Genomic DNA, 221880 nt, shown 5'->3' on the forward strand with positions numbered 1-221880 from the left:
ATCCAGCCGCCGCAGCAAGGACAGCCTGGCCAGCACCCACTGGTCGATGCGCTGCAGGCGGTTCTGCTGCGCGGCCCGGAACTTCGCCAGGAACTCCGGCGAGTACGGCGGCCCATTGCGGGGGTCGTACATGTCGACGTCGAAATTGGCCGCGAGCGGATCGTCCTCGTCGAACACCGACGGATCGATCCAGTGCCGCATCAGGAACGAGCGGCCCTCGTGCGCGGCACACAGCGCGAGGCCCTGCACCGGCGGCAGGTCCTGCGGCGACAGCTGCGCCGGGTCGCCATCGAGCATGCGGTCGATCGTCAGGCGCTCGGCCTGCGCCTGGTAGAACGCCGCCAGCGCGGCGCCGCCCGAGTTGCCGATCAGCACGACCTTGTCGTAGCCCTGCGCGCGCAGGAACTGCACGCCCGCGCCCAGGTCCTGGATCACGCGCTCCATCAGCAGCAGCGTGTCGTTGCCCGCGTAGCGCGAGTTCAGGCCCATGCAGGCGACGCCCCGCTCGGCCAGCGGCGCGATCAGGTAATGCCCCATGAAGTTGCTCGTGGGATGCATCACGATGGCAGCCACGCGCTTCGGGCCGGCGGGCTGCGCCCACGCGCCGTAGATGCGCGGCCGCAGCATCTGCAGCCCGGACTGGCTTTCCAGGGCGGCGCCGGGCTTGACGTCGATGGCGGCGAGTTGGAGCTGGGGAGGCATCGCGCAGAGTGTGCCAGCAGGCAGCCCCGCGGCGCTTCAGCGCTTGGGCGGATGCAGCGAGGCGATCAGCGCGCGCAGCCAGGCATTGCCCGGGTCTACCTCGAAGCGCCGGCTCCAGTGCAACGAGACCACGAACTCGCGTCCGGCCACGGGTGGCTCGACGATGGCGTACCCACCCTCGGCCATGAAGCCTTCGGCGATGTTGCGCGGCATGACCACCGCCAGGTCGGTGGCGCGCACGATCGCCGGCAGCACCATGAAGTGCTCGGTGGTCAGCCGCAGCCGGTCCTCGACGTGCAGGCGCTGCAGGATGCGCAGCGTGTCGCCGTGGGTGCGCACGTTGACGTAGTCCAGTTCGCGCATCGCCTGCCGCAGCTGTGCCGCGGTGCGGCGCTTGCGCGTGAACGGATGCCCGGCGCGCAGCAGCACGATGTAGCGGTCGCGCAGCAGCTCGACGCGCCGGGTTTCGCGCACCATGGGCAGGAAGCCGAACGCGAAGTCGATGCGCCCGCTGTCCAGCGCGTCGGTGATCTCGTCGCGCGGCAGTGGCAGCGTCTCGAGGCGGACACCCGGCGCCTGCTCGCGCAGGGCCACCATCAGCTCGGGGAGGAAGCGGCCCTCGCCGATGTCGCTCATGTGGATGCGGAACGTGCGACGCGACTGCAGCGGGTCGAACCCGGCCGACTCGCCCAGCGCCTGCTCCAGCGTGGCCAGCGCCGCGCGCACCGGGTCGGCCAGCCGCTGCGCCCTGGGCGTGGGCTGCACGCCGCCGGCCGCGCGCATGAACAGCGGGTCGTGCAGCACCGCGCGCAGGCGGGTCAGGCCCTGGCTGGCCGCCGGCTGCGTCAGGTCCAGCAGCTGCGCGGCGCGGCTCACGTTGCGCGTGCGGTAGACCGCGTCGAACAGCCGCAGCAGGTTGAGGTCGATGTCCTTGAGATGCACTGCATGCATGGTAATGGGCAGCCTCATCCGCAACGCTTACCATCGGGCATGCGCCTCCCGAACCTGCTCGCCTCGCGCCGCGGCCGCCTCACGGCCTTCTTCCTGCTCTACATCACCGAGGGCATCCCGCTGGGCTTCGCGGCCACGGCCGTGGCCACCCAGCTGCGGCGCCAGGGCGTCGGCCCGGCGGAGATCGGCGCCTTCGTCGGCTCGTTCTACCTGCCGTGGGCATTCAAGTGGGCGTTCGGCCCCTTCGTGGACGTGTTCCGGTCGCAGCGCTTCGGCCACCGGCGCGGCTGGATCCTGCTGACCCAGCTCGTTATGATCCTGACGCTGGTGTCGCTGGTGGCAGTCCCGCTGCCGCAGGGCCTGTGGCTGTTCACCGCGATCCTGCTGGTGCACAACACCTTCGGTGCCATCCAGGACGTGGCGATCGATTCTTTGGCGGTGAACACGCTGTCGGAGGACGAACGCGGCCTCGCCAACGGCCTCATGTTCGCCGGCGCCGCGGTGGGCCAGGCGGTCGGTGGCAGCGGCGTGCTGCTCATGGTTGCGTACACCGGCTTTGCGCCCAGCTTCTTCTTCGTGGCCGGCGCGATCGCCGTGGTCACCCTCTTCGTGGTGCTGCCGCTGAAGGAGCCGATGGTGCTGGAGGGCGCCGCGGCGGTCGCGCACAGCGCGCGTGACGCCTGGCGCGCCGCCGGCCGCGAGATGAAGCAGTTCGCGGTGGACTCGTTCCGTTCCTTCGTCGGCACCCGCGGTGCCCTCAACGGCGTGTTCTTCGCGCTGCTGCCCGCTGGCGCCATGTCGCTGGGCCTCGCGCTGCAGACGAACCTCGCGGTGGAACTGGGCATGCCCGACGACGAGGTCGGCGCGCTGAACCTCTGGACCTCGATCATCTCCGCGGGTGCGATGGTGGTCGGCGGCTGGCTGTCGGACAAGCTGGGACGCCGGCCCACGCTGTTCGTGTACCTCGTCACCATGAGCCTGCCGGTGCTGTACCTGATGTGGGTGCTGCAGCAGCACGGCTACGTCATGCCGCGCGCGCCCGGCGGCACGCCGATGCCGGAGCTGGTGCGCGCGCTGTGGCACGCGTCACTGGCCTATGCCGTGTTCCAGGGCCTGATGTACGGCACCCGCTCGGCGATCATGATGGACATCACCAACCCGCGCGTGGCCGCCACCCAGTTCACCGCCTACATGGCCATGATGAACCTGGCCATCGCCATCGCGGCGCAATGGCAGGGCATCGCGGTCGAGGCGTGGGGCTATCCGGTCACCCTGCTCGTCGATGCCATCACCGGTCCGCTGTGCGTGCTGCTGCTGCCCTCGATGAAGCGCCAGCTGGTGTTCAGCGATGCACTGGCCGCGCGCCGCTCGCGCAACTGCGCGATCGCCCTGGGCGTGTGCTGCCTGGCCTGGCTGCCGTACTGGGCCGACCACCAGGCATTCGGCCGCGCCCAGCCGATCATGGCCGTGTTCTTCACCCTGGTGTTCATCGCCTCGGCGCTGTTCCTGCTGGCGGGCCGCGAGGTGCTGGCCGATGCCGCGGGCGCATGGCGCCGCGCGGCCCTGTGGATCGCCCCGCTGCTGTTCGCGATGTACGCCCGCAACTGGCTCGACAAGCTGTCGGGGGTGCCGCCGCTGTACCTCGCTGCCCAGGCACTGACGTTCCTGGTGCCGGCGGCCGCCGGCCTGGTGCTGCTGGCGCTGGCCAGCCGGGATTGGGCCGCCTCGGGCGACATGCAACCCGCGCATACCACTTAGTCGGCTCATTGCATTGATGGATGAGACGTCCCGGGCCACACTGCGGCGCTGTCCCGGAGGCCCGACGTGGAAGTTTCATTCAGCAAGGAGATCGCCTCGCTGCGCCTGAAGCGCGGCGAGACGTTCCACGGCGAGGGCATCCTCGCCATCACCAAGGCGCTGCTGCAGTCCGGCGTGTCGTACGTCGGCGGCTACCAGGGGGCGCCGGTGTCGCACCTGCTGGACGTGATGGTGCAGGCCAAGCCCCTGATGGACGAGCTGGGCGTGCACGTCGAGGCCTGCTCGAACGAGGCCTCCGCGGCCGCGATGCTGGGCGCGTCCATCCACTATCCGCTGCGCGGCGCCGTAACGTGGAAGTCGATCGTCGGCACCAACGTCGCATCGGACGCGCTGTCCAACCTGTCCTCGCCGGGCGTCAAGGGCGGCGCCCTGATCGTGGTGGGCGAGGACTATGGCGAAGGCGCCTCGGTGATCCAGGAGCGCACCCATGCCTATGCGCTGAAGTCCACCATGTGCCTGCTCGATCCGCGCCCGCACCTGCCGCAGATGGTGCGGATGGTGGAGCACGGCTTTCGGCTCTCCGAAGCATCGAACATGCCGGCGATCCTGGAGCTGCGGATCCGCGCCTGTCACGTGCGCGGCAGCTTCGAGGCGAGCGACAACGTGCCGCCCGCGATCTCCACACGCGAGCTGATGGAGAACCCGGCCACGTTCGACTACATGCGGCTGGCGCACCCGCCCGTCACCTTCCGCCACGAGAAGCTCAAGGCGGAGGAACGCATTCCGGCCGCGCGGCGCTACATCGTCGAGAACGGGCTCAATGAGCTGATGCCCGGCAAGCACGCCGACCTGGGCATCATCGTGCAGGGCGGCATGCACAACGGCCTGGTGCGCGCACTGCAGCAGCTGGGAATGGCCGACGCCTTTGGCAACGCCGACATTCCGCTGCTGGTCCTCAACGTCACCTATCCGCTGGTGCCCGAGCAGGTTGCGGACTTCTGCGTCGGCAAGCGCGGCGTGCTGGTGGTCGAGGAAGGCCAGCCCGAATACATCGAGCAGGAGATCGCCACCCACCTGCGCCGGCGCGACATCCAGACCCGGTTGCATGGCAAGGACCTGCTGCCCATGGGCGGCGAGTACAGCGTCGAGGTGCTGTCGCAGGGGCTGGTGCAATTCGCCGCGGCCTACCTGCCGGGGTCGGCGACGGAGCAGGCGCGCCGCTGGCTCGACGCCAACCGCGAGCGCCGCGCCGCCGTGGCCGCCGCGCTGGACAAGCCGCTGCCCAATCGGCCGCCCAGCTTCTGCGTCGGCTGCCCCGAGCGGCCGGTGTTCTCCGCGCTGAAGCTCGCGCAGCAGCAGATGGGACCGGTGCACGTGGCCGCCGACATCGGCTGCCACGCGTTCGGCACCTTCGAGCCGTTCTCGATGGGCCACTCGATCCTGGGCTACGGCATGTCGCTGGCCAGCCGCGCCGGCGTGTCGCCGATGATGCAGCGGCGCACGCTGGCCATCATGGGCGACGGCGGCTTCTGGCACAACGGCCTGCTCACCGGCGTGCAGAGCGCCCTGTTCAACGGTGACGACGCCGTGCTGCTGATCTTCAAGAACGGCTACACCTCGGCCACCGGCACGCAGGAGATCATCTCCACGCCGGAGGAAGACCAGAAGTTCGCCAGCGGCGACAAGGCCAGGTCGCTGGTGCACACCAACCAGACCATCGAGTCGACGCTGCAGGGACTGGGCGTGAAGTGGATGCGCACCGTGCACACCTACGAGGTGGAGGCGATGCGGCGCACGCTCATCGAGGCCTTCACCAGCGACTTCGATGGCCTGAAGGTGATCGTCGCCGAGGGCGAATGCCAGCTGGAACGCCAGCGCCGCATCAAGCCCTGGATCGCTTCGCTGCTCAAGACCGGCAAGCGCGTGGTGCGCGTGAAGTACGGCGTCGACGAGGACGTGTGCAACGGCGACCACGCCTGCATCCGCCTCTCCGGCTGCCCGACGCTCACGCTCAAGGACAACCCGGATCCGCTGAAGGTCGATCCCGTCGCCACTGTCGTGGACGGCTGCGTCGGCTGCGGCCTGTGCGGCGAGAACGCGCATGCGGCGACGCTGTGCCCCAGCTTCTACCGCGCCGAAGTCGTGCAGAACCCGCGCTGGCACGAGCGCCTGCTGCACGGCCTGCGCTCCGCGGTCGTGCGCGCCCTGCAACCCGCCTGACATGAACACGTCCTCCCCCATCACATTGCTCGTGTGCGCCCTCGGCGGCGAAGGCGGCGGCGTGCTCACCGAATGGCTGGTCGAGACCGCGCGGCGTGCCGGTCATGCGGCGCAGGCCACGTCGATTCCGGGCGTGGCCCAGCGCACCGGCGCCACGACGTACTACCTCGAGGTGTTCCCGGTTCCGCTGGCGCAATTGCAGGGGCGGCAGCCGGTGTTCAGCCTCAGTCCGGTTCCCGGTGCGCTGGATGCATTGGTGTCGTCGGAGTTGCTCGAGACGGCGCGACAGATCGGCAACGGCCTGGTCTCGCCCGATCGCACGCTGGTGCTGTCGTCGACCGCGCGACTGCTCACCACGCAGGAGCGCATGCAGCTCGCCGACGGCCGCGCCGACGCGGCGGACCTGGCGAAACTGGTGCAGTCCTTCAGCCGCGAGCACCAGCTGTTCGACATGAACGCGGTCGCCAAGGAGTGCGGCACGGTGGTCAGCGCCGTGCTGCTCGGCGGCATCGCAGGCAGCGGCCTGCTGCCGTTCGAGCGTCGCTTCTTCGAGGAGGCTGTGCGCGGCGGCGTGCCGCACGAGAAGGCGAACGCGTCGGCGCAGGCCAGCCTGCGTGGATTCGCGAAGGCGTTCGAGATCGTCAGCGGGCGCAAGGTGCAGGCGCAGTTCGTGCAACAGGTGCTGGGCCCCGCAGCACGTCATCCCGGGCTCGACCGGGGATCCAGCAGCAGCGGTCATGCTGGCACCGTCACTGGATTGCGGGTCGAGCCCGCAATGACGGTCGATCTGCCGGGGCCCATGCGCGAATTCTTCACCCTCGGCTACCAGCGGCTCGTCGAGTACCAGGACCGCGCCTATGCCGACCTCTACGCGCAGCGCGTGCAGTCCGTTCTGCAGGCCGAGCGCGAGGCCGACCCGCCGGGCGCGCACGGCTTCGGCACGACGCGCGAGACTGCCCGCTGGCTCGCGCTGTGGATGGCCTTCGACGACATCGTCCGCGTGGCCGACCTCAAGAGCCGCGCAAGCCGCTGGGAGCGCGTGCAGGGCGAAGTGAAATCGACCGACGCGGATCTGCTGAAGGTCTACGACCACTTCAAGCCCGGCGTCCCCGAGTTCGCCGCGCTGCTGCCGTCCTCGCTCGCCGAGCGGCTGCGGGCCTGGGATCGGCGCCGCATCGCCGCCGGCAAGGACGCCTGGGCCCTGCCGCTCAAGATCGGCACGCACACGGTCGGCGGCATGCTGGCCTTGCGCACGCTCGCCGGCTTGCGCTGGCTGCGCGTGCGCGGCAGCCGCTTCGCGTTCGAGCAGCAGATGATGCAGCGCTGGCTCGACGGCATCGTGCAGGGCACGCGCCGCGACTGGACGCTGGGGCACGAGATCGCCGCCTGCGGCCGCCTGATCAAGGGCTACGGCGCGACCAACGAACGCGGCAAGGACAACCTGCTGCACGTGCTGGACCACCTCGCGGGATTGCCCGATGCGACAGCTGCCGCACAGGCGGTCGCCGCCGCGCGCGCCGCGGCCCTGGCCGACGATGCGGGCCAGGCGCTCGACGCCACGCTGGTGCGCCACGGCGCGCCGCCACGCCCCGTGAAAGCCCAGCCGATCCGCTTCGTGCGGCGCCCGCGCCCCCGGGAAAGCGCGGATGAGGCCAAGGCCGGTACCGTTATATAAAGAAACGAACACACGACAGGAGACAAGCCCATGCGCAAGACCTTCCTTCCGATCGCGGCCACCATCGCCGCCACGCTGGCCTTCGCCGGTGGCGCGGCCACGGCGCAGGACAAGCCCGTGCAGCTCAAGCTCTCCAGCTGGGTGCCGGCGCAGCATCCTCTGAACCCGGCGCTGCAGGCCTGGGCCGAGGACATCAAGAAGGCGTCGAACGGCACGATCACCGCCACCCTGTTCCCGTCGGAGCAGCTTGGCAAGGCGTTCGACCACTACGACATGGCGCGCGACGGGATCTCCGACTTCTCGTACGTCAACCCCGGCTATCAACCGGGCCGCTTCCCCGTCATGGCGGGCGCGTCGCTGCCCTTCCTGTTCGCCAATGGCAAGAGCGGCAGCGCCGCCATCGACGCCTGGTACCGCCAGTACGCGGCCCAGGAGATGAAGGACGTCAAGTTCTGCTTCGCCTTCGTGCACGACCCGGGCACGTTCCACGCGCGCAAGAAGATCACCGTGCCGGGCGACATCAAGGGCATGAAGATCCGCCCGGCCACCAGCACCATCGGCCAGATGGTCACGTCCCTCGGCGGCACCAACGTGCAGGCTTCCGCACCGGAGGCGCGCGACATGCTGGAGCGCGGCGTGGCCGACGCCCTCACGTTCCCCTGGGGCTCGGTCGTGCTGTTCGGCATCGACAAGGTGGTCAAGTACCACATGGACGCGCCGCTGTACGTCACGCCCTTCGTGTGGGTGATGAACAAGGACAAGTACAACGGCATGTCCACCGCGCAGAAGAAGGTGATCGACGACCACTGCACCACCGAGTGGGCCGAGAAGGTCGCCGCCCCGTGGGCCGACTTCGAGTACGGCGGCCACGCCAAGATCGCGGCCGAGAGCGGCCACGAGATCTACAAGCTCACGCCCGACCAGCTCAAGGCCTGGCACGAGGCCATGGCGCCGGTGGAGAACCAGTGGGCCGAGAGCGTGAAGAAGGCGGGCCAGGATCCGAAGAAGGTGATGGAAGGCCTGAAGGCGAGCCTGGTCAAGTACAAGGCCGCGCAATAACCCGCGTCCCTCTCCCGGGCCGCGCCTGCCGCACGGCAGGGCGGCCCTTGCCTTCCCTGGGGACGCCATGAAGAAACAGAACTTCGCGGACCGCTTCATCAGCACGATCGAGTGGCTGGCGGCCATCTTCGTGGGGCTGGTGGCCCTCAACATCTTCGTGAACGTGCTGCTGCGCAGGTTCTTCAGCACCTCGATCCCGGACTACTACGACTTCGGCCGGCTGCTGCTGGGCATCCTGATCTTCTGGGGCATCGCGGCCACCAGCTATCGCGGCGGCCACATCACCGTCGACCTGGTGTGGGCCGCCGCGAACCGCACCTGGAAGCGCAACATCGACGTGTTCGCAACCCTGGTGCTGCTGTTCGTGGTTGCCGTGCAGACCTACACGCTGTTCGACAAGGTGCAGACCACCTTCACCGACAACATCCAGACCGCGGACCTCAACATCCCCACCTGGCCGTTCTCGCTCGTCGCCTGGATCGGCGACGTCTGCGCCGTGCTGCTGATCGCGGTGCGCACGTTCCGCCTGGTGTTCAAGCCGCAGTCGCTGCACGACGAGCACTTCGAGCAGAAGTCGGTGGAGTAAGAGATGTCGACCCCCACGCTTTCCATTTCGTGTGATGCGCTGCCCCCGAAGGGGCGCCAGCCACCTCGAGCCGGCTCGGCGGAGGCTGAATGAGCAACGACCTCATCGCCCTCGTCGGCTTCGTCGCCCTCTTCGCGCTGATGCTGCTGCGGGTGCCCGTGGGCATGGCCATGGGCCTGGTGGGCATCACCGGCTACGGCGTGATCAACGGCTTCGGGCCGGCCCTCAAGCTGGTGGGCCAGACGTCGATGCGCACCGTCACCGACTACACCTTCGGCGTGATCCCGATGTTCATGCTGATGGGCGCGTTGGTCTCGGTGTCGGGTGTCAGCCGCGAGTTGTTCAAGGCGGCCAATTCGATGATCGGCCACCTGCGCGGTGGCCTCGGCGTGGCCACGGTGCTGGCCTGCGGCGGCTTCGCGGCGATCTGCGGCTCGTCGGTCGCGACGGCTGCGACGTTCGCCGGCGTGGCCTACCCTGAGATGCGCCGCTTCGGCTATCCGCAGTCGTTCTCCACCGGCGTCATCGCGGCGGGCGGCACGCTGGGCGCGATGCTGCCGCCGTCCACCGTGCTGGCGGTCTACGCCATCCTCACGCAGCAGGACATCGGGAAGCTGTTCATGGCCGGCGTGATCCCCGGCCTGTTCGCGATGCTGCTGTACGTGGTCACCATCAGCATCATCGTGCGCGTGCGCCCGGACTGGCTGCCGCGCGGCGAGGCCAAGCCGTGGCGCGAACGCCTGGTCGACCTGAAGAACGTGTGGGCGCCGCTGGTGCTCTTCATCTTCGTGATCGGCGGCCTGTACGGCGGATTCTTCACGCCCACCGAGGCGGGCGGCGTGGGCGCGAGCGGCGCCTTCATCCTCGGCCTGGTGCGCGGCAAGCTCGATCGCGCCAAGATCAAGGAAGCCCTGCTCTCCGCAACGCGCACCGCCGCCGCGGTGTTCACGGTGCTGATCGGTGCGCTGATGTTCGGCTACTTCCTCACCATCACGCAGGTGCCGCAGAAGCTCACCGGCTTCCTCACCAGCCTGGGCGTGGGGCACTATGGCGTGCTGGCCCTGATCATGGTCATGTACCTGGTGCTGGGCTGCCTGATGGACGCGATGGCGATGATCATCCTCACCGTGCCCATCATCTTCCCGGTGATCACGCAGCTCGGCTTCGACCCGATCTGGTTCGGCGTGATCATCGTGATGACGGTGGAACTGGGCCTGATCCATCCTCCGGTGGGCATGAACGTGTTCGTGATCAAGAGCGTGGTGCAGGACGTGAGCTTCACCACGATCTTCAAGGGCGTGCTGCCGTTCGTGGCCACCGACATCGTGCGGCTCGTCATCCTGATCAGCTTTCCGATCATCGCCCTGTGGCTGCCGGCGAGGATGGCATGACGCGCGAGGTGGTCTATCCGGTGCGGGTCGAGTTCGGCGACTGCGACCCCGCAGGCATCGTCTGGTTCCCGAACTTCTTCCGCTGGATCGACGCCGCGTCGCGCCATTTCTTCATCGCCTGCGGCGTGCCCCCATGGGCGGAGACGACCACCACGCTGGGCGTCATCGGCACGCCGCTGGTGGACACGCACGCCAGCTTCCGCCGGACGGCCACCTACGGCGACGCGCTGGAGATCCACACCAGCATCTCCGAATGGCGCGCCAAGAGCTTCGTGCAACGCTACCGCGTGCAGCGCGGCGCCGACCTGCTGATGGAGTGCGAGGAAGTGCGCATCTTCGCCGGCAAGCGCGCCGATGGCAGCATGTTCGCCCATCCGGTGCCGCCCTCGATCCGCGCGCTCTGCGAGTAGCCCGCGGCGCCCGCCGTTGCGCGGGCAAGCAGCGCTTACAACTGCCCGCTTGAACACTGCCGCGGCTGCGGCTATGACTGAGGCCGGCCGCGCGCGGCAGGAGCGCACGCGCATCGGCTTCCATGCCAGCGCGCTCGCAAGGAGCAAGCATGAATGCGAACAAGGCCTTGTGGGAAAAGGGGGACTTCACGCGCATTGCGGCCACCATGCGCGAGAGCGGCGAAGCGCTGGTGCGTTCCGTCGGCGTGGGCCGCGGCGACCGCGTGCTGGACCTGGGCTGCGGCGACGGCACCACCGCGCTGGCCGAGGCGAGGCTGGGCGCCGACGTGTTGGGCGTCGACATCTCCAGCCCGCTGGTCAAGGCGGCCAGGCAGCGTGCGGACGAGGCGGGCCTCTCCAACATCCGCTTCCAGGAGGGCGACGCCTGCGATCTGGCCGGCCTGGAGAACGGCACCTTCGACCTGGTGGTGAGCATGTTCGGCGCGATGTTCGCGCCCAGGCCGCTGGACGTCGCGCGGGAGATGGTGCGCGTCACGCGCAAGGGTGGCCGCATCGTGATGGGCAACTGGATCCCGAACGACCCGACGATGGTGGCGCAGCTGCTGAAGATCAGCTCCTCGTATTCACCGCCGCCGCCGGAAGGCTTCGTCAGCCCGATGCTGTGGGGCGTGGAAGCCACCGTCACCGAGCGGTTCGGCGCGGCCGGCATCGCGCCTGCGCAGATCTCGTGCCTGCGCGACACCTACACCTTCGACTTCGCCGGCACGAGCGCGCAGTTCGTCGAAGTCTTCCGCCGCTACTACGGGCCGACGATGAATGCCTTCGAGGCCGCCGAGAAGAGCGGGCGTGCCGAGGCGCTGCGCCAGGAGCTGGAGCAGCTCTTCGCCAGCCACAACAAGAGTCCGGACCACAACCACACGACCATCCCCGCGACGTTCCTGCGCGTCACCGTGCAGGTGTGATGCGCAGGCGCGCGCAAATTGACCCGCCCGGCGCGCGGTGGCACACTGCGCGTCCCTTCAACCACCACAGGAGCACAGCCATGGACCACAAAGACCTTGCCCGCCTCCTGTCGGCCGCCTGACCCCAGCGTCCACGCCCGCGTTCGTGCGGGCGCCTTGATTCGCCGCGGTTCCGCGGCCGACCTTCGAACCCAAGTGCCGCATGCATCCGCATGCGGCTTGCGTGCGCCTGTCCGCGCACTCGAACGTCATGAATCACGCACCCACATGCATCTCGACATCGACCTCCTGCGCGGCATCGGCCTGTCGCAGGCCGTGCTGGCCCAACTGGGCCAGTCACTCACCACCCCCGACGGCACGCGGCTGATGCGCGTCGTCGAGACGCAGCGCGACCGCCATGCGCTGCACGACGGCCGCGACGAGCATGTCGCGCGCCTCCTGCCCGCGGCGCACCAGGCGCTGCAGGCGCGCGAGGACCAGCTCACCGTGGGTGACTGGGTCCTGGCCGGCCCCGACGCGCATGGCGACGTCTGGATCGGCACACGGCTGGACCCGGTCACGCAGATCGCGCGCCGGGCCAACGACGGCCGGCGCCAGCCGCTGGCCAGCAACGTCGACACGGCGCTGCTGGTCATGGGGCTGGATGCCGACTTCAACCCGCGCCGCATGGAACGCACCATCGCGATGGTGCGCGCCGCGGGCGTCGCGCCGGTGGCCGTGCTGAGCAAGGTGGACCTGGGCGGCTTCGCGCGCGAACGCGTGGCGCAGCTGCGCGAGCGCCTGCCCAAGGATGTCCCCATCGTCGCAGTCGACGGCACGCAGTCGGCCGCGCGACTGGAGGTGCAGCCCTGGCTGGCCACCGGCCAGACGCTGGTGCTGCTCGGCTCCTCCGGCGCGGGCAAATCGACGCTGACCAACACGCTGCTGCAGGGCGACGTGCAGCGCACCGGCGGCGTGCGGCTGGGCGATGGACGCGGGCGGCACACCACCACCGCGCGATCGCTGCACCTGTGCGCCGGCGGAGCCTGCATCATCGACACGCCGGGGCTGCGCACGTGGCGCCCGGACGCCGATGGCCACGCGCTGGCCGCCACCTTCGACGACGTGCAGGCGCTCGCGCGCGGGTGCCGCTACCGCGACTGCAGGCACGAGGGCGAACCCGGATGCGCGGTGCGCGAGCACGTGGCCGAGGACCGGCTGCGCAACTACCAGAAGCTGCTGCGCGATGCCGACCGCGGCGAGCGCACGCCGCTGCAGCGGATCGCGCTGCGGCGCAAGTGGAAGGCGCTGGGCAAGGCGGGGACGCAGCGGCTGCGCGACAAGGGGCGCTGAGCGCGGCCCCGTCAGAGCACCAGCAGCGCGCGAAAGTCGTTGACGTTGGTGTGCGTCGGGCCGGTGACCACCAGGTCGCCCAGCGGGGCGAAGAAGCCGTAGGCGTCGTTGCGCGCCAGGTGGATGTCGGGCTTCAGGCCTGCGGCCTGCGCACGCACGAGCGTGTCGGGCGCGACGAAGGCGCCAGCGTTGTCCTCGACGCCGTCGATGCCGTCGGTGTCCGCCGCCAGTGCCCACACGCCGGCCTGGCCCTGCAGCGCCTGCGCGAGGCCCAGGCAGAACTCGCCGGCGCGTCCGCCGCGACCGCGCGGCGTGCCTTCGGGCTGCTTGCGCACCGTGACAGTCGTCTCCCCGCCGGAGAGGATCACGCAGGGACGCGCGAACGGCTCACCCCGCCGCGCCGCCGCGCGCGCCAGTGCCGCCTGCACCTTGCCGACTTCGCGCGACTCGCCTTCCATCTCGTCGCTGAGGATGTACGCCTGCAGCCCGACCTGGCGGACCAGCGCCGCCGCGGCTTCCAGCGATTGCTGCGGCGTGGCCACCAGGTGCACCTCGTGCCCATCGAACACGGGATCGCCCGGCTTGGGCGTCTCGAGCGCGCCCTGCTCCAGCAGGCTCATGATCGCGCCAGGCACCTCGATGCCATATCGCTGCAGGATGGCGACGGCATCGGCGCACGTGCTGGCATCGGGCACCGTGGGACCGCTGGCGATCACGGAGGGATCGTCGCCGGGCACGTCGCTGATCGTGAGCGTGACCACGCGCGCCGGATGGCACGCCGCCGCGAGCCGTCCACCCTTGATGCGCGAGACGTGCTTGCGCACGCAGTTCATCTCGCCGATGGCCGCACCGGACAGCAGCAGCTCGCGGTTGATGCGCTGCTTGTCCTCCAGCGTCAGCCCCTCGGCCGGCGCGGTGAGGAGAGCCGAGCCGCCGCCGGAGATCAGGCACAGCACCAGGTCATCCGCCGTCAGGCCGTGCGCGAGATCGAGGATGCGCTGGCTCGCGGCGAGCCCCGCCGCATCCGGCACGGGATGCGCGGCTTCGACCACTTCGATGCGCTCCACCAATCCCGCGGGGCGCGGCGGGATGTGGCCATAGCGCGTGATCACCAGGCCGGAAAGCGGTGCAGCTGCCGGCCACAACGCCTCGACGGCCTGCGCCATCGACGCGCCCGCCTTGCCGGCGCCGAGCACCACGGTGCGGCCCTTGGGAGGCGGCGGCAGGAACGCGCCCAGCGTGTGCAGCGGCAGCGCGCGCTGCACGGCGGCCGCATAGAGGCGCTCCAGGAAGGCGCGCGGCGCACGCCGGGGATCGGGCATCGCGCCCTGCATGGCCAGGTCCATCATCGTCCTTCGTCTTGCTCGCCCAGCACGGTGACCACCACGCTGCGGCGCTGCGGGTGGGTGCGATGTTCCCAGAGGAACACGCCCTGCCAGGTCCCCAGCAGCGGCCGACCATCGCCCACCGGCAGCGTCACCGACTCGCCGGTGAGCACCGTGCGCGCATGCGCCGCCATGTCGTCGGGACCTTCGGTGTCGTGCCGGTACGCCGGGTCACCGTCCGGTGCCACGCGCCCGAACACCGTCTCGAGGTCGCGGCGCACGTCCGGGTCGGCATTCTCGGTCACCAGCAGCGAGCAGCTGGTGTGCTGCACGAACACGTGCGCGATGCCCACGTGCACGCCCGACTGCGCGATCACGCGCGCGACGGCTTCCGTGATGTCGCGCGTGCCCCGGCCGCCGGTGGCAACCTCGATGCGGGACTGGTGGTGCATCGGGCGATTGTCGCCCGCCTGGCTGCGCCCGGCGCTCAGAAGGTGGGCAGGTGCGCCATGCGCTCGCGCAGCGGCGCGCCGCTCGGGTCGGACTCGGCGTCGATGCCCTCGGGGCAGGCCCGCATGCGGAAGAAGCGGCCGAGGTCGCCGCCCACGTAGACGCGCACTTCCTTCTCACCGCACATCTGGGCGGCATCGACCACGGGCACGATCTGGGGCTCGGTGCGGACGAGTGTCTCACCGTCCGCTTCGACGCCGTGCCACTTGACGTGCGAGATGTGGCCGTCCGCGCCCCAGCGGACGGCATCGATCACGTAGAACATGCGCAAACCGTCGTTGTGCTGCGCGCCGCTCAGCCCCGTTCACCGCGGGGACGGTCCGGATCGCCGCCGCTGCCGGCCGGCAGCGTCTTGTCGATCACGGTCTCGTCGGGCACGTCGTGCGGCCCGTCCTCGTCGGGCATGGGCCGCTCCTGCGCGGCCTGGGGGTCGTCGTCGTCAACCGGGTTTCGTGGCGTGATCGGCATGGCACTCTCCTGCAAAGCCAAGGCTTCAGCATCGCATCGGCTGCGATGCCGCCCACGGAACCGCTTCGGTGGTCGCTGTAGGACGGCTACCCGACCGTGATCGGCTGGCGCATCAGTCGACCCTGGCGCCCTGGCGGAACCATTGGCCGATGAGCGCGCGCTCGTCCTCGGTGATGCCGGTGGCGTTGTTCATCGGCATGAGCCTGGCCACCACCGCCTGCTGGTACACCTCGGCCGCGTGCTGCTTCACGCCCGCCGGGCTGTCCAGCCGTACGTTCTTCATCTGCATCTGCGCGCCATGGCACATGTAGCAGCGCTTCTCCAGGACGGGCTGCAGTTGCGCATAGCCCACCGTCGCGGGCACGGCGCTGGCCTGCGCGGAGATCGACGGCGGAGGAACCAGCCAGGCAATGGTGAGTGCCAGCACTGCCACGCCGGTGGCGGCATACGGCCACGGATTGCGGTTGCGGCCCAGCTTCCAGCCGTGGCGCAGCACGAAGAACTGGCGGATCGCGGCGCCCGCGAACATCAGCAGCACCAGTACCACCCAGTTGCGCGGACGGTTCCAGAGGAAGCTGTAGTGGTTGGACAGCATCGCCGCCAGCACCGGCAGCGTGAAGTAGGTGTTGTGCACGCTGCGCTGCTTGCCGCGCCGGCCGTAGATGGGGTCCACCGGCTGCCCGGCCCGGATGGCGGCGACCATCTTGCGCTGGACCGGGAATGATCCAGTGCGCCACGTTGGCTGTCATCGCGGTGGCGAGCATCGCGCCGACCAGCAGGAAGGCCGCGCGCCCCGGGAACAGGTGGCAGGCGACCCAGGACGCGGCGACGACCAGCACCGCCACGACTGCGCCGACGATGGCATCGCCGTTCTCGCGCTCGCCGAAGATGCGGCATACCGTGTCGTACGCGAGCCAGAACGCCACCAGCAGCGCCAGCGCAGCGACCACCGCGGCCGTCGGCGACCAGTCCATCACCGACCGGTCCACGAGATAGGTGCTCGCGTTCCAGAGGTAGGAGACGGTGAGCAGCCCGAACCCGGACATCCAGGTCGTGTAGCTCTCCCAGTAGAACCAGTGCAGGTGCTCGGGCAGCTTCGGCGGCGCGAGCGCGAACTTCACCGGGTGGTAGAAGCCGCCGCCGTGCACGGCCCACAGCTCGCCGCTCACGCCCTGCCGCTTCAGGTCGTCATCGACCGGTGGCGTGAGGCTCGAATCGAGGAAGACGAAGTAGAACGAGGAGCCGACCCAGGCGATGGCGGTGATCACGTGCAGCCATCGCAGCAGGAAGTTGGCCCAGTCGAGGAAGTAGCTATCCATGGAGGCGAGTGTCAGGGATGAATCGTGCGGGCCTGCAGGAGCTGTGCGACCGCGCTGGCGGCGATCACGGCCGGCTCCTTGCCGGCGATGCCGGGAATGCCGATCGGGCACTGCACGGCATCGAGTTCGGCGGCAGCGAAGCCGCGCTGCTCGAGCCGATGGCGGAAGGTGACCACTTGGTCTTGCTGCCGATCAGGCCGATGAAGGGAAGGTCGCCGCGCTCGCGGCGGCGCTGCAGGCAGGCGGCGATCACGTCCAGGTCCTCGGCATGGCTGAAGCTCATGGCCAGCACCAGGCTGCCGGGCGCGAGGTCGCGCACCGCCGCATGAACGGGGTCGGAGTGCTCGCAGTGCACGTTGCCCGGCACCTCGGGCGGAAAGATCTCGTCGCGGCTGTCGATCCAGGTGAGCGCGAACGGCAGGTCGGCACACGCACGCACGATCGCGCGGCCGACATGGCCACCGCCGAACAGCGCGACAGGCGTGCCTCGCACGGCGAGGCGTTCACGCAAAGCGGCCATGTCGGCTTGCGCGACCGGCGTGAATTGCAAATACACAACACCGCCGCAGCATTGGCCCAGCGAAGGTCCCAGGGACCAGCGGCGCGATTGCACAGACGAGTGGGCGCCGAGCATGTCGCACGCGATCGCCATGGCTTCATGTTCGAGGCGCCCTCCGCCCACCGTGCCCACCACCTCAGAGTTAGCGCCTACAAGCATCCACGCGCCCGGCTCGCGCGGGCCTGAGCCTTCCACCTTGGCAACGGTGACCAGCACCGCCGCGTGCGTTGCATGTGCGTCGGTCACGCCCGGCCCCGTGCGATCTGTGACGAGCCGCAACAACCGATCTCAGCCGTATCCATCGTCGTCCGTGATTTTCTTGCTCGGCATTGCGATGCCCTCCCCGCATGATCGCTCCACTGACAGGAGGAGAGCCCATGCAACGCTTCATCGCAACTCGCCGAAACGCCCAACTGGCCGCACTCGCCGCGGCCGCCCTGCTCGCAGCCTGCGGCTCCCCGCCGCCGGCTCAGGAGGCCCGCCCGGCGCCCCCGCCGGTGGTCGCCAAGCCGGCACCCGTCCAGCCGCAGCTCACCGGGCCCGCGTCCGATGCGAACACCGCGCGTGCTTACCGCAAGGATGCCGCCCACCACATCTACGCGCTGAACAAGGACAAGATCTACAAGGGCCGCATGCCCCCGCTGCTGTACGCCGTGGGCGTGCTGCAGGTCGACGTCGACCAGCGCGGCCAGGTGCAGAACGTCAGCTGGATGCGCGCACCGCGCCACGCCCCCGAGGTGATGGCCCAGATCGAGAAGATGGTGCGCGATGCCGCGCCGTACCCGCGCCCCGCCCACATGGGCCATGTGACCTACACGGACACCTGGCTGTGGCACAAGAGCGGCCGCTTCCAGCTGGACACGCTGACCGAAGGCCAGGACTGACCTGACCGCGGCCCGGTGCACGAGCCGGGCCGCCCTCAGGAACCGCGGTAGGTGGAATAGCTCCACGGGCTCACCAGCAGGGGCACGTGGTAGTGCTCCTGGGGCCGCGCGATTCCGAAGTCGAGCGCCACCCGGTCCAGGAACGGCGGGTCCGGCAACTGGACGCCGCGGGCACGGAAGTAGGCCGCGACGTCGAACACCAGGCGATAGGTGCCCTGCCGCAGCTCGGCATCCTTGTACAACGGGCCCTCGGGATTGCGGCCGTCGGCATTCAGCACGAAGCGCTTCACGAGCGCGGCCTGGCCGCCCTGCACGGTGTGCAGCTCCACGGCCATGCCCGCGGCCGGCGTGCCGTGCATCGTGTCCAGGACATGGGTGCTCAGGCCCATCGGCAGCTCCTAATGTTCGCTCACGGGCAGTGTATACAGTCGCCCTGTGAGCACCGCCTACGACAGCACCGCCAGCTACCCGCGCGACCTGGCCGGCTACGGCCGCAATCCCCCGCATCCCCGATGGCCCGGCCAGGCCCGCATCGCGGTGCAGTTCGTCCTGAACTACGAAGAAGGCGGCGAGAACGCGGTGCTGCATGGCGATGCCGGGTCCGAGCAGTTCCTCTCCGAGATGTTCAATCCCGCCAGCTATCCCGCGCGGCACCTGAGCATGGAGGGCATCTACGAATACGGCTCGCGCGTGGGCGTGTGGCGCATCCTGCGCGAGTTCGAGCGTCGGCAGCTGCCGCTGACGGTGTTCGGCGTCGGGATGGCCTTGCAGCGGCATCCCGAGGTGACCGCCGCCTTCGTCGAGCTGGGCCACGAGATCGCCAGCCACGGCTGGCGCTGGATCCACTACCAGGACCGGGACGAGGCGGTGGAGCGCGAACACATGCGACTCGCGATCGAGGCCATCGAGAAGCTCACCGGCCAGCGCCACGGCGCGCCAGGCGCGGTGCACGGCGCCGGCTGGTACACCGGGCGCGACAGCCCCAACACGCGGCGACTGGTGGTCGACGACGGCGGCTTCGAGTACGACAGCGACTACTACGGCGACGACCTGCCATTCTGGATGAAGGTGCGCCGCAGCGATGGCAACGTGGTGCCTCACCTGGTGGTGCCCTACACGCTCGACACCAACGACATGCGCTTCTCGCTGCCGCAAGGCTTCGCGCAGGCCGAGGACTTCTTCGTCTACCTGCGCGACAGCTTCGATGCGCTGTATGCCGAGGGCGACCCGGACGGCGCCAACCAGCCGAAGATGATGAGCGTCGGCATGCACTGCCGGCTGCTCGGCCGGCCAGGTCGCATCGTCGCCCTGCAGCGCTTCCTCGACCACATCGGGAAGCATGACCACGTCTGGGTGTGCCGCCGCATCGACGTAGCGCGCCACTGGAAACTGATACACCCCTACGCCGGCTGACGCCATGCCCCTCACCCTGGACCAGCTCAATGCCGCGAGCGACACCGAAGCGGCCGCCCTGCTCGACGGCCTGTACGAGCACTCGCCCTGGATCGCGCAGGCGGCACTGGCCCAGCGGCCGTTCAAGTCGCTGGCGGACCTGAAGCACGCGATGGCGCGCGCCGTGCACGACGGCGGGCAGGAGCGGCAGCTTGCGCTGCTGCGTGCGCACCCGGAGCTCGCCGGCAAGGCGATGGTCGCCAAGGCGCTCACCGCCGAAAGCACGAACGAACAGGGCAAGGCCGGCCTCACCGACTGCACGCCCGGGGAGTTCGCGAAGATCCAGCAGCTGAACGCCGACTACAACGCGAGGTTCGGCTTCCCGTTCATCCTGGCGGTGCGCGGGCCGCGCGGCGCAGGCCTGTCACGCACCGAGATCATCGAGACCTTCGAACGCCGCCTGGCCAACCCGGTCGACTACGAGCGCGACGAGTGCCTGCGCAACGTGCACCGCATCGCGGAGATCCGGCTGAACGACAAGTTCGGCGTGAGGCCCGACGAAGGCGAGCAGGTCTGGGACCAGCTGGAGCGGCTCGCGGAATTCAGCGACCCCGAGTTCCGGCAGAAGGGCCAGCTCACGGTCACCTACCTCACCGATGCCCACCGCTCCGCCGCCGCGCGCATCGTGCAGGACATGCGCGACGCGGGCTTCGACGAGGTCGCGATCGATGCGGTCGGCAACGTGGTCGGCCGCTACCGCGGCCAGGGCAGTGGTCCGTCGCTGCTCACCGGCTCGCACTACGACACCGTGCGCAATGGTGGCAAGTACGACGGCCGCCTCGGCATCTACGTGCCGATCGCGTGCGTGCGTGCGCTGGCCCGGCAAGGCCGGCGCCTGCCATTCGGCATCGAGGTGATCGGTTTCGCCGAGGAGGAAGGGCAGCGTTACAAGGCCACGTTCCTCGGTTCGGGCGCGCTCACCGGCGCCTTCGATCCCGCATGGCTGGAGCAGAAGGACGCCGACGGCATCACGATGCGCGAGGCGATGCACCACGCCGGCCTGCCCGGCACGCTGGAGGCGATCAAGGCCCTGCGCCGCGATCCTTCGCGCTACCTCGGTTTCGTGGAAGTGCACATCGAACAGGGGCCAGTGCTGAGCGAGCTGCACCTGCCGCTGGGCATCGTGACGTCGATCAACGGCGGCGTGCGGTATGCCTGCGAGGCCATCGGCATGGCCAGCCACGCCGGCACCACGCCGATGGACCGTCGCCGCGATGCCGCCGTGGCGGTCGCCGAACTCGCGCTCTACGTCGAGCGGCGCGCGGCGCAGGACGGCGACTCGGTCGGCACCATCGGCATCCTGCAAGTGCCCGGCGGATCCACCAACGTCGTGCCGGGCCGGTGCCAGTTCACCCTCGACCTGCGCGCGCCCACCGACCCGCAGCGTGATGCTCTGGTCGCCGACGTACTGACCGAACTGCAGGCGATCTGCGCGCGGCGCGGCGTGCGCTGCACGACCGAGCAGACCATGCGTGCCGCAGCTGCGCCCAGCGATGCCGCGTGGCAGCTGCGCTGGGAGCGGGCCGTCGAGAGTCTCGGCGTACCGCTGCACCGCATGCCCAGCGGCGCCGGCCACGACGCGATGAAACTGCACGAAGTGATGCCGCAGGCGATGCTGTTCGTGCGCGGGCAGAACGCCGGCATCAGCCACAACCCGCTGGAGAGCACCACCGCCGACGACATCGACCTGTCGGTGCGCGCGTTCCAGCGCCTCCTGGACCAACTGGCCCGCGAGGCCGCCAACGCATGAACGATTTCGAACGCCTCGACGCCTGGATCGACGCCCACTTCGACGAGGAAGTGCGCTTCCTGCAGGCCCTGGTGCGCGTGCCCACCGACACGCCGCCCGGCAACAACACGCCGCACGCGCTGCGCACCGCCGAACTGCTGCAGGCATTCGGGTTCGCTGCCGAGCAGCACGCAGTTCCCGTGCAGGAAGTGCAGGCGCTGGGCCTTCAATCGATCACCAACCTGGTTGTGCGGCGTCGCTACGGCGAGGGACCCGTCATCGCCCTGAACGCGCACGGCGACGTGGTGCCACCCGGCGATGGCTGGTCCCACGACCCGTACGGCGCCGAGATCGACGGCGGCTTTCTCTACGGGCGCGCGGCTGCGGTGAGCAAGAGCGACTTCGCCACCTTCACGTTCGCCGTGCGCGCGCTGGAAGCCCTGGGCGCTGCGCTCAAGGGCGGCATCGAGCTGCACTTCACGTACGACGAGGAATTCGGTGGCGAGGCCGGGCCGGGCTGGCTGCTGCGCAACGGCATCACCCGGCCGGACCTGTTGATCGCCGCCGGCTTCAGCTACCAGGTGGTGGTGGCGCACAACGGCTGCCTGCAGATGGAGGTCACCGTGCATGGGCAGATGAGCCATGCGGCGATCCCGGACAGCGGCACCGATGCGCTGCAGGGTGCCACCCACATCCTCCAGGCGCTGTACGCGCTCAACCGCGACTACAAGGCGGTGCGCTCGAAGGTCGCCGGCATCGACCATCCGTACCTCAACGTCGGCCTGATCGCCGGCGGCACCAACACCAACGTCGTGCCGGGCAAGGTGGTCCTCAAGCTCGACCGCCGCATGATCCCGGAAGAGGATCCGGCGCAGGTGGAAGCATCGCTGCGGGCCACCATCGATGCCGCCGTGCGGTCTTACGACCCGCCGCGCGGCGGCAAGGACATCCGTGTCGAGGTGCGTCGCCTGCTGCTGGCCCGCTCCATGGTCCCGCTTCCCGGCGGCGAGCCCGTCGTCCAGGCGCTGCAGCGGCATGGAGAAGCGCTCTTCGGCGAGCCCATTCCCGCCCTCGGCACGCCGCTGTACACCGACGTGCGCCTGTACACCGAAGCCGGCATTCCCGGCGTGATCTACGGCGCCGGTCCGCGCACGGTGCTCGAGTCCAACGCCAAGCGGGCCGACGAGCGCCTCGACCTCGAGGACCTGCGCAAGGCCACCAAGGTGGTTGCGCGCACGCTGCTCGACCTCCTCCGGACGTAACGCCAGTCCACATGGAAAAGGCCGGGCAGAGCCCGGCCTTTTCCGACAGATCACACCGCCTCGCGGACAGCGAAGCGGTCGCGAAGTGCTCAGCGAACGCGTCCGCGACGGAACAGGTTCACGATGGCCAGCAGGATCACGGCGCCCACCAGCGAGACCAGGACGGAACCGATGCTGATGCCCTGGTTGATGGTCCCCACGCCCACCATCGGCGAGATCACCCAGCCGCCGATGAACGCCCCGACGATACCGACCACGACGTTCAGCAGGATGCCCTGCTGGCCATCCGTGCGCATGATCAGGCTGGCAAGCCAGCCGACGATTCCACCGACGATCAACCAAACGAGAAAGCCCATGATGCACTCCTAAATGCCGCGAGCGGCGTGTTGTTGAGAGCCGGCCGGTCCCGAGGGTCCGACCCCCTGCCACCCCTGAAATGGCGGCCGGTGGAATCAATATGGTCGTGCCTTCCAAGCGCGGGCGTAGTCGGCCACAGGGCCTCACCGTGCGGGCCGTTCCAGTGGAAACGTCAGACAACCCCTACCTGTGCTCGGCCTTTCCGCAGCCGCTCCAGGAGGTCTCGGAAGGGGTGCATCCCCCGGCATCGCAGGTGGGTTCGCGCGGCACCCTGCCCCATCGGCACCGTTCTTGCTTTTGGATGGGTTCGCGCCGTCTGGCGCATGGATGCAACCGAGGACCCCATGACCAAGAGACCCTTCCTGAAGACCGCCGCGCTCGCCTGCTTCGCGCTCGCCTCCGGCCTGGCCGCCGCACAGGCCACGCCCATCAAGTTCCAGCTCGACTGGCGCTTCGAAGGCCCCGCTGCGCTCTTCCTCACGCCCGCCGCCAGGGGTTTCTTCAAGGACGCGAAGCTGGACGTCACCATCGACGCCGGCAACGGTTCGGGCGGCGCCGTGACGCGTGTCGCCTCGGGCACCTACGACATGGGCTTTGCCGACCTCGCAGCGCTGATGGAGTTCCACGCCAACAACCCGGACGCGCCGAACAAGCCGGTGGCCGTGATGATGGTCTACAACAACACGCCTGCCTCGGTGATGGCGCTGAAGAAGTCCGGCATCAGGTCGCCGGCCGACCTGTCCAACAGGAAGCTCGGCGCGCCCGTGTTCGATGCGGGCCGGCGCGCGTTCCCGATCTTCGCCAAGGCGAACAACGTGACCAACGTGGCGTGGACCGCGATGGATCCGCCGCTGCGCGAAACCATGCTGGCCCGCGGCGACGTCGATGCCATCACGGGCTTCACCTTCACCTCGCTGCTGAACCTGGAGGCACGGGGCATCAAGGCAAGCGATGTCGTGGTCCTGCCTTACCCGGAACACGGCGTGAAGCTGTACGGCAACGTGATCATCGCGTCGCCGAAGCTGGTGCGCGAGAACCCGGCCGCGATCAAGGCGTTCCTCGCCGCATTCGCCAGGGGCGCGAAGGACGTGATGGCTAATCCGTCCGCCGCCATCGCCGACGTGAAGGCGCGCCACGGCATCATCAACACCGAACTGGAAACGCGCCGCCTGAAGCTGGCCATCGACACGGCCATCAACAGCCCCGACGCGCGTGCCGAGGGCTTCGGCCAGGTGAACCCGGCACGTCTTTCGCTGATGGCGTCGCAGGTGTCCGATGCCTTCGGCACCAGGACCCGCGTCAATCCCGACGCCGTGTGGAACGGATCGTTCCTGCCGGCCAAGGCGGATCTCAACGTGCTGCCCGCGCCGAAGAAGTGAGCGCGTCGAACACGAACCCCTTCGTCGATTTCCGGGACGTCTGGCTCGCCTACAACGACGACCTGCTCGCGCGCAACGACTTCGCCGTCGAAGCGATCGACCTGCAGGTGCGCCAGGGCGAGTTCATCGCCATCGTGGGGCCCTCGGGCTGCGGCAAGTCGACGTTCATGAAGCTGGCCACGGGCCTGAAGTCGCCCAGCCGCGGCTCCATCCGCGTCGACGGCCAGCCCGTCACGGGGCCGGTGAAGATCTCCGGCATGGCGTTCCAGGCGCCGTCGCTGCTGCCCTGGCGCACGACGGTCGACAACGTGCTGCTGCCGCTGGAGATCGTGGAGCCATACCGGGGTCAGTTCAAGCAACGGCGGGCCGAGTATGAGCAGCGAGCACGTGCGCTGCTGCAGAAGGTCGGCCTCGCCGACTACGAGGACAAGTACCCGTGGCAGCTGTCTGGCGGCATGCAGCAGCGCGCCAGCATCTGCCGCGCCCTGATCCACGAGCCGAAGATGCTGCTGCTGGACGAGCCGTTCGGCGCACTCGATGCGTTCACGCGCGAGGAACTCTGGTGCATCCTGCGGGACCTGTGGTCCGAGCGGCGGTTCAACGTCATCCTGGTCACGCACGACCTGCGCGAGTCGGTGTTCCTGGCCGATACCGTGTACGTCATGAGCGCGCGGCCCGGCCGCTTCGTCGAGCGGCGCCAGATCGACCTGCCCCGGCCGCGCGAGCTGGAGGTCACCTACACCAGGGAGTTCTCGGACATCGTCCTCGAGCTGCGCGGCCACATCGGCGCGATCAGGCGCACCAGCCCGCAGGCGGAGGCCACGCCATGACCGCGCGCCGGATGCAACGCTGGTCGCCCTGGATCCTGCTGGTGCTGCTCATCGCGATCTGGCAGGTGGCGTGCTCGGCGTTGCAGGTCTCCGAGTTCATCTTCCCGAGCCCGCTGCGCATCTGGAACCAGCTGCTGGAATTCCGCGGCGTCATCGCCGCCCACGCGTGGCGCACCTTCTGGGTGACGATGGCGGGCTTCGGCCTGGCCATCGTGGTGGGCGTGCTGCTCGGGTTCCTGATCGGCAGTTCGCGCCTGGCGTACTCGGCGGTCTACCCGCTGATGACGGCGTTCAATGCGCTGCCCAAGGCCGCCTTCGTGCCGGTGCTGGTCGTGTGGTTCGGCATCGGCATCGGGCCGGCGATCCTCACCGCGTTCCTGATCTCGTTCTTCCCGATCATGGTCAACATCGCCACCGGCCTCGCGACGCTGGAGCCCGAACTCGAGGATGTGCTGCGCGTGCTCGGCGCACGGCGCTGGGACGTGCTGGTGAAGGTGGGCTTGCCGCGGTCGATGCCGTACTTCTACGGCTCGCTGAAGGTGGCGATCACGCTGGCTTTCGTCGGCACCACGGTGTCGGAGATGACGGCGGCCAACGAAGGCATCGGCTACCTGCTGATTTCGGCCGGGTCGGCGATGCAGATGGGACTGGCGTTCGCCGGGCTGGTGGTCGTGGGCGCCATGGCGATGCTGATGTACGAGCTGTTCAGCGTCCTCGAGCGGCACACCACGGCGTGGGCGCACCGCGGCTCGCAGGCGCAATGAACCGCGCCATGGAGTGCCTTCGGTGAGCTGGCACGCACGGCTGCACCTGGACCTGCAACGCGAAGGCGCGCGGACGGTGGGCCGCTTCGTGCACGAGGGACCACTGCGCGTGCTGCAGGCGCTCTATCCCGAGGGCGATGCGATCTGCCACAACGTGCTGGTGCACCCGCCCGGCGGCCTGGTGGGCGGCGACGTGCTCGAGGTCCATGTGCATGTCGGGCGCGGCGCACACGGCGTCATCACCACGCCCGGCGCTGCGCGCTTCTACCGGTCCGACGGAGCGGCCGCCATGCAGCACACGCGGCTGGTGCTGGCCGACGGCGCACGGCTCGAATGGCTTCCGCACGAGGCCCTCTGCTACAGCGGTTGCGTGGCCGAGAACCGGCTCGAGATGCAAGTGGCCGCCGGTGGCGAACTGATCGGATGGGACCTTTGCGCGCTGGGCCTGCCGGCAGCGGGCCAGCCGTTCGAGCGGGGCAGCGTGCTTCAGCAGCTGTCGCTGGGCGATGCATGGCTCGAGCGCGGACGCGTGCGGGGCGACGACGCAGCCTTGCTCGACGGACCGCTGGGTTTCGCCGGGCGACGCTGCCTGGCCACGTTGTGGTTCGCGGCGGGCACCGATCTCGGCCGGCAGCGCACCGAGGGCGCGCTGGCCGCCGCGCGCGAGGTCATCGGGGCCCACGGCCTCGCCCCAACGGCCGCAGCGACGAGCCCGCATGGCCAGGTCGTCGTCGTCCGCGTCCTGGCACCCCTGGTCGAGCCGGCGATGGAACTGCTGCGCGCCGTGCGCGACGCGTGGCGGGTGCAGCTGTGGGCCTTGCCGCCCGTGCAACCGCGCCTGTGGGCGCTGTAGCCGCCTGCCGGTCGCGTCCTACCTGCATCCTCTCCCTGCGCGTCGCGCTCGCTGGCGCTGGTCCCGCATGCACGTGCGCGCAGCGGCGCCAGGATGAAGGCCTGTGGACACACGCAAGGAGCTGATCGTGACCCGCTACCACGCCCTCCGATCCCGCAAGAGCCTGCTGTCGTTCGGGGCCGTCTCGCTGATCGCCATGTCTGCCGCCGCTGCCCAGGTGGCCGGCGCGCCTGGAGACACAGGGATCGATGACACGGGCAACTACCAGCACGAGGTGCAGGCCTGCATGAGCGGCCAGACGCAGGAGGCCCGCGACAGCTGCCTGCGCGAGGCCCGCAATGCGCACGCCGACAAGCAGAAGCGCGACCTGGACGCCGGTGCTACACCCAAGGATCGCCAAGCCAACGCCATGGCACGGTGCGAGCCCCTCAGCGGCGAGGACAAGGCCGCCTGCCAGGCGCGCGTGCTGGGCTACGGCGAAAAGAGCGGCAGCGTCGCTGGCGGCGGCGTGCTGCGCGAAGTCGAGACGGTCGTCGTGCCTCCGGGCCAGACGCAGGTGACGATCGAGCCCAAGACGCCCAACCCCGTGGTGCTGGTGCCCGAGCAGCCCGCGAACGGGCAGGGGACGACGGCTGCGCCAGGCAACACGGTGCCCTCGCAGCCGATCCAGCCGGCGCAGCCTCACCAGTAACGCGCGCCAGCGTAAGCGGGAGCCGGCGTAACAGCCGGTTTGTCCGCTCCTGTCCTACATGGAACGCCGCTGCCGCGGCTAGTCTTGCGCAGCTTCGCCACTGATCATTGGCGGAACTGCGCGGCCAAGTCACGCACGCGCGAAATACAGGAGCAGGAGAGCCCCATGGATGACAAGGAAGTGCAGCCGCAACCGGCCAACGAACCGCAGGCCCACGCCAGGCACGGGTACCGCAACGAAGTCAACTGGGAGGGCGGATCGGGCCGCCAGCCTTACAGCAACCAGGGCTCCAGGTCGAAGCCGAGTCCCTCTGCGGCGGAGGAAGTGCCGGAAGGCAATCGCGCCGAGCGCTCCGGGCGGACCCAGGAGCAACTCGAGCGCTTGAAGACGAAGCCGTGAGAGGCCGCGTCAGAGGACGTGGAACAGCATCAGCAGCACGATGACGGTCAGGGGGACGCCGAGCAGCCAGAGAATGATGGGCATGTGAAGCTCCTTGGGTTGTCGATGTTCACAAGGTACCTGCCGCGCCCCGCGCGCCTTGCCGGGCAGGCTCCGCAAAGGCGGTAGGCAGCAGCCGACGCGCCCTGTCGTCGCACACCCGGCGACGCGTGCGCCGAATACCGAGGCACCACGCGCACAAGGCCGCCCGTGCGTTCGTCTGCGCGGTGTGCGCCCCGCGCAATCCGAAGTTCACATCGCCTTGCGACACCATGACCACGCAGCGGCCTCGCCGCGTGCGTGCGCTCCATATGCGCAACGGCGCCGCAGCATTTCGCAGCGGGCGCAGCACCCGGAAAAGACTTGCTCCTACAGGGGAATCGCCCACGTCTGGGCATGATGGGCGGCACGCCAGTTGCCCGACCCAGACACCCGAATTAGGAGCCCGCCAATGCAAACGCTGATCGTCTTCTCCCACCTGCGCTGGAACTTCGTCTACCAACGGCCGCAGCACCTGCTGTCGCGGCTGGCACGACACTGGCGCGTGGTGTTCATCGAGGAGCCGATGCTCGGAGAGGCGGAACAGCGGCTGGAGCGGTTCTCGCCCGCCGAAGGCGTGCAGGTCTGGCGCCCGCACGTCACCGGCGACGCACCCGGCTTCCACGACGACCACATCTCGGTGCTGCAGAAGTTCATCACCGATGCGATCCGCGACGAGAAGATCACCGACTACTGGGTCTGGTTCTACACGCCGATGGCCGTCCCCCTGGCGGCGGGGCTCAATCCCGCCGGCATCGTCTACGACTGCATGGACGAACTGACGCTGTTCAAGAACGCGCCGCGCCAACTGGTGCAGCGCGAGAACGTGCTGTTCAAGGAAGCGGACCTCGTGTTCACCGGCGGCCCCAGCCTGTACAACTCCAAGAAGTCGCGGCATCCGAGCGTGCACTGCTTCCCGAGCAGCGTCGATGCCAGGCACTTCTCCGGCGCCAGCGGCGACCACGCACTGCAGGCCGGCATCGCGGGGCCGCGCCTGGGTTACTGTGGCGTGATCGACGAGCGCATCAACATGGCGCTGATCGACGCGATGGCCACCGCGCACCCGGATTGGCAGATCGTGATGGTGGGCCCGGTGGTGAAGATTGACCCGAACGGCCTGCCACGCCAGAAGAACATCCACTGGCTCGGCCAGCAGAGCTACAACGACCTGCCTGCGTTCATCTGCGGCTGGGACGTGTGCCTGATGCCGTTCGCGCTGAACGAGGCCACCCGCTTCATCAGCCCCACCAAGATGCTGGAGTACATGGCCTGCGGCCGGCCCTCGGTCAGCACGTCGATCCGCGACGTGGTGGAGCCCTATGGCCACGTGGTCTCGATCGCCGACACGCCGCAGGACTACGTGGCCGCGTGCGAGGCCATCCTGGCGCGGACGCCCGAGCAACAGGCCGCGCATGCCGCGGAGCTGGCACAGGCGATCGCCAAGACCTCCTGGGACCGCACCGCGCAGGCGATGGCCGACCTCATCGCCAACGCCGACCAGCTCAAGCGCGACCTGGACAAGGCGGACGAAGCCAACGCCACCATCGCCAAGGTGGCCTGAAGCCGCTGACGACCAACAACAAGGAGAACGACCATGGCCTCCATGCTCAGCAAGATGTCGCCCTCGATCACCAACATGATCCGGATGGACCACACGCACGTGATGGCGGCGTTCCACCAGTACCAGGTGGACACGCCCGCGCGGGTGAAGAAGGGACTGGCCGACAACATCTGCCTCGCGCTGGAGGTGCACGCGCAGCTGGAAGAGGAGATCTTCTATCCGGCGCTGCAGGAGATCTCCCCCGACGAGACGCTCGCCAAGAGCAAGCCCGAGCACGACGAGATGCGCGACCTCATCGCGCGCCTGCGTGCCCTGCAGCCCGGCGAGCCGGCGTTCGACACCACGATGTTCGAGCTGATGCGCGCGGTGATGCACCACGTGGCGGACGAGGAGACCCAGCTGCTGCCCAAGGCCGAGCGCCTGCTGGCCGGGCACCTGTCGGACCTGGGTGCGCGCATGACGCGCCGGCGCCTGCAACTGCTGGGCCCTCGCAGCGGCGAGCTGGCGGGCAGCATGGCGCGCTCGGTCAGCAGCGGGACGCTACTCGCGGCGGCGGGTGCACTCGCGGCGGCCGGCGGCATCATGCTCGCGCGCCGCTCCAACGCGGGCGGCGAGTGGCACAACCCGGCGCGCTGGGGCCACTGAGGCATTCGCGCCTGCCAGCAAGCCGCCTTCGGGCGGCTTTTTCGCTGGGGCACGCCGTTGGGGCGCCGTCGCTCGGTTCGGGTGCGCTGGTGGCACCATGGTGGACACCGGGGCGCGCCCGCTCGCGGCACAAACCTTGCAGACGATGGGCTGGACCCCGCGCACCCATGGAACTCACACCCCGCGAGAAAGACAAGCTGCTGGTCTTCACGGCCGCCCTGCTGGCGGAGCGCCGCAAGGCGCGTGGCCTGAAGCTCAACTACCCGGAGGCGGTCGCCTTCATCTCGGCGGCCGTGATGGAAGGGGCGCGCGACGGCCGCTCCGTCGCGCAGTTGATGAGCGAGGGCCGCACCCTCCTCACGCGCGCCGACGTGATGGAGGGGGTGCCCGAAATGATTCCCGACATCCAGGTGGAAGCCACCTTTCCGGACGGCACCAAGCTGGTCACAGTGCACCAGCCGATCGTCTGACCTGCAAGCCGCTCCAGGAGAACTCCCCATGAAGCCACCTCGCCGCGCCCTCCTCTTCGTCCTCGCGCTTGCCTGCCCGGCCCTCGTGCTGGCGCATCCCGGCACCGCCGTGCACGCACACGGCGGCTTCGTCGACGGAGCACTGCATCCTTTGACGGGTGCAGACCACCTGGTGGCGATGCTGGCGGTCGGCGCGTGGAGCGCCCTGTCGGTTCGCCAGGTGTGGATCGCACCGCTGGCATTCGTCGCCATGCTGGCGTGCGGCATGCTCGCCGGCGCTGCGGGCCTGGTGGTCCCCGGGGTCGAGCCGATGATCGCTGCGTCCCTCGTGGGCCTCGGACTGCTGATCGCGTGGCTGCGTCGGGTGCCGGCCCTTGCGGCAGCAGCCCTGGCGGGCAGCTTCGCGTTCTTTCATGGCGCCGCACATGGCACGGAGCTTGGCGCGAGCATCCCCTTGCTTGCCGGCCTGCTGGTGGCAACCGCGGCATTGCACCTGGCCGGCATCGCGGCCGGCCAGCTCGTGCTGGCGCGGCACCGGTGGTTGCCGCAGATGACCGGCAGCCTCGTGGCATTGCTCGGCATCACGCTCCTGCTGCGCCTCGCCTAGGTCGCTCACGATGTCCATGGTCCCAGGCGAACTCCTCATCGACGACGGCGCGCATGTCCTCAACCCGGGCCGGCGCACCGTCACGCTGGTCGTGAAGAACACGGCCGACCGGCCGATCCAGGTCGGCTCGCACTACCACTTCGCCGAGACCAACGGCGCGCTCGACTTCGATCGCTCGGCGGCGCGTGGCATGCGGCTGAACATCGCGTCGGGCACGGCCGTGCGGTTCGAGCCCGGCCAGCAGCGCACGGTGGACCTGGTGGACTACGCCGGCGCGCGGCAGGTGTTCGGCTTCCGCGCCCAGGTGCAGGGGAAGCTTTGATGCCGCAGCTCGGGCGCCGCGCCTATGCGGAGATGTTCGGGCCCACCACCGGCGACCGCGTCCGGCTGGCCGATACCGACCTCGTGCTGGAGGTCGAGGGCGACTACACGCTGCGTGCCGGCGGCTACGGTGAAGAAGTGAAGTTCGGCGGCGGCAAGACCATCCGCGATGGGATGGCGCAGTCGCAGCGGACACGAGCGCAAGGCGCGATGGATTGCGTCCTCACCAACGCCTTGATCCTCGACCATTGGGGCATCGTCAAGGCCGACATCGGCCTGAAGGACGGGCGCATCGCGGCGATCGGCAAGGCCGGAAATCCGGACACCCAGCCGGGCGTGGACATCGTCATCGGCCCGGGGACGGAGATCATCGCGGCCGAAGGTTGCATCGTCACCGCAGGTGGCATCGACAGCCACATCCATTTCATCTGCCCGCAGCAGGTCGAGGAAGCGCTGGCCTCGGGCATCACGACGATGTTCGGCGGCGGCACGGGCCCGGCCACGGGGACCCTCGCCACGACCTGCACGCCGGGCCCCTGGAACATCCAGCGCATGCTGCAGGCCGCCGACGCATTCCCGATGAACCTGGGCTTCATGGGCAAGGGCAACGCGAGCCAGCATGCGCCGCTGCGCGAGCAGATCGCCGCCGGTGCCATCGGCCTGAAGCTGCACGAGGACTGGGGCACCACGCCGGCGGCCATCGACACCTGCCTGGACGTGGCCGACGAGACCGACACGCAGGTGGCCATCCACAGCGACACGCTCAACGAGTCCGGATTCGTCGAGAACACGATCGCGGCGACACGCGGCCGCTCCATCTGCGCCTTCCACACCGAAGGCGCCGGGGGCGGGCATGCGCCCGACATCCTGCGCGTGGTGGGCGAGGCGAACTTCCTGCCATCGTCGACGAACCCGACGATGCCCTACACGGTGAACACGCTCGACGAACACGTCGACATGCTGATGGTGTGCCACCACCTGGACCCGGCGATCGCCGAAGACCTGGCGTTCGCGGAGAGCCGCATCCGCAAGGAGACCATCGCCGCCGAGGACATCCTGCACGACCTTGGGGCGATCAGCATGTTCTCCAGCGATTCGCAGGCGATGGGCCGCGTCGGCGAGGTGATCCTCCGGTGCTGGCAGACGGCGCACAAGATGAAGGGACAGCGCGGCTCGCTGTCCGGTGACGGCGATCCCAACGACAACCAGCGCGCGAAGCGCTACGTCGCCAAGTACACGATCAACCCCGCCATCGCGCATGGCATCAGCCACGAGGTCGGCAGCATCGAGCCGGGCAAGTGGGCCGACCTCGTGGTGTGGAAGCCGGCGTTCTTCGGCGTCAAGCCCTCGCTGATCCTCAAGGGCGGCAGCATCGCGATGGCGGCGATGGGCGACCCCAACGCCTCCATCCCCACGCCGCAGCCGGTGCACTACCGGCCGATGTTCGGTGCTTTTGGCGGCGCCGTTGCCAAGGGCTCGCTGACGTTCGTGTCGCAGGGCGCGCTCGACGCGGGCGTCGGGCAGCGCTATGGGTTGGCCAAGCAGCTCGCGGCGGTGCACAGCATCCGGCAGGTGCGCAAGCAGCACATGGTGCACAACGATTCCCTGCCGGCGATGGACATCGACCCGCAGACCTACGCGGTGCGCGCCGATGGCAAGCTGCTCACCTGCGAACCGGCCCGGGTGCTGCCGATGGCGCAGCGCTACTTCCTCTTCTGATGCTCACCATCTCCAAGTGCCTTCCCGCAGGCCGTGGGCTCGCGCCCGTGCTGCTCCGGCGCGCCGCCACGGTCGAACTCGACTGGGACGTGAGGCAGAAGAGCCGCTTCGAGGCCACGGACTCGCAGGGCCGGCGGCTCGGCGTGTTCCTGCCGCGGGGCAGCCTCGTGCGCGGGGGCGACGTGCTGGTGGCGGAGGACGGCTCGCTGGTGCGCGTGGTGGCCGCCGCGCAGCCGGTGCTGAAGGTCACGCACTGCAGCGAGCATGGGACCCCGTTCGACCTGCTGCGCGCCGCGTACCACCTGGGCAACCGGCACGTCGCGCTGGAGCTCAAGCCCGACCACCTGAAGATGGAACCCGACCACGTGCTGGCCGACATGCTGCGCGGCATGCACCTGATCGTGACGCCGGTGCAGGAACCATTCGAGCCCGAGGGCGGAGCGTATGCGCAGGGGCAGGCGCATGGCCACGAGCATGGCGGACATGGCCACTCGCACTGACGCCGGGTTGCTGCGGCTGATCTGGCTGGCATCGCCGGCCCTGCCGGTGGGGGGCTTCTCGTACTCCGAAGGGCTGGAAGCCGCGGTCGAGGCCGCACTCGTGCATGACGAGACCAGTGCCGGCGACTGGGTGCTCGCGCAGCTGCAGCTGGTGCTGGCGCAGTCCGATCTTGCCGTGGTCGCCCAGGCAGTCGACGCATTCCGCGCCGGCGACACGGCTCGCGTGGAGGCGCTTGATCAGTGGGTGCGTCGCACCCGCGAGACCCGTGAATCCCGCCTGCAGTCCGAGCAGATGGGCCGCTCATTGGGTGACTGGTCGCGATCGCTCGGCGACACGGCCGAACGGGTGGACCGCACCTATCCTGTCGCTTTCGCGGCCGTCGCGGCCGGCATCGACGCCCCGGTGCATGACGTCGTGCTTGCATTCGCCTTCGGGTGGGCCGAGAACATGGTGCAGGCGGCGGTCAAGGCCGTACCGCTCGGCCAGGGCGCGGGGCAGCGCGTGCTGCAGCGACTGGCGGCCGCGATCCCGGCTGCAGCGTCACATGCCATCGCCTTGCCCGACGAGGAGCGCCAGGCCTTCGCACCGATGCTGGCGATCCTCTCGGCGCGCCACGAAACCCAGTACTCCCGCCTGTTCCGCTCATGACCGCCCTGCACCACATCCCACGTCGCACCAAGACCTTGCCGCCGCTGCGCGTGGGCATCGGCGGCCCGGTCGGTTCGGGCAAGACGACCCTGCTCGAGATGCTGTGCAAGGCCATGCGCGAGCGCTGGGACCTGGTGGCCATCACCAACGACATCTACACGAAGGAAGACCAGCGGCTGCTCACGGTGAGCGGTGCGCTGCCGGCCGAGCGCATCCTCGGCGTCGAGACCGGCGGCTGCCCGCACACCGCGATCCGCGAAGACGCGTCGATCAACCTCGAGGCGATCGACCGCATGCTGGTCGAGTTCCCCGACGCCGACATCGTGTTCGTCGAGAGCGGCGGGGACAACCTGGCAGCCACCTTCAGCCCCGAGCTGTCGGACCTGACGATCTACGTCATCGATGTCGCGGCCGGCGAGAAGATCCCGCGCAAGGGCGGCCCCGGCATCACCAAGAGCGACCTGTTCGTGATCAACAAGACCGACCTTGCGCCGCACGTGGGGGCCGACCTCTCGGTGATGGAAGCCGACACGCGCCGCATGCGGCGCGACAAGCCCTACGTCATGACCAACCTGAAGACGCGCAGCGGCGTCGACGAGGTCGTGCGCTTCATCGAACGCAAGGGCCTGCTGGCGGCGTGCGCCTAAAATGCCCCGCTCCGGAGAGTTGGCAGAGCGGTTGAATGCACCGGTCTTGAAAACCGGCGACGTCGCAAGGCGTCCGTGAGTTCGAATCTCACACTCTCCGCCACCGGCGGGCGCTCTACTTCATGGCCGCGATCTGCGCGTCGGTCAGAAGGCCGCGGCTGGTGACCTGTGCCTGCTCCACGCTCGACAGCGTGCCGCCCGCGTAAGCGGTGGCGATGAACAGGGATGTCTTGGGCGTGTTCAGGTCGACCATGAGTCCGAAGTGGTTCTCCGGGGCGGCCTTCGCGGGCTCGTCCGTGAGCTCGTAGGCAACGACGGAATCGAGCTTCACCCGCGTCTGCGTGGCAAGGTCGGCTAGGTGCCGGTTGATGCTCTTGAAGCACGTCTCGGTGTCCGGCTGCCCTGCAGCGTTCTCGAAGTTCGAGTCGTAGATCTCGCCACAGTTGAATTCGTTGATGGTCACTGGCTTGCCGAAGAGAGCCAGCTGGTACAGCGGACCATTGGTGCCGTACCACGGGTCCATGGACAGCAGGTTGTCGTCGTAGTGCGGGTAGTTGTGGAAGCCGGTGATGTCCCACGTCACGCCCTTCTGCTGCATGTACGTGAGGAAGCCCCAGTCGCGGCCCACCACGCCGAGGATCGCCTGCTGGCCCTGCGCGTGGATGGCGTCGGCCATGCCCTTGGCGACGGACGCGAGCGTCGACGCGCAGGAGCTCGCCTGGTAAGCCGCGGTGCTGGCGCCCTGGTCGTTCCAGGAGACCTGGCCGCCGACGTCGGGGCGCAGCTGGATCTCGTTCAGGATCTCGAACTGGTGCGCGATGTCCTTCACGCCCGCGACCATGGAGTAGGTCTGGTTGTAGGCGTCGGTGTAGACGGCCGAGAGATTCTGGTTGCAGGAACTGTCCCACTGGTAGCTGTTCTGGACCACCAGTTGCACCCGCCCGCCGTTGGCATTGACCCTGGTGATCAGGTCACGCAGCGCCGTGTTGTCGCCGCTGAAGAAGTCCAGCCGCAGGACCTTGAGATTTCGGGATCCCAGCAGTGAGGCGACCTGCGCATTCGTCGCGCTCGACGCCATGTGGTTGTTGACCCCGAGCGTGAGTCGTGAGCCGGATGACGCCGCCGCGCTGCTGGCGGGCGTGACGGTCGGGGCGGGACTGGCAGTGCTGCCGGAGCCAGTGGTAGCGGAGCCGGTGGTGGTGCCAGTGGTGGCGGTGCCGGTGGAAGTGGTTGCCGTGCCAGTGGTGGCGGTGCCGGTAGTGGTGGTGCCAGCGGTGGCGCCGCGAGCGGGGGCTGTGGCGCTGGGGGCAGTGACGCTGGTAACGGTGACGCCCGGGGCAGTGACGCTCGGAGCCGCGACGCCAGGGGCTGTCGAAGTGCTAGCCGGTGCGGAGCCAAGGGTCACGCCGTTGGACAGGGATCCGGTGGTGGTCGTCGAGTCCGCGACGGCAGCGCCGCTGGGACCGGCGCCAGCGCCGCTGGTGCTGGCGCCAGCGCTGCCGTCACCGCCACCGCCGCCGCAACTCGCCAACGCTGCTGCGGCCGCCAGGCATACGCACTTGAGGGAAAAGCGTCTTGTCATCTTTGTCGCACCTAGGTTGGTTGCTGCCGAGCTGGCCAGCTCAGCAATAGGGCGCGACTCTAGGTGTGGCCCGGCCACGGCTGAGGTTCGGCACACTTGGAAACGTAACGAGGACCAGCCGGAAGCCCAGCTATTCAGCGCATCTGAAAGAGCTTTGACTGCAAACTTACGTATGGACGCAGCATTGCTCCGGCGGATCCAGCAGAGGAACTTCAGAACTGGCGGGCCCCGTAGCACTGACAGGCGCGCCGGAAGCAGATGAGCCGGCGCGCACAGGTCCTCATGCACAATGTCCAGGTGAGCTATAGCGACCTGCTGCGAACCGCGCTCGAGGAAGGGGCCACCCTGCCCAGGGCGATGGAGTACCTGCGCGGCACCGGTGCTTCACCCCTCGAAGCAGCCAGCGCCGTCCAGGAGGCCACTGGCCGCACCTGGATGGAGGCGCGCGAGGTGGTCGCGCAGTCCCGCGCCTGGGCCGGCCCGCGATCCGGCGCGTTGCCAGTCACGAAGCCTCGCGACTGGTACGGGGCGATCGGCCAGCACGGCCGATCCGGCCACGGCGCCATGAGCGTGCTGCCGCACCTGTGGCGGCCCGCGCCGCGCACGGCCAGCGGTTCCGCCCGCTGATGCGGGTGCGGCCGCTCAGTCGGCCAGGAACAGCGCCTGCAGGTCGCTGAGGAAATCGAACCCGCGGTCGCTGGGCCGCACCCACGCACCGTCCCGCACCAAAAGCCCGCGCCTCTCGGCCTCGGCCAGTTGGGGCTCGATGGCGGACAGCGGCAGCCCGGTGCGTTCGAAGAACGACGGGAGCGAGAAGCCGTCCTTCAGCCGCAGCGCATTGAGCATGAACTCGAACGGCAATTGGGCACGGCCGATCTCGTCCTCCTGCGTGATCGCCGATCCGGCGAGTGCCTTATCCATGTACAGGGCCGGATCGCGGTAACGCACTTGGCGCACGACGCGGTGCGCGAAGCTCAGCTTGCCGTGGGCGCCGGCGCCGATGCCCAGGTAATCGCCGAACTGCCAGTAGTTCAGGTTGTGCCGGCACGCGTGGCCAGGCTTGCCGTATGCCGAGACTTCGTAGCGCTGCAGGCCGGCCGCCGATGTCATCTCGGTGATGCGGTCCAGCATGGTGTAGGCGAGATCCTCCTCGGGCACTACCGGCGGGAACTTGGCGAACAGCGTGTTCGGCTCGATGGTGAGGTGGTACACGGACAGGTGCGGCGGCAGCAGCGCCAGCGCCTGCGTGAGGTCCTGCTCCAGCGCCGCGAGGTCCTGCCCCGGCAGCGCGTACATCAGGTCCAGGTTGAAGGTGTCGAACGCCAGCGCGGCTTCTTCCGCCGCGGCGATGGCCTGCGCCCGATCGTGCACGCGGCCCAATGCGCGCAGGCGCTCGTCGTCGAAGCTCTGCACGCCGATCGACAAGCGCGTGACGCCCGCGTCGCGGTAGCCGCGGAAGCGGTCCTTCTCGAACGTGCCGGGATTGGCCTCCAGCGTGATCTCGCAATCCGGCTCCAGCTTCAGCCGCGCGCGCAGGTCGCCGACCAGGCGCGCGATCGCGTCGGGCGAGAACAGGCTGGGCGTGCCGCCACCGATGAACACGCTGTGCACGGTGCGACCCCACACCAGCGGCAGCGAGGCTTCGAGGTCGGCCACGACGGCATCCAGGTAGCGCTGCTGCGGCACCTCGCCGCGCGACTCGTGCGAATTGAAGTCGCAGTAGGGGCACTTGCGCAGGCACCACGGCAGGTGCACGTACACCGACAGCGGCGGCAACGCCGGCAGCTGCAGCAGCCCCGGCCGCATGTAGCGCTGGAGGTCGGCGACCGCGTTCACAGCCAGCGCTCGCGGATCAACTGCACCATCTGCCGCGCGGCCTGGCCGCGGTGGCTGTTGGCGTTCTTCACCTCGGGCGGCAGCTCGGCGAAGGTCTTGCCGAAGGCGGGGATGACCATCACCGGATCGAACCCGAATCCGTGCTCGCCGCGCCGCTCGCGCGCGATCTCGCCGGGCGCGCGGCCCACCGACACCAGCGGTTCGGGATCCTGCGGCGAGCGCACCGCCACCAGCGTGCTCACGAGCGCGGCGCGACGGTCTTCGATGCCGCGCATCTGCTCCAGCAGCGCCGTCACGTTGTTGTCGTCGCCCTTGGGATGGCCGAACTGCGTGGCGTAGTAAGCGGTGTCCACGCCGGGCAAGCCGCCGAAGGCCTCGACGCACAGGCCGGCGTCGTCGGCCAGCGCCGGCAATCCGCTGTGCTGCGCTGCGTGACGCGCCTTGGCGAGCGCGTTCTCGAGGAAGGTGCGGAACGGCTCCTCGGCTTCGGGGATGCCGAGCTCACCCTGCGGCACGAGGGTGATGCCCAGTGGCGCCAGCATGGCGCGCAGTTCGGCGAGCTTGCCCTTGTTGTTGGAGGCGAGGACGATGCGCGAAAGCATCCCCGATTGTCGCCGGGGTGCGATGTCCAGCCGGCGCGTCAGGTCGCGAGTGCCTGCTGCTGCAGGGCCACCAGCTCGGCGATGCCCTTCTCGGCCAGGCGCAGCAGCTGGTCCATCTCGGCGCGCGTGAACGCGATGCCCTCGGCCGTGCCCTGCACCTCGACGTAGTGGCCGGCTCCGGTCATGACCACGTTCATGTCGGTGTCGCAGTCCACGTCCTCCACGTACTCCAGGTCCAGCACCGGCGTGCCCTGGACGATGCCGACCGAGACGGCTGCGACCGGCCCGGTGATCGGGGACACCTGCAGCTTGCCGAGCTTCATCAGCTTGGACACGGCGTCCTGCGCCGCCACGAACGCGCCCGTGATCGCCGCGGTGCGGGTACCGCCATCGGCCTGCAGCACGTCGCAATCGAGGTGGATGGTGCGTTCGCCGAGCTTCTTCAGGTCGAAAACCGCACGCAGCGAGCGGCCGATCAGCCGCTGGATCTCCTGCGTGCGGCCGCTCTGCTTGCCACGTGCGGCCTCGCGATCGCCGCGGGTGTGCGTGGCGCGCGGCAGCATGCCGTACTCGGCGGTGACCCAGCCCTCGCCGCTGCCACGCTTGTGCGGCGGCACCTTTTCCTCGACCGAGGCGGTGCAGAGGACACGTGTCTGGCCGAACTCGATCAGCACCGATCCTTCGGCATGGATGGTGAAGCCGCGCGTGATGCGCACGGGCCGGAGCTGGTCGGCGGTGCGGCCGCCGGTACGGGTGAATGTCGTCATCGCGCCCATCTTAGAGGGCGCGCCGTGACGATCGCTGCGGTCAGCCCTTCTTGGCTGCGGAGCGCTTGATCGCCTCGTTGATCTCGGCGATGGACCGCTCGATGGCCTCGTCGTCCAGGTCGTCGATCAGCGTGTCCAGCACGCCCGCCTGGATGGTGGAGGCGAACACGCCGTCGGAGATGCTGTCGGTGGACACGCCATGCGTGGACTCGAAGACGTCGGGCGTCTCCCACTCGAGTGCGATGACGGTGACGTTGTCGCCGGCAGCGCCGCCGTTGCGCAGCGCGAGTTCGACCAGGTCGGGCACCGCTTCGGCCACGGCCTTGGTGGACAGCTCGCGCACGATGTCCGTCTCGGTGACCGAACTCCAGAGGCCATCGGAGCACAGCAGGATCTTGTCGCCCTGCTGCAGCGTGACCGGGCCGGTGACGTCGTACACCGGCTTGGTGGGCGAGCCGAGGCAGGTGAAGAGGATGTTGCGGTTGATGCGCGAGGGGTCGATCGCCGAGCTGGCGGCCTGCTGCTCCAGGTACGAATGGTCGCGGGTGCGGGTGAGCAGTTCGCCGGCCCGCACGACGTACAGCCGCGAGTCGCCGCAGTGCACCCAGGTGGCGCCGGTGCCTTGCAGCAGCGCGGCCACGAGCGTGGTGCGCGGCGTGTCCAGCATGCCCTTCTCGCCGGCGTACCGGATGATCTGGTGGTGCGCCGCCATCAGCGCGAGCGACAGGAACTCGGTCGGTTCGGAGACCTGCGGCTTGGCATCGCGCTGGTACAGCGCCGAGACGGTCTGCAAGGCCAGCTGGGCCGCGACCTCGCCTTCCGGATGGCCGCCCATGCCGTCGGCCAGCACGAACAGCCCGGACTCCCGCGTGTAGCAGTAGCCCATGCGGTCCTCGTTCTTCTCGCGGCCGCCCTTGCGGCTGATCTGGAAGACGGAAAACTTCATGCGGGCCTCCGCACGCTGGCGCTCCGCGCGAAGCGGGCAGGGGTGGACGAAACGGCGGCAAGGCGCATGGCGGCTACTTGGTCCTGGCCGTGCCGGTGGTGCGGCGACGGCCGTCGGCCACCATGTTGTCGAACTGCAGGCGCATCTTCTCGCCCACGGTGAGCTTGGTGTAGCGGCGCTCGCCCTCGCGCGAGAGTTCCTTCTGCAGCGCGAACACCGATTGCGGGCGGGAGAGCGGATCGAGCGACATGCACCACTCCACCACCTCGATCAGGTTGTCCGAGTACACCCCGCGCAGGCGCGACAGGGCGAGGGCCAGGCGGTCCTTCTCGAGGCGCTGGGGCGCGTCGTTGGGCGGATAGCCCTGCATGCAGGCATAGATGCACGCGCCGATGGCGTAGATGTCGGTCCAGGGGCCCATCGACGAATCGCGGCGGTACATCTCGGGCGCTGCGAAGCCAGGCGTGTACATCGGGCGGATGAAGTTGCCTTCCTTGGACAGCACCTCGCGCGCGGCGCCGAAATCGATCATCACCGCCTTGTTGTCGTCGGTGATGAAGATGTTGGCCGGCTTGATGTCCAGGTGCAGCATCTTGTGCTGGTGCACGATGCGCAGCCCGCGCAGGATCTCGTCGAAGAGCGAGCGGATGGTGGACTCGCGGAACACCTTCTGCTTCTTCAGCTCGCGGGCGGTGATCACGAAGTCCTGCAGGGTGGCTCCCTCCAGGTAATTCATGACCATGTAAACAGTTTCGTTCTCGCGAAAGAAATTCAGCACGCTCACCACGGACGCGTGAGAAATCTGCGCCAGGGAACGGCCCTCCTCGAAGAAGCTTTTCAGGCCGAGGCGGTACAGCGAGAGTTTTTCGGGCTGCACCTGGGGCAGCAATTCGCCGGGCGCGCGGGTGGCCAGCGATGCGGGAAGGTATTCCTTGATGGCGATCTGCTGGCCTTCGTTGTCGACCGCCAGGTACACGACGCCAAAGCCGCCGGCAGAGAGCTTGCGCACCACGCGGTAACCGCCGATGACGGTGTCCGGGGGCAAGGGCGCTGGCTTGACCTTTGACATAATTTCAAGTCTGTGGCCCGCAGTGGGCCGTGTTCCCGATCCCCAACCCCAGATGAGTCGATGCCAGTTTACAGCATGACCGGCTATGCAAGCGGCCAGCACAGCATTGCGCAGGCCGCGCCCGGTCAGGATTCCCGGCCCGTCGGGCATGGCAGGCTGGGACTGGAGATCCGTTCGGTCAACAGCCGCTTCCTGGACCTCTCGTTCCGGCTGTCCGAGGAACTGCGCCAGCACGAACCCGCCCTGCGCGAACTGCTGCAGGGTCGCCTGAAGCGGGGCAAGGTCGAAGTCCGCGCGGGCCTGGAGGGCACGCAGGCCGATGCCGTGCGCGAGCCCTCGGCCCGTGTGCTGCAGCGGCTGTCGTCCGTGCAGGACACCGTGCGCGCATGGCTGCCCGATGCGCGTCCCTTCAGTGTCGCGGACGTGATGCGGCTCGGCGCCACCGACGAGGCACCCGCTGCCGATCTGGGAGAGCCGCTGATGGAACTGGCGACGCGGACCGTGGCCGACCTGGTCGCAGCGCGCGAGCGCGAAGGGTCGCGCCTGGCTAGCATGCTGCTTGGCCACCTGGACCAGCTGCGCGCCCTCGCCCGCCAGGCTGCGCCGCTGGTGCCGCAGCTGGTGGAGCAGCAGCGGGCCCGCTTCCTCGAGCGCTGGAACGAGGCCATGGGTCTGGCCGAGGGCACCGCTTCGCCGGATGCCGCGCAGGACCGCGCACTCACCGAAGCCACCGCGTTCGCGATCCGCATCGACGTGGCCGAGGAACTCACGCGGCTGACGGCGCACCTGGACGAGATCGAACGCCTGGTGAAGAAAGGCGGCGACGTCGGCAAGCGGCTGGACTTCCTGATCCAGGAACTGCACCGCGAGGCCAACACCCTGGGCTCCAAGTCGGCCGCCCTGGAGCTGACCCGCATCTCGGTCGACATGAAGGTGCTGGTCGAGCAGATGCGCGAGCAGGTCCAGAACATCGAATAACCGGCTGATTGATTGATGGACTATCCCGGCAACCTGTTCGTCGTCGCAGCGCCCAGCGGCGCCGGCAAATCCAGCCTGGTGAAGGCGCTGATGGAACTGGACAAGCAGGTCCAGCCGTCGGTGTCGCACACCACGCGCCCGCCCCGCGGGCAGGAGAAGCATGGCCGCGAGTACTTCTTCGTGCCGGCCGAGGAATTCGACCGCATGGTGCTGGCCAACGGCTTCGTCGAGTGGGCGCACGTGCACGGCCACCGCTACGGCACCTCCAAGAAGATGATCGAGGAGCGCATCGCGCAGGGCGCCGACGTGATCCTCGAGATCGACTTCCAGGGCGCGCTGCAGATCAAGCGCATCTTCACCAACGCGGTGCTGGTGTTCATCCTGCCTCCCAGCTGGGAGGAGCTGCGCTCGCGCCTGGAGCGCCGCGGCGAGGACACGCCCGAGGTCATCGAGCTGCGCCTGGCCAATGCGGCCGAGGAGCTGGCCCAGGCCCCGAACTTCGACTTCGTTATAATCAACGAGCTTTTCGAACGCGCGCTCTTCGACCTGAAGGCGATCGTTCACGCCCAGCGGCTGAAGTACTCCGCCCAGCGCCGCGCGCGGGCCGCCACCTTCCAGGCCCTGAACATCCCCTGACCCGCCCCAGAGAGAGAATCCATGGCCCGCATCACCGTCGAAGACTGTCTCGAGAAGATCCCCAACCGCTTCCAGCTGGTGCTCGCAGCCACCTACCGCGCACGCATGCTGAGCCAGGGCCACGCACCCAAGATCGAGAGCAAGAACAAGCCGGGCGTCACGGCACTGCGCGAGATCGCCGACGGCAAGATCGGCCTCGAGATGCTGAAGAAGGTGCCCGGCTGAAGCCAAGCCGGACATCCCGCAAACAGCACCGCGCAGCGGTGCTTTTTGTTGGCGCCCACGGCGCGCGGAGGCTGCGGCTACATTAGGGGCGTGAGTGCCGTGCTCCCCACCTCGACGGGCAAGGGACAGCGCCCAGCCCCCGTCCTTCCAAGCCCGGCCGCGGTCAATGCGGCGGCCGCCAGCTTCGCCGCGCTCACGGCCAGGCTCGATTACCTCGATCCCGCCGACATCGAACAGGTGCGGCAGGCGTACCGCTTCGCCGACGAGGCCCACCTTGGCCAGATCCGCGCGAGCGGCGAGCCGTACATTACGCACCCGATCGCGGTCGCCGCGCAATGCGCCGAGTGGAAGCTCGATGCGCAGGCCCTCATGGCCGCCCTGCTGCACGACGCCATCGAGGACTGCGGCGTCACCAAGCCCGAGTTGATCGAGCGTTTCGGCGCGCCGGTCGCCGAACTGGTGGACGGCCTCACGAAACTGGACAAGCTGCAGTTCAACACGCGCGAGGAAGGCCAGGCCGAATCCTTCCGCAAGATGCTGCTGGCGATGGCGCGCGACGTGCGCGTGATCCTGATCAAGCTGGCCGACCGCACCCACAACATGCGCACGCTGGACGACGTGGCGCGCGAAAAGTGGGGCCGCACCTCGCGTGAGACGCTGGACATCTACGCACCGATTGCGCACCGCCTGGGCCTGAACCAGACCTACCGCGAACTGCAGGAACTCGCGTTCCGGCACCTGCGGCCATGGCGCCACACGGTGCTGGACAAGGCCGTTGCCCGCGCGCGCAGCCGCCGGCGCGACCTGATCCAGAAGGTGCAGCGAGAGGTCGAGCAGGCATTCGAGTCCGCCGGCATGAAGGTGCGCATCGCCGGCCGCGAGAAGACGCTGTACTCCATCTACAAGAAGATGGACGAGAAGCACTTGTCGTTCGCGCAGGTCACCGACATCTACGGCTTCCGCGTGATCGTGCCCACCGTCACGGACTGCTACACCGCGCTGGGCGTGCTGCACCAGATGTACAAGCCGGTGCCGGGCCGCTTCAAGGACCACATCGCGATCCCGAAGGTCAACGGCTACCAGTCGCTGCACACGACGCTGGTCGGCCCCTCCGGCGTGAACGTCGAATTCCAGATGCGCACCGAGGCCATGCACGTGGTGGCGGAATCGGGCGTCGCGGCCCATTGGCTGTACAAGGCCAGCCACCCGGGCAGCGACAGCGCCGAGCGCCTGGGCACCAAGTGGCTGCAGTCGCTGCTGGACATCCAGCACGAGACGCGTGACGCCGCGGAGTTCTGGGACCACGTCAAGATCGACCTGTTCCCAGACGCCGTGTACGTGTTCACGCCCAAGAGCCAGATCATGGCCCTGCCCCGCGGCGCCACGGTCGTCGACTTCGCCTACGCCATCCACAGCAACATCGGCGACCGCACCGTGGCCGCCAAGATCAACGGCGTCCAGGTGCCGCTGCGCACCGAGCTGAAGAACGGCGACATCGTGGAGGTGGTCACCGCCGCGATCTCGACGCCGAACCCGGCGTGGCTCGGGTTCGTGCGCACGGGCCGTGCGCGCTCCAAGATCCGCCACCACCTGAAGACGTTGGCGCAGGCCGAGTCACAGGAGCTGGGCGGCAAGCTGCTCACGCAGGCGTTGCGCGCCGAAGGCATCGAGCGCCTGCCCGCCGACGACGAAGAGCACCACGTGCTGTGGGAGAAGCTCCTGCGCTTCACCGGCAACCGCAGCCGCGCCGAACTCCTCACTGACCTGGGCCTCGGCAAGCGCATCGCCGGCATTGTCGCCAAGCGCCTGATGACGCTGATGGCCGAACGCGGCGAGAAGCCCGATGCGCTGCTGATCACGCGCGAGCGGTTCACGGCCCACGAGAACGTCTCGCAGGGTTCAGTGATCCTGGACGGCAGCGAGAACGCCTCGGTGCAGTTCGCCGCGTGCTGCCGCCCCGTGCCGGGCGATGCCATCGTTGGCTACCTCGGTCGCGGCGAGGGCCTGGTGGTGCACATGGAAGATTGCGCCGTTGCGCGCCGACTGCAGCACAAGGACAGCGAGCGCTTCATCGGTGTCGACTGGGCCGACGAGCCGGTGCGCCCGTTCGAGACCATGGTGATGGTCACCGTGGCCAACACCAAGGGCGTGCTCGCGCGCGTCGCTTCGGCGCTGGCCAGCGTCGAAGCCGACATCACGCACGTGGACATGGACGACGAGCGGGCCCAGGACGCCACCGACCTGCGGTTCCTGATCGCGGTACGCGACCGCACGCACCTGGATGCCGTGATGCGGACGCTCAAGCGCACGCCGTCGGTGATGCGCGCGCAGCGGCTGCGCGCCGGCCACTCAGGCCGTTGATTCGGCCGGTGCGGGGTACCGCACCTCCAGCACCTCGACCTCCTGCACGCCGGCCGGCGTGACCAGCTTCACCACGTCGCCTTCGTTGGCCTTGAGCAGGGCGCGGGCGATCGGCGAGATCCAGCTCACCTGCCCGTGCAGGCTGTCCGCCTCGTCGATGCCCACGATGGTGATGGTGCGCTCCGCGCCGCTCTCCTCGGCATAGGTCACCGTGGCGCCGAAGAACACCTGCGTGTGGCCGTGGTGCAGCGCGGGGTCGGTGACTTCGGCGATCTCGAGCCGCTTGGTGAGGAAGCGGATGCGGCGGTCGATCTCGCGCAGCCGCTTCTTGCCATAGAGGTAGTCGCCGTTCTCGGAGCGATCGCCGTTGCTCGCGGCCCAATGCACCACCTCCACCACCTTGGGCCGCTCCTCGTCGATCAGGTGCAGCAGTTCGGCCCGCAGCCGGGCGTAGCCCTGCGGCGTCATGTAGTTGCGACCGCCAGCAGGCAGCGGCGGCATGACCTCGTCGTCGTCCTCGCTGTCGGTCTCGCGCGTGAAGGCCTTGCTCATGCTGCAAGCATAGCGGTCGCCTCGCGTGGCGTGAGCGAGAGCACAACGCCAGCGTTCTCCTACAGCCTGCGCGGTCATCGCCTGACGGTGGCAAATGGTCCCGCTGCAAACAATCTGCTGTGATGAACCACGCAGCAGCAACCGTGCGGCCTCGCAGGGGTGGACGCCCATGAGCCTCGCCACCCAGGCGACCGGTGCCGCCGCGCAACAGGCTTCCGGCCGGCGGCCGCGCACCAATGCGGAAGCAGCGCGCTACAGCGTGCTGCGCCGGCTTGCGCCTGCGCTCAAGCACGACATGGTGGTGAACCTGCAGGCCATCGCGATGATGGCCGAGGTCCTGAGCGCGCGCATCGAGAAAGGGTCCCCGACGGTGGCCGAACTCGAGGGCAGCATCAACAAGATGAACCGCCTCGCGCGTGACGCAGTCATGACGTCCTTGAAGGTCGCGGCGTGGATCTCTCCCTCGGAAGAGGAGACGGTGCGCCTGCGCGAGGGCGTGGACGACTGCGTGGCCCTGCTGCGCAGCAGCTTCAACTTCCGCGGCTGCACGCTCGCCAACGAAGTGCCCGATTCCGAATTCGAGGTGTCGCGCGTCGCGTTGCGAAACCTGGTGGCAGCGTCGCTGCTGTCGCTGGCCGATGCCGCGGCGGTGCCGAGCGACCTCGTCCTCACCGCGGAGATCTCGCCCGGTTTCGCGGTGCTCACGGTGCGCTGCTCGCCTCGCCAGTCCGGCGACGGTTCGGGCGTGGACGCCATCGCCGTCCAGCCGGGTTACCGCGCCGTCGACTGGAACGACGTGCAGGCGTTGGCGCTGGCCGAAGGCATCGAGCTGTTCCGCACGCAGGAGCAGATCGTGATGCGCATCCCGCGCATGGTGGCCACCAGCCCGCTGCAGATCGCGCCGGTCTGAACCGGCTTCGCTTCAGGCTTCCGCTTCGACGGTCAGCCCGTCGATGAACGACTCCAGCTCCTCGATCGGCAGCGGCCGGCAGAACAGGTAGCCCTGGTACGCGTGGCAACCATGCTGCGCCAGGTAGTCGCGCTGGTCCTCGGTCTCCACGCCTTCCGCGATGACTTCGAGGTCCAGGCTGTGGGCGAGGTTGATCACCGTGCGTGCGATGGCGGCATCGTTGGCATCCGTGAGGATGTCCTTGACGAACTCGCGGTCGATCTTCAGCTGGTCCAGCGGCAGGCGCTTGAGGTACGACAGCGACGAGTAGCCGATGCCGAAATCATCGAGCGACAGCGCCACGCCCATGTCCTTCAGGCTGCCCATCTTGGCGATGGTCACCTCGATCCCGCTGGCCAGCAGGCTTTCGGTCAGCTCGAGCTTCAGCTTGCCGGGCTGCACCCGCCACTGCTCGACAACGCCCATCACCTGATCGACGAACTCGGGGTCGCGGAACTGCCGCACGCTCACGTTCACGGCGATGCTCAGGTGGCGGCGGTCGGGACGCCGCTCCCAGGCCGACAGCTGCGCGCACGCCTGGTCGAGCACCCAGCGGCCGATCGGGATGATCAGCGAGGTCTCCTCGGCCGCGGCGATGAACTGGTCGGGCGGGACCACACCTCGGTGCGGGTGCACCCAGCGCAGCAGCGCCTCCACGCCGAGCATCTGGCCGTCGGGCCCCACCTGCGGCTGGTAGTCCACGCGGAACTGGTTCTCGCGCCAGGCCTGGCGCAGGTCCGCCGCGAGCGTCGCGTTGGCCGTCACCACGGCCTGCATCTCGGGGTCGAAGAAGCACACCGTGTTGCGCCCGGCGCTCTTGGCCTGGTACATGGCCAGGTCGGCTTGCTTGAGGAGCTCGCTCACCGTACGGTCACCGCTGCCGAACAGCGTGACGCCAATGCTGCAGGTGCTGTGGTGCAGGTAGCCGGGCAGCACATAGGGCTCGCCCAGCGCGGCCAGGATGCGCTCGGCCACGGCCCGCGCGCCCTTGGCCGGGTCCAGCGGCTTGTCGCCACGGTTCTCCAGCAGGATCACGAACTCGTCGCCCCCGAGGCGCGCCACCGTGTCGCCCTTGGCCACGCAGGACCGCAGGCGCTCGGCCACCACCTGCAGCAGCATGTCGCCCTTCTGGTGGCCGAGCGTGTCGTTCAGCACCTTGAAGTTGTCGAGGTCGATGAACATCAGCGCGCCTTCGCGTGGGCGTGCCGGATCGGCCAGCGCGGCATGCAGGCGGTCCATCAGCAGCTGGCGGTTGGGCAGCTTGGTGAGCGCATCGTAGAACGCCAGGTGCTGGATCTTCTCCTCGGCCAGCTTGCGCTCGGTGACGTCGCGGCCGACCGCCACCCAGTGCGTGAGCTTGCGTTCCTTGTCCCAGACCGGCGAGACGTCGAGATCGACCCAGTAGGGCTCGCCGTTCTTGCGGTAGTTGATCAGGTCGACGCGTGCGGGCCGCCACTCCTCCATCGCGACGCGGATCTGGTCCAGCGCGCGGCGCTGCGTGTTCGGCCCCTGCAGGAGCCGCGGGCTGCGGCCCAGCACCTCGTCGCGGCTGTAGCCCGTGCGGCGCTCGAAGGCCTCGTTGACGAACACGATGCGCGGCCCCGGCTCGCTGAAGGGGCCGGCCTCCGTGATGATCACGATGTCGTTCAGGCGCGAGATGCTGCCTTCCAGCAAGCGCAGCTGTTCCTGCGACTTGCGGCGGCTGGTGACGTCGCGCAGGTGCACCGCCATGCCGCCCGCGAAAGGGAAGCCGCGCACCTCGAACCAGCGGGCCAGCCGGGCGTCGAGCTCCTCGAACTCCAGCGGCTTGCTGCCGCTGCAGGCGCCGCGGAACTGTTCCTCCAGCCGCAGCCGCACCGTCTTCTGGAACGAGTTCCAGAAGCGGCGGCCCAGCAGCTGGCGGCTGTCCGCCCCCAGCAGTCTCTCCGCCTCCTCGTTGAGGTAGGTGTAGAGGCCATTGCAATCCACGGTCGCGAACGCCTCGCCACTGCCAAGCGCCGCGCCCATGCGCAGCAAGGTGTCAGGGCGCGAACCGCGCGGCGCGATCTCCTGGATTGCACCCTGCACGGCAGCGATGTTCCCCTGCGTGTCGCGCACGGCCTGGCCCAGCACGCGCACCCAGGCGCGGCGTCCGTCGAGCCGCACGATCTGCGCTTCCTCGTCGAAAGCCTCGCCTTCGCGCCGGCACGCGTCGAGCAATGCCGTGAGCTTGGGCTTGTTCTCCGCCGCGAAATGCAGCAGCGGGTCGGCCGCAGGCGCGTAGCCTTCAGGCGCCCCGTGCAGGTGGGCCAGTTGCGCCGACCAATGCAGCGCACCGATTGCAGTGTCGAGCCGCCACACGCCGATCGATGCGGCGCGCTCGAGCATGGCTAAGAGGCCGGCGTCCTGCGCCTGGTCCGGGATCGGCATCACTGGTGGTGTCGCAAAAGGTCGGGGCCCGCAGGCCCCGCATCGATGGTAAGGCGCGGAGGCAGCGCGGCCGGTAGGTTGCGTCCTACCCGAGGTCGGGCGCACGTCCCGGCAGTGCAGTGCTGAGCCACGCATAGAGTGTTCACAGCTGAAACCGTCCCTTACCTGCTTCCGTGCCCTCCTGCCTGCGCGCCTTCGTCGTCGAGGACAACGCCACCTTGCGCGAGCAGCTCGTCGGTGCGCTGGAGGAACTCACCTGCGTGCAGGTGATCGGCAGCTGCGGAACAGAGGACGAAGCGCTGGCCTGGCTCGCAACCGGCCAACCCTGGGACCTGCTCATGGTCGACCTGTTCCTGCGCCAGGGCAGTGGCATGGGCCTGGTGCAACGGGTTGCGCCGCGGCAGGCTGAACAACGCCTCGTGGTGTTCAGCAACTACGTGAATGCGGGCGTGCGCAAGCGCTGTGCGCAGCTGGGAGTGGATGCCGTGTTCGACAAGTCCACGGAGATCGACGCGTTGGTCGACTACTGCGCGCGCCGCTGCGCGCAGGTGGCGGCCACGCTGCAGCCGGCCAAGGCCTGAGGGCGCAGGCGCGCAAGTCACGCCAGCGGCCCGTCGCGCTGCAGCAGCAACGCCAGCTTGTCTGCGGGCAGGGGTTCGCTGTAGAGGAAGCCCTGCGCATGGTCGCAGCGCAGCGCGAGCAGCTCGCGCGCCTGCTCGCGCGTTTCAACGCCTTCGGCCACCACCTTCAGGCCAAGGTTGCGAGCCAGGTTCACGCAGGTGCCGACGATGTCCCGGTAAGCGGAGTCGACGGCAATCTTGCGGATGAACGACCGGTCGATCTTCACCTCGTCGATGGGCAGCGTGACGATGTACGCGAGGGACGAGTAACCGGTGCCGAAGTCGTCGATGGCCACCGGGATGCCAAGCGCGCGAACCTGCGTCAGCACGTCGATCGCCTGGTCCATGTTGCCGATCAGCACGCTCTCGGTGACTTCGACACCCAGGGCCGCGGCATTGCCGCCAATGGCCGACAGGGCCTCACCCAGATGCCGCACCAGTTCGCCATGGCGCAACTGTGCGGCCGCCACGTTCACCGCGATGCGGGGCGCCGGCAAACCGGCCGACTGCCAGCGCTGCCAGTCGGCGACGGCGCGCAGCATGATGTGGCGCCCCACCTCGCGGATCAGGCCGGTGGCCTCCATCGCGGGCACGAACTCCGATGGCGGCACGAGTCCGCGCTCCGGGTGCACCCAGCGGATCAGTGCCTCGACGCCGACGATGCGGCGACTGGCCATGTCCACCTTGGCCTGGTAGAAGTTGACGAACTCGTTGCGCTCTAACGCCTGGCGCAACTGCGGCTCCAGCCGGTAGTGCGCACTGGCGGCGGCATCCACGGACTTGTCGAAGAATGCCGCGGGCTCGTCGCGCTCGATGGCCAGCTGCAGCGCGGCGTCGGCCGCGTTCACCACGTCGTCCAGCGTTCGCCCATCGTCGGGAAACGCCGCGAAGCCCAGGTGCACGGGGCAGACGATGGTCAGCCCGCTCACGGTGTAAGGAGCCTGCAGTTCGGCCGACAGATCGGTCGCCTGCATGGCAGCGAACGCATTCGCATCGAGGTCGGGGAAGAACAGCAGGAATAGTCCCCGCTTGATGCGGCCGATGAAGGCCCGGCCCTCCGCCAAGCGTCGCAAGCGGTCCGCCACCTGCGTGAGCAACCCGTCGGCGACCCGGAAGCCGTGCGCGGAACTGATCTGGGTCAGCGCGCGCATGCGCACGAAACAGACCACCCCGCGCGCCGGCTTGGCGGATTCGAACTGGCCTTCGAACTGCAGCCAGTTGGGCAGCCCGGTGAGCCGGTCAGTGCGGGTTGCGATGCGCAGATCCTGCCTCAGCTTCAGCTGGGTGCTCATGGTGCGGGCCAGCGTTTCCAGCTGCGCGCGCTGGGCGGCGGTGAGCGCGCGCGGCACCGAATCCATCACGCACAGCGTGCCCGCGGCGCTGCCATCGCGAGTGCGCAACGGCACGCCCGCATAGAAGCGCACCGGCGGGGACGAGGGCCCGTGGACTCGCGTATCGAACCAGTTGACCTGCGCGGTGTCCGGGATCTCCAGGATTCGCTCGCTGTCGCTGATGGTCCAGGAGCAGAAGCTGCGGCCGCGGGCCACCTCCGTCACCGGGATCCCCACGCGCGCCCGGTACCACTGCCGTTCTGCATCGACGAACGTCAGGGCCGCCATCGGCGTGCCGCAGATCTGGGCCGCCAGTTGCACGATGCCCTCGTCCACGTCCTCGGCCGGCGTGTCCATGACGCGCAGTTCAGCCAGGTGGGACAGGCGCTCGGCCTCGTCGGACGGCACCAGTGCCGCCGTGTGCAGCGTGCCCGGCACCAGCGACAGCCGGGCTGCCGTACCGCCGTTCGAACGCGTCAGCGCCCGTCGCAGGATCGGTGCGATTTCCATGTGCAGGGTCCTCGCGGCCACCTTTCCCAACGCCACTCCCCGCCCGGGAAGTTGTGAGGAAAGTTATCAACGTGCGGCGAATGTAAGAACTGCCGAGTTGGCCGCCGTGTCAGCCGTCGCGCGGTAGACCTGTAGGACAGCGCCCAGCGCGTGACATCCGTCCGCTCTGGTCGGGGTGAGCTTTCTCAGCCCCCAGCATTGCGGCAGGCCAGCCGCATCGCGTGCGCGTCTCAGCGGGCGCGGTGCGCTGCGATGTGGTCGCAGAGGCTGGCGAGGGACGCGAAGATCTTCTCGTTGTCGGCATCGTCGGCGCGGAGCTGGACCCCGTAGCGCTTGGAGACCACGAGGGACACCTCGAGGATGTCGATCGAATCGAGTCCCAGGCCGTCGCCATAAAGCGGCGCCGCAGGGTCGATGTCCCCGGGAGCGATCTCCAGGTTCAGTTCGGTGACCAGCAGGCTGGCCACTTCGTGCAGCAACTCGGTGTCGGCAGTCTTCATGGGCGCGCTCGGAGGCGCCTGTCGGTCAGGCGCAAAGGGTGCAGGCAGTTTATCAACGCGACCGTGGGCCGCTCCGTGTCGGTCCACGCACCCGGCCATCGAGGTACCTGTGCACGGCCGACCTGCGGCGCGGCCGCGTCGGGCCAAGAAAACGGCACCAGCAGCCGTGCTGCTGGTGCCGTCAAGTGTGGTGCGGCTGGCAGGATTCGAACCCACGACCCCTTGGTTCGTAGCCAAGTACTCTATCCAACTGAGCTACAGCCGCGCAGCCCGCAAGTATAGCAGCTGCCGGGCCCCCGCCCGGCGCCGGCTACCAATCCTGGCGCGTGGGCTCGAAATCGGGGTGCTGCGGCGCCATGGCGCGGTCAGCGTCCTGCTGCGCGAAGAGCCGCTGCAGTTCTTCCCTCATCTTGCGGTCCGCGGCCGCTGCGCTGGCTGCTGCTGCCGCTGCATTGGCGGCGCTGACCAGGGGCGCCGGCGCCGACACCACGTCGCGACTCTCGAGCCAGCTGCCCGGCTCGGGCAGGCGCGGATGCGGCGTGGGATCGACCAGCTGGAACTGCCACGAGAAGCCGCGCAACCACGTGTGCGCCAGCGGTTCGACGGCGAGCAGGCGCTGCTCGAAATCTTCCTGGAACGCGAGGAACAGCTTCGGCAGCCGATCGTCCCAGTGCTGGACTAGCAGGCGCACGTGCAGCGGATTCCCAGGGCCGGGCATCTCGACGGCCTCGGCGCCGATCCAATGCACGGGGATGCCATTGCGGCTGAGGCTCTGCCGCAGGGCCAGGCGCAGCAACTCGCGGCGCATGTTGGCGGGCGGGATGGAGGACATGGGCGGAGGCGTGGCGGGCGCGCGAGAAGCGGCCTTGCGCGGCCGGCTCGAACCACTGCCCGGTATTCCGAACAGCTTGCTGAAGAACCCCATGGCTGATCGCCCTCCTCGCCGGGTCTGGCCCGGTCTGTGGCGCTCAACTATAGGGGAGCGGCTTAAGCAATGCCAGAGGGAGGTCCAGCGGTGATGCGTCCGCGCATCTGGGCCGCGACGTGTCGTGCAAGCGTGGGGCTGGTAGGGCGTGCTGGACTTGAACCAGCGACCAAGGGATTATGAGTCCCCTGCTCTGACCAACTGAGCTAACGCCCCACTCGCGCCGATTGTAGGGAGCCGCTTGCATCGGCCGGCGCCGTGCCGATGCGCGAGGTCACCCCTTCTGGTGGCTGAGAGCGTTGCTCACCAGCCGCGACGTGATGTCGACGATCTGGATCATGCGGTCGTACGGCATGCGAGTGGGGCCTATCACGCCGAGCGTGCCGACCACCTGGCCATCGACTTCGTACGGAGCACTGACCACGGACAGTTCCTCGAACGGCACCACCTGGCTTTCGCCGCCGATGAAGATGCGCACGCCCGCGGCCTGGCTGGAGATGTCGAGCAGGCGCATCAGCTGCGTCTTCTGCTCGAACAGCTCGAACGCCTTGCGAAGGTGCGACATGTCGCTGGAGAAGTCGGACACCGACAGCAGGTTGCGCTCGCCGGAGATCACGACGTCGTCATGGGCCTGGTTCATCGCCTCGGAGCTGGCATCCACCGCCGTCTGCATCAGCTGCACGATCTCGCCTCGCAGCTCCTCGACCTCGGTCTTCAGCCGCTCGCGCACCTGCTCGATGGCCATCCCGGCGAAGTGCGAGTTGATGTAGTTGGCCGCCTCCACCAGTTGCTGCTGCGTGTAGTCGGTTTCGGTGAAGACAACCCGGTTCTGCACGTCCCCATCCGGCGACACGATGATGACGAGGTAGCGGCGCGGTGAGAGCTTCAGGAACTCGATATGCCGGAACACCGAACTGCGCCTCGGCGCCATCACCACGCCCACGAACTGGGACAGGTTCGACAGCAGCTGCGCGGCATTCGCGATCACGCGCTGCGGCTGGTCGGGCGGAAGGCTGGGCGCGGTGAACTGCTCGCGTTGCACGGTGAGCATGGTGTCCACGAACAGGCGATAGCCGCGCGCGGTGGGGATGCGCCCGGCCGAGGTATGCGGGCTCGCAATGAGACCCAGCTCCTCGAGGTCCGACATCACGTTGCGGATGGTGGCCGGCGACAGCTCGAGTCCGGAGGCCCGCGACAGCGTTCGCGAGCCCACCGGTTGCCCGTCGGCGATGTAGCGCTCGACCAGCGCTTTCAACAACAACTTGGCACGGTCATCGAGCATGGTGAGCGGGGGTTGCAATCATTTTAATGATGTAATTTGCATTGATGACACTCCTGTTCCGCCAGGTTGCGCTGATCGGCAAGTACCACGCCGTCGCCGGCGGGGCAGCCGGCAGTCGCGCCGCGCTGGAGGACATCGCCAGCTTCCTGGTCGCCGAGGGCTGCCAGGTGTTCCTGGAACACGACACGGCCACGGCATCGGGCATGGTGGGCTATCCCGTGCTCGACGTCGCCGGCATCGGCGCGCAATGTGACGTCGGACTGGTGGTGGGCGGCGACGGCACCATGCTGGGCATCGGCCGCCAGCTTGCCAGCTTCGGCGTGCCCCTCATCGGCATCAACCAGGGTCGCCTCGGGTTCATCACTGACATCCCGCTCGACAACTACCGCCAGGTGCTCGCGGCCATGCTGCGCGGTGAGCACGAGGAAGACCGGCGCACGATGATGCAGGCCTGCGTCATGCGTGGCGGCGATTGCGTGTTCAAGGCGCTCGCCATGAACGACGTGGTGGTCAACCGCGGCGCCACCTCCGGCATGGTCGAACTGCGCGTGGAGGTCGATGGGCACTTCGTGGCCAACCAGCGCGCCGACGGCCTGATCGTGGCATCGCCCACGGGGTCGACGGCCTATGCGCTCTCGGCGGGAGGGCCGCTGCTGCACCCTTCCAACCCGGTGTGGGTGCTGGTGCCGATCGCGCCGCACACCTTGTCCAACCGGCCGATCGTGCTGCCCGACAGCGGCGAGATCGCCATCGAACTGGTGGCCGGGCGCGACGCCAGTGCCAATTTCGACATGCAGTCCCTGGCATCCCTGCTGCACGGCGATCGCATCCTGGTTCGCCGCTCGGAACACCAGGCCCGGTTCCTGCACCCCAGGGGCTGGAGTTACTACGACACGCTGCGCAAGAAGCTGCACTGGAACGAGGGGGGATCGTGAGCCTCAAGCGCATCACGTTGCGCGACTTCGTCATCGTCCGCGAGCTCGAGCTCGACCTGGGCGACGGCTTTTCCGTCCTGACCGGCGAGACCGGCGCGGGCAAGTCCATCCTGGTCGATGCGCTGCAACTGGCGCTCGGCGCGCGCGCCGATGCGGGGGTGGTGCGCGAAGGCGCCGCCCGGACCGAGATCGGCGCCGAATTCGACAACGTTGCGGCCTTGTCAGGCTGGCTGGACGAAGCAGGCTTCGAGGCCGGCGAGTCGCTGCTGCTGCGGCGGACCATCGATAGCCAAGGGAAGAGCCGCGCCTGGATCAACGGCAGTCCCGCCACGGCGACGCAACTGCGCGAACTGGGCGAGCGGCTGGTCGACATCCACGGCCAGCATGCGTGGCAGAGCCTCACGCGGCCAGAGGCCGTGCGCGACCTGCTCGATGCCTACGCCGGCGTTTCGACAGCTCCGCTGCAGCAGCTGTGGCAGGCGTGGCGCAGCGCACAGAAAGCGCTGGTCGACGCGCGCCAGGCGCAGGACACGCTGCAACGCGAACGCGAGCGTCTGGCCTGGCAGATCGGCGAGGTCGACAAGCTCGCGCCGGGAATGGACGAATGGGACGGCCTGAATGCCAGCCACACGCGGCTGTCGCATGCGCAGGCGCTGCTCGAAGCCGCGCGCGGTGCCCTGGAGTCGCTCGAAGGCGAGGACGGCAGCGCGACGTCGTTGCTGACGCAGGCGCATGCAGGGCTGCAGGGGCAGGAGCACCTGGAGCCCGAATTCCGCGCCATCGCCGAGGTGCTGTCTTCCAGCCTCGCGCAGGCGGAAGACGCTGCGCATTCGCTGCACGCGTACCTGCGCAAGACCGACCTCGATCCTGACCGGCTGGCCGAACTGGACGAGCGCATGGGCCTCTGGGTGTCGCTGGCACGCCGCTACAAGCGGACGCCTGCGGAACTGCCCGCGTTACTGGCAAGCTGGAAGGACGAGCTCGCCCGCCTGGATGCAGCCGCCGACCTGGCAGCCCTGGATGCCGCAGAGAAGCGGGAAGGCCAGGCCTACACGGCAGCCGCCACGAAACTGTCCAAGGCGCGCGCGAAAGCGGCCCCACAACTTGCCAGGGCCATCACGCAGGCGATGCAGGGCCTGGGCATGCAGGGCGGCCGCTTCGAAGTGTCACTGCAACCGCTGCCCCAGCCCGGGCAGGACGGCCTCGACGATGTGTCGTTCCTTGTGGCGGGCCATCCGGGCGCAACGCCGCGACCCGTGGGCAAGGTCGCCTCCGGCGGCGAACTCTCGCGCATTGCGCTGGCCATCGCGGTCACCACCAGCCAGCTGGGCACGGCGCAGACGCTGATCTTCGACGAGGTCGACGCCGGCGTGGGCGGAGCCGTGGCGGAAACAGTCGGGCGCCTGATGAAGCAACTCGGCCGCGATCGCCAGGTGCTGGCCGTCACGCACCTGCCGCAGGTGGCGGCCTGCGCCGACCATCATCTGGTGGTGGCCAAGCAAGCAGAACGCGCCGGCACCACCAGCTCGGTCGCGCCCGTGCAGGGCGAGCAGCGCGTCGCCGAAGTCGCGCGCATGCTGGGCGGCGAGCGCCTGTCGGGGACGACGCTGGCCCACGCCAAGGAGATGCTCGGCAGCGGCGCGGGTGCGCCATGACGCTCGATCTCGTCCTCATCACCGGCATGTCCGGCTCGGGCAAGTCGGTGGCACTGCGGGCGCTCGAGGATGCAGGCTACTACTGCGTCGACAACCTGCCCCCGGAGCTGCTGCTGCCCTTCGTCGACCTGGAACAGGCCAACGCGGGCAAGCACGTCGCCATTGCGATGGACGTGCGCAGCGCCACGTCGCTGCCGCTGGTGCCCACGCAACTGCGCGAACTGCGGTCGCGCGGCGTGCACATCCGTTCGCTGTTCCTCGATTCCACTACCGACACGCTGGTGCGACGTTTCTCGGAGACGCGGCGCCGCCACCCCTCTCGCGCCAGGGCGAGCAGGACAGCGACCCGCTGCTGCGGCAGCGCGCGCTGGTCGATGCCATCGAACTCGAACGCGAACTGCTGGCCGACCTGCGCGAGCAGGCCCATGTCATCGACAGCAGCACGATCCGGCCCGCCCAGCTGCAGTCCGACGTCAAGACGCTGCTGTCCGCGCCGGCCAGCCAGCTCACGCTGGTGTTCGAGTCCTTCGCCTTCAAGCGCGGGATTCCGGTGGATGCCGACTACGTCTTCGATGTTCGGATGCTGCCCAACCCGCACTACGAGCCGGCCCTGCGCGACCTGACCGGGCTGGATCGGCCCGTGGCCGAATTCCTGCGAGCCCAGCCCAGCGCCCAGCGCATGTACGAAGACATCGAGCGCTTCCTGCAGCAGTGGCTGGATCCGCTCGCCCGCGACCAGCGCAGCTACGTCACGGTCGCCATCGGCTGCACGGGCGGCCAGCACCGGTCGGTGTACCTGGTCGAGCGGCTCGCGTCCACGTTCAAGACGCGCTGGACGACGCTCAAGCGCCATCGCGAGCTGGAGCGCTCCTAGCCCCCCAGCAATCTGCGCACGGGCGCAGGCAGGCCCAGCGCCGGCCACTGCTGCGGCGTGAACCAGCCGCCCTCTTGCCGACGCAATGCTTTCCGGTGCACGCGTGCCTGCACGGGATGCAGGTGCAGGTCCTTGTGCGTGAGGACGTGGACGAACGCGGATTCGTCTCGTGCGTCGTCGCGCGCGCTCTCCGGCAATGACTGCGCGAGTGCCTCGCGCGAGTCGAACACTGGCAGGCAATACAGCCCCGCCCACACGCCCGGCGTCGGGCGCTTCTCGAGCCAGATGGCGCCGTCTGTGGCCTGCGCCTGCAGCAGCCAGAGCGATTGGGACGAGCGCTTCAGCTTGCGGGTCTTCACGGGGAAGCGCTCGGGATCGCCTTGCACCAGGCCTCGACACGAGGCCTGCAACGGGCACAGCAGGCAGTTGGGATTGCGAGCCAGGCACACCGTGGCCCCGAGATCCATCAGGCCCTGCGTGTAGGCGGGCATCTCGTCCGACGTGTCCGGCACCAGGGCGTTGGCTCGGTCCCAGAGGGCCTTTTCGCTGGCGCTGCTCGCGAGGTCGGCGTCGAAGGCCAGAACGCGCGTCAGCACGCGTTTGACGTTGCCGTCCAGGATGGCCGTCCGCTCACCGAAACAGAACGCTGCGATTGCAGCCGCCGTGGACCGTCCGATGCCCGGCAACCGTCGCAAGCCTTCGCTTGTCGACGGGAACGAACCGCCGTGCAGGGCCGCGACATCCTGCGCGCACCGGTGCAGGTTGCGCGCGCGGCTGTAATAGCCCAGGCCGCTCCACAACGCGAGCACTTCATCGAGCGGCGCGGCGGCCAACGCCTGCACGTGCGGGAAGCGCGCGAGGAACCGGTCGTAGTAGCCCAGGACCACGGAGACCTGGGTCTGCTGCAGCATGATCTCCGACAGCCATACGCGATAGGGATCGCGGGTGTTCTGCCAGGGAAGGAGGTGGCGGCCGTGCGATCGCTGCCAGCGCACCACGTCCCCGGCAATGCCCGAGGACGCGACGGTCATGCGCGTTTGCGTTCGGGCTCGGGTGCGACGGCTGCCTCGCTCGGCGTGGAGACCAGGTGGGCCGTGAGCTCGGACCAGCTTGGCATCGAGCTCGTCGATCGCGGTTTCCTGCGATTCGATCTCGCCGATGCGGTCGTCCAGGCCGCTGGCCGCCTGCTGGATGCGCTCGATGGCCTCCAGGCGGCGCGTGAAGTTGCGGCGGCGCTCGCGCAGCTGTGCATCCAGCTGCGCGGCCGCGGCCTTGTTCCACAGTTCCACCTCGCCGAGCGCGGACTCGTACACGACCCGCAGGCGCGTGGCCAGCGCGCGCACCAGGCGATCGGCGAACTCGGGTTGCGCGAGCCGCAACGCATTGCCGACCCCCAGGTACTGCTGGTGGCTGCGCTCGACGAGCTCGAGATCGCGCTCGTAGCGGGCGAGGTCCGGCTCCTTGGGCGGCTGGAGCGAGAACCCGTACTCGGCGTTCAGCTGGCGGAAGGTGCCCGTCAGCATGGACTGGATCTCGTTGCTGGTGGACTGCGCCTTGCGCAGGCCCTCGCGCAGGCGATCGAACGTGAGCGCGTAGGCGCGTCGCACGCCCAGCTTGATGCCGGGCTGGCGCAACTGCTTGGTGAGCTCGGCCATCTCGGTCTTCATCGTGGCCGTGCCGAGCATCGCGAACACTTCACGCAGCAGCTTCAGATGGACCGAACGCACCGCGTGGATCTTCGCGCCGCTGACGTCGAAGTCGCGCTGCTCCTGCTCGATGCGCGACCGCATGTGGCGGATCACCGAGGTGTTCTTGCCCCGCAGGCCCTTGAGTTCCTGCATCTGCTCGGCGAGATCGCGACGGCGGATGTTCAGCGCGCGGCCCGCTTCGGTGCGCAGCTCCGCGATGTTGGTGGCGACCGCACCGCGCAGGATCTTCTGCCGCTGGCCCATGACGCCCTCGCCGAGCGCCTTCTCCAGCGTCGGCAGGTTGCTCGACGCCAGCAGTTCGGCGTCGTTGTTCACCTTGGCGACCAGCGCCTTCTGCGCCGAAACCGGGATGACCTGGTCCTTCGAGATGCCGAGAATCTCGGCCGAGTTGGCACGCTGGCGGTCGATCTGCGCCTGCACCTGGGCCTCGGTACTGAGCGAGTCCCACATGGTGTCGATCTTGTTCAGGACCACCAGGTGCGAGCCGCCGTCGTCGCTGTCCGTGATCAGGTGCTCCTTCCAGATCGCCAGGTCGGACTTGGTGACGCCGGTATCCGCGGCCAGGATGAAGACGACCGCATGGGCCTGCGGGATCAGGTTGACTGTCAGCTCAGGCTCGGCACCTATAGCGTTGAGGCCCGGCGTGTCGAGGATCACCAGACCCTGCTTGAGCAGCGGGTGCGCGATATTGATCAGGGCGTGGCGCCAGCGCGGAATCTCCACCAGGCCGTCGGCGCCCACCATCGGGTTGTCCTCGGGCGAGTCGTCGTGCCACAAGCCCAGCGCGCGGGCTTCGTCCTTGCTGACATGGCGAACTTCAGAGACCTTCTCGAAGGCCTGCGCGAGCTGGTCCGGATCGTTGACATCCAGGTCCAGGCGGGTCCACTTCTCGGGCGCCAGCCGCCACTCCATCAGCGGTTGCGGCTGCAGGCGGGTCTCGATCGGCAGCAGGCGCAGGCAGGGCGGCACCTCGGCGTCGTAGCCCAGTTCGGTCGGGCACATCGTGGTACGGCCGGCACTGGCGGGCATGATCCGGCGCTTGTAGCCGGCGAAGAAGATCGCGTTGATCAACTCCGACTTGCCGCGCGAGAACTCGGCGACGAAGGCCACCATGACCTTGTCCGAGCGCACCTGCGTCTCGAGGCGGCGCAGCCGCTCCTCGATGGCGGCGTCCAGCAGCTCGTGGTCCTTCAGCCACTCGGACAGCAACTTCAGGCGCAGCGCGAACTCACGCCGCCACGCACCATGCTGGTCGAATTGTTCGTTGAAGGAAGTGCCCACTACGTCCCCGTCTGCTCTGAATGACTATACATCGAGCCCAGCCGTGCCGTTACGGTTTCTGGCAACTCGGGCAGTAGAACGTTGCGCGTTGTCCCTGACGGATGCCGCGGATCACGGTGCCGCAGGTCCGGCATGGCTGCCCCGCCCGCCCGTAGACCATCGCCTCGAGCTGGAAGTAGCCAGACTCGCCGTTGGCATTGGAGAAGTCGCGCAGGGTGCTGCCGCCCTTCTGCACGGCGCGCGCGAGCACGTCGCGGATGGCCGCATGCAGCTTGCGCGCACGCGGCCGGCTCAGGCGCGAGGCGCTGAGTGTCGGACGGATGCCCGCCAGGAACAGCGCTTCCGACGCATAGATATTCCCGACGCCCACCACGACGTCGCCGGCCAGCAGCACCTGCTTCACCGGCGCGCGCCGCTTGCGCAAGGCACTGTGGAAGGCGGCTTCGTCGAAAGCATCGCCCAGGGGCTCGACACCCAGGCTGCCCAGCAGCTTGGCCGCTTCGCCTGCGTCCTCGCGCGTCGCGTAGACGACCGCGCCGAAACGGCGCGGGTCGTTCAGGCGCAGCACGCCACGGGTGGTGACCAGGTCGAAGTGGTCGTGCGCGCCGGGTTCGGGCACGTCTTCGGCGAACACCACGCTGCCCGACATGCCCAGGTGCAGCAGCAGGACGCCGTCGTCCAGGTCCAGCAGCAGGTACTTGCCACGCCGCCGTACGCGCTGCACGGTGCGGCCTTCGAGCTCCTGCGGCAGCACACCCAAGGGCCAGCGAAGGGGCTTGCCGAGCCGGACCTCCTGGATGCGGGCGCCCGCGATGCGATCGGCAAAACTGAGGCGCGTGACCTCGACTTCGGGTAATTCGGGCATCGCTGCTGGCGCTGGGGGGCTTGGCTTATTATGGTTTGGATGAAATCCAGACTGCGCTTCCTTCAGGGTGCGGTGCTGCTGCTGGCACTGGCGCAGGCCGGGCACGCACAGGCCGCCGCAACGGAAACGACGGACCCGCCACCGACACCGAGCGCACTCGACGCCGAACTGTTCTACGAGCTCCTGCTGGGCGAGTTGAACGTCCAGGGCACCGAGCCGGCCGCCGGCTTCGCCCTGGTGCTCGATGCGGCGCGGCGCACCAACGATCCGGCGCTGTACCAACGCGCCGTCGAGATCGCCTTCCAAGGCCGCTCGGGCGACGCGGCGTTGCAGGCCGCCCGGGCCTGGAAGCAGGCGTTCCCCGAGTCGCGGGAAGCCAATCGCTACGTGCTGCAGATCCTGCTGGCACTCAATCGGGTCGCCGAGAGCGCCGAGCCGCTCAAAGCCGAACTCGCGATGGTCGACCCCAAGGAGCGCGCCGCCGTCCTGGGAGCCATTCCCCGTCTGTATGCGCGCGTCAGCGACAAGAAGCTGGCCGCCAACGTGGTGGAACGCGCGCTGGCTGAGGCCGTTGCCCAACCGGCCACCGCGGCAGCCGCCTGGACCACCATCGGCCGTGTGCGGCTTGCCGCTGCCGACGAAGCTGGTGCGCTCGACGCCGCCAAGCGCGCGCAGGCCGCGGATCCCAAGGCGGAGGCCCCCGTCCTGCTTGGCCTGGAACTGATGGATCCCAGGCAGCCGCAGGCCGAGGCGATCGTGCGCCGCTATATCGATGACAAGCCCCTCCCCGAACTTCGCATGGGCTACGCCCGCGCTCTGCTCGACGCGCAGCGGTATGCCGAGGCACGGCAGCAGCTGCAGCTGGTCACGAGCGAGAAGCCGGAGCTTGCCGAGGCGTGGCTGGCACTCGGCACGCTGCAGATGCAGGACAACCAGCTGGCGCCGGCCGAAGCTTCGCTGAAGCGCTATGTCGAAATGGCGCAGACCCAGCGCGGCCCGGAAGAACGCAGCCGCGGCATGGCGCAGGCGTACCTGGTGCTGTCGCAGATCGCCGAGAAGCGGCGTGACTATGCTGGCGCCAATGCGTGGCTGGACAAGATCGAGAACTCGCAGGATCTCGTGCTGGCGCAGAGCCGCCGCGCCTCCATCCTCGCCGCGCAGGGCCGGATGGACGATGCGCGCAAGCTGATTCGCGCGCTGCCCGAGCGCAACCCGAATGACCAGCGCATGAAGCTCAACGCCGAGGTGCAGCTGCTGCGCGACAACAAGCAATACAAGGCAGCTTACGACCTGCTGGCCGGAGCGATCGCCAAGGAGCCGCGCGATTATGACCTGCTGTACGACCAGGCGATGCTGGCCGAGAAGCTGGACAGGCTGCCGGAGATGGAGCGCCTGCTGCGCGAGGTGATCGCGCTCAAGCCCGACTACCACCACGCCTACAACGCGCTGGGCTTCTCGCTCGCCGATCGCGGCGTGCGGCTGCCCGAGGCCAAGCAGTTGATCCAGAAGTCGCTCGAATACGCGCCGGGCGACCCGTACATCAGCGACAGCCTGGGCTGGGTCGAATACAAGTTGGGCAACAAGGGCGAGGCGCTGCGCATTCTCGACACGGCGTACAAGGCGCGTCCCGACCCCGAGATCGCCGCGCACCTGGGCGAGGTGCTCTGGAGCGTGGGCGAGCGCGATCGCGCACAGGCGGTCTGGCGCGAAGGCCTGATGATCGGCGCCGACAACGACACCCTGCAGGAGACGCTGCAGCGCCTGCACGTCAAGCCATGACCAGGGCGGCGGCCGCAGGGCGGCTCGGCGCGTTCTGCATGGTCCTGCTGCTGGCGGCTTGCGCAACGCCCCAGCGTACCGCCGCTCCGGCGATGCCCGGCGACGTCCTCCGAACCGGGCGCCTGGCGCTCTCGGTGCAGGACCAGCCGGGCCAGTCGTTCTCCGCAGGATTCGAGCTTCGCGGGCAACCAGCCGCCGGCGAACTGACGTTGCTGAATCCGATCGGCAGCACGGTGGCCGTGCTGCACTGGCGGCCCGGCAGTGCGACACTGCAGGCACAGGGCCGACCGCCCCAGCAGTTCCCGTCGCTCGATGCCATGGTCCAGCAAGCGACTGGCGCCACCGTTCCGGTCGCCGCCTTGTTCGACTGGCTCGCGGGCGTGCCCACGCCGGTGCCGGGCTGGGAGCCGGACCTTTCCAGCCTTCCGGATGGCCGCGTCCGCGCGCACCGCGTGCAGCCGCCGCCCGAAGCGGACTTGCGGGTCGTCCTGGACCCTTCGTGAGCGATGCGCGCGCTGTACGACCTGGCGGCACCGGCCAAGCTCAACCTGTTCCTGCATGTGATCGGACGCCGGGCCGACGGATACCACCTGCTGCAGTCCGTCTTCGTTTTGCTCGACTGGCACGACACGCTGCACGTCGAGAAGCGGCCTGGACCCGCGCTGAGCCGTGAGGACCTCGGTGCGCCGGTGCCGGTGGACGACCTTGTCCTGCGCGCCGCACGCGCCCTGCAGGACGCAACTGGATGTACGAGTGGCGCGCACCTGCTGCTGGACAAGCGACTACCGGTGCAGGCCGGCATGGGCGGAGGCTCGTCCGACGCGGCGACCTGCCTCCTGGCCTTGAACCGGTTGTGGGGCACGGGCCTGCCGCTGCCCGCGCTCGAGCGCATCGGCCTGCGCCTGGGGGCGGATGTGCCGTTCTTCCTGCGCGGCCGTGCGGCCTGGGTCGAGGGCATCGGAGAGAAGATCCAGCCGATCACGGTGCCTGAAGCGCGATTCGTCGTGGTCAAACCTCCCTTGGGACTCGAAACGCCGGCGATCTTTGCCCACCCTGAGCTTCGCCGGGACAGCCAGCCTGCTATACTCTCGGGCTTTGCTGCAGACCCGTTGCAGTTCGGCCGCAATGACCTGCAGCCGGTGGCCCAAAGGCTGTGCCCGCAAGTGGGCGAGGCGGTGTCCTGGTTGGCATCGCATGGCCTGCAGGGCCGCATGACGGGCTCAGGAAGCGCGGTGTTCGCGGTCCTCGGGACCGGGCAGGTGCTGCCGTCCAAGCCGGCCGAATGGGCTGACTGGACGGTTCGGGAATGCAGCAGCATGGAGGTCCACCCCCTGGCGGGATGGGCCCCCAGCGACAATTCGGTGGGGCGTTGATCGCAACGAGCCACCCGTGTAGGGGAGTCGCCAAGTTGGTTAAGGCACCGGATTTTGATTCCGGCATGCGAGGGTTCGAGTCCTTCCTCCCCTGCCAAGATTTCGGGTCGCACCCGGTTCGAGGCACCGCCGAGTTCGGCGCTTCGATTGACGAAACAGTGTCCGACCCCAACCACCTTCTCTGATCGCTGGGTCCTTCGATGCAGGCTCTCCCGCACCCCGATTTCATGGTGTTCACCGGCAACGCCAATCCCGACCTCGCGGCCGAGATTGCGGGGCACCTGGGCATCTCGCTCGGCGCCGCCAGCGTGGGCCGCTTCTCGGATGGCGAAGTCACGGTGGAGATCAACACCAACGTGCGCGCCCGCGACGTGTTCGTGGTCCAGTCCACCTGCGCGCCGACGAACGAGAACCTGATGGAACTGCTGATCATGGTCGACGCGCTCAAGCGCGCCTCGGCCGAGCGGATCAGCGCCGTCATTCCCTACTTCGGCTACGCCCGCCAGGATCGCCGCCCCCGCAGCTCGCGCGTGCCGATCTCGGCCAAGGTGGTGGCCAACCTGCTGCAGACGGTCGGTGTCTCGCGCGTCCTCACGATGGATCTGCACGCGGACCAGATCCAGGGCTTCTTCGACATTCCGGTGGACAACATCTATGCGTCGCCGGTGCTGCTGTCCGACGTGCGCAGCAAGAGGTACGAGGACCTGATCGTGGTTTCGCCGGACGTCGGCGGCGTGGTGCGCGCCCGCGCGCTGGCCAAGCAACTGGGCACCGACCTGGCCATCATCGACAAGCGCCGGCCGCGGGCCAACGTCAGCGAGGTGATGCACGTCATCGGCGAGATCGACGGCCGCAACTGCGTGATCATGGACGACATGATCGACACCGCCGGCACGCTGGTGAAAGCGGCCGAGGTGCTGAAGGAGCGCGGCGCCAAGAAGGTCTACGCCTACTGCACGCACGCCATCTTCTCCGGCCCCGCCATCGACCGCATCGCCAAGGGCGGCGCGCTCGACGAGGTGGTGGTCACCAACACGATCCCGCTGTCCGACGCCGCGCGCGGCTGCAGCAAGATCCGCCAGCTCACCGTGGCGCCGCTGATCGCCGAGACGATCCAGCGCATCGCCAAGGGTGACTCGGTGATGAGTTTGTTCTCGGAGCAGGAGAACCTGTTCTGAGACATTGAGCGGCGCGACGATCCCGTCGCGCCTTTTGAAACGGAGCCACACTGGTCGCGGTGGGCTCTCCAAGGAGTGAACATGAAATTCGTCGCTTTCGAGCGCACAAAGCAGGGTACGGGTGCGAGCCGCCGTCTGCGCAACACGGGCAAGACGCCCGGCATCGTCTATGGCGGCGAAGGCCAGCCGCAGCTGATCGAACTCGATCACAACGCCCTGTGGCACGCCCTGAAGAAGGAAGCGTTCCACTCCACCATCCTCGAGATGGAACTGGGCGGCAAGGTCAGCAAGGTCCTGCTGCGCGACGTGAACATGCACCCGTTCAAGCAACTGGTGCAGCACATCGACTTCCAGCGCGTCGACGCCAAGACCAAGCTGCACATGAAGGTGCCGCTGCACTACGTGAAGGCCGAGGAGTCGCAGGCCGTCAAGTTCGAGCACTGCGTGGTCAACCACGTGATCTCCGAGCTCGAGATCACCTGCTTCCCGGGCGACCTGCCCGAGTTCATCGAGGTCGACCTCTCCGGCCTGAAGAAGGGCGTGTCGCTGCACCTGTCCGAAGTCAAGCTGCCCAAGGGCGTGACCCCGGTGCTGCGCGGCAAGAAGGACCCGGTGCTGGTCTCCGTGGTCGCCACGGCCGCCGAGGAAGCTCCTGCCGAAGGCGCCGCCGTTCCGGCGGCAGACGCGAAGGCTGCCGCACCGGCCAAGGCTGCGGCTCCCGCCAAGGACGCCAAGGCCGCGCCCGCGAAGGACGCCAAGGCTGCCGCGCCCGCCAAGGCCGCTGCCAAGAAGTAAGCCCCTTCAGCTGAAGGACAAGGGCCCGCTTCGGCGGGCCCTTTGCATTGGGGCTGCGCATTGCGAGCCCTTACCATCGGCGGATGATCAAGTTGTTCGTCGGCCTGGGCAATCCCGGCCCCGAGTACGAGGCCACGCGGCACAACGCCGGTTTCTGGTGGGTGGATGCGCTCGCGCGCGACCTGAAGCTGCACCTTGCGCACGACAAGGGCTACCACGGCCTGGTGGCTCGTGGCACGGTGCATGGCCAGACGGTCTGGCTGCTGGAGCCGCTGACTTTCATGAACCTCTCGGGCCGCTCGGTCGCGGCCCTGGCCCGGTTCTACAAGATCGCGCCCGAGGAAATCCTCGTGGTCCACGACGAGCTCGATGTCGTCCCCGGCCAGGCCAAGCTCAAGTTCGGCGGCAGCCACGCGGGCCACAACGGCCTGCGCGACATCCATGCCCAGCTGGGCACCGGCGACTACTGGCGCCTGCGCGTGGGCATCGGCCACCCCGGCGTGAAGGCCGAGGTGGTGAACTGGGTGCTGAAGAAACCGTCGCCCGAGCAGCGCGAGCAGATCGAGGGCTGCATCGAACGCACCCTGAAGGCCACGCCCGCGCTCCTGGCCGGCGAGATGGACAAGGCGACATTGATCGTCCACACGAGCAAGCCTCCGCGGCCGAAACCGCCACGTCCGCCGGAGGCCTGACCTGTCGATGGCGGGAGGGAGGATTCCGATGCCACTCGCAAGATTCGTTCTGATCTCGCTGCTGTCCGGCGTGGGCTGCTGCGCGGTCCACGCCCAGGCCATCTACCGCTGCGGCGACAGCTATTCGCAGCAGCCCTGTGCCGGCGGAAGGCAGCTGGAGCCCGGCGCGCCACCGCCGTCCGCGGCCGACCGGTCGCAGGCGGCCGCGCACGTCGCGCGCGACGCACGGCTTGCCGACACGTTGGAGAGAGACCGCACCCGGCGCGAAGCCCAGGCCGGCCAGGCGTCAGTCGTGTTGCCGTCTCCGGAACCCGAACAATTCGAGCCGCACAAGTCGCCCGAGAAGGCTGCCACGCGCAAGCTGGACATGTTCACCGCCAGCGTCCCGGGCAGTCGCACGCCCAAGGCGAAGCCGGCGAAGAAGGCGGCCCCCAAGGAAACGAAGACTGCCGCGGACAGGAAGAGCGGCTCGGTGTCGGGAGCCAGCGGCAAGACGGCACAGCCGGTGAAGACCGCCGCAGCCGCGGCCAAGCCCTAGCGAGATTCGGCGGCGGGATCCGCGACAGGATCCGGATCGCCCTTGCCGGTCAGCCGCCGGTACTTCTGCCACAAGGTCTCGCGGTCCTCGGGCCAGGCCGGGTCGTTGGGGATGCAGGCCACGGGGCACACCTGCACGCACTGCGGCTGGTCGAAGTGGCCCACGCACTCGGTGCACTTGCGCGGGTCGATGACGTAGATCTCGGGGCCGAGCGAGATGGCCTCGTTGGGGCACTCGGGCTCGCACACGTCGCAATTGATGCACTCGTCGGTGATCATCAATGCCATGCCGTGGGTCCTCTGGGATTGCGCTTGCGTCAGGGGGTGATCTGGCATTATCCGCGGCTTCATGAGCGTCTTCCTCCTCAAGCGCCTGATCACCCTGGTTGCGACGCTGATTGCGACCTCCATCGTGGTGTTCCTGGTGCTGGAGGTGCTCCCCGGGAACGCAGCCCAGATCCTGATGGGCCCCGACGCCGACCCGCAGGCCGTGCAAGCGCTCGCCGTCCAGCTGGGCCTCGATCGCCCAGGGCTGGAGCGCTACGGGCACTGGGTCGCGGGCCTGCTCACTGGCGACCTGGGCAACAGTTACGCGTACAGCACGCCGGTGGCCGACCTGCTGCGCGAGCGCCTTGCCCTCACGGTGCCGCTGGCGGTGATGGCGATGGCGCTCACTGCGGCCATCGCGCTGGTTGCGGGCGTCTACGCGGCGGCCCGCCACGACAAGCCCGGCGATGTCGGCGTGATGGCCCTGTCGCAGGTGGGCATCGCGATCCCGAACTTCTGGTTCGCGATCCTGCTGATCCTGCTGTTCTCGGTGCACCTGAAGTGGTTCTCGGCCGGCGGGTTTCCGGGCTGGGGCGAAGGCCTGCTGCCCGGAGTGCGCGCGCTGATCCTGCCGGCGATTGCGCTGGCGGTGGTGCAGGCGGCGATCCTGGCGCGCATCACGCGCTCGGCGGTGCTGGACGTGCTGCGCGAAGACTTCGTGCGCACCGCGCGCGCCAAGGGACTGTCCGAGCGCGGAACGCTGTGGGGCCACGTGCTGCGCAACGCCATGATCCCCGTCATCACCGTGATGGGCCTGCAGTTCGCCGAACTGCTCGCCGGCACCATCGTGGTCGAGAGCGTGTTCTACCTGCCAGGCCTGGGCCGGCTGATCTTCCAGTCGATCTCCAACCGCGACCTGATCGTGGTGCGCAACTGCGTGATGCTGCTGGCCTCGATGGTCATCGCCGTCAACTTCGCCGTCGACCTGCTCTACGCGGCAATCGACCCGCGCGTGAAGGCGAGCGACCTGTGAGCGCGGTGCCTCCAGTGATGGCGATTCCGCTGGCATCCGTGCCGGGCTTCTGGCAGCGCGCGCTGCATCACCGCAGCTTCCTGCTCGGGGCGCTGCTGAGCCTGCTGGTCCTCGGCGCCGCCATCCTGTCGCTCGTGTGGACGCCGCATTCCGCCTACGACGTGGACGTCGGCGCCAGGCTGCTGCCCCCCAGCGGAACCCACTGGCTCGGCACCGACGCCTTCGGCCGTGACGTCCTGTCGCTGCTGCTGGTCGGTGCCCGCGCCTCCATCGCTGTCGGCGTCATCGCGGTGGGCATCGGCCTCGCGATCGGCACCGTGCTGGGCCTGCTCGCGTCCGCGCGCCGCGGCTGGGTCGAGGAGGTGATCATGCGCATCGCCGACTTCGGCTTTGCCTTCCCGGCCATCCTGTCCGCGATCATGCTCACGGCGGTGTTCGGGCCCGGGATGGTCAACGCCATCATCGCCATCGGCATCTACAACATCCCGACGTTCGCCCGCATCACGCGCGCTTCGGCCAATGCGATCTGGAGCCGCGAGTTCGTGCTGGCCGCCCGATCGTGCGGCAAGGGAGCCGCCAGCATCACGCTGGACCACGTGCTGCCCAACATCGCCTCGGTGCTGATCGTGCAGGCCACGATCCGGTTCGCCATCGCGATCCTCGCCGAGGCGGCGCTCTCCTATCTCGGGCTGGGCACGCAGCCGCCGCAGCCCTCGTGGGGGCGCATGCTCGCCGAGGCGCAGACGCTGATGTTCGAGGCGCCCCGCCTGGCCGTGTATCCCGGCCTGGCCATCGCGGTCGCCGTGCTCGGATTGAACCTGCTGGGCGATGGCCTGCGCGACCTGCTCGATCCGCGCCTCGCGCGCAGGCGCTAGCGACGATGGCGCTTCTCGAGGTCCAGGGCTTGCAAGTGGCGCTGCAGACGCAGCGCGGATCGGCGCGCGCAGTGCGCGACGTCTCATTCACCCTGGACCGCGGCGAGACGCTGGGCTTGGTGGGCGAGTCCGGTTGCGGCAAGTCGATCACCGCGATGGCGCTGCTGGGACTGCTGCCCGAGCATGCACAGGTCAGCGGCAGCATCCGGCTGGACGGACAGGAACTCGTGGACCTGGGTGAACCCGGCCTGCGCGCGCTGCGGGGCGACCGCATCGGGATGGTGTTCCAGGAACCGATGACGGCGCTCAACCCGGTCCACACCATCGGCGACCAGGTCGCCGAACCGTTGCGGCTGCATCGGGGCATGTCGCGCGCCGCGGCGCGGCAGGAGGCGATCGCCCTGCTGGAGCGCGTCGGCATTCCGGATGCGCGGCGTCGCGTCGACGGCTATCCGCACCAGTTCTCCGGTGGGCAGCGCCAGCGCATCACCATCGCGATGGCCCTGGCCTGCGGGCCGGACCTGCTGATCGCCGACGAGCCGACGACGGCCCTGGACGTCACCGTGCAGCAGCAGATCCTCGCGTTGATCCGCGAACTCGTCGCCGAGCGCGGGCTGGCGCTGCTGCTGATCTCGCACGACCTTGGCGTGGTGGCGCAGAACGTGGCGCGGCTGCTCGTGATGTACGGCGGCTCCGTGGTCGAGAGCGGGCCGACCGCGGAGGTCTTCGCCCGTCGCAGCCATCCCTACACGCTGGGCCTGTTCGGGGCCAGGCCCAGGCTGGGTGGCCAGCGGGGTGTGCGGCTGGCCACCATTCCCGGCACGGTGCCCGAGCTGCCCGAGCTGCCGCCAGGCTGTCCGTTCGCCGGCCGCTGCGCCTTCACCATCGCGGCCTGCAACGACACGGTGCCGCCGCCGGTTCCCGTGGGGCCGGGCCACCAAGCACGCTGCATCCGGCTGGATGCGGTCGCTGCGGCCAGGCAGTCGGGAGTGGCATGAGCACGCCCCTTTTGCAGGTCGAGGATCTCGCGCGGACGTACCGGTTGCCGCGTGAAAGGCTGCGCGGGCCGGCACCCGTGGTGCACGCCCTGCAGGGCGTGAGTTTCACGATCGAGGCCGGCCGCAGCCTGGGCATCGTGGGCGAGTCGGGCTCAGGCAAGTCGACGCTGGCACGGCTGGTGATGGCCCTGGATCGACCCAGCGCGGGCCGCGTGCTGATGGATGGCCGCGACCTGCACCAACTCCCCGCCGGTGAATTACGACAGGCGCGCCGCGACTTCCAGATGGTTTTCCAGGATCCGTATGGCTCGCTGGATCCGCGGCAGACCGTCGAGCGCATCGTCACCGAGCCGCTCACGGCGCAAGGCTCCATTGCCGGGACTGAACGCCATCGGCGAGCCGCGGAGGTGCTCGATTCCGTGGGCCTGCGGTCCAGCGACCTTGCGAAGTACCCGCACGAATTCTCTGGCGGCCAGCGGCAGCGCATCGCCATCGCGCGCGCCCTGGTCACGCGGCCGCGGCTGATCGTGGCCGATGAGCCGGTGAGCGCGCTCGACGTCTCCGTGCAGGCCCAGGTGCTGAACCTGATGCAGGATCTGCAAGCGGAGTTCGGCGTCACGTACCTGCTGATCAGCCATGACCTGGCGGTGGTGCACCACCTGTGCGACGACGTGGCGGTGCTCCGGGAAGGACGCATCGTCGAACAGGGGCCGCCGGAGCGCCTCTTCGCCGACGCGCAGCATCCGTACACGCGTGCGCTGGTCGCAGCGGTGCCACGCGCCCAGCCGCCCGCGCCGTCCACACCCGGGCTTCCCTGATTGCCGCAGCGCCGCCGTGGCCGAGAATCGCCGGACAACGATTGATCCTGGAGCCTGTCCATGCTGAACCGACGCACCGTCCTTTCCTCCGCCGCACTCGCGGGCCTGCCCCTGGCGCTGCCCGACATGGGCTGGGCCCAGGGACGCAAGGACTCGATCGTGCTGGCCATGGCGCTGGAGCCCGCGCCCGGCCTCGATCCCACCGGTGGAGCGGCGTCGTCGATCGCCGAGGTGACGCTGTACAACATCTACGAGACGCTGACCAAGATCAACCAGGACGGCAGCGTCACGCCGCTGCTGGCCGAGAGCTGGGAAGTCTCGCCCGACCTCACCACCTACACGTTCAAGCTGCGCAAGGGGGTGAAGTTCCAGAACGGCGAACCGTTCAACGCGCAGGCGGTGAAGTTCTCGTTCGACCGCGCCGGCGGCGAGAAGAGCACCAACAAGGACAAGCGCACGTTCGCCAACCTCACCACGCGCGTCATCGACGACAACACGGTGGTCGTGCTCACCAAGGAGATCGACCCCGACTTCCCGTTCCTGCTGGGCCAGGCCACGGCGATCATCGTGGAGCCGAAGAGCGCGGACACCAATGCCACGAAGCCCGTGGGCACCGGCCCGTTCCGGCTGGAGAACTGGATGAAGGGCTCGTCGGTCACGCTCGCGAAGTGGGACGGCTACCGCAACGCGGCCGCCATCAAGCTGCGCCGCGCCACCTTCCGCTTCATCCCCGACCAGGCCGCGCAGGTCGCCGCGCTGCTTGCCGGCGACGTCGACGCGTTCGCACGCGTGACGCCGCGCAGCGTGCCGCAGTTCAAGGACAACCCGCGCTTCCAGACGCTGGTGGGCGGCTCGCGCGCCAAGACCATTCTGGCGTTGAACAACAGGAAGAAGCCGCTCGACGACGTGCGCGTGCGCCGCGCCATCGCCGCGGCCATCGATCGCAAGGCCGTGATCCAGGGCGCTGCCGAAGGCTACGGCGTGCCGATCGGCAGCCATTACGTGCCGGGCGCATTCGGCTATGTGGACACCACCGGCATCAACCCCTACAACCCGGACAAGGCGCGCGCGCTGCTGAAGGAAGCAGGCGTCGCGTCGCCGCTGGAGCTCACCATCACGCTGCCGCCGCCCCCCTATGCGCGCCAGGGGGGCGAGGTGATCGCCTCCATGCTGTCCAAGGTGGGCATCAACGCCAAGCTGCAGAATGTGGAATGGGCGCAGTGGCTGTCCAACGTGTACGGCAACAAGAACTACGACATGACGATCATTTCGCACGTCGAGCCGTTCGACCTCGGCAACTTCGCCAAGCCCGACTACTACTGGAACTACCAGAACCCGAAATTCAACGAGCTGTACGACCGCATCAAGAAGGCGCAGAAACCTGCCGACCGCGCAAAGCTGCTGGGCGACGCGCAGCGCCTGCTCGCCGAGGATTGCGTCCACGCCTTCCTGTACCAGCCGCAGTGGATCACGGTGGCGAACAGGAACGTCAAGGGATTGTGGAAGGACATGCCGATCTTCATCAACGACCTGTCCGCCATGTCCTGGGCCTGAGGCCGCGCACATGACGAAGCAGGACGACGCGCTGCATGAGCTGCCGGCCACGGCGCTGGTGCAGGGCTATCGGCAGCGGGCCTTCTCGCCGGTGGAAGTCACCCGAGCCGTGCTCGGGCACATCGAGCGGTGGGAGAAGCACCTGCAGGCGTTGTACCTGCTGCGGCCCGAGCTCGCGATGGAACAGGCGCGGGCCAGCGAGGCGCGCTGGCTGCGCGGCGAGCCCCTCGGCCCCATCGACGGGGTGCCGATCACGCTGAAGGACAACATCGCCACGGCCGGCGATCCCACGCCGCTGGGCACCGCCGCCAGCGAGCTCACGCCGGCAGCGGTCGACTCACCGCCTGCGGCACGCGTGCGCGAATCCGGCGCGGTGCTCGTGGCCAAGACCACGATGCCCGACTACGGCATGCTGTCGTCGGGCCTGTCCAGCTATCACGCACTCGCCCGCAATCCCTGGGACTTGGGCAAGACCCCGGGCGGGTCCAGTGCCGGTGCAGGAGCGGCCGCTGCCGCGGGCTACGGGCCCCTGCACGTCGGCACCGACATCGGCGGCTCGCTGCGCCTGCCCGCAGGCTGGTGCGGCATCTTCACCCTGAAGCCCAGCCTCGGCCGCATCCCCATCGACCCGCCCTACACGGGACGTGCCGCAGGACCGATGACCCGGACCGTGGCCGATGCAGCGCTGCTGATGCAAGTGCTCGCACGGCCCGATTCGCGCGACAGCATGAGCCTGCCCTGGCAGGACATCGCATGGAACGACGTCGAGCGCGGCACGCAACGCCTGAAGGGCCTGCGCCTGGGCCTGTTGCTCGACGCCGGCTGCGGTCTCACCGTGTTGCCTGAAGTGCGTTCGGCCGTCGAAAGCGCCGCGCAGGTGTTCGAGCGCGCCGGAGCCCATGTCACGCCTGTGCGGCCGTTCATGACACAGGCCATGCTGGACGGCATGGACCATTTCTGGCGCATGCGCTCGCACCTGGACATGCTGGCACTGCCGTCGGAGCGCAAGGACAGGGTGCTGCCCTACATCCGCCAGTGGGCAGACAGCGCCGCGGGCATGAGTGGCGAGGCCTTGTTCCGCGCTGCAAGCCAGTTCCACGCAACGCGAGTGGCAGCCGTCCGCGCCTGCAGCGGCTTCGATTACGTGCTCTCGCCGGTGTCGCCGGTGCCGGCCTTCGACGCGCACCTGCCCTCGCCCACCAACGATCCCTTGCGGCCGCTGGAGCACATCGGCTTCACGGTGCCGTTCAACATGTCGGAGCAGCCTGCCGCGTCGATCAACTGCGGCTACACCACTGCCGGCCTGCCGATCGGGTTGCAGATCGCCGGCCAGCGCTTCGACGACCTGGGCGTGCTGCAGGTGGCGCGTGCGTTCGAGAGCCTCCGTCCGCCGCCGCGTCCCTGGCCGCAGCCGCCGTCGGGAGCCATCGACCATGTCGACTGACCTGCTCGGCAATCCGGCCACGTTCGAAGACGGCGAGGCCAGCCGTGCGGCGCTCGACAACTTCGTCGAGGGCTTCCTCGCCAGCGAGGCGCGTGCGGCCCGCATCCTGGATGCCGCGGACGATCCGAGTCCGATCGTGCAGGCCTGCATCGCGGCCGTGCACATGTTTGCCGAATCGGCCGGCGCTCCCGCCGCAGCGCGCCCATTCCTGGTTCGTGCGCAGCAGGAACTGGGCCGCGTCACGTCACGCGAACAGCGCTTCATCCTGGGTATTGCCGCATGGGCGGAGGGCGACATCGCGCGCGCGATCGCACTGCACGAGCAGCAGGCGCGCGAACACCCGCGCGACCTCGCGTCGCTCAAGCTGGCGCACTACCACCTGTTCAACCGGGGCGATGCGCCAGGGATGCTGCGAATCGCCCTGGTTGCCCTGTCCTCCGCGGCCGACGTGCCATACCTGCACGGCATGCTGGCCTTCGCCTGGGAGCAGTGCCATGCCCTGGAGCAGGCCGAAGCCGCGGCGCGCCGCGCGATGGCGATGCGCCGCAAGGAGCCCTGGGCCCACCACGCGCTGGCGCACGTGATGCTTACGCAGGGCCGTCTTCAGGAGGGGCATGCGTTCCTGGCCGATGTCAGCGAGACGTGGACCGGCCTGAACTCGTTCATGGTCACGCACAACTGGTGGCACCAGGCCCTGTTCGCGCTGGAACTCGATCGTGGCGACGAGGCACTGCGCCTTTATGACGAGCGCATCTGGGGCGTGGCCAGGGACTACACGCAGGACCAGATCAACGCAGCGTCCTTGCTGGCACGCCTGGAGCTCGCCGGCGTCGATGTCGGCGACCGCTGGCAGGACCTGGCACAGGAGCTCGCACAACGCACCGCGGACCAGGTGCTGCCGTTCCTCGACATGCAATACCTGCTGGGGCTCGCGCGCGCCGGACGCCCCGAGGCCGCGACCTTGCTTCGCAACATCGAGGCCCGGGCGGCACGCACCGACGAAGACGATCGCGCCTGGCGCGACGTCTGCCTGCCGGCGAGTCGCGGCCTGCTGGCATGGTCGCGGGGCGACCATGCGGCGGCGCTGCGCGAGTTGGGACAGGCACTCCCGCGCCTTGTGGAGATCGGCGGCAGCCACGCGCAGCGCGACCTGTTCGCGCAGGTCCATCTCGATGCAATGGTGCGCACCGGCCACCTGCAGGGGGCGCAGAACCTGCTGCAATCGCAGCTGCGCGCGCAGCCCGAGTCGCGACGGTTGCGCAGGCAGGCTGCAGCGCTGTACCGATCGCTGGGCCTCGCCGACGCCGAGGAGGCTTTCCTGTGACGAGCCTCATCCTGCTGCCGGGGCTCGCGGGCGACGGCGAGATGTGGCGCGACCAGCTGCCGGCATTGGCGGCGTGGCGTCCGCAGGTGAGCGACGTGCACATGCGGTACCCCAGCATCCCGGAGATGGCCGCTGCGCTGCTGGCGCGCCATCCGGGTCGGCTCGCACTCTGCGGCGTGTCCATGGGCGGCATGCTGGCCATGGAAGCGGTGCGACAAGCGCCGGCGCGCATCGCCGGCCTGGCGTTGCTCGGAACGACGGCACGCCCCGAAGACGACGAGACCCGGCGGGTGCGAGAGAAAGCCATCGCGCTCTTCGCGCAGGGTCGGGTGGCGGAAGTGATCGAACCGAATGCCACGTTCGCGTTCCACCCGCGGCATGCGCGTGATGCCGCACTGATGCGGCGCTACGTGGATTTCGTGCTGCGAGCCGGGGCGCAGCAACTGGTGCGCCAGAACCGCGCCGTGATCGCCCGGCCCGACGCCCGCCCGCACCTGCCGGCGGTACGCTGCCCGACGCTCGTGATGTGTGGCGAGGACGACCAGCTCACGCCTGTCGATCGCTCGCGCGAGATCGCTGCCCTGGTTCCCGGGGCGCGCCTGGTCACGGTGCCGGATTGCGGCCACATGCTCACGATGGAGCAACCGACCGTGGTCAATGGGGAACTGGCACGCTGGCTGGAGCGGGTGGCCGCGCCTTAGGACCTACGACCCGCCCAGGCTGCGCACCTTCTCGGCCAGGCGCTGCTGCACGGTGGGCGAGACGAACTTGTCGACCTCGCCGCCCAGCACGGCGATCTCGCGCACGAAAGTGCTGCTGATGAACTGGTATTTCTCGCTGGGCGTAAGGAATACCGTCTCCACCTCTGGCATCAGGCTGCGGTTCATGCCGGCCAGCTGGAACTCGTAGTCGAAGTCGGTCACGGCGCGCAGCCCGCGCACCATGGCCTTGCCGCCACGCGCGACGACGAAGTCGCGCAGCAGGCCGGAGAAGCTCTCCACCTCGACCTGAGGGTAGTTGCGAACCACGTCGCGCGCCATGTCGATGCGCTCGGCGAGCGTGAACATGGCTTTCTTGTGGTGCCCGGCCGCGACGGCCACGATGACCTTCTCGAACAGTTGGGTGGCGCGATGGATCACGTCCTCGTGCCCCAGGGTCATGGGGTCGAAGGTGCCGGGATACACGGCGATGACGGGCTTGCTATGGGCCATGGCGCTGCTCCGGCGGAGGGGTCGGCGCGATTATGGGGCCGTGGGGGCGGACCGTCGCAGCACGTGGGCGTGCACGGCACCCGCCCGCAAGTGGCGTTCGAGCTGCAGGCCGTGCGCCTGCAGCGCTGCGTCCGACCACCGGTGCGGCGCCTCGAGGTACAGGTAGCCCTCGTCGCGCAGGGCGGGCACTGCGGCCGCGAGCGCCTTGTCGAAGATGTCGGCGTCGAAGGGCGGATCCAGCAGCACGAGATCCTGGCCGGAGCCGGCCAGCTCCTTGAGGACCGTGAGCGCGTTCGCCCGGCGCACTTCCACTCCTTCGGCTTCGAGCCTGGCCTTCAGCCCCCGCAACGTGGCGACCAGGTCCGGATCCTGTTCGACAAGCAGCACCTGCGCCGCGCCGCGCGAAGCGGCCTCCAGCCCCAGCGCCCCGGTGCCCGCGAACGCATCGACGCAGCGCCAGCCGGTGAGGTCCTGGCCCAGCCAGTTGAAGAGGGTCTCGCGCACCCGGTCGGGCGTGGGACGCAGGCCCGGTTTGTCGGCGACGGGCAGGCGGGTGCGCTTCCACAGGCCGCCGACGATGCGCACCTCATGCGGAGCATGGCGGGCAGAGGCGGCGGGAGCAGGTCGGGAACGCATGGCCCGAGCTTACCGGCGCAAAAAAGGCGCGGGCCCCGAAGGGCGCCGCGCCGTCGCTTTCGCAAAGTGCTTGGGTTGTGAACTTGCCAGGACCAACTGGCAACCTGTGTGACAGCAGGAACCGCCATTCTTGAGCACGAGTCCGGCCCGCCCAAGCTCAGCCCTGTCAAGGCTGACAGGCGCGCCTTCACTGGCGCACTGTGGCTCCAGGTGTCGCTGCAGGACTGGCTGCAGCCGCCGCCGGGTCGAGCCCGCCCGCACCCACGCTGACGGTCACCATGCGCCCCGGCTGCAACTTGCGCTCCATTGCGGCGCGCACATCCTGCGCCGTCACCTTGGCGACCTGCGCCGTCCATGTGTCCAGGTAGTCGAGCGGCAGGTTGTTCCAGGCAATGTTCGCGACGTTGTCCAGCAGCTTGCGGTTGCTGTCGATGCGCAGCGGGAATCCCCCGATCAGGTTGTCCTTGGCCGACTTGAGCTCCACGGCGGTCGGGCCACTGGCGACGAACTGCGCGACGACGTCCTTCGCGACCGCGATGGCGCTGCGCCGCCTGGTCAGGGCGCGTCTGCAGGCCCACCGTGAAGGCACCCGCGTGCAGGCCCGGCGAGAAGTAGCTGTACGTGCTGTACGTGAGGCCGCGTTTCTCGCGCACCTCGGTCGAGAGGCGCGACACCAGGCCACTGCCGCCCAGGATGTAGTTGCCGACCAGCAGCGGGAAGTAGTCCGGGTCCGCACGCTTGAACCCCGGCTGCCCGATCAGGACATGCGCCTGCGCGGACTGGAACGGAATGGCCTGCACGGAGGGCGCCGTGAGCGGCGCCACCTCGGGCACCGGAGGGAGCACGGGGCAGGTGCCTGTCGTCTGCGGCAGCCGCGCCAGCAACTGCGTGACCAACGCATCGGCCTGCGCACGGTCCAGGTTGCCTACCAAGCTCACCTTGGCACGGCACGGCAGCACGTGCACACGGTGGAAGTTGCGGATGTCGTCGACAGAGATCGCGGCCAGCGACTCGCCGGTGGGTTCGTAGCCGTACGGATGGTTCCCGTACACCGCCTTCTGGAAGGCCTTGGCGACCACCGTCGCGGGTTTGGTATCGGCCTCGCGGATGGCCGCGCTGATGCGCTGGCGCTCGCGCTCCCAGATGTCTGGCGGGTAGGCTGGTTCGCCCATCTGCCGCGCGGCCAGAGCCACTGCACGCTGCAGCAGCGCAGGGTCGGTGAGCGAGCGCAGGCTGAAGCTCATGCGGTCGCTGCTCGCATCGCCGCCGAAGCCCGCGCCGAGGTCGGCCCAGGCTTCGCCAACCTGGTTCTCGTCGAGCGCTGGCTCGCTGCCCGACGCCAGGATGCCCTTGCTGGTGAGGCTGGCGGAGACGCTCGCCAGGCCGGCCTTGCCCGCGGGATCGCGGCGGCTGCCGCCGTCGAAGTCGACCTGCACGTCGACCATCGGAATCGAGCGGCTCTCGACGAAGAAGACCTGGGCGCCGCTGGGCTGTCGCCAGTTCTGGATCGGCAGCGCGGCCAGGGCGCCGGACATCGCCGTGAAGCCGAGGAGGCCCGCGGCGACGAGGGAACGGAGCATGGAAGGAAGATGCGGGGTCATGTCCGGGTCCTCAGTCGCGAACGCCGGCAGGCCGCTGGCGCGGGCGCTCGTTCGGATCGCGTGGCAGCGGACGCAGCGTGCCGACCGTGAGCTGGTCGTCGCCGAAGTACTTCGCGGCGACGGCCTGCACCTGCTGCGCGGTCACGGTCTTGAGCTGGTCGATCAGGCGATCGCTGGCATCGAGCGGCAGCCCCTGCGCCCAGAACGAACCGAGCTCCTGCGCCTGGCTGAAGACCGAGTCGCGCTTGTAGATCTGCCCGGCGATCCATTGCGTCTTCACCCGCTGCAGTTCGGCCTCGTTCACGCCATCGCGCGCGATCCGGGCCACCTGGGCGCGCAGCGCGGCTTCGACCTGCTCGGGCGTCTTGCCCGGCGCCGGCACACCGTCGAGCGTGAACAGCTGGGGACCCCGGCCCCACAGTCCGTTGCCGGCCCCCGCGCCGTCGGCCACGCGGTCGGGACCCTGCGTCAGCGCGCGGTCCAGTCGCGCGCCGCTGTAGCCGTCGAGCACGGCCGACAGCACCGTGAGGGCCATCGCGTCGCGCGTTTCGGCACTGCCGTCGAAGGCACGCACCTGCGGCACCTTGTACGACAGCGCGATGTACGACTGCTCTGCCGGCGCCTTGTGCTCGACACGGCGGATCCCGGCCTGGGGCGGCTCGACTTGCGGCTTGCGCGGCGGCACCGGGCGTGCCGCGATGCTGCCGTAGTAGCGCTGCGCGAGCCGCAGCACCTGCTGCGGGTCCACATCGCCGGCGACCACGATGGCGGCATTGGCCGGCACGTACCAGCGCTTGAAGAAGTCGCGCGCGTCCTGCGGCGTCATGGCGTCCAGGTCGCTCATCCAGCCCACGACCGGACGACGGTACGGCGAGGCGAGGAACGCCGTGCCGCTGATCACCTCGTACAGCATGGAGCGCGGCTGGTCCTCGATGCGCCAGCGGCGCTCCTCCTTCACGACCTCGATCTCGTGCTTGAACTCGGAGTCGGCCCACTGGTTGTTGGCGAACCGGTCGGACTCGAGCTTCATCACGTCCTCCAGGCGGTGGGCCGGAATCTGCTGGTAGTAGCCCGTGTAGTCGCGGCTGGTGAAGGCGTTCTCGCGTCCGCCCATCTCGGCCACGCGACGGGAGAACTCGCCGGGGCCGAGCTTCTTCGTGCCCTTGAACATCAGGTGCTCCAGCGCATGCGCGATGCCGCTGGAACCGCTGACCTCGTCCATCGCGCCCACGCGCACCCACACCATGTGCACGGCCGTCGGCGCACGGTGATCGGGCTTGACGATCAGCGTCATGCCGTTGTCGAGCGTGAAGACGGACGGCTGGACCGTGCCCTGCGCCGTCGGCGCGTCTGATGGTGCTGGAGGAACGCGGGAGCCCTGGGCTTGCGCGGCTGGGCCAGTGGCGAGCAAGGCGGCGCAGCAGATGGCCGCCGCGTGCCGAAGGAGGTGTTTCATAGAATGGGCTGATTCTAGAAACGCTTTCAATGTTCAGTTTTTTCCGTCGCAAGCCAGCGGCAACCCCCGCACCAGCGCCGACCAGCGCACCTGCAGCGACACCCGCGATCCCGGCCGCGCCCTCGCAGACGGCGGCGCCATTCACCACTCCGGTCCAGGCACCGCCACCCGCGCCCGCACCTTCCCCTGCACCCGCGCCAGCCATTGCACCCGCGCCGCGCAGCCTCATCGGCAGCGCCTTGGTGCGGCCCATGGAGATCCCGGTTCCTGCGCCTGTGGCGCCCGAGCGCCAACGCTGGGTCGAGCGGCTCAGCGCGGGCCTGCGCAAGACCGGCTCCAACATCGCGCAGGTCTTCACCGGCGGACAGATCGACGACCAGCTGTACGAGGATCTCGAATCGGCACTGCTGCTCGCGGACACCGGCGTGAAGGCCACGCAGCACCTGCTGGACGAGGTCAAGCGGAAGGTGGCCGCCACCGGTGCGACGCGGTCGGTGCAGGTGCAGAACATCCTCAGTGAAGCGCTGACGCAGTTGCTCAAGCCGCTGGAAAAGGCGCTGGTCATCGGCGAGCAGCAGCCCACCGTGATCATGGTCGCGGGCGTCAACGGCGCCGGCAAGACGACCTCGATCGGCAAGCTCACGAAGCACCTCGCGGACGAGGGCGCTTCGGTTCTGCTCGCGGCCGCGGACACGTTCCGCGCCGCCGCGCGGGAGCAGCTGGCCATCTGGGCCGATCGCAACACCGTCGAGATCGTGTCGCAGGAGGGCGGCGACCCCGCGGCGGTGAGCTTCGACGCGGTGAGTGCCGGGCGCGCGCGCGGCAAGGACGTGGTCATCGTCGACACCGCCGGGCGCCTGCCCACGCAGCTGCACCTGATGGAGGAGCTGAAGAAGATCAAGCGCGTGGTGCAGAAGGCGCAACCCGATGCGCCGCACGAGGTACTGCTGGTTATCGACGGCAACACGGGCCAGAACGCACTGGCGCAGGTCAGGGCCTTCGACAACGCGCTCAAGCTCACCGGCCTCGTCGTAACCAAGCTCGATGGAACGGCCAAGGGCGGGGTGCTGGCCGCCATCGCGCAGGAACTGCCGGTGCCCGTCTACTTCATCGGCGTGGGCGAGAAGCTCGAGGACCTCGAGACCTTCAACGCGCGTGAATTCGCGCAGGCGCTGCTCGGCTAGTCGATCGCGGCACAGCTGCGGAAGCCCGCCGTGACGTCGTGCCGGTGCGGCTCGAAGAAGTTGCGGTAGCGCGGATGTGCCAGCCACGGCGAGGTCGCGGCGCAGGCGCCGCGCAGCACGCGACGACTGCCGAACCAGGGTTGCGAGTAATCGCGATAAGGGTGCGCGACGAAACCCGGATAGGGCTGGAAAGGCGATGCCGTCCACTCCCAGGCCGAGCCCCAAGTGAAGTCCGGCTGCGTGAGTGCCGCGCACTCCCATTCGGCCTCGGTCGGCAGGCGGCGGCCGGCCCAGCGGCACCAGGCGTCGGCTTCGAACGCGCTGAGGTGCACGGCCGTGTCGGAGCCGCGCGGCAGGGCCGGATCGCTGGCGCGTTCGCGCTGCCGCCACGACCAGCCGTCCTCGCTCCACCAGCGCGGGTCGGTGTAGCCGCCCGCATCCACGAAACCGTGGAAGCGATCCCAGCTCACAGGTGCCGCGTCAATGCGGAAGGCGGCGAGTTCCACCTCGTGCGCACCGAGCTCGTTGTCGAAGGCGAAGCCGCCTCCCGGCGAGCCGAGCGTCCAGCGCTGGGCCTGGACCTGCAATTCATCCTGCGGGCCTGGCACGGTCTCCGGCTCGGGAATGGAAAAGCCCAACGTGCGCGCCATGTAGCAGCCCGCCTCGGCATGCATTGCTTCATGCAGGCACACCAGGCGATAGAAGTACAGCGCGTCCTCGCCCGCATCGGCGGGCAGCGCATCGAGCAGGACCAGCGTGGCGCCCAGCGTCTCGGCCAGCCACTGACGGATCTCGTCCACCGGCGGCAGCGGCAGAGTCCAGCGGGTGCGGTGGACGACGCGGCTGGAGTCGAACCAGCGGTCGGCATCGGCCAGCGTGGCGGGGGGACGTTCGTGGTCCGGATCGCAGCGCGTGCCCAGGTCGCGCTCGCGATTGCGTGCGATCCACCAGTCCTGGAACCAGGCCACATGGCCCAGCTCCCAGCGCGGCGGGTTCAGCAGCACGCTGTACGGCACCGCCAGTTGCGGCCCCAGCGCCTCGACATACGCATCGGCGATCGCCAGCGTGCGTTCGCGCTGCCATACGAGCGCCGCGCGCACGTCGTCCCGACTGCCCTGCCGCACGCGCGTGGCCGCGCTATAACCGCTGGATGTTCCGCTCATCGGTGGTCATCGTAAGCCCGTCGCTCGCCGCCGCCAACAATGGCAACTGGCAGACCGCCCGCCGCTGGGCCACCCTGCTGCGCCGCTCTCACGCGGTGCGGATCACAACCCAGTGGCCGGACGGCAGTGGGTCGGACAAGGACACAGTGATGCTCGCCCTGCATGCAGCACGCTCGGCCGACGCCATCCAGGCCTGGTCCACGCAACGCGGCCGCAAGGGACTCGGCGTGGTGCTCACCGGCACCGACCTGTACGGTGAATTCGCCGGCAGGCCCGAGGTGCAGCGATCGATGGAGCTGGCGCAGCGGCTGGTGGTGCTGCAGGAGGACGCGCGAGTCGCGCTCCCGGACGCGTTGCGGGGCAAGGCGCGCGTGATCCACGCTTCGGGTCCGGCGCGCGCGACGCTGCCCAAGAGCAGCCGGTGCCTGCGGGCCGTCGCGGTCGGGCACCTGCGCGACGTGAAGGGGCCGGGCACGCTCTTCGAGGCCGCGCGGCGGCTCGATCCGCGGGCCGGAATCCAACTGCGCCACATCGGCGATGCGCAGGGGCACTGGGCCGACGACGCCCGTGCCACCGAAGCCGCGAGCAGCTGCTACCGATGGTTGGGCGCCCTGCCCCATGCGCAGGCCTGTCGCTGGATCCAGCGCGCACACGTCCTGGTGCATCCCAGCCTGGCCGAAGGCGGCGCCCATGTCGTGATGGAAGCAGTCCGCTGCGGCACGCCGGTGCTCGCCTCGCGCATTGCGGGCAACGTCGGCATGCTGGGAGCCGATTACGAGGGCTACTTCGAGCCTGGCGACGCCGCTGGCCTCGCCACGCTCCTGCTGCGATGCCGGGCCGAGCAGGACGCGCGCGGGCATGACCCTGCAGCGACGCTGCTCGGACGGCTGCGAGCACAATGCCAGGCCCGCGCGCCGCTGTTCGATCCCGCCCGCGAGCGCGAAGCCCTCTTGCACCTGGTGCACGACCTGCAGGACCCACGATGAACGCTCCTCTCAACCCCGCCGTTGCCACCAGCGCCGAGCCGCGCCTCACCTCGCTGTCCCATGGTGGCGGCTGCGGCTGCAAGATCGCGCCCGGCGTCCTGGCCGACATTCTTCGCAACACCGGCCGGCTGCCGGTGCCGCCCGAGCTGCTGGTGGGCATCGAGACGGCCGACGATGCCGCGGTCTACAAGCTCAATGACGAGCAGGCGCTGATCGCGACCACCGACTTCTTCATGCCCATCGTCGACGATCCGTTCGATTTCGGGCGCATTGCAGCGACGAATGCGATCTCCGACGTCTACGCCATGGGCGGCAAGCCGATCCTGGCGCTGGCCCTGGTCGGCATGCCGATCAGCGTGCTGTCGACGACCACCATTGGCCGCATCCTCGAAGGCGGCGAATCGGTGTGCCGGGCGGCAGGCATTCCGATCGCAGGCGGCCACACGATCGACTCGGTCGAGCCGATCTACGGCCTGGTGGCGCTGGGCCTGGTGCATCCCTCGCGCGTCAAGCGCAATGCAGACGCGCGGGCCGGCGACGTGCTGGTGCTCGGCAAGCCGCTGGGTGTGGGCGTGCTCTCGGCAGCGCTGAAGAAGGAACTGCTCGATGCAGCGGGCTACGACCGCATGATCGAGACGACCACGCGCCTGAACACGCCGGGGCCCGAACTCGCCGTGCTCGACGGCGTGCATGCGCTGACCGATGTCACGGGCTTCGGCCTTGCGGGCCATGCGCTCGAACTGGCGCGTGGCGCTGGACTCGCAGTCACCCTCGACTGGCCGCGCGTGCCGCTGCTGCCCGGCGTGGCCGAACTCGCGCAAGCCGGCCACGTGACCGGCGCCTCCGGCCGCAACTGGGCTGGCTATGGCAAGGACGTGCAGTTGCCCACCGGCTTCAGCGATGCACGGCGCGCCCTGCTCACCGATCCGCAGACCAGCGGCGGCCTGCTCGTCTCCTGCAGTCCTGCGGTGGCGGACCAGGTGCTGGCTGTGTTCCGCAAGCATGGCTTCGATGCAGCGGCCGTGATCGGCAGCGTCGGCGAGCGCGGCGCGGGGCCATTGCTCACCGTGCGCTGAGGCCGTCGACCTCGCCGCGCACCCAGGCGGCGTATGCGGGCGTCGCTTCGAGCAACTGCCACACGACTTGCGGCAACTCGTAGGGATGCTGGGTCGCCAGGAAGGCCTGCAGGGCCGCGAGCTTGTCGGGCGCCGATTTCACGGTCAGACGCCATTCGGCTTCGGCGCACAGCGCGCCTTCCCAGCGGTAGTGCGACTCCAGCCGGTCGACCTGCACGCAGGCTGCCAGGCGCTGATCCAGGAGGGCCGATGCCAGCCGGCGCGCGTCGTCCTCGCCCCCGACCGTGGTCACGAGACTGAGAACCTGGGTGGCTGCGGTCGACGGCATCGTGCAAACTCCGGCCCGGGATTGTTCCAGACCAAGCCGCCCCCGGGAGACAAGACATGCAGACCGCCACCGGCCCGTCCGACACCGCGGCGCCCCGCAGGGTGGACGCCCTGCTCGCGCATTACGCCGAGAGCCACCGCGACCCGAGGAACGAGGCCATCCACTGCGTGGCCATCCCCTTGATCATGCTCAGCCTGCTCGGGCTGCTCCGTGCGCTGCACCCGTGGGTGGCCTATGCGTTCGTGGGCGCCAGCCTCGTCTACTACGCGAGGTTGTCCGTGGTGTTCCTGGTCACCATGGCCGTGCTCACGGCGGTCGGGCTGTTGCTGGTCCACGCGATGGGCAGCCAAGTCCTGCCGATCTCGGCCGCCCTCTTCGTGGTGGCCTGGATCGCGCAATTCGTCGGGCACAAGCTCGAGGGCAGGAAACCCTCGTTCTTCGAGGACCTGCAATACCTCTGGGTGGGCCCACTGTTCGTGCTCACGCTGCTCTTCCGGAAGGTCGGCATTCGCTGGTAAGCGACCGCTTACAGAAGCTGGGCTACAGGCTGTTTCGGGCTTTGCTCCGACAGCCGAGAACCCGAGACCGTGTTCAGAATCCACCGTGATCCTTCCGCCCACATCGTGCGGACGGCGATGGAACTCGCGCCTTAGCACTCTCTCTAACCGAGTGCTAACATGATGAATACAGTGAAAGGAGCCCCCGGTATGACAGCTTCGCTTGCAGCCCCTGGTGGCGCCCTCGCGGTGGCCAGCCCCTGGGCTGTGGTTCCGTCGCTGGGCAATCTGGACGCGTACATCTCGGCCGTGAACCGGCTGCCGATGCTCACCCCCGAAGAGGAGCACGAGTACGCGAAGAAATTCAAGGAGCATGCCGACCTCGAGGCCGCCGGCAAGCTGGTCCTGTCGCACCTGCGGCTGGTCGTGTCGGTCTCGCGCAAGTACCTGGGCTATGGCCTGCCCCATGGCGACCTGATCCAGGAGGGCAACATCGGCCTGATGAAGGCGGTGCGGCGCTTCGACCCCGACCAGGGCGTGCGGCTGGTGAGCTATGCGCTGCACTGGATCAAGGCCGAGATCCACGAGTACATCCTGAAGAACTGGCGCATGGTCAAGGTCGCCACCACCAAGGCCCAGCGCAAGCTGTTCTTCAACCTGCGTTCGATGAAGCAGGGCTTCAAGGACGAGGAGGATGCGCAGACCCACCGCGATACGCTGACCGATGCCCAGATCGAGGTGATGGCGCGCGAGCTGAACGTCAAGCGCGAGGAAGTCATCGAGATGGAAACGCGCATGGCCGGCGGCGACGTGCTGCTCGATCCGTCGCCCAGCGACGATGGCGAGGAAGCCTTCGGCCCGATCGCGTACTTGGCCGATGCCAGCCACGAGCCGACCGCGGTGCTGGAATCGCAGCAGCGCGACGCGATGGCCACGGACGGCATCGCCAGCGCGCTGGACGGTCTCGATCCGCGCAGCCGTCGCATCGTCGAGGAGCGGTGGCTGAAGGTGAACGACGATGGCTCCGGCGGCATGACCCTGCATGAGCTCGCCGCCGAATACGGCGTCTCGGCCGAGCGCATCCGCCAGATCGAGTCGGCCGCCATGAAGAAGATGCGCAAGTCGTTGGCTGCGTACGCCTGACGGGCCCAGCCTCATCCGTCGACAAAGCCCGGCTTCTGCCGGGCTTTGTCGTTTTCAGGCCGAGCGACTTGTGGTAGCAGCGCGGCAATGGGTGAGAATCGGCCCGTGCCGCAGCTCATCCTCAGGGCGTGTTTCGCGTTGTTGTGCGTCCTGCTGACCGCCACCGCGCGCGCCGATAGCGCACCGGACGTCGCCACGGTCCAACCCGGGGTGATCGTGCTCGACCCGAGCCAAGGGAGCATTTCGCTGGCCGGCAAGGCACAAGTCTGGATCGAACGCGGCCAGGGCGGCACGGTCGGCGAGATCGCCGCTGCCGGCGACGCGCTCGGCTGGCAGCCTCTCGATGGCAGCCGTCAGTACCGGCTGGACAACGCCGCGCTCTGGGTCCGCTTCGACGTGGAGCGCCGCGACGCTGGCCACTGGTTCGTCACGATCGGGCTCTCCGGCACCGACCGGGTCCAGTTGTTCCATCGGGACTCGCAGGGCACATGGAACGCGCAGGAAGCGGGCGATTCGCGGCCGGTTTCCCAGTGGCCGCTGCCGGGACGGGTCCCGACGTTCGAACTGCAGGGGGACGACCGAAGCGGGCCCGAGCGTTTCTATCTCCGCATCGTCCACGAGCGGGTGGACTTCGCCGCGCCTCTCGTGCTGTACAGCCAGGGCCGGCTCCTGGCAGTGCGCGAGCGCGAGCAGCTGCTGTTCGGCGCCTATTTCGGGCTGTCCGTGCTGCTGATGCTGGTGAGCCTGCTCAACTGGGTCGGCTATCGCGACCGCCTGTTCGGTGTCTACGCCGTCTACCTGCTCTGCTTCACTGCGGGACAAGCCTCGTACGTTGGAGCCGGGGCACAGCACCTGTGGAATGACTGGCTGGCGTGGAATGCCGAGTCGACCTTCATCCTGCCGGCCCTCGCCGCGCCCGCGGGCCTCTGGTTCGTCCACGCCGTCACCGAGCCCGCCCGCTTCTCGCACGCGTTGCACCGCACGGTGCAACTGCTCGTCGTCGTGCTGCTCGTCGCCGCCCTGCTGGACCCGCTGCTGCCCACCCGCGAGCTGCTCGCCTTCCGGCTGGCGCTCACGGGACTGTCCGTGCCCCTCGTCGCGCTGCTGATCGGGCTGGTCTGGCGCAAGGGCGACGACCCGGACATCCGGGTCATCGCGCTGGGCTTCGTGCCGGTGCTGGTGATGGCGCTGTTCCCCATCGCGCGCGGCCTGAACCTGGTTCCGAACAGCATCCTCACCCGCTACGGGCTGTCGATGGGCGGGGCCATGGAAATGCCGATCCTGTTCTACGCGCTCAGCCGGCGCGGCAGCCGCCGGCGCGAGGGCCAATTGCGCGCATCCGCCCTGCCGCGCACCGACGCCCTCACCGGTCTCGCAGATCGGCGCAGCCTGCTGCAGCGGATGGACGCCGCCCTCGTCCGCGCGCGCCAGCAGAAGCATGCCTGCGTCCTACTGGTGGCGAAGGTCGCCAATCTCGATGCGATCGCCGGCGACCATGGGCGCGACACGTTGAACCGGGACCTCGTCGTGATGGCCTCGCACCTGCGACGCGCCTGCAGCGACGTCGACACGGCTGCACGGGTCGGCGAGCGCGAGTTCGCACTGCTGCTGGAAGGGCCGACCAGCGCCGAGACGGCGACGTCGCGCGCACAGCAACTGGTCGCCAGCGGGCTGCGTCCCAGCAGCGCGCTGCCGCAGGAGCTTACGCTGCGCGTGATGGTGGTGATGGCACTGCTGCCGGACCAGCAGCCCGACGCCGAGACCACGCTCCAGTGGGCGCTGGACGCGCTGGCCGGCGTGCGACCGGACTCGCGCAAGCAGATCCGACCGCTGAACTTCTGAAGCGCGCCGGCTGCGTGCCGTGTGGCCGCGGGGGTTAGCATTGCGCCCGCGCCGTGGCAGCCACGGCTCCAGAAGGATTGCTCCCATGACGTTCCCCGTTTCCCGCCGCGCCGCCCTGTCGGCCGCGATGGCCGCAGCATGCACACCGTCGTTCGCGCAGAAGGCCACGCGCCCCGGCCCGGCCGCCGCCGCGTGGCCGACCCGGCCACTGCGCATCCTGGTGGGCTTCCCGGGCGGCTCGACGCCGGACCTGGTGGCGCGCACCATCGCCGACCCCCTGTCCAAGGCCCTCGGCCAGCCGGTGATCGTCGACAACAAGCCCGGTGCAGGCGGCAACATCGCGGCAGATGCCGTGGTCAAGGCGACGGACGACCACACCATCGGCGTGATGATCAACGGCAACATGACCATCGCCAAGCTGCTGAACCCGGCGACCCCGTTCGACCCCGTCAAGGATCTCGCGCCCGTCAGCCTGATCGGGACGGCGCCGCTGGTGCTGACCGCACCGGCGAACGCGCCTGGGGCCAACGCGCAGGACTTCTTCGCCGCGGCGCGCAGCGCCGGCAGCAAGTGGAGCTACGGCTCACCCGGCGTGGGCACCGTGGGCCACATCGGGATGGAACTGCTCAAGTCGCGCACGGGCATCGAGCCGGTGCACGTGCCCTATCCCGGCAATCCGCAGGTGATCAACGCCATGATCAGCGGCCAGATCCAGCTGGCACTGCTGCCTCCGGGCCTGGTCACGCAGCAGGTGCGCGCGGGCAAGCTGCGCGCGATCGGCGTGACGTCGCTGGGCCGCAGCTCGCTGGTCCCCGAGTACCCGAGCCTCGACGAAGGCGGAGTGACGCGCGGTTTCCAGCTGGAGATCTGGACGGCGGCCGCAGCGCCCCGGTCGATGCCCAAGCCGATCGTCGAGAAGCTGTCCTCGCTGATCGCCGGGATCGCGCGCACGTCCGAAGTGCGCCAGAAGCTGTTCCAGCAAGGCTGGCAGGTGGCGGGCACATCCTCGGAGGGCCTGGCCAACCGCGTGAAGGCGGACACCGCCCTGCTCGGCGGCATCATCGAGTCCCGCCACATCAAGGCGGAGTAGACCGCAGGCGCTCAGGCCTGCAGCAGCTGCTTCAGGTCGTCGGCCAGCACCTGCGGCCCGGCGCCATAGCGTGCGTACAGCCGCAGGTGACCTTCCGGGTCGTAGATGTAGCTGGCCGCGGAATGGTCCATGGTGTAGCTGCCCGGCGCCTTGCCCTCGACCTTCTTGTAATAGACCTTGAAGTCCTTCGCGACGGCAGCAGTCTGCTCCGGCGTGCCACGCAGGGCGATGAAGTCGGGGCCGAAGTTGGCCACGTAGGCCTTCAGCAGCTCGGGGGTGTCGCGCTCGGGATCGATGGTGATGAAGATGCCCTGGACCTTCGCGCCCTCCTGGCCCAACAGCTTCTTGGCCTGCGCGATGTCGGCCATCGTCGTCGGGCAGACGTCGGGGCACTGCGTGTAGCCGAAGAACACGATCACCGCCTTGCCCTTGAAATCCTGCAGGCGGCGCACCTTGCCGTCGGTGTCGGGCAGCTGGAAGTCCTTGGCGTAGTCAGCGCCCGTGAGATCGACCGCATTGAACTGCGGTTTGCGCTCGCCGCACGCGGCCAGCAGCAGCGGGCCCGCGGCGATGGCCGTGATGGCTTGCAGGAGATGGCGACGGTCCATGGGACTCTCCTCAGAACAGGTAGTGATCCACCAGAAGGGCGGCGAACAGCACGCTCAGGTGGATCAGGGAGAAGCGGAAGGTCTTGCGCGCCAGGGCATCGGAGTAATTGCGCCACAGGCGAAAGCCATACCAGGTGAACCCGGCGCTCAGGACCAGGGCCGCCACGAGGTACAGCCATGAACTCATGCCGATCGCGAACGGCAGCATGCAGGCGGCGAACAGCACCAGCGTGTACAGCAGGATCTGCAGGCGCGTGAACTCGCTGCCGTGCGTGACCGGCAGCATCGGCAGGCCGGACTTGCGATAGTCCTCCACGCGGTACAGCGCCAGCGCCCAGAAATGCGGCGGCGTCCAGAGGAAGATGATGAGGAACAGCACCAGCGCCTCGGGGCCCACGTCGCCGCGCATCGCCGCCCATCCGAGCACCGGCGGCATCGCGCCCGATGCGCCGCCGATCACGATGTTCTGCGGCGTGCGCGGCTTGAGCACCACCGTGTAGATCACCGCGTAACCAACGAAGGTGGCGAAGGTGAGCCACATGGTCAGCGGATTCACCGCCGCATAGAGCAGCCCCGAGCCGGCGAGGCACAGCAAGGCCGAGAACACCAGCGTCTCCGTGTCCGACAGCTCGCCCTTGGCCGTCGGGCGCCAGGCGGTGCGCCGCATCTTGGCGTCGATGCCCTTTTCCACCAGGCAGTTGAAGGCCGCTGCCGCACCGGCGACCAGCCAGATGCCGAACGCCGCCAGCGTGGCCACGCGCAGGTCGTCGAGCGAGGGCAGCCCGGGAACGGCGAGCACCATGCCGATCACCGCGCAGAACACGATCAGCTGCACCACGCGTGGCTTGGTCAGCGCGTAGAACTGGGCGACGCGGCTCACGAGCGTGCCTCCCGTGCGAGGGGCCGTGCGGCCGTCGCGGGCGCCGGCACGCTCCTGGATTCGCACAACGCCCAGGTGAGCACAGCCGCCAAGGCAGCGGCGCCGCCCGTGTGCGCCAATGCGCCCGCGAGCGGCCAGCCGAGAACGACGTTGGACAGGCCGCTGGCCAGTTGCCAGAGGGCGAGCACCGCCAGCAGCCGCGACTGGCGCGGCAAGGGCTGGCGCACCTGCCAGGCGAGCGCCGCGAGCAACGCGAACACGACGTACGCCGCGAGCCGGTGCGTGTAGTGGATCGCCGTCAACGCGGCGAAGGCGATGTGCTCCCCACCACCCGTCATCCCGAGCGGCCGCCATAGTTCGAAGCCTTGCTGGAAGTCCATCGGTGGCCACCAGCTGCCCTGGCAGCTGGGGAATTGCTGGCACGCCAGCACGGCGTAGTTGGTGCTGACCCAACCGCCCAGCGCCACCTGCAGCCACAGGGCCGTCGTGGTGGCCACCAGCAGCAGCCATTGGCGCCCATCCAGGTCGACGGGCACGGCGCCAGCCTGCGCGTGGCGGTACGCAACGGCCTGCCGCACCAACAGTGCCAGCAGCACCAGCCCACCCAGCAGGTGCATGGTGACGATGGCCGGCTGCAGCTTCAGCGTGACGGTGAACGCACCGAACGCGCCTTGCAGGCACACCCAGGCCAGGGTCGCGGTGGGCCACCAGGGACTCACCGGCAACTGCTGGCGACGACGAAGCACCCACGTGCCGATGGCGAGCGTGAGGATCAACACGCCCACGCCCGTCGCGAGATAACGGTGGACCATCTCGATCCAGGCCTTCGCGTGCGTCACCGGCCCGCTGGGCAGGCTGGCCTGCGCTGCGCTGATCTCCTCGTGCGCGCCGAACGGAGACGCACTCGCGTAGCAACCGGGCCAGTCGGGACAGCCCAGGCCCGAATCGGTCAGTCGCGTGAACGCGCCGAACAGCACCAGGTCGAACGTGAGGAACAGCGTGAGCAGCGTGAGCGCCGCCAGCCGCTGACCGGCCGGCGCGCGGCGGCTGCGCAGCCACAGCCACGCGATCGGCCCGCAGGCGACCACGGCGCCCATCGCCATGATGTGCGCCGCCGGCGCGAGGTCCACGAGCTGCGTCATCGCTGCCGCCCCGGCTGGTCCCATCCGGCCGATGCCCGCAGGAGACGCTCGATGTCACGCTTGGCCTTGGCGGCGCCGCCGCGATCCATGCCCGGCGGGAATCGCATCATCCAGTGGCCCATCGGGTCGATCACGTAGAGATGGTCCTCGAGCGCGCTGCCCTCGGCGGACTGCAACCACTGCGCGAGCTGCTCGCGTGGAACGCGCAGCACGTCGGCCTGCGCGAGCGCGGGCCGCAGGGAGTCGCGCACCGGCGCTGCATCGTCGACCAGCCACACCCAGTCGAGTCGCTCCTTGTCCTTGCCCAGGCTCTCGCGCAACTGGCGCTGCAGGTACAGGTGGTTCTCGCACTGCCGGGTGCAGCCACCGCCTGCCACGCTCACGAGCAGCCACTGGCCCTGCAACGCACGCAGGGGCTGCGGCTGGCCCTCCAGCGTGGATGCCTGGATGGGAGGCATGTCGCGCTGCGGTTCGATCAGTTGCCCGTAGCCCGCATGGCCCGACGGACGCACGACGTAGTAGGTGAAGTACGAGGCGATGACGGGCGCTGCGCAGATCAGCATCACGACCAGCATCTTCAGCCGTCCGGTCGCGGTGCGCTGCGCCTGCTCCACCTCGCGGGGGCCGGGCAGCGCGTGAACCGTCAGGTCCAGCGGCTGGTCAGGGCGCACGTGCTTGGCGGCGGGGTTGGATGAACTGGAACCAGACATAGAGAGCGGCGATGAGCCCGCACAGGGCCCACCACTGGAAGGCATAACCGTAGTTCGTTTCGGGGCCGCGGCCGGAGGATTCGGGCCAGTCGCGCCGCAAGCCCTGCGAAGGGCCGCCGGTCTGCTGCACCGTCACCGGCAGCAACGCGAGGCCAGTCTCGGCGGCGAAGGCCGGCAAGTCGAGATTCTGCCGGATGGGCCCGCTGCCCGCCGCGCCGGGTTGGTAGAGCCGCGACGGCGGCGGGGCGATGCGGCCCTCGAGCTGCACTTCGCCGGCCGGCGTCTGCACCGGCGGCAACTGCTCGCGGGCCATGAAGTTGCGTGGCGCCCAGCCCCGCTGCACCAGCACGACGCGATCGCTGCCGGCCAGCCGCAACGGCGTCACGACATAGAATCCGACCCCGCCGCCCTGCATCTGCCTGTTGTCGAGGAACACCGTGCGATTGGAGACCCAGGTGCCGCGCACCTGCACGCGCCGGTGCACGAGCGAAGGGGCATCGGCCGCCAGCAATGCATCCTGCGGCAGCGGCGGCTCGTTCTGCCGCGCCGCAATGGAGGCGGCCAGCGCCTCCTTCTGGTGGGCGCGGTCCAGCTGCCACAGGCCGAGCGCGAATGTCGCCCCCACGCCGATGACGGCGGCCACGGTGACCAGCAGTGAGCGGGAGCCGGTCATGCGCCCGCGCCGATAATCGGGCGCATGCGATACCTCGTGCTGCTGGCGTTCCTCGCCATCCTGGGCAGCCTGGGCTCGGCGCTGTACTTCATGATGCGCGACGGGCAGGACGGCAAGGCCAAGACGAACAACATGGCGCGCGCGCTCGCGTTCCGCGTCGGCTTCTCGATTCTGCTGTTCGTCTGCATCCTCATCGCGTGGAAGCTCGGCTACATCCATCCCACCGGCATCCCGGCCGGCGCGTAACGCCCGCTCGCGCAGCGAGCGCCCAAAGGACAAGGCGCCCATCGGGCGCCTTGTTCGTCCTCCGCGAAGCGCTACAGCCAATAGACGAGCGTGTACAGCCCCAGCCACACCACGTCCACGAAGTGCCAGTACCAGGCCGCGCCCTCGAAGCCGAAGTGCTTTTCCGGCGTGAAGTGGCCAGCCATCAGGCGCAGCGTGATGAACAGCAGCATCAGCATGCCGACGATCACGTGGAAGCCGTGGAAGCCGGTGAGCATGAAGAACGTCGAGCCGTAGGCGCCCGAGCTGAGCTTGAGGTTCAGCTCGTGGTAGGCGTGGAAGTACTCGTAGCCCTGCACGAACACGAAGGTCAGGCCCAGCAGCACGGTGATCCACATGAACAGGATCGTCTGGGCGCGGTGGCCGGCGCGCAGCGCGTGGTGCGCCACGGTCAGCGTGGCACCCGAGGACAGCAGCAGCGCGGTGTTGATCGTCGGCAGCCAGAACGGCGTCATCGTCTGGAACGGCTCGATGATGTTGGCAGGCGACGCGGTAGTGCCGGGCGCGACGCTCGGCCACACGGCCTTGAAGTCGGGCCACAGCAGCGCGTTGTCGAGGCCGCCCAGGGCCGGCACCGAGTGCGAGCGCATCCACCACAGCGCGGTGAAGAAGGCGCCGAAGAACATCACCTCGGAGAAGATGAACCAGCTCATGCTCCAGCGGAACGAGAGGTCGATCTTGCGGCTGTACTGGCCGCCTTCGCTCTCGCGGATCGAGTCGCGGAACCACTGGAACAGCACGAAGAACAGCCACAGCAGGCCCAGGAACACCGAGTACATGCCCCAGTGATTTCCATTGATCCAGTTGGCCGCGCCCAGGATGACGAAGAACAGTCCGGCGGCCGCGAAGACCGGGTGCCGCGACGGGTGCGGCACGAAGTAGTACGGCGTGACGCCGCTGGTGGTGGTACTCATGGTTCTCTCGACTCCTGCTTCTCTCGATGTCTGTGTTGTGTGTGTCTCAGGCGATCCAGTGCACCAGCGCGATCAGGCCCCCGACGAGCAGCGCCACGGCGACCAGCGCGACCAGCACCACGTGCAGGGGATTGAGCTGCTGCATGTCCTGCTGCAGGCCTTCGCCCTTGCGGATGCCCAGGAACGACCATGCGACTGCACGCGCCGTGCGCAACATGCTCATCCCGCGGCTCCCGTGGGCGCCGGTGCGGCAGCAGTGGGCGCTGGCGGCGTGCCCGAGCCGACCTCGAAGAACGTGTACGACAGCGTGATCGTGGTCACGTCCTTCGACAGCTTCGGGTCGATGACGAACGCCACCGGCCACTGCTTCTTCTCGCCCGGATCGAGCGTGTACTGGTTGAAGCAGAAGCACTCGACCTTGTTGAAGTGCGAGGCGGCCTGACGCGGGGCGTAGCTGGGAATGGCCTGGGCCGACATGCGCCGGCCCTGGGTGTTCTGGAATTCGTACAGCACGGTCGTGAGCTCGCCCGGGTGGACCTTCAGCGAGCTCACGGCGGGCTTGAACGCCCAGGGGCCGCGCGCATTGGCGTCGAATTCCACCGTGATGGTGCGCGTGAGGTCGACCTGCGTGTTGGCAGCGACTCGCGCGCCGCCCGGCACCTGCGACTCGCCGAAGGCGAGGACGTTGATGCCGGTGAGCTCGCAGATGTGCTTGTACAGCGGGATCAGCGCGTAGCCGAACGCGAACATGCCGGCCGTGACCACGCACAGCTTGCCGACCATCCTGACATTCGCCGAGCGCAAGCCCACGGTCTCAGCCTTTGACCAGGGCCATCCGGGCGATGAAGCCCAGGAAGAAGACGACGGCGATCGACGCCAGGATCAGCGCCAGGCGGCGATTCGCCTTCTTCTGTTCTTCAGTGGCCATGGCTGCTCGCGGGACCGAATGTCAGTGCGGCACGGCGCCGGCGGCGGCGTTCGGGTTCACGCTCGAAGGCATCGCGTCCAGCACGCGGGTGGCGCTGGCATCCAGCCGGGGCGGCACTTCGAAGGTGTGGAACGGCGCCGGCGACGCCACTTCCCACTCCAGGCCTTCGGCGCCCTTGCCGTCGGCGTCGTTCCAGGGACGCTGGGCCGCGGGCTTGCCCTGGCCGCGCATCACCGGCAGCACGACGAAGAAGAAGAAGTACACCTGCGACAGGCCGAACCAGAAGGCGCCGATGGACGCCACGGCGTTGAAGTCCGCGAACTGCATCGGGTAGTCGGCATAGCGGCGCGGCATGCCGGCCAGCCCGAGGAAGTGCATCGGGAAGAAGGCCAGGTTGAAGGAGATCAGCGAGCTCCAGAAGTGGATCTTGCCGCGGCCTTCGTTGTACATGACGCCGGTCCACTTGGGCGACCAGTAGTAGAAGCCGGCGAACAGCGCGAACAGCGAACCGGCCACCAGCACGTAGTGGAAGTGCGCCACCACGTAGTAGGTGTCCTGCAGCAGCAGGTCGATCGGCGCCATCGCCAGGATCAGGCCGGTGAAGCCGCCGATGGTGAACACGAAGATGAAGCCGACGGCGAAGAGCATCGGGGTCTCGAAGGTCATCGAGCCCTGCCACATCGTCGCGATCCAGTTGAAGATCTTCACGGCCGTGGGCACCGCGATCAGCATGGTCGCGTACATGAAGAACAGCTGGCCGGTGACGGGCATGCCGGTCGTGAACATGTGGTGCGCCCACACGATGAACGACAGGATGGCGATCGAGCTGGTGGCGTACACCATCGAGGCGTAGCCGAACAGGCGCTTGCGCGAGAAGGCCGGCACGACCTGGCTGATGATGCCGAAGGCCGGCAGGATCATGATGTAGACCTCGGGGTGGCCGAAGAACCAGAAGATGTGCTGGTACATCACCGGGTCGCCGCCGCCCGCCGGGTTGAAGAACGTGGTGCCGAAGTGGCGGTCGGTCAGCGTCATCGTGATCGCGCCGGCCAGGACGGGCATCACCGCGATCAGCAGGTAAGCCGTGATCAGCCACGTCCACGTGAACATCGGCATCTTCATCAGCGTCATGCCGGGGGCCCGCATGTTGAGGATGGTGACGATGATGTTGATCGAGCCCATGATCGACGAGGCGCCCATGATGTGCATCGCGAAGATGCCGGCGTCCATGGACGGGCCCATCTGCAGCGTCAGCGGGGCGTAAAGCGTCCAGCCGGCGGCGGGCGCGCCGCCCGGCATGAAGAACGATCCCACCAGCATCAGCGCGGCCGGGATCAACAGCCAGAAGCTGAAGTTGTTCATGCGCGCGAACGCCATGTCGCTGGCGCCGATCTGCAGCGGGACCATCCAGTTCGCGAAGCCCACGAACGCCGGCATGATCGCGCCGAACACCATGATCAGGCCGTGCATGGTGGTCAGCTGGTTGAACAGCTCGGGGTTGACCAGCTGCAGGCCGGGCTGGAACAGCTCGGCGCGGATGATCATCGCCAGCAGGCCGCCCACCATGAGCATGGTGAACGAGAACAGCAGGTACAGCGTCCCGATGTCCTTGTGGTTGGTGGCGTAGACCCAGCGGCGCCAGCCGGCGGGCGCGCCGTGGTGCTCGTGATCGTCGTGGGCATGCTCGCCCGCGTGGCCGTGGGTGGGGAGGACTGCGCTCATGGCTTGCTTTCTTCCTTGATTCCTGCGTGCGCGATCACTTGCCGCGCTGGGCCAGCACTTCGGAAGGCTGGACCACCTGGCCGGTCTTGTTGGACCAGTGATTCTTGGTGTAGCTGATCACCGCCGCGATGTCGGTGTCGGACAGCTGCTTCCACGAAGGCATGGCGTTGCGGCCATTGAGCACCACGTGGATCTGCTTGGTCTTGTCGGCGTCGTTGACGATGGGCGAGCCGTCCAGCGGCAGGATCGGGCCGCCGCCCTTGCCGTTGGGCTGGTGGCAGGCCGCGCAGTTGGCGGTGTAGACCTTCTCGCCGCGGGTCACGATGTCGGCCAGCTGCCAGACCTTGTTCGGGTCGTCCGCCTTGGCGGCCATCTTCTTCTGCTGGTCGCCCACCCAGGCGGTGTACTCCTGCGCAGAGACCACCTTCACGTGGATCGGCATGTAGGCGTGCTCCTTGCCGCACAGCTCGTAGCACTGGCCGTAGAAGTCGCCCGTCTTCTCGCTGCGGAACCAGGTGTCGCGCACGAAGCCGGGAATGGCATCCTGCTTGACGCCGAACGCCGGCACGCCCCAGGCGTGGATCACGTCGTTGGCGGTGGTGATGATGCGCACCTTCTTGTTGACGGGCACCACCAGCGGGTTGTCGACCTGCAGCAGGTAGTTGTCCGGCACGTCACCCTTGGCCCCCTCGTTGGAGATCTCCCGGTGCGTCGGGTCCAGCGTGGACAGGAACGACACGCCCGAGCCTTCGCCGTTCAGGTAGTCGTAGCCCCACTTCCACTGGTAGCCGGTGGCCTTGATGGTGAGGTCGGCGTTGCTGGTGTCCTTGGCCGCGACCAGCACCTTCGTGGCGGGCAGCGCCATGCCGATTACGATGAGGAACGGGATGATGGTCCAGATGACCTCGACAGTCACCGACTCGTGGAAGTTGGCCGGCTTGTGGCCGACCGATTTGCGGTGCTTCCAGATGGAATAGAACATCACCGCGAAGACCAGCACGAAGATCACGATGCACGTGATCAGCATGAACCAGTGCAGCCAGCTCTGCTCGACCGCGATGCGCGTGGCGGCCGTGGTGAGGTTCAGCTGGCGGACGGCGGGGCCTCCCGGCAGGTCATTGGTTGCGTGCGCGGCGCCGGCGGCAGCTGCGGCCAGCGGGGCCGTCAGCCGGGCCAGGGTCGAAAGGCTCTTCATCGTTTCTTGGTTCCGTTTGACTCGATCACACACCGGGCCCGCTCAGCGGGCCGTTCCCCACTCGCGCAGCGCGCTCCTGATCTCCTGCGCCAGCAGCGGCCGCAGCTCCGGCCGCACGTAGCGCCCCACCCTGACCGCCCGGCCGCCACGGCCGGACACCTCGATCAGCGACCGCCCCCCGGTGCGCGGCTCGACGCGCACCCAGTCGGGGTCGAACTCCGTGCGCTGCAACTGGCCGGCCGTTTCCAGCTCGACGACCAGCCGCCGGCCCTGCAGCGAGATGCGCTCGCCGTCGGCCGCATGCCGAGCGTAGACCAGGAAGGCCAGCCCCACGGCACCGAGCTCAAGCCAGGCGAAAGGAAGGATCAGGGTCGCACCGTGAAGCCAGAAGAACGCGGCGATCGCCAGCGACACGACGCAAAGCGAGGCGTAGAACCAGCCCAGTTGGGCCGGCGTGACCGAGCAATTGCGCTTCAGGAACCAGACGATGTTCTGGCCCTGGACTGTCGCGAAACGAAAAACCGGCATCGACGGTGACGCTCACAAAACAACCAGCCATTGTAGCGGCTGCATCTCGTGATCAATTCCCGGCGCCGGAGGATTTGTCCTTGCGGCTGCCCCCGTGCAACGCCCGGCGCATGTCGTCGAGCGAGAGGCTGCTCTCGGCGCTGACCGGCATCCGCGCGGCAGGACGCAGGGCGTGGCCATACACGATCTCGAAGGTCAGGGCGAGCCGGCCGTCCGAGCCGGCCAGCCGCGCGGTGAGCTCGTCCTTCAGGCGTTGCTCCCAGCCACACCCGCGCAAGGCGCCGAAGCGTGCCGGGTGCAGGTTGGCCCCGAGCTCGCGCAGTTCGGCCAGCAGCCGGTCCGCATCGGCCCAGGTGAGCGTCACGCGCTCCATGTCCATCACTGGTTCGGCGAAACCGCCGGCCACCAGCATGTCGCCCCAGTCGTGCATGTCGGTGAACTGCGGGCCGGCCGGCCCCCATCCCAGCGACGCATAGAGCGCATGCAGCTCGCGCAACGTATCGGGGCCGAGGCACGAGAACATCAGGAAGCCGTCGACCGCGAGCGCCCGATGCCAGCGGGCCAGCAAGGCCTGCGGGTCGGGCTCGGTGTGCAGCGCCATGTTGGCCCACAGCATCTGCACGCCGCCATCGGGAAGGCTGTCGACGAACTGGCGGCGCGGTGCGCCCCAGCGCTTCCACCAGGCGGGAGACAGGGCCTCGCGGGCAGCTGCCTGCCGTGAGGCGACCGGCTCGACCAACAGGCACGCGGCCTGCGGATACCGCTGTTCGAGCAGGGCTTGGGCTTCGAGGCCGCCGCGCACCGGCTCCCAGTGCGCCCAGGCCGACGGTGCGAGCCGGATCCACTCCAGCCGCTCCGCCATGCGCCGGGCCACCTCCTCGTGCAGCCAGGGCGAGCGGGGCGGCGCGACGCGCGCCCAGCGTGCAGCGGCGATCGGATCGAGGGTCGGAGGACGGGTGGACACGGAGCCGGGCAGTATATTGAGCCGCATGTGGGCGCAGCTGGCACGAGGCATTGCAAGGGCGGCACCGGCACGCTGCGAGGTGTGCCGTGCCTGGCCCGCGCGGCCCGTCTGCGCGGCCTGCGAGGCGCGCTTCGCCGCCACTCGGCACCGCTGCCGCACCTGCGCGCTCGCGATTCCCGAAGGCGTCGATCGCTGTGGTCGCTGCCTGCGCCGACCGCCGCCGCTGGACGCTTGCCATGCCGCGGTGAGCTACGGTTATCCCTGGGCGACCCTGGTAGGTCGCTTCAAGTTCGGTGACGAGGCGGGCTGGGCCGGAACGTTCAGCGACCTCCTGCTGCGCGACACCATGCTGCGCGACCGCATCGCCGATGCCCGATGGGTCGTCGCCATGCCACTCTCGCGCGAGCGGCTCGCCCACCGCGGATTCAACCAGGCGCACGAACTGGCGCGACGCCTCGCACCTGCCAAGGCCGACGCAAGTCTTGTCGTGCGCGTGCGTGACACCGCCTCGCAGGCCGAGCTGGACCACGACAGCCGCCAGGCGAACGTGCGTCGCGCGTTCGCGCTGGAACCCGCGCGTGCGGCCTCCGTGCACGGCCAGCGCGTGCTGCTGGTCGACGACGTGATGACCACCGGCGCCTCGCTGTTCGCGCTGGCGCATGTGTTCCGCGAAGCGGGTGCCAGCGACGTGGCGGCGGCGGTGTTCGCGCGCACCGAGGACACCTGATGTTCCATATCGTCCTGGTCGAGCCCGAGATCCCGCCCAACACCGGCAACGTGATCCGCCTCGCGGCCAACACGGGCTGCACCCTGCACCTGGTCGAGCCGCTCGGCTTCTCGATGGAGGACCGCCACATGCGCCGCGCCGGCCTCGATTACCACGAGTACGCCGAGGTGCGCCGACATGCGGGCTGGGCCGCGCTGCTGGCCAGCGAGCGGCCGCCGAAGCAGCGCATGTTCGCGATGACGACGCATGCCAGCCGGCCCGTGCATGACGTGGCGTTCCAGCCCGGCGACTGGCTCGTGTTCGGCGCCGAGACGCGCGGCCTCGCGCCCGAACTGCGCGAATCGTTTCCGCCTGCGCAGCGACTGCGGCTGCCGATGCGGCCGGGCCAGCGCAGCCTGAACCTGTCGAACGCGGTCGCGGTCACGGTCTTCGAGGCCTGGCGGCAGAACGGATTTGCCTGAGCGCCAGCAACTCACCTTTCTGACGCCTGGTTGCGCACCGCCGTGCTTGCAACGGCCGCGTGGGCGGTCATCTCGAAGGTTCAGCGTTCCTGCTTCCAGGCATGGAGCCTGTGCACTCCCTTGCAACCCGCGCCGCCCGGCGCGGGTTCTTTTTGTCAGGGGTAGCGGCGTCCCAGTGACTCGGCCACGCAGACCGGCTTGTCGCTGCCTTCGCGCTCGACGCTCACCTTCCAGGTCATCTGCACGCCGTTGTTCTCGATCGGCTCGCACGCTAGCAAGGTCAGCCGCGCACGCAGCCGGCTGCCCACCGGCACGGGTGACGTGAAGCGCACCTTGTTCAAGCCGTAGTTCACGCCCATGCGGGTGCCGCCGATCGCGATCGCGCTCTCGAAGAATTTGGGCAACAGCGACAACGTGAGGAACCCATGCGCGATGGGGCCGCCGAACGGACCAGCCTTGGCCTTCTCGACGTCGACGTGGATCCACTGGTGGTCGCCCGTTGCCTGCGCGAACAGGTTCACCTGCTCCTGGGTGACGGTGATCCAGTCGCTCGTGGCGACTTCCTGGCCGACCAGCGCCGGCAGGTCGGCAAGCGAGGCGATGGTTCTCATCCCGCCACTGTACGGCGGCGCCGCTCGATCAGTTGTCCAGCCAGCGACAGAGGCCGGTCCATTGCTCCAGGTCGCGCTCGACCCGGCCCGGCGCGACGTCGAACAGCGTGAGGCCGCGCGCGGCGAGGTACACGTAGTTCTGCGTCGGCCGCAGCTCGCCCAGCACGGGCAGTCCGAGGCCCTTGACGAACGTCTGCAGCTGCTCGGCCGCGAGCGTGCGGCCGTCCACCCGCATGCCGACGATGCCCACCTGCAGCCCCGAGGCCTTGCGCTGGCCGGCCAGCTCGTCCAGGAACGCGCGGGTGGCGAAGATGTCGAAGATGCTCGGCGCGAGTGGCACCACCACCTTCGTGGCCGGCCGCAGCAGGTCGCGAAGGTCCTTGCCGTGCAGGCCGGCCGGCGTGTCCAGCACGACGTGCGTGGTTCCCTTCGGCGGCCTGGCGATCTGGCCGTCGCCGATGTCCCAGCTGGCGATGGGCCGCGCGCCCGGGGGCCGCAGGCCCAGCCAGAGCCGGCTGGACTGCTGCCGGTCCGCATCGCCGAGCATGACCGCATGGCCCTGGCTGGCGAACCAGCCCGCGATGTTGGTGGCGAGGGTGGATTTCCCGACGCCTCCCTTGGGATTGGCAACGACCACGACCGGCATGGGCACCTCCAGGTGCGGCCAAGCGCGGGCCGCTTTGCGCTATGTTACCGAGATGGATGAGCATCACTCCGGGCCGGCTGCCGGCGCCTATGTCCTGGCCGCGCACCCGAACTGGCGCGAATCACGGGTCAACAAGCGCCTGCTGCAGGCGACCGCGACGTCGACAGCGCCGACGTGCAGGACCTGTATGGCGCCTATCCCGACTACGACATCGACGTGCAGGCCGAGCAGCGCCGTGTCGCGGCGCGTCCGCTGCTGGTGCTGCTGCACCCGATCCAGTGGTACTCGATGCCCGCGTTGATGAAGCTCTGGCTCGACGACGTGCTCACGCATGGCTGGGCCTATGGCCACCAGGGCACCGCGCTGCAGGGCAAGGACCTGTGGCTGGTCGCCACCACCGGTGGCCCCGAAGCGTCGTACCACCCGCAGGGCTACAACCGCTACTTCTTCGACGCCTTCCTGCCACCGTACGAGCAGACCGCAGCCCTGTGCGGCATGCGGTTCCTGCCGCCGCTGGTGCTGCATGGCGCCAACCGGGCGAGCGCCTCCGAGATCGATGCACACGTCGCGGTGTTCGCCGATCGCCTGCGCACCTATCCCGACTGGCCCGAGATGGACGAGATCGCCAGCTGCATCGCCTGCGAGGTGCCCACCAGCGATCGCCCCCTCGAGCAGGAAGCTGGCGCGTGATGGAGCACATGCTGCCTGCCTGGCTGTCCAACAGCCTGATCTACCTGGGCGCCGCCGTCATCGCGGTGCCGCTGTCGCGCGCCCTCGGGCTCGGATCCATCATCGGCTACCTGGCCGCCGGCATCGTCATCGGGCCCTGGGGCATCGGCCTGGTGCGCCAGGTCGAGGACATCCTGCACTTCGCGGAATTCGGCGTCGTGCTGATGCTGTTCCTCGTCGGCCTCGAACTCGATTCGCGCCGGCTGTGGAACCTGCGGCGCCCGATCTTCGGCTGGGGCGGCGCGCAGGTCGCCGGCTGCGCGGCCGTGCTGTTCGCGGCCGGCCTGCTCGCCGGCATCGACTGGCGCGTGAGCCTGGTGGCCGCCCTCGGCCTGGCACTGTCGTCCACCGCCATCGCGCTGCAGGTCATGGGCGAGCGCAACCTGCTGCCCACCAGCAGCGGCCAGGCCGGCTTCGCGATCCTGCTGTTCCAGGACGTGGCCGCCATCCCCATCCTCGCCCTGCTGCCGCTGCTCGGCGCCGAGCCGCCGGACGCCACGCCCGACGGCGGCATGCTGCTGCAGGCCGCCAAGATCGTCGGCGTGATCGCGGCCATCGTGCTCGGCGGCCGGCTGGCGCTGCGTCCGCTGCTTCGCTGGATCGCGCGCAGCCGCACGCCGGAGATCTTCACGGCCGCGGCGCTGCTGCTGGTCGTGGCCATCGCCGCGCTGATGCAGGCCGTCGGCCTGTCGATGGCACTCGGCGCCTTCCTCGCCGGCGTGCTGCTTGCCGAAAGCGAATACCGGCGCGAACTCGAGACCGACATCGAGCCGTTCAAGGGCCTGCTGCTCGGCCTGTTCTTCATCGCGGTCGGCATGAGCATCGACTTCGGCGTGCTGCTGGCCCGGCCCGGCACGATGGCGTTGCTGGTGGTCGGCTTCGTCGTGCTGAAGGCGATCGTGGTCTGGTTCCTCGGGCGCGCGATGGGCCTGGAGCTGCAGGACCGCCCCGTGTTCACGCTCCTGCTGGCGCAAGGCGGCGAGTTCGCGTTCGTCGTGTTCCAGGCCGCCGCGGGCGCGTCCGTGTTCCCGCCGGCGACCGCGTCGCTGCTGATCGGGGCGGTGGCGGTGTCGATGCTGCTGTCGCCGCTGCTGCTGGTGGCGATCGACAAGCTCGTGCTCGCGCGCTTCGCGGGCCAGCGCCGCACCCTCGACGAACTGAGCGAACCGCAGGAGGCGCCGGTCATCATCGCGGGCTTCGGCCGCTACGGCCAGATCGTCGGCCGGCTCGTGGCAGCGCACGGCATCCCCACGACGGTGCTGGATCACGACGCCGACATGGTGGAGGCGGCCCGCGCGTTCGGCTCGAAGGTGTTCTATGGCGACGCGACGCGGCTGGACCTGCTGCGGATCGCCGGCGCTGCGGCGACCCGGGTGCTGGTCGTCGCGGTGGACGACCGGCAGCAGTCGCTCGCGATCGTGGACCTCGCGCGCGAGCACTTCCCGCACCTGCAGCTGGTCGTGCGTGCGCGCGACGTGACCCACTGGAACGAGCTTCGTGACCGCGGCGTCATGCAGGTCGAGCGCGAGCTGTTCGAAGCCAGCCTGCGCAGCGGCCGCACCGTCCTCGAGCTGCTCGGCGAGCCGCCGCATGCGGCCCGCAAGCTGGCGATGCGCTTCCGGCGCGCCAACATCGAGCTCTTCGAGCAGATGTACCCGCACCACAAGGACCGGTCCAAGCTGATCGCGGTCGTCAAGCAGGGCCGCCGGCAGTTCGAGGAGCAGATGGCGCGCGAGCGCGAGCACGCGGCGGCGCGCACCCGCCCGGGCACGACCACCCCGCAGGACTGGGACGACGATCGCCGTCCCTAGCCGCAAGGAGTGGTGGATGCGGGCCGGGCGCGACTCCGGCTCGCGATCGTTAGGCCGCCCTTATCCCGCGGGCCGCACGCAGGCCCGGTCACCCTGCGCTTGTCGGGGAGGCTGCGTTCCGCCGGCTTCGGTGCGTGTCTGCTTTCCACGCCGCCGCATCCGCGGCCAGTGTGGCGCGATGCGCGCCACGGTCCTGTCGGCGCGGGCCGCGTTCAAGCCGCGATGAACCCGTCCCACACCAGCTTCACCCCGGTGAGCAGCATCCCGAGGTAGATCAGCCGGTAGAACAAGGTGGGCTGGATGCGGTGCGCGAGCCGCACGCCGATCGACACGCCCACGGGCGCGAGCGGCAGCAGCGCGATCGAGGTCGCGAGGTTGCGCAGGTCCAGCAGCCCCAGCCACGCGTAGGGAACCCACTTGCTCAGGTTCACGACGAAAAAGAACGCTGCCATCGTGGCCGTGAAGACCAGCGGCGGCAGCCGCATCGGGATCACATACGCGTTGACGGGCGGACCGCCCGCATGCGAGACGAAGCTGGTGAAGCCCGAGGTGACCGTCAGCAGCGCGCCGGCCACGAAGGCGGGTGCGGGCTGTCAGGCCGCGGCGGAAATGCCAGGCGCTGCGCGAGGAACAGCAGCGTGAAGACGCCCACGATGCCCGCGACGGTGTGCGCGTCGAGGAACCGGAACGACAGCGCGCCGACCACGGTGCCCACCAGGCCCAGCGGCACGAGGAAGCGCACCAGCTTCCAGTCGAAGTGGCGGCGGAACGCGGCGAGGCCCATCACGTCCATCACGAACAGGATGGGCATGAAGATCGCCGCGGCCTGCGGTACCGGGCAGGCCAATGCCATCAAGGGCACGGCGAGCGAGCCGAAGCCGGCGCCGAAGCCGCTCTTGCTGATGCCCATGAGCAGCACCGCCGGAACGGCGGCGGCGTAGAAGGCCGGATCGGTGATGAGCGGAAAGTCCAAGCCCGCAATTGTCGGGCCTGCACGCACGGAAATCGCTCAGCGCTGCCGCTGCGGCCCCTTGCGCTCGAGGCCAGCGGGTGCCGGCGGCAGCGACTCGATCAGGGCGGTGAGCTTGTCGATGTCGATCGGCTTGACCATGTGCAGGTCGAAGCCGCAGTCCTTCGACCGCTGCACGTCCTGCGGCTGTCCCCAGCCGGTGACCGCGACGATGGTGCGCGCCGCGCCGTGATGGGCCGCGCGCACGCGCCGGCAGACGTCGTAGCCGTTGATCTTGGGCATGCCGATGTCCAGCAGCACCAGCCGCGGGTCGAAGGCCTCGATCTCGCGCAGCGCGGCCTCGCCGTCGTGCACGTGCAGCACCTCGTGGCCCATCATCTCCAGCAGCATGGTGAGCGTGGCCGCGGCGTCGACGTTGTCGTCGGCGACCAGCACGCGCAGGCCCTTCGCGTTCGACGCCGTGGCCGCCGCGGGCGCAGGCGCGGACTCGATGGCGCGCACGGGCGACGCCAGCGGCAGCAGCACCTGGAACCGGCTGCCCTGCCCCGGGCCGTCGCTGTAGGCGCGCACCGTGCCGCCATGCATCTCCACCAGCTGGCGCGTCAGTGCCAGGCCGATGCCCAGGCCGCCGCGCGAGCGTTCCAGCGCCGCCTCGACCTGCGAGAACATCTCGAACACCGACTCCAGCCTGTCGGGCGGGATGCCGATGCCGTTGTCGCGGATGGTGACGCCCACCATGCCCCGCTCCAGCGCCACGCCGACCTCGATGCGGCCGCCGCGCTCGGTGTACTTGACGGCGTTGCTCAGGAGGTTGGTGAAGACCTGGGCGAGGCGGGTGCGGTCGCCGTCGACCACCAGCTGGCGATCCGGCTGCAGCACGACGAGTTCGTGTCCGGCCTCCTCGGCCATCGGGCGCACGGCCTCGACGGCGTCGGCCAACGCGTCGTTCAGCGCAAGCGGTTCCCGGCGCAGCTCGATGCGGCCGCGGCTGATGCGGCTGACGTCCATCAGGTCGTCGATCAGCCGGCTCAGCGACTGCACCTGCCGATCGATGAGGTCGGTGGCCCACTGCACCTTGTCCGCGCCGCCGCGTCGGATGATCTCCACCGCGCTGCGCACCGGTGCCAACGGGTTGCGCAGTTCGTGCGCGAGCGTGGCGAGGAACTCGTCCTTCTTCCGGTTGGCCTCGACCAGTTGTGCCTGGCTCAGTTCCAGCTCGCGCGTGCGATCTCGCACGCGCTGGTCGAGCGTCTCGTTCAATTCGCTCAGCCGGGCTTCGGCGAGGCGTCGGTCGGAGACCTCGTCGGAGAGCCGGCGGTTGGCGATCTCCAGCGCGCGGCCGCGCCGGTGCAGCTCGGCGAACACCGACACCTTGGAGCGCAGCACCGCCGGGTTGACGGGCTTCTGCAGGTAGTCGACCGCGCCCGTGCCGTAGCCTTCCAGGACGTGCTGGTCCTCGGTGTAGTAGGCACTGAGGAAGATGATCGGGATGCGGGCGGTCTTGCGCCGCTCCTTCACCAGCTGCGCCACCTCGAAGCCGTTCATGCCCGGCATGCGCACGTCCAGCACCAGCACGGCGAACTCCTCCGCCATCAGGGCCAGCAGGGCCTCCTCGCCCGACTTCGCCCGCACCAGCCGGTAGCCCGGATCGTCCAGGACGCTCTCGAGCACCGTCAGGTTCTTGGGCTCGTCGTCGACGATCAGGATGTTGACGGTCCGGTCGGCGATGTCGAGGTCGCCGAACTCGGTGTCCGGCGGGTTGCGGGGTGGGTTCATGTCTTGTCCACGGTACGGTTCAGCGGAACAGCCAAACGCGCATCAGTGACAACAGTTGGTCCGTGTTCACAGGCTTGGAAATGTAGTCGCTCGCGCCCGCGTCGAGGCACTTCTCGCGGTCGCCCTTCATGGCCTTGGCCGTCAGCGCCAGGATCGGCAGCGTGCGGAACGCAGGCTCCTTGCGGATCTCGCGCATGGTCTCGTAGCCATCCATCTCCGGCATCATGATGTCCATCAGGACCATCGCCAGGTCAGGGGTCTCCTTGATGATGTCGATGGCCTGGCGGCCGTTGGTGGCGCTGAGCACGACCACATCGTGGTTCTCCAGCACCGAGGTCAGCGCGAAGATGTTGCGCGCGTCGTCGTCCACCACCAGCACCTTGCGGTTCTGCAGCACCTCGGACGAGTTGTGCAGCCGCTCCAGCATCGCCTGCTTCTCCGGCGGCAGCTCGGTCACGACGCGGTGCAGGAAGAGCGCGGTCTCGTCCAGCAGCCGCTCGGGCGAGCGCACGTCCTTCAGCACGATGCTCTTGGCCATCAGGTTGAGGCGGTCCTCCTCCTTGCGGTTCAGGTCCTTGCCGGTGAACACGACCACCGGGATCTCGGCCAGCGCCGGATCCGCATGCACCTGCTCCAGCAGCTCGAAGCCCGTCATGTCGGGCAGCCGCAGGTCGAGCACCACGCAGTCGAAGGTCTGCTGGCGCAGCATGGCCAGGGCCACGTCACCGCGCCCGGCAGTCTCGATCTCGATGTCCGGGTGACCCAGCAGCTCGATGACGGCGTTGCGCTCGATCTCGTTGTCCTCGATCACCAGCAGCCGCTTGGTGCGTGGCAGGGTGAACTCCTTGAGCCGGTCCATCGCCTGCTCCAGCCCCGTCGTGGTGGGCTCCTTGAGCAGGTAGGCGAAGGCGCCGTGCGACAGCCCGTGCTGGCGCTCCTTCTCCACGCTGGTGATCTGCACCGGGATGTGGCGCAGCGCCGGGTCGAGCTTGAGCTGGTTGAGCACCGTCCAGCCCAGCATGTCGGGCAGGAAGATGTCCAGCGAGATCGCCGAAGGACGGAACTGCCGCGCGAGTGCCAGTCCGATGGCGCCCTTGTTGGCCACCAGGCCACGGAAACCCTTGTCGCGCGCCAGGCCCAGCAGGATGCGCGCGTAGTGCGGGTCGTCCTCGATGATCAGCAGCACGGTGTCACCGGGCACGATGACATCGCGGTCGTCGGGCACGTGCTCCTCGCGCGCCACCGGCAGTGCGAGCAGCGGCACGGTGGGCGCCGGCGCCGGGACCGTGCGCAGCGCGGTCGACGAATCCGGGCCGCCGTAGTGCAGCGGCAGGTACAGCGTGAAGGTGCTGCCCTGGCCGTGCACGCTGGACAGGCGGATCTCGCCGCCCAGCAGGATGGCCAGCTCGCGGCTGATGGCAAGGCCCAGGCCCGTGCCGCCGTACTTGCGCGAGGTGCCGGCGTCGGCCTGCTGGAACGCCTCGAAGATCAGGCGCTGCTTCTCGGGCGGCACACCGATGCCGGTGTCTTCGACCGCGAAGGCGATGACGTGGTGCGCGTGGCTGAGCACCGGATGCTCGGCGGACCAGCCGCCGTGCGCCAGGCCCACGCGCACTTCCACGTGGCCGCTGGAGGTGAACTTCACCGCGTTGGACAGCAGGTTCTTCAGGATCTGCTGCAGGCGCTTGGGGTCGCTGTCCATCGAGCGCGGCAGGTCGTCCGCGAAGAACACGCGAAGCGGCAGGTTCTTGGCTTCGGCCACGTGGCGGAAGTTGCGGTCGATGCTGTCGCGCAGCCAGTGGAAGGCGATCTCCTCGACGTCGACCGTCACCGTGCCCGACTCGATCTTGGACAGGTCCAGGATGTCGTTGATCAGGTTGAGCAGGTCGCTGCCCGAGGAGTTGATGTTGCGCGAGAACTCGATCTGCTTGGGGTTCAGGTTGCCCGCGGCGTTCTCGGCCAGCTGCTGCGACAGGATCAGGATCGAGTTGAGCGGCGTGCGCAGCTCGTGCGACATGTTGGCCAGGAACTCCGACTTGTACTTGGAGGTGAGCGCCAGTTCGGACGCCTTCTCCTCCAGCGCGCGGCGGGCCTGTTCCACCTCGGCGTTCTTGCGCTCGACCTCCTCGTTCTGCTGCGCGAGCAGGCGGGCCTTGGTGCCCAGCTCCTCGTTGGTCTGCTGCAGCTCGATCTGGCGCGATTGCAGTTCGGCGGTCAGCTGCTGCGATTGCGTGAGCAGGCCTTCCGTGCGCATCGTCGCCTCGATGGTGTTGAACACCGCGCCGATGCCCAGCGCCAGCTGGTCGAGGAAGTTCAGGTTCACGGGCGTGAACGGCTGCAGCGATGCCAGCTCGATGACGGCCTTGGTCTGGTTCTCGAACAGCACCGGCAGCACCACGACGCTGACGGTGCGCGCCTCGCCCAGGCTGGAGCTGATGCTCACGAAATCGGACGGCGCGTCGGTCAGCAGGATGCGGCGGTTCTCGATGGCGCACTGCCCCACCAGGCCTTCACCGAGCCCGATGGTGGGCGAGAGGCGCACGTTGCCCGACTGCGCATAGCTGGAGAGCAGCACGAGATGGCTCTCGCCCTCGCCCACCGAGCTGTTGTGGTAGATGCTGCCCTGGTGCGCGTGCACCAGCGGCGCGAGTTCGGACAGCAGCATCTTGCCCACAGTCGACAGCTCGCGCTGGCCCTGCAGCATGCCAGTGAAGCGCGCCAGGTTGGTCTTGAGCCAGTCCTGCTCGCGGTTCGACTCGGTCGTCTCGCGCAGGTTGGAAATCATCGTGTTGATGTTGTCCTTCAGCTCGGACACCTCGCCGCGCGCTTCCACCTGGATCGACCGCGTCAGGTCGCCCTTGGTCACCGCCGTCGCTACTTCGGCGATGGCTCGCACCTGCGTCGTGAGGTTGGCGGCCAGCAGGTTCACGTTGCCGGTCAGGTCCTTCCACGTGCCGGCCGCGCCGGGCACGTGCGCCTGCCCGCCGAGCCGGCCTTCCACGCCCACCTCGCGCGCCACGTTGGTCACCTGGTCGGCGAACGTGGCCAGCGTGTCGGTCATGCCGTTGATGGTGTCGGCCAGCGCCGCCACCTCGCCCTTGGCCTGCACCGTCAGGCGTTGCGACAGGTTGCCGTTGGCGACCGCGGTCACGACCTTCACGATGCCCCGCACCTGCTCGGTGAGGTTGGAGGCCATGAAGTTCACGTTGTCCGTCAGGTCCTTCCAGGTGCCGCCCACGCCGGCCACCTGGGCCTGGCCACCGAGCTTGCCCTCGGTGCCGACCTCGCGGGCCACGCGCGTCACCTCGCCGGCGAATCCGTTCAGCTGGTCCACCATCGTGTTGATCGTGTTCTTCAGCTCCAGGATCTCGCCCTTCACTTCCACGGTGATCTTGCGGTTCAGGTCACCGCGCGCCACGGCCGTCGTCACCTCGGCGATGTTCCGCACCTGCGAGGTGAGGTTCGAGCCCATGGTGTTGACGGAGTCGGTCAGATCCTTCCAGGTGCCGGCCACGCCGGGCACCACGGCCTGCACGCCCAGGCGGCCTTCGGTGCCCACCTCGCGCGCCACGCGCGTCACTTCGGAAGCGAACGAGCGCAGCTGCTCCACCATGGTGTTGATGGTTTCCTTCAGCTGGAGAATCTCGCCGCGCACGTCCACCGTGATCTTCTTGGACAGGTCGCCATTGGCCACCGCGATCGTCACTTCGGCGATGTTGCGCACCTGGCCGGTGAGGTTCGACGCCATCGAGTTCACGTTGTCGGTCAGGTCCTTCCACGTGCCGGCCACGCCGGGCACCATGGCCTGGCCGCCCAGCTTGCCCTCGGACCCCACCTCGCGCGCCACCCGCGTCACTTCGGAGGCGAAGGCGGAGAGCTGGTCGACCATCGTGTTGATGGTTTCCTTCAGCTGCAGGATCTCGCCCTTCACGTCCACCGTGATCTTGCGCGACAGGTCGCCGCGCGCGATGGCCGTGGCGACGTCGGCGATGTTCCGCACCTGGCCGGTGAGGTTGTTGGCCATGGAGTTCACGTTGTCCGTGAGGTCCTTCCACGTGCCTGCCACGCCCGGCACGACGGCCTGGCCGCCCAGCTTGCCTTCGGTGCCGACTTCGCGCGCGACGCGCGACACCTCGGCCGCGAAGGAGCGCAGCTGGTCCACCATGGTGTTGATGGTTTCTTTCAGCTCCAGGATCTCGCCGCGCACGTCCACGGTGATCTTCTTGGACAGGTCGCCGTTGGCCACGGCGATGGTCACGTCGGCGATGTTGCGCACCTGGTTGGTGAGGTTCGACGCCATCGAGTTGACGTTGTCGGTCAGGTCCTTCCACGTGCCGGCCACGCCGGGCACCTGCGCCTGGCCGCCGAGGCGGCCTTCGGTTCCCACCTCGCGCGCCACGCGGGTCACTTCGCCGGCGAACGCGTTCAGCTGGTCCACCATCGTGTTGATGGTTTCCTTCAGCGCCAGGATCTCGCCCTTCACTTCCACCGTGATCTTGCGCGAGAGGTCGCCGCGGGCGATGGCCGTCGCCACGTCCGCGATGTTGCGCACCTGGCCCGTGAGGTTGGACGCCATGAAGTTCACGTTGTCCGTCAGGTCCTTCCAGGTGCCCGCGATGCCGGGCACCTGCGCCTGGCCGCCGAGCTTGCCTTCGGTGCCCACCTCGCGCGCGACGCGCGTCACTTCGGAGGCGAAGCCGTTGAGCTGGTCCACCATCACGTTGATGGTGTTCTTCAGCTCCAGGATCTCGCCCTTCACTTCCACCGTGATCTTGCGCGAGAGGTCACCCCGCGCCACGGCCGTCGTCACTTCCGCGATGTTGCGCACCTGACCCGTCAGGTTGTTCGCCATCGAGTTGACGTTGTCGGTCAGGTCCTTCCAGGTGCCCGCCACGCCGCGCACCTGCGCCTGGCCACCGAGCTTGCCCTCCGAGCCCACCTCGCGGGCCACCCGCGTCACTTCGGACGCGAAGCCGTTCAGCTGGTCGACCATGGTGTTGAGCGTGTTCTTCAACTCCAGGATCTCGCCCTTCACGTCCACCGTGATCTTCTTGGACAGGTCGCCGTTGGCCACCGCGGTTGCCACCTCGGCGATGTTGCGGACCTGGCCCGTGAGGTTCGACGCCATCGAGTTGACGTTGTCGGTCAGGTCCTTCCACGTGCCGGCCACGCCAGGCACCTGCGCCTGGCCACCGAGCTTGCCTTCCGAACCCACTTCGCGCGCCACCCGGGACACTTCGCCGGCGAAGCCATTGAGCTGGTCCACCATCGTGTTGATGGTGTTCTTCAATTCGAGGATTTCGCCGCGCACGTCCACGGTGATCTTCTTGGAGAGGTCACCCCGCGCCACGGCGGTCGTCACTTCCGCGATGTTCCGCACCTGGCCCGTGAGGTTCGAAGCCATGAAGTTCACCGAGTCGGTGAGGTCCTTCCACGTGCCGGCCACGCCGGGCACCTGCGCCTGGCCGCCGAGCTTGCCTTCGGTACCCACTTCGCGCGCCACGCGCGTCACTTCCGACGCGAAGCCGTTCAGCTGGTCGACCATCGTGTTGATGGTGTTCTTCAGCTCCAGCACCTCGCCGCGCACGTCCACGGTGATCTTCTTGGACAGGTCGCCGTTGGCCACCGCGGTGGTCACCTCGGCGATGTTCCGCACCTGGCCCGTGAGGTTGGACGCCATGAAGTTCACGTTGTCCGTCAGGTCCTTCCAGGTGCCGGCCACGCCTTCCACCGCGGCCTGGCCACCGAGCTTGCCCTCGGTGCCCACCTCGCGCGCGACCCGCGACACCTCGCCCGCGAACGCGTTCAGCTGGTCCACCATGGTGTTGATGGTCTGCTTCAGCTGGAGGATCTCGCCCTTCACTTCCACGGTGATCTTGCGCGAGAGGTCGCCGCGCGCGATGGCCGTGGCCACGTCCGCGATGTTGCGCACCTGGCCCGTGAGGTTGGACGCCATCGAGTTGACCGAGTCGGTCAGGTCCTTCCAGGTGCCGGCAATGCCCGGCACGAAGGCCTGGCCGCCCAGCTTGCCTTCGGTACCCACTTCACGCGCCACGCGCGTCACCTCGGACGAGAAGCCGTTCAGCTGGTCGACCATCGTGTTGATGGTTTCCTTCAGCTCCAGGATCTCGCCCTTCACGTCCACCGTGATCTTGCGCGACAGGTCGCCGCGCGCCACGGCCGTCGTCACCGTCGCGATGTTCCGCACCTGCGAGGTGAGGTTGTTGGCCATGGAGTTCACGGAGTCCGTGAGGTCCTTCCAGGTGCCGGCCACGCCAGGCACCACGGCCTGCCCACCGAGGCGGCCGTCGGTGCCCACCTCGCGCGCCACGCGCGTCACTTCCGAGGCAAACGAGCGCAGCTGGTCCACCATGGTGTTGGTGGCTTCCTTCAGCTGGAGAATTTCCCCGCGCACGTCCACCGTGATCTTCTTGGACAGGTCGCCGTTGGCCACCGCGATCGTCACTTCCGCGATGTTGCGCACCTGGGCCGTCAGGTTGCCGGCCATCTGGTTCACCGAATCGGTCAGGTCCTTCCACACGCCCGACACGTTCTTCACCTGGGCCTGGCCGCCCAGCTTGCCCTCGGTGCCCACCTCGCGCGCGACGCGGGTCACCTCGTTGGTGAACACCGCCAGCTGCTCGATCATGCTGTTGACCAGCTTGGCGGAGCGAAGGAATTCACCTTTCAGCGGCCTGCCGTCGACCTGCAGTTCCATCGACTGGCCCAGGTCGCCCTTCGCGACCGCGCCGATCGTGCGGGCGATGTCGGTCGTCGGACGCACCAGGTCGTCGATCAGCGTGTTCAGCGAATTCACCTGGTCGGCCCAGCCGCCCACCGCGCCGGGCGTGGCGATCCGCTGGGTCAGCCGGCCTTCGCGGCCTACGGTGTTGGACAGGCGCGCGGCCTCGGTGGTGATGCGCTGCGCATTGACGATGCAGAGGTTGAACGCCTCGGCGATGCGGCCGTCGGTGCCGCCCCACGTGACGGGGAGGCGTGCGGAGAATTCGCCGCCCGCGAACGCCATCAGCGCCGCCAGGATCTGGCGCGATTGCGCCTCGGCCTCGGCGTTGTCCCGGGTCTGGATCGGTTGCACCCCGTTGGGCTTGGAGATCGAAGCGGCGCCGTTCGCCGTCTTCGAGGCTTTCTTCTTGGTGGTCGTCGTGCTGTTGTCCATGGATGCGAGCTCCGAAGGCGAACAAAAAGCCCGCACGCGGCGAGCTCGACAAAATTCGGGGAAGGAAAGACAGTGGCTCGTCCGTTCGAGCCGTGGCCGTAGAGTTTGGCGGTTCTGTCCGACGGGCAGTGTAGGACAGCTCCGACTGTGAGCATGCTACCGACGAATTGATGCAAGCAGTCGTAGGGGTGGCCCCGACAGAATTCACAATCCGCTCCCATGGATCGAGTCGAAGCGGTGGTTGTTGGCGCAGGTGTTGTTGGGCTCGCGGTGGCGCGGCAGCTGGCCTTGATGGGCCGGGAAGTCCTGGTGCTCGAAGCGGCCGATGGCATCGGCACCGGCACGAGCTCACGCAACAGCGAGGTCATCCACGCCGGGATCTACTACCCGGCCGGGTCCCTCAAGGCCCGCCTGTGCGTGCAGGGCAAGCAGCTGCTCTACATGTACTGCCAGGAACGCGGCATTCCCCACCGGCGCTGCGGCAAGCTGCTGGTGGCCACGGACCTGGGCCGCGCCGCGGCCCTGCCGGGCATCGTGGCGCGAGCGGCAGTGAACGGGGTGCCTGACCTGCAACTGCTCACGCGCGAGCAGGCGCAGGCCCTCGAGCCCGCCATCGAGTGCGTGGCCGCTGCGCTGTCGCCCAGCACGGGCATCGTCGACAGCCATGCCTTCATGCTGGCGCTGCAGGGTGACCTGGAGAACGCCGGCGGCCTCGTGGCCTTGCACACCCGTGTCGAGCAGGCGCGCACGAGCGCCGAAGGCATCGTGCTGCGCACCGCCGACGGCAGCGAGCTGCTCACCAGCGTGCTGGTGAATGCGGCCGGCCTGGAGGCGCCGGCGCTCGCAAGCCGCATCGAAGGTCTCGCCGCGCGTCACGTCCCACGCGCGTTCTATGCCAAGGGAAACTATTTCACGCTGAGCGGCCGTGCGCCCTGCTCGCGGCTCGTGTACCCGGTCCCGGATCCTCATGCGCACCTGGCCGGCCTCGGCGTGCACCTCACCATCGACCTCGGGGGCCAAGCCAAGTTCGGACCCGACGTGCAGTGGGTGCCGTCGCTCGACGCGCCGGGCGTGTGGCAGGTGGATCCCGCACGCGCGCCCCTGTTCGAAGCCGAGATCCGCGCGTACTGGCCGGGCCTGCCCGCCGGCGCCCTGCAGCCCGGCTACGTCGGCGTGCGGCCCAAGATTTCAGGACCCGGCGAGCCGGCCGCCGACTTCGTGGTGCAGGACGCCGCAGTGCACGGGATCGGGGGCCTCGTTAACCTTTTCGGTATCGAATCGCCGGGCTTGACCAGTGCGATGGCCATCGCGGAGCTGGTTGCAACACGCCTGGAAGCGGCATGACTTGGCAACGTGGGCGCGGTCGGCTCCATTCATGCGCCGCGGGCGGCCGCTGATCCGCGCCTGAAACGCCGGATTCACCGCCGGTCCGGGGCTCAATTCCGGCCATCGGTTACAACTTGTGACGGCGCTGTTACGGCTCGTAACCTTCATCCCACAGCGAATCCACGCTGCCGTGAATCCACCGAGGAGCCGAGATGATGAAAGCCCGCCGCATTCTTCTGATCACGTCCGCCTGCCTGGCCTTGCTGGCTCCGGCACTCGGGACCGCCGCCGAATCCGACGCCGATGCCTATGAACAGGCCGTGGCGCAATACCACCAGGGCCGCTGGGCCGATGCCTACGGGCGCTTCATCGCGCTGGCCAACGGGGGCGACGCCGATGCCGCCCGCACGGCGCTGTTCATGTATCGCTACGGCCCGCAGCTCTACAACGCCCATTGGGACGCGATGCCGGTCGAGGTGCAGCGTTGGGAACGCCTGGCCGCGTCGAGCCAGGGACGCGGCACGCCGGTGTTCCAGCCGGTCGCAGCGCGCTGAGCCTTCCGGCGTTCCGTCGCGGGACGCCCCTCTCCGCGAGCAGCCTGCAACTACCACCGTTGCGGCTGCTTGTGCCTTGAGGCTCAGACGCGCTCGAGGATCACCGCGATGCCCTGGCCCACGCCGATGCACATCGTGCACAGCGCGTAACGGCCGCCGGCGCGGTGCAGCTGGTTCACCGCGGTGGTGGCCAGCCGCGCACCCGATGCGCCCAGGGGATGCCCGAGCGCGATGGCGCCGCCGTTCGGATTGACGCGCGGATCGTCGTCCTTCAAGCCCAGCATCCGCAACACCGCCAGGCCTTGGGCCGCGAAGGCCTCGTTCAACTCGATCACGTCGATCTGCTCGAGCTTGAGGCCGGTAAGCGCCAGCACCTTCTGCGTCGCCGGCGCCGGGCCGATGCCCATCACGCGCGGCGCCACGCCGGCCGTGGCCATTCCCACGACGCGTGCGCGCGGCGTGAGCCCATGCCGCGCCGCCGTGCCCTCGTCGGCCAGCAGCAGCGCGCAGGCGCCGTCGTTGACGCCGCTGGCATTGCCCGCCGTGACCGTGCCATCCGGCCGCACCACGCCCTTGAGCCTGGCCAGTGCCTCCAGCGAGGTCTCGCGCGGGTGCTCGTCCTTGTCGACCACGAGCGGATCGCCCTTCTTCTGCGGGATCGTCACCGGCGTGATCTCGCCAGCGAAGAAGCCGGCCTTCTGCGCCGCCACCGCCTTCATCTGCGAGGCCAGTGCCATGCGGTCCTGCGCCTCGCGCTCGATGCGATGCTCGACGGCGACGTTCTCCGCCGTCTCGGGCATGGAGTCGACGCCGTACTGCTCCTTCATCCGCTTGTTCACGAAGCGCCAGCCGATGGTGGTGTCGTACACCGCATTGCTGCGCGAGAAGGCGCTCTCGGCCTTGGGCATCACGAACGGCGCGCGGCTCATGCTCTCGACGCCGCCGGCGATCATCAGCGTCGCCTCGCCGGCCTTGATGGCGCGCGCGGCGCTGCCCACCGCATCGAGGCCCGATCCGCACAGGCGGTTGATCGTGGCGCCCGGCACGTCGATCGGCAGGCCCGCCAGCAGCGATGCCATGTGGGCGACGTTGCGGTTGTCCTCGCCCGCCTGGTTGGCGCAACCGTAGAGAACGTCCGTCAGCGCCTGCCAGTCGACCTTGGGGTTGCGCGCCATCAGCGCCTGGATCGGGATGGCGCCAAGGTCGTCGGTGCGAACGGAGGACAGCGCGCCGCCGTAACGGCCGAAGGGCGTGCGGATCGCATCGCAGATGAAGGCTTGCTTGGTCATGGGAACAGCTCCAGGTCCGGTCGGCCCGCCATCATCGGCAGGCCGCGACATTTTCCAGTTGCGCGGGCGACACCCGCGAGACCAGGGTTCAGATCTTGCCGCTGGCCTTGTCGGCCTCGTAGCGGGCCTTGGCCTCGGCGTTGGCCGGATAGAGGCCGGGCAGCGGCACGCCGCGGTCGACCTCCTTCATGATCCAGCCCTCCAGGCGCTCCTGCTCGGGCGCATGCTCCAGCACGTGGTCGAGCAGCGCGGATGGGACCAGCACCGCGCCGTCGTCGTCGCACACCATCACGTCACCCGGGAACACGGCGACGCCGCCGCAGGCGATCGGCTGCTGCCACGCGGTGAAGGTCAGGCTGGTGACGGAGGCGGGCGCCGCCGCGCCACTGCACCACACGGGCAGGTTGGTGCCCAGCACGCCATGCAGGTCGCGCACAACGCCATCGGTGACCAGCGCGGTGATGCCGCGCTTGGCCATGCGTGCGCAGAGGATGTCGCCGAAGATGCCCGCGTCCTGCACGCCCATGGAATCGACCACGGCGATGCAGCCGGCCGGCATGTCCTCGATCGCCGCGCGGGTGGAGATCGGCGAGCCCCAGGATTCGGGGGTCGCCAGGTCTTCGCGCGCGGGCACGAACCGCAGCGTGAACGCGCGGCCCACCAGGCGCGGCTGGCCGCTGCGGATGGGACGCGCGCCACGCAGCCACACGTTGCGCAGGCCCTTCTTGAGCAGCACCGTGGTGAGGGTTGCGGTGGTCACCTGCGACAGCGTCTCGACGACCTTCGCGTCGAGCGACATCGTCGCCGGTGCGGGAACCGGGGGCATGGCCATGAAGAAAACTCCGTGGTTCGTGAGGCGTCAGCCCAGCTCGTTCAGGCGTTTGTCCTGGCGACGCACCAGGCGGGCGATGTCGGCGACGTCCTGCGCCGACAGTTTGGGCCCGGGCTTGCGCACCGCGGCCGACGCGATGACGCCGCGCTGCTGGAACAGGTGCTTGCGCACCGCCAGCCCGATGCCGGCCTGCTGCTCGTACTTGGCCAGCGGCAGGTAGGCGTCGAAGACGTCATGCGCGAGCTCGACGTCGCCACGCGCATGCGCAGCGACCACGTCCACCATCATCTCCGGATAGGCGAAGCCGGTCATGGCGCCGTCGGCGCCGCGCGTGAGCTCCTCGGGCAGGAACAGGCCGCCGCCGTTGCCGGTGAGGATGGACACGCGGCGCGCGTCACCCTTGTCGCTGGCCGCGCGGATGGCCGACAGCTTGTTCAGCCCCGGCCAGTCCTCGTGCTTGAGCATCACGCAGTGCGGCGAGTTCTTCATGATGCGCAGTTCGACCGCGGCCGAGATCTGCACACCCGTGGCCACCGGATGGTCCTGCAGGCACCAGGGCACGGCGCCCAGCGTCTCGTTGACCATGTCGAAGTACGCCACGATCTGGTCGTCGGTCCGCACGGTCGAGGGCGGCGCCACCATCACGCCGGACGCGCCGATGTCCATCACCGCCTTGGTGAGCTCGCCCATCGCGGCGAATCCCGGCGACGAGACGCCCACCACGATCGGCACCCGGCCGGCCACACGTTGCACCACCTGGCGCGCGAACGTCCTGGATTCCTCGGCGGTGAGCTTGGTGGCCTCGCCCATGATGCCCAGGATGGTCAGGCCGGTGACGCCCTTCTCCAGGCAGAAGTCCACCATGCGATCGGTGCTCGCGAGGTCGAGCGCACCGCTGTCGGTGAACGGGGTGACGGTGATGAGGTAGACGCCTCTGGCGGACGTGTCGAAAGTCATCGGTACTTCTCTTTCGGTGTCAGGCTGGTTGCAGCGGCGGCCGCCGCAGCACCTGCATCAGGGCCACGACGATCACCAGCGAGATGCCGGCGATGTCGGCGACCCACCCAGGATACGCGAGCAGGAAGCCGGCCACGATCAGCAGCACGCGCTCGATGCGGCTGGTGCGGCGCAGGGCCCAGCCCTGGAAGCCGGCCGCCAGCGCCGCGATGCCGAGCGCGCACGTGATTGTCACCTCGGCGATCGACCACCAGTTCGCGTTGGCCAGTGCCTTGAACGACCCCATGAGCAGCAGGCCCTGGCCGCTGGGATCGAGCACGAACATGAACGGCACGAGGAACGCAGGCACCGTGTACTTCCAGCACTGCATGGTCGTCTTGTACGGATCGCCGCCGGTGATGGCCGCGGCCGCGAACGGCGACAGTGCCGTCGGCGGCGACACCTCGGACAGCACCGCGTAGTAGAAGATGAACATGTGCGCCGCGAAGTCGGGCACGCCCAGCTTGGTGAGCGCGGGCGCGGCGATGACGGCGCAGATGATGTACGACGCCGTCACCGGCACCGCCAGGCCGATGATCCACACGACCAGCGACGTGAAGACGGCCGTCAGCAGCAGCGAGCCGCCGGCGTACGCGATCACGATCGAGCTGAACTTCAGGCCCAGGCCGGTGAGCGTGACCACGCCGACGATCAGGCCGGCGCCGGCGCAGGTGGCCGCGACGTTCAGCACGCCGATCGAGCCGCCTTCCATCGCCTTCATGAACGGCGTCTCGAGGAAGCGCCGCCCCAGGTTCCCGCCCTGGCGGAAGAAGTCGCGCGGGATCAGCGCCGTGTCGGCGCGCAGGAAGCTGGTGACGAACGACACCACCGTGGCCCAGAACACCGACAGCACCGGGGAGAAGCCCCAGAGCATGAAGATGATGATGGACACCAGCGACAGGAAGTGGAACCAGTACTTGCGCGTGAGGTTCCACACCGTGTCCACCTTCGCGATGGTGGTGTCGTGCATGCCGAACTTGCGCGCGTCGATCTCGACCATCAGGAACAGCGCGAAGTAGAACAGCAGCGTGGGGATGCACGCCATCAGCAGCACGTCGAGGTACGAGATCTTCAGGAACTCGGCGATCAGGAACGCGGCCGCGCCCAGCACGGGCGGCGAGATGATGGCGCCCAGCCCGCCCGCTGCCAGCAGCCCGCCGGCGGCGTTCTTCTCGTAGCCCACCTTGGCCAGCATCGGGTAGGCCACCGAGCCCAGCGTCACCGTCGTCGCCACGCCCGAGCCCGAAGGACCGCCGAGCAGGAACGAGGCCAGCACCACCGTGCGACCGGCGCCGGTGGGCTTGCCGCCCATCGCGGAGAACGAGAAGTCGATGTAGAACTTGCCCGCGCCCGAGTACTGCAGGAAGGCGCCGAAGATCGTGAACAGGATGATCAGCGACGAGGACACATCGACGGCCGAGCCGAAGATGCCCTCGAGCGTCATGTACATGAAGCCGACCAGCCGGCTGATCTCGTAGCCCTTGTGCGTCCAGGGTGCGGGCAGGTACTGCCCCGCCAGCGCATAGGCGATGAAGCCGCAGCAGATGGCCGGCATGATCCAGCCCGCCGTGCGCCGCATGGCCTCGAGGATCAGCACGATCAGCGCGACGCCGAAGACCACGTCCCAGGTCTCGGGCGAGGTGTTGCGGTCCATCATGTCGTCGCCGCCCTGGACCAGGTAGGCGATCGACGCCACCGCCACCAGGGCGGCGATCCAGTCCCACCACATGATGCGGTGGCGCCAGCGCGGCGCCACCGGGAACACGAGGAAGCAGAGGAACAGCACGAAGGCCACGTGCACCGGGCGCAGGGTCTGCGTGGGCACGATGGCATAGGCGGTGTACAGGTGGAACACCGACATGCCGACGGCGACCAGCGTGACGAAGATCGCCAGCCAGCCGCGCAGCTTGTTGGAGGCGCCCTCCTCCTGCTCGATGTACTCCTCGGCCTTCTGCAGGGCCGTCTCGCTGACGGCCTCGCTGACGGCGACCGATTCAGCCGTCGGATGGGACTGAGTCATGCCGGGTTCAGTTGAGCTTGATGCCCTTTTCGGCGAAGTACTTCACCGCGCCCGGGTGCCAGGGCACCGGGGTGGCGTCCTTCTTCTGGTTCTCCAGCTTGAAGTTCTCGGCTTCCTTGTGGACCGCGACGATCTCGGGCTTGTGGTCGAAGATGGCCTTGACGATGTTGTAGGCGGTCTTCTCGTCCATGTTCTGGTTGGCCACCAGGATGTTCTGCACCGTGGCCTGCTTGTTGTCGGCGTCCATGCCCTTGTACGTGCCCTTGGGAATGACGTCCTGCACGTACAGGTTGCCGTACTTCTTGTTCATCGCCGGCACCAGGTCGGCGTGGTCGATCATCTTGATCGTGGTGCCCGGCGTGCTGGCCAGGTCCGACACCGCGGCGGTGGGCAGGCCACCGACCCAGAAGAAGGCGTCGATCTTGCCGTCCTTGATGGCGTTGACCGATTCGGCGGCGCCTAGGCGCTCGCGCTTGAGGTCCTTGTCCTTGTCCATGCCGGCGGCCTCGATCAGGCGGAACGCCATCACTTCGGTGGCGCTGCCGGGCGAGCCGGTGGACACCCGCTTGCCCTTCAGGTCGGCGAACTTGCTGATGCCGCGGCCGTCAACCGTCACGACGTGCATGCGGTTCGGGTACAGGACCATCAGCGTGCGCAGCGGCACCTTGTGGCTCTTGAACTTTTCCTGGCCCATGAACGCTTCCTGCGCGGCATCGGACATCGAGAAGCCCACGTAGGGCTTGCCGCTGTCGATCAGCTTGAGGTTGTCGACCGAGCCGCCGGTCACCTCGGCCGTCGCCTGCATGCCGGGCACGTACTTGGACAGCACGGCGGCCATGCCTCCCCCCATCGGGTAGTACACGCCGCCAGTGCCGCCGGTGGCGATGGAGATGTTCTGGGCGAAGGCCGCGAAGCCGACGAAGGCCAGCAGCGCCAGGAATGCCAAACGTATGGTCTTCAAGATCTTGTCTCCGAATAAGAAAGCACTCACGCGGCTGCCCCCAAGGCAGCGCGGCCCATTCTGTCCCGCGTTAGCATGCAATGGTCTCCAGATTTACCAGCACTCCGGCCTGGTGCGCGCGCTGCATGATCGGCCGCCCAGTCCGCATTTCCTTCCCATGAGCCAACCATCCTCCGAGAAGAAAGACACCCCGCCCAGCGGCATGCGCAAGGGCCTGACGAGCTATGGCGACGAAGGCTTCTCGCTGTTCCTGCGCAAGGCCTTCATCAAGGGCGCCGGGTACACCGATGCGGCACTCGACCGGCCCGTGATCGGCATCACCTCGACCGGCAGTGCCTACAACCCGTGCCACGGCAACATGCCGCAGCTGCTGGAGGCGCTCAAGCGCGGGATCATGCTGGCCGGCGGCCTGCCGATGGAATTCCCGACGATCTCGCTGCACGAGAGCTTCGCGTCGCCCACCAGCATGTACCTGCGCAACCTGATGGCGATCGACACCGAGGAACTGGTGCGTGCACAGCCGATGGATGCGGTGGTGCTCGTCGGCGGTTGCGACAAGACCGTTCCCGCGCAGCTGATGGGCGCTGCTTCGGCCGGGGTGCCGGCGGTGCAGCTGATCACCGGCTCCATGCTCACCGGCTCGCACCGGGGAACGCGTGTCGGCGCGTGCACGGATTGCCGCCGCTACTGGGCGCGCTTCCGTGCGCAGGAGATCGACGACGCGGAGATCGCGGACGTGAACGACCAGCTGGTGTCCAGCGTGGGAACCTGCTCCGTGATGGGCACGGCCAGCACCATGGCCTGCATCGCCGAAGTCATGGGCATGACCGTGCCCGGCGGTGCGTCGCCGCCGGCGGTGACGTCGGACCGCATGCGCGTGGCGGAGGAGACGGGCCGCATCGCCGTGAAGGTCGCGCGCGAGCGGCTCACCATCGACAAGATCCTCACGCCGCACGCCTTCGAGAACGCGCTGCGCGTGCTGCTGGCCATCGGCGGATCGACCAACGCCATCGTGCACCTGGCCGCCATCGCCGGCCGCCTGGGCTGGGAACTGGACCTGCGTGGACTGGATCGCCTGGGCCGCGAGACGCCGGTGCTGCTGGACCTGAAGCCCACGGGCGAGCACTACATGGAGGACTTCCACCACGCCGGCGGCATGGCGACGTTGATGCGCGCCATGAAGCCGCTGCTGCACCTGGACGCGCTTACCGTGACGGGCCGCACGCTGGGCGAGGAACTCGAAGCCGCGGGCCCCGCCTTCGCGCAGGACGTCGTGCGCCCGCTCGAGCGGCCCATCCATCCGCAGGGCAGCATCGCCGTGTTGTGGGGCAACCTCGCGCCGGGGGGCGCCATCGTCAAGCAGTCCGCGGCCGATCCGAAGCTGGTGGAGCACGAAGGCCGCGCGGTGGTGTTCGAGAACGCAGCCGACCTGGCCGCGCGGATCGACGACCCGGCGCTGGACGTCACCGCCGACGACGTGCTGGTGCTCAAGCGCATCGGCCCCAAGGGCCATCCCGGCATGCCGGAGGCTGGCTACCTGCCGATCCCTTCCAAGCTGGCGCGCCAGGGCGTCAAGGACATGCTGCGCATCAGCGATGGCCGCATGAGCGGCACGGCGTTCGGCTCCATCGTGCTGCACGTGACGCCGGAGGCGGCCATCGGAGGCCCGCTGGCCTTGGTGCGCAACGGGGACCGCATCCGCATCAGCCTGTCCAAACGCGAGCTGTCGCTGCTGGTGAGCGACGAGGAACTGGCGGCGCGCCGGGCCGCAGAACCGGTGACGGTGCCGACGGCCGAGCGCGGCTACCGCAAGCTGTTCCTGGAGACCGTGACGCAGGCCGACCGCGGCGTGGACTTCGACTTCCTGGCCGCGCCGGCGATGCGCGGGAAGGTGCCACAGGCGAAGTAGCCGCGAGGCCGCGTGCTACGCTGGCCGCATGTTCAATCCCTCGCAGGAAGACGTCCGCCGCTTCTTCACCGGCGTGCATGCGAAGGCGCGCGCCGGCCAGCCGCTGGACGCGCTGGAGACGCTCGCCAGCCAGTGGCTGCAGGAGCATCCGGAGTACGACAGGGACATGGCCGATGCGGATGCCGCGGTCGCGCGCGTGTACGACGGCAATGACGGACAGGCCAATCCGTTCCTGCATCTGGCGATGCACCTGTCGATCAGCGAGCAGTGCTCGATCGACCAGCCGCGCGGGATCCGGCAGGCGGTGGAACTGCTGGCCGCGCGCCGCGGCTCGCTGCACGACGCGCACCACGAGGCCATGGACTGCCTGGGCCAGATGCTGTGGGAGAGCCAGCGGTCCGGTCGGCCGCCCGACGGGCAGGCCTACATCGATTGCGTGCAGCGACGCGCCACCAAGGACTGAGACCAGAAACAAAGAGGCCCGCGTTGCGGGCCTCTTCCTTGTGGTTCAACGGCGCCTCGAGCGCCGGGGCGCTCAATCCGCCTTGTGGAACCGGCTCTCCGGCACGGTCTTCACATCGCCGTCGAGCGAGCCGATGTAGTCGGCAATGGCCTTCAGTTCGGCGTTGCTGAACTGCTTGGCAATACCGCCCATGATGGCGTTGCTGCGGCCGACGGCGGCGTTGTTGCTGGTCTTGTAGGCCTTCAGCGCGACGAACAGGTAGTCACTGTGCTGGCCGGCGATCTTGGGATAGTTGGGCGCGATCGGCTTGGAGAAGTTGGAGCCATGGCACGACACGCAGGCAGCCTTCTGCAGCAGCGCGGCGACCTGCGAGTTCGGCTCCTCGTTCGGCTTGTCGCCAAGCTTGGAACCGCCTTCGAGGCCCAGCTTGCTGTAGTAGCCGGCGATGTCCTTGATGTCCTGGTCGGACAGCGCGTCGGCGATGCCGCGCATGGTGGGGTGCTTGCGTTCACCGCCCTTGTATTCGTTGAGGGCGGCCTCGATGTAGCCGGCGCTCTGGCCCGCGATCTTGGGCACCTTGTGCACCTCGGGGAAGCTGGCCTGGTAGCCCGGGATGTTGTGGCACCCGAGGCACATCGCGATCTTCGCCTGCAGCGAAGCCGGGCCGGCGGGCACCGAGCCTTTCGCCGGCGCCGCGGCGTCGGGCTTCGCGTTGGGAGCGCCTGCAGGGGCGGGCGCCTGCGCGTGGGCGAAACCGGTCGCGGAAGCGACAACCAGGGTCAGAAGCGTGGACAGCAGCTTGTTCATTTTGCGCGCACAATCGACGAGCGTCGTTTCCGAATCAACCAACCATTATAGGGGTCGGACCTCTGCAGTTCCCGTCCCGCGCCTCCGATGAAATTCCAGGGATCCCAGAACTACGTCGCCACGCAGGACCTGATGCTGGCGGTGAACGCGGCCATCACGCTCAAGCGCCCGCTGCTGGTCAAGGGTGAACCGGGCACCGGCAAGACGATGCTGGCCGAGGAGGTGGCCCAGGTCCTCGGCATGCCGCTGCTGCAGTGGCACATCAAGTCCACCACCAAGGCGCAGCAGGGCCTGTACGAATACGACGCGGTGAGCCGGCTGCGCGATTCGCAGCTCGCGGACATCGAAGGATCGCAGCGGGTCAAGGACATCCACAACTACATCGTCAAGGGCGTGCTCTGGCAGGCCTTCTCGGCCGAGCAGCCGGTCGCGCTCCTGATCGACGAGATCGACAAGGCCGACATCGAATTCCCGAACGACCTGCTGCGCGAGCTGGACCGAATGGAGTTCCACGTCTACGAGACGCGCGAGATGGTCAAGGCGCGGCACCGGCCGCTGGTGTTCATCACCTCCAACAACGAGAAGGAACTGCCCGACGCTTTCCTGCGGCGCTGCTTCTTCCACTACATCAAGTTCCCCGATGCCGACACGATGCGCAGGATCGTGGACGTGCACTTCCCGCACCTGAAGAAGGAACTGCTCACGGCGGCGATGAAGACCTTCTACGACGTGCGCAACCTGCCCGGCCTGAAGAAGAAGCCCAGCACGTCCGAGCTGCTCGACTGGCTCAAGCTCCTGGTGGCCGAGGACATCCCGCTGGAGGCGCTGCAAAGCCAGGACGAGAAGGTGGCCGTGCCACCGCTCGTGGGCGCGCTGCTGAAGAACGAACAGGACGTCACGCTGTTCGAGAAGCTGGTGTTCATGCAGCGGCACAACCGCTGACCAGCCGGCAGCGATGCGCAAGCCGGAGCCGGTGACCCTGGAGCGCGGCGGCATTCGCCTGCTGCCGATGGAGCGGCGCCACGCGCCCGACCTGGCCGCCGCCGCGCGCGACGGCGAACTCTGGACGCTGCGGGTCACGTCGGTGCCTGCGCCCGGCGAAGAAGCCGCGTACGTCGACACCGCGCTCAAGGGCTACGCCGACGGGCACATGCTGCCGTTCGTGGCCCAGGACCTGGCGAGCGGCCGCATCCTGGGCACCACCCGGTACCACGACATCGTGCCGGCCGTGGAGCGGCTGGAGATCGGCTACACGTGGTACGCGAAGTCGGTGCAGCGATCGCACGTCAACACCACGTGCAAACTGCTGCTCATGGCGCATGCGTTCGAGACTCTCGGTGCGCGCCTGGTGGGCTGGCGCACCGACAACTACAACTTCGCCAGCCAGAAGGCGATCGAACGCCTGGGCGCGAAGAAGGACGGCGTGCTGCGCCACCACGCCCTGCGCCGCGACGGCACCGTGCGCGACACCGTCATGTACAGCCTCACGGCAGCCGAGTGGCCCGAAGTGAAGGCGCACCTGACCTACCAGCTCGAACGTCCACGATGACCCAGGCCTTGGCTTTCCGGACCCCGGACGATGCTTCCAGCGTGAAGCGGCGGGCGCTGTACTCGCCCGTGGCGCGCGCCGTCCTGTTCGGCCTCATCGTCGTCGCGATCGGCTTCGCCCTGCGGACCGGGCTGGCCATGATTGGCGTGGTGGGGCCGAACGTGACGCGCATGTGGGGCATCAGTGCCGCGCTGATGATGTACCTGCTGACGTCCATCACCGCGTACCTGGTCGTCACCCGGCTGGTCGAAGGGCGCTGGCCCAAGGAACTCCTTCGTGGCCGCCGGCTGCTGCCCGATGTCGCCATCGGCCTCCTCTGCGGCGCGGCGTACATCAGTGCCTGCGCCGGCGCGCTGTGGCTGGCGGGCGCCTACACCGTCGTCGGCGTGCGCCCGGACATCCAGTTCGCTGGCCTCCTGCTCGTCACCGGCGTCGGTGCGGGCGTGTTCGAGGAGATCGTGTTCCGCGGCGTGCTGTTTCGCATGATCGAGGAAGGGCTGGGCACCTGGGCCGCCCTGCTCGGCTCGGCGCTCCTCTTCGGATTCGTGCACATCGCCAATCCCGGTGCCACCGCGTGGAGTTCGATCGCCATCGCCATCGAGGCCGGCCTGCTGCTGGGGATGGCCTACCACGTCACGCGGTCGCTGCCGCTGTGCATGGGCATCCACGCCGCCTGGAACTTCACGCAGGGCGCGGTCTATGGCTCGCCGGTGTCGGGGCTGCCGACGAAGAACTCGTGGCTCATCCCGCAGTTCAGCGGCCCGGAATGGCTCACCGGTGGTGCGTTCGGCTTCGAAGCCTCGGTGGTGTCCGCCGGCATCGGGCTGGCGATCGCCGCCGCGCTGGTGCTGGTGGCCCAGCGGCGCGGCACGCTGGTGCCCTGGCGGCCCAACCGCAGCGCGCCCGCGTACCATGGCGTGCAGGCCCCGGCCACCTGAGCCGATCATGCTGATCGATTTCTTCTACACGCTGCGCAGCGCCAAGCTGCCGGTCTCGGTCAAGGAGTACCTCACGCTGTTGGAGGCCGTGCAGGCCGGCGTGGTCGGGCCGCACAGTGCCGAAGGCGGCTACGCCATCGACGACTTCTACTACCTCGCCCGCGCGGCACTGGTGAAGGACGAGAAGCACTACGACAAGTTCGACCGCGCCTTTGCCGCCTACTTCAAGGGCGTGGAGATGCTGGCCGACTTCAGCAAGGACCTGCCGCTCGAGTGGCTGCGCAAGAACCTCGAGCTCGAACTCTCGCCGGAGGAGAAGGCGAAGATCGAGAAGATGGGCTGGGACGAGCTCATGGAAACGCTGAAGAAGCGCTTCGAGGAGCAGAAGGAGCGGCACGAAGGCGGCAGCAAGATGATCGGCACCGGCGGCACGTCGCCGTTCGGGGCTTATGGCGTCAATCCGCAGGGCATCCGCATCGGCCAGGACAGGAGCCGCAACAAGAGCGCGGTGAAGGTGTGGGACCAGCGCGCGTACAAGGACTACGACGACACCCAGGAGCTGGGCACGCGCAACATCAAGATCGCGCTGCGCCGGCTGCGCAAGTTCGCGCGCGAGGGCGCCGAGGAAGAACTAGACCTCGACGACACCATCAGGTCCACGGCCGCCAACGCGGGGTACCTGGACATCAGGATGGTGCCGGAGCGGCACAACAACGTGAAGGTGCTGCTGCTGATGGACGTGGGCGGCACGATGGACGAACACATCCACCGCGTCGAGGAGATGTTCTCGGCCGCCAAGGCGGAGTTCAAGCACCTCGAGTTCTATTACTTCCACAACTGCGTCTACGACTTCATGTGGAAGAACAACCGGCGGCGCTTCTCCGAGAAGTTCCCGACGCTGGACATCATCCGCAAGTACAACAAGGACTACAAGCTGGTGTTCGTCGGCGACGCCACCATGAGTCCGTACGAGATCCTGCAGCCGGGTGGCAGCGTCGAATACAACAACGAGGAAGCCGGTGCCGAGTGGCTGCAGCGCCTGACGCAGGCGTTCCCCAAGTTCGCGTGGATCAACCCCGAGCCCCAGGGTGTGTGGCAGTACCGCCAGAGCATCAGCGTCATCCAGCAGTTGATGAACGGGCGTATGTACCCGCTCACCATCAAGGGCCTCGAGGAGGCCATGCGGCTGCTGTCCAAGTAGAAGCGCACGCGTTGCACCGCGCCGAGCTCGCCTCATGAACAGAACACACGGCCCTGCGCGCGCGAAAGCGCGAAGCGGTTGCCCCTCTCCTCCCTCCGCTTGGCGGAGGGAGGTCGGGAGGGAGGTGCCGTCAGTTCGGCCGGAACGGCGGCGCCAGGGCGCGCCATACAATGGCGCGCACGCCGCCGCCGTAGTTCAATGGATAGAACGAGCGCCTCCTAAGCGCTAGATGTGGGTTCGATTCCCGCCGGGGGCGCCACCAAGTCCTTCGCTCAATCGCGCAGCCGCCTTGCGCACGGCGTGCAGGAAGCTCGGCCGCCTGCGCGAAGTCGGCATCGTCAGGGTGACGGCGCCCACCAACTGGCCATCCGCGCCGAACACCGGCGCCGAGATTCCCGTGAGGTCCTTGACGCGGTCTCCATCGAGCATGGCGTAGCCCTGCTTGCGGATCCCGTCGTACACGCTGCCCTTCGCGCCGCTGAAGGCGCAAAGCACGCGCCCCCCGGCTCCCCGGTCCAACGGCAGCAAGTCACCTGCCTTCGTGTGGTCGCGCACGAGGTGCGGCGAGTCGACCCGATAGAGGCAGAGCCGCTCGTCGGCCTGGCGCACATGGAACGCGGCGCTTTCCTGCGTCTGTTCCACGAGCTGGCGCAGGACGGGCATGACCTCGCCTTCCAGGGAGAACGAGCCGGTGAAGACGGCGTGCAGCCGCGCGACCTCGGGTCCGAGTGCGTACGTTCCACTCTCCTGCCGCACCACGAGCCGCGCGTGCTCCAGTGACGAAAGCAGCCGGAGCACGGTGCTCTTGTAGAGCCTCGTTCGCTCCGCCAGCACCGCCAGCGTCAGCGCGCGGTCTCCACGGTGGAATGCCGCGAGCAAGGACATCGCGCGGTCCACCGCCGCGACCCCGCCAGGAGCGGAGTTCTCGTCCGCAAGCGACGACTCAGCGGCCTTTCTCGGCATCGGCAACCCCTTCGATGGAACACGTGCCACACAACCCTGGCCTTGACCGGATCGATGGCCAATCGGTATGATTTTAGAACTGCATTCTATCCTACGGAACGCCCGAATGCGCTGTTCCATCCCTTCGCCGCTTTCCCCTGGAGACGCTCCCGTGCCCCGATTCCACCGACGCGCCCTGCTGGCCATTGTTGCTGGCTGCATCGCCACACCGCTGGCCGGCATGGCCCAGACCGGCTATGCCAGCCAGCCCATCAAGCTGATCGTGCCGTTCCCGCCCGCTGGCGGCACCGATCTCGTCGGCCGCCTCATCGCCGAGAAGGTGCAGTCGGACACCGGATGGACTTTCGTCATCGACAACCGCGCGGGCGCAGGCGGCAACATCGGCATGGATGCCGTGGCCAAGAGCAAGGCCGACGGCTACACGCTCGGCATGGGCCAGACGGCCAACCTCGCGATCAATCCGGCTCTCTATCCGAAGATGCCGTATGACGCTTCCAGGGACTTCGTCCCGGTGGCAGTCGTTGCGAGCCAACCCGTCGTCCTGGTCGTGCGGGCGGACGCTCCCTACAGGACGCTCGCGGACCTCGTTGCCGCAGCCAAGGCAAAGCCAGGGCAGCTCACGCTCGCCTCCGCGGGCAATGGCACCGTCGGCCATCTCACGGGGGAGATGTTCGCGAAGCAAGCCGGCTACCAGCACGTGCATGTCCCCTACAAGGGCGCCGGCCCGGCTGCAACGGACCTGCTCGGCGGCCAGGTGACCTACTACTTCGCAACGCCCCAGGCCGTCGTCTCCTTCGTCAAGGCCGGCAAGCTGCGTGCGCTGGCGGTGAGTTCCGGCAAGCGCCTGCCGATCTTCCCGGACACGCCCACGATTGCGGAGTCCGGCTACAAGGGCTTCGAGACCAGTGACTGGAAGATGCTGGTCGCGCCCGCCGGCACCCCTGCGGAGATCGTGACTCGCCTGAACGCCGAAGTGCAGAAGGCGCTCGCGAAGCCCGAGACGGTCTCCAGGCTCCTCGCCGAAGGCAGCCTGCCCGGCAGCGGTTCGCCGCAGCAGGCGGCGCAACTGCTGAAGTCCGAGCAGCAGCGGTGGGCCGGCGTCGTCCGCGAGTCCCACGTCAAGGTCGATTGAACGTGGAACGTGGCATTCCATCGGGGGCACGTCCATGGCACTGAAACCACTCGCGGGCATCCGTGTGCTCGACCTCACGAACGTTCTGGCGGGGCCGTTCTGCTGCCACCAGCTGGCGCACATGGGCGGCGACGTGGTCAAGGTGGAGGCGCGCGAGGGCGGCGACCTGGCGCGCCAGCTGGGTGCCGACCCGGACCTCAATCGGGCCCACATGGGCGTGTCCTTCCTCGCCCAGAACCCGGGCAAGCGCTCCCTCACGCTGAACCTGAAATCCGACAGCGGCAAGGAGGTGTTCCGCCGCCTCGTGCGCACCGCGCACGTGGTGGTCGAGAACTTCCGGCCCGGCGTGATGGACCGGCTCGGGGTCGGTTTCCAGGCGCTGCGGACCGAGAACCCGTCGCTCGTCTACTGCGCGATCTCGGGGTTCGGCCAGGACGGCCCGTTGCGCGACCTGCCGGCCTATGACCAGATCATCCAGGGCATGTCGGGGGTGATGAGCATCACGGGCGACGCGGAGTCCGCACCCTTGCGTGTCGGCCATCCCGTGGCCGACACCATCGGCGGCATGACCGCTGCGTTCGCCGTCGCCGCGGCCCTCGCGAACCGGCAGCGCAGCGAAGCGATGTTCATCGACGTGTCGATGCTGGAAGCGACGATGGCCACCATGGGCTGGGCCGTGTCGAACTACCTGGTGGCGGGGCGCGAGCCGCAGCCGATGGGCAACGACAACGTGACGGCCAGTCCGTCCGGGACGTTCCGCACACGCGATGGCCTGATCAACATCGCCGCCAACAAGCAGGAACAGTTCGAAGCGGTCTGCCGCGTGGTGGGCCGCCCGGACTGGACCACGCATCCGAAGTTCGCGGACCGCCATGGACGGCTGCAGCATCGGACGGAGCTGAAGGCCATGCTCGAGGAAGCGCTGGCGGCCCGGTCGACGCAGGAGTGGTGGCAGGCGCTAAACGAGGCGGGCGTGCCGGCCGGTCCCGTCTACAGCGTGGCGCAGGCCCTGCAGCACCCGCAGGTCGCCGATCGCGGCATGCTCGCGACCTACCCCGATGTCCCGGGCGTGGGGCGTGACGTGCGCATCGTGCGCACCGGTTTCAAGCTCAATGGACAAGCGCCGGAGGTGGCCTCGCCGCCTCCGCGGCTGGGCGAACACACCGATGCCCTGCTCGAGGAGCTGGGCTACGACCGCGCTGCCATCGCGGCGCTGAAACAGGAGAAGGCCGTATGAACTCCGGAAACCAGGAGAGCGTCGAGCAGGGCGTGCGCGATTGGTGGCGCACCTCCATCATCGACATGTCGCCGGGAGTGATCCGGTATCGGGGCTACCCCATCGAGCAACTGATTGGCCGCGTGAGCCTGCCACACATGATCTGGCTGATGACGCGCGGCGAACTCCCGAGCGCCCAGCAGGCGTTCCTTCTCGATGCGGCGCTGATGGCCGCGGTGGACCACGGGCCGCAGGCGCCGAGCATCGCGATCGCGCGCATGGCCAGCACGTGCGGCGTGGGCCTTAACAACGCGATGGCATCCGCGGTGAACGTGCTCGGGGATGTCCATGGCGGCGCCGGAGAGCAGGCGGTGGAACTGTATGAGTCCATCGCGGCCCGGCTCGATCGCGGCGAGGCCATGGATGCCGCCGTGCAGGCCGGCCTCGACGAGGCGATCGCCGCACACGGCAAGTTCGTGTCGGGCTTTGGCCATCGGTTCCATCCGGTGGATCCACGCGCGCCCCGGCTGCTCGAACTCGTCGACGAGGCTGCCGCAACCGGCGGCATCAGCGGACGCTTTGCCCGCATTGCCCGCGCGGTGGAAGCCGAACTCGCGGCGCGCAAGGGCGGCAAGCGCATCCCGATGAACATCGATGGCGCCACCGCCGTGATCTACGCGGAGCTCGGCTTTCCGGCGCCGCTGGCGCGCGGCCTGTTCTGCCTCTCGCGATCAGTCGGCATCCTGGCGCACGCCTGGGAACAGTCCCAGCAAGGCGGGCGCAACAAGGGACCGATCCCGCGCCAGTACATCTGGACCTACGACGGGCCGCCGGAAAGGCCTGTTCCCTAGCAGGGGTTCGTCCGCATCGCCGTGGTGCAGGCGCGTCATCGATGGCGCGTTCTTGTCATTCATGCACGGCACCGCGACCGGAACCGTGTGCAATTCCAGCATCGACGTGAGGGGCGATGCGACGGCACACGAAGCTGCGCGAGGCCTTCGCCGCCGCTTGCCATGCACACGCGTGCAACGCGCACGTCCGTCACGTTTTCATCGCATCCTGACCGGTCGCCACCTGCCCGTCAGGGTTGCCAGCCCATGCGGTGGTGTCCTACAGACACCCCTTTCCACGCGGATAACCTGTGCTTGCGCCACACACAAGCAGCCGCAGCGAACACGACGTCTCACCGACTGTCATCACGCTGCAAAGAGCTGTCCTCACCATGGCGCATCGCATGTGCGAAAGAGGACACCATGACTTCCGGCGACTACCGCATCGAGAGCAGCCATCCCATCGCCAGTCTTCTGCTGCCGACGTCGGGCGAGCAGCAATACTTCGTCCGCGACCGCGCGCTTGCCGTGACGGTGGCCGCGAAAAGCACGACCCTGCCGACCGGGCAGGAGATCCGCGTCGTGCACGTGCCCACCGGCGAAGTCGTGTTCCGAAAGCGCAGCGTCCGCCGCCCGGAGCAGCCCGACGAGTGACGTGATTGGCAGCGCGGCTGCCCGTCCGCTCAGGCGAGGTCCGCAGGTGCCGTGCGCACCCGCTCGGGCCGCACCCCGATCCCCACCAGGCGCGCCGGCAGGCGCTGCAGCAGCGGCAACCGCTGCAGCAACGTGACCGGCAGCGGCACTCGCGCAGGCGCCCCCGTACGGGCAAGCACGGGCGAGAGCATTTCGTTCTGCACCGCCACCTGCGCACGCTGCGTCACGCGCGTGGGCCAGTCGCGGCGCCGCTGCACCGCCGCGAGATCGTCCATCGTCAGGCGCCGCTCGCGCAGCGGCGCGGCCAGCAGGTTCGACGCAGCCACCGCGTCCTGGATGGCCAGGTTGATGCCCACGCCGCCGACGGGCGACATGGCGTGCGCGGCATCACCGATGCACAGCAGGCCCTGGCGGTACCAGCGCGGCAGGCGGTTGATCTGCACCTCCAGCAGCTTGACCTGGTCCCAGCTCTCGAGCACGTGCACCGAATCGCCGAGGAATCCGGCCACGTGCGCGACCTTGCGCCGGAACGCCTCGATCCCCTGCTGCTGGATGCGGTCGAGCGAGCCCTTCGGGATCACGTACGCACATTGCCAATAGCTGTCGCGATTCAGCGTGACCAGCATCGCCCCGGGACGCAGCGTGCCACCGGTGCGGGAAGGATCGCGCGCCGCATCGCGCGGCAGCCGGAACCACAGCACGTCGATCGGCGCGCCCACGTCCTCGGGCTGCAGCCCCGCGCTGCCGCGGATCGTGGTGTGCCGGCCGTCGGCGCCGACGACCAGGTCGCAGCGGACGACGAACTGGCGGCCGCCCTCCTCCACGCGCATGCCGGCCACCGCGCCGTTCTCCTCCACGATGCCGACCGCCTGGGCACCCATGCGCAGCTCGAAGCCGGGATAACGGCGGCCCTGCCCCGCGATGAAATCGAGGAAGTCCCACTGCGGAATCAACACCAGGAAATTGCCGGGCGGCGGGAGGTGGCTGAAATCGGCGAGGGTCACCTGCTCGCCGTACACGTCGCCGCGCAGCTCGGTCACGCGCTGGTGCGGCAATTGCAGGAACTGCTCGAGCAAGCCGAGGTCCTGCAGGACCGTGAGGGTCGACGGGTGGATGGTGTCGCCGCGGAAGTCGCGCAGGAAGTCCGCGTGCTTCTCCAGCACCAGGACCCGCACGCCTGCGCGCGCGAGCAGGTAGCCGAGCATGAGGCCGGCCGGCCCGCCGCCCGCGATGCAGCACTGTGTGGTCAGCTCGGGCGTGTCTGGCGGGGCCATGCGCCATCGTAACGAGCCGGGCACCGGACAGAGGCTTCCGAATCGGACGACTCAGCCGGAGCGCAGCGCCTGCACGGCCTCGCGCAGCTCGGCAGCCCAGGCACGCCGGTCGCGCCCCTCGGGCCGCTGCGCATCGCCAAAGCAGACGACCGCCGTGATGGCGGGGCCGCTGAGCGTGCGCCACAACGAGCTCACGAGCGTGTCGTCGCCGATGTAGCACGGCGAGAGGCTGCGCGCGCCCGTCGCCGTGTCGACGAACTGCAGCGCCACGGGCAGCGCGGGCGCGTTGGCGGACAGCGCAGCCTGGATCAGGTTGGCGTGGAACGGCAGCAGGTCGATGCCGTCGCTGGTCGTGCCTTCCGGGAACACGGCGAGCACGTCACCGGCCTGCAGACTGGCCGCCATCTGGTGCACGACCCGCAAGGCGTCGCGCCGCGAAGCGCGCTCGATGTAGAGCGTGCCGGCGCCGGTCGCAAGGGTGCCGATCAGCGGCCAGTGGCGCACTTCCGACTTCGACACGAAGCGGCAGTAGCGCGCGGCATGCAGCACCAGGATGTCGAGCCAGGAAATGTGGTTGGACACAAGCAGCATGGGCCCCTGTGCCGGCGGTTGGCCACGCACCTCGAGACCGATGCCCAGCACGCGAAGCATCCCGCGCGCCCAGGCCTGCACATGCGCCTGGCGCTCCTGCGCGTCGCTGCGGGGGAAGACGAAGAGGATGGTGGAGAGGCCCACCAGCGCATGCACCAGCGCGCGCAACAGCCGCCAGCCGGCGCGCAGCGCCCTCATGCGCTGCCGAGCTGGCTCCAGGCGACCTGGCCGGCCACCAGCGTGCAGCGCACGCTGCCCGGCAGCTCGTAGCCGGAGAACGGCGTGTGCTTGCCCTGGCTGCGCAGCGCGCCGGGCTCGACGGTCCAGTGGGCCTGCGGGTCGAACACGCACAGGTCGGCCGCCGCGCCTTCCACCAGCTGCCCGCAGCTGGCCTGCAACGTGCCGAGCGCCGGACCCAGCACCCGGGCAGGCTCGCTGGTGAGCACGGCCAGCGCGCGCGTGAGTCCCACGCCACTGTCCTGCCCCCACTTCAGGGCGAGCGACAGCAGCAGCTCCAGGCCGGTGGCGCCAGGCTCCGCCTCGGCGAACGGCAGTGTCTTGGCGTCCTCGTCGACGGGCGTATGGTCGGACACCAGCGCATCGATGGTGCCGTCGGCCAGTGCCTCGCGCAGCGCATCGCGATCGCGTTGCTGGCGCAGCGGCGGCACCAACCGCATGCGGCTGTCGAAGTAGCCGATGTCGTGGTCGATCAGGTGCAGCGAGTTGATGCTCACGTCGCAGGTGACGGCCAGCCCCAGTGCCTTGGCGTTGCGCACCAGGTCGACGCCAGCGGCGCTGCTGATGCGGCACAGGTGGACGCGTGCGCCGGTCGCCTTCGTCAGTTCGAAGATGGTGTGCAGCGCAATGGTTTCGGCGGCGACGGGAATGCCCGAGAGACCCAGGCGCGTGGCGAGCGGGCCGCTGGCGGCCACGCCCTTGCCCAGGTGCAGCTCCTGCGGGCGCAGCCACACGGTGTAGCCGTAGGTGGCCGCGTACTGCAGCGCGCGCTGCAGGACTTGCGTGTTGGCCAGACTGACCTCGGCCTGGCTGAAGCCGACGCAGCCGGCTTCGGTGAGCTCCGCCATCTCGGTCAGCACCTCGCCCGCCAGGCTGCGCGTGAGGGCGCCGAGCGGGAACACGCGCGCCTGGTGCAGCTTCTCGGCACGCACCTTCAGCATCTCGACCAGGTCCGGCTCGTCGAGCACGGGATCGGTATCGGGCGGGCAGACCACGCTGGTGACGCCGCCGGCGACGGCCGCCGCCATCTCCGACTCCAGCATGCCCTCGTGTTCGTGGCCCGGTTCGCGCAGCCGCACCGCCAGGTCCACGAGGCCAGGCGCGACGACGCAGTTGCGCGCGTCGATCACGCGGGTGGGCGCGAAGCCCTCCGGCGCGCCGCCGATACCGACGATGCGGCCGGCTGCGATCGCCACGTCGGCTATCTCGTCGCGGTTGGAGGCCGGGTCGATGACGCGGCCGTTCTTGATCAGGATCTTCATGCCCTATGCCTCGTTGCCCGCGACGATGCTCATGACCGCCATCCGCACCGCGATGCCGAAGGTGACCTGCGGCAGGATCACGCTCTGCTTGCCGTCGACCACCGCCGAGTCGATCTCGACGCCGCGGTTGATCGGGCCCGGGTGCATCACGATCGCATCGGGCTTGGCCAGCTGCAGTTTCTCCGGCGTGAGGCCGAAGCTCTTGAAGAACTCCTGCGACGAGGGCAGCAGGGCGCCGCTCATGCGCTCGTTCTGCAGCCGCAGCATGATGATCACGTCGCAGCCGCGGATGCCCTCCTCCAGCGTGTGGCACACGCGCACGCCCATCTGCGCCATGTCGCCGGGCACCAGCGTCTTGGGACCGACCACGCGCACCTCAGCGCAGCCGAGCGTGGTGAGCGCGTGGATGTCCGACCGCGCCACGCGCGAATGCAGCACGTCGCCGACGATCGCCACCGTGAGGTTGGCGAAGTCCTTCTTGTAGTGGCGGATCGTGTACATGTCGAGCAGCCCCTGCGTGGGGTGCGCGTGGCGGCCGTCGCCGGCGTTGATCACGTGCACGTGCGGTGCCACGTGCTGCGCGATCAGGTACGGCGCGCCGGACTCGCTGTGCCGCACGACGAACATGTCGGCCGCCATCGCCGAGAGGTTGGCGATGGTGTCCAGCAGCGACTCGCCCTTGCTGGCCGACGAGCGCGCGATGTCCAGGTTGATCACGTCGGCCGAGAGGCGCGTTGCCGCGATCTCGAAGGTGGTGCGGGTGCGCGTGCTGTTCTCGAAGAACAAGTTGAACACGCTCTTGCCGCGCAGCAGCGGCACCTTCTTGACCTCGCGATCGCTCACGCCGACGAAGCGGCTGGCGGTGTCGAGGATGTGCGTGACGATGTCGCGTGGCAGGCCTTCCACCGACAACAGGTGGATCAGCTCGCCGTGCTTGTTCAACTGCGGATTGCGCTTGGAGAGCATCAGGCCACCTTGAAGGCGAAGCGCCCGTCGCTGCCGCGGGCGAGCTCGAGGGTCTGCGAAGCGGGGAGCGTGACGCGCGCCGCGGCGAAGTCGGCCTGCACGGGCAGCTCGCGGCCACCGCGGTCGACCAGCACCGCCAGCTGCACGCTGGCAGGACGGCCGTAGTCGAACAGTTCGTTCAGCACCGCGCGGATGGTGCGCCCGGTGTACAGCACGTCGTCCAGCAGCACGATGTGCGCGCCGTCGACATCGAACGGCAGCTCGGTCTGTGCGCTGCTGACCGAGAGGCCGCGCTGCGCGAAGTCGTCGCGGTGCATCGACGACGAGATGACGCCCGCCTGGCCGGGCAGGCCGAGATCGGCGTGCAGGCGCTGCGCCAACCACGCACCGCCGCTGGTGATGCCCACCAGCCGGCCCTCGGCTCCGCGCAAGGCGGGCACGCCGCGCGCGAGCTCGCGGTACAGCGCTTCGGCGTCCAGCCGCAATTCAGACATCGGAAAGGCTCCTCAAGAACTGCTCCAGGATGATGCAGGCTGCCGCCGCATCGGCATCGGCGGCGCCGCCGGCCAGCGCCTCGGTCGTGCTGTAACGCTCGTCGACCTCGTACACCGGCAGCTTCACGCGCGCGGCCAACTGGCGGCCGAAGCGGCGAGCGCGGGCCGTATTGTCGTGGCTCGCGCCATCGGGGTGGAACGGCACGCCGACCACCAGCGCGTCGGGCTGCCATTGCTTCACGCGCTCGGCGGCGGCGCTGAGCCGTGCCTCGGTCGCCTCGGCGCGGATCGTGGCTTGCGGCGTTGCAGTGCCGAGCAGCCGGTTGCCCACTGCGACGCCGGTGCGCTTGGCCCCGAAGTCGAAAGCGAGGAAGGTGGCGAAGTGGCGGGGAACGTCGGGCCGCGCCGCCGGGGTCATGCGTGTCCGGCGGTGGGCGACAGCATCCAGGCCTGCAGGCCCAGGAGCGACAGCGCCTTGTCATAGCGCTGCTCGACCGGCGTGTCGAAGATGACGGAAGGATCGGCGTCCACGGTGAGCCAGCTGTTCTCGGCGATCTCCGATTCCAGCTGGCCCTCGCCCCACGCCGAGTAGCCCAGCGAGACCAGCACCTTGCGCGGCCGGCGCCGGTGGCCATTGCCTCCAGCACGTCCTTGGAGGTGGTCATCTCCAGGCCGCCGGGAATGGTCATGGTCGAGGCGTAGACCGGCTCCTCGGGCTTGGACTCGGCGGCATGCACGGCCTCGTGCAGCACGAAGCCACGTTCGGTCTGCACCGGGCCACCGTGGAACACCGGTGTGCTGGCGAGGTCGGCACGCTCGAGCGGCAGGTCGACCTTCTCGAACAGGCTCTTGAGGTTGATATCGCTCGGCTTGTTGATGACGAGGCCGAGGGCGCCGCGGGCGCTGTGCTCGCACAGGTAGATCACGCTGCGTGCGAAGGAGGCATCTTCCAGCCCGGGCATCGCGATCAGGAAATGATGCGTCAGATTGATGGTCGAGGCATCGGCGGGCATGATCGAATTTTAGTCCTCAACATGGAAAAGCCGTATCCCGCCGGCCTGTGCTGGCTCCGCCGCGACCTGCGCGCGCGGGACAACGCTGCGCTGTACCACGCGCTGCGCAGCTGCCGGCAGGTGCACTGCGTTTTCGTCTTCGATACCGCCATCCTCGACGGGCTGCCTCGGCAGGATCGCCGCGTGGAGTTCATCCGCGAGTCGCTTGTGCAACTGGACCAGGCGCTGCGCGAGCTCGGCGGCGATCCGGCCTGCGGGCTCATCGTCGTGCATGGCGTTGCGGTCGACGTGCTCCCCGCCGTGGCGGGACAGCTGGGCGTTCATGCCGTCTTCGCGAACCACGACGATGAGCCGGCAGCACTGGCCCGCGACGCTGCGGTGCGCAATGCGCTGGCCGATGTGGGCATCGCGCTCCACGACAGCAAGGACCAGGCGGTGTTCGAACGCGACGAGCTGCTGACGCAGGCAGGCCGGCCTTACGCGGTGTTCACGCCGTACAAGAACGCCTGGCTCGCCAAGATCGACCGCTTCTATCTCGGCAGTTATCCGGTGGAGCGTCATGCCGAGGCGCTGGCGCCGCGACCCGAGGAATTCCGCCGTGAAGTCCCGGCACTGTCGGAAATCGGGTTCGACAAGACGAACCTGTCGCGGCTGCCGATTCCCCTGGGCCTGGAGGGCGGCCGCCGATTGCTAAGCGACTTCCTGCTTCGCATGGACCGCTACCGCGACACGCGCGACTTTCCGGCCCTCGACGGCTCGAGTGGCCTGAGCGTGCATCTGCGCTTCGGGACCATCTCCATCCGCGAACTCGCGCGCGAAGCGCATGCCCGCATGCAGGCCGGCAGCGAAGGCGCCGCGACGTGGCTGAGCGAGTTGGTCTGGCGAGACTTCTACTTCCAGGTGCTCGCCAACTTCCCGCACGTGTCCGACGCAGCCGGCGATGGCCACAGCTTCCGGCGCGAGTACGACGCCATCCAGTGGCAGCGCGGTGCTCGCGGGCAGGCGCTGTTCCAGGCCTGGTGCGAGGGACGCACCGGGTATCCGCTGGTGGATGCCGCGATGGCGCAGTTGAACCGGACTGGCTTCATGCACAACCGGCTGCGCATGGTGACCGCCAGCTTCCTGTGCAAGGACCTGGGCGTCGACTGGCGCTGGGGCGAGCGGTACTTCGCGCGCCAACTCAATGACTATGACCTGGCGGCCAACAACGGCGGCTGGCAGTGGGCCGCGTCCTCCGGTTGCGACGCGCAGCCCTGGTTCCGCATCTTCAATCCGGTCACGCAGAGCCGGAAGTTCGACCCCGACGGCCGCTTCATCCTGCGCTACCTGCCGCAGCTTGCGGGCTTGCCGCCGCAGGCGCTGCACGCGCCGTGGACCGCGCGACCGGCAGACCTTCAAGCCGCAGGCCTGGTGCTGGGCCGCGACTACCCGTCGCCGGTGGTTGATCACGAGACGGCTCGCCAGGAGACGCTGCGCCGTTACGCGGTCGTGAAAAAGGCGGCGCCCTTGCGGGACGCCGCCTGATCAAGGAGAAGCGGGCGAATCAGGCTGCCGGCGTGGGGGCGATGCAATAGTGCTTCACCAGGCTGAGCAGCTCCTCTTCGGAGTAGGGCTTGCCCAGGTAGTGGTTGACGCCCAGTTCGCGTGCATGCTCGCGGTGCTTCTCGGCGATGCGCGAGGTGATCATCACGATCGGCAGCGAGGCCCAGCGTGCGTCGGCGCGGATGTTGCGCGCCAGGTCGAAGCCGTCCATGCGCGGCATCTCGATGTCCGACAGCACGACCGCCGGCCTTTCCTCGGCCAGCCGCTCCAGCGCCTGCAAGCCGTCGGCCGCCAGCGCGACGCGATAGCCCTCGCGCTGCAGCAGGCGCTGCGTGACGCGACGCACGGTGATGGAGTCGTCGACCACCAGCACCAGCGGAACCTGGGGCACCGCCGGCGCTTGCGCGATCACCACGGCCTTGCCGCCAGCGGCTTCCAGCACCTCGGGCTGCGCGTTGTCGGCGCTGAGCAGGCGGGCCTGCTCGCCGTACACGGCTGACAGCGCCACCGGGTTGTAGATCAGGACCACGGCGCCGGATGCCAGCACCGTCATGCCGGCCAGGCCAGGCAGGCGCGCCAGTTGCGGACCCAGGTTCTTCACCACCACTTCCTGGTTGCCCAGGATTTCGTCGACGTGCACCGCCACGCGCTGGGCGGCGCTGCGGAACACCACGATCGGCAAGGTCTTGCCCTGCGGCTCGGTGCTGCGCGGCGAGGCCTGCAGCAGCGCGCCGGACCAGAAGAACGCGATCTGCTCGCCGCCGAAGTCGAGTGTGCCCGTGTTGTAGGCCTGCTGGACTTCCTTGGCGGGCGCGCGGCGCACGGTCTCGACCAGGTTGGCGGGAACGCCGATGGCGAGGCTGCCGGTACGGACCATCACGACCTGCGTCACCGCGGTGGTGAGGGGCAGGACCAGCTTGAAGCTGGTGCCGCGACCGGCCTGCGTGCTGGTCTCGATGCGGCCGCCGAGCGCATTGACTTCGGAGCGCACCACGTCCATGCCGATGCCGCGTCCCGCAAGTTCGGTGACCTGCGTCGCGGTCGAGAACCCGGGCATGAAGATCAGGTTGGCCGCGTCGGCGTCGGTCAGCGGCTGGTCGGCCGAGACCATGCCCTGCTGGATCGCCTTCTCGCGGATGCGGGCGAGGTTCAGGCCCGCGCCGTCGTCGCGGAATTCGACCGAGACGTCGTTGCCTTCCTGCGCGAGGTTGATCAGGATCGTGCCGGTGGCGTCCTTGCCGGCCGCCGTACGCGAGCCAGGCTCCTCGACGCCGTGTGCGACGCAGTTGCGCAGCAGGTGCTCGAAGGCGGGCGTCATGCGGTCCAGCACGCCGCGGTCCATCTCGATGGAGCCACCGGTGATGTCCAGCTTGACCTGCTTGCCGGTTTCCTTGGACGCGAGGCGCACCACGCGATAGAGGCGGTCGGCGATGGCTTCGAATTCGACCATGCGCGTGCGCAGCAGGTCACGCTGCAGCTCGCGCGTCTGGCGCGCCTGCGCGATCAGGTCGTCTTCGGTGGCTTCCACCGCGCGCTGCAGGTTGCGCTGCACGGTGGCCACGTCGTTCACCGACTCGGCCATCATGCGCGTCAGTTCCTGCACGCGGGTGAAGCGGTCGAACTCCAGCGGATCGAAGCCGACCGCCGTGTCCTTGGCCTGCGCCAGGCGCGATTGCATCTGCGACTCGGCCTGCACCTCGATGTCGCGCAGCTGCGTGCGCAGGCGGTCCAGGTTGCCGGTGAGGTCCGTGAGCGAGCCACGCAGCGTGCGCAGCTCGTTCTCCAGCCGCGAGCGGGTGATCATCACCTCGCCGGCCTGGTTCATCAGGCGATCCAGCAGTTGCGAGCGCACGCGCACGGCCTGGCCGGATGCGCGCGGCACGATGGGCTGGTGCATGGCCGTCGGCACCACCAGCGTCGAACGCGGCACCGGCGCCGGAGTGGGCTGGGCGATCTCGGCCGCCGGCGCTTGGGCCTGGACGGTCGGAGCGGGCATCGGCGCAGCGATCGGGGCGGCCGTCGCAGCCGGCGCTGCGGCCAGCGGCTCGGGCACGAACTCGGGTTGCGGCGCGTTGGCGGCATCGCGCAGCTTGTCGAAGCGCGTCTGCATCTGGTCGAAGTGATGGACCAGCGGCTCGATGTGCGAGGCATCGCTGTCGGCCGAGATGTGCTCCGCAGCGGATTCCATGCGGTGGGCCAGCTCGCCCAGGCGCAGCGCGCCGGCGAGACGGGCACTGCCCTTCAGCGTGTGCAGCACGCGCAGCACCTGGTCGCGTCCGCTGCGATCGCCGCCCGACCACACGCGAAGTGCGGTTCCCAGTTGCGGCATCAGTTCGACCGCCTCTTCCTCGAAGATCGGGAACAGGTCGGGATCGATCGCATCGGCGACGTCGAGGTCGTCGTCATCGCGGTCGTCACCACTCACGGTGAGCGTGGGCTGCGCCTTGGGCAGAGCGGCGAAGTCGACGACGCGTGTCGCGCTGGGCGCGCCCACATGCACCGGCGCAACCGGTGCGGCGGACGCTCGCGCGGGCGGGGGCGCTTGGACGCGTGCAGTTGGCGCTTGCGGCTGCGGTTGCGGCTCGTCGTCGAGCTCGCCCGGCCCCGAGTCGCTCAGGTCGGCGCGCGAAGGCAGCTTGATCGAAGCCAAGGCCTGCAGTTCGCGCACGGTGTCGGAATCAGGTTCCTTCAGGAAGCCGGCAGCGAACTGGTGCAGCAGCCGGCGGATGTCCTCGGCCGCATGCACGAAGGCCTTGCCGTGCTGAGGCGTGCCATAGGCCAGCGTCTGCTGGTGCTGCAGCGCGCCTTCGAGTGCGCGTGCGATCTCCGAGAGGGCGTGGAAACCGACCGTCGCGGAACTTCCCGCCAGCGCGTGCGCGAGGCCGACCGCCGAATCGGGCATCGGCCGGTTCAGCTCGAGCGCCCACTCGGCCACCTCGGTGGCCAGGCGGCGGGACCACTCGTCGGCCTCGTTGAGATAGACGTTGTACAGCGGGATGCCGATGCGCAGGCCGCCGATCACCTTGACCTGTTCGTCGGCGCCGCTGGCCGGTTCCATGGCAGGCACTGGGGCGGCCACATGGGCGACGGGCGCGGGAGCAGGTGCCTGGACCGGCGCAGCGACAGGAGCCTCCGTCGGCTGCGACAGCGCGGCCAGGCTGCCGAAATCGATATCGGAGAGTTCGGGCGGCAGCACCGGCGTCGCGGCGGGCTTGGCTGGCGCAGTGCCGAACTCCAGGTCGAAATCGAAGTCGGCCGGCAGCTCGGTGACCACGGGCTCGGCCACCACGTCGAACACGGGGGCTGGCGGCTGGTCCACGGCGGCCGGCTCGGGCTGCAGCACGAGATCCACCACGGGGTCGGCGGGTGCCGACAGGGCCGCGTCGAGCTGCGCCATCTCGATGCTGGATGGCTGGAAATCCGCTACTTCGGCCAGGGGCGCGAGGGGAGCGTCGGGCGCGGCGAGGTCCGGCAGGTCAAAAGCGAAATCGGCCGCGGACGCCGGGGCCGGCTCGGCCAGCACCTGCAGCGGCGCGGGGGTGGCCGCGGGGAATGGATCTGCCGTGACCGGCGCGAGGTCGAGGGACGGCAACTCCGTTGCCGGCAGCTCGAGGCTCGGCTCGGGGACTGCAGCGGCGACCGGTGCGGTGGCAGCGCTGCCCTTCGGCAGCACCAGGGAAAGCAGGCGGCCTTCGACGCGCAGCGCATCCGCCGGGCCGCGGAACATGGCAGCCTTCCATTCGACACCGGTCTGGCCGGCGACGTCTTCGATCCAGCGGCCGAAGCCACGCAGGGCTTCGGCGGCCAGCGTCCGCAGCGGCTCGCTGGCGGGCTTCTGGTCGGCCAGCCAGGTGTTGAGCACCTGCTCCATGGCCCAGCCGGCTTCGCCGAACTCGTTGAGCCCGACCATCCGCGAGCTGCCCTTGAGGGTGTGGAACGCACGGCGCAGCGTGGTGAGCTCACCGACGTCCGACGGCGCGGTGACGAGCGCCTCGATGGCGGCCAGGCCATTGCCGACGACCTCCCGCGCTTCCTCGATGAAGATGTCGAGCAGTTCGGCGTCGACCTCCTCGATCACCACCGGTGCCGATGCCGGCACGGGCGGCGCAGTCGGCGCGGGCGCGGGCGCGGCCGGCGGCTGCATGGCGGCGATGGCGGCCTTGACGACGCCGGCCGAGAGCTTGACCGTCGGGTCGCCCTTGCTGTACTTGTCGCTGGTCGGCGAGATTTCCTCATCGACAGCGCCCGGCTTCGACACAGCCGGCGCCTCGCCGATGCGTCCCATCAGCGGACGCAGCTCGCCCGACTGCTCGTCGTAGACGAACAGCTTCTTGGCCAGCGTCGGCTGGTAATTGAGCATGTCGATGAGGAAGCCCAGGGCACCGAGGTTGTTGCCCAGCTTTTCGAACGTGCCGGCCGCGCGCGCCTTGTCTTCCTCGCCCTCGGCGACCAGGATCTGCTCCAGCGTCTCGCGCATCCGCGCGACAGCCTGCGTGGCATGGTCCAGGCCCAGCACCGACAGCACGCCGCGCATCTGCAGCAGGTGGGTTGGCGCGTTCTGCAGCGGCGCCTTGTCCTGCGGATTGCGGAAGAAGGCGTCGAGCACCTTCTCCAGTTCACTCAGCGTGCCGCGCAGCTCGCCCACCACGCTGCCCATGGTCTGGCGGTCGCTGACACGACGGTACAACTCCTCCATCCAGGGTTCGAGAGCCTGTGCCTGCCCGCCCTGGCGCACCTGGTCCAGCCGTTCCGCCAGGCGCGCGGTGCGCAGCGGCAGCTGCACGTCGGTGGGATCGAGATCCTGGAACGCGGCCTCCAGGTACAGCACCGCTGTCGCGACTTCCATCGCAATCTCGGTGCGCGGGGGCTGCCCGCTGCGCACGACGGCGTCGACCGCCGCACTGAGGCTCTTGGCCAGCGGCGCGCTGGGTGGATGCAGCTTGGTGAGCGAATCGCTGATGCCGTGGAACTGCTCGGCGACGGGCTTGAGCTTGGCGGCATCGCCACCCGACAGCGCGGACCAGGTTTCCTTGGCCGCGTTGATGCGCTTGCGAGCCTGCGTGAGCAACACCGGATCGAAACGGCCGAACTGCGCCTTCGCGTAATCGACGGCCTTGAAGCGGTCCAGCCCGTAGGCGGCACGTGCGGCGAGCAGCGCCGGCGCGTCGGCACCCTGAGGCGGAACAGCCTGGGCGCAGAAGAACAGCAGGTCCTGTGCGAGCCGGTCGGACACACCCAAATCACCCTTGGCCAACGTGGCGTACTGCATCAGCACGCGCGAAGCCGCACGCTTGACGTACACGTCTGCCGGCAGCAGCCCGAGCGCCAGCGCTTCGAAGTAGGCGGCGGCGAGCTTCCAGAACACCTTGGGCTGGCGAGGCTCCTGGGCGGCGGCCAAGCCGTGGCAGCACCTGGCCAGATCGCGTGCGGCAGCAGCGTCGGCCGACTTGACGATGCGCAGCACCGCCTGGTCCATGCGCGAGCGCAGGCTGGCTTCATAGGCCAGCGGCTCGGATGCAGGCGTCTCGGCGTCGAGCCAGCGCCAGTCGAAATCCCACAGGTCGGCGGGATGGTTACGCTCGCCGCCCGCGAGTTCCTGCACGTCCTTGTACTGCGGGAACAAGGCGACGGGCGACAGGCCCTTGCCGTGCAGCACGGCCTCGAGGAATTCGGTCAGCGCGAAGCCCGCACGCTCGACCTTGGCCGCGGCGGCTTCGCTGCACAGCTCGGGTCGCTCCACGAACTTCTGCACGGCCGATTCCATCGCGCGCAGGATCTGCGCTGGCGCGCCCAGGCCCACCATCTCGAGGGCACCGACTGCCTGGTGCAGTTGCTGACGTGCGATGCGCAGCTGGCCGGTGTCGACCGAAGCCATGTCGGAGCCGCGGGCCTGCCCGGCGTCGCGGACGAAGCGGCGCAGCGCGCCGGAGGCGGATTCGAGCGACTTGCGCAGTTCATCCAGCACCCAGGCCAACGGCCCGAGGTCGTTGGTGGCCAAGTGGATGTCGCTTGCTGCTTCCATGTTGCTACGGCTCAAAGTCAGATGACTGCGCTGCGTTCAGGTGCCGCGGGCGATTCGTGTCGTCCCACGCGGCTCCCGGTCACGCGATCTTGAATCGCGCCACCGACTGGCGCAGTTCCTCGGCCATGCGGGACAGTTCGCGCACCTGCTGGGCCGTGGACCGCGTGCCTTCACCGGTCTGCTCGGTCACCGCGAAGATGTGCTGGATGTTGCCGGCCACGACGTTGGCCGATTCGGCTTCCTTGGATGCCGACGACGAGATCTGTTCGATCAGCTCGGCGAGGCGTCGCGACACCTGGTCGATCTCGGTCAGCGCCGTGCCGGCGTTGTCGGACAGCTTGGCTCCCTCGACCACACCCTGCGTGGAGCGCTCCATGGCGGCCACGGCATCCTGCGTGTCGGTCTGAATGGTCTTCACCAGCGCCGAGATCTGGCGCGTGGCGTCGGCGGAGCGCTCCGCGAGGCGCTGCACTTCTTCCGCCACCACCGAGAAGCCGCGGCCGGCTTCGCCGGCGGACGCTGCCTGGATGGCCGCGTTCAGGGCCAGCACGTTGGTCTGTTCGGTGATGTCGGAAATCAGCTCGGTGATTTCGCCGATCTCCTGCGACGACTCGCCCAGCCGCTTGATCCGCTTGGAGGTTTCCTGGATCTGGTCGCGGATGGAGTTCATGCCGCCGATGGCGTTCTGCACGGCGGCGAGGCCCGACTCGGCAGCCTGCAGCGACTGGCGCGCAACCTTGGCCGATTCCTGCGCCTGTCCGGACACCTGGTTGATTCGCGACGCCATGTCGAGCACCGACTGGCCGGTCTCGCGGATCTCGCGCAGCTGCTCGGTCGACGCGGCCAGCAGCTCGGTGGAGGTCGACTCCACCTGCGCCGTCGTCTGCGCCACCTTCGTAGCCGTGTTCTGCACGTTGCCCACCAGCTGGCGCAGTTCTTCCACCGTGTAGTTCACCGAGTCGGCGATGGCGCCCGTGATGTCCTCGGTCACCGTGGCTTCCTGCGTCAGGTCGCCCTCGGCCACCGTCTGCAGTTCGTTCATCAGGCGAAGAATGGCGGCCTGGTTGGCGTCGTTGACGCGCTTGGCTTCCTGCTCCTGGCGCTCGGCCTCGTGCCGCTGCGCTTCGGCGAGTTCCTGGCGCTTGCGGCTGTCCTGCAGCTGCACATAAGCAAGGCCCACGGAACAGGCGATGGCGAACAGCGCGGCGAGCACCAGCGCGACCAGGGCACCGAAACCCAGGCCGGTCTGCGAGGACAAGTCGCGCTGCAGGTCTTCCAGCGCCTTACGCATCGGCTCGGAGTCGGCAATGATGCCGGCCTGCGCCTCGCGTGCGGACACCAGGCCCTGCAGGTTGCCAAGAATGGCGCCGGCTTGCGAACGGGTCTCCTCGTACACCTTGAGCAGCGCGTCCAGGCGCTCGCGGATCTGCGGATCCTTGGTGCCGGCCAGGCGCAGCTCGGGGCTGCCTTCCAGCAGGCCCTGCGCAATTTCCTTGAACGAGTTCAGGTCCTTGCCGAGCAGGAACACGGCTTCGGGAGAGAGACCCTCGTTGAGGGTCATGAACTCGTTGGCCGACTTGCCGATCCGCTGGGTCAGCATCACGAGCTGGCCAGCGGCCGAGATCTCGGCCGGCGCGGCGTTCTGCTGCAGCTTGAGCGACGACACCGTCTCGGCGATCTCCAGCAGGTCCGACGACTGGCGGTTGATGGTGCGCAGCGCGGTACCCACCTGGGTCAGGATCTTCTGCTGCGACATCACTGTCTTGGCGTTCTTCTCGGCGCGTTCCATCATCGGGACGACCTTGCCGATGCCGGGCTGGTATTGCGAGGCCACTGCCGCGAGGCGCAGTTCCTCGTCACCGGCCTTCAGGCCGCGCACCGAGCGCGCCAGCACCGCCGAGCTTTCCTTCACGTCCGGGAACGCCTGCGCACTGCCCACCAGCGCCTGTGACACCGACTTGGCGAGGCGCTGCGACTGCGTCAGCGAGTCGCCGGTGGCCTTCACCTGCTGCGCGACCTTGTCGGCCTGCCGCACGGCCAGCACCGCCACCGAGCCCAGCACGCCCAGCGCGACGACCAGCAGTGCGAAGAGGACGCGCTGGTGCGCAACGATGGTGCGGCGCCCGAGCAGCGGGATGGAGACGAGTTCGGCCTGCTGCTGGGGCAGCGGATCGATCGATTCCGGCTCGTCGACGCTGTCCGGCGTGAGGGCCATCAGGCCGCTGCGCTGCGCGTCGATCGTGGTGCCGCCCGCAAGGTCGACCGACCCGAGGCTCAGATCGCCGCTGGACTCCCCATCGGAGGACTTCTTCGAGAACAGGTTCTTCAGGAGGGACATGGATGCAAAGCCTTCCGGGAATGCTTCAAGCGCTGATGCTCAGGAACTGGGGTTGCTGGGAGAGCGCCTGCAGGTTGATCTCCTGCCAGTAGGCGCCGCCGGCATCGGTGAAGCCGCTGCCGAAATACTCGGGCGAGCCGGCCGGCGGCTCGCTGCTGGACGTGAAGGCTTCGGCATTGCGCAGGCCGGTGAGCTTGTCGACCAGCAGGGCGCAGTTCACTTCGAGCGTGGCGCCCAGGGCAACGAGGCGCGCCTCGGCCCGGCCGCTGTCGGCACGACTGCCGTCCGGGCGCGCCGAGGCCGGCCGGTTGCCGACGAAGCCCGCCAGGTCGACGACGCCGTACAGGCCACCGCGCAGGTTGGCCACGCCCAGGAACCAGGGCTGGGTGTACGGCACCGTCTGGGTGCTGGCGAAGGGAAAGATCTCGCCCGACTGGGCAAGGGGGAACAGGTAGCGCGAGCCAGCGCTCTCGACCGCCAGCCACGAGGTCTGCACGCCTTCCGAGCGGGCCGCCTGCAGCCGGTTGGCCAGCCGGGTCTGGAGTTCTCGCAGCGCTTCGCGGTTGGCCATGGGAGGTGCGTGCGCGCTCGGGTCAGCCGAGGGCCTTGATCTTGGCCATCAGCTCGTCGGAGTCGACGGGCTTGGTGATGTAGTCGCGAGCGCCCTGGCGCATGCCCCAGACGCGATCGGTTTCCTGGTTCTTGCTCGTGCACATGATGATCGGCACGTCGGCATACAGCGGATCGCGGGTGATGGCGCGCGTGAGCTGGAACCCGTTCTGACCGGGCATGACCACGTCCATCAGGATCAGGTCGGGCTTCTCGTCGGCCAGGCGGCGGAATGCGTCCTCGGCGTTCTCCGCCGTCTTCACTGCAAAGCCATTCTTCTGCAGCAGGTCCGTCATGAACATCAGCTCGGTCTTGGAATCATCGACCACGAGCACCTTCTTGATCGCCATTGCGAAATCTCCTAGATCTATTGCGCGGAGGCACCGAACTGCTGCACCGTCTGCAGCAGCTGGTCCTTGGTGAATGGTTTGGTGAGGTAGTCCTCCGACCCCACCATGCGCCCACGCGCCTTGTCGAACACGCCGTCCTTGGAGGACAGCATCACCACCGGGACACCGGCGAACTTGGCATTGCGTTTGATGATGGCGCAGGTCTGGTAGCCGTCCAGACGCGGCATGAGGATGTCGCAGAAGATCAGGTTCGGCTGGTAGTCGTTGACCTTGGCCAGCGCATCGAATCCGTCCTCGGCCAGCATCACTTCATGGCCGCCCTGCTTCAGAAAGATTTCGGCGCTGCGGCGGATCGTGTTGCTGTCATCGATCACCAGCACCTTGAGCCCGGTCGTGCTCATGTGACGCTGCTCCTCATGTTCTTGTAACTGCCCGGGACCGCGTCGCCATCCGAAGATGAAACTTCGCTCCCCTCCTTAAATCTGCACCATCTCGAAGTCTTCCTTGCGTGCGCCGCACTCCGGGCAGGTCCAGTTCATGGGGACTTGTTCCCACGGCGTGCCGGGTGGAATGCCGTGGTCGGGTGCGCCGGCGGCTTCGTCGTAAATCCACCCGCAGATCAGACACATCCAGGTTTTCGCTTCAGTCACAGCTTAAGGGGCCTTCGAATAGAATGCAACGATTGTATCGATGGCACCTGCGGCGATTTCGCACAGTGCTGACGCCTGGATGATTCAGGCTCATGACCAACCCGATCCCCACCACACCCGCTCCCGAGTCCGAGGAGCCCGAGGACGACACCGGTCCCGCGTGCGTGATGGTGTTCAATGCGAGCGATCCCAGCGGGATCGGCGGACTGGCTGCCGACGTCACCGCGATCGCCTCCGTGGGCGCCCACGCACTGCCCGTCGTCACGGGCGCCTACGCCCGTGACACCGCGGAGGTAATGGACCATTTCTCCTTCGACGAGGAGGCCATCGCGGAGCAGGCGCGCTCGATCCTGGAGGACACGCCGGCGCAGGTCTTCAAGGTCGGATTCGTCGGCAGCCCGGAGGCGATCAGCACCGTCGCGGGCATCGCCGCCGACTACTCCGACGTGCCCGTCATCGCGTACATGCCCAACCTCTCGTGGTGGGACGAATCGCAGATCGACCTGTACCTGGATGCCTTCCGCGAGCTGATGCTGCCGCAGACGACCGTGTTGGTCGGCAACCACAGCACGCTCTGGCGCTGGCTGCTTCCGGACTGGAGCAGCGACCGCAGCCCCGGCGCGCGCGACATCGCCAAGGCCGCTTCCGAGATGGGCGTGGCCTACACGCTGGTCACCGGCATCCCCTGCCCCGACCAGTTCCTGGACAACGTGCTCGCCTCCCCCAGGCGGTGCTGGGCAGCGAGAAGTTCGAGCGCTTCGAGGCCGTGTTCTCCGGCGCCGGCGACACGCTGTCGGCCGCCCTCGCGGCGCTGGTGGCCAGCGGCAGCGACCTCGCCGCCGCGACCACCGAGGCGCTCGCCTACCTGGATCGCTGCCTCGACGCCGGCTTCCGCCCGGGCATGGGCAACGTCGTGCCCGACCGGCTGTTCTGGGCCCAGCCCGAGGGCGACGAGCCGGAGCAGGAACTGACGCAGGAGGAAGTCCACGCGCTCCAGGTACTGGACATGCCCGCCCATGACACAAAACACTGATTCCGGCCGCAACGCGGCCCTCTTCGAGCGCGCGCGCCGCATCATCCCCGGCGGCGTCAACTCGCCCGTGCGTGCCTTCCGCGCCGTCGGCGGCACGCCCCGCTTCGTGCAGCGGGCGCAAGGGCCGTATTTCTGGGACGCCGAAGGCCGGCGGTACATCGACTACATCGGCTCGTGGGGACCCATGATCCTGGGCCACGGCCATCCCGCGGTGGTCGAAGCGGTGCAACGCGCGGTGCGCGACGGCTTCTCGTTCGGCGCCCCCACGGAGCGCGAGATCGAACTGGCCGAAGCCATCGCCGCCGTCATGCCAGGCCTGGACATGGTCCGCCTCGTGAGCTCCGGCACCGAAGCCGCGATGAGCGCCATCCGGCTCGCGCGCGGCTTCACCGGCCGCAGCAAGCTGGTCAAGTTCGAGGGCTGCTACCACGGTCATGCCGACGCCCTGCTGGTCAAGGCCGGCTCGGGCCTGGCCACGTTCGGCAATCCCACCAGCGCCGGCGTGCCGCCCGAAGTGGTGCAGCACACGCTGGTCCTCGAATACAACAACGTGCAGCAGTTGGAGGAAGCCTTCGTGCTGCACGGACCGGACATCGCCTGCCTGATGATCGAGCCGATCGCGGGCAACATGAACTTCGTGCGCGCCGACACCGCGTTCATGCGCCGCTGCCGGGAGCTGTGCACGCAGCACGGGGCGCTGCTGGTGTTCGACGAGGTGATGACCGGCTTCCGCGTGGCGCTGGGCGGCGCGCAGGCGCTCTACGCGCAGCAGATCCCCGGCTTCCGTCCCGACCTCACCGTGCTGGGCAAGGTGATCGGCGGCGGCATGCCGCTGGCGGCGTTCGGCGGGCCGCGCGCGATCATGGAGCAGCTGGCCCCTCTCGGTCCGGTGTACCAGGCCGGCACGCTCTCGGGCAACCCGGTCGCGACGGCCTGCGGCCTCGCCACCTTGACCGAAGTGCGCAAGCCCGGCTTCTACGACGCCCTGGTCGCGAAGACGCGCGGCCTCATGGAAGGCCTGGCTGGCGCAGCTCGCCAGGCCGGCGTCGCCTTCAGCGCCGACAGCGAGGGCGGCATGTTCGGCTTCTTCCTGCTGCCCGAGTTGCCGCGCAACTACGGGCAGGTGATGAAGACGGACGGCGCCCGCTTCAACACGCTGTTCCATGGCCTGCTGGATCGCGGCGTGTACATCGCCCCGGCGCTGTACGAAGCCGGCTTCGTGTCGGCCGCGCATTCGGAGCAGGACATCGCGGAGACGGTGCAGGCGGCGCGGGAAGCGTTCGCCGGATCCACGCAGGCCTGAGGCCTGTCATTGCGGGCTTGACCCGCAATCCAGGACGGCGCCGGTCCACACGCCGTCGCTGGATGCCGGGTCGAGCCCGGCATGACACCCTTCCTTTCGGGGGCCGACGCCCTCCGGCGCTCAGTGCCGGAAGTGCCGAACCCCGGTGAACACCATCGCGATCCCGCGCTCGTCGGCCGCCGCGATGACTTCGGCGTCACGCATGCTGCCGCCCGGCTGCACCACGCAGGTGGCGCCGGCGTCGATCACCACGTCCAGCCCGTCACGGAACGGAAAGAACGCATCGCTGGCCACCACGGTGCCGGCCATCGACAGCTTCGCGTTCTCGGCCTTGATGCTGGCGATGCGCGCCGAGTCGATGCGGCTCATCTGCCCCGCCCCGACACCGATCGTCATGCCGTCCTTGCAGAACACGATCGCGTTGGACTTGACGTACTTGGCCACCTTCCACGCGAACAGCAGGTCCTGCAGCTGCGCCGGCGTCGGCTGCTTCTTCGTCACCACCTTCAGCTCGCCGGCCGTCATCTCGCGGTTGTCGGCGGTCTGCATCAGCAAACCCGATCCCACGCGCTTGACGTCCATCGCATTGCGCCCGTTGTCCCAGTCGGTGGCGCCGCCCGGCGGCAGCGCGATCTGCAGGACGCGCACGTTGGCTTTGGCCTTGAACACCTCCAGCGCCTCGGGCGCGAAGGCGGGCGCCATCAGCACCTCGACGAACTGCCTGGCCACGGCCTGGGCCGCAGCAGCGTCCACCGGACGGTTGAAGGCGATGATCCCGCCGAAGGCCGACGTCGGGTCGGTCTGGAAGGCCTTGGAATACGCCTCCAGCGGATCCTTGCCGATCGCCACCCCACAGGGGTTGGCGTGCTTGACGATCACGCAGGCGGGCGCGTCGAAGCTCTTGACGCATTCCCAGGCGGCGTCCGCATCGGCGATGTTGTTGTACGAGAGCTCCTTGCCCTGCAGCTGCTTCGCCGTGACCAGCGAACCGGGCGCCGGATACAGGTCGCGGTAGAACGCAGCCTGCTGGTGCGGGTTCTCGCCGTAGCGCAGGTCCTGCACCTTGCGGAACCGGCCGTTGGACTGGCCGCCGAACAGCGCGCGGGTGCCATCCTCCTGGATGCCCGAGAGGTAGTCGCTGATCGCGCCGTCGTAGTCGCTGATGCGGTTGAAGGCGGCCACGGACAACGCGAAGCGGGTCTTGTCCGAGAGCTTGCGGGCCGAACGCAGTTCTTCCAGCACGGGGCCGTACTGGGCCGCATCGGTGAGCACGCCCACGTCCTTCCAGTTCTTGGCCGCACTGCGCACCATCGCCGGGCCGCCGATGTCGATGTTCTCGATGGCGTCCTCCAGCGTGCAGCCAGGCCTGGCGACCGTGGCTTCGAACGGATAGAGGTTCACCACCAGCAGGTCGATGGTGTCGATGCCGTGCTGCTTCAGCGCCGCCACATGCTCCGGCAGGTCGCGCCGCGCCAGCAGGCCGCCATGCACCTTGGGATGCAGCGTCTTCACGCGCCCGTCCAGCATCTCCGGAAAGCCGGTGACCTCGGCCACCTCGGTGACGGGCAGTCCGTTGTCGGCCAGCAGCCTGGCCGTGCCTCCGGTGGAAATGAGCTTGATGCCGAGGCCATGCAGGCCACGGGCGAAGTCGAGGATCCCGGTCTTGTCCGAGACGGAAAGGAGTGCGTTCATTCGGAGAGGTTCAGTGCCGAGCGTGGAAAACGCTCAACCCTTCAGCAGTTTGTGTTCGAGCAGCTTCTTGCGCAGCGTGTTGCGGTTCAGGCCCAGCCACTCGGCGGCCCTGGACTGGTTCTGGTCGGCCTTGGCCATGACCACTTCGAGCAGCGGCTTCTCCACGACCTTGACCAGCATCTCGTACATGCTGTCCGGTTCGGTCCCCCGCAGGTCGCGGAAGTAGCCCTCCAGGCTGTTCCGCACGCACTCCTCGATCTGCTTCTTGCTCATGCGCCTTGTTCTTCGGTCTGTTCTTCCACCCTGCTCCCGACAGGCAGGCGGTCGCCGTGCGAGGCCGCCAATTCGTCGAAGTAGCCTCCCACCGCGCGCAGCTGCGCGGCCCCGTCCTCGATCGTGTTCATCTGCTCGCGGAACGCCTCGCCGCCGGGCAGCCCCCGCACGTACCAGCCGATGTGCTTGCGGGCGCTGCGCACGCCGGTGAATTCACCATACAGCGCGTAGTGGTCCTGCAGGTGATCCAGCAGCAGGCGACGCACCTCGCCCACCAGAGGCGGCGCGAGCGGCACGCCGGTGGCGAGTTCATGCACGATCTCGCGGAAGATCCACGGCCGCCCCTGCGCCGCGCGGCCGACCATCACGGCATCGGCGCCGGTGGCAGCCAGCACTGCACGCGCCTTGGCCGGTCCATCGATGTCGCCGTTGGCCACGACGGGCACGCGCACCGCGGCCTTCACCGCGGCGATGGTGTCGTACTCGGCCTGCCCCTTGTAGCCCTGCTCGCGCGTGCGGCCATGCACGGTGAGCATCCGGATGCCCGCATCCTCGAAGGCGCTTGCCAACCGCACGGCGTTGCGGTGCTGCGCGTCCCAGCCCGTGCGCATCTTCAGCGTGACCGGCACGCCGCGCGGCTCGCAGGTGGCGACCACCGCCGCAGCGATGGCGACCGCCAGCGGCTCGTCCTGCATCAGCGCCGAGCCCGCCCACTTGTTGCACACCTTCTTGGCCGGGCAACCCAGGTTGATGTCGATGATCTGCGCGCCGCGATCGGCGTTGTACGCAGCGGCCTCGGCCATCATGACCGCGTCCGTGCCGGCGATCTGCACCGCCACCGGTCCCGGTTCGCCGTCATGGTTGGCGCGGCGCGAGGTCTTGAGGCTGTTCCAGAGGTCCTTGCGCGAGGTGACCATCTCGCTCACCGCGTAGCCCGCGCCAAGCTGGCGGCACAGCTGGCGGAACGGCCGGTCCGTCACGCCGGCCATCGGCGCGACGAACACGTTGTTCGCCAGGATGTACGGGCCGATGCGCATGGGAAAGCCGGAGGATGCTGCTGAAAAATGAGGCACGATTGTATGCGGCGACCAGGCGGTCGCACGAAGCCAGAACGGGTTCGTGCCTACAGGTTCACACCTCTTGACTGCCGTAACATGCGCGCGCATGCAAGCCTGGCTCGACACCCTGCTCGCGGCCCTGGCGCTGCCCCAGTACGGCCTGTCGACGCTCTTCATCGTCTCGTTCGTGTCGGCCACGCTGCTGCCGCTCGGTTCCGAGCCGGCGCTGTTCGGCCTGGTCAAGCTCAATCCGCAGTTGCTGGGGCCTGCCGTGCTGGTCGCCACTGCGGGCAACACGCTCGGTGGCATGTTCGACTGGTGGCTCGGGTACGAGGCGCACCAGGTGGTGGACAAGTGGCGCCACTCGCGCACCCACGCCAAGGCGACCGACTGGCTGCGGCGACTCGGACCGAAGGCCTGCCTGCTGTCCTGGCTTCCCGTGGTGGGCGATCCCCTGTGCGCGGTTGCCGGCTGGCTGCGCCTGCCGTTCTGGCGCTGCGCGGGCTACATGGCGATCGGCAAGTTGCTGCGCTACGTCGTGATGACGATGGTGCTGCTGAAGATGTTCCCGGGTGGCATTCCCGGGTTCCACTAGCGCCGCTGGCTCAGACGTTGAACAGGAAGTTCATCACGTCGCCGTCCTTGACGACGTACTCCTTCCCTTCGCTGCGCATCTTCCCGGCGTCCTTGGCACCCTGCTCGCCCTTGAACTGGATGTAGTCGTCGAAGCCGATGGTCTGCGCGCGGATGAAGCCGCGCTCGAAGTCGGTGTGGATCACGCCGGCGGCCTGCGGCGCGGTGGCGCCGATGCGCACGGTCCAGGCCCGCACTTCCTTCTCGCCCGCGGTGAAGTACGTCTGCAGCCCGAGCAGCTTGAAGGCCGCGCGGATCAGGCGGTTCAGGTCCGGCTCCTGCTGGCCGATCTCGGCCAGGAACAGCTGCTTGTCCTCGTCGCTCATGTCGGCCATCTCGGCTTCCATCTTGGCGCAGATGGCCACCACCGGCGCGTTCTGCGCGGCGGCGTACTGCTGCAGGCGATCGAGCAGCGGGTTGTTCTCGAAGCCGCTCTCGTCGACGTTGGCCACGAACATCGCGGGCTTGGACGTGATCAGGAACAGCGGCTTGAGCAGCGCGCGTTCCTCGTCGGTGAAGGACAGCGTGCGCACCGGCTTGCCTTCGTTCAGCGTCGCCTGCACCTTGGTCAGCACCGCCACCAGCTTCGCGGCTTCCTTGTCGTTGCCGGACTTGGCGGCCTTGGTGTAGCGGGCCAGGCTCTTGTCCACCGTGCCCAGGTCCGCCAGGCACAGCTCGGTCTGGATCACCTCGATGTCGGAGACGGGATCGACCTTGCCGGCGACGTGGATGACGTTGGGATCCTCGAAGCACCGCACGACGTTCACGATGGCATCGGTCTCGCGGATGTGCGCGAGGAATTGGTTTCCCAGGCCCTCGCCCTTGCTCGCGCCGGCAACGAGGCCTGCGATGTCCACGAATTCGACGATCGCCGGGACGATGCGCTCGGGCTTCACGATGGAAGCCAGTTGCGCCAGCCGGGGATCGGGCAGTTCAACGATGCCGACGTTCGGCTCGATCGTGCAGAAGGGGTAGTTCTCGGCGGCGATTCCCGCCTTGGTCAGGGCATTGAACAGGGTCGACTTGCCCACGTTGGGCAGACCCACGATGCCGCACTTCAAGCTCATGGCAGTTCCAGACAGACAAGCGGGAAAGTGTATGCCAAGGTCCTGCCTGCGTCGGCGCGCTGCGCGGCCCGGCAGCGGGCTGACCGCTAGAAGTGCCAGCGACCGGTGACCGCCTGCCCGACGCGCAGCACCTGGTCCTCGCCTTCGCGCACGATGGCATTCATGCCGAAGGTGATCGCGCCCTCGAGACGCGGGTCGTGGCGGTAGGCCTGCAACGTGTCGATCACCACCGGGTCGGTGTCTGCCGTGGCCGGGTCGATGTTGGGGATCGGGCAGCGGGGACACGGCTTGACCAGTTGCAACCAGACCGGCTGCGTGGCGGCGATGTGCAGCTCGGCGATGCGGTCCTCGTCGTGCGCCTCGATGCCGGCCAGCACCAGGTTCGGCCGGAAGCGTTCAATGCCCACGGCAGCGCGACCTGCTGCGGCCAAGCGCGTATTCAGCCCCGCGAGGGACTCCTCGCTCAGCACCAGCAGCGGGAACCCGTCGCTGAACTGGTTGAGCGCTTCCACGCCGCCGGTCCATTGCAGGCTCGACAGCCGCCGATGCTCGGGATCGAACCGCACCAGGCGCAGCGCCACGCCGAGGAAATCGCTGAACCACTGCGCAGCGACCGCGCCCATGTCGTACGCCGGCACTTCGTCATCCCAGACGCGGACCCGCACCGGCTCCTCCACGGCGTCGATCGACAGGTGCAGCGCCAGCATGCCGGGCGCGCGCAGCACCACCTCGTGGTGCTTGATCTGCGTGCGCACGAGCGCCAGCCGCGGCAGCTCGCGCTGGGTGACGCCCTGCCCCTTCGCATCGACCACCATCCAGGCGCGATCGAGGTCCAGGCCGGTCTCGGTGAGCACGGCTTCAGTGAGCTCGACGCCCGCGCAGGACTTGACCGGATAGGCGAACAGCCGCGCGATGCGGGCCTGGAACTCGGGGGATGCGGAGGACATGGACGGGCGGGCGAACTCGACCGATGGATTGTGCCCTGCGCGCCCGGGCTGCCGCCGGGCAGCCGCCTAGAATCGGCGCATGGCCACTGTGCTGGACGTCTGCATCCGCGGCGCGGGAATCGTTGGCCGCTCGCTTGCCCTGTTGCTGGCTGCGGAACGCCTGCGCGTCGGGCTGGTCGACCTGCAGCCGGCGCCGGGCAGCGACGTTCGCGCGTACGCGCTGAATGCCGCATCGCGCCAGCTGCTCGAATCCGTGCGGGCCTGGCCCGACGAGGCCCACGCCACGCCCGTGCTGGGCATGGAAGTGCATGGCGACGAGGACGGCACCGTGCACTTCCACGCCGGCCAATCGCCGGCGCTGGCCTGGATCGTCGACGTGCCCGCGCTCGAGCAGCGGCTGGCCGAAGCCCTGCGCTTCCAGCCCTCGGTGACCACGCTGACGGCGCCCGCCGAGGCGGCGCTCACGATCGTGTGCGAAGGCCGTGCCAGCAGCACGCGGGCGGACTTCGGGGTCGAGTACGACATCCGCCCGTACGGGCAGCATGCCGTCGCCGCGCGGCTGCGCAGCGAACGGCCGCACGGCCACGTCGCGCGCCAGTGGTTCGCCAATGGCGAAGTGCTGGCACTGCTGCCCCTGGGCGGCCAGACCGCGGGCGAAGGCGCGCACGACGTGGCCCTGGTGTGGTCGGTGCAGCAGGAGCGCAGCGAGCGGCTGCTCCACTGCGACGCCCAGGAATTCGCAACCCTGGTCAGCGCGGCTTCGCAGCAGGCGCTCGGGAGCCTGCAGCTGGCAAGTGAGCGGGCCGCATGGCCGCTGCAACTGGCGCGCGCCGACCGCTGGACCGGGCCGGGCTGGGCCCTCGCCGGCGACGCCGCGCACACCGTGCATCCGCTCGCGGGCCAGGGCCTGAACCTCGGGCTGGCCGATGCGAGGACGCTGGCGCAGGTCCTGCACGAGCGTGAATACTGGCGCGGCGTGGGCGATCCGAAGCTGCTGCGCCGCTACGAGCGCGCACGCAAGGCCGACGTGCTGTCCACGGGCGCCGTCACCGACGGCCTGCAGCAGCTGTTCGCGCAGGACCATGCGGCGTGGACCGCTTTCCGCAACTGGGGCATGCGCGGCTTCGAAGCCGCCAGCCCGCTGAAATCCTGGGTGGTGCGGCAGGCCGCGGGCCGCCTCTGACCCTCTTTCTCTGATGACTGGAACGATGATGACGACGTTGAACACCCTGCTGCGCGGGCTGCTGGTGGCCGGGCTGCTGGCCACCACGGCCGCGGGCGCGCAGGAAGCCGCGATCCGCAAGAACCTCACCGAGCGGCTGCCGATGATGGGCACGATCGACGAGGTCACGAAGACCCCGATGGCCGGCGTGTTCGAAGTGCGTGTGGGCAGCGACCTGTACTACACCGACGCCGAAGGCAACTACCTGATCCACGGGCAGATGATCGACGCCAAGGCCAAGCGCAACCTCACCGAGGAGCGCACCGCCAAGCTCACCGCGATCGAGTTCGACAAGCTGCCGTTCAAGGACGCCTTCACCATCGTGCGCGGCAACGGCAAGCGCCGCGTGGCCCTGTTCGAGGATCCCAACTGCGGCTACTGCAAGCGCTTCGAGCGCGACCTGCAGAAGGTGGACAACGTCACCATCCACGTGTTCCTGTACCCGATCCTCGGCCCGGATTCCACCGAGAAGTCGAAGGCGATCTGGTGCGCCAAGGACAAGGCGCGCACCTGGCAGGACTGGATGGTGCGCGAGCAGCCGCTGCCCGCCGCACAGGGCTGCGATGTCTCCGTGCTGGCCCGCAACGTCGAGATGGGCCGCCGCTACCAGGTCACGGGCACGCCCACGCTGGTGTTCACCGACGGCCGCCGGATCCCGGGCGCCATCAGCACGGCGGACGTCGAGAAGCTGCTGGCCGAAGCCAAGTGAGCCCGCGCGCGAACGCGTCCCGGCGCACCGGCTGCACTACCGCATCGAAGCGGCCGATCTCCACGCGCACCTGTACCAGGTCACGCTCACCATCGAGCAGCCGCAGGCCGGGCAGCGCGTCTCGCTGCCGGTGTGGATCCCGGGCAGCTACCTGGTGCGCGAGTTCGCCAAGAACCTGCAGCGGCTGGTGGCGCGCCAGGACGGCCGGCTGGTGCCGCTGGTGCAACTGGACAAGTGCACCTGGCAGGCCGATTGCGTGCCCAGCAGCCCCCTCGTGCTCGCCTACGAGGTGTATGCGATGGACAACTCCGTGCGCACCGCCTGGCTCGACGCGTCGCGCGGCTTCTTCAACGGCACCAGCCTGTGCCTGCGCGTGCATGGCCAGGAAGGACAGCCGCACCAGCTGGAACTGGTGGCGCCGCGTCCGGGCTGGGAGGCGGCCACCGGGCTCGCGCCGCTGCGCGTGGGCAAGCGCGGCTTCGGGCTGTACCAGGCGGATGGCTACGACGAGCTGGTCGACTGCCCGGTGGAGATGGGCAACTTCTGGAGCGCCGACTTCAAGGCCTGCGGCGTGCCGCATCGGCTCGTGGTGGCGGGCGCCGCGGAGTCGTTCGACGGCAACCGGCTACTCGGCGACGTGCAGAAGATCTGCGAGACCGAGATCCGCTTCTGGCACGACCGCAAGAAGCCGCCGTTCAAGAGCTACGTCTTCATGCTCAATGCGGTGGACGATGGCTACGGCGACCTGGAGCACCGCAATTCCACGGCCCTGATCGCATCGCGTCGCGACCTGCCGCGGCTGGGCGAGGCGCGCACCAGCGACGGCTACACCACGCTGCTCGGATTGATCAGCCACGAGTACTTCCACACCTGGAACGTCAAGCAGCTGCGGCCGGCCGAGTTCGCGCAGTACGACTACACGCGGGAGAACTACACCCAGCTGCTGTGGTTCTTCGAGGGCTTCACCAGCTACTACGACGACCTGCTGCTGCGCCGCGCCGGACTGATCGACGACGCCACGTACGTGCGCCTGGTCAACAAGACCATCAACCAGGTGCTGCAGACGCCCGGGCGCGAGGTGCAGCCGGTGGCCAATGCCAGCTTCGACGCCTGGGTCAAGTACTACCGGCAGGACGAGAACACGCCCAATGCGACGGTGAGCTACTACACCAAGGGCGCGCTGGTGGCGCTGTGCTTCGACCTCACGCTGCGCGCCGAGGGCCGCACCACACTGGACGACGTGATGCGGGCCCTGTGGCAGCGCTGCAAGGCGGGACCGATGACCGAGGCCGATTTCGCCGGCGTGCTGCGCGAACTCGGCGGCCGCAGCTTCGCGCGCGAGATCGCGGCCTGGGTGCATGGCACGCGCGAACTGCCGCTGGCGGACCTGCTGCAGAAGCAGGGCATCTTCGCCCTCGACGAGCCGGCGCAGCTGCAGCAGCGGCTGGGCATCCGCAGCGAGGAATCCGGCGGCGCGGTGCGGCTGAAGACCGTGCTGCGTGGCGGCGCGGCCGAACAGGCCGGCATGGCCGCGAACGACGAGTGGATCGGCATCGAGGTGGCGGGCGATGCCTGGCGCCTCACCAAGCTAGACGACCTGCCGCTCTATGCGGGCACGCACCGCCGCGTCATCGCGCTGGTCGCGCGCGACCGGCGGCTGCTGCGGCTCGAGCTGCACCTGCCGGCGGCTGCCACCACCTGGCGGCTGGTGCTGCGCGACACCGCGCGGGCGCAGCCATGGCTGGCCCCGAACGCCTGAGCCCGCGCACCCGGCGCGGACTGCTTGCGCTGGTGGCCGTGGTCATCACCGGCCACCTGGCCGTGCTGCACTGGGCCTCGGGGCTGCGCATCGCGACGGGCACGCTGAAGACGATGAAGCCGCCGATGTACACGCGCGTGCTCACGCCGAAGGAACCGGTGCAGGTGCAAGCGCCCGTCGCGGTGGTGCCGCCCAAGCCCCGGCCCCGGCCCGCGGCTCGCATCGCGAAGAAGCCTTCGACACCGCCCGCCCCGGCGCCCGGTGTGGCGCAAGAAACACCGGCCGCCGAACCGCCGCAGCCAGCTGCAAGCGACGCGGTCGCCGCGGTCGCACCCGAAGCAGCGGCCTCGGCGGCGCAGCCGGCCGCCTCAGAGCCCGCGCAGGCGGCCAGCAGCGCCGCCTCGGCACCGGTGACGGCCAGCGCGGGCGACAGCTGGCCCGCAGATACGCGGCTGCGCTATGCCCTGAGCGGCTCCTTCCGTGGCGGGCCTCTGTACGGCAGCGGGCGCGTGCTGTGGCAGCGGCAGGACACGCGCTACCAGGCGCGCGTGGAGGTCGAGATCACGCCGTTCGCCAGCTTCTCGATGACCAGCCAGGGCGTGGTCGACGCGACCACGCTGCTGCCGTCGGCCTACGAGGAGATGCGCAACGGCAAGCCGCGGCTGCTGCGCATCGGCGAACGCGAGGTGACGCTGGACAACGCGAAGGTCGTGCCGCGTCCTGACGGCGTGCAGGACACCGCCAGCCAGTTCGTCGAGCTGAGCCACCGGTTCGCCACCGGCCGCGAGCGGCTCGAGGTGGGACGCAGCGTCACGTTCTGGATGGCACGCCCGGGCGCGATCGACGTGTGGACCTACGACATCGTCGAGCGCGAGGTGCTCGCCACGAAACTCGGGGCGGTGGAGGCGTTCCACCTGCGCCCCAGGCCGCTGGCCAGCCCGCACGGCAACATCTACATGGACATGTGGTTCGCGCCCACGCTGCAGTACCTGCCGGTGCGGGTGCGGGTGTCGATGGGGGACGAGGCCGTGGTCGACCTGCTGGTCGAAGGCATCGACCAGCGCTGATCCCCCGGCGGCCTCAGGCCTTGCCGCGGGCCAGCGCGTAGGCGGCGTCCAGCCGCGCGAGCAGCGGCCGGTTCAACTCGCGCGTGTGGCGGTTCCAGCGCCCGCTGGCGCGCTGCACCTCCTGCTGCAGGCGCGCCGCCAACTCGCGGTCACCGCAGGCCAGGGCCCAGATCAGGTACTCCGCCTTGGCTTCGAACGATCCGAAACGCTGCACCGCCGATTCGTATTCGGCGCGGGCCTCGGGCATGCGTCCAGCCCCTGCCAGCGATTCCGCCAGCAGCAGGCTCACGCGCTCGGCGCGCCACTCGGCGTCCTGCGCGCGGATGGACTGCAGGTGCCCCACGGCGGCGTGCGGCTGGTCGGCGGCCAGCAAGGCCTGCGCGGCGCCAAGGCGGATCTCGGGATCGCTGACGAACGGGCCTTTCAGGCAGACCTGGTACTCCCGCACCGCCTCCTCGGCCTGGCCGGCGTCGAGCAGCGCCGCAGCGAGCCGCATCTGGTTCTGCGCTGTCGGCGTCTCTTCCAGCGCGGCGCGCGCCTCGCGCAATTCACGTCCGGGGTCGAGCGCACGGGCGGCCCGCGCGACCGCCTTGCGCGCGCCGCGTTCCAGGAGGGAATCGGGCAGGTACACCACCAGGAAGTAGACGATGCTGCCCAGCATCGGAAAGCTGAACAGGATGATGAGCCAGTACATGTTCTGGCCCGAACGCATCGCGTGCACCGCGAAGAACAGGGCCACCACCAGGTGCAGCCCCAGACCGACGAAAGGCATGGTTCCTCCTCGTTGTCGAACACGCGGGCTCCCTGCCCGCGTCCCCCGTGAGGGCGGTCCGCGCTTCGAGGCGCTGCCGCCCTTCTACTTGCCGCGCTGGTCCAGCACCCGCTTCGCCTTGCCCAGGCTGCGTTCGATGCCGTTGGCCGCGCGCAGGTCGATTCTGGCGGTGGTGCCGATGTATGTCTTGATCTCGTGCGCCAGCCGCTCGGCCGCGCCCCGCGCTTCGTCGCTCTCGTGCGACAGTCCCTGGCGCGCTTCGACCGCCACGGTGAGGCAGTCGAGCGGCCCCTCGCGCGTGAGGATGCACAGGTAGTGCGGGGCGAGTTCGACACGCTTGCAGATCAACTCCTCGATCTGCGTCGGGAACACGTTGACGCCGCGCACGATCATCATGTCGTCGCTGCGGCCGGTGATCTTCTCCATGCGGCGCATCGTGCGCGCCGTGCCTGGCAAGAGGCGCGTGAGGTCACGCGTGCGATAGCGCACGATGGGCAGCGCCTCCTTGGTGAGACTGGTGAACACCAGTTCGCCGAGCTCGCCGTCGGGCAGCACTCGGCCGGTCTCGGGGTCGATGATCTCGGGATAGAAGTGGTCTTCCCAGATCGTCGGGCCGTCCTTGGTCTCGACGCATTCGTTGGCGACGCCAGGCCCCATCACTTCCGACAGGCCGTAGATATCGACCGCGTCGATGCCCATGCGCCGTTCGATCGCGGCGCGCATGTCGTTGGTCCAGGGCTCGGCACCAAAGATGCCCAGGCGCAGGCTGCTCTCGCGCGGATCCAGCCCCTGGCGCTCGAATTCGTCGGCAATCGCCAGCATGTAGCTTGGCGTGACCATGATGATGTCCGGCCGGAAGTCGGTGATCAGCTGGACCTGGCGCTCGGTTTGGCCACCGCCGAACGGCACGACGGTTAGTCCGAGCTTTTCGGCACCGTAGTGCGCACCCAGCCCGCCCGTGAAGAGGCCATAGCCGTAGCTCACGTGCACCATGTCGCCGGGCTTCGCGCCGCTGGCGCGAATGCTGCGCGCCATCACCTGTGACCAGATGTCGATGTCGCCGCGCGTGTAGCCCACCACCGTCGGCTTGCCCGTCGTGCCGCTGGAGGCATGGATGCGGACGCACTGCTCGCGCGGCACGGCGAACATGCCGAACGGGTAGCCCTCGCGCAGGTCCGCCTTGCTGGTGAACGGGAACCGCGACAGGTCGGACAGTTCGCGGCAGTCGGAGGGATGCACGCCGGCCGCATCGAACTTGGCGCGGTAGGCCGGCGAGTTGGCATACGCGTGGGACAGCGTCGCGCGCAGGCGCTTCAACTGAAGCGCGCGCAGTTCGTCGAGGCTGGCCTTCTCGATCGGCTCGAGGGGAAAGCGGTCCATCATGGCTCCTGGGGAATCACGTGGCCCTGCACCTGCGCGCTCTTGCCGCGGAACATGGCCACGATCTCGCCGCGCTGGTTGGTCACCTTCATGTCATAGATGCCGTGCCGCCCCTGCAGCGCCTGCTCGATACCCTCGCAGGTGAGCACGTCGCCCAGGTGGCCGGGCTTGAGGAACTCGATGCTGCAGCCCGCCGCCACCGTCACCTTGTTGTGGCTGTTGCAGGCGAACGCGAACGTCGAGTCGGCCAGCGTGAAGATGAAGCCGCCATGGCAGATGCGGTGGCCGTTCAGGTGGCGCTCGTCCAGCACCATGCGCATCACCGCGCGGCCCGGCGTGCAGGCGACCAACTCCATGCCCATGGTCTCGCGCGAGGCGCGATCGCTGGCGAACATGGCCTCGCCCACGCGGGCGGCAAGTTGCTCGGGCGTGCTCACGCCTACTCGCCCCTGAACTGCGGCGCGCGCTTCTGCAGGAACGCGCTGACACCCTCGATGTAGTCGTGCGTGCGGCCCAGCGCCGATTGCGTGTCGCGCTCCAGGTCGAGCTGCTTGTCGAGGTCGTTGGACGCCGCTGCGCGCATCACCTGCCGGGTGGCGACGAGCGCCCTGGTCGGCAGTGCGGCGAGCCGCTCCGCCACGGACAGTGCTGCCTGCACGCAGTCCTGTCCTTGCGGCGCCACGTCCCAGATCAGGCCGGCTTCCTTCGCCTCCTGCGCCGACATCTTGTCGCCCAGCATCGCGCATCCCATGGCCCGTGCAAGGCCGAGCTTCCTGACGAGGAACCAGGTGCCGCCCGCATCCGGAATCAGGCCGATCCTGCTGAACGCCTGGATGAAGCTGGCCTCGGGCGCGGCGATGGCGATGTCGCAGGCCATCGCGAACGACGCACCGGCCCCGGCGGCGACGCCGTTGACGGCGGCGACGGTGGGCACGCGCAGCGCCATCAACTTGCGCACGCTGGGATTGAAGGCCTTGTCGATCACCGGGCCGGGATCGGCACGTTCGACGAGGTTCGGCCCCGGCGCGAAATCGAATTCGCCGAGGTCCGCGCCGGCACAGAAGCCGCGGCCTGCTCCAGTGATGACAGCAGCATGCAGATTGCGATCGGCCTCGATGCGGTCCAGCGCGGACCAGAGGTCCTGGTGCATCGCGCGCGTGAAGCTGTTGAGGGCCTTGGGCCGGTTGAGCGTGACGATCGCGACGGCGCCGCGCGTCTCGAACAGGACGGTGGATTCGCTCATGGCGTGTGTCTCCTGGCGGGCGACTCTAGCAGCGGCACCTGCCGCGCCGGAGCATGGTTTCCCTCGGACGCTTGGGTATAGTCGGCGCGACCCAGGAGACACCATGGCCTACGAGACCCTGCAGGTGCGCACCGAAGCCGGCCAGGTCGGCATCGTCACGCTGCACCGGCCCAAGCAACTCAACGCGCTGAACGACCAGCTCATGGACGAGCTGGGCGCTGCACTCAAGGCGTTCGACGCCGACGACGCGATCGGCTGCATCGTGGTCACCGGCAGCGAGAAGGCATTCGCCGCCGGCGCCGACATCTCGGCCATGGCGAAGTACGAGTTCGCGGACGTCTACGGCCGCGACTTCATCAGCCGCAACTGGGAAGCCATCCGCTCGATCCGCAAGCCCGTGATCGCGGCGGTGAGCGGCTTCGCGCTGGGTGGTGGCTGCGAGCTGGCCATGATGTGCGACTTCATCATCGCGGCCGAGAACGCGAAGTTCGGCCAGCCCGAGATCAAGATCGGCATCATTCCCGGGGCCGGCGGCACACAGCGGTTGCCGCGTGCCGTGGGCAAGTCCAAGGCGATGGACATGGTGCTCACCTCGCGCATGATGGACGCGCAGGAGGCCGAGCGCGCCGGGCTGGTCAGCCGCGTAGTGCCGCTCGACAAGCTCATGGAGGAAACGCTGGGCGCCGCGCTGGCGATCTGCCAGATGCCGAGGCTGGCGGCGATGGCCGCGAAGGAGTCGGTGAACCGTGCGTTCGAAGGGGCCCTGTCGGACGGCGTGCAGTTCGAGCGCCGGCTCTTCCATGCGATGTTCGCGACCGCGGACCAGAAAGAAGGCATGGACGCGTTCCTCGCCAAACGGACCCCGGCTTTCGGCCATCGATGACCGGCTATAATCTCGCCCTCTTGGCGCTTTAGCTCAGTCGGTTAGAGCGATGGAATCATAATCCACAGGTCCGCGGTTCGAATCCGTGAAGCGCCACCAACACTGAAGAGGGTCAGCGGTCTTGCCGCTGACCCTCTTTCCTTTTTCGCGGCCTTGCTTGCCCTACGCAGGAAGCCGACGCATTCCGACAGCCGAGCGCACCCCGGAGCGATCAGATCGAGCGATCGACGAACTTCACGGGAGTACGCACATGAAACACACCCTGATCGCCCTCGCCTGCACGCTCGCCGTCGCCGGCGGCACCGCCTTCGCCCAGGACCGCTCGTCCACGGATTCGACCCACGAGTCGGTTGGCCAGAAGACCAAGGACGCGGCCCACCGGGCCGGCGACAAGACGCGCCACATGGTTCACAAGGGCGAACACAAGATGAGCAAGGCCAGGTCGCACCACGACCGCAACACCGCGCAGGCCGCGGACAGCCGGGCCATGGGTGCCTCGAGCTCCCCGTCCTCGTCGGACAGCGATCGCCAGGCACGCATGGACCAGGCCTACGAAGACTACAAGTCGGGCCGCGGCGCCAGCCAGACCCGCTGACCTGTCACGCGCCGCAATCCCGTCTCACTCAGGGCGTGGCGGTGAGCTTGCGGCGCAGCTTGCCCGCCAGGGCCGAGCCTGACTGCAGCGCTTCCAGCTGCGCCAGTTGCTCTCGCGCGCGGCCAGCCTGGCCCATGCGCCAGTAGGCCAGGGCCAGCCAGCCATGCACCTCGGTGAAGCCGGCGGTGAGTTCCTGCGCGTGCTCGAGGTCGGCCACCGCCTGCCGGTCACGGCCTTCGTTGAGCGCGGCCACCCCGCGCGAGATCCAGTGGTACGGGTCGCCCTCCTGCGCTGCACGCAGCTGCTCGGCCACGACTTCGGCCTCGGCCGTGCGCTGCTGGGTCAGCAGCAGCTGGTGCAAGGCGGCGAGTGCGACGTCGGGCTGGTCGCCGAGGGCCACGGCACGGCGCAGCAGCCGCTCTGCCTCGGCCGCCATTCCACGCTGCTGCAACAGCAGCGCCAGGTTGCCGTGCGCGGCGCCATACAGCGGGTCGGCCGTGATCGCGGCGCGGTACAAGCCGTAGGCTCGCTGCGAGTCCCCTGCCGCCAGCGCCTGGCTGCCCAGGTTGTTGTAGTAGCGCGCGAGCACCGCGGCCTCGCTCAGCGGCGTGCCGCGTTCTCCGCCCGTGAGCAACGGCTCGAAGTCGATGACCGCCGTCTGCATCTGCAGCACGTCCTCGATCGGGTTGCGGCTGCGCAGGCGCACGACCACGTTGACGTGGCGGTTCACGAAGTCGATGCCGGAACGGCGCTCGTACACGGCGGGCACGCGCACCTCCTGCATCTGTGCATCGAGCCCCAGCGCACGCGCCGCGGCGTAGGTGAGGATCGTCAAGGACAGGCAGTCGCCGCGGCGCCGGGCCCACGTCTGCGCCGCTGGTGTTGACTGGTCCGATCCATAGCCGAAGCGCTTGCGGTCGGCGCCGAAGACGGCGTCGATCAGCGCGTTGAGGCGCTGGCCGCTGGACAGCGCGCGCAACTCGGGCTGCTGCAGCATCTCGCGCAGGTCCGGCGGCAACGCGAACAGGGTCTGGGCCTCCACCTGCGGCAACTCGCGCAGGCCGAATGCGGCGTCCGCGCGAGCCAGGACGTCGGGCACGGGCTCGGCAGGCGGTCGGGTCGCACAACCTGCCAGTGCAGCGACCAGCAACGAGACGGCAAGCAGCGGGACCAGGTGGCGAGTGGACATGTCGGACCCCTTGGCACCGTTCTAGTCGGCGGGCCGAGGCCCGTCAATGCGGGCCTCCGAGGGGCGCACTTCTACAATCGGGGTTTCTCAGCCTCTGGATCTACACCATGAACCGCTGGACCCGTGCCGCGCTCGCGGCCGTCTTCTCCCTGTCCGCCGCCCACGTGCTCGCGCAAGTCGTCGTGCGCGAAGCGCCGGCCGACGTTCGTCCCGCGCGCATGTCGGTCGCAACGCCACCCGAAATCACGCTCGACGGCCACGCGGCCCGGCTCTCGCCCGGCGCCCGCATCCGCAACACGCAGAACCTGGTCGTGCTCTCGGGCAGCCTCGCCGGCCAGACCGTGCCGGTGGTCTACCGACGCGACGGCGCCGGCCTGGTGACCGACGCCTGGATCCTCACGGACGACGAGTACGCCAGGGTGGGCGGCGCCGGCGGCGACGCCTCGCTGCTGGCCAGGATGCTGGCATCGGTGTTCGGCGCGCGCAGGTGACGCCATGAAGAAAGTCTTCATCAAGACCTTCGGCTGCCAGATGAACGAGTACGACTCGGACAAGATGGCCGACGTGATGCAGGCCGCGGAGGGCTACGAACCGACCACCGATCCGGAGCAGGCCGACCTGATCCTCTTCAACACCTGCTCGGTGCGCGAGAAGGCGCAGGAGAAGGTGTTCAGCGACCTGGGCCGCGTCAAGCACTTGAAGTCGAAGGGCGTGCTGATCGGCGTCGGCGGCTGCGTGGCCAGCCAGGAAGGCGCGGCGATCATCGAGCGCGCGCCCTACGTCGACGTGGTGTTCGGCCCGCAGACGCTGCACCGGCTGCCCGACATGCTGGCCGCCCGCCAGCAGCAGGGGCGGCCGCAGGTGGACATCCGCTTCCCCGAGATCGAGAAGTTCGACCACCTGCCGCCGGCTCGCGTGGACGGCGCCACCGCGTTCGTGTCGATCATGGAAGGCTGCAGCAAGTACTGCAGCTACTGCGTGGTGCCGTACACGCGGGGCGAGGAAGTCTCGCGTCCGCTGGACGACGTGCTGGCGGAAGTGGCGGGCCTGGCGGACCAGGGCGTGCGCGAGGTCACGCTGCTCGGCCAGAACGTGAATGCCTGGCGTGGCCGCATGGGCGGCACCGCGGAGATCGCGGACTTCGCGCTGCTGCTGGAGTACGTGGCCGAGATTCCCGGCATCCAGCGCATCCGCTTCACCACCAGCCATCCGAACGAGTTCACGCCGCGCCTGATCGAGGCCTACGGCAAGGTGCCCAAGCTGGTGAGCCACCTGCACCTTCCCGTGCAGCACGGCAGCGATCGCATCCTGATGGCGATGAAGCGCGGCTACACCGCGATGGAATACAAGAGCACCGTGCGCAAGCTGCGCGCCGTGCGGCCGCAGCTGTCGCTGTCCAGCGATTTCATCGTCGGCTTCCCCGGCGAGACCGACGACGACTTCGCGAAGATGATGAAGCTGGTCGACGACGTGGGCTACGACGCCAGCTTCAGCTTCATCTTCAGCCCGCGCCCCGGCACGCCGGCCGCGGCGCTGCACGACGACACTGCGCATGAGGTGAAGCTGCGGCGGTTGCAGCACCTGCAGGCGGTGCTGGAGGACAACGTGCGCGCGATCAGCGCCAGCCGCGTCGGCACGCTGCAGCGCATCCTGGTCGAAGGTCCCTCGCGCAAGGACAGGACGGAGCTGATGGGCCGCACCGAGTGCAACCGCATCGTCAACTTCGCCGGCCCGCAGCGCCTGGTAGGCCAGATGATCGACGTGACCATCACCGAGGCCCTGCCGCACTCGCTGCGCGCGGAAGTGCCGGTGCTCCAGGCGGCGTAGCGCCTTGCGGGCTCCCCGCCTTGGACGGCTGCCGTTTCGCGCGCTGCTGCTGCTGGCGTTCATCCTGGTGGGCGCGCTGCTCGGTGGCACCGCGCTGCGCGCAGTCATCGTGCTGGACCAGCTCACGGCGCAACGCACGGCCTGGGCCGACGCGGCGATGCAGCTCACGGCCAACGCGCAGACGCTGGCGGAGCGCACCGTGGACATGGAGCGTGCCGCGCGCCAGTCGCTGGTGCTGGGCGACCGCCTGTTGCGTCGACGTTTCGAGGACGAATCCGGCAACGCGCGCATCGCCCTGCGCCGGTTGACCGACCAGGGCCTGCCCGCCAGGATGGCCCAGTCCTGGCTGGACAAGCTGGGCGAAGTGACCGGCCTGCTGGCTGGCCGCATCGACGACCCGCTGGATCGCGAGCGCATCGTCGCCCTGCGCTTCCGTGATTTCGACGGCATCAACAGCACCATCTCGCGCGAGGTGCAGCACCTGATCGAGTCGCGCAACACCGCGCTGTTGGAGCGGCTGGGCAACGCGCGTTCGCGGCTGATGCAGCAGGTGCTGATCGCCAATGCGCTGGCCGCGGCGCTGGCGGCCGGGCTGGGCCTGTGGCTGGCGCGCCCGTTCACGCGCATGGAGCACGCGATCGTGGGCCTGGGCGAGAACCGGCTGCAGGATCCGATCGATATCGAAGGGCCGGCCGACGTGCGCCGGGTCAGCCAGCAGCTCGAGTGGTTGCGCCTGCGCCTGACCGAACTCGACGCCGACAAGGCGCGCTTCCTGCGCCACGTGTCGCACGAGCTCAAGACGCCGCTGGCGGCGCTGCGCGAAGGCGTCTCGCTGCTGGAGGAAGGCGTCACCGGCGAGCTCAATCCGCGGCAGCACGAGGTCACGCGCATCCTGCAGCACAACGCGGCCGTGCTGCAGGAGCGCATCGAGGCGCTGCTGCGGTTCAATGCCGCGGCCTTCGATGCGCGCCAGCTGCAGCGCCAGCCGGTGGACCTGCTGGCGCTGCTGCAGGACCTGGCAGAGGCGCAGCGGCTGCAATGGCAGGCGCGCGGCCTGCACGTGACGGTGACGGGTGAGCCCCTGGTGCTGCAGGTGGATCCCGACAAGCTCGGGATCGCGCTGGCCAACCTGCTGGCCAATGCGATCCGGTTTTCGCCGCAGGGCGGTACCATCCGCCTCGCCCTGCGCACGCTGGCGGGTCGCGCCAGCGTCGATGTCAGCGACGAGGGGCCCGGCGTCGCGCCACCGGATCGCGAGCGCATCTTCGAGCCGTTCTACCGCGGACAGCGGCAGCCGGAGGACGCGGCGCCCGGCACCGGCATCGGCCTGTCCATCGTCAAGGAATACATCGCGGCGCATGGCGGCCGCATCGAACTGCTCGCGCAGGACAACCAGCCAGGCGCCCACTTCCGCATCGAACTACCCCATGCCTGACCGTCCGTTCTCCACCGCTGCACGCCGCGGCCTCGCCACTGTGCTCGGCGTCGTGGCAGCCGGCTGCGCGAGCCCCGAATTGCCGGCGCCCCCACCTCCGGTGGTCGCCAGCATCCCCGCGCCGGCACCGGCGCCGGAGCCCGCCCCGGCACCCGGCGCGCGCGAGCCGTCCGCGCCCGCCCCCGTCGTGCAGGCCCTGGTGCATGCGGACCGCGTGCGCGGCATGCCGCAACCCGACCTTGGGAACGAGGTGGCGCGGCTCGCGAGCACGCCAGCCACGCCGCTGGTGCAGGTGCAGCTGGCGCTCACGCTGATGCAGACCCGCTCCGCCGTCGACAACCTGCGGGCCAGCCAGCTGCTGCAGCGCGTGCTGTCGCAGGACGCGGCGGACGCACGCGCCTTGCACCCGCTGTGCCGGCAGTTGCTGGCGCAGCTTGCGGAACAGAAGCGGCTCGAAGACCTGAACGAGCGCCAGTCGCAGCAACTGCGCGAGGCGCAGCGAAGGGCCGACCAGCTGGCCGACCGCCTGGACGCGCTGCGTGCCATCGAACGCGCGCGGCCCCGCATGCCTTGAGCTGCCATGAGCACCGGTGCCCGCATCCTGGTAGTGGACGACGATGCCGACATGCTGCGGCTGCTGTCGATGCGCCTGCACGCCGCCGGCTACCAGGTGACCGCAGTTCCGACGGCGGAAGCGGCACTCGCACAGCTGGCCGTGGAGCGGCCGCACCTGGTACTCAGCGACGTGCGGCTGCCGGGCCAGGACGGCCTGAGCCTGTTCGACGAGATCCGCCAGCGGCATCCCTCGCTGCCGGTGATCCTGCTCACCGCGCACGGCACCATCCCCGATGCAGTCGATGCCACGGCCCGCGGCGTGTTCGGCTATCTCACCAAGCCCTACGAACCGCGGCAGTTGCTCGACACCATCGCGCAGGCGGTGGCCCTGGGCGCCGATGCGGCGACGCCGGTGGGCACCGACGAAGCCTGGCGCGAGGAGATCGTCAGCCGCTCGGCGCGCATGGCGGAGCTGCTGGCCGAGGCGCACATGGTGGCGCGTTCCGCCGCCTCCGTGCTGCTGCGCGGCGACAGCGGCAGCGGCAAGGAGCTGCTCGCCCGGGCCATCCACAAGGCCAGCCCGCGGGCGCGCAAGCCCTTCGTGGCGGTCAATTGCGGCGCCATTCCCGAAGCGCTGCTGGAGTCCGAACTGTTCGGCCACGTGAAGGGCGCGTTCACCGATGCGGTGGCCAACCACAAGGGCCTGTTCCAGGTCGCCGACGGCGGCACGCTGCTGCTCGATGAAATCGGCGACATGCCGCCGGCGCTGCAGGTGAAGCTCTTGCGCGTGCTGCAGGAACGCTCCGTGCGGCCGCTGGGGTCGAGCCAGTCGATCCCCGTCGACGTTCGCATCATCTCGGCCACGCACCGCGATCTCGACGCGGCCATGGCGGCGGGCCAGTTCAGGCAGGACCTCTACTACCGGCTCAACGTGGTGACGCTCACGCTGCCGACATTGGGCGAACGGCGCGAGGACATCCCCCTGCTGGCGAATCATTTCCTGCAGAAGCTCGCCAGCAAATACGGGCGGCGCCTGTCGGGCTTCGCGCCCGAGGCGCTCAAGGCCCTCGCGGCGGCGCCATGGCCGGGCAACGTCCGCCAGCTGTACAACGTGGTCGAACAAGTCTGCGCGCTCTCGACCACGGCGCTGGTCCCGCTTGCACTCGTGCAACGTGCCTTGCGCGTGCCCACGGTCGAGGTGCAGACCTACGCCGAAGCCAAGCGGCGCTTCGAGCGCGACTACCTCGTCGGCCTGCTCAAGCTCACCGATGGCAACGTCACCGATGCAGCTCGTCTGGCCGGTCGCAACCGAACCGAGTTCTACCGCCTGCTGCAGAAGAACGACCTCACGCCGGGCCATTTCAAGGGTGATGCGAACGGTGCGTCGCCGTCTGGCGACAGCGCTGCACCCACGTCCACCAAGGACGACGAGCCCTAGAGCTCGGGATCTGTCGCCGCATGGCGACGAAAAACGGCGGTATCGCGGGTCAATTGGCGCGCCGAGCGACACGCTCGCGGACTCATGCGGTGCAAGTCGTTGTCGCTGCTCGCCATTTCAGACTGGCCCGAGCCTTGCACAGGGAGGTCGTGACCCGTGACTCGCTGCGGCCTTGCGCCGTCCTCCTGCTGGCCTTCTTCGCGTGCCTCTTCGCGAGCCATGCCCATGCAGCCTGGGGCTTCGACGACGTTGCCGCGCTGGCGGGCCAGCGTGCCGCGGCGCCGTTCCAGCCGGCCGACAGCACGCTTCCGCCCCAGCTTGCTGCGCTGGACTACGACGGGCTGCGCGACATCCGCTTCCGTCCCGCACGCGCGCTCTGGCGCAAGGAAGGACTGCCCTTCGAGGCCATGTTCTTCCACCGCGGCCGCTATCACCCGCAGCCTGTGCGCATCCACGAAGTCGACGCGGCCGGCAACGTGCGCGATCTGCCGTGGCGTGCGGGCGATTACGACTACGGAGCCAACAAGCTCGACACGCAGGACTGGCCGGACCTCGGCCATGCCGGCTTTCGCGTCCACTACCCGCTGAATGCGACGGGCTACAAGGACGAGCTGATCGTCTTCCTCGGCGCGAGCTACTTCCGCGCCCTCGGTGCCGGGCAGCAGTACGGCCTCTCCGCCCGTGCCCTCGCCATCGACACCGTCGGCGCGAACGGGCCGGAGGAGTTCCCGCGCTTCACCGACTTCTGGCTCGAGCGCCCCCAGCCCGGCGCCACGCAGCTCGTGCTGCACGCACTGCTGGACTCGCCGCGTGCGGCCGGCGCCTACCAGTTCATCGTGACGCCCGGCGCACAGACCACGATGCAGGTGCGCGCACGGCTGTTCCTGCGGGCCAGCGACCGCCCGATCGCCACGCTGGGACTGGCCCCGCTCACGAGCATGTTCCTGTTCGGCGAGAACCAGCCGCGCGCTGGCGACTTCCGGCCCGAGGTGCATGACTCCGACGGCTTGCTGATGGCCAGCGCCAATGGCGAATGGCTGTGGCGTCCGCTGCAGAACCCGCGCGAGCTGCTCGTCACCAGCTTCGCCTTCGACGGCGTGCGCGGCTTCGGGCTGATGCAGCGCGATCGCGCGTTCGCGAGCTACGAGGACACGGAGGCGCGCTACGACAGGCGCCCGAGCGCCTGGGTGCGTCCCATCGGTGACTGGGTCCCGGCCGCGTCGAACTCGTCCAGCTGTCCACGCCCGACGAGACACACGACAACGTGGTCGCGTACTGGGTTCCCGCGCGCATGCCCGCGCCCGGCGAGCCGTTCGACTATGCGTACGAACTCGCTTGGCAGGGCGACGAGCAGCAGCGACCGCCGGCGGGGTGGGTGACGCAGAGCCGTCGCGGCCTGGGCTACGTCCGCGCCGAGGACGCCCCGCGGGCGGCCGGACTCGTGCAGTACGTGCTCGATTTCAGCGGACCCGCGCTCGCCGCACTGCCTGCCGAGGCTCCTGTGCGCGCCATCGCGAGCGCGGACGCCAACGGCAGGCTGGAACAGCCGCTGGCCTGGTTCAACCCGGCGACCCGCAGCTGGCGGGTGGTGCTGCGGGTGCGTCCCGTCGACCCCTCCAGGCCCGTGGAACTGCGCGCCTTCCTCCAACACGGCAACGACATCGTGAGCGAAACATGGACCAACATCGTGCTTCCCGACACCACCCGCTGAGGCAGGCCACCGAGGCCGATGCCGGAGGCGGCACGGCGTCGACACCGCCCCGGCGTCGCCCTGCATCGCGCGAGGCGCGCCACCCGAACGCGTTCACCGCACCGCCGATCCATCGCGGCTCGATGCCCGCGCATCCCTGGACCGGTTTCTGGCCAAGCCTGCAGGCCGGTGCGGTCCGCGCGTTGCGCGGTTCGCCCCTCCGGCCCCGCACGGCGGCGCCGCAGCCGTGGGAACGCGCCGCACAGCGCCGGCGCGCGGCCTTCCTGGCCATCGCCGTGCTCACCAGCGTGCTCGCCACGCTGCTGTTTGCCAACGCGCGGCCCGACGACACCGCGCCGCTGCTCAAGGCCGTGCAGGTCGTGCTGTTCGGCGGCCTGTCGGCCTGGGTCGTGACCGGGTTCGTCACCGCCCTGATGGGGTTCTGGGTCACGCTGCGCGGCGACCCGCACGGCCTGTCCGCACGCACGGTGCGCGACGTGCAGCTTGCGTCCGATGTCCGCACCGCCATCGTGATGCCCATCTGCGAGGAGCACGTGACGACGGTGTTCGCCGGGCTGCGCGCCACGTGCGAGTCGCTCGCGGCGACTGGCCATGCGCGCCAGTTCGACGTCTTCGTGCTCTCCGACAGCAGCTCTCCGGAGACGGTGCGCGCCGAACGCACGGCCTGGGAAGACCTGCGGACCGCGCTGGCGGCCATGCCCGGCGCGCAGGTGGAGGTGTACTACCGGCGACGCGCTCGGCGCACGCACCGCAAGGCCGGCAACGTGGCGGACTTCTGCCGCCGCTGGGGCCGCGACTACCGCTACATGGTGGTGCTCGACGCCGACAGCGTGATGAGCGGCGACTGCCTCGTGACCCTGGCCAAGCTGATGGAAGCGCATCCCAAGGCCGGGATCATCCAGACCGCGACGCAGCCGATCGGCCACGTCACGGCCCACGCGCGTGCGCAGCAGTTCGCCGCGCGCGTGACCGGGCGCCTGTTCACGCTGGGCCTGCAGTTCTGGCAGCTGGGCGAATCCCACTACTGGGGCCACAACGCGATCCTGCGCGTCGAGCCGTTCATGCGCCATTGCGGGCTCGCACCGCTGGCAGGCACGGGCGGCCTGTCGGGCGGCATCATGTCGCACGACTTCGTGGAAGCGGCGCTGATGCGCCGCGCCGGCTACCACGTGTGGCTGGTGCCCGACCTCGCGGGCAGCTACGAGCAGCAGCCGCCGGACCTGCTGTCGGAACTGCAGCGTGATCGCCGCTGGTGCCAGGGCAACCTGCAGAACGCGCGGCTGATGGCCGAGCCGGGCATGCACCGCGTGCACCGCGCGATGTTCGCGATCGGCGCGATGTCGTACCTGTCGGCTCCCCTGTGGCTCGCGTTCCTGCTGTCCGGTGCGGCGCTGTGGATCTCGGGTGCAGCGGAGTTCGGCATCGTCGAAGCGACCCACACCGAGCTCGTGGCGCTGTGGCTGTGGGGCCTGTGCATGCTGTTCCTGCCGCGCGTCCTGGGCCTGGTGGCCGTGGTGTTGCGGCGCGAGCAGGCCGCGTTCGGCGGCGTGCCGCGCCTGCTGGCCGGCGCCCTGTTCGAAACCGTGCTCGCGCTGCTGCAGGCGCCGGTTCGCATGCTGGCGCATTCGCTGTTCGTGCTGGTGGCACTGACCGGCCTGAAGCTGCACTGGACCTCGCCGCCGCGGGAAGCCAACGGCTTGGCCTGGCGCGATGCATCGGCACGCCTGCTGCCGATGATGGTGGCCGTCGCCGCGCTTGCGGCCGGCATGGCCTGGATCGAACCGCGGGCGGTGCTCGGGCTGCTGCCGGTGGCGGTGCCGCTGCTGCTGTCGGTGCCGCTGGCGGTGCTCACCAGCCACGTGGGATGGGGCGCGGCACTGCGCGCGCGCGGGCTGCTGCTGATCCCCGAGGAGGCGGGCTCGCCGGCCGTGCTGCGCCGTGCCCGCCTGCACGCAGGTCATGCGGCGCGCCTGCTGCGCGCCGCATGAGGCGGCTTACTCGATGCGGGCGCCGGAGGCCTTGACCAGCGCCGAGGACTGGTCGTAGTCGTCCTTGAGCAGCTTCTGGAACTGCTCGACCGTCTGGTTGCCCGCGACCTCCACGCCCAGGGTGGCCAGCCGCTGCTGCACCGCCGGGTCCTGCAGCACCTTGTTGATCGCGGCATTGAGCCTGTCGGCCTCGGCCTTGGGCATCGTGGACGGGGCCAGCACGCCGATCCATGAATCGAACTTGTAGCCCGGGACGCCCCCTTCCGCGACGGTCGGCAGCTCCGGCAGGAACTTGGAGCGCTGCGTGCCCGTGTAGGCGAGCAGCTTGATGCGCGGATCGTTCTTGAAGCCCGTCACGCCGACCAGCGACGCCGTCACACCCTGCACGCGGCCGGCCAGCACTTCGTTCACCGCATCGCCGGTCGACTTCATCGGCACGTGCTGCATCTGCAGCCCCGCCTTCGCGAGGAAGTACGCCATGCCCAGGTGCGTGGCGCTGCCGTTGCCGGCCGACGCGTAGTTCAGCTGCCCGGGCTTGGACTTGACCAGCTTCACGTAGTCGGCCAGCGTGCTGACGCCCAGGTTGCCCGGCGCCGCGATCACGTAGCCGGAGCTGCCGATGTTGGCGATGCCCGTGAAGCTCCTGATCGGGTCGTAGTCGAGCTTGCTGTACAGGTGGCCCGCGAGCGTGTGGCTGGCCGCCGCCAGCACCAGCGTGTTGTTGTCGGTGGCCTTGGCCACCTGCGAGGTGCCCACGGTGCCGCCCGCACCCGGCCGGTTCTCCACGATCACCGTGGCACCGAGCGCCTGTCCCAGTTCGGCGTTGAAGGTGCGCGCCACCGTGTCCTGCACGGCACCGGGGCCGTAGGGCACGACGATGCGGATGATGCGGTCGGCTGCCGACGCGGGGATGGCGGGGGCAGCGGTGAGTGCCAGCAGGGCGGGAACGACATGGCGACGCAGGAACATGCAGGACTCCTCTTTCATCAGGGTTGGGCCAGCCAGCGCTGCGCCAGTCGCACGAAGTAGCTGGCGCCGATGGGAATGATCTCGTCGTTGAAGTCGAACGAGGTGTTGTGGATGATGCAAGGTCCGGGCCCGTGGTCCGGTAGCCGGTGGCCGCCGTCGCCGTTGCCGATGAAGGCGTAGCAACCTGGCCGCGCGCGCAGCATGTGGGCGAAGTCCTCGGCGCCCATCACCGCCGGGTAGTCCTCCTGCACGCGGCCGGCGCCCACCACCTCGCGCATCACGTCGGCGGCGAATCGCGCCTCCCGCTCGTGGTTCACCACCGGGGGCGACGCGCGGCGGAAAGTCACCTCCGCGGTGCATCCATGCGCCTGCGCGACGCCGGCGGCCAGGCGCCGCACGCCGTGCTCGATAGCGTCGGTAGCCTCGACCGAAAAGGTGCGCACCGTGCCGCCGACCCAGGCGACGTCGGGGATCACGTTCGGCGCGTCGGAGCCCTGGATCTGCGTGACGGCCAGCAGCGCGCGCTCGGTGGACGGCACCACGCGCGGCAGCAGCGACTGCAGCTGCTGCGCCAGGTCGATCGTCGCGCCGACCGGGTCGATGCCGGTGTGCGGCAGCGACGCGTGCGTGCCGCGCCCGTGCAGCGTCACGCGCCAGGTGTTGCTGGACGCCATGAGCGGACCGTGGTTCAGCGCGAAGTCGCCGACCGAGCCGGTGACGAAGTTGTGCAACGCGAACACCGCCTCGCACGGGAAGCGGTCGAACAGGCCGTCCTCGATCATCTTCAGCGCGCCTGCCTTGCCCATCTCCTCGGCCGGCTGGAAGATGAAGTTCACCGTGCCGCTGAAGTCCTTGCTGCGCGACAGATGCCAGGCCGCAGCCAGCAGCATGGTCGTGTGGCCATCGTGCCCGCACGCGTGCATGCGGCCGTCGTGCGTCGAGCGGTGCGGGAACCGGTTCTCTTCCTGCAGCGGAAGCGCGTCGAGGTCGGCGCGCAGGCCGATGGTGTGCTTGCCGGTGCCGTTGCGCAGCACGCCGACGACCCCGGTGCCGGCGACGCCGGTGTGCACTTCGATGCCCCACTCGCGAAGCAGGTCGGCGACCAGCTTGGAAGTGCGGTGTTCCTCGAACCCGAGTTCAGGATGGCGGTGGATGTCGCGGCGCAGCGCGACGAAACGCGAGATGTCCGCGAACGAGTCGACGATGTTCATGGCGCCGCAGGATACCAACCTGAGGACCTCACCAAAGTCGAGGTCGCTCTTGCGGCGTCAGATCTCCAGCGCTTGGCTCCCTCTCCCCCTCGGGGAGAGGGCTGGGGAGAGGGGGTTCGTGAGACCGGCTCTGCCGCCTGAGCCCCTGTGGGGCTCAGAAAGGCAGCTTGGGCATCCCGCCCGCGCCGCCCTTGCCAGCGCCCATGCGCTTCATGAGCTTCATGAGGCCGCCGCCCTTCATCTTCTTCATCATCCCCTGCATCTGCTCGAACTCGTTGAGCAGCCGGTTCACTTCCTGCACCTGCACGCCGGCACCGGCGGCGATGCGGCGCTTGCGGGTGGCCTTGATGATGTCGGGCTTGCGGCGCTCCAGCGCCGTCATGCTGCAGATGATGCCTTCCTTGCGGCGGATGTCGCGCTCGGCCTTGTCCATGTCGACCTGGCCGGCCTTGGCCTGCAACTGCGAGGGCATCTTCTCCATCAGCGAGGACAGGCCGCCCAGCTGCTTCATCTGCTGGATCTGGGCCAGGAAATCGTTCAGGTCGAAGCCCTCGCCGCTCTTGACCTTGGCCGCGAGCTTCTGCGCGGCCTGCATGTCGACGCCGGCCGTGACCTGTTCGACCAGCGCGACGATGTCACCCATGCCGAGGATGCGGCCGGCGTGGCGCTCGGCATCGAACACCTCGAGGCCGTCGATCTTCTCGGAGACGCCGGCGAACTTGATCGGGGCGCCGGTGATCTGCCGCACCGAGAGGGCGGCGCCGCCGCGGGAATCGCCGTCGGTCTTGGTCAGCACGATGCCGGTGAGCGGCAGCGCCTCCTTGAACGCCTTGGCGGTGTTGACCGCGTCCTGGCCCTGCATGGCATCGACCACGAACAACGTCTCGACCGGCTTCAGCGCGGCGTGCAGCTCGCGGATCTCGCGCATCAGCGCTTCGTCGATCGCCAGGCGCCCCGCGGTGTCGACGAGCAGCACGTCGAAGTACTGCTTGCGCGCGTAGTCGAGCGCGTTGCGTGCGATGTCCAGCGGCTTCTGGTCGGGCGAGCTCGGGAACCATTCCGCGCCGGCCTGCTTCGTCACCGTCTTCAGCTGCTCGATGGCCGCCGGGCGGTACACGTCGCCGGACACGGTGAGCACCTTCTTCCTGCGCTTCTCGATCAGGTGCTTGGCCAGCTTGGCCGTGGTGGTGGTCTTGCCGGCACCCTGCAGGCCTGCCATCAGGATCACCGCCGGCGGCTGCGCTGCCAGGTCGATGTCCGACACACCCTCGCCCATGGTGGCGACCAGCTCGCGGTGGACGATGCCCACCAGCGCCTGGCCCGGGTTCAGCGAACCCACCACCTCCTGGCCCAGCGCCTTCTCCTTCACGCGGGCGACGAAGTCGCGCACCACCGGCAGCGCCACGTCCGCTTCGAGCAGCGCGAGGCGCACCTCGCGCAGCATGTCCTGCACGTTGGCCTCGGTGATGCGGGCCTGGCCGCGCATTTCCTTGACGAGGCGGGACAGCTTGTCGGACAGGGCAGATGCCATCGTGTGCTCAGGGGGGTTCGGAAAGGGGCTTCGCGCGAGGGGGCTGCGGATGAGCCCGGCGAAGCAGCGACTACACTGCGGAACCATGATTCTAGCGACTGGATCCGGCGTGGGTGCGGCGCTGTCGCTGGCGGCGGCAGGCGCGTATGCGCTGCTAGCCCTCGCGGCGCACCGGCTCGACCAGCGCTCCGCGCGCTGGGTGCTCCTGCTGGCCTGGTTCCTCCATGCACTGGTCCTCGGCTGGACCGTGCTGGGCGAGTCACCGCGCTTCGGTTTCGCACCGGCGCTGTCGGTCACCGCATGGCTGGTGCTCACGGTGTACGCCGTCGAGCGCGAGCTGTTCCCGCAACTGCCGGCCCGCTGGGCGCTCGCCGGCCTGGGCGCGGCTGCCGTGCTGCTCGCGATGGCCTATCCCGGCACGCCGCTGCACGTCAGTGCATCGCCGCTGCTGCCCCTGCATCTCGCACTGGGCGTGGCGTCGTATGGCCTGTTCGCGGCAGCCGCGGTGCACGCGTGGCTGATGCGGCGGGCCGAGCGGTCGATCCGCCGGGCCAACGACCCGCACACCGGGGTGCCGCTGCTCACGCTGGAGCGGCTCACGTTCCGGTTTGCGACCGCCGGGTTCGTCGTCCTCTCGGCCACGCTGCTGGCCGGGGTGGTGTTCCGCGAGTCGCTGGGCGCCTGGCGCTGGGATCACAAGACCGTGTTCTCGGTGCTGGCCTGGGCGGCGTTCGCCACGCTGCTGCTCGGGCGGGCGCGCTTCGGCTGGCGCGGGCGCACCGCCGTGCGCGTCCTCTACACCGGGTCGGTCCTGCTGCTGCTGGCCTACGTGGGGTCGCGGTTCGTGCTCGAAGTCCTGCTGCACCGCGCCGCCGCCTGACATGAAATACCTGGTCCTGATCGCGATCCTGGTGCTGGCCTACGCGGCCTGGCGCAATGGGCGGCTGCGAGAAGCCGCCGAACGTCCGCCCGAGCCGCGCCGCGGCCCGCCGGCGCTGCCGCAGGACATGGTGCGCTGCCCCGTGTGTTCGGTGCACCTGCCCAAGGGCGAGGCATTCGCCGGCGCCAGCGGCAGGCTGTACTGCACGCACGAACACCGGGCCAAGGGCGGCAACTGACGTGACACCCGGGCGCGCGGGCACACACCCGGCCACCGCGGCCGCGGACGATTCCGCGTTCGCCCGGCTCTGGTTCGGCTTCGCGGCCGCGCGGGTCGTGGTGGGCCTCGTGCTCACCGCCCTCCTGGCCGGCATGCGCTACCTGAATCCGGCCTCGGGTGTGTCGACCTGGGTGCTGGCCATGTGCGGCGCGTACTTCCTCGCCGCGCTCGCCGCCCGGATGCTGCTGCGGCCCGTCCGGTCCGGCCAGACGTTCGACCCGCAATGGGTGTCCTGCATCGGCATCGACCTCGTGGTGTTCTCGGCGCTGCAGTTCGCCAACACCGGCGGCATCTATTTCCCGCCGCTGTTCGCCGTCCCCGTGCTCATGGCATCGGTGCTCGGCTCGACGTTGCTGGCCCTCGGAACGGCGGCGGGCGTGACACTGCTGCTGCTGGCGGAAGCCTGGGTGCAGTCGTTCGAGGCATCGGTGGACCTGGCGCAGAAATTCCTGCAGGCGGGCCTGACGGGCACCGGTTTCTTCGCCCTTGCCTTCCTGTCGCACCAGCTCGCGCTGCGCCTGGCACGCGAGGAAGAAGCGGCACGAGCAGGTCGCAAGGCGGCGCAGATGCAGGCGCAGGTCAACCAGCTGGTGATCGACACCCTGTTGCAGGGCGTGCTGGTGGTCGATGCCGACGGCCAGGTCCACGCGGCCAACCCGGCGGCCCGCGACCTGCTGGGCGCCAGCTTCAGCCGGTCCCCCGGGCTGTCGTGGCTGCTGGCCGATCCGGCCTGGAAGCCGCTGCTGCTGCTGGCCCAGCGCACCTTCGCCTCGCGCTCACCGCAAACCGCCGACATGGCGATCCAGCAGGCGGACGCGCCGGCGCGCCGCATCTCGGCCCGCGCGCACCTGAGCGGGTCGTCCGAGCAGCCGGCCGATGCGCTGTGCGTGGTCTTCCTGGAGGACCTGCGCGAGCTGGAGGCGCGCATGCGCACCGAGAAGCTGGTCTCCATGGGTCGGATGTCCACCGCGGTCGCGCACGAGATCCGCAACCCGTTGGCCGCCATCACGCAGGCCAACGAGCTGCTGGAGGAAGACCTGCAAACCCCCGAGCACCGGCAGCTGAGCGCACTGGTGCGCCAGAACGCGCAGCGGCTGGCGCAGATCGTCGAGGACATCCTGGACATCGCCCGCGTGCAGCGGCAGGACGAAGGGCCGTCGGTCGCGCTGCTGACACTCGACGAGGCGGTGCGCGAAGGCACCGGCGACTGGATCTCGCACCACCGCAGCGGCGACCACGTGCGCGTGGCGCTCGAGGCTGCCGGCACGTCAGTCGTCTTCGAAGGCGACCACCTGCGCCGCGTGCTGGTGAACCTGCTGGACAACGCGCTGCGCTACGCGTCCGAGCAGCCGGGCGCCATCCAGGTTGTCACGAGCGCGGGCGACGCCCCCACGCTCACGGTGTGGAGCGACGGTGCCGAGCTGGAGCCGGCCGTGGAGCGACACCTGTTCGAGCCCTTCTTCTCGTCCGAAAGCCGCTCCAGCGGGCTGGGCCTGTACATCTGCCGCGAGCTGTGCGAGCGCCACGGCGCCAGCATCGGCTACCGGCGCGGCCCGGCGCCCGGTGGGGACCGGCGCAACGGCAATGCGTTCTTCGTCGCATTCCGCACCCCGTCTCGCGCGGCGGCAACCCATCCGTTTGCGACAATCGCGGCGTGAACCAGCCGGCGGCCTCCCCCGTGGCGCAGGTCCTGGTCGTCGACGACGAGCCCGACCTGCGCACCATCTACGAGCTCACCCTCGTGCGTGAGGGCTACCACGTCGATTGCGCCGCCACGCTCGCCGAAGGATGGCAGCAGCTGGAGGAGCGCCGGTTCGACGTGGTGATCACCGACATGCGCCTGCCCGACGGCATGGGACTGGAGCTGCTGCAACGCATGCAGGCCCAGCAACGTGCGGAGCGCTGCATCGTCATGACCGCCTACGGCTCGGCGGAGAACGCCGTCGAGGCGCTGAAGGCCGGCGCGTTCGACTACCTCACCAAGCCAGTCGACCTGCGCCAGTTCCGCAGCGTCGTTGCTTCGGCGCTGCTCGAGCGGCAGGCACCCGCTTCCCGCACGCGAGCGGGAAGCGCCGCCAGCCAGAACGGCAGCGCGGCCAGGCCAGAGCGTCCGGCGGGTGCGGGCCAGGCGGCGCTCGATCGCATGGTCGGCGACTCGGCGCCGATGCAGCGCGTGAAGGAACGGATCGCGAAGGTGTCCCGCAGCATGGCGCCGGTGCTGGTGCGCGGCGAGTCCGGCACCGGCAAGGAACTGGCGGCGCGCGCGCTGCATGCCTGCAGCCATCGCAGCGACGGCCCCTTCGTCCCGGTCAACTGCAGCGCGATTCCCGAGGCCCTGCTCGAGGCCGAGTTCTTCGGCGCCCGCAAGGGCTCCTACACCGGCGCGACGGCCGATCGCGAAGGCTTTTTCCAGGCGGCGCAAGGCGGCACCCTGTTCCTCGACGAGATCGGCGACCTGCCGCTCGCCATGCAGTCCAAGCTGCTGCGGGCGATCCAGGAGCGCCATGTGCGCGCCCTCGGCTCGACGCAGGAAGATGCGGTGGACGTCCGCATCGTCAGCGCCACGCACCGTGACCTGGCCGCCGACGTCGCGGCAGGGCGGTTCCGGCAGGATCTGTTCTACCGCCTGAACGTGATCGAACTCGTCCTGCCGCCGCTGCGCGAGCGCCGCGAGGACCTGCCGGCGTTGTGCCAGGCCCTCCTCGCGCGCATCGCGCAGGACTCGGGCATGCCGCCGCCGCTGCTGTCGCCACAGATGCTGGACGAACTCGCCTCGCATCCGCTGGCGGGCAACGTGCGCGAACTCGAAAACCTGCTGCACCGCGCGGTCGCCCTGTCGGACGGCCATTCGCTGCAGGCCGATGCGCTGGCCGCCGACGCAGCCGCCCCGGCTTCGGTGGCGCCGGCAGCTCCGTTGCAACCGGTTCCCGCCGCTGCCGCACAGCCTTCCGGTGGTGGCGAAGCTCCCTCGGCCGTGCCGTCCGATCTGCAGGCCTACCTGGACCAGCAGGAGCGCGAGATCCTCGTGCGCACGCTGCAGGAGACCGGATTCAATCGCACGGCCGCTGCCCAGCGGCTCGGCCTGAGCCTGCGGCAGATCCGTTATCGCATCGCGCGCCTGGCAATCGCGGCGCCTGGTGGCGACGAGGCCAATGAACCCGCCTCCGACTGACGACGCACTCTGGCGCGGCGGGTGGTACCGGTTCGCCCGCCGGCTTGCCTCGCCCAACTTCGGCCCGCGCCCGCCTGGGACCGAAGTCGATCTGGCGATCCTGCATTCGATCAGCCTGCCGCCGGGGCAGTACGGCGGCGACGAAGTACAGGCCCTGTTCACCAACACGCTTGACTGGTCGGCGCATCCCTACTTCCGCCAGATCGAAGGCCTGCAGGTGTCGTCGCACTTCTACGTGCGGCGCGGCGGCGAGCTGTGGCAATTCGTCAGCTGCGACCAGCGAGCCTGGCACGCGGGCACGTCGCATTGGCGTGGCCGCGACAACTGCAACGACTTTTCCATCGGCATCGAACTCGAAGGACTGGAAGGCAGCACGTTCGAGGACGAGCAGTACGACACGGTGGCCGGACTTTGTTCCGCGATCGCCCAGCACTACCCGATCCGCGGCATCGCGGGCCATGAACACGTGGCACCGGGACGCAAGCAGGATCCAGGACCCGGCCTCGACTGGGCCCGGCTGCAGCGCGCCCTCGGCTGGCACCACTCGGTGTTTCCCTGAGGCAAGCACGGTGTTGCACCAGCACGACCACTACATCTAGTGCCTTGCCACGCCTTCGGCCCCTAGCTATAGTGGGTCGCAGGAGAGAAGAGGTGCAGGACATGGCGCATCGCGTCACCAACCGCGAACGCTGGCGGGCCAAGACCAGGCTCGCGCATCACACCCGCGAACAGCTCAGCCGTGCATACCCGAGCATGGCAGCCGCACACCAGCCGCATGCATCGCGCGCGTCCACCGGCCACCCACCGGCTGTCCACACCTTGTTCACCATCCACCCACTGGTTTAACCCCACCTATAGTGGCTTGCATTGCGTTTGGACACTACCTATAGTGCTTCAAAAGCCCAGCAGGCGATAAACTCCCGCCCTCGCCAGAGACAACCACCCGCAAGAAGGACCTCCATGCAATCCGTCCCGAGCACCGCCAGCACGATGACCTCGCCCCTCGCCGCGCCCACGCTGGCCACGGGCCCCATGCAGGGCGCGTCGCCGCTGCCGCTGAACCATTACCAGATCATCCGCCGCAACGGCGCGGTGGTCCCCTTCGAGCCGAACAAGATCGCCATCGCCATGATGAAGGCGTTCCTCGCCGTGCATGGCACGCAGGGCGCCGCATCGGCCAGCGTGCGCGAGACCGTCGACGCGCTCACGCAGCAGGTCGTGCGCGCGCTGGTGCGCTCGCGCCCGGGCGGCGGCACGTTCCACATCGAGGACGTGCAGGATCAGGTCGAACTGGGCCTGATGCGCGGCGGCCACCACGACATCGCCCGCGCCTACGTGCTCTATCGCGACCGCCGCGCGCAGGAACGCGCCAAGCAGGGCGTGGCCGACGTGCCCGCAGCGCCCGTGCTGCACGTCCTGGACGGCGGCCAGCGCGTGGAGCTGGACCTCGGCCAGCTCAAGGCGCTGATCGAGAACGCCTGCACCGGCCTGTCGGCCGACGTGAAAGCCGAGCCCATCGTCTCCGAGACGATGCGCAACCTGTACGACGGCGTGCCGATCGACGAGGTCTACAAGGCCTCGATCCTGGCGGCCCGCACGCTGATCGAGAAGGATCCCGACTACACCTACGCCACGGCGCGCCTGCTGCTGCACACGATCTTCAAGGAGGTCCTGGGTCGCGACGTGCAGCCGCATGCGGCCGCCGAGGCCTATGCCGACTATTTCCCCGGCTTCATCAAGAAGGGCGTCGACAACGAGCTGCTCAACCCCGAGCTGCTGCAGTACGACCTGAAGAGGCTGGCCGCCGCGCTCAAGGCCGACCGCGACCAGAAGTTCGACTACCTCGGCCTGCAGACGCTGTACGACCGCTACTTCTTGCACGTGCGCAAGACCCGCATCGAGCTGCCGCAGGCGTTCTTCATGCGCGTCGCCATGGGCCTCGCGCTGAACGAGATCGACCGCGAGGCACGCGCGATCGAGTTCTACGAGGTGCTCTCCAGCTTCGACTTCATGTCGTCGACGCCGACGCTGTTCAACAGCGGCACGCTGCGCAGCCAGCTCTCGTCGTGCTATCTCACGACTGTGCCGGACGACCTGGACGGCATCTACGAGTCGATCAAGGAAAACGCGCTGCTGTCCAAGTTCGCCGGCGGCCTGGGCAATGACTGGACCCGCGTGCGTGCGCTGGGCTCGCACATCAAGGGCACCAACGGCGAATCGCAGGGCGTGGTGCCGTTCCTGAAGGTGGTCAACGACACCGCCGTGGCGGTCAACCAGGGCGGCAAGCGCAAGGGCGCGGTCTGCACCTACCTGGAGAGCTGGCACCTCGACATCGAGGAATTCCTCGAGCTGCGCAAGAACACGGGTGACGACCGCCGCCGCACCCACGACATGAACACGGCCAACTGGATCCCGGACCTGTTCATGCGCCGCGTGATGGAGAAGGGCGAGTGGACCCTGTTCTCGCCGTCGTCCGTCCCCGACCTGCACGACAAGTTCGGCACCGAGTTCGAGAAGGCCTATGTCGCCTACGAAGAGAAGGCCAGGCGCGGCGAGATCAAGCCGAGCAAGAGCGTTCCCGCCACCGACATGTGGCGCAAGATGCTGTCGATGCTGTTCGAGACCGGCCATCCCTGGATCACCTTCAAGGACGCCTGCAACGTCCGCTCGCCCCAGCAGCATGCCGGCGTCGTGCACTCGTCCAACCTGTGCACCGAGATCACGCTGAACACCAGCGACAGCGAGACCGCCGTCTGCAACCTGGGATCGGTCAACCTGCTGCAGCACCTGAAGGACGGCCAGATCGACCAGGCCAAGCTGAAGAAGACCATCTCCACCGCCATGCGGATGCTCGACAACGTGATCGACATCAACTACTACGCGGTGAAGAAGGCGCGCGACTCCAACCTGCGCCATCGCCCGGTCGGCCTGGGCGTGATGGGCTTCCAGGACGCGCTGTACGAACTGCGCATCCCGTACGCTTCGCAGGAAGCCGTGGACTTCGCCGACAAGTCGATGGAGGCCGTGTGCTACCACGCCTACTGGGCCTCCACCGAGCTGGCGCGCGAGCGCGGCCGCTACTCCAGCTACAAGGGCTCGCTCTGGGACAAGGGCGTGCTGCCGCTGGACACGCTGGACCTGCTGACGCAGGCCCGCGGCGGCTACGTCGAAGTGGACCGCTCGGCCACGCTGGACTGGGATGGGCTGCGCCGCAAGATCGCCGCCGACGGCATGCGCAACTCCAACTGCGTCGCCATCGCGCCGACCGCCACCATCTCCAACATCATCGGCGTCGATGCCTCCATCGAACCGTGCTTCGGCAACCTGTCGGTCAAGTCCAACCTGTCCGGCGAGTTCACCGTCATCAACCACTACCTGGTGCGCGACCTCAAGCGCCTGGGCCTGTGGGACGACGTGATGGTCATGGACCTGAAGCACTTCGACGGCTCGCTGCGCCCGATCGACCGCGTGCCGCAGGACGTCAAGGCCCTGTACGCCACGGCCTTCGAGGTCGAGCCGGTGTGGCTGGTGGAGGCCGCTGCGCGCCGCCAGAAGTGGATCGACCAGGCGCAGTCGCTGAACATCTACATGGCCGGCGCGTCGGGCAAGAAGCTCGATGACACCTACAAGCTGGCGTGGGTGCGCGGCCTGAAGACCACCTATTACCTGCGCACCATCAGCGCCACGCACGCCGAGAAGTCCACCGTGCAATCGGGTCGCCTCAACGCGGTGTCCTCCGGTGGCGGCACGTCGGCGCTCGATGCGGCGGCAGCAGCAGCGAAGGCGCAGATGGATGCTTCGCCCGCGACGGACATCAAGTTCTGCGCGATCGACGATCCGGGCTGCGAGGCCTGTCAATAACGCGCGCGGCGCAAGCAGCGCGCGAACAAGAGAGGTGTCGGCGTTCTCCGACAGGACGCCGATGCAAACCAGCAACACAATCGCGCCGTGATGTGAACGGACACTTTTCAATACACATCACTGCTTCGATAATTCGAGCACTGGAACACACATGCTGACCTGGGACGACGACGTCAAGCCCACTTCGCCAGCCCCCATCAACAGCGGTTCGTCGTGGAACCGCGAGGCGGCCCATACGCCGCTGACGCAACCGGCGCTGCAGCCCGTTGCATCGCAGATTCCCCAGCCCATTCGCACCTTGAACGATGGCGCCACGGTCCCCGCGCAGCCTCGCGCCGCCGTGAAGGCCGCCTCCGCCGAGGTGAGCCAGCGCCGCGTCAACGCCGCCGACAAGCGCATCATCAACGGCCAGACCGACGTCAACCAGCTGGTGCCGTTCAAGTACAAGTGGGCCTGGGAGAAGTACCTCGCCACCTGCGCCAACCACTGGATGCCGCAGGAAGTGAACATGACGCGCGACATCGCGTTGTGGAAGGACCCCAACGGCCTGACGGACGACGAGCGCCGCATCATCAAGCGCAACCTGGGCTTCTTCGTCACCGCCGACTCGCTGGCCGCCAACAACATCGTGCTGGGCACCTACCGGCACATCACGGCGCCCGAGTGCCGCCAGTTCCTGCTGCGCCAGGCGTTCGAGGAAGCGATCCACACCCACGCGTACCAGTACATCGTGGAATCGCTCGGCCTGGACGAGAGCGAGATCTTCAATGCGTACCACGAGGTCCAGTCCATCCGCGACAAGGACCAGTTCCTGATCCCGTTCATCGACGCGATCATGGACCCCGACTTCCATACCGGCACGCCCGAAGCCGACCAGACGCTGCTCAAGAGCCTGATCGTCTTCGCCTGCCTGATGGAAGGCCTGTTCTTCTATGTCGGCTTCACCCAGATCCTGGCGCTGGGCCGGCAGAACAAGATGACCGGTGCTGCCGAGCAGTACCAGTACATCCTGCGGGACGAGTCGATGCACTGCAATTTCGGCATCGACCTGATCAACCAGCTGAAGCTGGAGAACCCGCACCTGTGGACGGCCGAATTCAAGGCCGAGATCCGCGGCCTGTTCCAGAAGGCCGTCGAACTCGAGTACCGCTATGCCGAGGACACCATGCCGCGTGGCGTGCTGGGCCTCAATGCATCCATGTTCAAGGGCTACCTGCGCTACATCGCCAACCGGCGTGCCACGCAGATCGGCCTGGAAGCGCTGTTCCCGAACGAGGAGAACCCCTTCCCCTGGATGAGCGAGATGATTGACCTGAAGAAAGAGCGCAACTTCTTCGAAACCCGCGTGATCGAGTACCAGTCGGGTGGCGCGCTTTCCTGGGATTGAAGGCAACTGCGAGTCGTTGGTTCGATGAGATTCGCCCGCATGGTGGACCGGCCGCAAGAGCCGGCCCCGTGCGGGCTACGGTGTTCATGAAGCTGGGCCCAGGCCCAACTCCATGGATCGCTGACTGCCACCAACAAGGCAGCCAGTGCTTCTTTCGTTGATGTTGATGTCAACTTGAACAGGAGAATGGAAATGGCAACTGCGAAGAAAACCGCCGCGAAGAAAGCCCCGGCGAAGAAGTCGGCCGCCAAGAAGGCCCCGGCGAAAAAAGTGACCGCCAAGAAGGCGCCGGCGAAGAAGGCCGCTGCCAAGAAGGCTCCGGCGAAGAAGACGGCCGCCAAGAAGGCGCCGGCGAAGAAGGCGACCGCGAAGCGCGCGACCGCCAAGAAGACCACCGCGAAGAAGAGCACGGCCAAGAAGGCTGCAGTCAAGAAGACCGCGGCGAAGAAGACCACGGCCAAGCGCGCGGCGAAAAAGACCACCGCGAAGAAGGCCGCGAAAAAGGCGCCTGCGAAAAAGGCTGCGAAAGCGCCTGCGAAAAAGGCGGCGAAGAAAGCGCCTGCGAAGAAGGCTGCCAAAGCGCCTGCTGCCAAGCCGGCTGCGGCTCCTGCCGCGTCGCCTGCTCCGGCCGCGCAAACCACGCTGAACCCGCAGGCCGCCTGGCCGTTCCCCACGGCTTCCAAGCCCTGAGGAACACGCCGGACGGGCGCCACGCGCCCTTCCGGTGGTGGGATCGATTCAAACGCCGGGCTCGCCCGGCGTTTTTCATGGGGCAACGAGCCATCCGCCTGCGGCCCACGCGGCGTCCGCGATGCGCGAGACTGGCGACGTGACTGCTCCCGACACCCAGCCTGATCTTTTCGGAGAGCCCGCACCCGGGCCGACGCTGCCGGCCGGCATGCGCTACGAGTCCGACTTCCTGTCCGCCGCCGAGGAACTCGAGCTGCTGCGTCGCCTCGAGAAGCTGCCACTCGCGCCGATGCAGTACCAGGGCTACACGGCGCTGCGTCGCGTCCTGAGCTACGGCGGCAGCTACGACTTCAGCCGGCAGCGCCTCGAGGCGGCCGAGCCGCTGCCCGACTGGCTCGATGCGCTGCGTGCCAGGGCCGGCACCTGGGCCGGGATCGATCCCGAGTCGTTCACGCAGGCGCTGCTGGCCGAGTACCGCCCCGGCACGCCGCTCGGATGGCACCGTGACGTGCCGGATTTCGAGGACGTGGTGGGCATCTCGCTGCTGGCCGATGCCACGATGCGCCTCCGCCCGTATCCGCCGCGCGAACCGAAGCGCGCCGACGTCCTGAAGCTGGTGGTCTTGCCGCGGTCGGTGTATCTCCTGCGCGGACCCGCGCGATGGGACTGGCAGCACAGCGTGGCACCGACCAAGGCGCTGCGCTACTCCATCACCTTGCGCACGGCTTCGGACCGGCGCGCGGCGCGGCGCCGCAGTTCCTAGGCAGTGCCACCGGCGAGCGCGATGCGGCGACGCAGCCGCTCGGCCTCGTCCGCTGCGCCGCGCTGCTCCGCGAGCTTCAGCTGCACACCGAGCCACGCGAGCAGCGGGCGCCGCCATCCCTGCGCCGAAGCCGTGTCGACGGCCACCTGCAGCAACTGCGGGTCGGCACGTCCCGCGCGGAACACGACGCCAGCGGCCACGAGCCGCGACAGCGGATCGGCGACCTGCGCGAGCACGGCAGCCGACCCATTTGCCGCCATCACGGTCCTGTGCGTCGCCGGCAGGAGCGCGGCATCCGCCGCAGAGCCCTGCAGGTAATCGGCATACGCACGCTCCGACGGGCCGGCATCGGCACGCAGCGATTCGAACCCGGGGCAGCCTTCCAGCACGAGGCTGGCCACCTGCAGCGCGCAGCGCGTGAGCTCGGCGCGCGCCACCATCGAGGCCTGCCCCGTCGCGGACAGGTCTCGCCGGGCGCGCGCGAACTCCGCGTCGGCAGCACGCGCATCGCCGGCCAGGTAGGCCTGCTCGTACCGCTGCAGCGTCCCGTGCGCATCCACCTGCCAGTCCGGCGCCTGCGGCTTGCTGGCGCACCCGGCCACCAGCAGCATCGCCAGCAAGGTCAGCCAGCGGTTCATGGCAACCGGATCTCGTTGTCGCGCGCGAATGGCCACTTGCGGTTGATCTCGTTGACGAGCGCGTCGATCTTGCGCAAGTTGGCCTCCACTTCGCCACGCAGCGAGCCAAGGTCCTGGGTGGCGCCGCGCACGTTGGCGCCCACGGCCTGCGCCTCAGCCAGCACGCCGTCGACCTTCTTCAGGCTGGCGCGCGTGTCCGCCAGCAGGCCATTGAGTTGCACGACGGTCGCGCGTGCCTCGCGCATCACGCCGTCGGGGCCGAACACCTGCGCGTCGGCCTTGCCCGCCATCGCATCGATGCGGGCCAGCAGCGCATTGGCGCGATCGAGCGCCGCGACCAGCTTGCGCGCGTCCTCGTCCTTGCCCATCAGCACGCCGAGCGCGCCCTGCGACTTCAGCCGGTCGGTGACGGCCTGCACGTTGGCCAGGCTGCCACGCAGCGAGCCGCCTTCGGCGGTCATCGCGGTGAGGTTCTCCAGCACCTCGCGCGCCGCGGAGATCACGCGCGGGAGCTCGGCGCTGGCATCGCCGCGCAGCACGGGGCGCTCGGCGTCCTCGGGCAGCACCGGATCGGTCAGCACGCCGGAGAACGCCCGCAGCGCCGGCGCACCGACGATGCCGCGCTCCAGCGTGAACACGCTGCTGGTGCGAAGCCAGTGCGCGTCCTTGCTCGCCACGTCGATGATCAGGCGCGCGTCCCCCTTGTCCGACAGCTCGACGCGGCGCACCCGGCCGATGGGAAATCCGGAGAAGGTCATGTCCATGCCGACGGACACGCCCTCCGAGTTGTCGGTGGTCAGCACCAGGCGCTGCGTCGCCTCGAACGCGCCGCGCGCATAGAGCAGGTACACGGCCGCTGCGGCGATCAGCAGGACGGTGAAGGCGAGCAGCAGCCGCGCCTTCAACGCCAGGTGCGGCACGCTCGGGGCCGCGCCCGGTTCCACGTCCAGCAACGGCTTGTCGTCGTCCATCAGTAGTAATTGCCCACGAGGGACAGCGCCTCCAGCAGCAGCAGCACCGCGAACATGCGCACGAGGCCCTGTAGCGCCGCGTGTTCGCGCGATCCGGGTCGTGCGATCTGCTGGGCCGCCGTCGACACCGGAATGATGGCGACGGCCACGCTGAACAACGCCGTCTTCAGGGTGAACACCAGTGTGACGGAGGGCGTGAACACATGGCCGAACATGCGCGTGTACGCCGGCAGCCCCGCGACGGTGCTGCCATAGACCGCCAGGTAGGCCAGCACGGTGGCCACCACGCAGCTGAGCGCGGCCAGGGTGACTGTCGAGAACGCGCCGGCGAGCACGCGCGGCAGCACTTCCTCCAGCACCGGATCGCGCCCACGCCGACGCAGCGCAGCATCGCGTCCTTGCCGGCGCTGCTCGGCGAGCGCGGCGCCGTTCGGGATCGTGCAGCGCAGCGCCACGAACAAGGCTGCCGTGAGCGGGATGAGCTCCAGCACCAGCACGCGGATCACCATCTCCATCGCGTACTGCGTCAGCCCATAGCTCCGGGCCGTGACGACCACGATGCGCGTGATCACGACCGTGAGCAGCGCCGACAGCAACGTGAAGCCGGGCAGGATGGGCGCCGTGTCGAGCCAGGCGTGGCGCGCCAACGCCGCGCGCATGGGCCGGTTGCGATAGCTCGAAGGCGTGAGGGCCAGCACGACGATCGCCGCCCCGAACTGGATGCGCAGCCACGCATCGAGCAGCCAGTGCAGCGGCGAGAAGCGACTGGACGCTTGCGAGGTCCGTAACGGAGCCGTGGCCATGCGCCCGATGATAGCGGCGGGACTGCCCGCGGCGCATGCTTGCCAGCGAGCCTTCGCGTCGCGGCTCACAATGGCCGCCACCTTCCACGCCTTCCAAGGACGCTGCCATGGACCATGCCCACCAGTTCGACCTGTTCGTCATCGGCGGCGGCAGCGGCGGCGTGCGCGCGGCGCGCATGGCGGCCCAGCGCGGCGCGCGTGTGGCGCTGGCGGAGGCCGCGGCCCTGGGCGGCACCTGCGTCAACGTGGGCTGCATCCCGAAGAAGCTGTACAGCTATGCCGCCCACTACGCGCACGACTTCCGCGATGCGGCCGGCTTCGGCTGGAAGGCCGACGCCCACTTCGACTGGGATCGGTTGCGGGCCAACCGCGCGCGGGAGATCGGCCGGCTGAACCAGGTCTACGAGCGCCTGCTGGAGGATGCCGGCGTTCGCATCCTGCGCGGGTGGGCGAGCCTGGTGGACGGGCATACCGTCATGCTCGAGACCACGCATGGGGCGGAGCGGTTCAGCGCTCGTCATATCCTGGTCGCCACCGGTGGCACGCCCGTCGTGCCCGACATCGAGGGCGCGCAGTTGGGCGTGAGCTCGGACAGCATGTTCGACCTCGACCCGTTCCCGCAGCGCCTGGTGGTGGTCGGGGGCGGCTACATCGCCTGCGAGTTCGCCTCGATCTTCCGCGGCCTGGGCGCGCGGGTGCACCTGCTGTACCGGGGCGAACAGATCCTGCGCGGCTTCGACGAGGAGGTGCGCCACTTCATCGCGGCCGAGATGGTCAAGCACGGCATCGACCTGCGGCTGCACACCGATGTGCGTTCGTTGGCACGCACCGGCGAGGGCATCGAGGTGCGGCTGGCCGACGGCCACAGCCTGGCCGCCGACACCGTGCTGCTGGCCACGGGCCGCGTGCCCAACGTCAGCGGACTCGGTCTCGAAGCCGCGGGCGTCCGCCAGGGGAAGGCGGGCGCGATCGAGGTCGACGCGCAACTGCGCACCTCCGCGCCCTCGATCTTTGCCGTCGGCGACGTGACCAACCGCGTGCAGCTCACGCCGGTGGCGCTGGCGGAGGCGATGGCGGTGGTCGACCACCTGTTCGGCGAAGGCCGGCGCAGCATGGATTACGACAACATCCCGACGGCGGTGTTCACGCACCCGAACATCGGCACCGTGGGCCTCACCGAGCAGCAGGCCCGCGAGCGGGTCGCCGAAGTCACCATCTACCGCACCGACTTCAAGGCGCTCAAGCACACCCTGTCCGGCAGCATCGAACGGTGCCTGATGAAGCTCGTGGTGGATGCGGCCACCGACCGCGTTCTCGGACTGCATATGGTGGGTCCGGATGCCGGCGAGATCGTGCAGGGCTTTGCAGTGGCAATGCAGGCCGGCGCGACCAAGGCCGTGTTCGACCGCACCATCGGCATCCACCCGACCATCGCGGAGGAGTTCGTCACCATGCGCGAGCCGACGCGCTGAGCAAAAAAACGGCCCGATGCCTTCGCATCGGACCGCTTCTGCGGGGCCCTCCCTGAGGGACCGGGTTTCAGTTGTAGGGGCGCGAATAGGTGCGGGTGAGCGGCGCAGCCTTGGTGTCTTCCTCGGGGGGCAGGTAGATCGTGGTGCGATCGATCTTCGAGTCGTAGGCGGCCAGTTCGGCGCTGGCGCTGCGGATCACGGCCCGATCCAGGGGATGGCATTGCCGCTGGCTCAGTTTGGAGAGCTGCTCGGACTTGTCGATCATCTCCCGCACGGCCTCCGGATCCATCATCAGGGCGAACGGATTCGCGGCCAACGCTGCTGTCGTCATGCTCTTTCCTTCTTCAAGTTCTCGGTTCAATCGCCGGTGAGTGACTGTCGCCGCTGGGCCAAATTTGTAACGTCAGGTTGGTTCGTTACGCTTTGTAGGACGCTGGCGTACGCCCGTGAGGGCCTGCAAAACGCGGGCGTGTAGGGGCGTTCCACGTGGCATTGCACAATGACGCATGCCGTTCACGCCGCCTGCCATCGAGCCCACGCGCCACAGCAATCCGGAGAGTGCACTTGCCCAGGTGCGCACCATCTACGAACAGCAGATCGGGCACCTGCGAACGGCGATGCAGCGCTTCGTCGCGGGCGATACCCTGCCCGGCCACGTGCGCGCGTTCTATCCCTACGTTCGCATCCACACCGAAACGGCGGTCCCGCAGGCCGTGCTGGAGAACCTGGGACTGAGCTACGGATTCGTTGCCGGCGCGGGCCGTTTCGAGACCACGCTCACGCGTCCCGATCTCTACGCGAACTACTACCTCGAGCAGTTCCGCCTGCTGCGGCAAAGCCACGGCGTGGAACTGGAGGTCGGCACCAGCCACGAGCCGATCCCGGTGCACTTCTCCTTCGCGGAGAACGACCACATCGAAGGCACGCTCACACCCGCGCGACGCGCGATGCTGCGCGACCTGTTCGACCTGCCCGACCTGGCGGCGATGGACGACGGCATCGCCAATGGCACGTGGTCATCGCGACCCGGCGAACCGCAGCCGCTTTCGCTGTTCACCGCGGCACGCGTCGACTACTCGCTGCACCGGCTGCGCCACTACACCGGCACCGCGCCGGAGTGGTTCCAGAATTTCGTGCTGTTCACCAACTACCAGTTCTACATCGACGAATTCGTGCGGCTCGGGCACGAGGAGATGGCCAAGGCCGACAGCCCCTACGTCGCCTTCGTCGAACCGGGCAACGTGGTCACCTGGCGCGCGGGATCGAAGCCGGCCGGTGCCGGCAGCGGCGCGGCGCCACCGCGGTTGCCCCAGATGCCCGCCTACCACCTGATCCGCTCCGACCACTCGGGCATCAGCATGGTCAACATCGGCGTCGGCCCGGCGAACGCGAAGACGATCACCGACCACATCGCGGTGCTGCGCCCGCATGCGTGGCTGATGCTCGGCCACTGCGCGGGCCTGCGCAGCAGCCAGCAGCTGGGCGACTACGTGCTCGCCCACGCCTACGTGCGCGAGGACCATGTGCTCGACGAGGAACTGCCGATCTGGGTGCCGATTCCGGCGCTGGCCGAAATCCAGCTGGCGCTGGAGAAGGCCGTGGGCGACGTCACGCGCACCGAAGGCGCGGACCTGAAACGCATCATGCGCACCGGCACGGTGGCGAGCACCGACAACCGCAACTGGGAGCTGCTGCCGGGCAACGAGCCGCAGCGCCGTTTCAGCCAGAGCCGCGCGGTGGCCCTGGACATGGAAAGCGCCACCATCGCCGCCAACGGCTTCCGCTTCCGCGTTCCCTACGGCACCCTGCTGTGCGTGAGCGACAAGCCGCTGCACGGCGAGATCAAGCTGCCGGGCATGGCCAACCAGTTCTACCGCGAGCGGGTCGACCAGCACCTGCGCATCGGCATGCGCGCCATCGAGATCCTGCGCGCCGGCGGCAGCCAGCGCCTGCACAGCCGCAAGCTGCGCAGCTTCGACGAAGTCGCGTTCCAGTAAGACGTCGCTCGCTAGAGCGGGCTCATGCCGCCCGCGACGGTGCCCATCGCTTCGCCCAGGCGCACCGAACGCGTCGGCGCCCAGTCGGCGTTGAAGGTCACGATGTCCTTCGGGAACAGCATGACCACCGTCGATCCGAGCAGGAACCGCCCCATCTCCTCGCCCTTGCGCAGCACGATGTCGCGGCCCGCGTAGTCCCAGCGGCGCACGTCGTGCGTGCGCGGCGGGTTCACCACGCCGTGCCACACCGTGGCCATGCTGCCGACGATGGTGGCCCCCACCAGGACGTTCACGAACGGGCCGAAGGCGGTGTCGAACACGCAGACGACGCGCTCGTTGCGCGCGAACAGGCCGGGCACGTGGCGCGCCGTCAGCGGATTGACCGAGAACAGGTCGCCGGGCACGTAGACCATGCGCACCAGGCGGCCGTCGCACGGCATGTGGATGCGGTGGTAGTCCTTGGGCGCGAGGTACAGCGTCGCGAAGTGGCCGTGATCGAAGCGCGCCGCCAGCGCCGCGTCACCGCCGAGCAGCGCGGCCGTCGAGTAGCTGTGGCCCTTGGCCTGGAAGATCTGGTCGTGCTCGATCGGCCCGAACTGGCTGATGGCCGCGTCGACCGGGCACACCAGGTCGGCGTCGGCGATCGGCCGCGCGCCTTCGCGCAGGGGCCGCGTGAAGAAGTCGTTGAAGGTGGCGTAGCTCTCGATGCGCGGATCGGCCGCTTCGGCCATGTTCACGCCGTACTGGGCGATGAAGCGCCGGACCAGCGCATGCGTGAGGCTGCCCCCGCGCATGCCGGCCAGGCGGCCCATCAGGACGGTGAGCAGCTTCTTGGGCAGCATGTATTGCTGCCGGATGGCGAACGGTGTGGACAAGCGCGTGGGCTCCGCTGGGAAGGGAAAAAATTCTAAGCGGCGGCGGCATGCGCCCGGGGGACCTGCTGCGACACAATGCCGCGATGGCCCTGGCCCCGCCGCTCTTCGACGCCCGGCACCTGCGCAAACGCTACGGTGACACCACCGTTGTCGATGACCTCTCGTTCACCATCGCCCCCGGCGAATGCCTCGGGGTCATCGGCCCCAACGGCGCCGGCAAGACCACCACGATCCGCATCTGCCTCGGACTCACGCCGCCCGACGAGGGCAGCGTCACCGCATTCGGCCTGCCCATGCCCGACGAGGCGCTGGCGATCAAGGGCCAGGTGGGCGTCGTGAGCCAGTTCGACTCGCTCGATCCGGACTTCAGCTGCGCCGAGAACCTGCTGGTGTACGGCCGCTACTTCGGCATGAAGGACGCTGCCATCCGCGAGCGCATCCCGCGCCTGCTGGAATTCGCGGCGCTCTCGCACAAGGCCGATGCGAAGCCGGCGGAGCTGTCGGGTGGCATGCGCCGACGGCTGTCGCTGGCCCGCGCGCTGGTCAACGATCCGCAGTTGCTGCTGCTCGATGAACCGACCACCGGCCTCGATCCGCAGGCGCGCCACCTGATGTGGGAACGGTTGCAGCTCCTGCTGCAACAGGGCAAGTCGATCCTGCTCACCACCCACTTCATGGACGAAGCCGAGCGGCTGTGCTCGCGACTGCTGGTGCTGGACCACGGCCGCAAGATCGCCGACGGCACGCCGCGCGAGCTGATCGCGCAGCACCTGGAGCCCGACGTGGTCGAAGCCTATGGCGCCGGCGCCGCCGACCTGGCGCAGTCGGAGCTGAAGTCGCTGGCGGGCCGTGTCGAAGTGAGCGGCGAGACCGTGTTCTTCTACACCCAGGATGCGCAGCCGTTGCTGCGCGCCCTGCATGCGCGCGACGGCATCGGCGTGCTGCACCGGCCCGCGAACCTCGAGGATCTGTTCCTCAAGCTCACCGGCCGACAGATCCGCGAGGAGGGCTGATGCGACCGAGCCATTGGCGTGCCCCCGACCTGTCCACCCGCTGGTGGCCGGTGTTCCAGCGCCACCTGCTGGTGTGGCGCAAGCTCGCCATCCCCAGCCTGCTGGGCAACATCGCCGAGCCGCTGATGTGGCTGCTGGCGTTCGGCTATGGCATGGGCGCGCTCGTCGGCCAGGTGCAGCTGCATGGCGAACGCGTGCCCTACATCGTGTTCCTCGCCAGCGGCTCGATCTGCATGAGCGCGATGAATGCAGCCTCGTTCGAGGCCCTCTATTCGGCCTTCTCCCGCATGCACGTGCAGAAGACCTGGGACGGCATCATGAATGCGCCGATCCGGCTGGACGACGTGGTGCTGGCCGAGGTGCTGTGGGCCGGCTTCAAGGCGATCTTCACGGTGAGTGCCATCCTCGTCGTCATGCTCGCCCTGGGCATCAGCCACAGCCCGCGCCTGCTGGTGGCCTGGGCCATCCTGCTCGGGGCGGGCCTGACGTTCTCGGCCATCGCCCTGATCTTCACCGCCCTCGCGAAAAGCTACGATTTCTTCGCCTACTACTTCACCCTGTTCCTCACTCCGATGATGTTCCTGTCCGGCGTGTTCTTCCCGCGCGACCAGCTGCCTGCGCCGCTGCGGGTGGCGTCGGAGTGGCTGCCGCTCACCAACGCGGTGGAACTGGTGCGCCCCATGTTCCTGGACCGCTGGCCGGAAAATCCATGGCGCAGCGCCGCCATCCTGGCCGCCTATGCCCTGGTGGCGTTCTGGGTCGCGCTCGCCCTCACCCGCCGCCGCTTCGCCAAATGACCCAGCCTGCGCCACTGTTGTCCGCCGACGTGCTCGCGATGATGGTGCGCGGCGTGTCGGTCAACGTCGCCTCGCGCGATGCCCAGCTGCGGCCCAGCCTGATGCGCGCGGTCGGCAGCGACGTCGCACCCGACGGTTCGCGCATCACCGTCTACCTGGCGCGCAGCCAGTCGGGGCAGCTGCTGCAGGACATCGCCAGCACTGGGCGCCTGGCCGTCGTCTTCAGCGAGCCATCCACCCACCGCAGCGTGCAGCTGAAGGCGAGCGCGGCAACGCTGCGCCCGGCGACCGACAGTGATCGCGAAGTGCTTGCCCGGTATCTCGCGTCGATGGAACACGAGATTGCGCGCGTCGGCTTCCCCCGCCGCTCACCCGCGCCATGCTCGCGCACCGGCTCGAGGACGTCGTGGCCGTGACCTTCACGCCGCAGGAGGCGTTCGACCAGACGCCCGGCCCGCGTGCCGGCAAGTCGCTGGAGGGCGGATGAACGCCGTGCGCCTGTGCGACATCCGCGACTGCCTGGAAGGCGCCATCCCGGCGGTGCTGGCCACCTCGGACGCGCAGGGCGTGCCCAACGTCGCCTACCTCTCGCAGGTGTTCTTCGTCGACGAGAGCCACGTGGCGCTGTCGTTCCAGTTCTTCAACAAGACGCGGCACAACATCCTGGCCAACCCGCGCGCCACCGCGATGCTGATCCATCCGCGCACCGCCGGGCTGTTTCGCTTGCACCTGCGCTACCTGCGCACCGAGTCGACTGGCGCGGTGTTCGAGCGCATGAAGGCGCAGCTGGCGGGCATCGCTTCGCACAGCGGCATGGACGGCGTGTTCAAGCTGCTCGGCTCCGACATCTACGAAGTGGAGCTGGTGGAAGCCGTGCCCGGCGAGCCGCTGCCCGCGCCGGCCGCATCGCCGGGGCGCCTGGCCGCGCTGCGCGCAGGGGCCGAGCGGCTGGCCCGCAGCACGACGCTGGATGGCGCCCTCGATGCAGTCCTCGCCACGCTGAGTGACGGCCTGGGCATCCGGCACGCCATGGTGCTGGTGCTGGATGCCAAGCACCAGCGGCTGTACACGGTGGCGAGCTGCGGCTATCCGACGTCGGGGGTGGGCTCGGAGATCCTGGTCGGCCAGGGCGTGATCGGCGTGGCGGCACGCGAACGCGTGCCGGTGCGCATCTCGCACGTGACCACCGCGGCCTCCTATTCGCAGGCCCTTCGCAGCAGCGTCGATGCCGGCTCGGCCCATGCGCCGGCCAACGAGATTCCCTATCCGGGGCTGGCGCGGCCGCACAGCCAGCTGGCCGTGCCGATCCTCTCGATGGGCCGCCTGCTTGGTGTGCTGGTCGCGGAGAGCCCGCGCGACCTGGAGTTCGGCTTCGAGGATGAGGATGCGCTGGTGGCGCTTGCCAGCCACCTCGGCGCCGCGATGGAACTGCTGCAGGTCGCCGGTGAAGCCGAAACGGTGTCGGCGGCACCGGTCGTGGCTCCACCTGCGCCGCGTGGCGCGATGCGCCTGCGCCGCTTCCAGGCCAACGACAGCATCTTTATCGACGACGCCTACCTGATCAAGGGCGTGGCCGGCGCCATCCTGTGGAAGCTGGCGCGCGATCACGTGCAGCAGGGCCGCACCGACTTCAGCAACCGCGAGCTGCGCCTGGACCCGACGCTCGGCCTGCCGGACGTCACCGACAACCTCGAGGCACGGTTGCTGCTGCTGCAGCGGCGGCTGCAGGAACACGGACCGCACCTGCGCATCGAGAAGACGGGCCGCGGCCGCTTCCGGCTGGTCGTCGGCCGCGCGCTGCAGCTCGCCGAAGCCTGAGCGCCCTCAGCCCGCCGTGAGTCCGGGCACCGCGTCGATGCCGAGGCCGCGCGCCAGCTTCGCCCACTCCCGCTCGCCGAGATGCGGGCGCACGACGTCCAGGATCGCCGCGAAAGCTGGAGCCGGCGCCTGGGCGCGGATGCCCGTCAACATGCCCAGGCGTTCGCGCGGTGTCATGAAGGGCAGCATCCAGCGCAGGCCGAGCATCAGCTCCTGTGGCGGAATCGACGCCACCAGCGCGTCGTGGATGGCACGCAGTTCCACGTCGGTGTAGCGCGACCAGAGCAAGGCGTTGTGCGCGGTTTCCTCCACGTTCATGTGCAGCATGTTCTCGGCGACGAACACGGCCAGCGCGCGATACAGCCCGTGCGCCGCGGCCGGGCGCAGCGCCGCCTCGAGCTGCCGCAGGTCCTGCGCGGCGGAACGCAGTTCTGCGATCTCCCGCTCATGGTCGATGTGGTCGTGCGCGATTGCGGCGCTGGCACCCGGGGCGCGGGCCTCGATGGCGGTGTGCACGAAGGCGTTCTCGTGCTGCAGGTGGGACAGGCAGAAGTCGACGAGGTCGACCACCTGGCCGGTGACGCGCGCCAGATCCGCGTCATCGTCGACGTCGACACGGCCGAGCGCGAGCAGCGTGTCCGCCATGAAGGCCCGCAAGGCCTTGTGGATGGCGGCGTACATGTCCTCGCGCGGCTGCACGGCGGCGAGTTGCTGGAGTTCCTGGAGGTCGATCTTCATGGCTGGGGTTCCTTGGATGGGGGTTGTCGGGCGGCGGCTTCGTGGGCCTTGCCTGCCACGCCGTGCATCCTAGGGATCGCGCTCCGGGCGCGTTCTGAAGAATCGCCTAAGTTTTTCCTAAAAGAATCCTAAGCCGGGTTCGGGTCCGCGTCCCGGCCGACGTGGCAGATCAATTGCGCACAATTGGATTGGGCGCTATGATCACGTCCATGCAACGCGCCAAGGCCGCCACCTCCTCGCAAGCCCTGCGCCTGGACAACCAGCTTTGCTTTGCCTTGTACTCCGCGTCGCTAGCGATGACCAAGCTCTACAAGCCGTGGCTCGACGAGCTGGGCCTCACCTACCCGCAGTACCTGGCCATGCTGGCCCTGTGGGAGGAAGACGGCCTGTCGGTGTCGCAGCTCGGCGAACGGTTGCGCCTCGATTCGGGCACGCTCACGCCCTTGCTCAAGCGCCTGGAAGCTGCCGGGCTGGTGGTCCGCGTGCGCGCCACGCACGACGAGCGCCGCGTGCATGTGAGCCTCACCGCGGCCGGGCGCAAGCTGCGCGCCTCGGCCGAGAAGATCCCCGGCTGCGTCGTGCAGGCGTCGCAGTGCCCCGTGCAGGAGCTGGTGCAGCTGACGCGCCAGATCCAGTCGCTGCGCGATCGGCTCGCTGCCTGATCCGCGCCATCTCCCGTCCCACCTCGAAAGGCAACTCCATGAACAAGCTCGACAAAGTCCTCTACACGGCGCGCGCCCACACCACCGGAGGCCGTGACGGCCAGTCGCGCAGCGACGACGGCCGCCTCGACGTGAAGCTCAGCTCGCCCGGCGGCGCCGGCCAGGGCACCAATCCCGAGCAGATGTTCGCGGCCGGCTACTCGGCCTGCTTCATCGGCGCCATGAAGGCGGTCGCCGGCAAGCAGAAGATCACGCTGCCGCAGGACCTGTCCATCGACGCCGAAGTGGACCTGGGGCCCGTCGGCCAGGCCTATGGCATCGCGGTGCGCCTGAACGTGAAACTGCCCGGCATGGACCGTGCCGAGGCGAGGCAACTGCTCGACGCCGCGCACCGGGTGTGCCCGTATTCCAACGCGACGCGCGGCAACATCGAGGTCCAGGTCAACCTCGTCTGAGGCCTGACCCTCCGAGCGGCCGACAATCCCTCATGGCCGGCCTGCATCCCTACGACTCCCTCACGCCCGACGCGGTGCTGGACGCACTCGCGTCGGTCGGCGTGTTCGGCGACGGCCGCCTGATGGGCCTGAGTTCGTACGAGAACCGCGTCTACCAGGTGCAGCTGGAAGAGCCCGTGCAGGGCCACGGCGACGTGGTGGCCAAGTTCTACCGACCCGATCGCTGGAGCGACGCCGCGATCCTCGAGGAGCATGCGTTCGCCGAGGAGCTCGCCGCAGCGGAAGTGCCCGCGGTGGCGCCCCTGCGCATCGAAGGTGCGACGCTGCACCACCATGGCGGGTTCGCGTTCAGCATCAGCCCCCGTCGCGGCGGCCGGGCCCCCGAGCTCGATGATGAGGAGGTCCTCGAGTGGATCGGCCGCTACCTCGGCCGCATCCACACCGTCGGCAGCGCGCGCCCGTTCGAGCACCGGCCGATGCTGGACCTCGCGTCGTTCGGCACGGCCTCGCGCGACTGGCTGCTGACGCACCAGGCGATCCCGCTTGACGTGGAAGCCGCCTGGCGTGGCACCTGCGATGCGGCACTGCAGGCGGTGGCGCACGCACTGGGTGCCACATCCGGACACGGCTATTCGCCGCACTTCTCCCTTCTGCGCCTGCACGGCGACTGCCACCCCGGCAACATCCTGTGGGTGCCCGATGCAGGCCCGCACTTCGTGGACCTCGACGACGCCCGCACCGGCCCCGCCGTCCAGGATCTCTGGATGCTGCTTTCCGGCGAGCGCGCGCAACGCCAGCGGCAGCTGGGCGCGCTGCTGGACGGCTACGAGCAGGTGCGCGACTTCGATCGCGCCGAACTGGCCCTCATCGAGCCGCTGCGCACCTTGCGTCTCGTTCACTACGGCGCCTGGCTGGCACGTCGCTGGGACGACCCGGCCTTCCCCGCGGCCTTCCCCTGGTTCGGCACCAGCGACTACTGGAAGGGCCAGGTGCAGATGCTGGAAGAACAGCTCGAGGCCATGGCCGAGCCGCCACTGGTCGCCTGATCGCCAAGCACCACGACGGAACGCAGCGTCAGTGAGCGGTCTGCTGCGAGGCCGTCGGTGCGGCCTGTCCTGCCTGGTCCGGAGGAAGGACCGGGGCGATGTGGTTCTTCGGGTCGTACAACACCGTCCCGGTGCCGACGCCGACGCCGGCCCTTGCGGGACCATTGCCGATCGGCACGCTGGCGCCCACGCCCGCGCCACCGGTGACCTGGCCACTCTGGTTCACGCCAACGCCGACGCCCAGCGGCCCCACGCCAGTCCCGACGCCGACGGACAGGCCACCCGTGCCGCCGCCGATGCCCACCGAGACGGGTCCCACCGGCACCGAAATGCCGGCACCCGCCCCGATACTGCCGCAGCCCGCCAGGAGCAATGGACCTGCGAGGAGCAACGCGCGCGGCGAACGGATGACGTGCATGCGGGAATTCTCCGTGCTTCGGTCGGCGCCCGGTGTGTCGGGATGCGTCAGCGGACGGGGTTCTCCAGCACGCCGATGCCGTCGATCTCCATCCGCACGACATCGCCGGGCTTGAGATAACGCGGCGGCTTGAAGCCGATGCCCACGCCCACGGGCGTGCCGGTCGCGATGATGTCGCCGGGGTACAGCGTGATGCCTGCCGACAGCGTTTCGATGAGCGTCGGAATGTCGAAGATCAGGTCGGGCGTGACCGCATCCTGCCGCAGCTCGCCGTTCACCCAGGTGCGCACGCGCGTCTTCGTCCCGTCGCACTCGTCCGCGCTCACCAGCCACGGGCCCATGGGGCAGAAGGTGTCGAAGGATTTGCCGAGCAGCCACTGCATGTGGCGGCTCTGCCAGTCACGCGCCGTGACGTCGTTGATCACGGTGTAGCCCCAGACGTGGTCCAGTGCGTCCTGCTTGCGGATGCCCTTGCCGCCCTTGCCGATGATGACGGCCAGCTCGACCTCGTAGTCGATGGCATCGGACACGCCGCGCGGCACCACGATGTCGTCGGTCGGACCGACCACGCATTCGGGGACCTTGGTGAAGTAGATCGGCACCGTCGGGATGTCGCCGCCTGCCTTCGCGCTGCTGTCGAAGCCGCTGCCCGCGAACTCCTTCGCGTGCGCGTGGTAGTTCTTGCCGACGCAGAAGATGTTGCGGCGCGGCTGCGGGATCGGCGCGGTCAGCTGCACGGCCGCCAGGGCGACGGGGGCACCGGTGGGCGGCAGCGGCTTGCCGGCGGCCACCAGCTCCACGAGCGGCAGCGCGCCGCGGCTGGCCGCCTCGGGCGGCAGGTCGACCGGCAGCACGCTCTGCAGGTCGGAGGAGACGATGCCGACGCAGGGACGGCCCCGGTCGAGATAGGCGGCGATCTTCATGGGGAAAACTCTCTGGGAGGGTGGAGGTTCAACGTAGCATGCTAACGCGTTCCAAGGAGAGTTCCCGTATGCATCGTCGCGCCGCCCTCACTGCGGTCCTGCTTGCCACGAGCGGCCTCGCTGCCGCCCAGGCTACCTTCCCGACCAGGCCCATCACCATGATCGTTCCGTTCCCGCCCGGTGGGCTGGCGGACACGGTGGGGCGTCCGGTCGCCGAGGCCATGTCGCGCAACCTCGGCCAGCCGGTGGTGATCGAGAACAGGGGCGGTGCAGGTGGTGGCATCGGCCTCGCCGCGGCCGCCAAGGCGCCGCCCGACGGCTACACCATCGTGATGGCGCTATCGTCGTACAGCGTGCTGCCGGAGGCCGACGCCATCATCGGCCGGCAGCAGATGTACAGCTACCAGGCGCTGCGCCCCATCGCCCGCTTCACCGCCGACCCCACCGTGCTGGCGGTTCGGGCCGACGCTCCGTGGAAGACGGTGAAGGATTTTGTCGACGACGCGAAGAAGCGGCCGGGCGCCATCAACTACGGCTCGTCGGGCAACTACGGCACCATGCACGTGCCGATGGAAATCCTGGCGCAGAACGCCGGAATCAAGATGACGCACGTGCCCTTCACGGGCGCAGGCCCCGCGATCGTCGCCCTGCTCGGCGGCCAGATCGACGCGGTGTCCACCGGGCCGGCCACCGTGCTGCAGCACGTCAAGGGCGGCAAGCTGCGCGTGCTGGCCCACTGGGGCAACGGCCACCTCGAAGCACTGCCCAACGTGCCGTCGCTGAAGGACTCCGGCTACAACGCCGAGTACGCGCAGTGGTCCGGCCTGTTCATCCCCGCCGGCGTGCCCGAGCCGGTCGCGCAGCGGCTGCGTGCTGCGGCTCGCGCAGCGGGCAACGATCCGAAGGTGCGCGAGGTGATCGGCAATGCGGGCAGCCCGGTGATGTTCCAGGACACGCCGGATTTCGAGAAGTACGTCCAGGACGACGTGCGTCGCATGCACGACGTGGTGCACAAGATCGGCAAGGTCGAATAACCAACGATCCCGGCAGGAGGCTCCATGCTGTCCAAGCTGCAACGTGTCGTCGCCATCGCATCGGTGGCCCTCGTCACCGCCGGATCGGCGGCCGCGCAGGCCTGGCCCAGCCGGCCCGTGAAGGTCATCGTGCCTTACGCCACCGGCGGCCCCGCGGACGTGTACGCGCGCTTCCTGGCGCAGCGGCTAGGCGAGCAGCTCGGGCAGCCGTTCGTGGTGGAGAACAAGCCCGGGGCGGGCGCCGTGATCGGCACCGACCAGGTGGCCAAGTCGCCGCCCGACGGCTACACGCTGCTGCTGATGTCCAACACGCACACGGTCAACGAGACGCTGGTGGCCAACAAGCCGTACAGCCTCACGCGCGACTTCGTGGCCGTGGCGCCGATCAACTACTCGGACCTGGTGCTGGTGGCACATCCCTCGGTGCCTGCCTCCAACGTGCAGCAGTTGGTCAAGCTGGCGAAGGAGCGGCCGGGCAAGCTGAACTACGCATCGTCGGGCACGGGCACGCCGTACCACATGGCCGGCGAGTTGTTCAAGAGCATGACGGGCACGTCGATCGTGCACGTGCCGTACAAGGGCAGTTCGGGTGCGCGCACCGACGTGATCGGCGGCCAGGTCGACCTGATGTTCGATGCCGTGACCACCATGGCCGAACAGGTGAAGGGCGGCAAGGTCAAGGCGATCGCCACCACGGGCAGGAAGCGCTCGGCCGTGCTGCCCGACGTGCCGACGGTCGACGAGTCCGGCGTGCCGGGTTACGAAGCGACGATCTGGCTCGGCGTGCTGGCGCCCAGGGGCACGCCCGCCGACGTGGTCACGCGGCTGAACACGGCCATCAGCAGGATCACCAGCCAGTCCGACGTCCAGCAGGCCTGGGCCCAGCAGGGTGCCACCGCGCTCGTCATGGACCCGGCCACTTTCGACAAGTATTTGCAGGACGACATCGCCAAGTGGACGAAGTTGATCCGCGCGGCCAACATCAAGGCGGACTGACGATGCAGACAGTGCAGGTGATCAGCGGCGGCGCGGCGCATGGCCTGGTGCGCGCGTTGTCGGCGCAACTCGCGCAGCGCAACGTCGCCATCGAGGGCAGCTTCGGCGCCGTCGGCGCGATGCGTGACAAGCTGCTGGCGGGCACGCCGTGCGACCTGCTGATCCTGACGGACACGCTCATCGCCGAACTCACGAAGCAGGGTCACGTGGTGCCCGGGTCGGCGCGTCCGGTCGGTCGCGTCCCCACCGGCATCGGCGTGCGCGCCGGTGAGTCGCGGCCCGACATCACCAACGGCCGCAGCCTGGCCGCGTTCCTGTCGAACGCGCGTGCGCTCTACGTGCCCGACACCGTCAAGTCCACCGCCGGCCAGCACGTGGCCAAGGTGCTGCGTGACCTGGGCATCGGCGAGCAGATGGCTGGCCGCCTGCGCGAGTTTCCGAACGGCGCCACCGCCATGCGCGAGATGGCCGCCAGCGGGGAGTCGGGCGTAGTGGGCTGCACGCAGCGCACCGAGATCCTGGACACGCCCGGCGTGCAGTGGGTCGGCGCACTCCCGCAGGGCTACGACCTCGCGGCCATCTACACCGCCGCCGTGTGTGCGCGCGCGAGCGACCGCGATGCGGCCGCCCGCTGTGTCGACCTGCTGGCATCGCAGGCTGCGGCGCAAGCCCGCCGGGACGCAGGCTTCGATCCGCTCTAGGCCAGGAGCGCGTTCACGCGCTTGACGTACGCCGCCGGATCTTCCGGCAGGCCGCCTTCGGCCAGCAGCGCCTGGTCGAACAGGATCTGCGCCAGGTCGTGGAAGTGCACCGACCCTTCGAGCTTGCGCACCAGCGCGTGCTCGGGGTTCACCTCCAGCACCGGCTTGGCTTCCGGCACCTTCTGCCCGGCCTGCTTGAGCATGCGAGCGAGCTGCATGCTCATGCCGCCGTCGCTGGCCACCAGGCACGCGGGCGAATCCACCAGGCGGCTGGTGACGCGCACATCCTCGGCCTTGTCCTTCAGCGCCTCCTTCAGCCGGGCCAGCACGGGCTTGAATGCCTCCGCGGCCTCCTCGGACTTCTTCTTCTCCGCCTCGTCCTGCAGCTTGCCCAGGTCGACCGCACCCTTGGCCACGGACTGCAGCGGCGTGCCGTCGAAATCCTGCAGGTAGTTGAGGGCCCACTCGTCGACGCGGTCCGCCATCAGCAGCACCTCGATGCCCTTCTTGCGGAACACTTCCAGTTGCGGGCTGTTCTTCGCCGCCGCCAGCGTCTCGGCGGTGATGTAGTAGATGGCCTCCTGGCCCTCCTTCATGCGGGCCTTGTAGTCGGCCAGCGAGACGGTCACCGCATCGGACTGCGTGGACGCGAACCGCAGCAGCTTGGCCAGCCGCTCGCGGTTGGCGAAGTCCTCGCCCAGGCCTTCCTTGAGCACGGCGCCGAACTCGGCGTAGAACTTCCCGTACTTGGCCTTGTCAGCGGGTGACGCAGCCTCGTCCTTCTCCAGCTTCGCCAGGTCCTCCAGCATCGACAGCACGCGCTTGGTGCTGCCCTCGCGGATGGCGCGCACGTCGCGGCTTTCCTGCAGCAGCTCGCGGCTGACGTTCAGTGGCAGGTCGGCCGAGTCGATGACGCCCTTGACGAAGCGCAGGTACACCGGCATCAGCGCCTCGGCGTCGTCCATGATGAACACGCGCTTGACGTACAGCTTCACGCCGGCAGCCTTGTCGCGGTTCCACAGATCCATCGGCGCCTTGGCCGGGATGTACAGCAGCTGCGTGTACTCGGTGGAGCCTTCCACCCGGTTGTGCGACCACGCGAGCGGCGGCTCGTGGTCATGGCTGATCTGCTGGTAGAACGCCTCGTACTGCTCCGCGGTGATGTCCTTCTTGGGCCGGGTCCACAGCGCGCTGGCCTGGTTGACGGTCTCCCACTCGTCGGTGAGCACCATCTCGCCGCCCTTGTTGTCCTCGCCCTCCTTCCACTCCTCCTTGCGCATCAGGATCGGCAGCGAGATGTGGTCGGAGTACTTGGCGATGATCGCCTTGAGCTTCCAGCTGGAGAGGTACTCGCTCGCATCCTCGCGCAGGTGCAGGGTCACGCTGGTGCCGCGCTGGGCGCGGGTGATGGTCTCGACCTCGAAGTCGCCGGCGCCGGTGCTCGCCCAGCGCACACCCTGCTCGGGAGGCAACCCGGCGCGACGCGATTCCACGGTGATGCGGTCGGCAACGATGAACCCGGAGTAGAAGCCGACGCCGAACTGGCCGATCAGCTGCGCGTCGGCGCGCTGGTCACCCGAAAGGCGGTTCATGAACTCGCGGGTGCCGCTCTTGGCGATGGTGCCCAGGTTGTCGATCGCCTCCTGCTGCGACAGGCCGATGCCGTTGTCGGTGATGGTGAGCGTGCGTGCCTGCTTGTCGAAGTCGACGCGCACTTCCAGGTTCGGCGTGTCCTCGAACAGGGCGCTGTTGTTCAACGCCTCGAAGCGCAGCTTGTCGCATGCGTCGGAGGCATTGGAGATCAGCTCCCGCAGGAAGATCTCCTGGTTCGAGTACAGGGAATGGGTGACGAGGTGCAGCAGCTGCGCGACCTCGGACCTGGAACGAAAGGGTCTGCTTGTTGTCGGCCATGGTGTTGTGATGTCGTGGCGGAGCAGAGCATGGGGTCGGCGTGCCGGATTTCAAGCGGCGCCGCCAGGTTGCATCGATTGCAGACGCGCCCTGAACACAACAGCGGCCCCATCCCGCGCGTGAATTTTTGGGCGCCGTCCGTCGATCCGCCGGTGCGGAGAGGGATGCCGGGGACTGACAGCTTGTTACAGTGCGATCCGGTCCAACGACATCCCTGCAGCCATGTTCTTCCAGCTCTCGCTGCCCAGCACCCCCGCCGCAACCGACGCGGTCGGTGACCCGGCGCTTCCGGAGCTCGGCACGGCAGGCACGTTGACCATCGGGGCACCCCACGACGCCTCGCACGTTCAGGTCGCCCGACTGCTCGCGGCTCGCCTGCGTGAGCCCAGGGACGCGCTTCGCGTTCGCATCGCGTGCGGCTCCGCTGGCGCAATGACCTTCACCGCCCCGCCGCTGCCCGAGGCTCCCGAACAAGCGCTCGTGCGCCTCCAATGACAAACGCCCCGCGGGGCGGGGCGTTCATCGCAGCGAGTGCTGTTCCAGCTCAGATGGCGGCTTCGCCGTGGGCAATCTGGCCCAGGCGCACGGCCTGCGCGGCTTCGGCGCGGACCGCAACGCGGTCACGCTGGCCCTGCGACTGCGGCAGGTTGCTGCTGTAGCTCGCGTCGCCCGATTGCTCGGTGGTGGCGTTGCGCGCGGCCTGCACGGCCTCGGCGCGGACTTCGGCGCGATCACGCTGGCTTTGCGCCTGCGGCAGGTTGCTGCCGTAGTCGGCTTCACCGGCCTGGGCGGCGCCAGCGGCGAAGGCAGCAGCAATGGTGGCGATGGCGAGAAGATGGCGGTTCATGGTGGTGTCCTTTCAGTGTCAACGGTTGGCGGTCAGTGCGGCTGTCTTGTTTGCTGCATCGACCGTGTTGTCACTGTAGGAGCCCACTCTCAGGTGACGCTTAGCGCTTTCTTAGCTGGCGATGAGGGCTGCGCGGCGACCGCGTCGGACCGCCCGGCAGGCGCCTGCGCCGCCGGCTGCAGGCGCGCGATAAGGCCGCTGCGATCGCTGCGATTGCGCAGCACCACCTCGAGGCCGCAGCGCTGGGCGGCGCTGCGCGCGATCGACAGGCCCAGGCCACTGCCGCGCGCACTGGTGCCCGGCACGCGGAAGAAGCGGTCGAACACGCGCGCGAGCTGGTCCTGCGGAATGCCGGGGCCGGTGTCGACCACCTCGATGACCGGGCCGGCCGCGGTGCCGGCGAGGCGCACATCCACCACGCCTCCTTCGGGCGTGTAGCGCAGGGCGTTCTCGATCAGGTTGTCCAGCACGCTGCGCACGTCCGCCGCCGCGCAGCGCAGCGTCGGCACGCTGGCCAGGGAGGCATCGATCTCGACGCCGAGGTCGATGCCGCGCTGGTCGGCCAGGGCGATGAGTCCGTCGACGCTCTGGTGCACCTGCGCCTGCAGGTCGACCGGCACCACGGGTTCGGGTGCCAGCCCGTCCTGCCGCGACAGTTTGAGCAGCTGGTCCACCAGCCGTTGCGCGCGGCTCACCCCGGCCTCGAGTTGCGCGAAGCTCTGGTGGCATGCGCCTGGCGGCAGCTCGCGGCGGACGTTCTCCAACTGGAGCGCCACGGCGGTGATCGGCGTGCGCAGCTCGTGCGCCGCGTCCTGCACGAAGCGTCGCCGCGCGGCGAAGGCGTCGCGCAGCCGCCGCAACAGTTCGTTGACCGCACCGACCATGCCCGCAATCTCGCTGGGAACACGGTGCGTGGGCAGTTCGGCGATGCTGAACTCGTCCTGCTTGGCCACCTGCTCGGCGATGCTGCGTACCTCGCGCGAGAGCTTCGCGGCCAGCCCCCACAGCAGCAGGATCGCCAGCGGCAGCAGCACCATGATCGGCGCCAGCGCTGCGCCCGCACGCTCGACAGCGAGCTTGCGCCGGAAGTCACCGCTCTGCAGCACCTGCACGTGCTTGCCCGTGGGCGAGGCGATCGTGTAGACGCGCCAGCGCCGGCCGCCGGCGACCACGTCGTCGAAGCCTTCACTGGCCGAGAGCGGCACGGTGGCCGATGGCAGCGAGGTGGCGTCCAACTGGCCTTGCGGCGTCCAGACCTGGGCCACGTACACGCCCCAGTTGTGCACGCGCTGGTGATCGGCTGGGCGCAGGGCGATGTGCTCCTCCTGCAGCGCGATGGACTGCCCCAGCTGCTCCATCTGCTCGTCCATGAACGAACCGACCATGCGGCTGTAGGTCCAGTACGAGAGCCCGGCGGACGCGCCGCCCACGAGCAGGAACATGGGAATCAACCACCGCAGCAATGCGCGGCGCAGCGAGCACATGGGCCCGGACGACAGGATGTGGATCACGCTCCCTCCTTGCTGGTGCCGGCGACCTGGCCGGCGGCGATGCGCCAGCCGAGGCCGCGCACGTTGCGGATCACGTCGGCGCCGAGCTTGCGGCGCATGCCGTGGATCAGGACATCGACCGCATTGCTGCTCACCTCCTCGCCCCAGCCGTAGATGCGGCTTTCGAGCTGGTCGCGCGAGAGGATCGCCCCGGGGCGCTCGAGCAGCGCGTGCAGCAGCGCGAACTCGCGCGCCGACAGCTGCGAGCGCTCACCTTGGACCACCACCTCGCGGGTGGTGAGGTCCAGCTGGACGGCCTGGGTGCCGACCACCGAATGGGCGCTGCCGTCGCGGCGGCGGATCACCGCCCGCATGCGCGCGAGCAGCTCGCGGAACTCGTAGGGCTTGACCAGGTAATCGTCGGCGCCCACATCCAGCCCGGTGATGCGGTCGTCGACGCCATCGCGCGCGGTGAGCACCAGCACCGGCGTGCGGTCCCCCCGGCTGCGCGCGCTGCGCAGCACCTCGATGCCGTCCTTGCGTGGCAGGCCCAGATCGAGCAGCACGCAGGCGTAGCCGCCATCGGCCATCGCGCTCTCGGCCAGCTCGCCCTCCTTGACCCAATCGACCGACCAGCCGTTGGCCTCCAGCGCCTTGTGCAGGCTCTGGCCGATCATTTCATCGTCTTCGACGAGCAGGACTCGCATCATGGCTCTCCCGTGAGAATCGCCGTCCCGGCCAGCACAGGCACAGAGAGCGCGCGAGAAGGCACGTCAGGCATGGCGGCTCCTGGATTCGGATCCCTCGGAGGCTACAGAACCACTCTTAGTCCGGTGTTAGATGACGTTCGGCACCACCGACGAGATGAACGGCTGACGAACGCCGCTCATCACCTTTCCGCCGCCGATCGCAATCAGCCGCTTCTTACAAGTGGTTGCATTCATGTAACGAACGGTGTGAAGGAGAGCACGATTTTTTCGTAACTCCTTGATCTGTCAGTACTTTCGGTTTGCTTGCTCGACAGTCACGGTTACAGTGCGCTGCAGCGGTAGGGGATTTTCTTAACTCGTTTAGGCGAGCGCCCTCTACGCCAACTCAACACTGTAAGGAGTCCTCCCCATGAAGTCTCTCAAGCTCGCTCGTGCGGCCGCAGTGGCGGCGATCGCCGCCTTGTGCGGCACCGCTTTTGCCGACACCGCCACGCTCAATGTCAGCGCCACGGTGACCGGCGTTTGCAAGCTGTACAGCTCTGCCAGCGGTGGCGTCCTGGCAAGCGGCAGCGCGCTCGGGCCGATGGGTTTCGGCGGCATCGACCCGACGTCGACCGGCAATGCAACCGCGAGCTCCGCCGTCTACTACCGGTGCACGAAGGGTCAAACGCCGACTTTCACATTCAGCGGCTCGGGTACTACCGTCACCACCGCCTCGGGCAGCTCCTACACGGGCACCCTGACTGGTTCGGGAACGGCGAGCGGCAGTTCGATGACCTACAACATCACCTGGGGATCCGCTCCGGGCACTGCCACCGGGTTTGCTGCTGCTACGGCGGATTCGCTGCCGCTGAGCGGCACGATTGCTCCGGCTCAATTCCAAGCCGCCCTCGTCGGCCCGTACGCCGACACGGTGAACATCACCCTGGCTCCGTAAGTCAGGGCTTGTGTGCGAAGGGGCCTGAAGTTTATGCGCCTGCGCACACTCCATGGACCACTCTGTGCGCTGATCCTGCTGGCGTGTCTCTCCGCGCACGCTGGCGGGAGCGCCATCCTTCCTGTGACGGCCTCGATCCTGTCAAAGAGCAACTGCAAATTCAAGACGATCACGCCGAACACGCTGGACTTCGGCACGATCAATCCCACGTCCTCGACCAGTGCAACGGCAACGCTGGCGACGTGGACATTCGCCTGCGGCGGGAGTGCCCCCACGGCTTCGTTCGCGATCACGGCGGACAACGGGTTGCACAACGCCGGCAGCATCAAGCAGATGCAGCACTCGACGGTCACTACCGAATTGCTGCCCTACTCGCTCGATGTGTCGCCCGCAACGGGCAACGCAGCACGCGGTGCCATCGTCACCCTGACCATCACGGGCACCGTGCTACCCGCGGACTTCAAGAACGCGATCGCAGGCGCCTACTCGGATAAAGTCAAGGTCACCTTGACTCCCTGAAGCTTCGTCTCCGTGTTCCATCTTTCCATGACCGGTCGCCCGATGCGCGCGAGCCGCCGCTTGCTTGGAGTCGGCCTGCTCGCGGCAGCCGATGCGCTGCACGCGGGTGAGTTCTCGGTTAGTCCGATCCGGGCCGACCTGAGACCCACCGCCCTCAGCGAAACCATCACCGTGACCAACCATGCGAAGGAGCGCCTGCGCGTCGCGATCAGGCTCATGGCGTGGTCGCAGGACGAACAGGGCAAGGACGTCTACACCGACAGTGCCGACCTCGTCTACTTCCCGCGGCAGATGGACATCGACCCCGAGTCCAGGAAAGTCGTGCGCGTGGGCCTCAAGTCGGCAACCGGGCCGGTGGAGCGGACCTATCGGCTTTTCATCGAAGAAATCAAGGACGGCTTCGCCACCAGCGACCAGCCGGTGGTGAACTTCAACTTCCGTTTCGGTGTGCCCATCTTCGTCGCACCGCAGTCGCCGAAGGACGCGTTCGAAGTGCTCGAGCCGGACCTGCGCCAAGGCAAGGTGAGGCTCGCCGTCAGGAACGACGGCAACCAGCATGTGCGCCTCACACGCATCACGGTGAGCGACGGGAAGGACTTCCATCAGGACATCGCGGGCTGGTACTCGCTGTCGGGAACCCAGCGCCAGTACACGGCCGACATTCCTGCCGGCATCTGTCGTAATGCGAAGGTGCTGACGCTTAGCGTCGAGGGCCCCGAACTGAAAGTGGACCGACAGCTGCATGTGGACCCAGCGAACTGCGCCTGATCTCGGTGCAGACTCCAAGCGCCGTACGGCGCGCCATCATCGGTCCTGCTGCTTTCTGTTCTCCGCCCTGCTCGCGGCTGCATCGCCGCTGACGTTCGCCCAGCAGGACCTTGGAGCGATCGAACGTCCGGCGGGGGACGAGGTGTTCGTGACGCTGCGCATCAACGGCGTCACACGAGGCGAGTTCCTCGCCCTCAAGACCGGCGACGACTTCTGGCTCTCCGGCGACGACCTGGCCAGGCTGAACATGACGTTCCCGGGCGGCAAGCCGGGGAAACGGTACAACTCCCTGCGCGAGTTGGGCGCCTCGACGCTGGACTTCAATGAAGGCGAACTGGTGCTGGCCGCAACGTTCCCGGCGGACGCGCTGGAGGCGACCCGCGTCGATCTGGGGACGCTCCCCCAGGCGCCCAGACTGACAGCATCGCCCTCCAGCCTCATCCTGTCCTACCGGCTCTCGCACCGAACGCTTCCGACAGTTGGCCAGCAGACAACCGCGCTGACGGATCTCAACGTCCGGATGGGAGAGGTGCTGTTGCGGCAGGAGAGCCGGGTCGATTCTGGCGACTTGCAGCGGGGCTTCACGCGCGGGCGCACGCAGGCGATCGTGGACGAACCTGCGCAGGCGCGCCGTTGGATCGCCGGCGACGTGCTGTCGTCGGCAGGACCGTACGGCACGGCCATCACCGGAGCGGGCTTGCAGGTTGCCAAGGTCTGGAACATGGCTCCCGACTCGGTCCGGCAGACGCGCGGCAGCATCCGGACGACCACGGCGCTCCCCGCGCAGGTCGAACTGACGGTGGACGGCACCACGGTGTACCGCGGCGACGTGGGGCCCGGTCCGGTCGAATTCAACAACCTCCAGTTCGCTGGAGGCCAGCGCGACCTGCGACTGATCGTCACCGACGTCAGCGGTCGGCGGACAGTGGTCGACCAGCCGTTCTTCTTCGCGGACACGGCTCTCGCCGCGGGCGTGCACGACTACGCGTACTTCGTCGGCAAGCGCTCAGAGCTGGGGACCAGGAACCAGTGGCAGTACAAGGAAGCCGCCGCGCAGGCCTTCCACCGCTA

204 protein-coding genes, 6 tRNA genes and 11 pseudogenes (2 of these 221 running past the window's edge) are annotated in these 221880 nt (G+C 68.8%); 124 read left to right on the top strand and 97 right to left on the bottom strand.

Annotated features, from left to right (window positions below; genetic code table 11):
• Positions 1-702, bottom strand: partial view of an alpha/beta hydrolase gene (locus ACPWT1_RS01410; protein WP_427913659.1) — the 5' portion only. It extends 441 nt beyond the left edge of the window; the window shows 702 of its 1143 coding nt (coding positions 1-702); the start codon lies at positions 700-702; its stop codon lies off the left edge, out of view.
• A gap of 36 nt (positions 703-738) precedes the next feature.
• Entirely contained in the window at positions 739-1653 is a 915-nt protein-coding gene (locus ACPWT1_RS01415; protein ID WP_427913660.1) for a LysR family transcriptional regulator, read from the bottom strand.
• A gap of 39 nt (positions 1654-1692) precedes the next feature.
• On the opposite strand from ACPWT1_RS01415, the gene ACPWT1_RS01420 reads away from it, so the two are divergent.
• From ACPWT1_RS01420 to rsgA, 9 genes are all read left to right on the top strand, one after another.
• A complete protein-coding gene (locus tag ACPWT1_RS01420; RefSeq protein WP_427913661.1) occupies positions 1693-3411 on the top strand; it encodes an MFS transporter in 1719 nt (572 codons plus the stop codon).
• Between the two features lie 66 nt (positions 3412-3477).
• Entirely contained in the window at positions 3478-5631 is a 2154-nt protein-coding gene (locus tag ACPWT1_RS01425; RefSeq protein ID WP_427913662.1) for a thiamine pyrophosphate-dependent enzyme, read from the top strand.
• 1 nt (position 5632) lies between these two features.
• Entirely contained in the window at positions 5633-7306 is a 1674-nt protein-coding gene (locus ACPWT1_RS01430; protein WP_427913663.1) for an indolepyruvate oxidoreductase subunit beta family protein, read from the top strand.
• 30 nt (positions 7307-7336) lie between these two features.
• Positions 7337-8365: a TRAP transporter substrate-binding protein gene (locus tag ACPWT1_RS01435; protein ID WP_427913664.1), complete on the top strand. Its 1029-nt coding sequence runs from the start codon at positions 7337-7339 to the stop codon at positions 8363-8365.
• Between the two features lie 67 nt (positions 8366-8432).
• The gene (locus ACPWT1_RS01440) at positions 8433-8951 is read left to right on the top strand and encodes a TRAP transporter small permease (RefSeq protein ID WP_427913665.1); all 519 of its coding nucleotides are present in this window, start codon (positions 8433-8435) and stop codon (positions 8949-8951) included.
• Between the two features lie 89 nt (positions 8952-9040).
• Positions 9041-10342 (top strand): TRAP transporter large permease, encoded by a 1302-nt coding sequence (locus ACPWT1_RS01445; RefSeq protein ID WP_427913666.1) that lies wholly within the window; start codon positions 9041-9043, stop codon positions 10340-10342.
• Positions 10339-10752 carry an acyl-CoA thioesterase gene (locus ACPWT1_RS01450; RefSeq protein ID WP_427915623.1) on the top strand — a complete coding sequence of 138 codons (414 nt, stop codon included), beginning with the start codon at positions 10339-10341 and terminating at the stop codon, positions 10750-10752. Before ACPWT1_RS01445 ends, ACPWT1_RS01450 begins: the two co-directional genes overlap by 4 nt.
• Before the next feature lie 149 nt (positions 10753-10901).
• Complete coding sequence (locus tag ACPWT1_RS01455; RefSeq protein ID WP_427913667.1) at positions 10902-11714, top strand: class I SAM-dependent methyltransferase; 813 nt, start codon at positions 10902-10904, stop codon at positions 11712-11714.
• Between the two features lie 267 nt (positions 11715-11981).
• A complete protein-coding gene (rsgA, locus tag ACPWT1_RS01460; RefSeq protein ID WP_427913668.1) occupies positions 11982-13046 on the top strand; it encodes a ribosome small subunit-dependent GTPase A in 1065 nt (354 codons plus the stop codon).
• Positions 13047-13057: 11 nt separating this feature from the next.
• On the opposite strand, the gene ACPWT1_RS01465 is transcribed toward rsgA, so the two are convergent.
• The 6 genes and pseudogenes from ACPWT1_RS01465 to xdhC form a co-directional block, all read right to left on the bottom strand.
• Positions 13058-14392: a glycerate kinase type-2 family protein gene (locus tag ACPWT1_RS01465; RefSeq protein ID WP_427913669.1), complete on the bottom strand. Its 1335-nt coding sequence runs from the start codon at positions 14390-14392 to the stop codon at positions 13058-13060.
• A complete protein-coding gene (locus tag ACPWT1_RS01470) occupies positions 14392-14823 on the bottom strand; it encodes a secondary thiamine-phosphate synthase enzyme YjbQ (protein ID WP_427913670.1) in 432 nt (143 codons plus the stop codon). Before ACPWT1_RS01470 ends, ACPWT1_RS01465 begins: the two co-directional genes overlap by 1 nt.
• A 35-nt stretch (positions 14824-14858) precedes the next feature.
• Positions 14859-15146, bottom strand: a complete 288-nt coding sequence (locus ACPWT1_RS01475; RefSeq protein ID WP_427913671.1) for a hypothetical protein — start codon at positions 15144-15146, stop codon at positions 14859-14861.
• A gap of 29 nt (positions 15147-15175) precedes the next feature.
• Positions 15176-15349: a hypothetical protein gene (locus ACPWT1_RS01480; RefSeq protein ID WP_427913672.1), complete on the bottom strand. Its 174-nt coding sequence runs from the start codon at positions 15347-15349 to the stop codon at positions 15176-15178.
• A 112-nt stretch (positions 15350-15461) separates the two neighbouring features.
• Positions 15462-16668 (bottom strand): annotated as a pseudogene (locus ACPWT1_RS01485) (urate hydroxylase PuuD).
• An 11-nt stretch (positions 16669-16679) separates the two neighbouring features.
• Positions 16680-17473, bottom strand: a pseudogene (xdhC, locus tag ACPWT1_RS01490) (xanthine dehydrogenase accessory protein XdhC).
• Between the two features lie 131 nt (positions 17474-17604).
• Here xdhC and ACPWT1_RS01495 point away from each other — a divergent pair.
• Entirely contained in the window at positions 17605-18111 is a 507-nt protein-coding gene (locus ACPWT1_RS01495) for a hypothetical protein (protein ID WP_427913673.1), read from the top strand.
• 35 nt (positions 18112-18146) lie between these two features.
• Here ACPWT1_RS01495 and uraH read toward each other — a convergent pair whose 3' ends face one another.
• Positions 18147-18500, bottom strand: coding sequence for a hydroxyisourate hydrolase (gene uraH, locus ACPWT1_RS01500; protein WP_427913674.1), 354 nt, complete (start codon positions 18498-18500; stop codon positions 18147-18149).
• Positions 18501-18546: 46 nt separating this feature from the next.
• Here uraH and puuE point away from each other — a divergent pair, with 46 nt between their 5' ends.
• From puuE to ACPWT1_RS01515, 3 genes are read left to right on the top strand one after another with little or no spacing between them, the layout of a single operon-like run.
• Positions 18547-19524, top strand: a complete 978-nt coding sequence (gene puuE / locus ACPWT1_RS01505; protein ID WP_427913675.1) for an allantoinase PuuE — start codon at positions 18547-18549, stop codon at positions 19522-19524.
• Between the two features lie 4 nt (positions 19525-19528).
• The gene (uraD, locus tag ACPWT1_RS01510; RefSeq protein ID WP_427913676.1) at positions 19529-21313 is read left to right on the top strand and encodes a 2-oxo-4-hydroxy-4-carboxy-5-ureidoimidazoline decarboxylase; all 1785 of its coding nucleotides are present in this window, start codon (positions 19529-19531) and stop codon (positions 21311-21313) included.
• Positions 21310-22554 carry a M20 family metallopeptidase gene (locus ACPWT1_RS01515; RefSeq protein WP_427913677.1) on the top strand — a complete coding sequence of 415 codons (1245 nt, stop codon included), beginning with the start codon at positions 21310-21312 and terminating at the stop codon, positions 22552-22554. Before uraD ends, ACPWT1_RS01515 begins: the two co-directional genes overlap by 4 nt.
• Before the next feature lie 89 nt (positions 22555-22643).
• On the opposite strand, the gene ACPWT1_RS01520 is transcribed toward ACPWT1_RS01515, so the two are convergent.
• A complete protein-coding gene (locus tag ACPWT1_RS01520) occupies positions 22644-22910 on the bottom strand; it encodes a GlsB/YeaQ/YmgE family stress response membrane protein (RefSeq protein WP_427913678.1) in 267 nt (88 codons plus the stop codon).
• 345 nt (positions 22911-23255) lie between these two features.
• On the opposite strand from ACPWT1_RS01520, the gene ACPWT1_RS01525 reads away from it, so the two are divergent.
• From ACPWT1_RS01525 to ACPWT1_RS01600, 16 genes and pseudogenes are all read left to right on the top strand, one after another.
• Entirely contained in the window at positions 23256-24290 is a 1035-nt protein-coding gene (locus tag ACPWT1_RS01525) for an ABC transporter substrate-binding protein (RefSeq protein WP_427913679.1), read from the top strand.
• Complete coding sequence (locus tag ACPWT1_RS01530; RefSeq protein ID WP_427913680.1) at positions 24287-25120, top strand: ABC transporter ATP-binding protein; 834 nt, start codon at positions 24287-24289, stop codon at positions 25118-25120. The genes ACPWT1_RS01525 and ACPWT1_RS01530 overlap by 4 nt, the downstream gene beginning before the upstream one ends.
• On the top strand, positions 25117-25884 hold the full coding sequence (locus ACPWT1_RS01535; protein WP_427913681.1) for an ABC transporter permease: 768 nt from the start codon (positions 25117-25119) through the stop codon (positions 25882-25884). Before ACPWT1_RS01530 ends, ACPWT1_RS01535 begins: the two co-directional genes overlap by 4 nt.
• A 22-nt stretch (positions 25885-25906) precedes the next feature.
• A complete protein-coding gene (locus tag ACPWT1_RS01540; protein WP_427913682.1) occupies positions 25907-26737 on the top strand; it encodes an urease accessory protein UreD in 831 nt (276 codons plus the stop codon).
• A gap of 127 nt (positions 26738-26864) precedes the next feature.
• Positions 26865-27428, top strand: coding sequence for a hypothetical protein (locus tag ACPWT1_RS01545; protein WP_427913683.1), 564 nt, complete (start codon positions 26865-26867; stop codon positions 27426-27428).
• Positions 27429-27593: 165 nt separating this feature from the next.
• Positions 27594-27827: a hypothetical protein gene (locus ACPWT1_RS01550; protein WP_427913684.1), complete on the top strand. Its 234-nt coding sequence runs from the start codon at positions 27594-27596 to the stop codon at positions 27825-27827.
• 490 nt (positions 27828-28317) lie between these two features.
• Positions 28318-29466: a glycosyltransferase gene (locus tag ACPWT1_RS01555; protein ID WP_427913685.1), complete on the top strand. Its 1149-nt coding sequence runs from the start codon at positions 28318-28320 to the stop codon at positions 29464-29466.
• 33 nt (positions 29467-29499) lie between these two features.
• Positions 29500-30111, top strand: coding sequence for a hemerythrin domain-containing protein (locus tag ACPWT1_RS01560; RefSeq protein ID WP_427913686.1), 612 nt, complete (start codon positions 29500-29502; stop codon positions 30109-30111).
• Positions 30112-30278: 167 nt separating this feature from the next.
• The gene (locus tag ACPWT1_RS01565; protein WP_427913687.1) at positions 30279-30581 is read left to right on the top strand and encodes an urease subunit gamma; all 303 of its coding nucleotides are present in this window, start codon (positions 30279-30281) and stop codon (positions 30579-30581) included.
• Positions 30582-30609: 28 nt separating this feature from the next.
• Positions 30610-31188: a HupE/UreJ family protein gene (locus ACPWT1_RS01570; protein WP_427913688.1), complete on the top strand. Its 579-nt coding sequence runs from the start codon at positions 30610-30612 to the stop codon at positions 31186-31188.
• Between the two features lie 16 nt (positions 31189-31204).
• A complete protein-coding gene (locus ACPWT1_RS01575) occupies positions 31205-31510 on the top strand; it encodes an urease subunit beta (protein WP_427915624.1) in 306 nt (101 codons plus the stop codon).
• Complete coding sequence (ureC, locus tag ACPWT1_RS01580) at positions 31510-33228, top strand: urease subunit alpha (protein WP_427913689.1); 1719 nt, start codon at positions 31510-31512, stop codon at positions 33226-33228. Before ACPWT1_RS01575 ends, ureC begins: the two co-directional genes overlap by 1 nt.
• Positions 33228-33725 (top strand): annotated as a pseudogene (ureE, locus tag ACPWT1_RS01585) (urease accessory protein UreE); the annotation flags it as partial. The gene ureC and the pseudogene ureE, both read left to right, overlap by 1 nt.
• Positions 33712-34377, top strand: coding sequence for an urease accessory protein UreF (locus ACPWT1_RS01590; protein ID WP_427913690.1), 666 nt, complete (start codon positions 33712-33714; stop codon positions 34375-34377). The pseudogene ureE and the gene ACPWT1_RS01590, both read left to right, overlap by 14 nt.
• Positions 34374-35024 (top strand): urease accessory protein UreG, encoded by a 651-nt coding sequence (gene ureG, locus ACPWT1_RS01595; RefSeq protein ID WP_427913691.1) that lies wholly within the window; start codon positions 34374-34376, stop codon positions 35022-35024. The genes ACPWT1_RS01590 and ureG overlap by 4 nt, the downstream gene beginning before the upstream one ends.
• A 13-nt stretch (positions 35025-35037) precedes the next feature.
• A tRNA-Ser gene (locus tag ACPWT1_RS01600) sits at positions 35038-35127 on the top strand.
• A 12-nt stretch (positions 35128-35139) separates the two neighbouring features.
• Here the strand turns inward: ACPWT1_RS01600 and ACPWT1_RS01605 are convergent.
• Positions 35140-36102, bottom strand: coding sequence for a hypothetical protein (locus ACPWT1_RS01605; protein ID WP_427913692.1), 963 nt, complete (start codon positions 36100-36102; stop codon positions 35140-35142).
• Between the two features lie 801 nt (positions 36103-36903).
• On the opposite strand from ACPWT1_RS01605, the gene ACPWT1_RS01610 reads away from it, so the two are divergent.
• Positions 36904-37233, top strand: coding sequence for a hypothetical protein (locus ACPWT1_RS01610; RefSeq protein ID WP_427913693.1), 330 nt, complete (start codon positions 36904-36906; stop codon positions 37231-37233).
• A gap of 15 nt (positions 37234-37248) precedes the next feature.
• Here the strand turns inward: ACPWT1_RS01610 and hemW are convergent, their stop codons facing one another.
• The 5 genes from hemW to ACPWT1_RS01635 form a co-directional block, all read right to left on the bottom strand.
• Positions 37249-38412 carry a radical SAM family heme chaperone HemW gene (gene hemW, locus ACPWT1_RS01615; RefSeq protein WP_427915625.1) on the bottom strand — a complete coding sequence of 388 codons (1164 nt, stop codon included), beginning with the start codon at positions 38410-38412 and terminating at the stop codon, positions 37249-37251.
• 26 nt (positions 38413-38438) lie between these two features.
• A complete protein-coding gene (rdgB, locus tag ACPWT1_RS01620) occupies positions 38439-39044 on the bottom strand; it encodes an RdgB/HAM1 family non-canonical purine NTP pyrophosphatase (RefSeq protein WP_427913694.1) in 606 nt (201 codons plus the stop codon).
• Positions 39045-39082: 38 nt separating this feature from the next.
• Complete coding sequence (rph, locus tag ACPWT1_RS01625; protein WP_427913695.1) at positions 39083-39811, bottom strand: ribonuclease PH; 729 nt, start codon at positions 39809-39811, stop codon at positions 39083-39085.
• A 40-nt stretch (positions 39812-39851) separates the two neighbouring features.
• Positions 39852-40757, bottom strand: a complete 906-nt coding sequence (locus ACPWT1_RS01630; RefSeq protein WP_427913696.1) for a PP2C family protein-serine/threonine phosphatase — start codon at positions 40755-40757, stop codon at positions 39852-39854.
• Between the two features lie 73 nt (positions 40758-40830).
• Entirely contained in the window at positions 40831-41826 is a 996-nt protein-coding gene (locus ACPWT1_RS01635; protein ID WP_427913697.1) for a serine/threonine protein kinase, read from the bottom strand.
• 60 nt (positions 41827-41886) lie between these two features.
• Between ACPWT1_RS01635 and ACPWT1_RS01640 the strand changes: the two genes are divergently transcribed.
• From ACPWT1_RS01640 to ACPWT1_RS01655, 4 genes are all read left to right on the top strand, one after another.
• Complete coding sequence (locus tag ACPWT1_RS01640) at positions 41887-42804, top strand: YicC/YloC family endoribonuclease (RefSeq protein ID WP_427913698.1); 918 nt, start codon at positions 41887-41889, stop codon at positions 42802-42804.
• Positions 42805-42819: 15 nt separating this feature from the next.
• Positions 42820-43440, top strand: a complete 621-nt coding sequence (gmk, locus tag ACPWT1_RS01645) for a guanylate kinase (RefSeq protein WP_427913699.1) — start codon at positions 42820-42822, stop codon at positions 43438-43440.
• 21 nt (positions 43441-43461) lie between these two features.
• Positions 43462-43665: a DNA-directed RNA polymerase subunit omega gene (gene rpoZ / locus ACPWT1_RS01650; protein ID WP_135262476.1), complete on the top strand. Its 204-nt coding sequence runs from the start codon at positions 43462-43464 to the stop codon at positions 43663-43665.
• A 90-nt stretch (positions 43666-43755) separates the two neighbouring features.
• Entirely contained in the window at positions 43756-46026 is a 2271-nt protein-coding gene (locus tag ACPWT1_RS01655; RefSeq protein ID WP_427913700.1) for a RelA/SpoT family protein, read from the top strand.
• Here ACPWT1_RS01655 and greB read toward each other — a convergent pair.
• Positions 46015-46578: a transcription elongation factor GreB gene (gene greB / locus ACPWT1_RS01660; protein ID WP_427913701.1), complete on the bottom strand. Its 564-nt coding sequence runs from the start codon at positions 46576-46578 to the stop codon at positions 46015-46017. The two genes, ACPWT1_RS01655 and greB, sit on opposite strands and share 12 nt — an antisense overlap.
• A gap of 169 nt (positions 46579-46747) precedes the next feature.
• Between greB and ACPWT1_RS01665 the strand changes: the two genes are divergently transcribed.
• Positions 46748-47488 (top strand): hypothetical protein, encoded by a 741-nt coding sequence (locus ACPWT1_RS01665; RefSeq protein WP_427913702.1) that lies wholly within the window; start codon positions 46748-46750, stop codon positions 47486-47488.
• A 12-nt stretch (positions 47489-47500) separates the two neighbouring features.
• Here the strand turns inward: ACPWT1_RS01665 and ACPWT1_RS01670 are convergent, their stop codons facing one another.
• Positions 47501-49936: a sensor domain-containing protein gene (locus tag ACPWT1_RS01670; protein WP_427913703.1), complete on the bottom strand. Its 2436-nt coding sequence runs from the start codon at positions 49934-49936 to the stop codon at positions 47501-47503.
• 173 nt (positions 49937-50109) lie between these two features.
• Here ACPWT1_RS01670 and ACPWT1_RS01675 point away from each other — a divergent pair, with 173 nt between their 5' ends.
• Positions 50110-50517 (top strand): response regulator, encoded by a 408-nt coding sequence (locus tag ACPWT1_RS01675; protein ID WP_427913704.1) that lies wholly within the window; start codon positions 50110-50112, stop codon positions 50515-50517.
• Between the two features lie 17 nt (positions 50518-50534).
• Here the strand turns inward: ACPWT1_RS01675 and ACPWT1_RS01680 are convergent, their stop codons facing one another.
• The 6 genes from ACPWT1_RS01680 to hrcA all read right to left on the bottom strand — a co-directional run bounded on the left by ACPWT1_RS01680 (position 50535) and on the right by hrcA (position 55104).
• Positions 50535-52397, bottom strand: a complete 1863-nt coding sequence (locus tag ACPWT1_RS01680) for a putative bifunctional diguanylate cyclase/phosphodiesterase (protein ID WP_427913705.1) — start codon at positions 52395-52397, stop codon at positions 50535-50537.
• A 230-nt stretch (positions 52398-52627) separates the two neighbouring features.
• Positions 52628-52897 carry a phosphopantetheine-binding protein gene (locus ACPWT1_RS01685; RefSeq protein WP_427913706.1) on the bottom strand — a complete coding sequence of 90 codons (270 nt, stop codon included), beginning with the start codon at positions 52895-52897 and terminating at the stop codon, positions 52628-52630.
• Between the two features lie 188 nt (positions 52898-53085).
• Positions 53086-53162, bottom strand: a tRNA-Arg gene (locus ACPWT1_RS01690).
• A 45-nt stretch (positions 53163-53207) separates the two neighbouring features.
• Complete coding sequence (locus ACPWT1_RS01695) at positions 53208-53729, bottom strand: hypothetical protein (protein ID WP_427913707.1); 522 nt, start codon at positions 53727-53729, stop codon at positions 53208-53210.
• A gap of 232 nt (positions 53730-53961) precedes the next feature.
• A tRNA-Ile gene (locus tag ACPWT1_RS01700) sits at positions 53962-54038 on the bottom strand.
• Positions 54039-54096: 58 nt separating this feature from the next.
• Positions 54097-55104 carry a heat-inducible transcriptional repressor HrcA gene (gene hrcA / locus ACPWT1_RS01705; protein ID WP_427915626.1) on the bottom strand — a complete coding sequence of 336 codons (1008 nt, stop codon included), beginning with the start codon at positions 55102-55104 and terminating at the stop codon, positions 54097-54099.
• 44 nt (positions 55105-55148) lie between these two features.
• Here hrcA and ACPWT1_RS01710 point away from each other — a divergent pair, with 44 nt between their 5' ends.
• From ACPWT1_RS01710 to rapZ, 3 genes and pseudogenes are all read left to right on the top strand, one after another.
• A complete protein-coding gene (locus ACPWT1_RS01710; protein ID WP_427913708.1) occupies positions 55149-56039 on the top strand; it encodes an NAD kinase in 891 nt (296 codons plus the stop codon).
• Positions 56036-57694: a DNA repair protein RecN gene (gene recN, locus ACPWT1_RS01715; RefSeq protein ID WP_427913709.1), complete on the top strand. Its 1659-nt coding sequence runs from the start codon at positions 56036-56038 to the stop codon at positions 57692-57694. The genes ACPWT1_RS01710 and recN overlap by 4 nt, the downstream gene beginning before the upstream one ends.
• Positions 57691-58568: pseudogene (gene rapZ, locus ACPWT1_RS01720) on the top strand (RNase adapter RapZ). Before recN ends, rapZ begins: the two are co-directional and overlap by 4 nt.
• On the opposite strand, the gene mutY reads toward rapZ, so the two are convergent.
• The 3 genes and pseudogenes from mutY to mutM all read right to left on the bottom strand — a co-directional run bounded on the left by mutY (position 58565) and on the right by mutM (position 62423).
• Positions 58565-59599, bottom strand: a complete 1035-nt coding sequence (gene mutY / locus ACPWT1_RS01725) for an A/G-specific adenine glycosylase (protein WP_427913710.1) — start codon at positions 59597-59599, stop codon at positions 58565-58567. The pseudogene rapZ and the gene mutY overlap by 4 nt on opposite strands.
• Positions 59596-61558 (bottom strand): annotated as a pseudogene (locus ACPWT1_RS01730) (dynamin family protein). Before ACPWT1_RS01730 ends, mutY begins: the two are co-directional and overlap by 4 nt.
• A 49-nt stretch (positions 61559-61607) precedes the next feature.
• Entirely contained in the window at positions 61608-62423 is an 816-nt protein-coding gene (mutM, locus tag ACPWT1_RS01735; RefSeq protein WP_427913711.1) for a bifunctional DNA-formamidopyrimidine glycosylase/DNA-(apurinic or apyrimidinic site) lyase, read from the bottom strand.
• A 39-nt stretch (positions 62424-62462) separates the two neighbouring features.
• Between mutM and ACPWT1_RS01740 the strand changes: the two genes are divergently transcribed.
• The 8 genes from ACPWT1_RS01740 (at position 62463) to ACPWT1_RS01775 (ending at position 68778) form a co-directional block, all read left to right on the top strand.
• Positions 62463-64202, top strand: coding sequence for a tetratricopeptide repeat protein (locus ACPWT1_RS01740; RefSeq protein WP_427913712.1), 1740 nt, complete (start codon positions 62463-62465; stop codon positions 64200-64202).
• The gene (locus tag ACPWT1_RS01745) at positions 64199-64705 is read left to right on the top strand and encodes an outer membrane lipoprotein LolB (protein ID WP_427913713.1); all 507 of its coding nucleotides are present in this window, start codon (positions 64199-64201) and stop codon (positions 64703-64705) included. The genes ACPWT1_RS01740 and ACPWT1_RS01745 overlap by 4 nt, the downstream gene beginning before the upstream one ends.
• Before the next feature lie 3 nt (positions 64706-64708).
• Entirely contained in the window at positions 64709-65575 is an 867-nt protein-coding gene (locus ACPWT1_RS01750; RefSeq protein ID WP_427913714.1) for a 4-(cytidine 5'-diphospho)-2-C-methyl-D-erythritol kinase, read from the top strand.
• A gap of 20 nt (positions 65576-65595) precedes the next feature.
• Positions 65596-65672, top strand: a tRNA-Gln gene (locus ACPWT1_RS01755).
• A gap of 103 nt (positions 65673-65775) precedes the next feature.
• Positions 65776-66753: a ribose-phosphate pyrophosphokinase gene (locus tag ACPWT1_RS01760; RefSeq protein WP_427913715.1), complete on the top strand. Its 978-nt coding sequence runs from the start codon at positions 65776-65778 to the stop codon at positions 66751-66753.
• An 81-nt stretch (positions 66754-66834) separates the two neighbouring features.
• Entirely contained in the window at positions 66835-67548 is a 714-nt protein-coding gene (locus ACPWT1_RS01765; RefSeq protein WP_427913716.1) for a 50S ribosomal protein L25/general stress protein Ctc, read from the top strand.
• An 83-nt stretch (positions 67549-67631) separates the two neighbouring features.
• Entirely contained in the window at positions 67632-68240 is a 609-nt protein-coding gene (gene pth / locus ACPWT1_RS01770) for an aminoacyl-tRNA hydrolase (RefSeq protein WP_427913717.1), read from the top strand.
• 28 nt (positions 68241-68268) lie between these two features.
• On the top strand, positions 68269-68778 hold the full coding sequence (locus ACPWT1_RS01775) for a hypothetical protein (protein WP_427913718.1): 510 nt from the start codon (positions 68269-68271) through the stop codon (positions 68776-68778).
• On the opposite strand, the gene ACPWT1_RS01780 is transcribed toward ACPWT1_RS01775, so the two are convergent.
• The gene (locus ACPWT1_RS01780; RefSeq protein WP_427913719.1) at positions 68775-69065 is read right to left on the bottom strand and encodes a YfhL family 4Fe-4S dicluster ferredoxin; all 291 of its coding nucleotides are present in this window, start codon (positions 69063-69065) and stop codon (positions 68775-68777) included. The genes ACPWT1_RS01775 and ACPWT1_RS01780 overlap by 4 nt on opposite strands.
• Positions 69066-69126: 61 nt before the next feature.
• Here ACPWT1_RS01780 and ACPWT1_RS01785 point away from each other — a divergent pair, with 61 nt between their 5' ends.
• The 8 genes from ACPWT1_RS01785 to ACPWT1_RS01820 are packed head-to-tail and all read left to right on the top strand — an operon-like array spanning position 69127 to position 77791.
• Positions 69127-70077, top strand: coding sequence for an ABC transporter permease (locus tag ACPWT1_RS01785; protein WP_427913720.1), 951 nt, complete (start codon positions 69127-69129; stop codon positions 70075-70077).
• Between the two features lie 17 nt (positions 70078-70094).
• Positions 70095-70952, top strand: a complete 858-nt coding sequence (locus ACPWT1_RS01790; protein ID WP_427913721.1) for an ABC transporter permease — start codon at positions 70095-70097, stop codon at positions 70950-70952.
• Between the two features lie 5 nt (positions 70953-70957).
• The gene (locus ACPWT1_RS01795; RefSeq protein WP_427913722.1) at positions 70958-71950 is read left to right on the top strand and encodes an ABC transporter ATP-binding protein; all 993 of its coding nucleotides are present in this window, start codon (positions 70958-70960) and stop codon (positions 71948-71950) included.
• Positions 71947-72768, top strand: a complete 822-nt coding sequence (locus ACPWT1_RS01800) for an ATP-binding cassette domain-containing protein (protein ID WP_427913723.1) — start codon at positions 71947-71949, stop codon at positions 72766-72768. Before ACPWT1_RS01795 ends, ACPWT1_RS01800 begins: the two co-directional genes overlap by 4 nt.
• Before the next feature lie 60 nt (positions 72769-72828).
• On the top strand, positions 72829-74322 hold the full coding sequence (locus ACPWT1_RS01805; RefSeq protein ID WP_427913724.1) for an ABC transporter substrate-binding protein: 1494 nt from the start codon (positions 72829-72831) through the stop codon (positions 74320-74322).
• A 10-nt stretch (positions 74323-74332) separates the two neighbouring features.
• A complete protein-coding gene (locus ACPWT1_RS01810) occupies positions 74333-75766 on the top strand; it encodes an amidase (RefSeq protein ID WP_427913725.1) in 1434 nt (477 codons plus the stop codon).
• The gene (locus ACPWT1_RS01815; RefSeq protein ID WP_427913726.1) at positions 75756-77090 is read left to right on the top strand and encodes a tetratricopeptide repeat protein; all 1335 of its coding nucleotides are present in this window, start codon (positions 75756-75758) and stop codon (positions 77088-77090) included. Before ACPWT1_RS01810 ends, ACPWT1_RS01815 begins: the two co-directional genes overlap by 11 nt.
• Positions 77087-77791 carry an alpha/beta fold hydrolase gene (locus tag ACPWT1_RS01820; RefSeq protein WP_427913727.1) on the top strand — a complete coding sequence of 235 codons (705 nt, stop codon included), beginning with the start codon at positions 77087-77089 and terminating at the stop codon, positions 77789-77791. The genes ACPWT1_RS01815 and ACPWT1_RS01820 overlap by 4 nt, the downstream gene beginning before the upstream one ends.
• Before the next feature lie 3 nt (positions 77792-77794).
• On the opposite strand, the gene coaD is transcribed toward ACPWT1_RS01820, so the two are convergent.
• The 4 genes and pseudogenes from coaD to ACPWT1_RS01840 form a co-directional block, all read right to left on the bottom strand.
• Positions 77795-78301 (bottom strand): pantetheine-phosphate adenylyltransferase, encoded by a 507-nt coding sequence (coaD, locus tag ACPWT1_RS01825; protein ID WP_427913728.1) that lies wholly within the window; start codon positions 78299-78301, stop codon positions 77795-77797.
• Between the two features lie 30 nt (positions 78302-78331).
• Positions 78332-78937, bottom strand: coding sequence for a 16S rRNA (guanine(966)-N(2))-methyltransferase RsmD (gene rsmD / locus ACPWT1_RS01830; protein WP_427913729.1), 606 nt, complete (start codon positions 78935-78937; stop codon positions 78332-78334).
• Positions 78938-79124: 187 nt separating this feature from the next.
• A pseudogene (locus tag ACPWT1_RS01835) lies at positions 79125-80538 on the bottom strand (M16 family metallopeptidase).
• Positions 80539-80548: 10 nt separating this feature from the next.
• On the bottom strand, positions 80549-81994 hold the full coding sequence (locus ACPWT1_RS01840; RefSeq protein ID WP_427913730.1) for a M16 family metallopeptidase: 1446 nt from the start codon (positions 81992-81994) through the stop codon (positions 80549-80551).
• 29 nt (positions 81995-82023) lie between these two features.
• Between ACPWT1_RS01840 and ftsY the strand changes: the two genes are divergently transcribed.
• Entirely contained in the window at positions 82024-83178 is a 1155-nt protein-coding gene (gene ftsY, locus ACPWT1_RS01845; protein ID WP_427913731.1) for a signal recognition particle-docking protein FtsY, read from the top strand.
• Here the strand turns inward: ftsY and senA are convergent.
• Positions 83175-84341 (bottom strand): selenoneine synthase SenA, encoded by a 1167-nt coding sequence (gene senA, locus ACPWT1_RS01850; protein WP_427913732.1) that lies wholly within the window; start codon positions 84339-84341, stop codon positions 83175-83177. The two genes, ftsY and senA, sit on opposite strands and share 4 nt — an antisense overlap.
• On the opposite strand from senA, the gene senB reads away from it, so the two are divergent.
• On the top strand, positions 84329-85327 hold the full coding sequence (gene senB, locus ACPWT1_RS01855; RefSeq protein ID WP_427913733.1) for a selenoneine biosynthesis selenosugar synthase SenB: 999 nt from the start codon (positions 84329-84331) through the stop codon (positions 85325-85327). The two genes, senA and senB, sit on opposite strands and share 13 nt — an antisense overlap.
• Positions 85324-86403: a selenide, water dikinase SelD gene (gene selD / locus ACPWT1_RS01860; protein ID WP_427913734.1), complete on the top strand. Its 1080-nt coding sequence runs from the start codon at positions 85324-85326 to the stop codon at positions 86401-86403. Before senB ends, selD begins: the two co-directional genes overlap by 4 nt.
• On the opposite strand, the gene cutA is transcribed toward selD, so the two are convergent.
• Positions 86390-86731 carry a divalent-cation tolerance protein CutA gene (gene cutA, locus ACPWT1_RS01865; RefSeq protein ID WP_427913735.1) on the bottom strand — a complete coding sequence of 114 codons (342 nt, stop codon included), beginning with the start codon at positions 86729-86731 and terminating at the stop codon, positions 86390-86392. The genes selD and cutA overlap by 14 nt on opposite strands.
• Positions 86732-86787: 56 nt before the next feature.
• Here cutA and ACPWT1_RS01870 point away from each other — a divergent pair, with 56 nt between their 5' ends.
• The 4 genes from ACPWT1_RS01870 to ACPWT1_RS01885 all read left to right on the top strand — a co-directional run bounded on the left by ACPWT1_RS01870 (position 86788) and on the right by ACPWT1_RS01885 (position 91303).
• Positions 86788-87249: a DUF962 domain-containing protein gene (locus ACPWT1_RS01870; RefSeq protein WP_427913736.1), complete on the top strand. Its 462-nt coding sequence runs from the start codon at positions 86788-86790 to the stop codon at positions 87247-87249.
• A 189-nt stretch (positions 87250-87438) separates the two neighbouring features.
• Positions 87439-88371, top strand: a complete 933-nt coding sequence (rpoH, locus tag ACPWT1_RS01875; RefSeq protein ID WP_427913737.1) for an RNA polymerase sigma factor RpoH — start codon at positions 87439-87441, stop codon at positions 88369-88371.
• Positions 88372-88416: 45 nt separating this feature from the next.
• Positions 88417-90213, top strand: coding sequence for a sensor domain-containing diguanylate cyclase (locus tag ACPWT1_RS01880; protein WP_427913738.1), 1797 nt, complete (start codon positions 88417-88419; stop codon positions 90211-90213).
• Positions 90214-90298: 85 nt separating this feature from the next.
• Positions 90299-91303: a Bug family tripartite tricarboxylate transporter substrate binding protein gene (locus tag ACPWT1_RS01885; protein ID WP_427913739.1), complete on the top strand. Its 1005-nt coding sequence runs from the start codon at positions 90299-90301 to the stop codon at positions 91301-91303.
• 11 nt (positions 91304-91314) lie between these two features.
• Here the strand turns inward: ACPWT1_RS01885 and ACPWT1_RS01890 are convergent, their stop codons facing one another.
• From ACPWT1_RS01890 to ACPWT1_RS01910, 5 genes are read right to left on the bottom strand one after another with little or no spacing between them, the layout of a single operon-like run.
• A complete protein-coding gene (locus tag ACPWT1_RS01890; protein WP_427913740.1) occupies positions 91315-91911 on the bottom strand; it encodes an SCO family protein in 597 nt (198 codons plus the stop codon).
• Between the two features lie 10 nt (positions 91912-91921).
• Positions 91922-92791, bottom strand: coding sequence for a heme o synthase (gene cyoE, locus ACPWT1_RS01895; RefSeq protein WP_427913741.1), 870 nt, complete (start codon positions 92789-92791; stop codon positions 91922-91924).
• The gene (locus tag ACPWT1_RS01900; RefSeq protein WP_427913742.1) at positions 92788-93933 is read right to left on the bottom strand and encodes a COX15/CtaA family protein; all 1146 of its coding nucleotides are present in this window, start codon (positions 93931-93933) and stop codon (positions 92788-92790) included. Before ACPWT1_RS01900 ends, cyoE begins: the two co-directional genes overlap by 4 nt.
• Positions 93930-94643, bottom strand: coding sequence for an SCO family protein (locus tag ACPWT1_RS01905; protein ID WP_427913743.1), 714 nt, complete (start codon positions 94641-94643; stop codon positions 93930-93932). The genes ACPWT1_RS01900 and ACPWT1_RS01905 overlap by 4 nt, the downstream gene beginning before the upstream one ends.
• A complete protein-coding gene (locus tag ACPWT1_RS01910) occupies positions 94594-95316 on the bottom strand; it encodes an SURF1 family protein (protein ID WP_427913744.1) in 723 nt (240 codons plus the stop codon). The genes ACPWT1_RS01905 and ACPWT1_RS01910 overlap by 50 nt, the downstream gene beginning before the upstream one ends.
• A 24-nt stretch (positions 95317-95340) precedes the next feature.
• Between ACPWT1_RS01910 and ACPWT1_RS01915 the strand changes: the two genes are divergently transcribed.
• Complete coding sequence (locus ACPWT1_RS01915) at positions 95341-95562, top strand: twin transmembrane helix small protein (protein WP_427913745.1); 222 nt, start codon at positions 95341-95343, stop codon at positions 95560-95562.
• 71 nt (positions 95563-95633) lie between these two features.
• On the opposite strand, the gene ACPWT1_RS01920 is transcribed toward ACPWT1_RS01915, so the two are convergent.
• The 8 genes from ACPWT1_RS01920 to ACPWT1_RS01955 are packed head-to-tail and all read right to left on the bottom strand — an operon-like array spanning position 95634 to position 101879.
• Positions 95634-96515, bottom strand: coding sequence for a cytochrome c oxidase subunit 3 (locus ACPWT1_RS01920; RefSeq protein ID WP_427913746.1), 882 nt, complete (start codon positions 96513-96515; stop codon positions 95634-95636).
• Positions 96516-96561: 46 nt separating this feature from the next.
• Positions 96562-96738, bottom strand: a complete 177-nt coding sequence (locus ACPWT1_RS01925) for a DUF2970 domain-containing protein (RefSeq protein ID WP_427913747.1) — start codon at positions 96736-96738, stop codon at positions 96562-96564.
• Positions 96735-97298: a cytochrome c oxidase assembly protein gene (locus tag ACPWT1_RS01930; protein ID WP_427913748.1), complete on the bottom strand. Its 564-nt coding sequence runs from the start codon at positions 97296-97298 to the stop codon at positions 96735-96737. Before ACPWT1_RS01930 ends, ACPWT1_RS01925 begins: the two co-directional genes overlap by 4 nt.
• Positions 97299-97329: 31 nt before the next feature.
• Complete coding sequence (locus ACPWT1_RS01935) at positions 97330-97443, bottom strand: cytochrome oxidase small assembly protein (protein WP_427913749.1); 114 nt, start codon at positions 97441-97443, stop codon at positions 97330-97332.
• Positions 97444-97464: 21 nt separating this feature from the next.
• Positions 97465-99165 (bottom strand): cytochrome c oxidase subunit I, encoded by a 1701-nt coding sequence (ctaD, locus tag ACPWT1_RS01940; RefSeq protein ID WP_427913750.1) that lies wholly within the window; start codon positions 99163-99165, stop codon positions 97465-97467.
• Between the two features lie 34 nt (positions 99166-99199).
• Positions 99200-100360 (bottom strand): cytochrome c oxidase subunit II, encoded by a 1161-nt coding sequence (gene coxB / locus ACPWT1_RS01945; RefSeq protein ID WP_427913751.1) that lies wholly within the window; start codon positions 100358-100360, stop codon positions 99200-99202.
• 42 nt (positions 100361-100402) lie between these two features.
• Complete coding sequence (locus ACPWT1_RS01950; protein ID WP_427913752.1) at positions 100403-100888, bottom strand: DUF2244 domain-containing protein; 486 nt, start codon at positions 100886-100888, stop codon at positions 100403-100405.
• Positions 100889-100940: 52 nt separating this feature from the next.
• Positions 100941-101879: a class I SAM-dependent methyltransferase gene (locus ACPWT1_RS01955; RefSeq protein ID WP_427913753.1), complete on the bottom strand. Its 939-nt coding sequence runs from the start codon at positions 101877-101879 to the stop codon at positions 100941-100943.
• On the opposite strand from ACPWT1_RS01955, the gene ACPWT1_RS01960 reads away from it, so the two are divergent.
• Together ACPWT1_RS01960 and ACPWT1_RS01965 are read left to right on the top strand one after the other, a co-directional pair.
• Positions 101878-102579, top strand: coding sequence for a phosphoribosyltransferase family protein (locus ACPWT1_RS01960; protein WP_427913754.1), 702 nt, complete (start codon positions 101878-101880; stop codon positions 102577-102579). The two genes, ACPWT1_RS01955 and ACPWT1_RS01960, sit on opposite strands and share 2 nt — an antisense overlap.
• Positions 102579-103040: a tRNA (cytidine(34)-2'-O)-methyltransferase gene (locus tag ACPWT1_RS01965; RefSeq protein ID WP_427913755.1), complete on the top strand. Its 462-nt coding sequence runs from the start codon at positions 102579-102581 to the stop codon at positions 103038-103040. The genes ACPWT1_RS01960 and ACPWT1_RS01965 overlap by 1 nt, the downstream gene beginning before the upstream one ends.
• A 155-nt stretch (positions 103041-103195) precedes the next feature.
• Here the strand turns inward: ACPWT1_RS01965 and ACPWT1_RS01970 are convergent, their stop codons facing one another.
• Both ACPWT1_RS01970 and ACPWT1_RS01975 read right to left on the bottom strand, forming a co-directional pair.
• A complete protein-coding gene (locus ACPWT1_RS01970) occupies positions 103196-103651 on the bottom strand; it encodes a MaoC family dehydratase (protein ID WP_427913756.1) in 456 nt (151 codons plus the stop codon).
• Positions 103652-103679: 28 nt separating this feature from the next.
• A complete protein-coding gene (locus ACPWT1_RS01975) occupies positions 103680-104297 on the bottom strand; it encodes an AAA family ATPase (protein WP_427913757.1) in 618 nt (205 codons plus the stop codon).
• A gap of 120 nt (positions 104298-104417) precedes the next feature.
• On the opposite strand from ACPWT1_RS01975, the gene ACPWT1_RS01980 reads away from it, so the two are divergent.
• Entirely contained in the window at positions 104418-104987 is a 570-nt protein-coding gene (locus ACPWT1_RS01980; protein ID WP_427915627.1) for an NAD(P)H-dependent oxidoreductase, read from the top strand.
• The gene (gene kefC / locus ACPWT1_RS01985) at positions 104987-106837 is read left to right on the top strand and encodes a glutathione-regulated potassium-efflux system protein KefC (protein ID WP_427913758.1); all 1851 of its coding nucleotides are present in this window, start codon (positions 104987-104989) and stop codon (positions 106835-106837) included. Before ACPWT1_RS01980 ends, kefC begins: the two co-directional genes overlap by 1 nt.
• 212 nt (positions 106838-107049) lie before the next feature.
• On the opposite strand, the pseudogene ACPWT1_RS01990 reads toward kefC, so the two are convergent.
• The 3 genes and pseudogenes from ACPWT1_RS01990 to ACPWT1_RS02000 all read right to left on the bottom strand — a co-directional run bounded on the left by ACPWT1_RS01990 (position 107050) and on the right by ACPWT1_RS02000 (position 116610).
• A pseudogene (locus ACPWT1_RS01990) lies at positions 107050-107810 on the bottom strand (sulfite exporter TauE/SafE family protein).
• A gap of 36 nt (positions 107811-107846) precedes the next feature.
• The gene (locus tag ACPWT1_RS01995) at positions 107847-109583 is read right to left on the bottom strand and encodes a response regulator (protein WP_427913759.1); all 1737 of its coding nucleotides are present in this window, start codon (positions 109581-109583) and stop codon (positions 107847-107849) included.
• A gap of 19 nt (positions 109584-109602) precedes the next feature.
• Positions 109603-116610: a HAMP domain-containing protein gene (locus ACPWT1_RS02000; protein ID WP_427915628.1), complete on the bottom strand. Its 7008-nt coding sequence runs from the start codon at positions 116608-116610 to the stop codon at positions 109603-109605.
• A 369-nt stretch (positions 116611-116979) separates the two neighbouring features.
• Between ACPWT1_RS02000 and ACPWT1_RS02005 the strand changes: the two genes are divergently transcribed.
• Positions 116980-118104, top strand: a complete 1125-nt coding sequence (locus ACPWT1_RS02005) for an NAD(P)/FAD-dependent oxidoreductase (protein WP_427913760.1) — start codon at positions 116980-116982, stop codon at positions 118102-118104.
• A gap of 194 nt (positions 118105-118298) precedes the next feature.
• The gene (locus ACPWT1_RS02010) at positions 118299-118640 is read left to right on the top strand and encodes a hypothetical protein (protein ID WP_427913761.1); all 342 of its coding nucleotides are present in this window, start codon (positions 118299-118301) and stop codon (positions 118638-118640) included.
• Positions 118641-118723: 83 nt separating this feature from the next.
• Here the strand turns inward: ACPWT1_RS02010 and pcaF are convergent, their stop codons facing one another.
• The 5 genes from pcaF to ACPWT1_RS02035 form a co-directional block, all read right to left on the bottom strand.
• Positions 118724-119929, bottom strand: coding sequence for a 3-oxoadipyl-CoA thiolase (pcaF, locus tag ACPWT1_RS02015; RefSeq protein WP_427913762.1), 1206 nt, complete (start codon positions 119927-119929; stop codon positions 118724-118726).
• Positions 119930-120017: 88 nt separating this feature from the next.
• The gene (locus ACPWT1_RS02020; protein WP_427915629.1) at positions 120018-120755 is read right to left on the bottom strand and encodes a ribonuclease activity regulator RraA; all 738 of its coding nucleotides are present in this window, start codon (positions 120753-120755) and stop codon (positions 120018-120020) included.
• A 33-nt stretch (positions 120756-120788) separates the two neighbouring features.
• Positions 120789-121718, bottom strand: coding sequence for a dihydrodipicolinate synthase family protein (locus tag ACPWT1_RS02025; protein ID WP_427913763.1), 930 nt, complete (start codon positions 121716-121718; stop codon positions 120789-120791).
• A 19-nt stretch (positions 121719-121737) separates the two neighbouring features.
• Positions 121738-123777 (bottom strand): TRAP transporter permease, encoded by a 2040-nt coding sequence (locus tag ACPWT1_RS02030; protein WP_427913764.1) that lies wholly within the window; start codon positions 123775-123777, stop codon positions 121738-121740.
• A 7-nt stretch (positions 123778-123784) separates the two neighbouring features.
• The gene (locus tag ACPWT1_RS02035) at positions 123785-124738 is read right to left on the bottom strand and encodes a TAXI family TRAP transporter solute-binding subunit (protein ID WP_427913765.1); all 954 of its coding nucleotides are present in this window, start codon (positions 124736-124738) and stop codon (positions 123785-123787) included.
• A gap of 157 nt (positions 124739-124895) precedes the next feature.
• On the opposite strand from ACPWT1_RS02035, the gene ACPWT1_RS02040 reads away from it, so the two are divergent.
• Positions 124896-126647, top strand: coding sequence for an IlvD/Edd family dehydratase (locus ACPWT1_RS02040; protein ID WP_427913766.1), 1752 nt, complete (start codon positions 124896-124898; stop codon positions 126645-126647).
• A gap of 28 nt (positions 126648-126675) precedes the next feature.
• Positions 126676-127110 carry a DUF1841 family protein gene (locus ACPWT1_RS02045; RefSeq protein WP_427913767.1) on the top strand — a complete coding sequence of 145 codons (435 nt, stop codon included), beginning with the start codon at positions 126676-126678 and terminating at the stop codon, positions 127108-127110.
• Positions 127111-127182: 72 nt separating this feature from the next.
• On the opposite strand, the gene ACPWT1_RS02050 is transcribed toward ACPWT1_RS02045, so the two are convergent.
• Positions 127183-127917 (bottom strand): c-type cytochrome, encoded by a 735-nt coding sequence (locus ACPWT1_RS02050; RefSeq protein ID WP_427913768.1) that lies wholly within the window; start codon positions 127915-127917, stop codon positions 127183-127185.
• Positions 127918-128004: 87 nt separating this feature from the next.
• Here ACPWT1_RS02050 and ACPWT1_RS02055 point away from each other — a divergent pair, with 87 nt between their 5' ends.
• From ACPWT1_RS02055 to ACPWT1_RS02075, 5 genes are all read left to right on the top strand, one after another.
• Entirely contained in the window at positions 128005-128859 is an 855-nt protein-coding gene (locus tag ACPWT1_RS02055) for an AAA family ATPase (protein WP_427913769.1), read from the top strand.
• Positions 128860-128872: 13 nt separating this feature from the next.
• Positions 128873-129466: a GNAT family N-acetyltransferase gene (locus ACPWT1_RS02060; RefSeq protein ID WP_427913770.1), complete on the top strand. Its 594-nt coding sequence runs from the start codon at positions 128873-128875 to the stop codon at positions 129464-129466.
• An 8-nt stretch (positions 129467-129474) separates the two neighbouring features.
• Entirely contained in the window at positions 129475-130404 is a 930-nt protein-coding gene (locus ACPWT1_RS02065; protein ID WP_427913771.1) for a CPBP family intramembrane glutamic endopeptidase, read from the top strand.
• Positions 130405-130411: 7 nt separating this feature from the next.
• A complete protein-coding gene (locus tag ACPWT1_RS02070; protein ID WP_427913772.1) occupies positions 130412-131605 on the top strand; it encodes a vWA domain-containing protein in 1194 nt (397 codons plus the stop codon).
• Between the two features lie 184 nt (positions 131606-131789).
• Positions 131790-131864, top strand: a tRNA-Arg gene (locus tag ACPWT1_RS02075).
• On the opposite strand, the gene ACPWT1_RS02080 is transcribed toward ACPWT1_RS02075, so the two are convergent.
• Complete coding sequence (locus tag ACPWT1_RS02080) at positions 131831-132568, bottom strand: IclR family transcriptional regulator (RefSeq protein WP_427913773.1); 738 nt, start codon at positions 132566-132568, stop codon at positions 131831-131833. The genes ACPWT1_RS02075 and ACPWT1_RS02080 overlap by 34 nt on opposite strands.
• Positions 132569-132788: 220 nt before the next feature.
• On the opposite strand from ACPWT1_RS02080, the gene ACPWT1_RS02085 reads away from it, so the two are divergent.
• From ACPWT1_RS02085 to ACPWT1_RS02100, 4 genes are all read left to right on the top strand, one after another.
• Complete coding sequence (locus ACPWT1_RS02085; RefSeq protein ID WP_427915630.1) at positions 132789-133700, top strand: Bug family tripartite tricarboxylate transporter substrate binding protein; 912 nt, start codon at positions 132789-132791, stop codon at positions 133698-133700.
• Between the two features lie 34 nt (positions 133701-133734).
• Positions 133735-134937, top strand: a complete 1203-nt coding sequence (locus ACPWT1_RS02090; protein WP_427913774.1) for a CaiB/BaiF CoA transferase family protein — start codon at positions 133735-133737, stop codon at positions 134935-134937.
• The gene (locus ACPWT1_RS02095) at positions 134934-135767 is read left to right on the top strand and encodes a citryl-CoA lyase (RefSeq protein ID WP_427913775.1); all 834 of its coding nucleotides are present in this window, start codon (positions 134934-134936) and stop codon (positions 135765-135767) included. The genes ACPWT1_RS02090 and ACPWT1_RS02095 overlap by 4 nt, the downstream gene beginning before the upstream one ends.
• A 402-nt stretch (positions 135768-136169) precedes the next feature.
• Positions 136170-136400 carry a hypothetical protein gene (locus ACPWT1_RS02100; protein WP_427913776.1) on the top strand — a complete coding sequence of 77 codons (231 nt, stop codon included), beginning with the start codon at positions 136170-136172 and terminating at the stop codon, positions 136398-136400.
• Between the two features lie 29 nt (positions 136401-136429).
• Here ACPWT1_RS02100 and ACPWT1_RS02105 read toward each other — a convergent pair whose 3' ends face one another.
• The 7 genes and pseudogenes from ACPWT1_RS02105 to ACPWT1_RS02135 all read right to left on the bottom strand — a co-directional run bounded on the left by ACPWT1_RS02105 (position 136430) and on the right by ACPWT1_RS02135 (position 142237).
• Positions 136430-137674: an FAD-dependent oxidoreductase gene (locus tag ACPWT1_RS02105; protein WP_427913777.1), complete on the bottom strand. Its 1245-nt coding sequence runs from the start codon at positions 137672-137674 to the stop codon at positions 136430-136432.
• A 51-nt stretch (positions 137675-137725) separates the two neighbouring features.
• A complete protein-coding gene (locus ACPWT1_RS02110; RefSeq protein ID WP_427913778.1) occupies positions 137726-138463 on the bottom strand; it encodes a lysophospholipid acyltransferase family protein in 738 nt (245 codons plus the stop codon).
• Complete coding sequence (locus tag ACPWT1_RS02115) at positions 138460-139764, bottom strand: dihydroorotase (RefSeq protein ID WP_427913779.1); 1305 nt, start codon at positions 139762-139764, stop codon at positions 138460-138462. The genes ACPWT1_RS02110 and ACPWT1_RS02115 overlap by 4 nt, the downstream gene beginning before the upstream one ends.
• 3 nt (positions 139765-139767) lie before the next feature.
• Positions 139768-140730: an aspartate carbamoyltransferase catalytic subunit gene (locus ACPWT1_RS02120; RefSeq protein WP_427913780.1), complete on the bottom strand. Its 963-nt coding sequence runs from the start codon at positions 140728-140730 to the stop codon at positions 139768-139770.
• Positions 140730-141224, bottom strand: coding sequence for a bifunctional pyr operon transcriptional regulator/uracil phosphoribosyltransferase PyrR (gene pyrR / locus ACPWT1_RS02125; RefSeq protein WP_427913781.1), 495 nt, complete (start codon positions 141222-141224; stop codon positions 140730-140732). Before pyrR ends, ACPWT1_RS02120 begins: the two co-directional genes overlap by 1 nt.
• Positions 141217-141642 carry a Holliday junction resolvase RuvX gene (ruvX, locus tag ACPWT1_RS02130; protein ID WP_427913782.1) on the bottom strand — a complete coding sequence of 142 codons (426 nt, stop codon included), beginning with the start codon at positions 141640-141642 and terminating at the stop codon, positions 141217-141219. The genes pyrR and ruvX overlap by 8 nt, the downstream gene beginning before the upstream one ends.
• Positions 141639-142237, bottom strand: a pseudogene (locus ACPWT1_RS02135) (YqgE/AlgH family protein). Before ACPWT1_RS02135 ends, ruvX begins: the two are co-directional and overlap by 4 nt.
• A 21-nt stretch (positions 142238-142258) precedes the next feature.
• Here ACPWT1_RS02135 and ACPWT1_RS02140 point away from each other — a divergent pair.
• Entirely contained in the window at positions 142259-143761 is a 1503-nt protein-coding gene (locus tag ACPWT1_RS02140; RefSeq protein WP_427913783.1) for a cryptochrome/photolyase family protein, read from the top strand.
• 19 nt (positions 143762-143780) lie between these two features.
• On the opposite strand, the gene ACPWT1_RS02145 is transcribed toward ACPWT1_RS02140, so the two are convergent.
• The 6 genes from ACPWT1_RS02145 to ACPWT1_RS02170 form a co-directional block, all read right to left on the bottom strand.
• A complete protein-coding gene (locus ACPWT1_RS02145; RefSeq protein ID WP_427913784.1) occupies positions 143781-149801 on the bottom strand; it encodes an Hpt domain-containing protein in 6021 nt (2006 codons plus the stop codon).
• Between the two features lie 79 nt (positions 149802-149880).
• Positions 149881-152139 (bottom strand): methyl-accepting chemotaxis protein, encoded by a 2259-nt coding sequence (locus tag ACPWT1_RS02150; protein WP_427913785.1) that lies wholly within the window; start codon positions 152137-152139, stop codon positions 149881-149883.
• Positions 152140-152164: 25 nt separating this feature from the next.
• Positions 152165-152710, bottom strand: coding sequence for a chemotaxis protein CheW (locus ACPWT1_RS02155; protein WP_427913786.1), 546 nt, complete (start codon positions 152708-152710; stop codon positions 152165-152167).
• Positions 152711-152732: 22 nt separating this feature from the next.
• Positions 152733-153098, bottom strand: coding sequence for a response regulator transcription factor (locus tag ACPWT1_RS02160; RefSeq protein ID WP_427913787.1), 366 nt, complete (start codon positions 153096-153098; stop codon positions 152733-152735).
• A 17-nt stretch (positions 153099-153115) separates the two neighbouring features.
• Positions 153116-153499: a response regulator gene (locus ACPWT1_RS02165; RefSeq protein WP_427913788.1), complete on the bottom strand. Its 384-nt coding sequence runs from the start codon at positions 153497-153499 to the stop codon at positions 153116-153118.
• A gap of 75 nt (positions 153500-153574) precedes the next feature.
• A complete protein-coding gene (locus ACPWT1_RS02170; protein WP_200786535.1) occupies positions 153575-153727 on the bottom strand; it encodes a rubredoxin in 153 nt (50 codons plus the stop codon).
• A 113-nt stretch (positions 153728-153840) separates the two neighbouring features.
• Here ACPWT1_RS02170 and thiD point away from each other — a divergent pair.
• Positions 153841-154781, top strand: a pseudogene (gene thiD / locus ACPWT1_RS02175) (bifunctional hydroxymethylpyrimidine kinase/phosphomethylpyrimidine kinase).
• Complete coding sequence (gene hemL, locus ACPWT1_RS02180) at positions 154765-156084, top strand: glutamate-1-semialdehyde 2,1-aminomutase (RefSeq protein ID WP_427913789.1); 1320 nt, start codon at positions 154765-154767, stop codon at positions 156082-156084. The pseudogene thiD and the gene hemL overlap by 17 nt, the downstream one beginning before the upstream one ends.
• Before the next feature lie 120 nt (positions 156085-156204).
• On the opposite strand, the gene purH is transcribed toward hemL, so the two are convergent.
• The 3 genes from purH to dusB are packed head-to-tail and all read right to left on the bottom strand — an operon-like array spanning position 156205 to position 159086.
• Positions 156205-157776, bottom strand: a complete 1572-nt coding sequence (gene purH / locus ACPWT1_RS02185) for a bifunctional phosphoribosylaminoimidazolecarboxamide formyltransferase/IMP cyclohydrolase (protein ID WP_427913790.1) — start codon at positions 157774-157776, stop codon at positions 156205-156207.
• Positions 157777-157809: 33 nt separating this feature from the next.
• Positions 157810-158049 (bottom strand): Fis family transcriptional regulator, encoded by a 240-nt coding sequence (locus ACPWT1_RS02190; protein WP_427913791.1) that lies wholly within the window; start codon positions 158047-158049, stop codon positions 157810-157812.
• On the bottom strand, positions 158046-159086 hold the full coding sequence (gene dusB, locus ACPWT1_RS02195; protein ID WP_427913792.1) for a tRNA dihydrouridine synthase DusB: 1041 nt from the start codon (positions 159084-159086) through the stop codon (positions 158046-158048). The genes ACPWT1_RS02190 and dusB overlap by 4 nt, the downstream gene beginning before the upstream one ends.
• Before the next feature lie 127 nt (positions 159087-159213).
• Here dusB and ACPWT1_RS02200 point away from each other — a divergent pair, with 127 nt between their 5' ends.
• On the top strand, positions 159214-159702 hold the full coding sequence (locus ACPWT1_RS02200; protein WP_427913793.1) for a YqaA family protein: 489 nt from the start codon (positions 159214-159216) through the stop codon (positions 159700-159702).
• Positions 159703-159712: 10 nt separating this feature from the next.
• Here ACPWT1_RS02200 and ychF read toward each other — a convergent pair whose 3' ends face one another.
• Together ychF and ACPWT1_RS02210 are read right to left on the bottom strand one after the other, a co-directional pair.
• Positions 159713-160807: a redox-regulated ATPase YchF gene (gene ychF, locus ACPWT1_RS02205; protein ID WP_427913794.1), complete on the bottom strand. Its 1095-nt coding sequence runs from the start codon at positions 160805-160807 to the stop codon at positions 159713-159715.
• An 86-nt stretch (positions 160808-160893) separates the two neighbouring features.
• Entirely contained in the window at positions 160894-161754 is an 861-nt protein-coding gene (locus tag ACPWT1_RS02210; protein ID WP_427913795.1) for an MOSC domain-containing protein, read from the bottom strand.
• A 79-nt stretch (positions 161755-161833) separates the two neighbouring features.
• Here ACPWT1_RS02210 and ACPWT1_RS02215 point away from each other — a divergent pair, with 79 nt between their 5' ends.
• The 4 genes from ACPWT1_RS02215 to ACPWT1_RS02230 are packed head-to-tail and all read left to right on the top strand — an operon-like array spanning position 161834 to position 166511.
• The gene (locus tag ACPWT1_RS02215; protein WP_427913796.1) at positions 161834-162937 is read left to right on the top strand and encodes an FAD-dependent monooxygenase; all 1104 of its coding nucleotides are present in this window, start codon (positions 161834-161836) and stop codon (positions 162935-162937) included.
• Between the two features lie 28 nt (positions 162938-162965).
• Positions 162966-163685 carry a DsbC family protein gene (locus ACPWT1_RS02220; RefSeq protein ID WP_427913797.1) on the top strand — a complete coding sequence of 240 codons (720 nt, stop codon included), beginning with the start codon at positions 162966-162968 and terminating at the stop codon, positions 163683-163685.
• 31 nt (positions 163686-163716) lie between these two features.
• On the top strand, positions 163717-165444 hold the full coding sequence (locus tag ACPWT1_RS02225; RefSeq protein WP_427915631.1) for a M61 family metallopeptidase: 1728 nt from the start codon (positions 163717-163719) through the stop codon (positions 165442-165444).
• Positions 165423-166511: a DUF3108 domain-containing protein gene (locus ACPWT1_RS02230; protein ID WP_427913798.1), complete on the top strand. Its 1089-nt coding sequence runs from the start codon at positions 165423-165425 to the stop codon at positions 166509-166511. The genes ACPWT1_RS02225 and ACPWT1_RS02230 overlap by 22 nt, the downstream gene beginning before the upstream one ends.
• Positions 166512-166524: 13 nt before the next feature.
• Here ACPWT1_RS02230 and ACPWT1_RS02235 read toward each other — a convergent pair whose 3' ends face one another.
• From ACPWT1_RS02235 to ACPWT1_RS02250, 4 genes are all read right to left on the bottom strand, one after another.
• Positions 166525-167283: a hypothetical protein gene (locus tag ACPWT1_RS02235; RefSeq protein WP_427913799.1), complete on the bottom strand. Its 759-nt coding sequence runs from the start codon at positions 167281-167283 to the stop codon at positions 166525-166527.
• A gap of 84 nt (positions 167284-167367) precedes the next feature.
• Complete coding sequence (gene paaK, locus ACPWT1_RS02240; protein WP_427913800.1) at positions 167368-168666, bottom strand: phenylacetate--CoA ligase PaaK; 1299 nt, start codon at positions 168664-168666, stop codon at positions 167368-167370.
• Positions 168663-169058 (bottom strand): hydroxyphenylacetyl-CoA thioesterase PaaI, encoded by a 396-nt coding sequence (gene paaI / locus ACPWT1_RS02245; RefSeq protein ID WP_427915632.1) that lies wholly within the window; start codon positions 169056-169058, stop codon positions 168663-168665. The genes paaK and paaI overlap by 4 nt, the downstream gene beginning before the upstream one ends.
• Before the next feature lie 44 nt (positions 169059-169102).
• The gene (locus ACPWT1_RS02250; RefSeq protein WP_427913801.1) at positions 169103-169906 is read right to left on the bottom strand and encodes an enoyl-CoA hydratase-related protein; all 804 of its coding nucleotides are present in this window, start codon (positions 169904-169906) and stop codon (positions 169103-169105) included.
• A 103-nt stretch (positions 169907-170009) separates the two neighbouring features.
• Here ACPWT1_RS02250 and ACPWT1_RS02255 point away from each other — a divergent pair, with 103 nt between their 5' ends.
• The 3 genes from ACPWT1_RS02255 to ACPWT1_RS02265 all read left to right on the top strand — a co-directional run bounded on the left by ACPWT1_RS02255 (position 170010) and on the right by ACPWT1_RS02265 (position 171384).
• Positions 170010-170789: an enoyl-CoA hydratase gene (locus tag ACPWT1_RS02255; RefSeq protein WP_427913802.1), complete on the top strand. Its 780-nt coding sequence runs from the start codon at positions 170010-170012 to the stop codon at positions 170787-170789.
• A 22-nt stretch (positions 170790-170811) separates the two neighbouring features.
• Positions 170812-170888 (top strand) — tRNA-Met (locus tag ACPWT1_RS02260).
• A gap of 151 nt (positions 170889-171039) precedes the next feature.
• Complete coding sequence (locus tag ACPWT1_RS02265) at positions 171040-171384, top strand: hypothetical protein (protein WP_427913803.1); 345 nt, start codon at positions 171040-171042, stop codon at positions 171382-171384.
• A 28-nt stretch (positions 171385-171412) separates the two neighbouring features.
• Here the strand turns inward: ACPWT1_RS02265 and ACPWT1_RS02270 are convergent, their stop codons facing one another.
• Positions 171413-172573 (bottom strand): tetratricopeptide repeat protein, encoded by a 1161-nt coding sequence (locus ACPWT1_RS02270; RefSeq protein ID WP_427913804.1) that lies wholly within the window; start codon positions 172571-172573, stop codon positions 171413-171415.
• Positions 172574-172680: 107 nt separating this feature from the next.
• Here ACPWT1_RS02270 and ACPWT1_RS02275 point away from each other — a divergent pair, with 107 nt between their 5' ends.
• From ACPWT1_RS02275 to mdoH, 7 genes and pseudogenes are all read left to right on the top strand, one after another.
• Positions 172681-173064 carry a hypothetical protein gene (locus tag ACPWT1_RS02275; protein ID WP_427913805.1) on the top strand — a complete coding sequence of 128 codons (384 nt, stop codon included), beginning with the start codon at positions 172681-172683 and terminating at the stop codon, positions 173062-173064.
• Between the two features lie 4 nt (positions 173065-173068).
• Positions 173069-174400 (top strand): tRNA (N6-isopentenyl adenosine(37)-C2)-methylthiotransferase MiaB, encoded by a 1332-nt coding sequence (miaB, locus tag ACPWT1_RS02280; protein WP_427913806.1) that lies wholly within the window; start codon positions 173069-173071, stop codon positions 174398-174400.
• Between the two features lie 4 nt (positions 174401-174404).
• The gene (locus ACPWT1_RS02285; RefSeq protein ID WP_427913807.1) at positions 174405-175835 is read left to right on the top strand and encodes a sensor histidine kinase; all 1431 of its coding nucleotides are present in this window, start codon (positions 174405-174407) and stop codon (positions 175833-175835) included.
• Positions 175828-176409 carry a hypothetical protein gene (locus ACPWT1_RS02290; RefSeq protein WP_427913808.1) on the top strand — a complete coding sequence of 194 codons (582 nt, stop codon included), beginning with the start codon at positions 175828-175830 and terminating at the stop codon, positions 176407-176409. Before ACPWT1_RS02285 ends, ACPWT1_RS02290 begins: the two co-directional genes overlap by 8 nt.
• A 6-nt stretch (positions 176410-176415) precedes the next feature.
• Complete coding sequence (locus ACPWT1_RS02295; RefSeq protein WP_427913809.1) at positions 176416-177828, top strand: sigma 54-interacting transcriptional regulator; 1413 nt, start codon at positions 176416-176418, stop codon at positions 177826-177828.
• A 164-nt stretch (positions 177829-177992) separates the two neighbouring features.
• Positions 177993-179539: pseudogene (locus ACPWT1_RS02300) on the top strand (glucan biosynthesis protein G).
• On the top strand, positions 179503-181527 hold the full coding sequence (gene mdoH, locus ACPWT1_RS02305) for a glucans biosynthesis glucosyltransferase MdoH (RefSeq protein WP_427913810.1): 2025 nt from the start codon (positions 179503-179505) through the stop codon (positions 181525-181527). The pseudogene ACPWT1_RS02300 and the gene mdoH overlap by 37 nt, the downstream one beginning before the upstream one ends.
• A gap of 6 nt (positions 181528-181533) precedes the next feature.
• Here the strand turns inward: mdoH and ACPWT1_RS02310 are convergent, their stop codons facing one another.
• The 3 genes from ACPWT1_RS02310 to ffh all read right to left on the bottom strand — a co-directional run bounded on the left by ACPWT1_RS02310 (position 181534) and on the right by ffh (position 185238).
• The gene (locus tag ACPWT1_RS02310; RefSeq protein WP_427913811.1) at positions 181534-182496 is read right to left on the bottom strand and encodes a tripartite tricarboxylate transporter substrate-binding protein; all 963 of its coding nucleotides are present in this window, start codon (positions 182494-182496) and stop codon (positions 181534-181536) included.
• A 17-nt stretch (positions 182497-182513) separates the two neighbouring features.
• Positions 182514-183707, bottom strand: a complete 1194-nt coding sequence (locus tag ACPWT1_RS02315; RefSeq protein ID WP_427913812.1) for a M20 aminoacylase family protein — start codon at positions 183705-183707, stop codon at positions 182514-182516.
• A gap of 154 nt (positions 183708-183861) precedes the next feature.
• Positions 183862-185238 carry a signal recognition particle protein gene (gene ffh, locus ACPWT1_RS02320; RefSeq protein ID WP_427913813.1) on the bottom strand — a complete coding sequence of 459 codons (1377 nt, stop codon included), beginning with the start codon at positions 185236-185238 and terminating at the stop codon, positions 183862-183864.
• Positions 185239-185323: 85 nt separating this feature from the next.
• On the opposite strand from ffh, the gene ACPWT1_RS02325 reads away from it, so the two are divergent.
• The 9 genes from ACPWT1_RS02325 (at position 185324) to ACPWT1_RS02365 (ending at position 196270) form a co-directional block, all read left to right on the top strand.
• A complete protein-coding gene (locus ACPWT1_RS02325) occupies positions 185324-186118 on the top strand; it encodes a cytochrome C assembly family protein (protein WP_427913814.1) in 795 nt (264 codons plus the stop codon).
• 1 nt (position 186119) lies between these two features.
• The gene (locus ACPWT1_RS02330; RefSeq protein ID WP_427913815.1) at positions 186120-186356 is read left to right on the top strand and encodes a PP0621 family protein; all 237 of its coding nucleotides are present in this window, start codon (positions 186120-186122) and stop codon (positions 186354-186356) included.
• Position 186357: 1 nt separating this feature from the next.
• Positions 186358-188055 carry a sensor histidine kinase gene (locus ACPWT1_RS02335; RefSeq protein WP_427913816.1) on the top strand — a complete coding sequence of 566 codons (1698 nt, stop codon included), beginning with the start codon at positions 186358-186360 and terminating at the stop codon, positions 188053-188055.
• Complete coding sequence (locus tag ACPWT1_RS02340) at positions 188052-189569, top strand: sigma-54-dependent transcriptional regulator (RefSeq protein WP_427913817.1); 1518 nt, start codon at positions 188052-188054, stop codon at positions 189567-189569. Before ACPWT1_RS02335 ends, ACPWT1_RS02340 begins: the two co-directional genes overlap by 4 nt.
• Positions 189550-190128 (top strand): 1,6-anhydro-N-acetylmuramyl-L-alanine amidase AmpD, encoded by a 579-nt coding sequence (gene ampD / locus ACPWT1_RS02345; RefSeq protein ID WP_427913818.1) that lies wholly within the window; start codon positions 189550-189552, stop codon positions 190126-190128. The genes ACPWT1_RS02340 and ampD overlap by 20 nt, the downstream gene beginning before the upstream one ends.
• Before the next feature lie 473 nt (positions 190129-190601).
• Positions 190602-193430, top strand: a complete 2829-nt coding sequence (locus ACPWT1_RS02350; protein ID WP_427915633.1) for a ribonucleoside-diphosphate reductase subunit alpha — start codon at positions 190602-190604, stop codon at positions 193428-193430.
• Positions 193431-193581: 151 nt separating this feature from the next.
• Complete coding sequence (locus ACPWT1_RS02355; protein ID WP_427913819.1) at positions 193582-194817, top strand: ribonucleotide-diphosphate reductase subunit beta; 1236 nt, start codon at positions 193582-193584, stop codon at positions 194815-194817.
• Positions 194818-195009: 192 nt separating this feature from the next.
• A complete protein-coding gene (locus tag ACPWT1_RS02360; RefSeq protein ID WP_427913820.1) occupies positions 195010-195507 on the top strand; it encodes a histone H1-like DNA-binding protein in 498 nt (165 codons plus the stop codon).
• Positions 195508-195646: 139 nt separating this feature from the next.
• On the top strand, positions 195647-196270 hold the full coding sequence (locus ACPWT1_RS02365; protein WP_427913821.1) for an alpha-ketoglutarate-dependent dioxygenase AlkB: 624 nt from the start codon (positions 195647-195649) through the stop codon (positions 196268-196270).
• Here the strand turns inward: ACPWT1_RS02365 and ACPWT1_RS02370 are convergent.
• Genes ACPWT1_RS02370 through ACPWT1_RS02380 form a run of 3 tightly spaced genes read right to left on the bottom strand, consistent with a single transcriptional unit; the run spans position 196267 to position 198682 of the window.
• Positions 196267-196908: a hypothetical protein gene (locus ACPWT1_RS02370; protein ID WP_427913822.1), complete on the bottom strand. Its 642-nt coding sequence runs from the start codon at positions 196906-196908 to the stop codon at positions 196267-196269. The genes ACPWT1_RS02365 and ACPWT1_RS02370 overlap by 4 nt on opposite strands.
• On the bottom strand, positions 196905-197879 hold the full coding sequence (locus tag ACPWT1_RS02375) for an MlaD family protein (RefSeq protein WP_427913823.1): 975 nt from the start codon (positions 197877-197879) through the stop codon (positions 196905-196907). The genes ACPWT1_RS02370 and ACPWT1_RS02375 overlap by 4 nt, the downstream gene beginning before the upstream one ends.
• Positions 197879-198682, bottom strand: a complete 804-nt coding sequence (locus tag ACPWT1_RS02380) for an MlaE family ABC transporter permease (protein ID WP_427913824.1) — start codon at positions 198680-198682, stop codon at positions 197879-197881. The genes ACPWT1_RS02375 and ACPWT1_RS02380 overlap by 1 nt, the downstream gene beginning before the upstream one ends.
• Positions 198683-198789: 107 nt before the next feature.
• Here ACPWT1_RS02380 and gorA point away from each other — a divergent pair, with 107 nt between their 5' ends.
• Positions 198790-200154 carry a glutathione-disulfide reductase gene (gene gorA, locus ACPWT1_RS02385; RefSeq protein WP_427913825.1) on the top strand — a complete coding sequence of 455 codons (1365 nt, stop codon included), beginning with the start codon at positions 198790-198792 and terminating at the stop codon, positions 200152-200154.
• Between the two features lie 67 nt (positions 200155-200221).
• On the opposite strand, the gene ACPWT1_RS02390 is transcribed toward gorA, so the two are convergent.
• Complete coding sequence (locus ACPWT1_RS02390; RefSeq protein WP_427913826.1) at positions 200222-200485, bottom strand: hypothetical protein; 264 nt, start codon at positions 200483-200485, stop codon at positions 200222-200224.
• 175 nt (positions 200486-200660) lie between these two features.
• Here ACPWT1_RS02390 and ACPWT1_RS02395 point away from each other — a divergent pair, with 175 nt between their 5' ends.
• Positions 200661-202151, top strand: a complete 1491-nt coding sequence (locus ACPWT1_RS02395; protein ID WP_427913827.1) for an AMP nucleosidase — start codon at positions 200661-200663, stop codon at positions 202149-202151.
• A gap of 11 nt (positions 202152-202162) precedes the next feature.
• On the opposite strand, the gene asd is transcribed toward ACPWT1_RS02395, so the two are convergent.
• Positions 202163-203026: an archaetidylserine decarboxylase gene (gene asd, locus ACPWT1_RS02400; protein WP_427913828.1), complete on the bottom strand. Its 864-nt coding sequence runs from the start codon at positions 203024-203026 to the stop codon at positions 202163-202165.
• A gap of 83 nt (positions 203027-203109) precedes the next feature.
• On the opposite strand from asd, the gene ACPWT1_RS02405 reads away from it, so the two are divergent.
• From ACPWT1_RS02405 to ACPWT1_RS02420, 4 genes are all read left to right on the top strand, one after another.
• Complete coding sequence (locus tag ACPWT1_RS02405; RefSeq protein WP_427913829.1) at positions 203110-204039, top strand: ATP-binding cassette domain-containing protein; 930 nt, start codon at positions 203110-203112, stop codon at positions 204037-204039.
• Positions 204039-204836, top strand: a complete 798-nt coding sequence (locus tag ACPWT1_RS02410) for an ABC transporter permease (RefSeq protein ID WP_427913830.1) — start codon at positions 204039-204041, stop codon at positions 204834-204836. The genes ACPWT1_RS02405 and ACPWT1_RS02410 overlap by 1 nt, the downstream gene beginning before the upstream one ends.
• Positions 204833-205252, top strand: a complete 420-nt coding sequence (locus ACPWT1_RS02415; RefSeq protein ID WP_427913831.1) for a hypothetical protein — start codon at positions 204833-204835, stop codon at positions 205250-205252. Before ACPWT1_RS02410 ends, ACPWT1_RS02415 begins: the two co-directional genes overlap by 4 nt.
• Before the next feature lie 67 nt (positions 205253-205319).
• Complete coding sequence (locus ACPWT1_RS02420; protein ID WP_427913832.1) at positions 205320-206654, top strand: GAF domain-containing protein; 1335 nt, start codon at positions 205320-205322, stop codon at positions 206652-206654.
• Positions 206655-206660: 6 nt separating this feature from the next.
• Here ACPWT1_RS02420 and ACPWT1_RS02425 read toward each other — a convergent pair whose 3' ends face one another.
• Complete coding sequence (locus ACPWT1_RS02425; RefSeq protein ID WP_427913833.1) at positions 206661-207392, bottom strand: hypothetical protein; 732 nt, start codon at positions 207390-207392, stop codon at positions 206661-206663.
• 209 nt (positions 207393-207601) lie between these two features.
• Between ACPWT1_RS02425 and ACPWT1_RS02430 the strand changes: the two genes are divergently transcribed.
• From ACPWT1_RS02430 to ACPWT1_RS02440, 3 genes are read left to right on the top strand one after another with little or no spacing between them, the layout of a single operon-like run.
• Complete coding sequence (locus ACPWT1_RS02430) at positions 207602-208054, top strand: MarR family winged helix-turn-helix transcriptional regulator (RefSeq protein WP_427913834.1); 453 nt, start codon at positions 207602-207604, stop codon at positions 208052-208054.
• 38 nt (positions 208055-208092) lie between these two features.
• Positions 208093-208509, top strand: a complete 417-nt coding sequence (locus ACPWT1_RS02435; protein ID WP_427913835.1) for an organic hydroperoxide resistance protein — start codon at positions 208093-208095, stop codon at positions 208507-208509.
• 32 nt (positions 208510-208541) lie between these two features.
• On the top strand, positions 208542-209555 hold the full coding sequence (locus ACPWT1_RS02440) for a serine/threonine protein kinase (protein ID WP_427913836.1): 1014 nt from the start codon (positions 208542-208544) through the stop codon (positions 209553-209555).
• A gap of 28 nt (positions 209556-209583) precedes the next feature.
• Here the strand turns inward: ACPWT1_RS02440 and ACPWT1_RS02445 are convergent, their stop codons facing one another.
• Both ACPWT1_RS02445 and ACPWT1_RS02450 read right to left on the bottom strand, forming a co-directional pair.
• Positions 209584-209973 (bottom strand): hypothetical protein, encoded by a 390-nt coding sequence (locus ACPWT1_RS02445; protein WP_427913837.1) that lies wholly within the window; start codon positions 209971-209973, stop codon positions 209584-209586.
• Between the two features lie 47 nt (positions 209974-210020).
• Entirely contained in the window at positions 210021-210896 is an 876-nt protein-coding gene (locus tag ACPWT1_RS02450) for a fumarylacetoacetate hydrolase family protein (protein ID WP_427913838.1), read from the bottom strand.
• Between the two features lie 68 nt (positions 210897-210964).
• Between ACPWT1_RS02450 and ACPWT1_RS02455 the strand changes: the two genes are divergently transcribed.
• Genes ACPWT1_RS02455 through ACPWT1_RS02465 form a run of 3 tightly spaced genes read left to right on the top strand, consistent with a single transcriptional unit; the run spans position 210965 to position 213627 of the window.
• Positions 210965-211930, top strand: a complete 966-nt coding sequence (locus tag ACPWT1_RS02455) for a Bug family tripartite tricarboxylate transporter substrate binding protein (protein ID WP_427913839.1) — start codon at positions 210965-210967, stop codon at positions 211928-211930.
• Positions 211931-211954: 24 nt separating this feature from the next.
• Positions 211955-212926 carry a tripartite tricarboxylate transporter substrate binding protein gene (locus ACPWT1_RS02460; protein WP_427913840.1) on the top strand — a complete coding sequence of 324 codons (972 nt, stop codon included), beginning with the start codon at positions 211955-211957 and terminating at the stop codon, positions 212924-212926.
• Between the two features lie 2 nt (positions 212927-212928).
• Positions 212929-213627: a molybdate ABC transporter substrate-binding protein gene (locus ACPWT1_RS02465; RefSeq protein ID WP_427913841.1), complete on the top strand. Its 699-nt coding sequence runs from the start codon at positions 212929-212931 to the stop codon at positions 213625-213627.
• Here ACPWT1_RS02465 and htpG read toward each other — a convergent pair.
• Positions 213624-215538: pseudogene (htpG, locus tag ACPWT1_RS02470) on the bottom strand (molecular chaperone HtpG). The gene ACPWT1_RS02465 and the pseudogene htpG sit on opposite strands and share 4 nt — an antisense overlap.
• Before the next feature lie 222 nt (positions 215539-215760).
• Between htpG and ACPWT1_RS02475 the strand changes: the two are divergent.
• Positions 215761-216033 carry a hypothetical protein gene (locus ACPWT1_RS02475; RefSeq protein WP_427913842.1) on the top strand — a complete coding sequence of 91 codons (273 nt, stop codon included), beginning with the start codon at positions 215761-215763 and terminating at the stop codon, positions 216031-216033.
• 49 nt (positions 216034-216082) lie between these two features.
• On the opposite strand, the gene ACPWT1_RS02480 is transcribed toward ACPWT1_RS02475, so the two are convergent.
• The 3 genes from ACPWT1_RS02480 to ACPWT1_RS02490 all read right to left on the bottom strand — a co-directional run bounded on the left by ACPWT1_RS02480 (position 216083) and on the right by ACPWT1_RS02490 (position 218582).
• Positions 216083-216385, bottom strand: a complete 303-nt coding sequence (locus ACPWT1_RS02480) for a DUF4148 domain-containing protein (protein WP_427913843.1) — start codon at positions 216383-216385, stop codon at positions 216083-216085.
• A gap of 89 nt (positions 216386-216474) precedes the next feature.
• The gene (locus tag ACPWT1_RS02485) at positions 216475-217896 is read right to left on the bottom strand and encodes an ATP-binding protein (RefSeq protein ID WP_427913844.1); all 1422 of its coding nucleotides are present in this window, start codon (positions 217894-217896) and stop codon (positions 216475-216477) included.
• Positions 217893-218582, bottom strand: coding sequence for a response regulator transcription factor (locus tag ACPWT1_RS02490; protein ID WP_427913845.1), 690 nt, complete (start codon positions 218580-218582; stop codon positions 217893-217895). The genes ACPWT1_RS02485 and ACPWT1_RS02490 overlap by 4 nt, the downstream gene beginning before the upstream one ends.
• Before the next feature lie 412 nt (positions 218583-218994).
• Between ACPWT1_RS02490 and ACPWT1_RS02495 the strand changes: the two genes are divergently transcribed.
• From ACPWT1_RS02495 to ACPWT1_RS02510, 4 genes are all read left to right on the top strand, one after another.
• Positions 218995-219522: a spore coat protein U domain-containing protein gene (locus tag ACPWT1_RS02495; RefSeq protein WP_427913846.1), complete on the top strand. Its 528-nt coding sequence runs from the start codon at positions 218995-218997 to the stop codon at positions 219520-219522.
• 123 nt (positions 219523-219645) lie between these two features.
• On the top strand, positions 219646-220041 hold the full coding sequence (locus ACPWT1_RS02500; protein WP_427913847.1) for a spore coat protein U domain-containing protein: 396 nt from the start codon (positions 219646-219648) through the stop codon (positions 220039-220041).
• A gap of 42 nt (positions 220042-220083) precedes the next feature.
• A complete protein-coding gene (locus ACPWT1_RS02505) occupies positions 220084-220809 on the top strand; it encodes a fimbrial biogenesis chaperone (RefSeq protein WP_427913848.1) in 726 nt (241 codons plus the stop codon).
• Positions 220784-221880, top strand: partial view of a fimbria/pilus outer membrane usher protein gene (locus ACPWT1_RS02510; protein WP_427913849.1) — the start only. 1306 nt of this gene lie beyond the right edge of the window; the window shows 1097 of its 2403 coding nt (coding positions 1-1097); the start codon lies at positions 220784-220786; its stop codon lies off the right edge, out of view. The genes ACPWT1_RS02505 and ACPWT1_RS02510 overlap by 26 nt, the downstream gene beginning before the upstream one ends.

The sequence above is a fragment of the Ramlibacter sp. MMS24-I3-19 genome (assembly GCF_050320135.1).
Classification (GTDB): domain Bacteria; phylum Pseudomonadota; class Gammaproteobacteria; order Burkholderiales; family Burkholderiaceae_C; genus Ramlibacter.

Excerpts from the sequence above, each read along its gene's own strand:
- ACPWT1_RS01415 (WP_427913660.1), bottom strand. The coding sequence starts at position 1,653 with ATGCATGCAGTGCATCTCAAGGACATCGACCTCAACCTGCTGCGGCTG.
- ACPWT1_RS01420 (WP_427913661.1), top strand. The coding sequence starts at position 1,693 with ATGCGCCTCCCGAACCTGCTCGCCTCGCGCCGCGGCCGCCTCACGGCC.
- ACPWT1_RS01430 (WP_427913663.1), top strand. The coding sequence starts at position 5,633 with ATGAACACGTCCTCCCCCATCACATTGCTCGTGTGCGCCCTCGGCGGC.
- ACPWT1_RS01435 (WP_427913664.1), top strand. The coding sequence starts at position 7,337 with ATGCGCAAGACCTTCCTTCCGATCGCGGCCACCATCGCCGCCACGCTG.
- ACPWT1_RS01440 (WP_427913665.1), top strand. The coding sequence starts at position 8,433 with ATGAAGAAACAGAACTTCGCGGACCGCTTCATCAGCACGATCGAGTGG.
- ACPWT1_RS01445 (WP_427913666.1), top strand. The coding sequence starts at position 9,041 with ATGAGCAACGACCTCATCGCCCTCGTCGGCTTCGTCGCCCTCTTCGCG.
- ACPWT1_RS01450 (WP_427915623.1), top strand. The coding sequence starts at position 10,339 with ATGACGCGCGAGGTGGTCTATCCGGTGCGGGTCGAGTTCGGCGACTGC.
- ACPWT1_RS01455 (WP_427913667.1), top strand. The coding sequence starts at position 10,902 with ATGAATGCGAACAAGGCCTTGTGGGAAAAGGGGGACTTCACGCGCATT.
- rsgA (WP_427913668.1), top strand. The coding sequence starts at position 11,982 with ATGCATCTCGACATCGACCTCCTGCGCGGCATCGGCCTGTCGCAGGCC.
- ACPWT1_RS01465 (WP_427913669.1), bottom strand. The coding sequence starts at position 14,392 with ATGGACCTGGCCATGCAGGGCGCGATGCCCGATCCCCGGCGTGCGCCG.
- ACPWT1_RS01470 (WP_427913670.1), bottom strand. The coding sequence starts at position 14,823 with ATGCACCACCAGTCCCGCATCGAGGTTGCCACCGGCGGCCGGGGCACG.
- ACPWT1_RS01475 (WP_427913671.1), bottom strand. The coding sequence starts at position 15,146 with ATGTTCTACGTGATCGATGCCGTCCGCTGGGGCGCGGACGGCCACATC.
- ACPWT1_RS01480 (WP_427913672.1), bottom strand. The coding sequence starts at position 15,349 with ATGCCGATCACGCCACGAAACCCGGTTGACGACGACGACCCCCAGGCC.
- ACPWT1_RS01495 (WP_427913673.1), top strand. The coding sequence starts at position 17,605 with ATGCAACGCTTCATCGCAACTCGCCGAAACGCCCAACTGGCCGCACTC.
- uraH (WP_427913674.1), bottom strand. The coding sequence starts at position 18,500 with ATGGGCCTGAGCACCCATGTCCTGGACACGATGCACGGCACGCCGGCC.
- uraD (WP_427913676.1), top strand. The coding sequence starts at position 19,529 with ATGCCCCTCACCCTGGACCAGCTCAATGCCGCGAGCGACACCGAAGCG.
- ACPWT1_RS01515 (WP_427913677.1), top strand. The coding sequence starts at position 21,310 with ATGAACGATTTCGAACGCCTCGACGCCTGGATCGACGCCCACTTCGAC.
- ACPWT1_RS01520 (WP_427913678.1), bottom strand. The coding sequence starts at position 22,910 with ATGGGCTTTCTCGTTTGGTTGATCGTCGGTGGAATCGTCGGCTGGCTT.
- ACPWT1_RS01525 (WP_427913679.1), top strand. The coding sequence starts at position 23,256 with ATGACCAAGAGACCCTTCCTGAAGACCGCCGCGCTCGCCTGCTTCGCG.
- ACPWT1_RS01535 (WP_427913681.1), top strand. The coding sequence starts at position 25,117 with ATGACCGCGCGCCGGATGCAACGCTGGTCGCCCTGGATCCTGCTGGTG.
- ACPWT1_RS01550 (WP_427913684.1), top strand. The coding sequence starts at position 27,594 with ATGGATGACAAGGAAGTGCAGCCGCAACCGGCCAACGAACCGCAGGCC.
- ACPWT1_RS01555 (WP_427913685.1), top strand. The coding sequence starts at position 28,318 with ATGCAAACGCTGATCGTCTTCTCCCACCTGCGCTGGAACTTCGTCTAC.
- ACPWT1_RS01560 (WP_427913686.1), top strand. The coding sequence starts at position 29,500 with ATGGCCTCCATGCTCAGCAAGATGTCGCCCTCGATCACCAACATGATC.
- ACPWT1_RS01565 (WP_427913687.1), top strand. The coding sequence starts at position 30,279 with ATGGAACTCACACCCCGCGAGAAAGACAAGCTGCTGGTCTTCACGGCC.
- ACPWT1_RS01570 (WP_427913688.1), top strand. The coding sequence starts at position 30,610 with ATGAAGCCACCTCGCCGCGCCCTCCTCTTCGTCCTCGCGCTTGCCTGC.
- ACPWT1_RS01575 (WP_427915624.1), top strand. The coding sequence starts at position 31,205 with ATGGTCCCAGGCGAACTCCTCATCGACGACGGCGCGCATGTCCTCAAC.
- ureC (WP_427913689.1), top strand. The coding sequence starts at position 31,510 with ATGCCGCAGCTCGGGCGCCGCGCCTATGCGGAGATGTTCGGGCCCACC.
- ACPWT1_RS01590 (WP_427913690.1), top strand. The coding sequence starts at position 33,712 with ATGGCCACTCGCACTGACGCCGGGTTGCTGCGGCTGATCTGGCTGGCA.
- ureG (WP_427913691.1), top strand. The coding sequence starts at position 34,374 with ATGACCGCCCTGCACCACATCCCACGTCGCACCAAGACCTTGCCGCCG.
- ACPWT1_RS01605 (WP_427913692.1), bottom strand. The coding sequence starts at position 36,102 with ATGGCGTCGAGCGCGACGAATGCGCAGGTCGCCTCACTGCTGGGATCC.
- hemW (WP_427915625.1), bottom strand. The coding sequence starts at position 38,412 with ATGCGGCCGGGGCTGCTGCAGCTGCCGGCGTTGCCGCCGCTGTCGGTG.
- rdgB (WP_427913694.1), bottom strand. The coding sequence starts at position 39,044 with ATGCTTTCGCGCATCGTCCTCGCCTCCAACAACAAGGGCAAGCTCGCC.
- rph (WP_427913695.1), bottom strand. The coding sequence starts at position 39,811 with ATGACGACATTCACCCGTACCGGCGGCCGCACCGCCGACCAGCTCCGG.
- ACPWT1_RS01630 (WP_427913696.1), bottom strand. The coding sequence starts at position 40,757 with ATGAAGTTTTCCGTCTTCCAGATCAGCCGCAAGGGCGGCCGCGAGAAG.
- ACPWT1_RS01635 (WP_427913697.1), bottom strand. The coding sequence starts at position 41,826 with ATGTCAAAGGTCAAGCCAGCGCCCTTGCCCCCGGACACCGTCATCGGC.
- ACPWT1_RS01640 (WP_427913698.1), top strand. The coding sequence starts at position 41,887 with ATGCCAGTTTACAGCATGACCGGCTATGCAAGCGGCCAGCACAGCATT.
- gmk (WP_427913699.1), top strand. The coding sequence starts at position 42,820 with ATGGACTATCCCGGCAACCTGTTCGTCGTCGCAGCGCCCAGCGGCGCC.
- rpoZ (WP_135262476.1), top strand. The coding sequence starts at position 43,462 with ATGGCCCGCATCACCGTCGAAGACTGTCTCGAGAAGATCCCCAACCGC.
- greB (WP_427913701.1), bottom strand. The coding sequence starts at position 46,578 with ATGAGCAAGGCCTTCACGCGCGAGACCGACAGCGAGGACGACGACGAG.
- ACPWT1_RS01665 (WP_427913702.1), top strand. The coding sequence starts at position 46,748 with ATGAGCCTCGCCACCCAGGCGACCGGTGCCGCCGCGCAACAGGCTTCC.
- ACPWT1_RS01670 (WP_427913703.1), bottom strand. The coding sequence starts at position 49,936 with ATGCCGATCCCGGACCAGGCGCAGGACGCCGGCCTCTTAGCCATGCTC.
- ACPWT1_RS01680 (WP_427913705.1), bottom strand. The coding sequence starts at position 52,397 with ATGGAAATCGCACCGATCCTGCGACGGGCGCTGACGCGTTCGAACGGC.
- ACPWT1_RS01685 (WP_427913706.1), bottom strand. The coding sequence starts at position 52,897 with ATGAAGACTGCCGACACCGAGTTGCTGCACGAAGTGGCCAGCCTGCTG.
- ACPWT1_RS01695 (WP_427913707.1), bottom strand. The coding sequence starts at position 53,729 with ATGTCCTCCATCCCGCCCGCCAACATGCGCCGCGAGTTGCTGCGCCTG.
- hrcA (WP_427915626.1), bottom strand. The coding sequence starts at position 55,104 with ATGCTCGATGACCGTGCCAAGTTGTTGTTGAAAGCGCTGGTCGAGCGC.
- ACPWT1_RS01710 (WP_427913708.1), top strand. The coding sequence starts at position 55,149 with ATGACACTCCTGTTCCGCCAGGTTGCGCTGATCGGCAAGTACCACGCC.
- mutY (WP_427913710.1), bottom strand. The coding sequence starts at position 59,599 with ATGACCGTCGCGTCCTCGGGCATTGCCGGGGACGTGGTGCGCTGGCAG.
- mutM (WP_427913711.1), bottom strand. The coding sequence starts at position 62,423 with ATGCCCGAATTACCCGAAGTCGAGGTCACGCGCCTCAGTTTTGCCGAT.
- ACPWT1_RS01740 (WP_427913712.1), top strand. The coding sequence starts at position 62,463 with ATGAAATCCAGACTGCGCTTCCTTCAGGGTGCGGTGCTGCTGCTGGCA.
- ACPWT1_RS01745 (WP_427913713.1), top strand. The coding sequence starts at position 64,199 with ATGACCAGGGCGGCGGCCGCAGGGCGGCTCGGCGCGTTCTGCATGGTC.
- ACPWT1_RS01750 (WP_427913714.1), top strand. The coding sequence starts at position 64,709 with ATGCGCGCGCTGTACGACCTGGCGGCACCGGCCAAGCTCAACCTGTTC.
- ACPWT1_RS01760 (WP_427913715.1), top strand. The coding sequence starts at position 65,776 with ATGCAGGCTCTCCCGCACCCCGATTTCATGGTGTTCACCGGCAACGCC.
- ACPWT1_RS01765 (WP_427913716.1), top strand. The coding sequence starts at position 66,835 with ATGAAATTCGTCGCTTTCGAGCGCACAAAGCAGGGTACGGGTGCGAGC.
- pth (WP_427913717.1), top strand. The coding sequence starts at position 67,632 with ATGATCAAGTTGTTCGTCGGCCTGGGCAATCCCGGCCCCGAGTACGAG.
- ACPWT1_RS01775 (WP_427913718.1), top strand. The coding sequence starts at position 68,269 with ATGCCACTCGCAAGATTCGTTCTGATCTCGCTGCTGTCCGGCGTGGGC.
- ACPWT1_RS01780 (WP_427913719.1), bottom strand. The coding sequence starts at position 69,065 with ATGGCATTGATGATCACCGACGAGTGCATCAATTGCGACGTGTGCGAG.
- ACPWT1_RS01785 (WP_427913720.1), top strand. The coding sequence starts at position 69,127 with ATGAGCGTCTTCCTCCTCAAGCGCCTGATCACCCTGGTTGCGACGCTG.
- ACPWT1_RS01790 (WP_427913721.1), top strand. The coding sequence starts at position 70,095 with ATGGCGATTCCGCTGGCATCCGTGCCGGGCTTCTGGCAGCGCGCGCTG.
- ACPWT1_RS01795 (WP_427913722.1), top strand. The coding sequence starts at position 70,958 with ATGGCGCTTCTCGAGGTCCAGGGCTTGCAAGTGGCGCTGCAGACGCAG.
- ACPWT1_RS01800 (WP_427913723.1), top strand. The coding sequence starts at position 71,947 with ATGAGCACGCCCCTTTTGCAGGTCGAGGATCTCGCGCGGACGTACCGG.
- ACPWT1_RS01805 (WP_427913724.1), top strand. The coding sequence starts at position 72,829 with ATGCTGAACCGACGCACCGTCCTTTCCTCCGCCGCACTCGCGGGCCTG.
- ACPWT1_RS01810 (WP_427913725.1), top strand. The coding sequence starts at position 74,333 with ATGACGAAGCAGGACGACGCGCTGCATGAGCTGCCGGCCACGGCGCTG.
- ACPWT1_RS01815 (WP_427913726.1), top strand. The coding sequence starts at position 75,756 with ATGTCGACTGACCTGCTCGGCAATCCGGCCACGTTCGAAGACGGCGAG.
- coaD (WP_427913728.1), bottom strand. The coding sequence starts at position 78,301 with ATGGCCCATAGCAAGCCCGTCATCGCCGTGTATCCCGGCACCTTCGAC.
- rsmD (WP_427913729.1), bottom strand. The coding sequence starts at position 78,937 with ATGCGTTCCCGACCTGCTCCCGCCGCCTCTGCCCGCCATGCTCCGCAT.
- ACPWT1_RS01840 (WP_427913730.1), bottom strand. The coding sequence starts at position 81,994 with ATGAAACACCTCCTTCGGCACGCGGCGGCCATCTGCTGCGCCGCCTTG.
- ftsY (WP_427913731.1), top strand. The coding sequence starts at position 82,024 with ATGTTCAGTTTTTTCCGTCGCAAGCCAGCGGCAACCCCCGCACCAGCG.
- senB (WP_427913733.1), top strand. The coding sequence starts at position 84,329 with ATGTTCCGCTCATCGGTGGTCATCGTAAGCCCGTCGCTCGCCGCCGCC.
- senA (WP_427913732.1), bottom strand. The coding sequence starts at position 84,341 with ATGAGCGGAACATCCAGCGGTTATAGCGCGGCCACGCGCGTGCGGCAG.
- selD (WP_427913734.1), top strand. The coding sequence starts at position 85,324 with ATGAACGCTCCTCTCAACCCCGCCGTTGCCACCAGCGCCGAGCCGCGC.
- cutA (WP_427913735.1), bottom strand. The coding sequence starts at position 86,731 with ATGCCGTCGACCGCAGCCACCCAGGTTCTCAGTCTCGTGACCACGGTC.
- ACPWT1_RS01870 (WP_427913736.1), top strand. The coding sequence starts at position 86,788 with ATGCAGACCGCCACCGGCCCGTCCGACACCGCGGCGCCCCGCAGGGTG.
- rpoH (WP_427913737.1), top strand. The coding sequence starts at position 87,439 with ATGACAGCTTCGCTTGCAGCCCCTGGTGGCGCCCTCGCGGTGGCCAGC.
- ACPWT1_RS01885 (WP_427913739.1), top strand. The coding sequence starts at position 90,299 with ATGACGTTCCCCGTTTCCCGCCGCGCCGCCCTGTCGGCCGCGATGGCC.
- ACPWT1_RS01890 (WP_427913740.1), bottom strand. The coding sequence starts at position 91,911 with ATGGACCGTCGCCATCTCCTGCAAGCCATCACGGCCATCGCCGCGGGC.
- ACPWT1_RS01900 (WP_427913742.1), bottom strand. The coding sequence starts at position 93,933 with ATGACGCAGCTCGTGGACCTCGCGCCGGCGGCGCACATCATGGCGATG.
- ACPWT1_RS01905 (WP_427913743.1), bottom strand. The coding sequence starts at position 94,643 with ATGTCTGGTTCCAGTTCATCCAACCCCGCCGCCAAGCACGTGCGCCCT.
- ACPWT1_RS01910 (WP_427913744.1), bottom strand. The coding sequence starts at position 95,316 with ATGACCGGCTCCCGCTCACTGCTGGTCACCGTGGCCGCCGTCATCGGC.
- ACPWT1_RS01915 (WP_427913745.1), top strand. The coding sequence starts at position 95,341 with ATGCGATACCTCGTGCTGCTGGCGTTCCTCGCCATCCTGGGCAGCCTG.
- ACPWT1_RS01920 (WP_427913746.1), bottom strand. The coding sequence starts at position 96,515 with ATGAGTACCACCACCAGCGGCGTCACGCCGTACTACTTCGTGCCGCAC.
- ACPWT1_RS01925 (WP_427913747.1), bottom strand. The coding sequence starts at position 96,738 with ATGAGCATGTTGCGCACGGCGCGTGCAGTCGCATGGTCGTTCCTGGGC.
- ACPWT1_RS01930 (WP_427913748.1), bottom strand. The coding sequence starts at position 97,298 with ATGGTCGGCAAGCTGTGCGTGGTCACGGCCGGCATGTTCGCGTTCGGC.
- ACPWT1_RS01935 (WP_427913749.1), bottom strand. The coding sequence starts at position 97,443 with ATGGCCACTGAAGAACAGAAGAAGGCGAATCGCCGCCTGGCGCTGATC.
- ctaD (WP_427913750.1), bottom strand. The coding sequence starts at position 99,165 with ATGAGCGCAGTCCTCCCCACCCACGGCCACGCGGGCGAGCATGCCCAC.
- coxB (WP_427913751.1), bottom strand. The coding sequence starts at position 100,360 with ATGAAGAGCCTTTCGACCCTGGCCCGGCTGACGGCCCCGCTGGCCGCA.
- ACPWT1_RS01950 (WP_427913752.1), bottom strand. The coding sequence starts at position 100,888 with ATGCCGGTTTTTCGTTTCGCGACAGTCCAGGGCCAGAACATCGTCTGG.
- ACPWT1_RS01960 (WP_427913754.1), top strand. The coding sequence starts at position 101,878 with ATGTGGGCGCAGCTGGCACGAGGCATTGCAAGGGCGGCACCGGCACGC.
- ACPWT1_RS01955 (WP_427913753.1), bottom strand. The coding sequence starts at position 101,879 with ATGCGGCTCAATATACTGCCCGGCTCCGTGTCCACCCGTCCTCCGACC.
- ACPWT1_RS01965 (WP_427913755.1), top strand. The coding sequence starts at position 102,579 with ATGTTCCATATCGTCCTGGTCGAGCCCGAGATCCCGCCCAACACCGGC.
- ACPWT1_RS01970 (WP_427913756.1), bottom strand. The coding sequence starts at position 103,651 with ATGAGAACCATCGCCTCGCTTGCCGACCTGCCGGCGCTGGTCGGCCAG.
- ACPWT1_RS01975 (WP_427913757.1), bottom strand. The coding sequence starts at position 104,297 with ATGCCGGTCGTGGTCGTTGCCAATCCCAAGGGAGGCGTCGGGAAATCC.
- kefC (WP_427913758.1), top strand. The coding sequence starts at position 104,987 with ATGGAGCACATGCTGCCTGCCTGGCTGTCCAACAGCCTGATCTACCTG.
- ACPWT1_RS01995 (WP_427913759.1), bottom strand. The coding sequence starts at position 109,583 with ATGAACCCACCCCGCAACCCGCCGGACACCGAGTTCGGCGACCTCGAC.
- ACPWT1_RS02000 (WP_427915628.1), bottom strand. The coding sequence starts at position 116,610 with ATGGCGTTCGCGGGCGGCGAATTCTCCGCACGCCTCCCCGTCACGTGG.
- ACPWT1_RS02005 (WP_427913760.1), top strand. The coding sequence starts at position 116,980 with ATGGATCGAGTCGAAGCGGTGGTTGTTGGCGCAGGTGTTGTTGGGCTC.
- ACPWT1_RS02010 (WP_427913761.1), top strand. The coding sequence starts at position 118,299 with ATGATGAAAGCCCGCCGCATTCTTCTGATCACGTCCGCCTGCCTGGCC.
- pcaF (WP_427913762.1), bottom strand. The coding sequence starts at position 119,929 with ATGACCAAGCAAGCCTTCATCTGCGATGCGATCCGCACGCCCTTCGGC.
- ACPWT1_RS02020 (WP_427915629.1), bottom strand. The coding sequence starts at position 120,755 with ATGCCCCCGGTTCCCGCACCGGCGACGATGTCGCTCGACGCGAAGGTC.
- ACPWT1_RS02025 (WP_427913763.1), bottom strand. The coding sequence starts at position 121,718 with ATGACTTTCGACACGTCCGCCAGAGGCGTCTACCTCATCACCGTCACC.
- ACPWT1_RS02030 (WP_427913764.1), bottom strand. The coding sequence starts at position 123,777 with ATGACTCAGTCCCATCCGACGGCTGAATCGGTCGCCGTCAGCGAGGCC.
- ACPWT1_RS02040 (WP_427913766.1), top strand. The coding sequence starts at position 124,896 with ATGAGCCAACCATCCTCCGAGAAGAAAGACACCCCGCCCAGCGGCATG.
- ACPWT1_RS02045 (WP_427913767.1), top strand. The coding sequence starts at position 126,676 with ATGTTCAATCCCTCGCAGGAAGACGTCCGCCGCTTCTTCACCGGCGTG.
- ACPWT1_RS02050 (WP_427913768.1), bottom strand. The coding sequence starts at position 127,917 with ATGAACAAGCTGCTGTCCACGCTTCTGACCCTGGTTGTCGCTTCCGCG.
- ACPWT1_RS02055 (WP_427913769.1), top strand. The coding sequence starts at position 128,005 with ATGAAATTCCAGGGATCCCAGAACTACGTCGCCACGCAGGACCTGATG.
- ACPWT1_RS02060 (WP_427913770.1), top strand. The coding sequence starts at position 128,873 with ATGCGCAAGCCGGAGCCGGTGACCCTGGAGCGCGGCGGCATTCGCCTG.
- ACPWT1_RS02070 (WP_427913772.1), top strand. The coding sequence starts at position 130,412 with ATGCTGATCGATTTCTTCTACACGCTGCGCAGCGCCAAGCTGCCGGTC.
- ACPWT1_RS02080 (WP_427913773.1), bottom strand. The coding sequence starts at position 132,568 with ATGCCGAGAAAGGCCGCTGAGTCGTCGCTTGCGGACGAGAACTCCGCT.
- ACPWT1_RS02085 (WP_427915630.1), top strand. The coding sequence starts at position 132,789 with ATGGCCCAGACCGGCTATGCCAGCCAGCCCATCAAGCTGATCGTGCCG.
- ACPWT1_RS02090 (WP_427913774.1), top strand. The coding sequence starts at position 133,735 with ATGGCACTGAAACCACTCGCGGGCATCCGTGTGCTCGACCTCACGAAC.
- ACPWT1_RS02095 (WP_427913775.1), top strand. The coding sequence starts at position 134,934 with ATGAACTCCGGAAACCAGGAGAGCGTCGAGCAGGGCGTGCGCGATTGG.
- ACPWT1_RS02100 (WP_427913776.1), top strand. The coding sequence starts at position 136,170 with ATGACTTCCGGCGACTACCGCATCGAGAGCAGCCATCCCATCGCCAGT.
- ACPWT1_RS02105 (WP_427913777.1), bottom strand. The coding sequence starts at position 137,674 with ATGGCCCCGCCAGACACGCCCGAGCTGACCACACAGTGCTGCATCGCG.
- ACPWT1_RS02110 (WP_427913778.1), bottom strand. The coding sequence starts at position 138,463 with ATGAGGGCGCTGCGCGCCGGCTGGCGGCTGTTGCGCGCGCTGGTGCAT.
- ACPWT1_RS02115 (WP_427913779.1), bottom strand. The coding sequence starts at position 139,764 with ATGAAGATCCTGATCAAGAACGGCCGCGTCATCGACCCGGCCTCCAAC.
- ACPWT1_RS02120 (WP_427913780.1), bottom strand. The coding sequence starts at position 140,730 with ATGCTCTCCAAGCGCAATCCGCAGTTGAACAAGCACGGCGAGCTGATC.
- pyrR (WP_427913781.1), bottom strand. The coding sequence starts at position 141,224 with ATGTCTGAATTGCGGCTGGACGCCGAAGCGCTGTACCGCGAGCTCGCG.
- ruvX (WP_427913782.1), bottom strand. The coding sequence starts at position 141,642 with ATGACCCCGGCGGCGCGGCCCGACGTTCCCCGCCACTTCGCCACCTTC.
- ACPWT1_RS02140 (WP_427913783.1), top strand. The coding sequence starts at position 142,259 with ATGGAAAAGCCGTATCCCGCCGGCCTGTGCTGGCTCCGCCGCGACCTG.
- ACPWT1_RS02145 (WP_427913784.1), bottom strand. The coding sequence starts at position 149,801 with ATGGAAGCAGCAAGCGACATCCACTTGGCCACCAACGACCTCGGGCCG.
- ACPWT1_RS02150 (WP_427913785.1), bottom strand. The coding sequence starts at position 152,139 with ATGTCCCTCCTGAAGAACCTGTTCTCGAAGAAGTCCTCCGATGGGGAG.
- ACPWT1_RS02155 (WP_427913786.1), bottom strand. The coding sequence starts at position 152,710 with ATGGCCAACCGCGAAGCGCTGCGAGAACTCCAGACCCGGCTGGCCAAC.
- ACPWT1_RS02160 (WP_427913787.1), bottom strand. The coding sequence starts at position 153,098 with ATGGCGATCAAGAAGGTGCTCGTGGTCGATGATTCCAAGACCGAGCTG.
- ACPWT1_RS02165 (WP_427913788.1), bottom strand. The coding sequence starts at position 153,499 with ATGAGCACGACCGGGCTCAAGGTGCTGGTGATCGATGACAGCAACACG.
- ACPWT1_RS02170 (WP_200786535.1), bottom strand. The coding sequence starts at position 153,727 with ATGTGTCTGATCTGCGGGTGGATTTACGACGAAGCCGCCGGCGCACCC.
- hemL (WP_427913789.1), top strand. The coding sequence starts at position 154,765 with ATGACACAAAACACTGATTCCGGCCGCAACGCGGCCCTCTTCGAGCGC.
- purH (WP_427913790.1), bottom strand. The coding sequence starts at position 157,776 with ATGAACGCACTCCTTTCCGTCTCGGACAAGACCGGGATCCTCGACTTC.
- ACPWT1_RS02190 (WP_427913791.1), bottom strand. The coding sequence starts at position 158,049 with ATGAGCAAGAAGCAGATCGAGGAGTGCGTGCGGAACAGCCTGGAGGGC.
- dusB (WP_427913792.1), bottom strand. The coding sequence starts at position 159,086 with ATGCGCATCGGCCCGTACATCCTGGCGAACAACGTGTTCGTCGCGCCG.
- ACPWT1_RS02200 (WP_427913793.1), top strand. The coding sequence starts at position 159,214 with ATGCAAGCCTGGCTCGACACCCTGCTCGCGGCCCTGGCGCTGCCCCAG.
- ychF (WP_427913794.1), bottom strand. The coding sequence starts at position 160,807 with ATGAGCTTGAAGTGCGGCATCGTGGGTCTGCCCAACGTGGGCAAGTCG.
- ACPWT1_RS02210 (WP_427913795.1), bottom strand. The coding sequence starts at position 161,754 with ATGTCCTCCGCATCCCCCGAGTTCCAGGCCCGCATCGCGCGGCTGTTC.
- ACPWT1_RS02215 (WP_427913796.1), top strand. The coding sequence starts at position 161,834 with ATGGCCACTGTGCTGGACGTCTGCATCCGCGGCGCGGGAATCGTTGGC.
- ACPWT1_RS02220 (WP_427913797.1), top strand. The coding sequence starts at position 162,966 with ATGACGACGTTGAACACCCTGCTGCGCGGGCTGCTGGTGGCCGGGCTG.
- ACPWT1_RS02230 (WP_427913798.1), top strand. The coding sequence starts at position 165,423 with ATGGCTGGCCCCGAACGCCTGAGCCCGCGCACCCGGCGCGGACTGCTT.
- ACPWT1_RS02235 (WP_427913799.1), bottom strand. The coding sequence starts at position 167,283 with ATGCCTTTCGTCGGTCTGGGGCTGCACCTGGTGGTGGCCCTGTTCTTC.
- paaK (WP_427913800.1), bottom strand. The coding sequence starts at position 168,666 with ATGATGGACCGCTTTCCCCTCGAGCCGATCGAGAAGGCCAGCCTCGAC.
- paaI (WP_427915632.1), bottom strand. The coding sequence starts at position 169,058 with ATGTTCGCCAGCGATCGCGCCTCGCGCGAGACCATGGGCATGGAGTTG.
- ACPWT1_RS02250 (WP_427913801.1), bottom strand. The coding sequence starts at position 169,906 with ATGAGCGAATCCACCGTCCTGTTCGAGACGCGCGGCGCCGTCGCGATC.
- ACPWT1_RS02255 (WP_427913802.1), top strand. The coding sequence starts at position 170,010 with ATGGCCTACGAGACCCTGCAGGTGCGCACCGAAGCCGGCCAGGTCGGC.
- ACPWT1_RS02265 (WP_427913803.1), top strand. The coding sequence starts at position 171,040 with ATGAAACACACCCTGATCGCCCTCGCCTGCACGCTCGCCGTCGCCGGC.
- ACPWT1_RS02270 (WP_427913804.1), bottom strand. The coding sequence starts at position 172,573 with ATGTCCACTCGCCACCTGGTCCCGCTGCTTGCCGTCTCGTTGCTGGTC.
- ACPWT1_RS02275 (WP_427913805.1), top strand. The coding sequence starts at position 172,681 with ATGAACCGCTGGACCCGTGCCGCGCTCGCGGCCGTCTTCTCCCTGTCC.
- miaB (WP_427913806.1), top strand. The coding sequence starts at position 173,069 with ATGAAGAAAGTCTTCATCAAGACCTTCGGCTGCCAGATGAACGAGTAC.
- ACPWT1_RS02290 (WP_427913808.1), top strand. The coding sequence starts at position 175,828 with ATGCCTGACCGTCCGTTCTCCACCGCTGCACGCCGCGGCCTCGCCACT.
- ACPWT1_RS02295 (WP_427913809.1), top strand. The coding sequence starts at position 176,416 with ATGAGCACCGGTGCCCGCATCCTGGTAGTGGACGACGATGCCGACATG.
- mdoH (WP_427913810.1), top strand. The coding sequence starts at position 179,503 with ATGGACCAACATCGTGCTTCCCGACACCACCCGCTGAGGCAGGCCACC.
- ACPWT1_RS02310 (WP_427913811.1), bottom strand. The coding sequence starts at position 182,496 with ATGTTCCTGCGTCGCCATGTCGTTCCCGCCCTGCTGGCACTCACCGCT.
- ACPWT1_RS02315 (WP_427913812.1), bottom strand. The coding sequence starts at position 183,707 with ATGAACATCGTCGACTCGTTCGCGGACATCTCGCGTTTCGTCGCGCTG.
- ffh (WP_427913813.1), bottom strand. The coding sequence starts at position 185,238 with ATGGCATCTGCCCTGTCCGACAAGCTGTCCCGCCTCGTCAAGGAAATG.
- ACPWT1_RS02325 (WP_427913814.1), top strand. The coding sequence starts at position 185,324 with ATGATTCTAGCGACTGGATCCGGCGTGGGTGCGGCGCTGTCGCTGGCG.
- ACPWT1_RS02330 (WP_427913815.1), top strand. The coding sequence starts at position 186,120 with ATGAAATACCTGGTCCTGATCGCGATCCTGGTGCTGGCCTACGCGGCC.
- ampD (WP_427913818.1), top strand. The coding sequence starts at position 189,550 with ATGAACCCGCCTCCGACTGACGACGCACTCTGGCGCGGCGGGTGGTAC.
- ACPWT1_RS02350 (WP_427915633.1), top strand. The coding sequence starts at position 190,602 with ATGCAGGGCGCGTCGCCGCTGCCGCTGAACCATTACCAGATCATCCGC.
- ACPWT1_RS02355 (WP_427913819.1), top strand. The coding sequence starts at position 193,582 with ATGCTGACCTGGGACGACGACGTCAAGCCCACTTCGCCAGCCCCCATC.
- ACPWT1_RS02360 (WP_427913820.1), top strand. The coding sequence starts at position 195,010 with ATGGCAACTGCGAAGAAAACCGCCGCGAAGAAAGCCCCGGCGAAGAAG.
- ACPWT1_RS02370 (WP_427913822.1), bottom strand. The coding sequence starts at position 196,908 with ATGAACCGCTGGCTGACCTTGCTGGCGATGCTGCTGGTGGCCGGGTGC.
- ACPWT1_RS02375 (WP_427913823.1), bottom strand. The coding sequence starts at position 197,879 with ATGGACGACGACAAGCCGTTGCTGGACGTGGAACCGGGCGCGGCCCCG.
- ACPWT1_RS02380 (WP_427913824.1), bottom strand. The coding sequence starts at position 198,682 with ATGGCCACGGCTCCGTTACGGACCTCGCAAGCGTCCAGTCGCTTCTCG.
- gorA (WP_427913825.1), top strand. The coding sequence starts at position 198,790 with ATGGACCATGCCCACCAGTTCGACCTGTTCGTCATCGGCGGCGGCAGC.
- ACPWT1_RS02390 (WP_427913826.1), bottom strand. The coding sequence starts at position 200,485 with ATGACGACAGCAGCGTTGGCCGCGAATCCGTTCGCCCTGATGATGGAT.
- ACPWT1_RS02395 (WP_427913827.1), top strand. The coding sequence starts at position 200,661 with ATGCCGTTCACGCCGCCTGCCATCGAGCCCACGCGCCACAGCAATCCG.
- ACPWT1_RS02405 (WP_427913829.1), top strand. The coding sequence starts at position 203,110 with ATGGCCCTGGCCCCGCCGCTCTTCGACGCCCGGCACCTGCGCAAACGC.
- ACPWT1_RS02410 (WP_427913830.1), top strand. The coding sequence starts at position 204,039 with ATGCGACCGAGCCATTGGCGTGCCCCCGACCTGTCCACCCGCTGGTGG.
- ACPWT1_RS02415 (WP_427913831.1), top strand. The coding sequence starts at position 204,833 with ATGACCCAGCCTGCGCCACTGTTGTCCGCCGACGTGCTCGCGATGATG.
- ACPWT1_RS02420 (WP_427913832.1), top strand. The coding sequence starts at position 205,320 with ATGAACGCCGTGCGCCTGTGCGACATCCGCGACTGCCTGGAAGGCGCC.
- ACPWT1_RS02425 (WP_427913833.1), bottom strand. The coding sequence starts at position 207,392 with ATGAAGATCGACCTCCAGGAACTCCAGCAACTCGCCGCCGTGCAGCCG.
- ACPWT1_RS02430 (WP_427913834.1), top strand. The coding sequence starts at position 207,602 with ATGCAACGCGCCAAGGCCGCCACCTCCTCGCAAGCCCTGCGCCTGGAC.
- ACPWT1_RS02435 (WP_427913835.1), top strand. The coding sequence starts at position 208,093 with ATGAACAAGCTCGACAAAGTCCTCTACACGGCGCGCGCCCACACCACC.
- ACPWT1_RS02440 (WP_427913836.1), top strand. The coding sequence starts at position 208,542 with ATGGCCGGCCTGCATCCCTACGACTCCCTCACGCCCGACGCGGTGCTG.
- ACPWT1_RS02445 (WP_427913837.1), bottom strand. The coding sequence starts at position 209,973 with ATGCACGTCATCCGTTCGCCGCGCGCGTTGCTCCTCGCAGGTCCATTG.
- ACPWT1_RS02450 (WP_427913838.1), bottom strand. The coding sequence starts at position 210,896 with ATGAAGATCGCCGCCTATCTCGACCGGGGCCGTCCCTGCGTCGGCATC.
- ACPWT1_RS02455 (WP_427913839.1), top strand. The coding sequence starts at position 210,965 with ATGCATCGTCGCGCCGCCCTCACTGCGGTCCTGCTTGCCACGAGCGGC.
- ACPWT1_RS02460 (WP_427913840.1), top strand. The coding sequence starts at position 211,955 with ATGCTGTCCAAGCTGCAACGTGTCGTCGCCATCGCATCGGTGGCCCTC.
- ACPWT1_RS02465 (WP_427913841.1), top strand. The coding sequence starts at position 212,929 with ATGCAGACAGTGCAGGTGATCAGCGGCGGCGCGGCGCATGGCCTGGTG.
- ACPWT1_RS02475 (WP_427913842.1), top strand. The coding sequence starts at position 215,761 with ATGTTCTTCCAGCTCTCGCTGCCCAGCACCCCCGCCGCAACCGACGCG.
- ACPWT1_RS02480 (WP_427913843.1), bottom strand. The coding sequence starts at position 216,385 with ATGAACCGCCATCTTCTCGCCATCGCCACCATTGCTGCTGCCTTCGCC.
- ACPWT1_RS02490 (WP_427913845.1), bottom strand. The coding sequence starts at position 218,582 with ATGCGAGTCCTGCTCGTCGAAGACGATGAAATGATCGGCCAGAGCCTG.
- ACPWT1_RS02495 (WP_427913846.1), top strand. The coding sequence starts at position 218,995 with ATGAAGTCTCTCAAGCTCGCTCGTGCGGCCGCAGTGGCGGCGATCGCC.
- ACPWT1_RS02505 (WP_427913848.1), top strand. The coding sequence starts at position 220,084 with ATGCGCGCGAGCCGCCGCTTGCTTGGAGTCGGCCTGCTCGCGGCAGCC.